This window comes from Haladaptatus sp. T7 (genome assembly GCF_026008575.1).
Lineage (GTDB): Archaea > Halobacteriota > Halobacteria > Halobacteriales > Haladaptataceae > Haladaptatus > Haladaptatus paucihalophilus.
This window is the reverse complement of sequence record NZ_BROP01000004.1, coordinates 173,015-403,700: the sequence shown is the minus strand read 5'-3', so window position 1 is coordinate 403,700 and position 230,686 is coordinate 173,015. Positions and strand designations below refer to the sequence as shown.

Annotated in this window: 203 protein-coding genes (2 of these 203 cut by a window edge); 87 read left to right on the top strand and 116 right to left on the bottom strand. The window is 61.7% G+C overall.

The annotated features are described in order from the left end of the window. The 3 genes from OPC11_RS13675 to OPC11_RS13665 all read right to left on the bottom strand — a co-directional run. Positions 1 to 163 carry the 5' end (the start) of a TIGR00341 family protein gene (locus tag OPC11_RS13675; protein ID WP_264782261.1) on the bottom strand. Its footprint begins 1,136 nt before the window's first position, so the window shows 163 of its 1,299 coding nt (coding positions 1-163); its start codon is at positions 161 to 163; its stop codon lies off the left edge, out of view. Between the two features lie 87 nt (positions 164 to 250). Continuing rightward, entirely contained in the window at positions 251 to 607 is a 357-nt protein-coding gene (locus OPC11_RS13670) for a hypothetical protein (protein WP_007981046.1), read from the bottom strand. Between the two features lie 61 nt (positions 608 to 668). After that, positions 669 to 1,868, bottom strand: coding sequence for an AI-2E family transporter (locus tag OPC11_RS13665; protein ID WP_264782260.1), 1,200 nt, complete (start codon positions 1,866 to 1,868; stop codon positions 669 to 671). Positions 1,869 to 2,022: 154 nt separating this feature from the next. Here OPC11_RS13665 and OPC11_RS13660 point away from each other — a divergent pair, with 154 nt between their 5' ends. Then, positions 2,023 to 2,298, top strand: coding sequence for a hypothetical protein (locus OPC11_RS13660; RefSeq protein WP_264782259.1), 276 nt, complete (start codon positions 2,023 to 2,025; stop codon positions 2,296 to 2,298). 118 nt (positions 2,299 to 2,416) lie between these two features. Here the strand turns inward: OPC11_RS13660 and OPC11_RS13655 are convergent, their stop codons facing one another. Further along, positions 2,417 to 2,710, bottom strand: coding sequence for a hypothetical protein (locus OPC11_RS13655; protein WP_007981042.1), 294 nt, complete (start codon positions 2,708 to 2,710; stop codon positions 2,417 to 2,419). Between the two features lie 199 nt (positions 2,711 to 2,909). On the opposite strand from OPC11_RS13655, the gene OPC11_RS13650 reads away from it, so the two are divergent. Next, entirely contained in the window at positions 2,910 to 4,505 is a 1,596-nt protein-coding gene (locus OPC11_RS13650) for a 2-oxo acid dehydrogenase subunit E2 (protein WP_264782258.1), read from the top strand. 10 nt (positions 4,506 to 4,515) lie between these two features. Here OPC11_RS13650 and OPC11_RS13645 read toward each other — a convergent pair whose 3' ends face one another. The 7 genes from OPC11_RS13645 to OPC11_RS13615 all read right to left on the bottom strand — a co-directional run bounded on the left by OPC11_RS13645 (position 4,516) and on the right by OPC11_RS13615 (position 10,941). After that, positions 4,516 to 5,541 (bottom strand): NAD(+)/NADH kinase, encoded by a 1,026-nt coding sequence (locus OPC11_RS13645; protein WP_264782257.1) that lies wholly within the window; start codon positions 5,539 to 5,541, stop codon positions 4,516 to 4,518. Further along, the gene (locus OPC11_RS13640; RefSeq protein ID WP_007981037.1) at positions 5,542 to 6,552 is read right to left on the bottom strand and encodes an alpha-ketoacid dehydrogenase subunit beta; all 1,011 of its coding nucleotides are present in this window, start codon (positions 6,550 to 6,552) and stop codon (positions 5,542 to 5,544) included. Beyond that, positions 6,549 to 7,583, bottom strand: coding sequence for a thiamine pyrophosphate-dependent dehydrogenase E1 component subunit alpha (locus tag OPC11_RS13635; protein WP_007981035.1), 1,035 nt, complete (start codon positions 7,581 to 7,583; stop codon positions 6,549 to 6,551). Before OPC11_RS13635 ends, OPC11_RS13640 begins: the two co-directional genes overlap by 4 nt. A gap of 139 nt (positions 7,584 to 7,722) precedes the next feature. Further along, the gene (locus tag OPC11_RS13630; RefSeq protein ID WP_264782256.1) at positions 7,723 to 8,040 is read right to left on the bottom strand and encodes a hypothetical protein; all 318 of its coding nucleotides are present in this window, start codon (positions 8,038 to 8,040) and stop codon (positions 7,723 to 7,725) included. Between the two features lie 86 nt (positions 8,041 to 8,126). Further along, on the bottom strand, positions 8,127 to 9,014 hold the full coding sequence (locus tag OPC11_RS13625) for a hypothetical protein (protein ID WP_264782255.1): 888 nt from the start codon (positions 9,012 to 9,014) through the stop codon (positions 8,127 to 8,129). Then, positions 9,011 to 9,463, bottom strand: a complete 453-nt coding sequence (locus tag OPC11_RS13620) for a hypothetical protein (RefSeq protein WP_264782254.1) — start codon at positions 9,461 to 9,463, stop codon at positions 9,011 to 9,013. Before OPC11_RS13620 ends, OPC11_RS13625 begins: the two co-directional genes overlap by 4 nt. A 2-nt stretch (positions 9,464 to 9,465) precedes the next feature. After that, positions 9,466 to 10,941 carry a DUF58 domain-containing protein gene (locus OPC11_RS13615; protein WP_264782253.1) on the bottom strand — a complete coding sequence of 492 codons (1,476 nt, stop codon included), beginning with the start codon at positions 10,939 to 10,941 and terminating at the stop codon, positions 9,466 to 9,468. A 115-nt stretch (positions 10,942 to 11,056) separates the two neighbouring features. Between OPC11_RS13615 and OPC11_RS13610 the strand changes: the two genes are divergently transcribed. From OPC11_RS13610 to OPC11_RS13600, 3 genes are all read left to right on the top strand, one after another. After that, entirely contained in the window at positions 11,057 to 11,383 is a 327-nt protein-coding gene (locus OPC11_RS13610; RefSeq protein WP_264782252.1) for a hypothetical protein, read from the top strand. Between the two features lie 61 nt (positions 11,384 to 11,444). Continuing rightward, the gene (locus OPC11_RS13605; RefSeq protein WP_264782251.1) at positions 11,445 to 13,535 is read left to right on the top strand and encodes a hypothetical protein; all 2,091 of its coding nucleotides are present in this window, start codon (positions 11,445 to 11,447) and stop codon (positions 13,533 to 13,535) included. Positions 13,536 to 13,559: 24 nt separating this feature from the next. Continuing rightward, positions 13,560 to 14,177, top strand: a complete 618-nt coding sequence (locus tag OPC11_RS13600) for a class I SAM-dependent methyltransferase (RefSeq protein WP_007981028.1) — start codon at positions 13,560 to 13,562, stop codon at positions 14,175 to 14,177. 22 nt (positions 14,178 to 14,199) lie between these two features. Here OPC11_RS13600 and OPC11_RS13595 read toward each other — a convergent pair whose 3' ends face one another. Next, a complete protein-coding gene (locus OPC11_RS13595) occupies positions 14,200 to 17,025 on the bottom strand; it encodes an aconitate hydratase (RefSeq protein ID WP_264782250.1) in 2,826 nt (941 codons plus the stop codon). A 218-nt stretch (positions 17,026 to 17,243) separates the two neighbouring features. On the opposite strand from OPC11_RS13595, the gene OPC11_RS13590 reads away from it, so the two are divergent. After that, a complete protein-coding gene (locus OPC11_RS13590; protein ID WP_264782249.1) occupies positions 17,244 to 17,912 on the top strand; it encodes a peroxiredoxin in 669 nt (222 codons plus the stop codon). A gap of 342 nt (positions 17,913 to 18,254) precedes the next feature. Here OPC11_RS13590 and OPC11_RS13585 read toward each other — a convergent pair whose 3' ends face one another. Next, on the bottom strand, positions 18,255 to 21,569 hold the full coding sequence (locus OPC11_RS13585) for a PAS domain S-box protein (RefSeq protein WP_264782248.1): 3,315 nt from the start codon (positions 21,567 to 21,569) through the stop codon (positions 18,255 to 18,257). 241 nt (positions 21,570 to 21,810) lie between these two features. Here OPC11_RS13585 and OPC11_RS13580 point away from each other — a divergent pair, with 241 nt between their 5' ends. The 3 genes from OPC11_RS13580 to OPC11_RS13570 all read left to right on the top strand — a co-directional run bounded on the left by OPC11_RS13580 (position 21,811) and on the right by OPC11_RS13570 (position 23,270). Beyond that, positions 21,811 to 22,236 (top strand): hypothetical protein, encoded by a 426-nt coding sequence (locus OPC11_RS13580; RefSeq protein WP_264782247.1) that lies wholly within the window; start codon positions 21,811 to 21,813, stop codon positions 22,234 to 22,236. Beyond that, positions 22,233 to 22,433, top strand: coding sequence for a hypothetical protein (locus OPC11_RS13575; protein WP_049805664.1), 201 nt, complete (start codon positions 22,233 to 22,235; stop codon positions 22,431 to 22,433). The genes OPC11_RS13580 and OPC11_RS13575 overlap by 4 nt, the downstream gene beginning before the upstream one ends. A gap of 126 nt (positions 22,434 to 22,559) precedes the next feature. After that, a complete protein-coding gene (locus OPC11_RS13570; RefSeq protein ID WP_264782246.1) occupies positions 22,560 to 23,270 on the top strand; it encodes a helix-turn-helix domain-containing protein in 711 nt (236 codons plus the stop codon). Between the two features lie 119 nt (positions 23,271 to 23,389). Here OPC11_RS13570 and OPC11_RS13565 read toward each other — a convergent pair whose 3' ends face one another. Both OPC11_RS13565 and OPC11_RS13560 read right to left on the bottom strand, forming a co-directional pair. After that, a complete protein-coding gene (locus OPC11_RS13565; RefSeq protein ID WP_264782245.1) occupies positions 23,390 to 24,163 on the bottom strand; it encodes an SDR family oxidoreductase in 774 nt (257 codons plus the stop codon). A 413-nt stretch (positions 24,164 to 24,576) separates the two neighbouring features. Further along, positions 24,577 to 24,807, bottom strand: a complete 231-nt coding sequence (locus OPC11_RS13560) for a ribbon-helix-helix domain-containing protein (RefSeq protein ID WP_007981005.1) — start codon at positions 24,805 to 24,807, stop codon at positions 24,577 to 24,579. Positions 24,808 to 24,984: 177 nt separating this feature from the next. Between OPC11_RS13560 and OPC11_RS13555 the strand changes: the two genes are divergently transcribed. Then, positions 24,985 to 25,695, top strand: coding sequence for a phosphoglycerol geranylgeranyltransferase (locus OPC11_RS13555; protein WP_264782244.1), 711 nt, complete (start codon positions 24,985 to 24,987; stop codon positions 25,693 to 25,695). Positions 25,696 to 25,828: 133 nt separating this feature from the next. Then, positions 25,829 to 27,985: a GH32 C-terminal domain-containing protein gene (locus tag OPC11_RS13550; RefSeq protein WP_264782243.1), complete on the top strand. Its 2,157-nt coding sequence runs from the start codon at positions 25,829 to 25,831 to the stop codon at positions 27,983 to 27,985. A gap of 1 nt (position 27,986) precedes the next feature. On the opposite strand, the gene OPC11_RS13545 is transcribed toward OPC11_RS13550, so the two are convergent. Both OPC11_RS13545 and OPC11_RS13540 read right to left on the bottom strand, forming a co-directional pair. Then, positions 27,987 to 29,282 carry a glycoside hydrolase family 68 protein gene (locus tag OPC11_RS13545; RefSeq protein WP_264782242.1) on the bottom strand — a complete coding sequence of 432 codons (1,296 nt, stop codon included), beginning with the start codon at positions 29,280 to 29,282 and terminating at the stop codon, positions 27,987 to 27,989. A gap of 157 nt (positions 29,283 to 29,439) precedes the next feature. Beyond that, positions 29,440 to 30,834 carry a sodium:calcium antiporter gene (locus OPC11_RS13540; protein WP_264782241.1) on the bottom strand — a complete coding sequence of 465 codons (1,395 nt, stop codon included), beginning with the start codon at positions 30,832 to 30,834 and terminating at the stop codon, positions 29,440 to 29,442. Between the two features lie 319 nt (positions 30,835 to 31,153). Here OPC11_RS13540 and OPC11_RS13535 point away from each other — a divergent pair, with 319 nt between their 5' ends. From OPC11_RS13535 to OPC11_RS13525, 3 genes are all read left to right on the top strand, one after another. Beyond that, positions 31,154 to 31,339 (top strand): HVO_2922 family protein, encoded by a 186-nt coding sequence (locus tag OPC11_RS13535; protein WP_007980995.1) that lies wholly within the window; start codon positions 31,154 to 31,156, stop codon positions 31,337 to 31,339. A 153-nt stretch (positions 31,340 to 31,492) separates the two neighbouring features. Beyond that, entirely contained in the window at positions 31,493 to 31,840 is a 348-nt protein-coding gene (locus OPC11_RS13530; RefSeq protein ID WP_232423854.1) for a hypothetical protein, read from the top strand. A gap of 116 nt (positions 31,841 to 31,956) precedes the next feature. Beyond that, positions 31,957 to 33,021, top strand: a complete 1,065-nt coding sequence (locus OPC11_RS13525) for an iron transporter (RefSeq protein ID WP_007980991.1) — start codon at positions 31,957 to 31,959, stop codon at positions 33,019 to 33,021. On the opposite strand, the gene OPC11_RS13520 is transcribed toward OPC11_RS13525, so the two are convergent. Beyond that, positions 33,022 to 34,437: a hypothetical protein gene (locus OPC11_RS13520; RefSeq protein ID WP_264782240.1), complete on the bottom strand. Its 1,416-nt coding sequence runs from the start codon at positions 34,435 to 34,437 to the stop codon at positions 33,022 to 33,024. Between the two features lie 147 nt (positions 34,438 to 34,584). On the opposite strand from OPC11_RS13520, the gene OPC11_RS13515 reads away from it, so the two are divergent. Continuing rightward, positions 34,585 to 35,781: an MFS transporter gene (locus tag OPC11_RS13515; protein WP_264782239.1), complete on the top strand. Its 1,197-nt coding sequence runs from the start codon at positions 34,585 to 34,587 to the stop codon at positions 35,779 to 35,781. 49 nt (positions 35,782 to 35,830) lie between these two features. On the opposite strand, the gene OPC11_RS13510 is transcribed toward OPC11_RS13515, so the two are convergent. From OPC11_RS13510 to OPC11_RS13490, 5 genes are all read right to left on the bottom strand, one after another. Then, positions 35,831 to 37,129 (bottom strand): transposase, encoded by a 1,299-nt coding sequence (locus tag OPC11_RS13510; RefSeq protein ID WP_264782238.1) that lies wholly within the window; start codon positions 37,127 to 37,129, stop codon positions 35,831 to 35,833. Between the two features lie 226 nt (positions 37,130 to 37,355). After that, entirely contained in the window at positions 37,356 to 37,628 is a 273-nt protein-coding gene (locus tag OPC11_RS13505; RefSeq protein WP_007980987.1) for a hypothetical protein, read from the bottom strand. Between the two features lie 136 nt (positions 37,629 to 37,764). After that, positions 37,765 to 38,583 carry an SDR family oxidoreductase gene (locus tag OPC11_RS13500; protein WP_026177922.1) on the bottom strand — a complete coding sequence of 273 codons (819 nt, stop codon included), beginning with the start codon at positions 38,581 to 38,583 and terminating at the stop codon, positions 37,765 to 37,767. Positions 38,584 to 38,585: 2 nt separating this feature from the next. Then, positions 38,586 to 39,740, bottom strand: coding sequence for a galactonate dehydratase (gene dgoD, locus OPC11_RS13495; protein ID WP_264782237.1), 1,155 nt, complete (start codon positions 39,738 to 39,740; stop codon positions 38,586 to 38,588). Then, positions 39,737 to 39,883, bottom strand: a complete 147-nt coding sequence (locus OPC11_RS13490; RefSeq protein WP_018129025.1) for a hypothetical protein — start codon at positions 39,881 to 39,883, stop codon at positions 39,737 to 39,739. The genes dgoD and OPC11_RS13490 overlap by 4 nt, the downstream gene beginning before the upstream one ends. A gap of 351 nt (positions 39,884 to 40,234) precedes the next feature. On the opposite strand from OPC11_RS13490, the gene OPC11_RS13485 reads away from it, so the two are divergent. The 3 genes from OPC11_RS13485 (at position 40,235) to OPC11_RS13475 (ending at position 42,403) form a co-directional block, all read left to right on the top strand. Next, positions 40,235 to 40,984, top strand: a complete 750-nt coding sequence (locus OPC11_RS13485) for an IclR family transcriptional regulator (protein WP_264782236.1) — start codon at positions 40,235 to 40,237, stop codon at positions 40,982 to 40,984. A 273-nt stretch (positions 40,985 to 41,257) separates the two neighbouring features. Then, positions 41,258 to 42,157, top strand: coding sequence for an aldo/keto reductase (locus OPC11_RS13480; protein ID WP_264782235.1), 900 nt, complete (start codon positions 41,258 to 41,260; stop codon positions 42,155 to 42,157). Between the two features lie 123 nt (positions 42,158 to 42,280). Continuing rightward, positions 42,281 to 42,403, top strand: a complete 123-nt coding sequence (locus OPC11_RS13475) for a hypothetical protein (protein ID WP_264782234.1) — start codon at positions 42,281 to 42,283, stop codon at positions 42,401 to 42,403. Positions 42,404 to 42,524: 121 nt separating this feature from the next. Here the strand turns inward: OPC11_RS13475 and OPC11_RS13470 are convergent, their stop codons facing one another. From OPC11_RS13470 to OPC11_RS13460, 3 genes are all read right to left on the bottom strand, one after another. Beyond that, the gene (locus OPC11_RS13470; RefSeq protein ID WP_264782233.1) at positions 42,525 to 42,935 is read right to left on the bottom strand and encodes a hypothetical protein; all 411 of its coding nucleotides are present in this window, start codon (positions 42,933 to 42,935) and stop codon (positions 42,525 to 42,527) included. A 122-nt stretch (positions 42,936 to 43,057) separates the two neighbouring features. Further along, on the bottom strand, positions 43,058 to 43,477 hold the full coding sequence (locus OPC11_RS13465; RefSeq protein WP_264782232.1) for a zinc ribbon domain-containing protein: 420 nt from the start codon (positions 43,475 to 43,477) through the stop codon (positions 43,058 to 43,060). Between the two features lie 79 nt (positions 43,478 to 43,556). After that, complete coding sequence (locus tag OPC11_RS13460) at positions 43,557 to 44,447, bottom strand: DUF6544 family protein (protein WP_264782231.1); 891 nt, start codon at positions 44,445 to 44,447, stop codon at positions 43,557 to 43,559. Between the two features lie 111 nt (positions 44,448 to 44,558). Here OPC11_RS13460 and OPC11_RS13455 point away from each other — a divergent pair, with 111 nt between their 5' ends. From OPC11_RS13455 to OPC11_RS13440, 4 genes are all read left to right on the top strand, one after another. After that, on the top strand, positions 44,559 to 45,464 hold the full coding sequence (locus OPC11_RS13455) for a hypothetical protein (RefSeq protein ID WP_264782230.1): 906 nt from the start codon (positions 44,559 to 44,561) through the stop codon (positions 45,462 to 45,464). 129 nt (positions 45,465 to 45,593) lie between these two features. After that, positions 45,594 to 46,190 carry a DUF998 domain-containing protein gene (locus OPC11_RS13450; RefSeq protein WP_264782229.1) on the top strand — a complete coding sequence of 199 codons (597 nt, stop codon included), beginning with the start codon at positions 45,594 to 45,596 and terminating at the stop codon, positions 46,188 to 46,190. A 126-nt stretch (positions 46,191 to 46,316) separates the two neighbouring features. Then, entirely contained in the window at positions 46,317 to 49,058 is a 2,742-nt protein-coding gene (locus tag OPC11_RS13445) for a cation-transporting P-type ATPase (protein ID WP_264782228.1), read from the top strand. Between the two features lie 41 nt (positions 49,059 to 49,099). Beyond that, positions 49,100 to 49,570 (top strand): universal stress protein, encoded by a 471-nt coding sequence (locus OPC11_RS13440; RefSeq protein WP_264782227.1) that lies wholly within the window; start codon positions 49,100 to 49,102, stop codon positions 49,568 to 49,570. A gap of 88 nt (positions 49,571 to 49,658) precedes the next feature. Here the strand turns inward: OPC11_RS13440 and OPC11_RS13435 are convergent, their stop codons facing one another. From OPC11_RS13435 to OPC11_RS13425, 3 genes are all read right to left on the bottom strand, one after another. Next, a complete protein-coding gene (locus OPC11_RS13435; RefSeq protein ID WP_264782226.1) occupies positions 49,659 to 51,335 on the bottom strand; it encodes an alpha-glucosidase in 1,677 nt (558 codons plus the stop codon). A gap of 124 nt (positions 51,336 to 51,459) precedes the next feature. After that, positions 51,460 to 52,584, bottom strand: coding sequence for an MBL fold metallo-hydrolase (locus tag OPC11_RS13430; protein ID WP_007980967.1), 1,125 nt, complete (start codon positions 52,582 to 52,584; stop codon positions 51,460 to 51,462). Between the two features lie 197 nt (positions 52,585 to 52,781). Beyond that, positions 52,782 to 53,954 (bottom strand): MBL fold metallo-hydrolase, encoded by a 1,173-nt coding sequence (locus tag OPC11_RS13425; RefSeq protein WP_264782225.1) that lies wholly within the window; start codon positions 53,952 to 53,954, stop codon positions 52,782 to 52,784. A gap of 205 nt (positions 53,955 to 54,159) precedes the next feature. On the opposite strand from OPC11_RS13425, the gene OPC11_RS13420 reads away from it, so the two are divergent. The 5 genes from OPC11_RS13420 (at position 54,160) to rtcA (ending at position 57,403) form a co-directional block, all read left to right on the top strand. After that, positions 54,160 to 54,402 (top strand): sulfurtransferase TusA family protein, encoded by a 243-nt coding sequence (locus OPC11_RS13420; RefSeq protein WP_007980965.1) that lies wholly within the window; start codon positions 54,160 to 54,162, stop codon positions 54,400 to 54,402. Between the two features lie 6 nt (positions 54,403 to 54,408). Next, on the top strand, positions 54,409 to 54,792 hold the full coding sequence (locus OPC11_RS13415) for a DsrE family protein (RefSeq protein WP_007980964.1): 384 nt from the start codon (positions 54,409 to 54,411) through the stop codon (positions 54,790 to 54,792). Positions 54,793 to 55,026: 234 nt separating this feature from the next. Further along, positions 55,027 to 55,563, top strand: a complete 537-nt coding sequence (locus OPC11_RS13410; protein WP_264782224.1) for a DUF1684 domain-containing protein — start codon at positions 55,027 to 55,029, stop codon at positions 55,561 to 55,563. Between the two features lie 68 nt (positions 55,564 to 55,631). Further along, complete coding sequence (locus OPC11_RS13405) at positions 55,632 to 56,225, top strand: plastocyanin/azurin family copper-binding protein (RefSeq protein WP_264782223.1); 594 nt, start codon at positions 55,632 to 55,634, stop codon at positions 56,223 to 56,225. A 143-nt stretch (positions 56,226 to 56,368) separates the two neighbouring features. After that, positions 56,369 to 57,403, top strand: coding sequence for an RNA 3'-terminal phosphate cyclase (gene rtcA / locus OPC11_RS13400; RefSeq protein WP_264782222.1), 1,035 nt, complete (start codon positions 56,369 to 56,371; stop codon positions 57,401 to 57,403). A gap of 28 nt (positions 57,404 to 57,431) precedes the next feature. On the opposite strand, the gene OPC11_RS13395 is transcribed toward rtcA, so the two are convergent. Together OPC11_RS13395 and OPC11_RS13390 are read right to left on the bottom strand one after the other, a co-directional pair. Next, positions 57,432 to 58,046 carry a SagB/ThcOx family dehydrogenase gene (locus OPC11_RS13395; protein ID WP_264782221.1) on the bottom strand — a complete coding sequence of 205 codons (615 nt, stop codon included), beginning with the start codon at positions 58,044 to 58,046 and terminating at the stop codon, positions 57,432 to 57,434. A gap of 40 nt (positions 58,047 to 58,086) precedes the next feature. Further along, a complete protein-coding gene (locus tag OPC11_RS13390) occupies positions 58,087 to 58,974 on the bottom strand; it encodes a universal stress protein (protein ID WP_264782220.1) in 888 nt (295 codons plus the stop codon). Between the two features lie 145 nt (positions 58,975 to 59,119). Here OPC11_RS13390 and OPC11_RS13385 point away from each other — a divergent pair, with 145 nt between their 5' ends. Further along, positions 59,120 to 60,427: an acetamidase/formamidase family protein gene (locus tag OPC11_RS13385; RefSeq protein ID WP_264782219.1), complete on the top strand. Its 1,308-nt coding sequence runs from the start codon at positions 59,120 to 59,122 to the stop codon at positions 60,425 to 60,427. A gap of 101 nt (positions 60,428 to 60,528) precedes the next feature. On the opposite strand, the gene OPC11_RS13380 is transcribed toward OPC11_RS13385, so the two are convergent. After that, positions 60,529 to 60,822: a ubiquitin-like small modifier protein 1 gene (locus OPC11_RS13380; protein WP_264782218.1), complete on the bottom strand. Its 294-nt coding sequence runs from the start codon at positions 60,820 to 60,822 to the stop codon at positions 60,529 to 60,531. A gap of 97 nt (positions 60,823 to 60,919) precedes the next feature. Here OPC11_RS13380 and OPC11_RS13375 point away from each other — a divergent pair, with 97 nt between their 5' ends. Next, on the top strand, positions 60,920 to 62,578 hold the full coding sequence (locus OPC11_RS13375) for a cation:proton antiporter (protein WP_264782217.1): 1,659 nt from the start codon (positions 60,920 to 60,922) through the stop codon (positions 62,576 to 62,578). Positions 62,579 to 62,620: 42 nt separating this feature from the next. Here the strand turns inward: OPC11_RS13375 and OPC11_RS13370 are convergent, their stop codons facing one another. The 5 genes from OPC11_RS13370 to OPC11_RS13350 all read right to left on the bottom strand — a co-directional run bounded on the left by OPC11_RS13370 (position 62,621) and on the right by OPC11_RS13350 (position 69,093). Next, positions 62,621 to 64,927 (bottom strand): pentapeptide repeat-containing protein, encoded by a 2,307-nt coding sequence (locus OPC11_RS13370; RefSeq protein WP_264782216.1) that lies wholly within the window; start codon positions 64,925 to 64,927, stop codon positions 62,621 to 62,623. A gap of 144 nt (positions 64,928 to 65,071) precedes the next feature. Continuing rightward, positions 65,072 to 66,031, bottom strand: coding sequence for a hypothetical protein (locus OPC11_RS13365; protein WP_264782215.1), 960 nt, complete (start codon positions 66,029 to 66,031; stop codon positions 65,072 to 65,074). A 6-nt stretch (positions 66,032 to 66,037) separates the two neighbouring features. Further along, complete coding sequence (locus tag OPC11_RS13360; RefSeq protein ID WP_264782214.1) at positions 66,038 to 66,568, bottom strand: hypothetical protein; 531 nt, start codon at positions 66,566 to 66,568, stop codon at positions 66,038 to 66,040. 2 nt (positions 66,569 to 66,570) lie between these two features. Next, entirely contained in the window at positions 66,571 to 68,328 is a 1,758-nt protein-coding gene (locus tag OPC11_RS13355; protein ID WP_264782213.1) for a spermidine synthase, read from the bottom strand. 66 nt (positions 68,329 to 68,394) lie between these two features. Beyond that, positions 68,395 to 69,093, bottom strand: coding sequence for a hypothetical protein (locus OPC11_RS13350; RefSeq protein WP_264782212.1), 699 nt, complete (start codon positions 69,091 to 69,093; stop codon positions 68,395 to 68,397). 245 nt (positions 69,094 to 69,338) lie between these two features. On the opposite strand from OPC11_RS13350, the gene OPC11_RS13345 reads away from it, so the two are divergent. Genes OPC11_RS13345 through OPC11_RS13335 form a run of 3 tightly spaced genes read left to right on the top strand, consistent with a single transcriptional unit; the run spans position 69,339 to position 75,024 of the window. Beyond that, positions 69,339 to 70,316, top strand: coding sequence for a DUF1616 domain-containing protein (locus OPC11_RS13345; RefSeq protein ID WP_264782211.1), 978 nt, complete (start codon positions 69,339 to 69,341; stop codon positions 70,314 to 70,316). A 3-nt stretch (positions 70,317 to 70,319) separates the two neighbouring features. Further along, positions 70,320 to 73,316, top strand: coding sequence for an FtsX-like permease family protein (locus tag OPC11_RS13340; RefSeq protein WP_264782210.1), 2,997 nt, complete (start codon positions 70,320 to 70,322; stop codon positions 73,314 to 73,316). Then, a complete protein-coding gene (locus OPC11_RS13335; protein ID WP_264782209.1) occupies positions 73,309 to 75,024 on the top strand; it encodes a sodium/phosphate symporter in 1,716 nt (571 codons plus the stop codon). Before OPC11_RS13340 ends, OPC11_RS13335 begins: the two co-directional genes overlap by 8 nt. On the opposite strand, the gene glmS (OPC11_RS13330) is transcribed toward OPC11_RS13335, so the two are convergent. Next, complete coding sequence (glmS, locus tag OPC11_RS13330) at positions 75,011 to 76,810, bottom strand: glutamine--fructose-6-phosphate transaminase (isomerizing) (RefSeq protein WP_264782208.1); 1,800 nt, start codon at positions 76,808 to 76,810, stop codon at positions 75,011 to 75,013. The genes OPC11_RS13335 and glmS (OPC11_RS13330) overlap by 14 nt on opposite strands. A gap of 639 nt (positions 76,811 to 77,449) precedes the next feature. On the opposite strand from glmS (OPC11_RS13330), the gene OPC11_RS13325 reads away from it, so the two are divergent. From OPC11_RS13325 to OPC11_RS13315, 3 genes are read left to right on the top strand one after another with little or no spacing between them, the layout of a single operon-like run. After that, on the top strand, positions 77,450 to 77,584 hold the full coding sequence (locus OPC11_RS13325) for a hypothetical protein (protein WP_264782207.1): 135 nt from the start codon (positions 77,450 to 77,452) through the stop codon (positions 77,582 to 77,584). Then, positions 77,581 to 78,717: a DUF4350 domain-containing protein gene (locus OPC11_RS13320; RefSeq protein ID WP_264782206.1), complete on the top strand. Its 1,137-nt coding sequence runs from the start codon at positions 77,581 to 77,583 to the stop codon at positions 78,715 to 78,717. Before OPC11_RS13325 ends, OPC11_RS13320 begins: the two co-directional genes overlap by 4 nt. After that, positions 78,710 to 79,744, top strand: a complete 1,035-nt coding sequence (locus OPC11_RS13315) for a MoxR family ATPase (RefSeq protein ID WP_007980926.1) — start codon at positions 78,710 to 78,712, stop codon at positions 79,742 to 79,744. Before OPC11_RS13320 ends, OPC11_RS13315 begins: the two co-directional genes overlap by 8 nt. On the opposite strand, the gene OPC11_RS13310 is transcribed toward OPC11_RS13315, so the two are convergent. The 3 genes from OPC11_RS13310 to OPC11_RS13300 are packed head-to-tail and all read right to left on the bottom strand — an operon-like array spanning position 79,745 to position 82,499. Next, positions 79,745 to 80,605: a hypothetical protein gene (locus OPC11_RS13310; protein ID WP_007980925.1), complete on the bottom strand. Its 861-nt coding sequence runs from the start codon at positions 80,603 to 80,605 to the stop codon at positions 79,745 to 79,747. It abuts the gene before it with no gap. Further along, entirely contained in the window at positions 80,602 to 81,048 is a 447-nt protein-coding gene (locus tag OPC11_RS13305; protein ID WP_264782205.1) for a hypothetical protein, read from the bottom strand. The genes OPC11_RS13310 and OPC11_RS13305 overlap by 4 nt, the downstream gene beginning before the upstream one ends. Positions 81,049 to 81,050: 2 nt before the next feature. Then, positions 81,051 to 82,499: a DUF58 domain-containing protein gene (locus tag OPC11_RS13300; RefSeq protein ID WP_264782204.1), complete on the bottom strand. Its 1,449-nt coding sequence runs from the start codon at positions 82,497 to 82,499 to the stop codon at positions 81,051 to 81,053. A gap of 294 nt (positions 82,500 to 82,793) precedes the next feature. On the opposite strand from OPC11_RS13300, the gene OPC11_RS13295 reads away from it, so the two are divergent. From OPC11_RS13295 to OPC11_RS13280, 4 genes are all read left to right on the top strand, one after another. Continuing rightward, complete coding sequence (locus tag OPC11_RS13295; protein WP_264782203.1) at positions 82,794 to 84,947, top strand: hypothetical protein; 2,154 nt, start codon at positions 82,794 to 82,796, stop codon at positions 84,945 to 84,947. A 218-nt stretch (positions 84,948 to 85,165) separates the two neighbouring features. Continuing rightward, the gene (locus OPC11_RS13290; RefSeq protein ID WP_007980915.1) at positions 85,166 to 85,297 is read left to right on the top strand and encodes a hypothetical protein; all 132 of its coding nucleotides are present in this window, start codon (positions 85,166 to 85,168) and stop codon (positions 85,295 to 85,297) included. Beyond that, the gene (locus OPC11_RS13285; RefSeq protein WP_264782202.1) at positions 85,294 to 86,493 is read left to right on the top strand and encodes an NAD-dependent epimerase/dehydratase family protein; all 1,200 of its coding nucleotides are present in this window, start codon (positions 85,294 to 85,296) and stop codon (positions 86,491 to 86,493) included. Before OPC11_RS13290 ends, OPC11_RS13285 begins: the two co-directional genes overlap by 4 nt. A 78-nt stretch (positions 86,494 to 86,571) precedes the next feature. Continuing rightward, on the top strand, positions 86,572 to 86,847 hold the full coding sequence (locus OPC11_RS13280; RefSeq protein ID WP_007980911.1) for a hypothetical protein: 276 nt from the start codon (positions 86,572 to 86,574) through the stop codon (positions 86,845 to 86,847). 55 nt (positions 86,848 to 86,902) lie between these two features. Here the strand turns inward: OPC11_RS13280 and OPC11_RS13275 are convergent, their stop codons facing one another. Then, complete coding sequence (locus OPC11_RS13275; protein ID WP_264782201.1) at positions 86,903 to 88,342, bottom strand: aryl-sulfate sulfotransferase; 1,440 nt, start codon at positions 88,340 to 88,342, stop codon at positions 86,903 to 86,905. Between the two features lie 102 nt (positions 88,343 to 88,444). Next, positions 88,445 to 89,545 carry a glycosyltransferase gene (locus OPC11_RS13270; RefSeq protein WP_007980907.1) on the bottom strand — a complete coding sequence of 367 codons (1,101 nt, stop codon included), beginning with the start codon at positions 89,543 to 89,545 and terminating at the stop codon, positions 88,445 to 88,447. A gap of 185 nt (positions 89,546 to 89,730) precedes the next feature. On the opposite strand from OPC11_RS13270, the gene OPC11_RS13265 reads away from it, so the two are divergent. Continuing rightward, a complete protein-coding gene (locus tag OPC11_RS13265; RefSeq protein ID WP_264782200.1) occupies positions 89,731 to 91,428 on the top strand; it encodes a glycosyltransferase family 39 protein in 1,698 nt (565 codons plus the stop codon). Positions 91,429 to 91,430: 2 nt separating this feature from the next. Here OPC11_RS13265 and OPC11_RS13260 read toward each other — a convergent pair whose 3' ends face one another. From OPC11_RS13260 to OPC11_RS13250, 3 genes are all read right to left on the bottom strand, one after another. Then, the gene (locus tag OPC11_RS13260) at positions 91,431 to 92,465 is read right to left on the bottom strand and encodes a polysaccharide biosynthesis protein (RefSeq protein WP_264782199.1); all 1,035 of its coding nucleotides are present in this window, start codon (positions 92,463 to 92,465) and stop codon (positions 91,431 to 91,433) included. Positions 92,466 to 92,627: 162 nt separating this feature from the next. Next, positions 92,628 to 93,653, bottom strand: a complete 1,026-nt coding sequence (locus tag OPC11_RS13255; protein ID WP_264782198.1) for a lysylphosphatidylglycerol synthase transmembrane domain-containing protein — start codon at positions 93,651 to 93,653, stop codon at positions 92,628 to 92,630. A 62-nt stretch (positions 93,654 to 93,715) separates the two neighbouring features. Continuing rightward, positions 93,716 to 94,720 carry a glycosyltransferase family 2 protein gene (locus OPC11_RS13250; protein WP_264782197.1) on the bottom strand — a complete coding sequence of 335 codons (1,005 nt, stop codon included), beginning with the start codon at positions 94,718 to 94,720 and terminating at the stop codon, positions 93,716 to 93,718. Between the two features lie 108 nt (positions 94,721 to 94,828). Between OPC11_RS13250 and OPC11_RS13245 the strand changes: the two genes are divergently transcribed. The 3 genes from OPC11_RS13245 (at position 94,829) to OPC11_RS13235 (ending at position 97,127) form a co-directional block, all read left to right on the top strand. Continuing rightward, positions 94,829 to 94,969, top strand: coding sequence for a hypothetical protein (locus tag OPC11_RS13245; protein ID WP_007980898.1), 141 nt, complete (start codon positions 94,829 to 94,831; stop codon positions 94,967 to 94,969). 174 nt (positions 94,970 to 95,143) lie between these two features. Then, positions 95,144 to 96,139, top strand: a complete 996-nt coding sequence (locus OPC11_RS13240) for an NAD(P)-dependent oxidoreductase (RefSeq protein WP_264782196.1) — start codon at positions 95,144 to 95,146, stop codon at positions 96,137 to 96,139. Positions 96,140 to 96,143: 4 nt separating this feature from the next. Then, positions 96,144 to 97,127 (top strand): NAD(P)-dependent oxidoreductase, encoded by a 984-nt coding sequence (locus tag OPC11_RS13235; protein WP_264782195.1) that lies wholly within the window; start codon positions 96,144 to 96,146, stop codon positions 97,125 to 97,127. Here OPC11_RS13235 and OPC11_RS13230 read toward each other — a convergent pair. From OPC11_RS13230 to OPC11_RS13210, 5 genes are all read right to left on the bottom strand, one after another. Then, positions 97,121 to 98,140, bottom strand: coding sequence for a DUF1616 domain-containing protein (locus OPC11_RS13230; RefSeq protein ID WP_264782194.1), 1,020 nt, complete (start codon positions 98,138 to 98,140; stop codon positions 97,121 to 97,123). The two genes, OPC11_RS13235 and OPC11_RS13230, sit on opposite strands and share 7 nt — an antisense overlap. 173 nt (positions 98,141 to 98,313) lie before the next feature. Further along, positions 98,314 to 98,847: a metal-dependent hydrolase gene (locus OPC11_RS13225; protein ID WP_264782193.1), complete on the bottom strand. Its 534-nt coding sequence runs from the start codon at positions 98,845 to 98,847 to the stop codon at positions 98,314 to 98,316. Between the two features lie 81 nt (positions 98,848 to 98,928). After that, a complete protein-coding gene (locus OPC11_RS13220; protein WP_007980892.1) occupies positions 98,929 to 99,234 on the bottom strand; it encodes a hypothetical protein in 306 nt (101 codons plus the stop codon). A 273-nt stretch (positions 99,235 to 99,507) separates the two neighbouring features. Then, positions 99,508 to 101,313 carry a glutamine--fructose-6-phosphate transaminase (isomerizing) gene (gene glmS, locus OPC11_RS13215; protein WP_264782192.1) on the bottom strand — a complete coding sequence of 602 codons (1,806 nt, stop codon included), beginning with the start codon at positions 101,311 to 101,313 and terminating at the stop codon, positions 99,508 to 99,510. A gap of 3 nt (positions 101,314 to 101,316) precedes the next feature. Beyond that, entirely contained in the window at positions 101,317 to 102,492 is a 1,176-nt protein-coding gene (locus tag OPC11_RS13210; protein ID WP_264782191.1) for a sugar phosphate nucleotidyltransferase, read from the bottom strand. Between the two features lie 607 nt (positions 102,493 to 103,099). Between OPC11_RS13210 and OPC11_RS13205 the strand changes: the two genes are divergently transcribed. Beyond that, the gene (locus OPC11_RS13205; RefSeq protein WP_069451629.1) at positions 103,100 to 103,486 is read left to right on the top strand and encodes a Rid family detoxifying hydrolase; all 387 of its coding nucleotides are present in this window, start codon (positions 103,100 to 103,102) and stop codon (positions 103,484 to 103,486) included. Positions 103,487 to 103,490: 4 nt separating this feature from the next. After that, entirely contained in the window at positions 103,491 to 104,558 is a 1,068-nt protein-coding gene (locus tag OPC11_RS13200; RefSeq protein ID WP_264782190.1) for a glucose 1-dehydrogenase, read from the top strand. Positions 104,559 to 104,865: 307 nt separating this feature from the next. Here the strand turns inward: OPC11_RS13200 and OPC11_RS13195 are convergent, their stop codons facing one another. Continuing rightward, the gene (locus OPC11_RS13195) at positions 104,866 to 106,077 is read right to left on the bottom strand and encodes an aminotransferase class V-fold PLP-dependent enzyme (RefSeq protein ID WP_264782189.1); all 1,212 of its coding nucleotides are present in this window, start codon (positions 106,075 to 106,077) and stop codon (positions 104,866 to 104,868) included. A gap of 498 nt (positions 106,078 to 106,575) precedes the next feature. Here OPC11_RS13195 and OPC11_RS13190 point away from each other — a divergent pair, with 498 nt between their 5' ends. Next, on the top strand, positions 106,576 to 107,580 hold the full coding sequence (locus OPC11_RS13190) for a hypothetical protein (protein WP_007980881.1): 1,005 nt from the start codon (positions 106,576 to 106,578) through the stop codon (positions 107,578 to 107,580). On the opposite strand, the gene OPC11_RS13185 is transcribed toward OPC11_RS13190, so the two are convergent. Together OPC11_RS13185 and OPC11_RS13180 are read right to left on the bottom strand one after the other, a co-directional pair. Further along, positions 107,581 to 108,309, bottom strand: a complete 729-nt coding sequence (locus tag OPC11_RS13185) for a glutamine amidotransferase (protein WP_264782188.1) — start codon at positions 108,307 to 108,309, stop codon at positions 107,581 to 107,583. Between the two features lie 44 nt (positions 108,310 to 108,353). Further along, complete coding sequence (locus OPC11_RS13180; RefSeq protein ID WP_264782187.1) at positions 108,354 to 109,178, bottom strand: PIG-L family deacetylase; 825 nt, start codon at positions 109,176 to 109,178, stop codon at positions 108,354 to 108,356. Between the two features lie 100 nt (positions 109,179 to 109,278). On the opposite strand from OPC11_RS13180, the gene OPC11_RS13175 reads away from it, so the two are divergent. Next, complete coding sequence (locus OPC11_RS13175) at positions 109,279 to 110,394, top strand: mandelate racemase/muconate lactonizing enzyme family protein (RefSeq protein WP_026177917.1); 1,116 nt, start codon at positions 109,279 to 109,281, stop codon at positions 110,392 to 110,394. 3 nt (positions 110,395 to 110,397) lie between these two features. Here the strand turns inward: OPC11_RS13175 and OPC11_RS13170 are convergent, their stop codons facing one another. The 5 genes from OPC11_RS13170 to OPC11_RS13150 form a co-directional block, all read right to left on the bottom strand. Then, positions 110,398 to 111,537, bottom strand: coding sequence for an ABC transporter ATP-binding protein (locus tag OPC11_RS13170; protein WP_264782186.1), 1,140 nt, complete (start codon positions 111,535 to 111,537; stop codon positions 110,398 to 110,400). Beyond that, complete coding sequence (locus OPC11_RS13165; protein WP_264782185.1) at positions 111,534 to 112,646, bottom strand: ABC transporter ATP-binding protein; 1,113 nt, start codon at positions 112,644 to 112,646, stop codon at positions 111,534 to 111,536. Before OPC11_RS13165 ends, OPC11_RS13170 begins: the two co-directional genes overlap by 4 nt. A gap of 145 nt (positions 112,647 to 112,791) precedes the next feature. After that, positions 112,792 to 113,040: a hypothetical protein gene (locus OPC11_RS13160; RefSeq protein ID WP_264782184.1), complete on the bottom strand. Its 249-nt coding sequence runs from the start codon at positions 113,038 to 113,040 to the stop codon at positions 112,792 to 112,794. After that, on the bottom strand, positions 113,037 to 114,122 hold the full coding sequence (locus OPC11_RS13155; RefSeq protein WP_007980865.1) for an ABC transporter permease: 1,086 nt from the start codon (positions 114,120 to 114,122) through the stop codon (positions 113,037 to 113,039). The genes OPC11_RS13160 and OPC11_RS13155 overlap by 4 nt, the downstream gene beginning before the upstream one ends. After that, positions 114,109 to 115,104, bottom strand: coding sequence for an ABC transporter permease (locus tag OPC11_RS13150; protein ID WP_007980863.1), 996 nt, complete (start codon positions 115,102 to 115,104; stop codon positions 114,109 to 114,111). The genes OPC11_RS13155 and OPC11_RS13150 overlap by 14 nt, the downstream gene beginning before the upstream one ends. 127 nt (positions 115,105 to 115,231) lie before the next feature. Here OPC11_RS13150 and OPC11_RS13145 point away from each other — a divergent pair, with 127 nt between their 5' ends. Together OPC11_RS13145 and OPC11_RS13140 are read left to right on the top strand one after the other, a co-directional pair. Further along, on the top strand, positions 115,232 to 115,411 hold the full coding sequence (locus OPC11_RS13145; RefSeq protein WP_007980860.1) for a hypothetical protein: 180 nt from the start codon (positions 115,232 to 115,234) through the stop codon (positions 115,409 to 115,411). 27 nt (positions 115,412 to 115,438) lie between these two features. Continuing rightward, the gene (locus OPC11_RS13140; RefSeq protein WP_007980858.1) at positions 115,439 to 115,660 is read left to right on the top strand and encodes a hypothetical protein; all 222 of its coding nucleotides are present in this window, start codon (positions 115,439 to 115,441) and stop codon (positions 115,658 to 115,660) included. 40 nt (positions 115,661 to 115,700) lie between these two features. Here OPC11_RS13140 and OPC11_RS13135 read toward each other — a convergent pair whose 3' ends face one another. Continuing rightward, positions 115,701 to 117,671 carry an ABC transporter substrate-binding protein gene (locus tag OPC11_RS13135; RefSeq protein ID WP_264782183.1) on the bottom strand — a complete coding sequence of 657 codons (1,971 nt, stop codon included), beginning with the start codon at positions 117,669 to 117,671 and terminating at the stop codon, positions 115,701 to 115,703. Positions 117,672 to 117,789: 118 nt separating this feature from the next. Here OPC11_RS13135 and OPC11_RS13130 point away from each other — a divergent pair, with 118 nt between their 5' ends. After that, positions 117,790 to 118,626, top strand: coding sequence for an SDR family NAD(P)-dependent oxidoreductase (locus tag OPC11_RS13130; RefSeq protein ID WP_264782182.1), 837 nt, complete (start codon positions 117,790 to 117,792; stop codon positions 118,624 to 118,626). Positions 118,627 to 118,859: 233 nt separating this feature from the next. Beyond that, positions 118,860 to 120,032: an anhydro-N-acetylmuramic acid kinase gene (locus tag OPC11_RS13125; protein WP_264782181.1), complete on the top strand. Its 1,173-nt coding sequence runs from the start codon at positions 118,860 to 118,862 to the stop codon at positions 120,030 to 120,032. A 594-nt stretch (positions 120,033 to 120,626) separates the two neighbouring features. On the opposite strand, the gene OPC11_RS13120 is transcribed toward OPC11_RS13125, so the two are convergent. After that, the gene (locus OPC11_RS13120) at positions 120,627 to 121,307 is read right to left on the bottom strand and encodes an HAD family hydrolase (protein WP_264782180.1); all 681 of its coding nucleotides are present in this window, start codon (positions 121,305 to 121,307) and stop codon (positions 120,627 to 120,629) included. A 96-nt stretch (positions 121,308 to 121,403) separates the two neighbouring features. Here OPC11_RS13120 and OPC11_RS13115 point away from each other — a divergent pair, with 96 nt between their 5' ends. The 4 genes from OPC11_RS13115 (at position 121,404) to nagZ (ending at position 126,625) form a co-directional block, all read left to right on the top strand. Beyond that, positions 121,404 to 122,450 carry a serine hydrolase domain-containing protein gene (locus OPC11_RS13115; protein ID WP_264782179.1) on the top strand — a complete coding sequence of 349 codons (1,047 nt, stop codon included), beginning with the start codon at positions 121,404 to 121,406 and terminating at the stop codon, positions 122,448 to 122,450. 63 nt (positions 122,451 to 122,513) lie between these two features. Next, a complete protein-coding gene (locus OPC11_RS13110; RefSeq protein ID WP_264782178.1) occupies positions 122,514 to 123,689 on the top strand; it encodes a hypothetical protein in 1,176 nt (391 codons plus the stop codon). A 138-nt stretch (positions 123,690 to 123,827) separates the two neighbouring features. Next, the gene (locus OPC11_RS13105) at positions 123,828 to 124,994 is read left to right on the top strand and encodes a DUF1343 domain-containing protein (protein ID WP_007980847.1); all 1,167 of its coding nucleotides are present in this window, start codon (positions 123,828 to 123,830) and stop codon (positions 124,992 to 124,994) included. Between the two features lie 5 nt (positions 124,995 to 124,999). Next, complete coding sequence (gene nagZ / locus OPC11_RS13100; protein ID WP_264782177.1) at positions 125,000 to 126,625, top strand: beta-N-acetylhexosaminidase; 1,626 nt, start codon at positions 125,000 to 125,002, stop codon at positions 126,623 to 126,625. Positions 126,626 to 126,851: 226 nt separating this feature from the next. Here nagZ and OPC11_RS13095 read toward each other — a convergent pair whose 3' ends face one another. After that, complete coding sequence (locus OPC11_RS13095; RefSeq protein WP_264782176.1) at positions 126,852 to 127,652, bottom strand: creatininase family protein; 801 nt, start codon at positions 127,650 to 127,652, stop codon at positions 126,852 to 126,854. A gap of 134 nt (positions 127,653 to 127,786) precedes the next feature. Here OPC11_RS13095 and OPC11_RS13090 point away from each other — a divergent pair, with 134 nt between their 5' ends. Beyond that, the gene (locus tag OPC11_RS13090) at positions 127,787 to 128,947 is read left to right on the top strand and encodes a glycosyl hydrolase family 18 protein (RefSeq protein ID WP_264782175.1); all 1,161 of its coding nucleotides are present in this window, start codon (positions 127,787 to 127,789) and stop codon (positions 128,945 to 128,947) included. Between the two features lie 97 nt (positions 128,948 to 129,044). Here the strand turns inward: OPC11_RS13090 and OPC11_RS13085 are convergent, their stop codons facing one another. Further along, positions 129,045 to 129,806: an IclR family transcriptional regulator gene (locus tag OPC11_RS13085; protein WP_264782174.1), complete on the bottom strand. Its 762-nt coding sequence runs from the start codon at positions 129,804 to 129,806 to the stop codon at positions 129,045 to 129,047. A gap of 124 nt (positions 129,807 to 129,930) precedes the next feature. Here OPC11_RS13085 and OPC11_RS13080 point away from each other — a divergent pair, with 124 nt between their 5' ends. From OPC11_RS13080 to OPC11_RS13070, 3 genes are all read left to right on the top strand, one after another. Continuing rightward, a complete protein-coding gene (locus tag OPC11_RS13080) occupies positions 129,931 to 130,359 on the top strand; it encodes an OsmC family protein (protein WP_018129013.1) in 429 nt (142 codons plus the stop codon). 99 nt (positions 130,360 to 130,458) lie between these two features. After that, entirely contained in the window at positions 130,459 to 130,641 is a 183-nt protein-coding gene (locus OPC11_RS13075) for a hypothetical protein (protein WP_026177913.1), read from the top strand. Positions 130,642 to 130,680: 39 nt separating this feature from the next. After that, the gene (locus tag OPC11_RS13070) at positions 130,681 to 130,851 is read left to right on the top strand and encodes a hypothetical protein (protein ID WP_007983401.1); all 171 of its coding nucleotides are present in this window, start codon (positions 130,681 to 130,683) and stop codon (positions 130,849 to 130,851) included. A gap of 161 nt (positions 130,852 to 131,012) precedes the next feature. On the opposite strand, the gene OPC11_RS13065 is transcribed toward OPC11_RS13070, so the two are convergent. The 6 genes from OPC11_RS13065 to OPC11_RS13040 form a co-directional block, all read right to left on the bottom strand. After that, positions 131,013 to 132,152, bottom strand: coding sequence for a PrpF domain-containing protein (locus OPC11_RS13065; RefSeq protein WP_264782173.1), 1,140 nt, complete (start codon positions 132,150 to 132,152; stop codon positions 131,013 to 131,015). A gap of 36 nt (positions 132,153 to 132,188) precedes the next feature. Further along, positions 132,189 to 133,697, bottom strand: a complete 1,509-nt coding sequence (locus tag OPC11_RS13060) for a tripartite tricarboxylate transporter permease (protein WP_264782172.1) — start codon at positions 133,695 to 133,697, stop codon at positions 132,189 to 132,191. Then, positions 133,697 to 134,224 carry a tripartite tricarboxylate transporter TctB family protein gene (locus tag OPC11_RS13055; protein ID WP_007983395.1) on the bottom strand — a complete coding sequence of 176 codons (528 nt, stop codon included), beginning with the start codon at positions 134,222 to 134,224 and terminating at the stop codon, positions 133,697 to 133,699. Before OPC11_RS13055 ends, OPC11_RS13060 begins: the two co-directional genes overlap by 1 nt. Beyond that, positions 134,221 to 135,639: an FAD-dependent tricarballylate dehydrogenase TcuA gene (tcuA, locus tag OPC11_RS13050; RefSeq protein WP_264782171.1), complete on the bottom strand. Its 1,419-nt coding sequence runs from the start codon at positions 135,637 to 135,639 to the stop codon at positions 134,221 to 134,223. Before tcuA ends, OPC11_RS13055 begins: the two co-directional genes overlap by 4 nt. A gap of 18 nt (positions 135,640 to 135,657) precedes the next feature. Continuing rightward, entirely contained in the window at positions 135,658 to 136,608 is a 951-nt protein-coding gene (locus OPC11_RS13045) for a tripartite tricarboxylate transporter substrate binding protein (protein WP_264782170.1), read from the bottom strand. Positions 136,609 to 136,782: 174 nt separating this feature from the next. Then, positions 136,783 to 137,553 (bottom strand): IclR family transcriptional regulator, encoded by a 771-nt coding sequence (locus OPC11_RS13040; protein ID WP_264782169.1) that lies wholly within the window; start codon positions 137,551 to 137,553, stop codon positions 136,783 to 136,785. A 496-nt stretch (positions 137,554 to 138,049) separates the two neighbouring features. Here OPC11_RS13040 and OPC11_RS13035 point away from each other — a divergent pair, with 496 nt between their 5' ends. Continuing rightward, positions 138,050 to 139,195 carry a GTP-binding protein gene (locus tag OPC11_RS13035; RefSeq protein WP_264782168.1) on the top strand — a complete coding sequence of 382 codons (1,146 nt, stop codon included), beginning with the start codon at positions 138,050 to 138,052 and terminating at the stop codon, positions 139,193 to 139,195. Here OPC11_RS13035 and OPC11_RS13030 read toward each other — a convergent pair whose 3' ends face one another. Further along, a complete protein-coding gene (locus tag OPC11_RS13030) occupies positions 139,196 to 139,342 on the bottom strand; it encodes a hypothetical protein (protein ID WP_007983385.1) in 147 nt (48 codons plus the stop codon). It lies immediately after the preceding gene. Positions 139,343 to 139,471: 129 nt separating this feature from the next. Here OPC11_RS13030 and OPC11_RS13025 point away from each other — a divergent pair, with 129 nt between their 5' ends. Together OPC11_RS13025 and OPC11_RS13020 are read left to right on the top strand one after the other, a co-directional pair. Then, on the top strand, positions 139,472 to 140,251 hold the full coding sequence (locus OPC11_RS13025) for a glucose 1-dehydrogenase (RefSeq protein WP_026177912.1): 780 nt from the start codon (positions 139,472 to 139,474) through the stop codon (positions 140,249 to 140,251). A 66-nt stretch (positions 140,252 to 140,317) separates the two neighbouring features. Then, a complete protein-coding gene (locus tag OPC11_RS13020) occupies positions 140,318 to 141,277 on the top strand; it encodes an acetamidase/formamidase family protein (RefSeq protein ID WP_007983382.1) in 960 nt (319 codons plus the stop codon). Positions 141,278 to 141,290: 13 nt separating this feature from the next. Here the strand turns inward: OPC11_RS13020 and OPC11_RS13015 are convergent, their stop codons facing one another. Then, positions 141,291 to 143,138 (bottom strand): metallophosphoesterase, encoded by a 1,848-nt coding sequence (locus tag OPC11_RS13015; protein WP_264782167.1) that lies wholly within the window; start codon positions 143,136 to 143,138, stop codon positions 141,291 to 141,293. A gap of 109 nt (positions 143,139 to 143,247) precedes the next feature. Here OPC11_RS13015 and OPC11_RS13010 point away from each other — a divergent pair, with 109 nt between their 5' ends. Further along, positions 143,248 to 143,382, top strand: a complete 135-nt coding sequence (locus OPC11_RS13010) for a hypothetical protein (RefSeq protein WP_007983378.1) — start codon at positions 143,248 to 143,250, stop codon at positions 143,380 to 143,382. 43 nt (positions 143,383 to 143,425) lie between these two features. Here the strand turns inward: OPC11_RS13010 and OPC11_RS13005 are convergent, their stop codons facing one another. From OPC11_RS13005 to OPC11_RS12995, 3 genes are all read right to left on the bottom strand, one after another. Then, on the bottom strand, positions 143,426 to 144,460 hold the full coding sequence (locus tag OPC11_RS13005) for an LLM class flavin-dependent oxidoreductase (protein ID WP_264782166.1): 1,035 nt from the start codon (positions 144,458 to 144,460) through the stop codon (positions 143,426 to 143,428). A 90-nt stretch (positions 144,461 to 144,550) separates the two neighbouring features. Continuing rightward, positions 144,551 to 144,907: a hypothetical protein gene (locus OPC11_RS13000; RefSeq protein WP_007983374.1), complete on the bottom strand. Its 357-nt coding sequence runs from the start codon at positions 144,905 to 144,907 to the stop codon at positions 144,551 to 144,553. A 136-nt stretch (positions 144,908 to 145,043) separates the two neighbouring features. After that, entirely contained in the window at positions 145,044 to 146,429 is a 1,386-nt protein-coding gene (locus OPC11_RS12995; RefSeq protein ID WP_007983372.1) for an ATP-binding protein, read from the bottom strand. 205 nt (positions 146,430 to 146,634) lie between these two features. Here OPC11_RS12995 and OPC11_RS12990 point away from each other — a divergent pair, with 205 nt between their 5' ends. After that, on the top strand, positions 146,635 to 147,030 hold the full coding sequence (locus OPC11_RS12990; protein WP_264782165.1) for a hypothetical protein: 396 nt from the start codon (positions 146,635 to 146,637) through the stop codon (positions 147,028 to 147,030). A gap of 39 nt (positions 147,031 to 147,069) precedes the next feature. Here the strand turns inward: OPC11_RS12990 and OPC11_RS12985 are convergent, their stop codons facing one another. From OPC11_RS12985 to OPC11_RS12960, 6 genes are all read right to left on the bottom strand, one after another. Then, positions 147,070 to 147,438, bottom strand: coding sequence for a hypothetical protein (locus OPC11_RS12985; protein WP_007983369.1), 369 nt, complete (start codon positions 147,436 to 147,438; stop codon positions 147,070 to 147,072). A gap of 105 nt (positions 147,439 to 147,543) precedes the next feature. Continuing rightward, complete coding sequence (locus OPC11_RS12980; RefSeq protein ID WP_264782164.1) at positions 147,544 to 148,596, bottom strand: NAD(P)-dependent alcohol dehydrogenase; 1,053 nt, start codon at positions 148,594 to 148,596, stop codon at positions 147,544 to 147,546. Between the two features lie 172 nt (positions 148,597 to 148,768). Continuing rightward, positions 148,769 to 150,901 carry a dipeptide ABC transporter ATP-binding protein gene (locus OPC11_RS12975; protein WP_264782163.1) on the bottom strand — a complete coding sequence of 711 codons (2,133 nt, stop codon included), beginning with the start codon at positions 150,899 to 150,901 and terminating at the stop codon, positions 148,769 to 148,771. Further along, entirely contained in the window at positions 150,898 to 151,791 is an 894-nt protein-coding gene (locus OPC11_RS12970; protein ID WP_007983363.1) for an ABC transporter permease, read from the bottom strand. Before OPC11_RS12970 ends, OPC11_RS12975 begins: the two co-directional genes overlap by 4 nt. Continuing rightward, a complete protein-coding gene (locus tag OPC11_RS12965; protein WP_256388527.1) occupies positions 151,791 to 152,744 on the bottom strand; it encodes an ABC transporter permease in 954 nt (317 codons plus the stop codon). The genes OPC11_RS12970 and OPC11_RS12965 overlap by 1 nt, the downstream gene beginning before the upstream one ends. A 20-nt stretch (positions 152,745 to 152,764) precedes the next feature. Then, the gene (locus OPC11_RS12960) at positions 152,765 to 154,390 is read right to left on the bottom strand and encodes an ABC transporter substrate-binding protein (RefSeq protein ID WP_264782162.1); all 1,626 of its coding nucleotides are present in this window, start codon (positions 154,388 to 154,390) and stop codon (positions 152,765 to 152,767) included. 153 nt (positions 154,391 to 154,543) lie between these two features. Between OPC11_RS12960 and OPC11_RS12955 the strand changes: the two genes are divergently transcribed. The 3 genes from OPC11_RS12955 to OPC11_RS12945 all read left to right on the top strand — a co-directional run bounded on the left by OPC11_RS12955 (position 154,544) and on the right by OPC11_RS12945 (position 159,373). Beyond that, a complete protein-coding gene (locus OPC11_RS12955; protein ID WP_264782161.1) occupies positions 154,544 to 155,800 on the top strand; it encodes a Zn-dependent hydrolase in 1,257 nt (418 codons plus the stop codon). A gap of 525 nt (positions 155,801 to 156,325) precedes the next feature. After that, a complete protein-coding gene (locus OPC11_RS12950; RefSeq protein ID WP_007983356.1) occupies positions 156,326 to 157,141 on the top strand; it encodes an IclR family transcriptional regulator in 816 nt (271 codons plus the stop codon). A 1,236-nt stretch (positions 157,142 to 158,377) separates the two neighbouring features. Continuing rightward, positions 158,378 to 159,373: a phosphate uptake regulator PhoU gene (locus OPC11_RS12945; protein WP_264782160.1), complete on the top strand. Its 996-nt coding sequence runs from the start codon at positions 158,378 to 158,380 to the stop codon at positions 159,371 to 159,373. Positions 159,374 to 159,429: 56 nt separating this feature from the next. On the opposite strand, the gene OPC11_RS12940 is transcribed toward OPC11_RS12945, so the two are convergent. Beyond that, on the bottom strand, positions 159,430 to 159,858 hold the full coding sequence (locus OPC11_RS12940; protein ID WP_264782159.1) for a heme-binding protein: 429 nt from the start codon (positions 159,856 to 159,858) through the stop codon (positions 159,430 to 159,432). A 203-nt stretch (positions 159,859 to 160,061) separates the two neighbouring features. Next, positions 160,062 to 161,228 (bottom strand): glutathione-independent formaldehyde dehydrogenase, encoded by a 1,167-nt coding sequence (locus OPC11_RS12935; RefSeq protein WP_018129010.1) that lies wholly within the window; start codon positions 161,226 to 161,228, stop codon positions 160,062 to 160,064. Between the two features lie 301 nt (positions 161,229 to 161,529). Here OPC11_RS12935 and glyA point away from each other — a divergent pair, with 301 nt between their 5' ends. Beyond that, positions 161,530 to 162,774, top strand: a complete 1,245-nt coding sequence (gene glyA / locus OPC11_RS12930) for a serine hydroxymethyltransferase (RefSeq protein ID WP_264782158.1) — start codon at positions 161,530 to 161,532, stop codon at positions 162,772 to 162,774. Positions 162,775 to 162,828: 54 nt separating this feature from the next. Here the strand turns inward: glyA and OPC11_RS12925 are convergent, their stop codons facing one another. From OPC11_RS12925 to solA, 4 genes are all read right to left on the bottom strand, one after another. Continuing rightward, entirely contained in the window at positions 162,829 to 164,559 is a 1,731-nt protein-coding gene (locus tag OPC11_RS12925; protein ID WP_264782157.1) for a BCCT family transporter, read from the bottom strand. 414 nt (positions 164,560 to 164,973) lie between these two features. Next, positions 164,974 to 166,212 (bottom strand): threonine ammonia-lyase, encoded by a 1,239-nt coding sequence (ilvA, locus tag OPC11_RS12920; RefSeq protein ID WP_007983340.1) that lies wholly within the window; start codon positions 166,210 to 166,212, stop codon positions 164,974 to 164,976. A gap of 99 nt (positions 166,213 to 166,311) precedes the next feature. Next, positions 166,312 to 168,822: an FAD-dependent oxidoreductase gene (locus OPC11_RS12915; RefSeq protein ID WP_264782156.1), complete on the bottom strand. Its 2,511-nt coding sequence runs from the start codon at positions 168,820 to 168,822 to the stop codon at positions 166,312 to 166,314. A 99-nt stretch (positions 168,823 to 168,921) separates the two neighbouring features. Continuing rightward, positions 168,922 to 170,064, bottom strand: coding sequence for an N-methyl-L-tryptophan oxidase (gene solA, locus OPC11_RS12910; RefSeq protein ID WP_264782155.1), 1,143 nt, complete (start codon positions 170,062 to 170,064; stop codon positions 168,922 to 168,924). A 180-nt stretch (positions 170,065 to 170,244) separates the two neighbouring features. Between solA and OPC11_RS12905 the strand changes: the two genes are divergently transcribed. The 4 genes from OPC11_RS12905 to OPC11_RS12890 all read left to right on the top strand — a co-directional run bounded on the left by OPC11_RS12905 (position 170,245) and on the right by OPC11_RS12890 (position 173,430). Next, positions 170,245 to 171,384, top strand: coding sequence for an aromatic ring-hydroxylating dioxygenase subunit alpha (locus OPC11_RS12905; RefSeq protein WP_264782154.1), 1,140 nt, complete (start codon positions 170,245 to 170,247; stop codon positions 171,382 to 171,384). 6 nt (positions 171,385 to 171,390) lie between these two features. After that, complete coding sequence (locus tag OPC11_RS12900) at positions 171,391 to 171,753, top strand: hypothetical protein (protein WP_264782153.1); 363 nt, start codon at positions 171,391 to 171,393, stop codon at positions 171,751 to 171,753. A gap of 137 nt (positions 171,754 to 171,890) precedes the next feature. Continuing rightward, positions 171,891 to 172,544 (top strand): helix-turn-helix domain-containing protein, encoded by a 654-nt coding sequence (locus OPC11_RS12895; RefSeq protein ID WP_007983331.1) that lies wholly within the window; start codon positions 171,891 to 171,893, stop codon positions 172,542 to 172,544. Between the two features lie 88 nt (positions 172,545 to 172,632). Continuing rightward, a complete protein-coding gene (locus OPC11_RS12890) occupies positions 172,633 to 173,430 on the top strand; it encodes an aldo/keto reductase (protein ID WP_264782152.1) in 798 nt (265 codons plus the stop codon). A 116-nt stretch (positions 173,431 to 173,546) separates the two neighbouring features. Here the strand turns inward: OPC11_RS12890 and OPC11_RS12885 are convergent, their stop codons facing one another. Next, the gene (locus tag OPC11_RS12885) at positions 173,547 to 174,266 is read right to left on the bottom strand and encodes a DUF4386 domain-containing protein (RefSeq protein ID WP_264782151.1); all 720 of its coding nucleotides are present in this window, start codon (positions 174,264 to 174,266) and stop codon (positions 173,547 to 173,549) included. A 228-nt stretch (positions 174,267 to 174,494) separates the two neighbouring features. Here OPC11_RS12885 and OPC11_RS12880 point away from each other — a divergent pair, with 228 nt between their 5' ends. Continuing rightward, entirely contained in the window at positions 174,495 to 174,878 is a 384-nt protein-coding gene (locus OPC11_RS12880; protein ID WP_264782150.1) for a nuclear transport factor 2 family protein, read from the top strand. 71 nt (positions 174,879 to 174,949) lie between these two features. On the opposite strand, the gene OPC11_RS12875 is transcribed toward OPC11_RS12880, so the two are convergent. From OPC11_RS12875 to aglF, 5 genes are all read right to left on the bottom strand, one after another. Beyond that, a complete protein-coding gene (locus OPC11_RS12875) occupies positions 174,950 to 176,176 on the bottom strand; it encodes an AI-2E family transporter (RefSeq protein WP_264782149.1) in 1,227 nt (408 codons plus the stop codon). Positions 176,177 to 176,258: 82 nt separating this feature from the next. Further along, positions 176,259 to 176,456 (bottom strand): hypothetical protein, encoded by a 198-nt coding sequence (locus tag OPC11_RS12870; protein WP_264782148.1) that lies wholly within the window; start codon positions 176,454 to 176,456, stop codon positions 176,259 to 176,261. A 144-nt stretch (positions 176,457 to 176,600) separates the two neighbouring features. Continuing rightward, positions 176,601 to 177,524, bottom strand: coding sequence for an NAD-dependent epimerase/dehydratase family protein (locus OPC11_RS12865; RefSeq protein WP_264782147.1), 924 nt, complete (start codon positions 177,522 to 177,524; stop codon positions 176,601 to 176,603). A gap of 376 nt (positions 177,525 to 177,900) precedes the next feature. Next, on the bottom strand, positions 177,901 to 178,812 hold the full coding sequence (locus tag OPC11_RS12860; protein ID WP_264782146.1) for an NAD-dependent epimerase/dehydratase family protein: 912 nt from the start codon (positions 178,810 to 178,812) through the stop codon (positions 177,901 to 177,903). A gap of 127 nt (positions 178,813 to 178,939) precedes the next feature. Further along, complete coding sequence (aglF, locus tag OPC11_RS12855) at positions 178,940 to 179,674, bottom strand: UTP--glucose-1-phosphate uridylyltransferase AglF (RefSeq protein WP_007983320.1); 735 nt, start codon at positions 179,672 to 179,674, stop codon at positions 178,940 to 178,942. An 87-nt stretch (positions 179,675 to 179,761) separates the two neighbouring features. Between aglF and aglM the strand changes: the two genes are divergently transcribed. From aglM to OPC11_RS12830, 5 genes are all read left to right on the top strand, one after another. Next, a complete protein-coding gene (aglM, locus tag OPC11_RS12850) occupies positions 179,762 to 181,054 on the top strand; it encodes a UDP-glucose 6-dehydrogenase AglM (RefSeq protein ID WP_007983318.1) in 1,293 nt (430 codons plus the stop codon). 327 nt (positions 181,055 to 181,381) lie between these two features. Then, a complete protein-coding gene (locus OPC11_RS12845; protein ID WP_264782145.1) occupies positions 181,382 to 182,548 on the top strand; it encodes an O-antigen ligase family protein in 1,167 nt (388 codons plus the stop codon). Between the two features lie 96 nt (positions 182,549 to 182,644). Continuing rightward, entirely contained in the window at positions 182,645 to 184,093 is a 1,449-nt protein-coding gene (locus tag OPC11_RS12840) for an oligosaccharide flippase family protein (protein WP_264782144.1), read from the top strand. A 77-nt stretch (positions 184,094 to 184,170) separates the two neighbouring features. Then, complete coding sequence (locus OPC11_RS12835) at positions 184,171 to 185,298, top strand: glycosyltransferase family 4 protein (RefSeq protein WP_264782143.1); 1,128 nt, start codon at positions 184,171 to 184,173, stop codon at positions 185,296 to 185,298. Positions 185,299 to 185,507: 209 nt separating this feature from the next. Beyond that, positions 185,508 to 186,311, top strand: a complete 804-nt coding sequence (locus OPC11_RS12830; protein WP_264782142.1) for a hypothetical protein — start codon at positions 185,508 to 185,510, stop codon at positions 186,309 to 186,311. Between the two features lie 60 nt (positions 186,312 to 186,371). Here OPC11_RS12830 and OPC11_RS12825 read toward each other — a convergent pair whose 3' ends face one another. The 15 genes from OPC11_RS12825 to OPC11_RS12755 form a co-directional block, all read right to left on the bottom strand. Further along, complete coding sequence (locus OPC11_RS12825) at positions 186,372 to 187,439, bottom strand: glycosyltransferase family 2 protein (RefSeq protein WP_007983308.1); 1,068 nt, start codon at positions 187,437 to 187,439, stop codon at positions 186,372 to 186,374. Between the two features lie 338 nt (positions 187,440 to 187,777). Then, positions 187,778 to 189,070 carry a sugar transferase gene (locus OPC11_RS12820; RefSeq protein ID WP_007983304.1) on the bottom strand — a complete coding sequence of 431 codons (1,293 nt, stop codon included), beginning with the start codon at positions 189,068 to 189,070 and terminating at the stop codon, positions 187,778 to 187,780. 904 nt (positions 189,071 to 189,974) lie between these two features. Further along, the gene (locus tag OPC11_RS12815; protein ID WP_007983301.1) at positions 189,975 to 190,799 is read right to left on the bottom strand and encodes an undecaprenyl-diphosphate phosphatase; all 825 of its coding nucleotides are present in this window, start codon (positions 190,797 to 190,799) and stop codon (positions 189,975 to 189,977) included. Between the two features lie 457 nt (positions 190,800 to 191,256). Continuing rightward, positions 191,257 to 192,492: an O-antigen ligase family protein gene (locus tag OPC11_RS12810; RefSeq protein ID WP_264782141.1), complete on the bottom strand. Its 1,236-nt coding sequence runs from the start codon at positions 192,490 to 192,492 to the stop codon at positions 191,257 to 191,259. A gap of 426 nt (positions 192,493 to 192,918) precedes the next feature. Beyond that, positions 192,919 to 193,581, bottom strand: a complete 663-nt coding sequence (locus OPC11_RS12805; protein WP_264782140.1) for an AIM24 family protein — start codon at positions 193,579 to 193,581, stop codon at positions 192,919 to 192,921. 163 nt (positions 193,582 to 193,744) lie between these two features. Continuing rightward, on the bottom strand, positions 193,745 to 195,448 hold the full coding sequence (locus tag OPC11_RS12800; RefSeq protein ID WP_264782139.1) for an L-lactate permease: 1,704 nt from the start codon (positions 195,446 to 195,448) through the stop codon (positions 193,745 to 193,747). An 840-nt stretch (positions 195,449 to 196,288) separates the two neighbouring features. Then, positions 196,289 to 196,609 (bottom strand): hypothetical protein, encoded by a 321-nt coding sequence (locus OPC11_RS12795; protein WP_139025546.1) that lies wholly within the window; start codon positions 196,607 to 196,609, stop codon positions 196,289 to 196,291. Between the two features lie 467 nt (positions 196,610 to 197,076). Next, a complete protein-coding gene (locus tag OPC11_RS12790) occupies positions 197,077 to 197,850 on the bottom strand; it encodes an alpha/beta hydrolase (protein WP_264782138.1) in 774 nt (257 codons plus the stop codon). 185 nt (positions 197,851 to 198,035) lie between these two features. Then, complete coding sequence (locus OPC11_RS12785) at positions 198,036 to 200,273, bottom strand: TrmB family transcriptional regulator sugar-binding domain-containing protein (RefSeq protein WP_264782137.1); 2,238 nt, start codon at positions 200,271 to 200,273, stop codon at positions 198,036 to 198,038. A 215-nt stretch (positions 200,274 to 200,488) separates the two neighbouring features. Further along, positions 200,489 to 201,136 (bottom strand): hypothetical protein, encoded by a 648-nt coding sequence (locus tag OPC11_RS12780; RefSeq protein WP_264782136.1) that lies wholly within the window; start codon positions 201,134 to 201,136, stop codon positions 200,489 to 200,491. Between the two features lie 3 nt (positions 201,137 to 201,139). Beyond that, positions 201,140 to 202,012, bottom strand: a complete 873-nt coding sequence (locus OPC11_RS12775; protein WP_007983284.1) for a carbohydrate ABC transporter permease — start codon at positions 202,010 to 202,012, stop codon at positions 201,140 to 201,142. Then, positions 202,005 to 202,931, bottom strand: a complete 927-nt coding sequence (locus OPC11_RS12770; RefSeq protein ID WP_049805662.1) for a sugar ABC transporter permease — start codon at positions 202,929 to 202,931, stop codon at positions 202,005 to 202,007. The genes OPC11_RS12775 and OPC11_RS12770 overlap by 8 nt, the downstream gene beginning before the upstream one ends. 10 nt (positions 202,932 to 202,941) lie before the next feature. Continuing rightward, positions 202,942 to 204,312 carry an extracellular solute-binding protein gene (locus OPC11_RS12765; protein ID WP_264782135.1) on the bottom strand — a complete coding sequence of 457 codons (1,371 nt, stop codon included), beginning with the start codon at positions 204,310 to 204,312 and terminating at the stop codon, positions 202,942 to 202,944. 98 nt (positions 204,313 to 204,410) lie between these two features. Continuing rightward, positions 204,411 to 205,550, bottom strand: coding sequence for a sn-glycerol-3-phosphate ABC transporter ATP-binding protein UgpC (gene ugpC / locus OPC11_RS12760; protein ID WP_049805661.1), 1,140 nt, complete (start codon positions 205,548 to 205,550; stop codon positions 204,411 to 204,413). A 113-nt stretch (positions 205,551 to 205,663) separates the two neighbouring features. Continuing rightward, entirely contained in the window at positions 205,664 to 207,820 is a 2,157-nt protein-coding gene (locus OPC11_RS12755; RefSeq protein WP_264782134.1) for a GH32 C-terminal domain-containing protein, read from the bottom strand. A 594-nt stretch (positions 207,821 to 208,414) separates the two neighbouring features. Here OPC11_RS12755 and OPC11_RS12750 point away from each other — a divergent pair. Further along, on the top strand, positions 208,415 to 209,374 hold the full coding sequence (locus OPC11_RS12750; protein WP_264782133.1) for a DsbA family protein: 960 nt from the start codon (positions 208,415 to 208,417) through the stop codon (positions 209,372 to 209,374). A 1,183-nt stretch (positions 209,375 to 210,557) separates the two neighbouring features. Here the strand turns inward: OPC11_RS12750 and OPC11_RS12745 are convergent. From OPC11_RS12745 to OPC11_RS12715, 7 genes are all read right to left on the bottom strand, one after another. Then, on the bottom strand, positions 210,558 to 211,715 hold the full coding sequence (locus OPC11_RS12745; protein ID WP_264782132.1) for a cobalamin-independent methionine synthase II family protein: 1,158 nt from the start codon (positions 211,713 to 211,715) through the stop codon (positions 210,558 to 210,560). Positions 211,716 to 211,858: 143 nt separating this feature from the next. Continuing rightward, positions 211,859 to 212,533 (bottom strand): ABC transporter permease, encoded by a 675-nt coding sequence (locus OPC11_RS12740; protein ID WP_007983272.1) that lies wholly within the window; start codon positions 212,531 to 212,533, stop codon positions 211,859 to 211,861. Between the two features lies 1 nt (position 212,534). Beyond that, positions 212,535 to 213,542, bottom strand: a complete 1,008-nt coding sequence (locus OPC11_RS12735) for an ABC transporter ATP-binding protein (protein ID WP_264782131.1) — start codon at positions 213,540 to 213,542, stop codon at positions 212,535 to 212,537. A 35-nt stretch (positions 213,543 to 213,577) separates the two neighbouring features. Next, positions 213,578 to 214,309 carry an ABC transporter permease gene (locus OPC11_RS12730; protein ID WP_264782130.1) on the bottom strand — a complete coding sequence of 244 codons (732 nt, stop codon included), beginning with the start codon at positions 214,307 to 214,309 and terminating at the stop codon, positions 213,578 to 213,580. A gap of 5 nt (positions 214,310 to 214,314) precedes the next feature. After that, a complete protein-coding gene (locus tag OPC11_RS12725) occupies positions 214,315 to 215,268 on the bottom strand; it encodes a glycine betaine ABC transporter substrate-binding protein (RefSeq protein WP_264782129.1) in 954 nt (317 codons plus the stop codon). 72 nt (positions 215,269 to 215,340) lie between these two features. Further along, on the bottom strand, positions 215,341 to 215,790 hold the full coding sequence (locus OPC11_RS12720) for a universal stress protein (RefSeq protein WP_264782128.1): 450 nt from the start codon (positions 215,788 to 215,790) through the stop codon (positions 215,341 to 215,343). Between the two features lie 99 nt (positions 215,791 to 215,889). Then, positions 215,890 to 216,669, bottom strand: coding sequence for a carbon-nitrogen hydrolase family protein (locus OPC11_RS12715; protein WP_264782127.1), 780 nt, complete (start codon positions 216,667 to 216,669; stop codon positions 215,890 to 215,892). A gap of 177 nt (positions 216,670 to 216,846) precedes the next feature. On the opposite strand from OPC11_RS12715, the gene OPC11_RS12710 reads away from it, so the two are divergent. From OPC11_RS12710 to OPC11_RS12695, 4 genes are all read left to right on the top strand, one after another. Next, on the top strand, positions 216,847 to 217,953 hold the full coding sequence (locus OPC11_RS12710; protein ID WP_264782126.1) for an amidohydrolase family protein: 1,107 nt from the start codon (positions 216,847 to 216,849) through the stop codon (positions 217,951 to 217,953). Between the two features lie 10 nt (positions 217,954 to 217,963). Next, the gene (locus OPC11_RS12705; protein ID WP_264782125.1) at positions 217,964 to 218,437 is read left to right on the top strand and encodes a Rieske (2Fe-2S) protein; all 474 of its coding nucleotides are present in this window, start codon (positions 217,964 to 217,966) and stop codon (positions 218,435 to 218,437) included. A gap of 1 nt (position 218,438) precedes the next feature. Continuing rightward, the gene (locus tag OPC11_RS12700) at positions 218,439 to 219,758 is read left to right on the top strand and encodes an MmgE/PrpD family protein (RefSeq protein ID WP_264782124.1); all 1,320 of its coding nucleotides are present in this window, start codon (positions 218,439 to 218,441) and stop codon (positions 219,756 to 219,758) included. 99 nt (positions 219,759 to 219,857) lie between these two features. Further along, complete coding sequence (locus tag OPC11_RS12695) at positions 219,858 to 220,553, top strand: helix-turn-helix domain-containing protein (RefSeq protein ID WP_264782123.1); 696 nt, start codon at positions 219,858 to 219,860, stop codon at positions 220,551 to 220,553. A gap of 297 nt (positions 220,554 to 220,850) precedes the next feature. Here OPC11_RS12695 and OPC11_RS12690 read toward each other — a convergent pair whose 3' ends face one another. Then, positions 220,851 to 221,834: an LLM class flavin-dependent oxidoreductase gene (locus OPC11_RS12690; protein WP_264782122.1), complete on the bottom strand. Its 984-nt coding sequence runs from the start codon at positions 221,832 to 221,834 to the stop codon at positions 220,851 to 220,853. Positions 221,835 to 222,253: 419 nt separating this feature from the next. On the opposite strand from OPC11_RS12690, the gene OPC11_RS12685 reads away from it, so the two are divergent. Next, a complete protein-coding gene (locus OPC11_RS12685) occupies positions 222,254 to 223,783 on the top strand; it encodes an amidase (RefSeq protein WP_264782121.1) in 1,530 nt (509 codons plus the stop codon). A 159-nt stretch (positions 223,784 to 223,942) separates the two neighbouring features. Next, on the top strand, positions 223,943 to 224,206 hold the full coding sequence (locus OPC11_RS12680; RefSeq protein WP_264782120.1) for a hypothetical protein: 264 nt from the start codon (positions 223,943 to 223,945) through the stop codon (positions 224,204 to 224,206). Positions 224,207 to 224,658: 452 nt separating this feature from the next. Here the strand turns inward: OPC11_RS12680 and OPC11_RS12675 are convergent, their stop codons facing one another. Further along, complete coding sequence (locus OPC11_RS12675) at positions 224,659 to 225,597, bottom strand: ROK family protein (RefSeq protein ID WP_264782119.1); 939 nt, start codon at positions 225,595 to 225,597, stop codon at positions 224,659 to 224,661. A 682-nt stretch (positions 225,598 to 226,279) separates the two neighbouring features. Here OPC11_RS12675 and OPC11_RS12670 point away from each other — a divergent pair. Together OPC11_RS12670 and OPC11_RS12665 are read left to right on the top strand one after the other, a co-directional pair. Next, entirely contained in the window at positions 226,280 to 228,628 is a 2,349-nt protein-coding gene (locus tag OPC11_RS12670) for a hypothetical protein (RefSeq protein ID WP_264782118.1), read from the top strand. 695 nt (positions 228,629 to 229,323) lie between these two features. Next, positions 229,324 to 230,686, top strand: partial view of an alkaline phosphatase family protein gene (locus OPC11_RS12665; protein WP_264782117.1) — the 5' portion only. 296 nt of this gene lie beyond the right edge of the window; the window shows 1,363 of its 1,659 coding nt (coding positions 1-1,363); the start codon lies at positions 229,324 to 229,326; its stop codon lies off the right edge, out of view.

Below are 230,686 nucleotides of genomic sequence, written 5' to 3'. Positions count from 1 at the left end.
ACTCGTCGAGAATCGGTTCGACCATCGCGGTCGGAAGCGGAAAGAAAAAGAGCGCGCTCCCCGCGTCCTCGCTCACGACCGTGTAATCGACATCGTACTCGTCGAGAATCGACGCGACGGCCTCCCGTTCGTCGTCAGGCGTGTGGACGTGGAACTCTCGCATTAGTTGGTAGAATCGCTTGACTTTGCTGTATCTTCCGGCCGGTTTGTCCCGCGGACTCACGCTCGCGGTTCACTGCTGTCCCAAAATTCACGTTCCCTCGGGGTTCGCATCCTGCACCTCGACGATTTTGGCCTGTGAAACGAACGTTTCGCCCCCGCCCGTTCGGACCTGAATCGTCCGGCCCGGCAGGTCGGGGTCGTCACCCTCGGCGGGTTCGTCCGGCACGGAAATCGCAACCACGTCGTCGAGGGCGACGGTTCGTCGTTGAATCGGGTCTCCCTCGTACTCGACGGTTTCCCACGTTTCGATGTCGAACTCGTTCATGTTCTTGCCGAAGTATTCCTCCGCGTCCTTGTCGACCGAATCCTCGGTCTGAGACTCCCCGGCCGTCCGATTGGCGTCCGCAACCTGCTCGTGTTGATACTGGTGGATGTGCGCGAACATCGTCGTGGCTACATCGTCGATGTCCGAAAAAGATTCGGCGGGAACGCGGGTTCGACGCGCGCTATTCGACGTCTGCCTCCGCGTCACCGCTGCCCTCGTCCGTTTTTCCGTCTTGCGGTACGTCCCCCACCGAACTCGGGTTCGTGCCGACCGATTCTCCCATCGAGACGGTCGGGGTGAGCGGGTCCCCGTGAAGGAGTTCCGGGAGGACGATGCGAACCGCCTCCAGCATCAGGATGAACAGTATCGGGAGCAGGAAGAAGCCGTACCAGCCGAAGAGGATGGGGCCGAGCAGGTAGGCGAACATCATCATCACCATGTCGAGTTGGCGGCCGGTGATGTACGGTTGGAGGAACGTCTGGGGCAGCGTGTCGAGCAGGAGGAAGTAGACGACGAGCACGCCCCCGACGAACACGAGGTAGTCTCCGCCCGCGTTCACCGCCTGTATCCCGAGATAGCCGATGACCGGCAGGTAGACGAGTTTCCCGACGACGATGGGAATCAGGCTCGCCACGCCGGTGAGGAACGCGAGCACGAACACCATCGGAACGTGAAGGTCGCCCGGCGCGACGGCGTTCGTCCCCCAGTAGGCGGCCGCCGCGATGAGTGACATCACGACGATGAACAGCAGGTTGCCGAAGAAGACGGATTCGAGGTCCTCGTCCACGGCGACGGCGTAGGCGTACGCCGTCGTGTCCTTTCCCCCGAACAACTGGGTGAGTCCCGAGGAGAGTTGATCGTCGTTTTTCAGGAAGAAGTACGCGAGCGTCACCGAGAGCGCGATGAGCATTATCCCGCCGATGACGGCCGATGTGACCCGTAGTCCCGAATGAAGCACCGTCTGCACCGTCTTTTGCGGGTTGGAGACGAACTGCTGTGGCTGCTGCATGGCGGCGAGGACCCGCTCCTGTTGTGCTTTCGGAAGTGCGCCGAGATAGTTCGTGACGAGCGTCGAATTTGCGGTACCGCCGAACGCTTGCTGTGCCTGCTGAAACAGCTGAAATCCTGCGTAGAACGTGAGCAGAACGATGGGGAGAAACACCACGAGGAGTGTCAACGCCGCTATCACCCCGTCCGAATCGGTGATGACGCGCAGCCGCCGATAGATGGGACGGGTCGCGTAGTAGCCGAAGACTCCGAGCACCACCAGCCCCACGAACGAGTAGGCGACGAACCCCGCAACGAGCGCGAGTAGGAGGACGAAAACCCACCAGCCGAGTCGGTTTCGGGGGGGAAGCGTGTCGAAGCGAATGTCTACCATCGTCTCGTCTAAATCACTCCTCCCTGCAAACCGTTGTGGCCGTCTCCGTTCGAATCGGGAATTCCGCGACACCTCGTTCGGACCCGCTTTCCTTATGAATTGGTTTCACATGCGGCTACAAAAGTGAAAACATCCAACGGCCAAGCTAGCGAAAATGAGTGACGACATAGACGGCGGGGGTCTCGGTTTGACCGGTGCGGAGTCGATGGCCCTCGGCGGGATGATCGGCGGCGGTATCTACGCGGTTCTCGGCGTCGTGGTGAAAGTGTCCGGCGCGCTGGCGTGGCTCTCGTTCGTCTTGGCGGGCATCGTGGCGATGTGCGCCGGGTACTCGTACATCAAACTGAACCAGTTGAGCGACCCCGAAGGTGCATCGCCGACTTCTACACCGTCGCGGCGCTCGCCGCGGTCTCCCTCATCGTCGAACTGACCTACTTCGAAACGGACCTGTTCGGTTCCTCCGCGGACGGCCGGTCGTCGGTCCGTGGAGACTGATTCGAAAAATACCTCTTGTCGGGTCGCCGTGTTCGCCCGTCGATTCGAGTCCCTCAGTTCCCGCGTTCGTCGGTGTCGTCCGAGTCGGGTTCGATATCGTCCTCGTTCTCCGAGGGTCCGGCCGCTTCCGACGGCTCGGCCGCCGACGGCGATTCGTTGGTTTCGTCGGTGAGCGACCCGGTGGACGCACTCGCGTCCGAGGGGGCCGCCGCGGACTCCTCGCTGTGTTGCTCCTCCGGGGTGATGCCGTGTTCGTCCCGCATGTGGTCGTAGAGCCGTTCCTCTCCGTCGAACTCCTCGTCACAGTGCTCGCACGAATACGTCTCCTCGTTGGATTCCGTTGCCATACCCTTCGTTTCTCCCGCGAGACGTGAAAGGATTGTACTGGCACACGCAACCTCGCCCTATTCCCTCCCGTTTCGACATCGATTTTCACCGGGATGTCCGGTCGAAGTCGCGCTCGTCGTCTCGGACCCGTCAGTCGAAATGCACCATTCCCAACCCCGCCGTGGAGATTTAATACAACCGCCACTGTCTAGCTCTGTCATGGGATACATTGTCAAAATGCCCAAACTGGGGCTGGAGATGGACTCCGGGACGCTCAACGCGTGGACCGTTTCGGAGGGCGACGCGATAGCGGAAGGCGACGTCATCGCCGAAATCGAATCGGAGAAGACGACGGCCGAAATCGACGCGCGGGAGGAGGGCGTGCTCAGGCGCGTCTTCGTCGAGGAAGGCGACGTTACCGACCCGGGCGCGCCGCTCGGCATCGTCGCCGCACCCGACGCTGACATCGACGGATTGGTCGCGGAGGTCGAAGGAGCGTCTGCGGAAACGCCGTCCGAAGCGTCATCCGCCGCCGCGAGCGAATCCACGGCTCGGACCGCCGACCGGGAGTCAGCCGCCGAATCCAGCGGTACGGCGACGACGCAGGTCAAGGCGACGCCCCGAGCGAAGCGACGGGCCGACGAACTCGGCATCGACCTGACGACCATCGACGGCACCGGGCCGCAAGGTGCCATCGACGAGAGCGACGTCGAAGCGGCAGCCGAGAGTGAAACGGCCGAACCGCCGAGCGACGTCAAAGCGACGCCGCGGGCCAAGCGACGGGCGGAGGAACTGGACGTGGCGCTTCACACCGTCGAAGGAACCGGACCACAGGGTGCCGTGACCGAGGGCGACGTCGAGGCCGCGGCGGAGGCGACGGAAGCCGAATCGAAAGAATCGGAGGCAGCGGAAATGGAATCGGAGGCGAAATCGGCCGCAGAACCCGACGTTCCCGCCGGACGGGTGTTCGCCACGCCGAGCGCACGCCGACTCGCACGCGAGTTGGGCGTCGACGTGGAAACCGTCGGGGTGGCCGTCGAAGGTCCGCTCACGGAAAGCGACGTTCGGCTGGCGGTCGAGGGGACGGAATACGACGAACCGGAGACGGTCCCCGGAACCCGCGACGAGGAACGACCGCTGACGGGTATGCGCCGCACCATCGCGGACCGCCTCGGCCAGAGCGACCGCGAGGCGGTGCACGTCACCGAACATCGCTCCGCCGACGCCGAGGAACTGCTCGCCGCGGCGGCGGCCGCGGACGAGGCGCTCGCCCCCGACGTGTCCGTGACGGATGTCCTCCTGACCGCGCTGTCGGCGGCGCTCGACGCGCACCCGGAGTTCAACGCCACTTTCGAGGACGGCGTGCACCAGCTTCACGAATCACACAACATCTGCGTCGCCGTCGATATCGACGCCGGACTCATCGCCCCCGTCATCCGCGACGTGGATTCGCTCTCGCTCTCCGAGCTCGCGACGAGACGGAGGGAAGTGACCGCCCGCGCGCTCTCCGGCGACTACACGATGGACGACCTCACGGGGGGAACGATGACCGTCTCGAACCTCGGCGTCCTCGGCGTCGAGCGGTTCGACCCGGTCATCAACCCGCCCCAAATCGCCATCCTCGGTGTCAACGCCATCAAACGCGAAGTGGTTCCGACCGACGACGACGAAGTTGCCGTTCGCAAGCGCATCTCCTTCTCGCTCTCGTTCGACCACCGAATCGTGGACGGGGCGGACGCCGCGCGCTTCCTCGGAACGCTCGTCGAGCACGTCGAAAACCCGTGGCCGCTCGTGATTGCGGCGGGCGAAAAGTAGGGAAACTCCGTCACTCGACGCCGAAGTAGCCCTCGCTCGCGGCCCGTTCTACCACCCTCTCGATTCGGACGAGTCGCGGCCCGTCGGCGACGGGTCGCAGTCGAACGGACGCGTCCCGAACTTCGAGTTCGCGCTCGCCGTCGGCGCTGATGACGCCGCTCGAAACGTCGAACTCGAACGCCTCGCCGTCGTCGAGCACTCGGTGTTCCTCGACGGAAACGGTGGAAACGACGCCCGGAACGGTAACGGCCCGCACTCTCTGTCCTCGATTCCGGCTCTCGTCGTGTTCCTCTCGCTCGCCTTTCGTCTCCAATCGGAAGCCGACGCCACCGGAGTCGTCGGGGCGGTGGACCGCGAGTCCGCCAGCGATGCCGGAGAGACCGATTTCGGTCGGCGACGCGCGCGAGACGACGCCGCCGATGATGTCCCCCGGGTCGAGAATCGCTCGGGTTCCGACGAACTGCCGGTCTAAAATCCCGAGCGTCGCCAGTCCACGGATTCGGCGCACTCCCGTTCCGTCGTCCACGACTCCCTCGATGCTTCCGTGCCGCACCGTCGCCTCGTCGGCCGGTACCGCCCCCGTTGCGATGACTCCCGCGGCGACGCCCGCGACGGTTCCGTCGATGGGCGTCGGGACGACGTTGTTCGTGCCGGTGGAGATGCTCACCACCGGCACGTCGCCGATTCCGTGAGCCACGTCGCGGTTCGTGCCGTCGCCGCCGAGGACGACGACGGCGTCCGCCTCGGCCGAGAACCGCTCCGCGGCGGTTCGAGCGTCCTCGCCGGTCGCCGTGACGGTCATGTCCAGCAGGTTGACCGCGAGGTCGTCCGGCGCGCCCGCCACGATTCGATCTGCGAGTCCGGCGTTGTCCGGCATGACGAGGACTTCGATGTCGTCCGTCATCGTCAGTCCTTCGAGGGCGCACGTCGCCGTCCGACGTTTCGCGTAGTTGCTACTGACGCTGGCACCGCCCGTCAGTCGCCGGATGTCGCGTCCGGCGATCGGGTTGACGATGAGTCCCACTGTCTGGGACACTTATACGATGCGGTCGATGGCCGCTTTCACGTCGTCAGCGTCCGGGAGCACTTCCTCCTCCAGCGCGGGGCTGAACGGGATGTGAACGTCCGCGACGCCGACGCGCTGAATCGGCGCGTCGAGGCTGAAGAACGCGTTCTCCATGACTCGCGTCGCCACCTCCGCGTGGGTGCCGTACGAGAGCGGACTCTCGTCCGCGATGACGAGGCGACCCGTCTTGTTCACGCTCTCGACGAGCGTGTCGGTGTCCAACGGGTAGAGCGACCGGAGGTCGATGACTTCGACGCTCGTCTCGCCCGCGAGTTCGTCCGCGAGGTCGAGCGATTCGCCGACCAGTCGTTGGGTCGCGACGACCGTCACGTCGTCACCCTCGCGCTCGACCTTGGCCGTCCCGAGCGGGATGGTGTAGTCCTCGTCGAGCGGTACCTCGCCCGTCTGCTCGTACATCGCCTTGTTCTCGAACACGAACACGGGGTCGTCCGAGCGGATAGCCGACTTCAACAACCCCTTCGCGGCCCGCGGCGTTCCGGGGGCCACGGCGATGATGCCCGGGAAGTGGGCGAACCACGTGTGCAGCGTGCCGGAGTGCTGACTGGCCGCACCCATGCCGCCACCCTCGGTCGTTCGAACCGTCACCGGCATCTCGGTCTTGCCGCCGAACATGTACCGATTCTTGGCCATCTGGTTGATTATCTGCTCCGAGCAGACGCCGAGGAAGTCCGCGAACATGATTTCGACGACGGGTCGCGTCCCGGTCGCCGCCGCACCGACTGCCGCGCCCATGAATCCGGCTTCGCTTATCGGCGTATCCCGGATTCGGTCCTCGCCGTACTCGTCCACGAGACCGCTCGTCACCTCGAAGACGCCGCCGAACTCGCCGACGTCCTCGCCGATGACGAAGACGTCATCGTCGCGGTCCAGTTCCTCCCGCATCGCCAGGCGAATCGCCTCCCGTACCGTCATCTCCTCCGTCTGGGACGGTCCGGACGACGGCGCGCTTTCCGTGCTCATCGGTCCTCACCTCCGTCGGTCCGCATCTGCTGTGCAAAGCCGTCTATCTCCGGTACTGTTGCGTTAAACATGTCGTCGTAGGCCTCGTTCGGGTCGGGGTAGTCCGCTTCTTTGGCGTTCTTCGCCGCCTCCTCCACCTGTGCGCTGATGTCGGCTTCCATCTCCTCGAACTCCGATTCCGTGATGGTTCCGGCGTCGATGAGTCGCTCCTTGAACGACTCGATGGCGTCGTTCTCCTTCCAGAGGTCGATGTCCTCGTCGGTTCGATACGGTTGTTGGTCGCCCTCGAAGTGACCGCGGTAGCGGTAGGTGTCCGCCTCGATGAAGGTCGGTCCCTCGCGGTCCACCGCGCGCTTTCGGGCCTCCTTGACGGCTTCGAAGACGGCGGTCACGTCCATCCCGTCGACCGTGAAGCCGGGGATGTTGTACGCCTCCGCCGTCTCGCTCAGGTTTTGGAGGTTGTGTTGCTTTTCGACCGGGGTCCCCTCGCCGAACTGGTTGTTCTCGACGAGGAATACCGCCGGGAGGTTCCACGTCGCCGCGAGGTTGATGGCCTCGTGAATCTGCCCCTGCGCGACGGCACCGTCGCCGAAGAACGCCAGCGCTACCGTGTCCTCGCCCTTGACTTGCGACGTGAGCGCGGCCCCTGTGGCGAGCGGCGGCCCGGCACCGACGATACCGTTCGCGCCCAGCATGCCCGCATCGACGTCCGCGATGTGCATCGAACCGCCCTTGCCGTTGCAGTAGCCGTTCGCCTTACCGTACAGTTCGGCCATCATCCGCTCCAGGTCCAGTCCCTTTGCGATACAGTGGCCGTGGCCGCGGTGCGTGCTCGTGATGTAGTCGTCCTCTTCCAGCGCGGCGCACGCCCCGACGCCGACCGCCTCTTCACCGATGTAGAGGTGGACGAACCCCGGCAGTTCCCCGTCACCGAACAGTTCGCCCGCCTTCGTGTCGAACGCTCGAATCGTCAGCATCCGACGTAGCGCTTCTTTTTGTCCGTCTTCCGTCTCAATGTTGATTGCTACCATTGCCCATGCAATACACGACTCATCGACCATTAACTGTTATGAATGTTGATGGGGTTTTCAGCCTCGATCAAATTTACCAATTTACATTTCCCGCTCCGTCGCTGGCCATCGCCCGATTCTCACTCGGACGAAAGAATTCTCAGCGGCTTCGCCCGTTCGGAAGGATGTCGTCCAATCCTTCTCGCACCGCTTCGGTTATGGTCGCGGGAATCGCACCACCGTACGTCTCCGCTGGCCCACCGGTGGACCCGAGGAAGAACACCAGACTCACGAGCGATACGATTAAAATCTCGAGCGTCCGCGTAATCCGTCCGTCGTTTCGGTATAGATAGGCCGTAACGCCGGGATATTCCGCTCCGGTGATGCTTGCGACGAAGACGGAAATGAAGATTCCGAGTACGGTAAACTGTGCTTGTGCGAGGATTTTGAAGTACTCCGCTATCCCGTCGATGCTCACCAGATATGCCACCGAGAGGAGTAAAGCGGTGCTTCCGACAACGAACGTTCGTCGTCCGTGTGTCCGTGACGCGACTCCCGTTCGACTCACTCCTCGTCGTCGAACCGACACGTGACGAGGTAGTCCGACCGGTCGTCGTCGCTTTCGGCGCTTTCGAGCGTGACCGGGCGGTCCGTCCCGCGCACCAGTCCGACGGCCACGAACGACGCGATGGGGTGGTCGAACCGGTCTACCTCCCCGTACCGACTCCCGGTGATAGCGACGGTGACGCGGCCGTCTTCGTCCACGTCCGGCGTCGCGCTCTCGACCAGTTCGAACCCCTCGACGAGCGCGTCGGCGAGTTGATTTGCGAGTTCGCGGGGTCGGTCCGCGGTGCCGCCGACCATCCCTTCGAACTCGTGGAACAGTCCCGCCCCCGTCGGCGGCACGGCCACCCCTCGTTTGCGCTCGTCGTCCGTCACGACGAACAGCGTCGTCGCATCGTCCCCGTCGGGCAGGTCGTACTCGCGGTGTTGCGGGACGAACAGGCGTACGCCCGCGTTCTCGTCCGCCGCGTTCCCTGCCGGGAGGTAGACGGACGTCCCCGACAGCCCCAGCGTCTCGACGAGTTCGGCACCGGTCGCGGCGTGGGCGGCGTAGGTTCGCTCGCCGACCGACGCCGAGACGAACTGCTCCGGGGTGAGGAAGTACGTGAGTACCCCGGCGAACAGTCCGGTTCCGGCCAGCGCGAAGAGAACGGTTTGCGAGGAGGGAAACAGCAGGCCGCCGAGTCCCGCCAGCGCGCCGATTCCGGCCATTCCGAGCGCGGTCCGCCGGTAACTCGTCTGCCGTGCGCGACGGTACTCGTCGCGCAATCGTTCGTTCTCCTCTGCGAGCAGTTCGAGTCGGGCGGTGAGGTCGGCGACGGATGCGTCGTCCGACGCCGCCCGCCGGTCGTCGTCGTTCGTGGTCGATGAAGCGAATTGGTTACTCATATGTTGTCCTCTACGAGTCCGAGCGCGACGCGTTCGTACCGATGCAGGCCGTACGAGATGACGGCGACGACGAGCACGACGCCGCCGACGACCAACGGGAGTCGGCCGCTCCACCGATAGACGGCCAGCGCTCCCCCGCCGAACAGGGCGGCGACGACGCTCGTAACGCCGATTCGCCAGCCCGGTCTATCTTGCCTGAGCGACGGTCCCACGAGCACGGCGAGCAGTCCGAGTTCCAGCAGGACGAGGAACGCGACGCCGATGTCGTCGGCGAGAGCGGCGACGACCAACTGTCCGAACGCCACCGTGTAGAGCGTCGGTACGGTGTACCACAGCACGAAGAACACCGTTCCGGCGATGAATCCCGTCAAACCGGTTGCGACGGTGCACCCGACCGCGACGAGCAGTGCGCCGACGCCGCCTAGCCACGTGGGACGTTCGCGTCGCATCGTTACCGTCCCCCCGCGGCCGGTTCCTTCGCTCGTCGCGTTTCGGCGAGAATCGCTTCGATTCGGTCGGCGGGGGCGATTTCGAGCGCCGTCACGCCGTCGATTCGCGTGAGGTCGCGCCGGAACTCCTCGAAATCGACGTAGCCCTCGTATGCGCTCTCGACGGTTCCGACACTCCCGCGCTCGAACAACACCGTCGGCGCGAGGAAGACGAGCACGTGCTCGGAGCGCCGTCGCGCCGCCCTGACCGCCTCCCGAACTTCCATCCGATGCGTATCGTCGGTGAGGATGACCGTCATCACCGACCCGCGGACGCCGCCGAGGTAGGTTCGAACCGTCTTGTAGAGCGGGTCGCCTTCGATTCGTTGCACGTATCGCTCCGACTCGACGACGTACGGGAGCAGGGTCCGCCCGAACGCCGAGTCCTCCGACCGGAGATGCGTCGCCATCTCGCGGGCCTCACGCGGCGTCTGCGCCCGCGCTCCCGACGGACCGTTCGTCGTCGGGTCCGTCTCCGTCGTGTTTTCCACGGCGGTCGAAACGAGGTCGTGCAGTCGCGTTTCGATGTCGGTGTAATGTCGGGCGCTCGCGTCCGGTTGGCGGGTGGTCGTCACGCCAGCATCACCGACGGTGTACAGGGAGAGCGGTTCGGTGTTCGTCCGCGCGTTGTCGGCGTAAGCGAGCGCGACGTGCCGAAGGTAATCCAGTTTCGTCTCCCCCTCGATTCCCGTCGTCATCGAGGACCGGTGGTCGACGACGAGGGCGGTCGAGAGGTCGGTTTCCGCGTCGAACTCCCGGACGTGCGGGGTGTTCATCCGCGCGGTCGCCTTCCAATCTATCTGCCGCATCGTGTCTCCCGGCACGTACTGGCGAATCTCGGCCGGGTCGAGACCGACGCCGCGGTCGCCCGTCTTGTGCTCGCCGAACGCGGTCGACATGCTCTCGCCGCCCATCCCGACGTGGAGCGCTCGCGGCCGTCGCGGCGCGACGGTCACGCTCTCGGCGTCTCCCATCGGCACCGTCGAGCGGAAAAGCCCGGCCGGGTCGGTGAGCGTTACGGTCGGCGGTTCACACTCGAACTTCCCGGCGACCGGCCAGCGGAGCGAAAACGTCGTCGTCGCGTCTCGCTCCCCGGCGGCGAGGGTGAACGATTGGTTCTCCGGGTCGCGTTCGGTCGCGGTCATCGGCAGGCGGGGTTCGACCGCCACGGCGAGCGGCGACGGCTCGGAGAGCGTCGCGCTGACGGCGACCGACGTGTCCTCGTCGGTCGCCACGCGGCGCTGGGACATCGATTGGGTCACGGTGAGCGCGTCGGCGGTGGCCAACACATCGCGCGTGAACCGATACTGCCGGACGAGCAGCGACGCACCGATTCCGGCCGCTCCGACGAGGAGCAGCAGCTGGTCGAACAGCAACGCTCCGCCCGCGAGCAGACAGCCGAGCACCACCCCGACTTCGTATCGGCGCGTCACCTCCATACCGTTGACAACCTTCCCCCTCCCAATTTAATGTATTGTATTGAAAGCCGAAATATCCCTTTCTTCCTCCCTTCCTGTGGACTTATTTACACCCGTTTCGTCCTTTGGTCAACGAATGCCTGACGAACACGGCCGATGGACGGTTCGACGGTGTCGGGACGCGGACAAAAACGCGGTCTGGCGGGTCCACGACCGGTCGCTCCGCGACTCGGCCATGCGCTACTCGCCGGAGTACAACCGGTACCTTCGCCACATCCCGACCGAATCTCTGGAATGCGAGGGGGAGTTCCTCGTCGTGACGGACGACGCGACGACTGATGTGACGATAGCCGACGACTATCGGCATACGCGGACGAACGGAATCGTTGGAATCGGCGGCTTTCGGCCGCGCGCTCGTGTGATTTCACCCTTCGGACGATGGGGTGCCGACGAATGTGATTGATTCCGGATAGTACCACTCACAGAAAGAAGCTGTTTTCACGGACGACTGTGACGTGATAGATGTGTCTCGGTCTGCCGCATCGCTCGGTCTTCTCACCCTCCTCCTCGTAGCTACGGTACTGCCCGCACAGGCAGCGGCAGTGTCGACGTCCGACGTCGCCCGATTTTCCTCCCAACCGGAACACGTCGGGACGGCTTCGTTCGCCCGCAATAACTCCACGGTTCACCACGAAAACCCCGACGACGTGCAGTCAGAGGGTGACGTCTCGGAACTCGAACAGTGGCTGTCCGGTCGGCTCTCGTCGCAACTCGGGTCGAGTACCGTGAAAATAGAGCAGGGCCAATACGAGAAAGCCCACTCGGTCCTCGGCGACGACTACGACGACCTCCTGAGCAAGTACGTCGAAGTTTCGAGACAGACGGACGGAACCGCGGACGACAAAACGGCGAAAACCATCCGGGACGCTCAACGGAGCCAACGACAATACGTCTCGCGCGTCCAACGCTACCGCCAACTGTACGACCGCTACCAGCGGGCGAAGCAGAACGGAAACGACGAGAAAGCCCGCACGCTCGCACGGAAACTCGAACGTCTCCAGAAGGACATCGACCGCTCCAGTAGCAACCTGACGACGAACTATAACCGCCTCTCGAATCGGACGAACACCAGCACGGCGGGCGAGATGGGGCGGATTCGAAACGTCACGCAAAACATCTCCAGTCAGCAGGCGACAGTACGCAAGGCGGAGTTCACCCAGACGAACTTGACGGCGACGATACGGACGCCGAACGTCTCGTTTTTCGACCCGATTCGCGTCACCGGCCGACTGACGGACGAGAACGATACCGGCCTCGAGAACCAATCTATTTGGCTTCGTCTGGGTGGTAATCGTTCACAACGCGTCCGAACGAGCGAGAACGGGTCGTTCTCGCTCGTCGGCAGACCGGCGGTGGTGTCGCGCGGTAACCGCTCCTTCCGCGTCGAGTACCACCCCACCAACGGGTCCATCTATCTCGGCTCGAACGCGACGGTTCAAGCAAACGTCTCCCGTGTCGCCGCCATGATCGATATTTCGAACCACACGCGGCGGGTGCGGTACAACGACACTGTGGCCGTTTCGGGGCGCGTCCACGCTCGGCAGGTCGGCGCAACCGACGTGCCGCTCGCCGTCTTCCTCGGGGAGACGCGACTCGGAACGACGCGCACCGGCCCGGACGGTTCGTTCTCCTTCAACACGACGCTTCCAGCGGATGTCCCCGCCAATTCGACCGCCATCCGCGTCGCGTTTCCCTTCCGTGGCCGCGCGCTCAACGCCCTGAACGCGACGGCTCCGGTCGTGGTCGAATCGTCGGCGACGACGCTCACGCTCTCGGGAACGACCGGGAAGACGCGGAGCGTGGACCTCTCCGGATATCTCACTACGACGACCGACACACCGGTTGCGGACCAACAGGTGTCGATTCTCGTCAACGGGACGCAGGTCGCGTCCACCCGGACGGACGAAAACGGCACCTATCGAATTTCCCTCGTCCTGCCGCCGTCTCTCGTTCCCGCGGATAGCAACGCGACGTTCGCCGCGCGGTTCGACGGCCGCGGAAAGAACGTCGAGTCGGCGCGCACCGCGACCGAAATCGCGGTTTCGGGCGCCGACGACGGTCCGCTAGACTCGACGACCCGCGGCTGGTTGGTGAGTCTCGGCGTGGCCGCCCTCATCACGCTCGGCGGCTTTTTCCTCTGGCGCTCCGACTTCGGTGGCGGCGACGCCGACCCCGACGGACGCGACGGAATGGCAACGGATGTCGATGCCGTGACCGAATCGGACGACGCCACGACGGACCCGTCCGTGTCCGCGGCGGCGTTCCTCGACCGCGCTCGTTCGGCCCGCGATGCGGGCGAATTCGAGACGGCCGTCGAGATGGGGTACGCGGCGACCCGCGACCGATTCGACGCCGTGGTTCCGACGGCCACATCGACCCACTGGGAGTTCTACAACGCCTGCCGGGAGGCCGACCTCGCCGCCGAGACGCTTTCGACCATCGCCGACGTGACCGAACGGTACGAACGGGCGGCCTTCGCCGCGAATCGGGTAAGCAGCGAGACGGCGACGGCGGTCATCGACGCCGCCAGCACGCTCGTCGAAGACGGCGCTTAACTCCCTCCCCACGAGATATCCGCTATGGAACCGGATGACAATCGTCGCACCTGGGCCGAGCGCTCGGGGGCGTATTCGCCCGCCTACTACGCTCGAATCGGGGCGAACGAGGTGAGCGACACCCTTCGCACCGTCTTCGAGTACTACGTCGAGGAGGACGCGGCGATTCTCGAAATCGGCTGTAGTTCGGGACGTCACCTCGACCGCCTCCGCGACGAGGGGTACACGAACCTCACCGGCATCGACATCAACGACGAGTCGTTCGACGTGATGGCCGAGAAATATCCGAAACTCGCCGCGACGGGGACGTTCCACACCGGCGCTATCGAGGACCTCCTCCCCGAGTTCCCGGACGACGCGTTCGACGTCATCTACTCGGTCGAAACGCTCCAGCACATCCATCCGGAGAACGAGTGGGTGTTCGAAGAACTGATTCGCGTCACCGGTGACCTCATCATCACCGCCGAAAACGAGGGGAACAGCCCGCAGCGCGGTCGCGGCTCCGAGAAAGTGAGCTACGTCAACGACGAGTTTCCGCTGTACCACCGGAACTGGAAGCGGGTGTTCTCGGACCTCGGCCTCGCCCAACTCGTCCGCGAACGGGGTAACCGCGACACGGTTCGCGTCTTTCGCGTGCTCTGATTCGACGGTCGGAGTCGGACGGTCACTCCGTGAGCAACCGCCGAAGGACGAGGTGGAGGATGCCGCCGTTCTCGACGTACCGAACCGCCGCGGGCGTTCCCACTTGGGCGGTCACCGGGAATTCGACGGTCGAACCGTCCTCGCGTTCCGCGACGACCGCGAGTTCGTCCTTGACGTCGAGTCCCTCGTCGAGGCCGCGGACGGTGAACGTCTCGGACCCGTCGAGGCCGAGCGATTCCCACGAATCCCCGCCCTGAAACTGGAGCGGCAGGACGCCCATGCCGACGAGGTTGTCGCGGTAGATGCGCTCGTAGCTCTCCGCGATGGTGGCTTTCACGCCCAGCAGGTCGGTTCCTTTCGCCGCCCAGTCGCGGCTCGACCCCGTTCCGAACTCCGTCCCGGCGGCGACGACGAGCGGGGTTCCGTCCTCCCGGTAGCGCTCGGACGCCTCGAAGACGGTCGTCTCCTCGCCGGTCGGTTGGTGGATGGTGTAGCCGCCCTCCACGTCGTCCAACATCTCGTTCTCGATTCGCACGTTGGCGAACGTGCCGCGCATCATCACTTCGTGGTTGCCGCGCCGCGACCCGTAGGTGTTGAATTCGTGTGGTTCGACGCCGTGGTCGAGGAGCCACTGCCCCGCGGGCAGGTCCGGGCCGAAGGGACCGGCGGGACTGATGTGGTCCGTGGTTACGGTGTCGCCGAGCAACATGAGACAGCGCGCGTCCTCGATGTCCGCGACGCCGGGTTCCTCCAGCGGGAAGTCCTTGAAGAACGGCGGTTCGCGGATGTACGTGGACTCCTCGTCCCACTCGTACACGTCTCCGGTCGGCGCTTCGAGCCCCTTCCAGCGCTCGTCGCCCTCGTACACGGAGGCGTACTTGTCCTCGAACATCGACGTGTCCACGCTGTCGTGAACGGCCGCGTGAATCTCGTCCGACGACGGCCAGAGGTCGGCGAGGTAGACTGGTTCGCCGTCGTCGTCCGTCCCGAGCGGTTCGCGTTCGAGGTCGATGTCCATCCGCCCCGCGAGGCCGTAGGCGACGACCAACGGCGGGCTGGCGAGGTAGTTCGCGCGAATCTTCGGGTGGATGCGCGCCTCGAAGTTCCGGTTGCCCGAGAGGACGCTCGTCGTCCAGAGACCGTGTTCGTCGATGGCGGTCTCGATGGGGTCCGGGAGCGGTCCGGCGTTGCCGATACAGGTCGTACAGCCGTATCCGACCACATTGTACCCCAAGTCTTCGAGGTACGGGAGGAGGCCGGACGCGTCGAGGTACTCCGTGACGACGCGGCTTCCCGGCGCGAGGCTCGTCTTCACGTAGTCGGGGACGTCGAGGCCGCGGTCGACGGCGTTCTTGGCGAGCAGCCCCGCGGCGAGCATCACCGAGGGGTTCGAGGTGTTCGTACAGCTCGTGATGGCGCTGACGACCACGGAGCCGTGGCCGATTTCGACCTCGGACCCGTCGTCCATCTCGACGGACACGCGCTTCGTGAGTTCACCGAGGTCGGGTTCCGCCGGTGCTTCCGCCGTTTCCGGCTCCGCCACCGTTCCGCCGTCCGTGGACGCGCCGGTTCCCTCCGCGTTGCCACCCGCGCCGCCCTCGCCGAGCCAGCGGGCGACGGCTTCCTCGTCCACGTCCCCGAGTTCGTCTCCGAACTCGTCGTAGAGCAGGTTTCGGAAGTGGGTCCGCATGTCGCCCATGGGAACGCGGTCTTGGGGGCGTTTCGGCCCGGCGAGGCTGGGTTCGACGGTCGAGAGGTCCAACTCGACCGTTTCCGTGTATTCGGGTTCCTGCTCGCCGAACAGCCCTTGCGCGTCGAGGTACTCGCGGACGAGTTCGATGTGCTCGGGTTCGCGTCCGGTGAGTTCGAGGTAGTCGAGCGTCGCCTCGTCCACCGGGAACACGCTGACAGTCGACCCCTGTTCGGGGGCCATGTTCGAGAGCGTCGCCCGATCCGGGACGGTGAGGTTCGAAACGCCGGGGCCGAAGAACTCCACGAAGCGGTCCACGACGCCGACGTCGCGCAGTTGCTCCGTGACGTGCAGAACCAGGTCGGTCGCGGTCGCGCCCTCGGGCAGTTCGCCGGTCAGGCGGACGCCGACCACTTCGGGGAGCTTCATCGTGATGGGTTGGCCGAGCATCGCCGCCTCCGCTTCGATGCCGCCGACGCCCCACCCGACGACGCCGATGCCGCCGATCATGGGCGTGTGGCTGTCCGTCCCGACCAGCGTGTCCGGGAACAACCAGTTCTCCCCATCGACGTCGCGGTCGTGGACGACGCGGCCCAGATACTCCAGATTCACCTGGTGGACGATGCCGGTTCCCGGCGGGACGACGTTGAAGTCTTCGAACGCCTGTTGTGCCCATTTGAGCGCCTTGTACCGTTCGGCGTTCCGCTCGTACTCCATCTCTACGTTCCGCTCGTAGGCGTCCTCGGATCCGAAGTAATCGACTTGGACGCTGTGGTCGATGACCAAATCGATGGGAACCTCGGGTTCGACGATGGACGGTTGCTCGCCCGCACGGTCCGCCGCGGAGCGAAGCGCCGCCAAATCGACGACCGCGGGAACGCCGGTGAGGTCCTGCAGGACCACGCGGGAGGGCGTGAATGGGAGTTCGACGTCCGGAACCTCGGGTTGCCACGAGGCGGCGTTGCGAACGTCCTCCTCGGTGATGGTTTCGCCATCGACGTTCCGGAGGACGGACTCCAAGAGGATTCGGATACTCACCGGTAGTTTGTCGAGGTCGCACAGGCCCTCGTCTTCGAGGACCGTGAGGTCCGCCATCTTGTACGAGGTTCCGTCTACCTCGAACTCGCGGACCGCATCGAACGGGACTGGTTTACTCATCGTACCCGGAACTTGGATGCCCGTGATTATCAATAACCCCCCGAATCCTACGCTGTGAGAAGATGTTCGGTGCGCTTTCGGGACGGTCGGCCTTTCCACGGTCGGTGCTCGCTTCGCGCGTGCATCCCGGAGCTATCCGAAAGTAAACCGAGACGTGTCAGCAAGAATAATGACAGAATATTAATACTATTGCCTGTGGTATACGATGCTGATAGCCCATGCAAGACGCCTCCCGAGCACGAATGCCGCTGATCGGCGACCAGTTCCCCGACCTTCACGTGAACACCACGCACGGCGAGATGGACCTCCCCGACGAGTACGCCGGTGAGTGGTTCGTCCTGTTCAGCCATCCCGGCGATTTCACGCCCGTCTGCACGACGGAGTTCGTCTCCTTCCAACAGCACATGGACGAGTTCGACGAACTGGACGTCAACCTCATCGGGCTCTCGGTTGACCGGGTTCACTCGCACATCAAGTGGACCGAATGGATAGAGGAGGACATGGACACCGAGATCACGTTCCCCATCATCGCCGACGAAACCGGCACCGTGGCCGAGTCGCTCGGTATGATCCACCCGGGGCAGGGCACCAGCACCGTCCGCTCCGTGTTCATCGTCGACCCGGACGGCATCCTTCGCCTGCTGCTATACTATCCGAAGGAAATCGGGCGTAACATGGACGAAATCGTCCGCTCGGTCCGCGCCCTCGTCACCGCCGACGACGAGGACGTGGCGCTCCCGGCGAACTGGCCGAACAACGATATGCACGGCGATAAGGTGCTCCTCCGGCCGCCGGGCGACGTTTCCGCCGCCGACGCTCGTCGCGAAGAGGCCGACGCGGAGGGCTACGAGTATCACGACTGGTGGTTCACGCTCCGCGAACCCTGACGATACGACTGCAGTGGGGACGTGCTTCCCCGCGAAAACGAGCGCGTGACCGCGTAGATGTCGTGATGCCCCTACGTCTCACGAACGACGTCCTAAACGTCTCTTTCGGGTGTTCTTTGCTGGTCACGTTCTCAACGCCGATTATAATTTGATATAGCTATATATGATTTATGAATAGCGATACGCTACCTTCAGGCTTTCTCGTTACTGGTTTCAGCATTTCAGCCAAAAACCCATCCACTTCCGCTTACAACGATAAGCGGAAGTGTTTCTGCCCGGGTCGCCTCCCTCGGGGGAGCAGGTTTCGGCTACTCACCGACTCGGCACCTACAATTTCGGCTCTCACGAGGTCATTATCGAGCCCTCGGTGACGGCGTCGAACACCTTCCGCTCTGCTGTTCGAAGGTGCTGGTGGAAGGTTGGCGACGAGATACCAAGTGAGTCGGCAATATCTTCCCCAGTCGTTGGGCGAGGCCATTCGAAGAATCCGGAGTTGTAGGCCGCGTTGAGCGATGTTCGTTGTTGGTCGGTGAGGTCCTCTTCGAGGAACTGGTCTAATTGAGCTATCGGATCACCAGTACGCGTGACCTGCCGTTGAGCGAGCAATTCCATACCCGGATATTCGGCTTGAACGGTCTCGATTATCTCCCGTACTTCGACGCTCGGTGCGAGGTGAATCCGCATGTGGTAGTCACCATCCTCAATCCGGGCTGTGTCAACAGAGCCGCCTTGTGCGGCTACCGTCGAGAGCACGGGTGGCTCGGATAGTCGGAGCTCGAAGCGTGAAACGTCCTCCCCTTCGTCGATTATGGTCATCGAATTCCACTGAGGGAGCTGAGTAATCAACGCACCGAGCGCATCGCGAGCGTCGGTCGTTACGGTGCCGTATACGAGGTGCATTCCACCGCTGGCTGGAACGGATTGGTTGAGGGTGATTCGACCATCCGTTGTTTCGTCGATTCCGAGGGTCTCGAAGACGTTGGTGAGTTGGAACTCGAGTTCGACGACTTCGTTACTCATCAGTGCCTGCTTGCGCTCGACGGCGGCGATTGCTTGCCCCGTGATTTCGCCGAGTTGCCCGATTATCTCACATTTCTTGCCCGTGAATGCGTCTGGTTGGTCGGAGTAGAGGGTAAGTATACCGTACAGCGTCTCCTCGTGGACGATCGGAACTGCCGCGGAGGAGCGAAATCCATACTTCTGTCCGAAATCCCGCCAAGACTCGTAACTAGAGTCGGTGGAGATGTCCTGCGTGGTCTGTACCTCACGTTCGAGGATGGCTCTGCTTGTGGGTCCATTGCTACGTTCGTCGTTCGGGTCGACGGAAATCGTAATGTCGTCGAGATATCCTTCGACGCCCGTTCCCGTCCGAACATTCACTGTCTGGGTATAGTTATCGACTTCGCCAATCCATGCGGCTCGGTAGTTGTCCGTGTCCGTAAGTCGGTCACAGACGATCGTTTCTATCTCCTCGCGGGTGGATTGTTCGATAACCGCCTCGATGATATCGTGGAAAACGTCGTTGAAATGGTTGAGTGCAGAGAGATGCTCGCGCTGTCGCTTTAATCTCCGTTCGCGTTCGATCCGATCGGTAATATCCTGTGACATTGCCATTCCTGCGAATACTGTTCCCTGCTCGTCGTAGATAGGGAAGGCTTGGATGCGGCGGATTCGACCGCCGAAGTCGACTTCGATATCGCTCGTCTCACCGTCGAAGACAGCACTGTACCTTGGTTCAATATCTCTGCGGAGTTCTGCGGGGAGGCTTTTAGGTACCCTTTCTCCTTCGAGATCATCAGCTGAAACGTCGAGCCCTTCAAAAACTTCACCACCTACTGTTAGGTATCGTAAGTCCTCGTCGAATAGTACGACCGCCCCATTCGGGAAATTGTCGACGAGTTTCTGATATCGACGCTTCAGCTTCTCGAGCTGCCGTTCATGTTTCACGCGGTCAGTAACGTCACGGATGACTCCGACACGACCTATCTCCCCATCTTCGAGTTCGAATCGGCTGAACCGGCTTTCGACTGTGAGCGTCGAACCACTTGCCGTATGTATCTCATCTTCGAGTTTTGCGAAACTGGAATCACTCGAATCTGATTCAGCCAGTTTTGCCTCCTTGATGTCGAAGAAGTCATCGCCAAAAATGGCTTGCGCATGGACGCCAATGAGTTCGTCACGCTCATAGCCTGTCATCGAGGTAAGACCGTTGCTTACCATCGAGAACCGGTAGTCGCTATCGAGAACGTAGATCCCGTCGTCAACAGCTTCGACGATGCGCTCATATTGTTTGACCTCTGTTTGTCGCTCCTTGCGACCTGTTATGTCCTGGAAATAGACCGAGATACCCGTTTCTGCGGGATAGATGTGGGCTTCGAACCAGGTTTCCAGTGGGTCATAGAATATCTCCTGGGACTTTGGTTCCTGATTCTCGAAGACGTCCGTGATTGCCGCCTTGACTGTCGAGCTCCGTTCGAACGCGTCCCAGATGTGCTCGCCGACGAGTTCACTGGGACATCGCTCTAGAAGATCCCCCGCACGGTTATTGACATACGTGAACCGGTGGTCCTCATCGAGCGCGACGAACCCGTCGTCCATTCGCTCGTACACGTTCTCGAGTTCTTTCTCTTGGAGTTCCTGCTCGGTTATCTTCTGCCCCGTGATATCTGTGATGACTCCTTCGAGTATCGAAGAGCCGGATGTGTCGGTGACGCTGCGACCGCGCTCCCAGACCCACCGGATTTCGTCATGCGCGGTCAGAATGCGATATTGGGTGGTGAATTGTCCGTTTCGATCGAGCCCAGATTGGACAGTTTCCAAGATCTGAGTGCGGTCGTCAGGGTGGACAATATCGTCGCTCCAGCTGATTGTTCCGGATTCGATAGCGTCGGCGTCGTACCCGGTCAGGTCGGTGCAAGCGTCACTGACGAACTCCATCGGCCATTCGGGTTCGTTTCGACATCGATAGACCATCCCTGGTAAATTGCTGACGAGGCTTGAATACCGCTGCTTGCTTTCTTCAAGCGATTGCTCGGTCTGCTTCTGATTGGTGACATCGTAGTAGAGTTCGATTCGACCGCCGGCGTATGCACCGGCCTCGATTGGTTTACTGCGATGTTCGAGCCACCGCTCCTTGTGACCGTCGCCGGGCTCCACGTGGCATTCGAACTGTTCCGTGTACGTGTTGTCGTCGTACGTCGCAAGGACCGTTTCCGCAAACAAGTTTGACTCCGTGATAGTTGAGGCGATATATTCGTTTACGAGCGTACGCTTGTCCTTCCCGACAACCCGTTCATAGTCGAGTCCGAAGTACCGTTTGGTAGCGTCGTTGACCCATGCCACCTGAAAGTCCTCATCAAGAACGAACACTCCGACATCGGCGTCGTCGAGTACATCGTCGACGAGCGACTCGGCGGCCGGCCAGTCTGGAATATCCTGGTCGGCGTTAGTTGGCGGACGCCACCAGACCCGTGCGCTGGCCCCGACTTTCTTCGTTTCGAGTTCATCGTGTTCGACGAGGCGCTTCAGTCGAGTGTAGGTGCTTCGCTGTCCGAGGTTGAGCTGGTCTGCGACTTCGCTCGTCGTCCGAGGTGTCGCGTTTCCATCGAAGAGTGCGAGGGTTTCTCGAAGCGCATCCGTCAATGACGGTTGTTCCATTATTCCCGCTAGTAGCGACTCACGGTTATCAACCCTCTGCCGGAAGAGTCAACGGTGCTATGCGTACTCAGGTTCGCTGAAAACCATTCTACTTTGGAACTCGCAAATAACATCCTTTATTTCACGAATTCTTAATCAATCTCGAGAAATCACCCTAACAGATTAGAGTGAACCCTTACCTAGCGACGGTACCTCCGGGAGTAATACACCAGCAGTTATCGGTCGAATCGGTGTGAGAACCATGAACAAATCCGTAAACGAACGAAACATGAGCAATATTTCAAACGAACGAGCGGAGGAAGGCGAAAACGCAGCCGCTATACAGGAGGTACCGCTGAACACCTTCTTCGAAATATTGGCGAATACGCATCGCCGACAACTGTTATTCTCCCTCCTCGAATACGACTATTTGGATGACGACCATCCCCACGTTCCCACAGACGTGAGCAGTACCGACGAGCGAGAACGCCAATTTTCACTCCGAATGACACACATTCATCTCCCGATGCTCAGCGCTGCGGATGTCATCGAGTGGAACTGGGATGAGAACACAGTTTGGCGGGGGCCACGCTTCGAAGATATCCGTCCGTTGGTACGGATGGTTCAAGAACAAGTAGATGAACGCTCGATGAATTCATCGGGAAATGATGGAACGAACTCACCATGACAAAAACAGACCAGAGAAGAGGTGACAATCTCGAACCGTGTGAGAATTGTGCGGTGCAGACGCCTCACGAAGTCTCGATCGAGATTCGCACTGAAAGCGACAAACCGAACAATGCGAAGTTCTCCCGTGAACCGTACCGGGTCATTCGCTGTCTGATGTGTGGCACAACGACGACGGCGCGGATGAACAACGCCTGAACGTATGTGGTCTATTCGCATCATTTCCCACAGATGGCTTCTGTCCGGAGTGCGATGGAGTGTAAAATCGAACACGCGGGCGCCTCGCACGGATAGAGAGCCGAGCCCACCCACTTCCCACGACACATGACCGGTTCAATCGTTGACGTAATTATCCCGAGCGACCAGTTCGCGCTTGCACATACCCTTGCGGAACTCGAGACGGTGACGGTTGACGCTGAACGAATCGCCGCCACCAATGATGAGTTCTTGCTGTCCTTTCTCCGATTCGACTCGCCTGAACGCGCAACGCTCGAAGCAATGTTTGCTGAGGACGACAGCGTTGTCGACTTTCGGCTCATAGCCGAGTTCGAATCCGATTGTCTGTATCAGTTCGAATGGGACGACCACATCGAACATCTGGTTCGTCTTCTCGTAGAACAAGAAGGGACGGTACTCCGTGCGACGGGCCACGACGACCACTGGAATATTCGTCTGTTGTTTGCTGATCGGATGATGGCTACGCGCACCAACGACTGCTGTCTGGAACACGGCATCGATTTTGATGTCACTTCTATTCACGACCTCACCGACCAAAGTAGTAGTCGAGTAGGACTAACGGACCGCCAGCAAACGACGCTTCAGCTCGCTGCCGAGCACGGCTACTACTCGGTGCCACGTGAGGTGAAAGCAGAAGACCTCGCCGAAGAAATAGGAATCTCCCATCAAGCGCTCTCCGAGCGCCTCCGGCGCGCACATGGAAATTTGGTCAATCACGTACTTCGCGGTGGAAAACGGGGGGTAAACTCGGTGGAATCAGCACCGGCGGAATCCAAACTGGAGACGAGCGGGAACTAACAACGGCCTGTGTGACCTCCGACCGCCTAAAACCACGAGCGGAAGTGATTCTGGCCGGGTCGCCTCCCTCGGGGAAGCGGGAAACCTGTCCTCACCAAACGAAACCCAACACGAAAACCTCACCCGGTGTTCGTGAGCCCTCCGTCCAGAACGAGCGACTCCCCAGTGACGTAATCCGCGAGGTCGGACGCCAGGTAGAGTGCGCCATTGGCGACGTCCGTCGGCGTGCCGAATCGACGCGAGGGAATCATCTGCTCGTACATCTCCCCTTCTTCGGTTCCGACGATGGCAACGTCGTCGGTGGTCATCGTCGTCTCGATGACGCCGGGATGAATCGCGTTGACGCGGATGCCCTCCGGTCCGAGTTTGTCGGCGAGTGCGTACGTCATCAGTCGAACGGCTCCCTTCGAGGTACAGTAGGTGACGTACTCCCCGGTTCCCTCCAACCCGGCGACGCTGGAGAGGTTGATGATACTGCCGCCGCCGTTTGCAACCATCCGTTTGGCGGCGGCTTGCGCACCAAAGAACACTCCCTTGACGTTGACGTCCATCAGTTGGTCGTACTCCCGTTCGGACACGTCGAGAAAGTCCTCCCCCCGGAAAATCCCCGCGTTGTTGACCATGATGTCGATTCCACCGTACCGTTCCGCCGCTTCGACACTCGCCTCCAGGTCATCAGGCTCGGTGACATCGCAGTCGACGTACGTCGCTTCGGAATCCGTTTCCTCGGAAATCAATTCGTGCGTTGGCTTCCCGCCTTCGCGAGCGTCTTCACGAACGTCAGCGACGACGATATCGGCGCCCTCCTCGGCGAACGTTTTCGCAATCGTACGGCCGATACCACTCGACCCGCCGGTTATCACCGCTACCTTGTCAGACAGTAGTTCATCCATGATACCACCCCTCGCTAAACGGCAGCGAACAGAATATCAATTATTCAATGGTTCTGGATTCGTCCCGTCGTAATTATCGTCTGTATCGTCGTGCCGCAAGCTGCTTCCTTCCGTGTACCGAAATCGGCCGTTCGTCGGCACTTTGGACGGGGGAGTGGTGTCCGACTCGTCGTTCTTCGGTCGGACGAGCGACGAGACTCGAAAATCCGCTGACTCGACGCTCGCGGACGGAGTTTGCGTACCTCTGCTCATACTTTCTCACCAGTTCATCTGCTCATACTTGCTCCGCTGCTCATACTGCTCACGGAACGCGCACACTCGACACTCCGCCCTCTACGTCCGCGGCCGCTGTGCCGGTTTCGAAGAGAATGTTCCGTCAGCGCGGCATCCGCTAGCCGGTTTTACCCTGAAAACTAGAGCGGTTCGTCTTGATAGCTAGCGGGGTCCTGCTGGTCGTCGACGGCTTGCGTGAACAGGTCTTCGGACAGTTCGTCTTCCGTTTCGTGGCTCACCCCATGGGCCGACACTCCCAGCGAGAGGAGTTCTTCTATCGCCTGTTCTCGATTCAGGAAGTCACCTTGGTCGACAAGGCGGTCGATGTCGCTGTCGATACGGTCGGGCAGCGTCACCTCAAACGTGACCATACAAGCAATCACAACCGCGGACAAATTAATTCTCGGGTCGAATTCAACTCTCGCACGTTTCTCTAATTCCCCTTTCGTGAGAACGAAACGGTTCGGCGGGTTACGGCCACCTTCGACTCCGGAGAGTGCTCCTCGAATCCTCGAAAACGGTTTGCGTGTGTTCGTACTACGTGTGCTATGGCGACTCCGTGGGAACGTTGGCATCACGTGACCAAGGTCGACCCCGACAAATCACTTCGTGACGGGGATACCTACGCCGCCATCGCCGACACGGGGACCGATGCCATCGTCGTCGGCGGCACTACGAACGTCACCGAATCGAACGTCCGGTCGGTTCTCGACGCGCTCTCGTCCGCCGACGTTCCGGTATTCGTAGAACCGACCTATCTGCCGACCGTGCCCCCGAACGACGCCTTTTCCGGCTATCTGATACCCATCGTCCTGAACGCGGGCGACACGACGTGGATAACGGGAGCGCACCACGAGTGGATTCGGTCGTCCGCGCGTATCGATTGGGAGCGCACGTACACCGAGGCGTACATCGTCCTAAATCCCGAGTCCGCGGTTGCGACGTATACCCGAGCGAATTGTGACCTCGATATCGCCGACATCGCCGCCTACGCCCGCCTCGCCGAGCACGTCCTCAACCAGGATATCGTCTATCTCGAATTTTCCGGGACGCTCGGCGACCCGACCGCCGTCGCTGCGGCGCGAGATGCGCTCACGGCCGCGAGTCTCTTCTACGGTGGCGGCATCCACGACTACGACTCGGCGTACGAGATGGCGCGCGTGGCTGATTCCGTCGTCGTCGGTGATTTACTGCACGACGCCGGTCTCGAAGCGGTCGAGACCACGGTTCGCGGTGTCCGTGATGCAAACCGAACGTAACGACGGCGCGACGAACGGCGCTCGCTCGTGTTCAGACGCCGAGGCGGAGTAACTGGCCCTGACTCACGATATCCGGCACGCGGCATCGAAAAAGCCGTGTCCATTATATAACGTGCCCCGATATGTATTGTCAATGGTACCGTCGTCTCCGACCATCGGGTTCCTGCACTCCGACGATCTCTCCTTCGAACAGCGGACGGCGTTCGACTGGGTGACCACCGAGTTGGGAACCGTCGAACGCGTTTCGTTCGCCGATTTGCGTGCGGGCGGCGATTTTAACGCCTACGACGTTCTCTGGTGGCACCGTGACACTCCCCTGGACCCGTCAGCTATCGCCGAGTTCGCCGACGCGTTCGCCGACTATTTCGAGCGCGGTGGCACTCTCCTGGTAACCCTCCACGCGCTGACCGCGGTCGAACCCCTCGACATCGATTCGGTCCCCCCGGATGCCGTCGGCACCGAACCGGTCGAAACGGCCGTTGGGCCGCTATGGAAGTCCCAGTATGCCGACCATCCCGCCGTCGCGGCCTTCGACGACATCCGATTCCATACCCGTGGCGACGGCGGTACGCAGCCGTATGCGCGGTACGTCGACGTCCTCCCGGAACGCGCGGACGTGCTCGCTGGAACGTACCGGGGGGACATCGACCATCCAAACGAGGTGTCCGTCGTCCAGTGGAAACCCGGCGACGGCACCGTCCTCGGCGTCGGCGCGAACGTCGAGTTCGACGCACCCGGCGCGGATGGCGGCCGCGAGACGCTCCTCGCGGGCTGTCTGCGTTTCCTCGGTTCGGGTGCCGAGGACGGACTCGTCGGCCGCCCGAAGGCCACCGCCGACCTCGCCGCGATGCGCACGGCCTTCCGCGGCGACCACGACCGCCCGCGCTATCACTTCGCACCGCCCGCGAACTGGTTGAACGACCCGAACGGTCTCGTTCAGTGGAACGGCACCTATCACGCCTTCTATCAGTACAATCCGGGCGGCCCCTACCACAACACCATCCACTGGGGGCACGCGACGAGCGACGACCTCCTCCACTGGGAAGACCACCCGGTCGCGCTCACGCCCGACCTCGACGGCCCGGACCGCGACGGCTGTTGGTCGGGTTGTACGGTCGACGACGACGGCACCGCTCGAATCCTCTACACGGGCGGCCGCGGGAGTCGCCAGCTCCCGTGTCTCGCAACTGCCACTGACGATAGCCTCGACGTCTGGGCGAAAGAACCCGCCAACCCCGTCGTGACGGACACGCCAGTCGAACTCGACATCCTCTCGACCGACCACTGGGAGGCGGAGTTCCGCGACCACTGCGTCTGGCGCGAAAACGGCTCGTGGTATCAGCTCATCGGCTCCAGCATCGAGGGCGTCGGCGGGACGGTGCTCCGCTATCGGTCGGACGACCTTCGGGACTGGACCTACCTCGGGCCACTGCTCACGGGCAATTGGGAGGGCGCTGGCCACATGTGGGAGTGTCCCGAACTCCTCGACCTCGGCGAGAAGTCCCTCCTCCACGTCTCGAACTACGAGAGCGTGCTGTACTTCCTCGGGGATGTCCGCGACGGGCGCTTCGAGCGCGAGGAGTTCGGCCACCTCGATTACGGCGACTTTTACGCGCCACAGACGCTCCACGACGCTTCGGGGCGTCCGCTCACGTTCGGGTGGCTGAAGGAAGCGCGCAGCGAGCGCGCACAGTGGGACGCCGGATGGTCGGGCGCGCTCTCGCTCCCCCGCGTCCTCAGCGTCGAGGACGGCGAACTCCGCCAGCGGCCCGCGGCCGAGGTCACGTCACTTCGGGGCGGTCACCACGGGTTCGAGTCGTTCGGGCTCTCGGACGGCCAGCGCGAAGTCCTCCAGACCCGCGGACGGTCGCTCGAACTCTCGCTCTCCCTCGACCTCGGGACCGCCGACGAGGTGGGCGTCGTCCTCCGCGAGACCGTGGACGGCGAGGAACGGACGCCGCTCCACGTTCGTCGGGACGAACTCATCCTCGAACGGTCGACGTCGAGCCTCCACCCGGAAACGGCGGACGACCCGATACGGATGCCGCTCGACGGCGACGACCGAATCGACCTTCGAGTGTTCGTCGATGGGTCCATCGTCGAAGTGTTCGCAAACGAGCGGCGCTGTCTCACGGGGCGAATCTACCCGACCCGCGCGGACGCCGACGGCGTTTCGCTCTACGCCGCGGGCGGGGACGCCCGTATCGTCTCCCTCGACGCGTGGGAACTCGACGTTTCCGCCACCCCGTCCGTGGACGTCGGTTCGACGGCCGAGGTGGGCGACGACTGATTCAGTAGTCGCCGCCGTCGCTGTCTTCGTCTCCGTCGTCCGTCGCCCGGTAGCGAACGCGGTCGGGTGCGGCCAGCGACTCGCGTTCGAGCGGAATCCGTCCGTAGCCGAGTTCGCCCCAGATGCGGGTTCGATCCCCCGCGACCTGCAGGCGGAGCGTCGGCGCGTACGTCCCGCCGAAGCGACGGAATTGCTCCGCCTCCGGGAGGAAGGCGACGTCGTCGAGCGAGAGTCCGTTGAGGTCGAAGTAGTTGAAAAAGGACGTGACGAGGATTTCGTCGCCGTGCCCGAACGCCAGCCACGAGTACGCCTGAAACGGGGCGTTCTCGGGATTTGCGACGACCAGACCCGTCTCGTTCAACGGTTCGTAGGGACCGAAAAGGGAGTCCGCGACGAAGCCATAGAGCGCGTCGAACCCGCTACAACCGGGCGCGAACGTGTGCTGGTGGCTCGGCGTGAAAAGGTAGTAGCGCCCGTTACGGACGACGACGTGCGGCCGTTCGAGTTCCTGATTGACGCGCTCGGCGTCGAGGAGCGGGTCGAGGACCGCCCAGTCCGCCGGGTCGCCCGTCTCGGAGTACGCGATGCCGATACAGCCGTTGTACGTCCGCTCGGGGTCGGGGTCGTCGATGGGCGTGTTCCCCTCGAAGAGGAGGTACGTCTCCTCCGTTTCGGGGTCCTCGAAGAACCACGGGTCGCGGAACGTGTATATCGGCCCGTCCTGTCGCATCGACTGCTCCTGCGTCTGATAGCGCTCGCCGTCCGGTTCCAAAAGCACCGAGTGGTCCCACGGGCCGTCGATACGAAGGCCGTCTCCGTCCGTCGAGACGGTACCGCCCGCGCCGACGCATATCCGCTGTTCGTAGGTGAGTTCTGGTTCGTCACGGTGGCCCGCGGCGGTGTAGTAGGCGTACACGGTGCCGTCGTCGAGGAGGGCGGACCCCGCCCACTGACGGGAACCGAACGCCTCGCCCTCGGGGAAGACCGGCCCGCCGTAGGTCCACTCCCGCCCGTCCGTCGAGTAGAAGTACCGGATACGCGCTTCGTCGTGGCGTTTCCCGGGCAGAAGGGACGACGACGCGGAGAGCGAGAACGCGATTCGATAGCCGTCAACTTCGGCGATGGATCCGTCGCGTTCGCGGAGAAACCAGGTGTCCCAAAGGTGATACTCGTCGCTGATCCGCCGCTCGGGGGGATAGATTATCGGTGCGGTGGTGTCGGGAGTCCGGCGGAGTCGAGAAGCGTGGTCGCGCGTCCACTTGGAGCGCGGTATCCGTTGTTCGTGGCGGCGAGACATACTCACCTCCAGTTTTCGCGTAGACGACTAAAGTTTCACTCCTCTCTGTCCGCAATTGTACCCTCCCCCGACAAGCACGCCTTTGGAACGGGTTCGGCCGACGCATCCACCGAGAGCGGCGAACCTCGGGGCGCGTCCCGCTCCCCGCTCTCGGCCCTCAGTACCCGTGCTCGGACGTATCGGTGCCCCCGGTGAACGCGTTTCGAACGGTGGCGACCGTACGTCCGGTGAGCCGACGGACGTTCTCGCGGCGGCGGACGAACAGCCAGCCGCCGAGTAGCACGTAGACGACGGTGTAGGCGTGCAGCAAGGTGAGGCTCAACGAGGCGGCCGTCGGTTCCGAGACGAGTTGGAGCACGCCGAACTCCAACACCACCTGTGAGGCGAACAGCACGAACAGCGTGAGCGCCTCGCGGACGTCTATCTCGAAGTTCACGAGGACGCCGAGCGCGAAGAAACTCTGTGCGGCGGTGATCCATATCTCCGCCGCCTGCTTCTCGTCGAACGCGAGCGTGCCGACTGTCCCCGAAGCGATACTGTAGACGACGGCGAGCGTGCCGATGAGCAGCGTCCACTGGTTCAGCTTCGAGGAGATGAGCGCGTTGAACCCCGCCGTCGAACGGGCCTTGTTCACCAGATAGAGGACGACGATTAGCTCGGGCGATTCGGAGGCCAGCGGTGCAATCCACTGGATCATGAAGAACTCCGGGATACCGAACGACGTTCCGAGCGTCTCCAACCCGTGGGCGAACGGGTGGACCGCCTCGAAGATCATGTACCCGGAGTACGCGAAGAGGCCGAACACGGTCGCGACCCGACCCCACTTCGAGAACGACTGAAGATAAGCGGGAACGCCGACGTGGGCGGTGTCTTCCTCGACGTCGTTCCTGATGATGACGCCGATGTAAAGCACGTACAGGCCGACCAGAATCAGCGTGTCACCGATACCGATTCCGCTTCCGAGCGGGATGAAAAACGCGTACAACGTCGCCGCGAGTAGGAACGTTATTTCGAGTGAGATGTTGCGATCTATTTTGACGGCATCGGTGAGCGACCCCGGCCGCTGGACGACCGACGAGTCACCGGAGCGTGTTGCGCGGTAGATGGTGTAGAGCGCGATTCCGGACCATCCGAGACCGATGAGAATGCGGTTCGCGCCGGTCATGTTGGCGACGGCGAGGTTCGCGTCGTGACAGGCTTGTGCGAGCGTTCCTGGCTCGGCGGTGGCTATCGCGCTCCCAGAAAGCTGACTGCAGGCCTGTGCCGTCGCCCCGTTCGCCCCCGCGTTCCACGCGTAGTAGGCGTCGACGGCGTACTCGGGCGCGACGGCGAGAATCGCCAAAATCGCGATTGCGAACGCCCGCGGAACGTCCTTCTCCGCCGTTTCGGCACCCCACGCCAGCATGAACGAAGCGCCGACGATGGCGAGACCGGTCATCCCGACGACAATGATGGTCGAAAGACCGGATACCTCCTGAATGATACCCGTGAAGAGCCACGGCAGAGTCAGGGCGAACACGGCGCTGATCGCGAGAAGCGGCTGTTTCTTCATACTGTCTGTAATTCCACCCGTGGTCTAAAAACACGTGATAACTCCAATGACGCCGATTTGTGGCGATAGAAGCGCTGAAACGACGATACACTCGTTTTCGGGGTTACATCCGAATTCGAGCGATAGAAGTCTTCTAGGCGGCCATAACGGGGGATACAGGGATATCACGCGGTGAGCGGTCCGTTCGCCGTCGCCTTCAGTTCCGGCCTCCCCGTAACGGATGTCGTCTAAATTTCACGTGTCTGAAACGGTCGGCGACGTGACCATCAGTTTCGCAGGAAGGCGACCCTTTTTATTGGTGGTCGAACATACGCCGGATATGCCAAGCGAACCCCAATTCGAGGTGTACGAGGACAGCGCGGGCGAGTGGCGCTGGCGCCTCGTCGTCGCGAACCGGAACATCATCGCGGACAGCGGCGAGGGATACTCGTCGAAACAGGGTGCCAAGCGGGGTATCGAGAGCGTCAAAAACAACGCGCCCGTGGCGCGGGTCGTGGAAAAGTAACGTCCGACTTCGAGCCGTAAGTCCCGTGCTCGGGCGGGGTTTCCATGTATCCCTCGCCGCTAACGGTCGCGCGTTGGGACCGTTCGCAACGAGTGAGAATTCCAACAACTGTTATCGCCATCGCTAGCCGACTACTAGTGAGCGTGAGCCACAATGACCCTATCCGGAGCCCCATCGTGGGCACGGCGGCGGAAGGCGGCCTTGGATTCGATACCACCGGTCGAACGGACGGTTGAGGACGGAACTCTCCGCGTCACGCGACGGTTTCGCGGCCTCACGATCGAACAGGCCATGGGATATCTCGAACATCTCGGCGGCGAACGGCGTGGCGAGACCGAAATCGAGGGGGACGGATGGCAGGCTCGCCTCTCGGCTCGGCGGGTTCCCGTGGGACCGTCGTACCGACTGACGGAAGTGACGATCACGTGGACCGGACGGGAGGACGTTCTCGAACCCATCATCCTCCAGTTTCGCCTCAAGGCGTTCCGCGCGCCGGGCTGAGCGGTCCGCCCGGTGGTCCCCCACCGGTTCGGGTTCCGTGACTCCGGCGGATTCGGGGACTGCGTTCGACTACTGAACCAACACCCTCATTCGAACACTCGCACAACACCTACCCAATGCGCCGCCGAACGTTCCTCCGAACTGGCACGGCACTTGCAGGGGGGTCCCTCCTCACCGGCTGTCTGGACTCGCTCGGATTCGAAAAACGATCCGCGTGGCGTGACCCGCCGAGAGTGAAAAACCGTCCCGCCGCGGTCTATCATCCCGCGTACATGGAGGGAATGAAGATGTACGGGATGGGAACGGATGGGGACCTCCGCTTCGCGCTAATGTACTCGTACCCGCATCGGTTCTGGAACGTCACCGGCCAATCGAACTCCAAGGTCGTCGTGCAACCGGACGACACGCTCCACATGATGGTCTCCACGTGGGACGCGAAAACGGAGACGACCATCCCGGCGGACGTTCAACTCACCATCGAAAAAGGCGGGAAGACGGTCGATAAACGGGCCCCGTGGCCGATGCTTTCGCAGAATATGGGGTTTCACTACGGGGACAACGTTTCACTCGACGGCGACGGCTCGTACAGCGCGACTGTCAGGGTCGGGTCGGTCGGCGTGCGCCGAACCGGGTCGCTCGCGTCCCGACTGTCGGACGGCGCGTCGGCGACCATCGATTTCGAATTCGACACGGACCAGATATACGACGTCGAGTATCGGGAGTTCGGCGAAAAGCAGGGGAGCCGCGATGCCCTCGACCCGATGTCGATGACGGTCCCGGTCGGTCGAGCGCCCGCACCGGCATCGCTGCCGGGAACGCTCGTCGGGACGAAATCGTCCGGCGACGCGAAGTTCGTCGTGACCGTCATCGAGGGGGAGAATCGCTTCGCCGACGACGGGAAATCGTATCTCGCGGTGTCGCCGAGAACGCCGTACAACCGCATCGTGTTACCGCGGATGTCCCTCTCGATGGAACTCCTGCGAAACGGGACGACGGTATCGAAGGGGACGCTCACCCCCGCCCTCGACGCGGCCCTCGATACCCACTACGGTGCTCCCGTCGGGGACGTGCGGTCCGGCGACACGCTTCGAATCTCGGTCGATTCGCCGCCGCAACTCGCCCGGCACGACGGGTACGAGACGGCGTTCATGGAAATGCCGCCGATGGAGTTCACGGTCTGATCACGACACGAACGCCGGACTCGCCGTCGGAAGCGAGACGAGCCACAGGCTGATAATCGTGTAGCCGATCATCACGAGGATGAACGGGTACTGGCTCCGAATCGCTTGCAGTCGGCTCGGAAACGTCGCGTACGCCTGCGAGTGGGCGACCCAGACGGCGAGCAGGTGACCGACGAGGACGAACCCGATGACGAGGCCGCCGAACCACTCCGGGAGGGTCAGGACGACCGGGTTCGCCGGGGGAGAGAGCGGCGAGACGACCGCGGGGACGAGCGACGGGAGGAGCGAGACGAAGAACCCGAAGTAGTGTGCGAGGTGGTAGCCGACGGCGATGGCGAGCAGCGGCGGTGCGAAGCGGAGGGCGATGGTCCGGGGCGGAAGGTAGGTCTCCCCCGTCCGTCGGGTGACGCGGGATGCGAACCGGAAGGCACCGAGGAAGAGGGCGTACCCGAGAACGAAGAGCAGCGCGTAGACCACGAGCGGGGGAACGCCCGCATCGGCGACGGCGGTGACGAACGACACGCCGGTCGACGTCGTGACGAACCCGCTGAACGTGAGTTCCCAGATGAGCGCGACGACGAAGGCGATGTCGGCGGTGGTCGCGACGGCCCCGGACTCGCGGAGGTCGAATCCGGGCGGGCGGAGCGTCACGCCGTCCGCGGACCAGCGGAGCGGGGCGACCTGCCCGTAGAAGTGGAACGTGACCGACACCGGGTCGGCGTTCGAAAACCACGACTCGGGCGTGTAGACGACCGCCCCGACGAGCGTGATGACTGTGTACGCGCAAATCGCCGTTGCGAGCATGGCCGGAACCTTGTTGACCGGCATGACCGTTTCGAGCCACACCAGAAGCAACAGCCCGCCGACCGCGGGCCACCGGCCGACGCGGGACGGATACGCACGACCGAGCGTGGGGAGTCGTCGCGCTATCGTCCGCCACGGGTTCAGCGCGGGCCACACGTTCCCGACGAGATAGACGACCATCGTCAGCCCCGCGCGGACGCCCCCGAACACGAGGATGATGGCGACGTTCACGGTCGGGATTTGCGGCCCGACGAAGCCGCGATAGATGACGATTGCGAGCCCCGCGACGCCGAGGAGTTGTGCGAGATAGAGCGCGCCTCGCCGAATCGGGACCCACATCGGGACGGATTTTTGCCAGTCGTGCATCGACCGGATGAACGAACGGTCGGTGACGACGCTCGCCAAGATGGCCGACGCACCGATCACCGCACCACCGGTCGCCAAGTACAACCACTGTGGCACCGCAATCGTCCGACTCGACGCGTCCGAAAGCGCGACCGCCGCGTTGCTCGCGGCAACCTCGTCGATGACCGCGATACTCAGGAGAAACCCGAGCACGGCGATTACGAGCGACCGGGAGAGCGCGTCGCGGGGAACGTCACTGGAGGACATCGAATAGAGGAGGTTCGGAACCGTCGCTGTTGTAGTTGTCGGATGCGGAGCACGGGTGACGCTCGCGGGACACATCCGTCCCCCGTCGCGATTGCCGACATCAAAACCCTCTCCCCGGTCCGTCGCAAATATTTCCGGACGACCTGAATGAAACGTCTTCGAACCCTCCAAGAGTCCCCCGCAACGACCGTCATCTTCGCGAGCACCCTCGTCGCGGTGATGGGCGTCTCGCTCATCAGCCCCGCCCTCCCCGCCGTGCAGGACGCGTGGAACATCACGGAGGCACAGGCGAGTCTGTTGCTCTCCGCGTTCACCCTTCCGGGGGTGTTTTTGACCGTCCCGATAGGGATGGTCGCGGACCGAATCGGTCGCAAACGAATCCTCATCCCGTCGCTCGTCGTCTTCGGTCTCAGCGGCTCCGCTATCGTCCTGCTCTCGAACTTCGAGGCCATACTCGCCCTCCGAGCCATCCAAGGCGCCGCCAGCAGCGCCATCGCGACGCTCACGGTCACGCTGCTCGGCGACCTCTTCACGGGTGAGAAACGCCGAACGCTGATCGGGATGAACGCGGCGATTCTCGCGGTCGGTGCCGCGGGGTATCCGCTCCTCGGCGGGGGACTGGCGACCCTCTCGTGGATGGCACCGTTCGTCTGCTTCCTCCTCGGCGTCGTCGTCGCACTCCCCGGCATCGTCTTTCTCGAAGAACCGTCCGATACCGGGACGGACGCCGATACCAGCATCCACGACTTCGTGACCGGTCCGACGTCGATGCGGCCCTATCTGGTCCTCTACACCGCGATATTCGGCATCTTCCTCCTCCTCTACGGTGCCCAACTCACGGTCGTGCCGTTCATCCTCGCCAACTCCTACCAGTACTCGTCGGGTGTCATTGGCCTCCTCCTCGGCTTACCCGCCGTGATGATGGGCCTGACGGCCATGCAGGGCGACCGGTTGCTCCGGTCGTTTTCGAGTTTCCAGTCCATCGCGCTCGGCTTCACGAGTTACGGCATCGGCCTCGTCATGGTGTCCGTCGCGGATTCGGTCTACGTCGTCGCCGGAGCGCTCTTGCTGTTCGGCTTGGGGCAAGGACTCGCCGAACCGATAACGGACACCGCGCTGAACGAACTCGCGCCCGACGAGTTTCGGGGAAGCATCATGAGCATTCGGACCAGCGTCCTCCGCCTCGGAACCACCGTCGGTCCGCCGCTGTTCGTCGGGGTCGCCACGCTCGTCGGATATACGCGAACGCTGCTCGTCGGTGGATTCGCCGCTCTCCTCGTCGGTCTCGGATGGCTGGTGGTCCGAAGCACACGGACGCGACCGGTCGCGCTTTCCGAACGGTGACATCCTCCCCGCCGTAAACGGCGGGGCTTCCCGTTCCGCGTTGGGATATTTACGGTTTGCAGATGCTCGCTTGTTCAGCGAACATCCCCTGTCCACAACTCGGGTCGCGTTCTCCACGACGGAACAGGTTGACTACAGGACGTGCCACACGCCCGCTACTCCTATCCGCGGAGGGATTCAGAGTTACCTTTTCTGCTTGGTCTAACCGACGCCGAATGTTCTCCGCGCCATTTGAGTCGGCATTCATCACGGCGTCACACCCACGACAGACGTACAAGCCGCGCTCTACGCGATTCGCCTTGCGCTTCTGCCCACACCACGAACACGTCTTCGATGTGTCTCGCTCGCTCACCGTGACCACGGTGATGCCTTCGGCTTTCGCCTTGTACGTGAGCAGGTTCGTGAAGCGGTCGAACGCCCACCTGTGCAAGCCTTCGTTGCCACGGTCGCCCCAGTTTTGAGCCTCGACAGTTTCGTCATCTTCACGGATACCTTCGAGGTCGCCGACAGCAACCGTTCCGACATCCCGTTCGACACACTCTGTGACGATGTGTCTGGTGACGGCGTGCATGTAGTGCGACCGCCGTTCGGAACGCTTCCGTCGGAGTCGGAGTGCCTTGTTTGACCGAGAGGAGTTGCACTTCGCTATCTCCTTGGCGAAGTATCGCTCGTCGGTCTTGAGGGCATTCCCCGGATACAACTCGTGATCGCCCGTGGAATACGCGATGGCGGCGAAGTTCGAGATACCAAGGTCAATACCAACGGTTTCGTCTCCGGGAGACTCGGCCTCGATTTCGTGTTTGCACACGATGTGGAGTTCCCATTCGTCACCGTTCCAGACGGCGCGCACTTGGCGGACATTCTCGACGACGACATCTGGTCGGGTTTCGATATCGCAGAGGATGAAGTCAGACCAGTGGTTTTTGAGGTTTCGGCCTTTGGAGAGGCGAATCCAGTTGTTGTGAGAATCGTGTTTGAAGCCGTCTTCTTTGAACGTGACCGTGGAACGTGGGTGGTCGCCGTTGTGTTTACGGTACTTCGGTGGGTTCGCACGGTCGTCCCCGTTTCGGCGCTTGGCATACCAACCACGGAACGCTTCAGCGAGTTCTTCGATGACTCGCTGACTCGACTGAGAATTGAGGTCGGCGTAGCGTTCGTGGTTTTTCAGGTATGCTTTGAGCGGGCCATCCTCGGGGATTGTCCCTGTTTCGCTCCAGATGCGCTCTATCGTCCATCGTGCAATGTTCCAGAGTTTTGAGGCGGCGAACCCGAGCGAGTCCAAGTCACCCTTCACCTGTTGCTGGTTCCGTATGGAGGCAACGTAAGTGCGAGTGACCTGAATCGCCATACATAGGCTATGTAGAGAATATTACTTAATTGTCTGGGTTGGCGTGGAATATCCGGGCTGCCATCGGCGGTAGGTTGCGTAGGAAGTGTAGGATTCACTCCCGCCGTAAACGACGGGATTCTCTCCTCGCAGAAAGATAGGTGACGCTAGCTGGTTCCTTTTCTGGTGGTAGAAACGCGGCGGAAGCGACCCGCGACGAACTCCCCGGAATCTCGGGGCTCCGTGGCTACTGTAGCTGCATTTGTCCGGCGTGTTCGATTGCGACGTCGGCAATCTCGTCGATACTGGCGTTCGAGCGGTCCGCGAGTACTCGAAGCAACATCCCCAATTGGGCGACGGTCATCTCCTGTAGCTCCTCGTTTCCGTCGGTGTCGTTCCCGAAGAAGTACTGCTGTTCGCCGTTCTCGTGAACGAGACCGACGTAGACCGAGGCGAGTTCGTCTTCGGTAACCGCTTTCGCCGCTCGTTCCTGCAACTCCTCGAACTGAGGGTTTTCCATCGTCCGAAGGACGTCCCGACCGTCCGTTAAACTACTGCCACGAAGTGTCACTCGGTTTTTACACCCCAACACCGTTATCGCCTGGACTTCCGATATCGTCCGCGTCCAGTTCGGCCCCCCGTCACTCCGAGCGCCATCAGTCCTCACCGTCCTCGCGTCGCTTACGATAGTCCGGCAACGAGTCGTCCTGCATGACGACGGTGCGACCGCCGTCCGCCACGAGGGATGCGCCCGTCACGAACGCGGCGTCTGAACTCGCGAGGAAGGAAACCACACCGGCGATGTCCTCCGGGGTGCCGATGCGCCCGACGGGGTGGATGGATTCGAGATGGTCGCGGTACTCCTCGTCTAACTCCTCCATCGTGCGGCCGATGGCGACCCATCCCGGGTTGACGGTGTTGACGCGAACGTCGGGACCGAAATCGAGCGCCATCGAACGCGTCATCCCGTCGATACCCGCTTTCACCGCGTTGTACGGGAACATCGCAGGCATCGTCAGTCGCGCGTGATTCGAGGAGACGTTGACGATGCTCCCTTCGTCCATGTGTTCGCGGGCGTGTTTTGCACAGAGCCAGTACGAGCGGAAATCCGTCTCCACGACGAACGCCCAGTCGTCCATCGTCGCCTCGTCCGCCGCGGTGTTCGTCTCGACGCCCGCGTTGTTCACCAGCACGTCGAGACCGCCATACTTCTCCGCGGTGGCCTCGACGAGCGCTGCGATGTCGTCGGGGTCGCGCATGTCCGCGCGAACGAACGTCGCGGTCCCGCCCGCCGCGTCGATTGCCGCAACGGTTTCCTCGCCGTCCGCTCGGGTTCGGCCGGTGACGACGACGTTCGCGCCCTCGCGGGCGAACCGTTTTGCGATTTCCTCGCCGATACCGCGGGTCGACCCAGTGACGAGTGCCGTCTCGCCCTCGAAACGGCGGATGCCCTCGACGGGGGGTGACTCCGGCATCGTCACCACTCCGCGACGCTGCCGTCCTCGTGTCGCCAGACGGGATTGTGCCAATCGACGTTCCCCGCCTTCGCTCGGACGTGCTCTTCGTCGATGTCGATGCCGAGTCCCGGCCCGTCCGGGAGGTCCACGTACCCGTCGCGGTACTCGAACACGGAGGCGTCGGCGAGGTAGTCGAGCACGTCGCTCGTCTCGTTGTAGTGGATGTCGAGGCTCTGCTCTTGGATGAGGGCGTTCGGCGAGACGGCGTCCACTTGAATGCACGACGCCAGCGCGATCGGCCCGAGCGGGCAGTGTGGGGCCATCGCTACGTCGTACGCTTCGGCCATGTCGGCGATCTTTTTCACCTCGGTGATTCCGCCCGCGTGGCTCAAATCCGGCTGGATGACGTCCACGCTCCCGTTCCGGAAGACCTCCTTGAAATCCCACCGACTGAACATGCGTTCGCCGGTGGCGATGGGGATGGTCGTGTGGCGCGCGATTTCGGGTAAGACGTCGTTGTGCTCCGGGAGAACCGGTTCCTCGATGAACATCGGTTCGTGGGGTTCGAGCGCCTTCGCCAGCCGCTTCGCCATCGGTTTCGAGACGCGGCCGTGGAAGTCGACGCCGATGTCCACCTCGTCCCCGACGGCGTCACGGACGGCCGCCAAACGGGCGACGGCCTCGTCGATGGCCGCTGGCGAATCCACGCGCCGCAGTTCCGCCGTGGCGTTCATCTTCAGCGCGGTGAATCCGGCGTCCACCTTCTCGCGGGCGGCATCCGCCACTCGGTTCGGGCGGTCGCCGCCGACCCACTGATAGACGCGGATGCGGTCGCGGGTCGTCCCTCCGAGCAAGTCGTACACGGGCGCGCCGAACCGCTTGCCCTTGATGTCCCAGAGCGCTTGGTCGATGCCCGCGATGGCCGACATGAGGACGGGACCGCCGCGGTAGAAGCCGCCGCGATACATCGTCTGCCAGTGGTCCTCTATCGAATCGGGCGATTTCCCGAGGAGATAGGTGTCGAGCAGTTCTTCGACCGCGGTACGGACGGTGTGCGCCCGCCCCTCGACCACCGGTTCGCCCCAGCCGACCACCCCGTCGCTCGTCTCCACCCTGAGGAACAACCACCGTGGCGGTACCTCGTAGAGTTCGTAGTCGACGATTCGGCCGCTCATGCCGACTCCTCGTCCCGTCGCCCGTAGTCGCCGACCGTGGCGTACCGGACGTTCTCGGTCCCCGTCGAGTCGAGGGTGGGAGCCCCGGACCCCGCGAGAAGATTCGGGTTGCACGTTCCGTTCAGCACGTTTCGCCGTTTCACACCGAGTTTACTCTTCGTCATCGCTTACAATACCATAGACCAGAAACTAGAGAAACTTAGTTATTTGGGCAAAAAGGAAAATAGGTGTTGATTTTTATCCTATATGTGGAATACAACGACGAATCTAAATAAAAAATACGCTGTCGGGTTAGAGTACTATCTCGGGTGGCGTTCATCGACGGTGAACGAGCTACATCGATTGCTGGTGTGCCATCTCCGACGCTACCGGTGAATTCGTTGGTATCGACCGGTTTCAGCTGAATCCGTGACGCCGTTCTCTCACCGACTACCGACGCGCATCTGTTCACCATCGATGAACGATTTTTTGTGCCCGTACCGACATCCACTACCATGCCGAAATATCCGGTCGGTGCCACCGCGACGACGTTCGAAATCATCGACTCCCTGGCGACGCTCGAACGGGCCGGTGTCACCCAACTCGCCGACCGACTCGGACACTCGAAAGGCAGCGTTCACAACCATCTTGCCACCCTCGAACGACTCGGGTACGTCATCAACGAGGACGGACGATACCGACTCAGCCTGCGCTTCCTCGAACTCGGAACGGGCGTCCGGGACACCGACTCGCTGTACCGCGTCGCCCGGCCGGAGATAGACCGCCTCGCGGACGCCAGCGGTGAGACGGCGAGTCTCGTCATCGAAGAGAACGGCGACGCCGTTTTCGTGTACAGAGCGGGCGACGACGCCGGTTTCGCGCTCCGTGACGGGAGTCGGGTTCCCCTGCACGCTTGCGCCGCGGGAAAGGCCATCCTCGCCCATCGTCCGCCCGCGAGTCTCGATTCGCTCCTCGACGGGGACACGCCGACACCGACGGACCGGACGATAACGTCGCGCGCGTCGCTGATTCGGGAACTACGGACCGTCCGCGACCACGGACTCGCGTTCGACCGGGGTGAACTCGACCCCGACCGGCGCGCCGTCGCGGCGGCGATTCCGTCCGACGACGGCCGTGCCGTCGGTGCCGTTACTGTTTCCGGTACCGCTCCCGGAATGAGCGGCAAACGCCTCGAAGAGGACATGCCGGGCCTCGTTCTCGGCGCGACAAACAGGATTACGGTCGAATACCAAACACGCGAATAAAATCGTTTGCTCACGGTGAATCTCGGCATACGTGGCGATTCTATGCGCTCTGTCGTGGTGTCACGGGACTTCGATAACCGTCGTCCGAATCAGCGGGCAAATGTGTTCACCATCGGTGAACGGCCTTCCGTCGGCACCCGGGCCGGATACGTGTCGAATCGTCAGTTCGATTCCCGGCGGAGTGCGCTCGAATCCTTCCGCTCTCTCGATTTCTCATCGCGTCGCGGTTACCGTGGGATACCACTTTACGTGTGTCCTTCGTTGATATACACCATGGAAACTCGACCGCTCGGAGAAACTGGCCACGAGAGTTCGATTCTCACGTTCGGCACCATCGCTCTCGACTTCCTCGACCAACCGGAAGCGAATCGGATGGTCGAGGACGTCCTCGATGCTGGCGTCAACCACTTCGACGTCGCGCCGACGTACGGCGACGCCGAGTTGAAACTCGCGCCGAAGCTCGCCGAACACCGCGATGAGATATTCTTGGGCTGTAAAACCCAAGAGCGCACCTACTACGGCGCGTGGGGCGAACTCCACCGCTCGCTCGACCGACTCGACACCGACTACATCGACCTGTATCAGTTCCACGCGCTCACCCGGTACGACGAACTCGACACCGTTACCGGCGACTACAGTCCCGAGATGGCCCAAGGCCACGACGAGGGGGCGCTCGCTGCGTTCAAGGAGGCGAAAGAGGAGGGAATCATCGGTCACATCGGTCTCACGAGCCACGGCGACCCGAGCGTGATTCGGACCGCGATAAAACGAATTCCCGAACTGGAGACGGTGATGTTCCCGCTCAACTACACGCTCGACGCGAAGGAAGGCCCGGAGTACGATTATCGGTCGGTGTTGGACCTCGCCCAGGAACGCGGCCTCGGAACGCTGTGTATCAAAGCCTTCGCCGAGGAACCGTGGCCGGAGGACCTCCCCAGAGACGAACGACCGTACGAAACGTGGTACCGACCGTACGACACTCCCGACGAAATCGAAACGTGTCTGCGCTACGCGCTCTCGCAAGGGATGACCTCGATACCGAGCGCGGGAGACCCGCAACTCGTCCCGATGATAGTGGACGCCGCACGGGATTTCGAGGAGATGGACGCCGCCGAACAGGAACGGCTTCGTGACGCCGCACGGGACGCCGACTCTCCCGTTCCGACTCCGTGAAAGCGGTCGCCTTCCGGGTCGGACGTCCTCGGTATCGACACCGGCCAGCCGTGAGCGTCGGCCAACGGTCGTCTACCGCGGAAAATGGGAACAGTTATATCCCCGTCCTTCAAGGCTCTGCCAATGCCTGCTGCGCGTTGTAACCACTGCGGCTTACAGATGATTTCGTCTTCGTACCCGAAGGCGATGAAGTGGTATCACGACCATCTCCGTGAGAACCATCCGAAGGTCTGGCTCCACGCCTAAATACGAGGTCTGCGTACGAACGGCCGTCCGATTCGGGAAGAAACGTCTTCTCCGCCCGGCGAACGCACTGTCGAAGGAGTGTCGATAGCGTCTGCCCGCAACGGTCGGTGCACCGTCCCGCTCATTCCGACGAACGTGCGTTCGAGGAGCGTCCCTTTCGCATTTCATTGACGGCGACGAGTACGTACAGCAACCCGACGATGCGAGTCCAGGGGTACACCCACGGTTTCCACTCGCACTCGGCCGCATCGACGTACACGAGTTCGGACCCGTAGTCGACGTAGGCGCGCGGGTACAACAGTGCTAGAACGCCGATGACACCCAGGAACCGCTTGAGTCGCGAATACGAGGCGTCGCTTCGCCACACGAGCGTTACGAAGGTGAGTCCCTCGACCCGTGCAATCGGAACGATCCACGACTGCAACTCACAGTCGTCCGGGTTGTCGAGCGCGAGTCGCTCGGCGCGTTCGATGAGCGCCTCCGGTGAGAGAAGTTCGATGAGGCCGATTACCGAGAGTATCGTGCGGAACATGCGCGTACGAGTTGGACGCCCAACATGATGAATCCCGCTCCTCGATTCGAAATCAGTCCCCGAAGAACGGTATCGACCAGAGGGTGTCGTCTCTTCGTCTCCGAATCCGATTCGCCAGACGCTCACGCTTCGCTCTCGGATTCAGCACGTGCGTCGGGTTCGTCGAGTCGCGTCGAACACCACTGGCAGAACTCCAACTCCGGTTCGGCCGACCGGCCACAGTGCGGACAGACCCGCTCTGTCCCTGATTCGACGTCGGACGGCGAGTTGGACCCCGCTCTGTGTGCGAGCAAGTAGGCGTCCGCGATGCTGATAGAGGTCACGGCGAAGATGGGAACGAGTTCCGCGGTCGGAAGCTGCGCACCCGTTGCGAGCGCCTGCAACGTCACTTCGGGCGTCACGAAGGTCGCTACTCCGAGGTCGACCGAAAGCCATGCGACCGCTCGTCGCCACCGGCCCAGATACGCGTGTCCCAATCCGGTCACGACCACGCCGAGGACGACCGCTAACCACGGCCGCTTCTGTGAGTGGCCATACCCCATGCGCTTACTGAATGATTAGTCAGTATTGAGTCTTTTGTTTGAATCCGCTGTTTCCCTCGCTCTCGACCTCGAATTCGGATTACGGTTCGCCGTCGGACTGCCGGTTCGTACCCATCGGTCGGTGCTCGATTCGGTCGATGGTCGCCCGCCAGTAGCGTTCGTCGTCGTCCGGTCGTCCCCAACCGACCTCGGCTTCGACCGGAATCCGACGCCCGTTGCGGTCCCGGTAGTCCCGGAAGTGGCCCGTCCACGATTCGTAACGCTCGTCCTCCATGCGGTAGCGCTCCGCGGTGACGCGTTCGATTTCGTCGTGCTCGTTGAAATGAAAGACGACCGAAGCGGACGCGTCCCGGTGTTCGAGCGTCGCCCTCGCGGACCGGTCGTCGATGGCCTCCCATTCGACGCCCTGCGCGGGGAGGAGCGCGGTCGGATACCAGACGGCTTCGGCGAGATAGCGAAGGAGTTCCCCTTCGTTCATCTCGGGTGACGGACCGGCGCTCGCGACCGGAACCGCCCCGAGCAGCCACGCACGGAGCACCCCGTCGCCGCCCTCGTAACAGTCGAGGACGCGCGCGGGAACCCGCGGCAGGACGTCGATGCTCGCGTCCCAAACGAACCCCGGCGGCCGCGTGGTGACGTACTGGTCCGCGACGAGCGGCCGCCACTCGGAGTCCGGCCCGCCGAGGCGGAACTCCCCGCGTTGGTGCAGTCGGACGACCTGTACGTGTGGCTGGCCGTCGTCCAAGACGTGGGTGAAATACCGTCGGACGGGAGCGGGCAGCTCCTCGATGTCGTCCCGCGAGAACTCCCCGTCCCGCGGTTCGCTGTCCGACAGGAGTTCGTCGACGTGCGTTTCGATTTCGTCTTCGGTGCGACGGTTACCGAGCGCGACGGCGGCGATGGCGACGGTTATCGCCGATAGAGCGAACGCGGTGACCGCGCCGAGGCGGACTCGAATACGGTTCGACACGGACCCGTCGTCTCTACCCGGATTGCGCTGTCGAGTGCGGATGTCTGGGAAAACCACGTTTTCAAGACTCACAACGGCGTCGGGGTACGTAGGTGTACCTCCGAAACGGCCATGAACCACCACGAATTTCTGGACGTCGCCACGGTGACAGCGAGCGGACTAGTGCTTCGGGATGCGGCGTTCTTCGCGCGGAGCCTCGACGGCCCACGACTGGACGGGACGGTTGTCGAAACTCGATTGACCCTCGACGAGGTGGAGACGAGCGGCCACCGCGAGGTGACGGTCGCCACGCCCGCCGGTGGGTTCCGCGGTGCGTATTGCGTCTGGCAGTGGTACGGCGACGACGCGCCGACACTCATCTTCCACCACGGGAGCGGGGAGGACCCGTTCGATTTCGGCCGATTCAGCTCCAACTCGGCTCGGCGACTGTTCGCAGCCGAGGATTGGAGCGTCCCGGTGAACGTGATACTCGTCCGGGCACCGTTCCACGACCGGTCGAGTTTCGGCTACGCCCGTGCGATGGGCGCGCTTTCGAACTTCGTCGGGATGTGTGCCGCCTCGACAGCGATGGTCGAGGCGCTGACAGCGGCGGTGCGCGAGCGGGGTTCACCCGCCGTTACCGTCTCGGGCATCAGCCTCGGCGGCTGGGTGACGAACCTCCACCGGTCGTTTCACGGGACGGCCGACCGATACGCCCCCATCTTCGCGGGGGCCGCTCTCGGTGAGATGTTCGCCACGTCCGCCTATCGACGAATGACGGCGGCGCGGGCGCGAATCGACCCCGACCGCCTCCGAGACGTGCTCGATTTCGAGCGGGCGTTTCGAGCGGCCACCGCCGACTGTCGCCCTCTACTCGCCCGCTACGACAGGATAATCGAACTCGATGCGCAACGCTCCGGCTACGACGGTATCCCCCTCACCGTCATCGAAACCGGACACGTCACCGGGTCGCTCGCCGCGTCCGCCCTCAGGGAACACGTGCGAACGGCGCTCGACCGACCGGCCGCCCGTGAGTGACCGTCCCGCCGCGGTCCGTGGGTCGGGAATTCGCCCCGTCAAATACACTGGGGAATTTATACTTTTTCGGAACCATTTGCAACCATGGGTGGGACGGAAAGCCGATTGAACCGGTCTAATTCCGACGAGATGAGGTTGTCGAGAGCGGGTGCCGCCATGTTCCTCGCCGGGGGGATTTCGTTCATGGGCATCATCACGGGGGAGGCCCTCTATCCGGACTACTCGACCAGACAGGACATCAGCGACCTCGGCTCCACGCAACCGCCGAACCCTATCATCCACGAGCCGTCGGCGACCCTCTTCAACAGTACGATGCTCGTGACGGGTGCACTGCTTCTCGTCGCCGCCTACTTCCTCCACCGGTCAACGGGACGGCGCGTCCTCACGATACCCCTCGCCGTGTTCGGGTTCGGGGTATTCGGCGTCGGCGTGTTCCCCGGTAACGTCGTTCCGTGGCACGGCCTCTTCGCCCTGCTCACGTTCTTCAGCGGCGGCATCACCGTCGTCCTCTCCTCTCGCGTCGTCACGCGCCCGTTCAAGTACTTCTGTCTGCTGTTCGGCGTGATATCGCTGGCGACGCTAGTGAGCGTGTTCGTTCTGCAGGAAGCGAATCCGCTGAACGTCCTCGGGTCCGGCGGCGTCGAACGGTGGGTGGCGTACCCGCTGTTGCTCTGGGTCACCGGGTTCGGCGGATATCTGCTTGGCGACCCCGACATCGGTTCGTGAACCCCGCCTCGACCCAAACATCCAACTATCCGTCCCTCGTCTCTGCGCGAAGATGCCGCTATTTCGACGAACCGTCTCCGAGTTACGGTTCCCCCGCGAACCGACCGTCCGCTTCGTCATCGACCGATGAGTTCCCTCATGCCCCGCGAAACGACCCCGACTGAGTGGCACAGCGTTCCCGAAGAACGCGTCTTCGAGGCGCTCGATTCGGACGAAAGCGGGCTCTCGACCGACGAAGCGAGCGAGCGACTGTCGGAGTTCGGACCGAACCGGATTCGGGAGGACGAGGCCGTCTCGCCGTACGAACTCTTTCTCGCCCAGTTTCAGGACTTTCTCATCTACCTGTTGATACTCGCGGCGCTCCTTTCGATAGCCGTCGGACTCCTCCCCGGTGCCACCCCCAGATACGAGGAGGCCGGACTCATCCTCCTCATCCTGTTCGCAAACGGCGTTTTCGGGTTCTTCCAAGATTACCGCGCCGAGATGTCGATACAGGCCCTCCGGGAACTCTCCACGCCGAACTCGACCGTGCTCCGCGACGGCGAGAAGGTGACAATCGACGCCGAGGATGTCGTACCGGGGGATGTCGTCATCATCGAGCAGGGCGACGCCATCCCCGCGGACGCTCGACTCGTGGAGGTGACGGCGCTCGAGACCAACGAATCGGCCCTCACCGGGGAGAGCACCACCGTCGCGAAGGGGACGGACCCCGTTCCCTCGGAGACACCGTTGGCCGAGCGGGACGACATGGTGTTCATGAACACCACCGCCATCAAGGGGCGGGGGAGGGCCGTCGTCGTGGAGACAGGGATGAACACCCAAGTGGGTGACATCGCGACCGAAATACAGGAAGCCGAGACGCGGGAGACGCCGTTTCAGAAGGAGGTGGACGCGCTCGGAAAGCGTATCGGAATCGGAATCGTCGGACTGATACTCGTCATCGCGGTGGCGCAGTTCGTCTTCACCGCGGCGGGCTGGCTGTCGATTTTGCTGACCGGCATCACCCTGGCCGTCGCGGCGGTCCCCGAGGGGTTACCGGCGGTCGTGACGCTGACCCTCGCGATGGGGTCGCGCAAGATACTCAACCGCGACGCGCTGGTTCGGCGACTCCCCGTGGTCGAAAGCCTCGGGTCGGTCGACGTCATCGTGAGCGACAAGACGGGGACGCTCACCGAGAATCAGATGACGGTCAAGCGGGTGTACACCGCGGGAACGAACGGAACCGTCACGGGAACCGGCCTCTCGACGGCGGGCGAGTTTCGTCACGACGCCGACGACGCCGACCGCGAACGACTGGTCCCGCTCCTGACCTGCGGGGCCTACTGCAACGACGCCGAACGAGCGCCTGATTCCGCCGACGACCCGTACTACGGGGACCCGACCGAAATCGCCCTGCTGGTGTCGGCCGCGAAGGCGGGCATCGACCCCGAGCACGAACGACTGCGCGAGATTCCGTTCTCCTCGGAACGCAAACGGATGACCGTCATCGCCCGTGAATCTCCCTCGACGCTCTCGGATACGGACGGGTTCGATGCCGCCACGCCAACGGCCTACATGAAGGGTGCCCCGGAGGTCGTTCTCGACCGGTGTACCCGCGTTCTGGAGGACGACGGCGTTCGGGAACTCACGGCGGCGAAACGGGAGGAAATCCTCGACCGCAACCGGGCGTTCGGTTCGGACGCGCTCCGGGTGCTCGGTTTCGCCGTTCGCCCGGTCGAGGACCCCGAGGACGACCCGGAACGCGTCGAGCGGGACATGATCTTCGTGGGACTGCAGGGGATGATAGACCCGCCACGGGCGGAGGTTTCGGAAGCCATCGAGGACTGTCGGAACGCCGGTATCCGGGTCGTCATGGCGACCGGGGACAACGTTCAGACGGCCGGTGCCATCGCCCAGACCATCGGCTTCGGCTCGGAGGAGGCCATGGACGGGACGACGGTCGATACGCTCTCGGACGAGGCCCTTCGAGAGGTCGTCGAGAACGTCGACGTCTTCGCCCGCGTCTCCCCGCACCACAAGGTTCGAATTCTGAAAGCGCTACAGGAGAACGGACACAACGTCGCGATGACGGGCGATGGAGTCAACGACGCGCCCGCGCTCCGCAACGCCGACGTCGGAATCGCGATGGGGACCCGCGGCACCGACGTCGCACAACAGGCCTCCGATATGGTTCTTCAGGACGACAACTTCGTCACCATCCGTGACGCCATCGCGGAGGGCCGCGCCATCTTCGACAATATCCGAAAGTTCGTGAATCTGCTGCTGTCGGCCAACGCCGGGGAAGTGCTTACCGTCTTCCTCGGCGTTCTCGTCGGGAGCTTCTTCTTCCCGGGGCTGTTCGCGTCGGAATCGGACGCCCTCATCCTGACGCCCGTGATGCTCCTGTGGATCAACGTCGTGACCGACGGCCTTCCGGCGCTCGCGCTCGGCACCGACCCCAAGGCATCTAACGTCCTCGAACGTCCACCGCGAGGTGGTGACGAGTCGGTCATCGACCGACGAATGATCGTTTCGATACTCACCATCGGACTCACGATGACGGTCGTCGGACTGGGACTCTTCTTCTACGGACTGCAGGCCGTTCGCGACATCACGACGGCACAGACGCTCCTGTTCACGTTCATCGTCACCATCGAAATGATAGTCATCCAGGTCATCCGGTCGCGGTTCGACCAACCGCTCCTCTCGAATCGGTGGTTGATAGCCGCCGTCGCCGTGTCGTTCGGCCTCCAACTGGTCGTCCTGTACACGTCGCTGCACACTCTGTTCGACGTGCGTTCCATCTCCGTCGGGGGGTGGGAACTGATAGCGCTCGGGTCGGTCGTATTCCTCCTCGTTACCGGCCTCGTCGAGCGCGCCGTCGATTGACCCGTCGGTATCGCTATTGCGTGCGGACTCGTACCATGAATATGACGAAGCGAATCCTCGTCCCCATCGACGGGTCGCCGCTCTCGTCGAAGGCGCTCGAAGTGGCGCTGTCCGACTACCCGGACGCCGACGTGACGGTCCTGCACGTCATGGACCCCATCGGGTCCGGATTCAACATCGTCGAGGTGATGCGACCGAAGTTCCGGGACGGTGCCCCGCCGGGGTCCGTCTCGATAGAGTACTGGAACGAGTGGTACGAGTCGGCCCGAGCAAAGGCGACGAAGCTATTCGATAAGGCACAGGAAATCGCGGACGAATTCGACGTCACGCTACGAACCGAGACCGAGTTCGGCGAACCGAAACACGTCGTCGTCGAGTACGCCGAGGAGCACGATACGGACCGCATCGTTCTCGGGAGCCACGGCCGGGCGGGTGCCACCCGGCTCGTCCTCGGAAGCGTCGCCGAGACGGTCACCCGCCGGGCATCGATGCCCGTCCTCGTCGTGAAGTAGCCGCGATATCCGTCAATAGCTCCGCTATCCGTCACTCGAAACCCCTCTGCCAATCGCTCGATACCCCGCTATCCGTCGCTCGATACCCTCATTCGAGAACGTACACGAGCGCCTCGTACGGCCGCAAGTCGAACTCCCGTATCGAGTCGCGGGACGCCGACTCGTAGTTGCCGATCAGCTTCTCCCAGCGGTCGTAGCTGACGTCGCTCGGGAGCCGAAACGTCGGCTCCCCGTCGAAGAAGTTCAGAACGACGAGGAGCGACCGCGACCCGTCCGTCGGCGTTCGGAGATACGCGTATATCTCGGGGTGGTCGTCCAGCAGTTGCGCGTAGCGCCCGTACACCATGACGGGGGTGGAGTGACGGAGGTCGATGAGGCGACGGTAGTACTGCAGTACGGAATCTTCGTCGTCGCGTTCCCGTTCGACGTTGACCTCGGGGTAGTTCTCACAGACCTTGATCCACGGCTCGCCGTCGGTGAACCCGGCGTTCCGTTCGTCCGACCACGGTATCGGCGTGCGGGCGTTGTCGCGACTCCAGAAATCGACCGCCTCCCGAATCTGGTCGAACGTCGAAACGCCCCCGCTCCGCAACGCCAACATGACCTGTTGGATGGTCTCCTCGTCCCGATACTCGTCGAGTCGCTCGAAGGTCGGGTTCGTCATCCCGAGTTCGTCCCCCTGATAGACGAACGGGGTTCCGCGCAACGTAAAGAGGTACGTCGCCAGCATCTTCGCGGATTCGACTCTGTACCTTCCCTCGTCGCCGAACCGCGAGACCATTCGGGGCTGGTCGTGGTTGCCGAGGAACAGGCTGTTCCACGATTGCTCGCTGACGCCCCGCTGCCACGCCGCGGTCGCGTCGCGGAGTTCGTCGAGGTCCCAGTCGTCGAAGTCCCACGGCCCCGTATCCCCTCTGTCGATGTGTAAGTGTTGGAACGTGAACACCATGTCGAGGCCGTCCTCGTAGAACCGTCGCGCCTCCTCGACCGTGATGTGGGACGTCTCCCCCACGGTCATGATGTCGTACTCGCTGAGCACCCGGTCGTACATCTCCCGGACGTACTCGTGGACCCGCGGTCCGTCGATGAAGTACTCCCTCCCTCGTGGGGTCGAATCGGGGTCGCCGTCGGGGAGCGCCGACGGCTTGGAGATGAGATTGATGACGTCGAAGCGAAACCCGTCGCAGTCCTTTTCGAGCCACCAGCGGAGCATCTCGAAGATGTCCTCCCTGACGGCCGGGTTTCGCCAATTCAGGTCCGGTTGTTTCTGGTCGAACAGGTGCAGATACCACGCCTCGCGCCGCTCGTCGTAACTCCACGCCGGGCCGCCGAAAAACGACTCCCAGTTGTTCGGCGGGCTATCCGGGTCGCCGCCGGCCCACCAGTAGTACTCCCGGTAGGGGTCCACCCCTCGCCGCGACTTGCGGAACCACTCGTGTTCGTCGGACGTGTGGTTCGTCACCATGTCCATGATGAGGCGAATCCCTCGTTCGTGGAGTTCGTCGCGCAGCGCCTCCCAATCCTCCATCGTCCCGTAATCGGGGTGTATCGACCGGTACTCCCGAACGTCGTAGCCGCCGTCGACGAGCGGCGAATCGTACACCGGGTTGAGCCACACGACATCGACGCCCAACTCGTCGAGGTAGTCCACCTTTTCGCGGATGCCTCGCAAGTCGCCGATGCCGTCCGCGTCCGAATTGTAGAAGCTTCGAGGATAGATTTGGTAGACGACGGCTTCCTTCCACCACGCACTGTCGCGCCCCATGGTGGGTGTTCACCGTCATGTACCTTGAGAGCGGCGACGAGCGTCGTCTACTCTCCGTTCGCCACTGACCGACGCCATCTACTCTCCTTGTCCGCTCGTCACCGACCGACAGAACCGCTGTTCGTTAGTTCGCGGCGCAGTTGTTCGGTCCCAGTTCGAGGGACTCGACGTCGCCGCCGGGTTGTTCTTTCCCCCAGTTGATCTGCTTTATCTCGTTGTAGTTCGCGGGTTCGTCGGCGAGGCTCTCGACGATGGTCTCGACGAAGGCCGTCTCGTCGTCGGCCTCGACGTAGCTGAGGAGTTCGTTGGTCGTCTCCTCCTGCAGGTTTTCGAGGCTCGTGGCGAGCGGGCGCATCTCCTCGTCGCTGAAGTGACCGGGGAGGACGAGCGTCTCGTCGTCGCGGTCGGTGAGGCGGTCGAGGCTGTCGAACAGTTCGCTCGCGGCCTCACGAACGGCGTCCTCGGCCCCGTCTTCGAGGTCCGGCCGACCGACGCTCCGGAGGAACAGCGTGTCCCCCGAGAGGAGCGCGTCGCCGAATTCGAAGGAGACGCTCCCCGGCGTGTGGCCGGGCGTGTACACGACGTCGAGGGAGCGGTCGCCGACGGAAATCTCGTCGCCATCTTCGAGTTCGACCACTTCTTCGAGTTCGCCCGCGTCGTCGTCGTGGAGGTAGTACGGAACGTCGAGTTCGCCGGAGAGCCGTCGTGCGCCGGAAACGTGGTCCGCGTGCGCGTGCGTGTCCGCGACGCCGACGATATCGAGGTCCCGCTCGTCCGCGACCGTCAGGTACTCGTCGATGTACTGGGTCGGGTCCACGACGACGGCCTCGTCCTCGTCGTGGACGAGGTAGGAAACGCACCCCGTTCCGGGACGGACGACCTGAACGACGCCATCCGCCACGTCGAGGTCGTACTGACGGTGGACGCGCCCCCAGCCGTTCATTCCGTCCTCGATGGATTCGGCGTCGTAGCCGTGCTCCCGGAGGAACTCGGCGGCGCGCGCCGACGTGATTCCGCCGACGCAGACGATGGCTATCTCCTCGTCTTCGGGAATCTCGTCGAGATTGTCTTCGAGCGAGGAGTAATCGAATTCGAGGAGTTCGTCGTAGATGGGTAGGTTCGTACTGTCCGGAATCCGCCACTCCTCGTAGTCTTCTTCCCGTCGAACGTCGAGGACGTACAGGTCCTCGGCGTCGTCGTCCTGTACGCGTCGTGCGACCGTGGACGGCTCGAAGTTAGTATTGCTCATCTCATACAATACTATTTTCTCTATCGACTTAAACGCAATGGCATCGGTGAGACACGCGGTCCGTCGGCTACCGGTGTGCTGTGGAACGGAGCGAAACGGAAGGGAGAACCGGGGTTTGAGAGGAATGAGGTTCCGGACGGGGCCGCGTTTCGTTCGGAATCGCGGCGACCGTCCGGTGGTAAGCGTGGTCTTCGGTTTTAGTTGGTGAGCGCTTCTTCGCTGGCCGCGCAGTTGTTGGGGCCGAGTTCGAGTTCGAAGGCTTCCTCGTCGTCGGGGTCCTGCTGACCGAGGTTCGTGGCGATGATGTCCTCGTAGTTCGCCGGTCGCGGCGGCATGTCAGCGACGATGAAATCGACGAACTCGTCTTCGTCCATCGTGAGCGCGTCCATGCGCTCCGTGAGGTCGCCGAGTTCCGCTGTGTACGTGCCGTCGTCGTTCGGCGTCGCCGCGTCGCTGAAGTGGGCGGGCGCGATAGCCGTGTCGTCCGACAGCGGCAGGACCTTCTCGTTGAGGCTCTCGTAGAGGATTTTCGCGGCGTTCTTCGCCGCCTCGGGGTCTTCGAGGTCCGGGCGCGCGACGCTCTCCGTGAACAGGCCGTCGCCGGTGAACAGCACGTCGCCCACGTGGTACGCGGTCATTCCGCTCGTGTGGCCGGGCGTGTGAACGACCTCGATTTCGACGTCGCCGACGGTGAGCGAGTCGCCGTCTCGAACGGTTTCGAAGGGCTGGTCGTACTCGACGCCGCGGTCCACCGCGGGCTTCGGGAGCACCGCTTTCGCGTCGGTCGCCGCCGCGACGTCACGAATCCCGGAGATGTGGTCCGCGTGAACGTGCGTGTCGATGGCGTACTTCAGGTCCGCGCCGAACACGCGTGCGTCCTGGATGTACTCCTGCGAGAACGCGCGGAGGGGGTCGACGACCGCGGCTTCGCCGTCGGAGACGACGAGGTAGGCGAGACAGCCGCTCGACGGCCGTCGGTACTGTGCGATGGTCGCGTCGACGTCCACGTCGAGTTCCGTGTACTCGTAGATGCGCGCCCATCCCTTCATGCCGCGTTCGAGGTGTTCGACGTCGTAGCCGTCGTCTTCGAGGTGTTCCGCGACGAGTTCGCTGGAGCCACCTTTCGCACAGAGGACGGTGATGCGCTGGTCGTTCGGGAGGTCGTCGTGGAGGTCCTCCGGGATGCCGTCCAGCAGTTCGAAGTAGGGGTAGTTGACGATGCTGACGGTCTCCCCATCGATGTGCCACTCCTCGAAGTCGCCCTCGGAACGCGCGTCGAGGATAAAGACGTCCTCGCCCGCGTCGATGCGGTCTTTGAGTTCTTCGGGAGTGGTCGCTGCGACCGGTTCGTCGGTGGTTGCTTCGGACATTGTCACTCTCGTCTATCTCCCGCTACCAAATAAGGCTTTTCATGGTTATCCGCATACTACACAATACTATCAGCTCTAACACTTCCTTCAAGGGGTGTATGTGCCTATCGTGCGTGTATGGGGCAAAATGGTTGTGCCCGAGGCGTGAACTACTATCGATACGTTTTTCATACCCCATCCAGTATTGGGTGATGACGTCAATACTATGACCGAGTACGAAATCACGGAAACACTCGATGTGAAGGGGCAGAACTGCCCGATGCCCGTCGTCAAAACGAAGCAGAGTATCGACCAGCTCTCCGAAGGGGAAGTCCTCGAAGTACTCGCTACGGACCCCGGCAGCATGAGCGACCTCGGTGGCTGGGCCGACACGACCGATGGCGTCGAACTCTTCGACCAACAGGAAGGCGACGACGTGTACAAACACTACGTCCGCAAAACGGAGTGAATATCTATGGATAAAATCGGAATCATCGTCGACAATGACAGCCCGAAAAGTCTCGCAATGGCGGTCAACCTCGGACACACGGCAATCGCGTCCGAAACCGAAGTCCTCGTCTACTTCACCTTCGACGGACTGTCTCACCTTCTCGAAGGCGAACAGGACCTCTCCGAAATCGAGGACCTGCTCGACGCCGGAATGCCGAACCCCTACGACCTCCTCGACATGCTCGTCTCCGACGGCGGCGACCTCGTTACGACCGTCGCCTGCACGACGACGCTCGACATGCTCCAGTGGGACAAGGACGCGATAGACGACTCTCTCACCACCAAGTTCGCTGGCGCGGCGACGTTCCTCGAAGAGGTCGAGGACGCGGACCAGGTGTTCACGTTCTAACGACGAACCGACCACCTCACCTACACACTCACCTCGGACGGCGCAGCGCGTCCCGTCGATTCCCCCCGACCCCACTCCCTCAACCCCCACCCTCGATGTCGGTCGGTCGCTCGAAGCGTGCCATATACTTCCACCGACCGACGCCGGACGGGATGGCGCTTCGAAGCGCTTCCACCTCCTTCGAAGACCTCCGATTTCTTCGATTTTAACTGTCCCGCGCCCGTACCCACTGGTATGGCCGACTGGACCGCGGAACTGGAGCAAGAGCGGGAGGAAAAGGACGAGTTCTTCGCAAAGCACCCTCGCTCGCCGATTCCCGTCGCCGAGCGCGAGTCCTTCGACGGTCTCGACTACTACCCGCCGGACGAGGACCTACGGTTCGAACTCGAACTGGCCGTGTTCGATGGCCACGAGGAGATCACCGTCGAGACGACGCAGGACGGTGCACAGGGATATCTCCGATGGGGCGAGTTCCGCTTTACCGTCGGCGGAACGGAGTGTACGCTGACCGCTTTCAAGGCGGAACAGGGAGAAGAACGGCTGTGGGTTCCGTTCCGCGACGAGACGAACGGAGAGGAAACGTATCCGGCGGGTCGGTACCTCGACCTCGAATCCGAGGACCGCACCGCCGACGGGAAATGGATTCTCGACTTCAACCGCGCGTACAGCCCGTTCTGTGCGTACTCCGAAGCCTACGAGTGTCCCCTCGTTCCGATGGAGAACTGGTTGGACGTTTCCATCGAAGCGGGCGAACGCTTCGACGAGCACTGACGGGAACGGTCGTCGTTTTTCCCGAGCGCGCCAAAGCATTCAGTAGTCAGCCCACCGAAGGAGTATTCATGACGGGGGAGGAGGGGGACACATCGGTCACTCGGCGCGGATTTCTCTTCGGTTCCACGGGGGTCGTGGCGGCCGGGGCGACCGGAGCGTCCGGAACGGCGGCAGCACAGAACGAGAGCGGCGGAAACCAGAGCGGCGGAAACGCGAGCGGAGGTGGCGGCGGCGGCCCGACGCAGACGGTCCAAGTGGGTCCCGGCGGGGACCTCATCTTCGACCCTGATTCGATGACGATATCGCCGGGAACGACCTTGGAGTTCGTGTGGGATTCGGACAACCACAACATCTTCGTCGAAAGCCAACCCGACGGCGGCAACTGGGATGGCACGCCGGGTGGTCAGAGCAAGCTGTACAACACCGGCTACACCTACTCTCACACGTTCAACACGGAAGGGGACTACGAGTACTACTGCGTGCCGCACAAGAGCGCTGGCATGACCGGTTCCATCACGGTCGGTGCCGCGTCAGGGCCGTCGGAACCCGCGATATCGAACGACGCGAAGACGCTCGGTCTCGCCACGACCGGCGCACTGGCGTTCACGCTCGGGATAGGATACTTCTTCCTGAAGTACGGCGGGGACTACGGCGAGTCCTGAGACCGTCGTTTCCGAGCGGTCGGTTCCCGCGAGCACCGCCGACACGGACCCGATACCGGGACCCACCTTCAAGTGGTTGAATTGCGAGGATTCTGGGAAGGACGCCGTTTCGATTCGTCCCGAATGCCCGTTCCGGCCCACGCATGATAGAGATAGATGGTACCGTCGGTGGCGGTCAACTGCTACGAACGGCGCTTAGCCTCTCGGCCGTCACCGAAACGTCGTTTCGAATGACCGACGTTCGGGGGTCCCGTCCGAATCCCGGCCTCAAACCACAGCACGTCACCGCGGCCGATATCATGGCGACCATCTGCGCCGCCGACGTCGCGGGCGCACGACTCGACTCGTCGGCGCTGACTTTCCGACCGGGTACCGTTCGCTTCGACCCGATGGCCGTGGACATCGGCACCGCGGGGAGCATCACGCTTCTCTTCGACACCGTGCTCCCGATAGCGATGGCCGCCGACGAACCGTTCCGGATGACCGCCGGCGGCGGCACCGACGTGAAGTGGGCACCGACGGTGGCGTACTTCCGACGCGTGAAACTACCGCTTCTCGCCCGGTGTGGGCTCGATGCTGACGGAGACTGTACGAAAACCGGCTTCTATCCCGCGGGCGGCGGGGAGGCGATACTGCGGACGACTCCGGGGGCGCTCTCGCCGCTGGAAATCGAGCGCCGTGGCGAACTCGAACGGGTCGAAATCCGTTCGAAAGCGGCGACGGAACTCTCGGACCGGATGGTCGCGGAGCGACAGGCGGAACGCGCGCGGAAACGGCTCGCCGACGCGGGCTGTGCGCCCGAAATACGGCGCGTGGAATACGTCTCCACCCGTTCGCTCGGCTCGTCGCTGTTGTTGTCCGCGGTGTACGACCGGTCGCTCGCCGGATTCGATTCGGTGGGCGAACGAGGGCGAACCTCGGAGGAAGTCGCGGACGACGCGTTCCGCCGGTTCGAAGAGTTCCACGCCGGCGGCGCTCCAGTGGACGAGTACATGGCAGACCAGGTGATGACCGTCCTCGCGCTCGTCGGCGGAACCGTCCGTATTCCGACCGTCACCGCACACGTCCGAACGAACCTGGCCGTCATCGAGAAGTTCGGGAGCGATATGTCCCTCACCCGCCGTGATGACGGTACGATTCTGCTCGAAGCGTCGCCGCATCCCGCCGTGCGGACCTGATGTGGGACAGCACAGTCCCCCCGCTCGTTCACCGCCGATGACCGAACGGCAACAGGTACACCGGGTCGAGTTCGGCGGGTAAATCGAGAGTCCTCTTTACACTCTCGTCGGAAAACGCGCCGACGGGACAGGTACACAAGTCGTGCGCCTCGCACACGAGCTGGACGTTTTCGGCGACGTGTCCGGCCTCCATGTACACGTACCGAGTCCCGTGGTCGGGGTACTCCCGTCTCGTTCGCTCGAAATCGGCGGTGACGACGAGCACCGCGGGGGCGTCCCGCACGACCGCCTGCCCGCCCGCCGCGCTCGTGAGTGCCGACCGAACGGAGGTATCGCGTATCCGTTCGAGGGAGTGGCTCGGCGGGTCGTACCGGAAAACGCCGGGCGGGAGCGCCTTCGCCCCGTCGGGACCGACGTCCAGAAAGAGGGTGAGCGGATAGGTGGCCCCGGCGCTCGGTGCGGCGCGCATCTCGATGCCGTCCCTCGTGTGCGTCACGCCTTGCGCCGCCCACAGGACGCGCGACGCGTCCTCCCGCGACACGGGTGCCGCGCCGAACGACCGCCGACTTGCCCGCCGCGCGATGGCGCGGTCGACGCTGACCGTCCCATCTAGCTCGGGTTCGGGAAGTGTGATGGAACTCATCGAACGCTGTTCGGGACGCGTGCGGAAATAGCCTCGTCCGTCACTCCCGATGGTGGACCGTGAGCACCGGCACGTCGCTCGTTCGGATGGTCCGCTCCGTGACGCTGCCGATGAGATACCGGTCGAGACCCGTTCGGCCGTGCGTCCCCATCGCCACGAGGTCGATATCCTGCTCCGGGACGTACTCCCGAATCACGCTCGACGGTATACCGTGTTCGACGTGCGTTACGACGTCGAGTCCGCGGTCTTTCGCTCGTTCGGCGACCCCCTCGACCGACCGCTCGCGTGCCTCTTCAACGACGTCCAACAGCCGCGGCGTCCACGAATCCGTCTCGTACATGCCGGTCAATTGTCGCACGTCGACCACCGAGAGCGCGTGGACGGTGGCCCCGTAGCGCTCCGCGATTGCGAGTCCGTGCTCGACCGCACCGGCGGCCGCATCGCTGCCGTCGGTCGGGAGCAAAATCGCGTCGTAACTCCGCTCGTTTTCCGCCGCCTCTCGGGAGGTGAGGACCGGAACGTCGCTCGTTCGAATCACGCGTTCGGTGACGCTGCCGAGCAGATACCGGTCGAGACCCGTTCGGCCGTGCGTCCCCATGGAAACGAGGTCGATATCCCGGTCGTCGACGAAGGACCGAATCGCCTCGGAGGGGATTCCGTGTTCGACAACGCGCTCGGACTGCACGTTCGCATCGGCGGCGAGGTCCGCCAGTTCGTCGAGCGCCTCCTCGGCGCGGTCTTCAAGCGCCTCCCTGTGTTCTCGAATATCCCGGTCGATATCGACGAGTCGCGCGCTGTACGCGCGCTCGTCGACGACGCTCAACAGGTGCACTCGGGAATCGAACGCGCGTGCGAGGTTCAACCCGTGGCGGGCACCCGCGGTGGCACCTCGACTGCCGTCGGTCGGAATGAGTATGTCATCGTACATGGACCGTCGCTCACCTCTGTCCGTCACTCCGAGCCGACTTAACTGATTGCCGACACCGGTTCCCGGCGCGCTGATTTCGTCGCGCCGCCGACCGAACAGTCACACGATTGTTTAAGATAATCCCGCCCCTCTCTAGCGGACGACCATGGCACAGCAAGAAGTCCAGCAAGAACTCGCGGTCGACCGGTACACGCTCGGTCTCGTGGGACCGGACCAGGAGTGGGCGGGCACCGTCGCGGACGGGGGAACTATCAAAACACACACGCCACCGGCGTGTTGGGGGCCGATGATAACGCCCGAGTTCAGAGGGGGCCACGAAGTTACCCGACCGATTCGCGTCGAGAACGCCGAAGTCGGCGACGCCATCGCGTTGAAAATCAAGAACATCGAGGTGACGAGCATCGCCACCAGCACCGGCAGCATGCGCGAACGTGAGGGCGCGTTCGGCGACGACCCCTTCGTGGACCACGTGTGCCCGGAGTGCGGGACGAAGTGGCCCGAGAGCATCGTCGAGGGGACGGGCGAGGAGTCGATAAAGTGCGCCGAGTGCGGCGCGAACGCCTCCTCGTTCGGCTTCGAGTACGGGTACACGGTCGCCTTCGACGACGACCGGACGGTGGGACTCACCGTCGGCGAGGAGGGTGCCGACGACTTGGCGCACCGGGCCGACGAGGCGATGGCGCTGCCCGAACACTCCCGCCAGCACCCCATCCTCCTCTACGAACCGTCGGAGATGCCGGGGACGCTCGGTCACCTCCGCCCGTTCATCGGGAACGTCGGGACGACGCCGCCCATCGAGATGCCGGACTCCCACAACGCGGGCGACTTCGGCCAGTTCCTCATCGGCGCGGATCACGACTGGGGACTCGCCGACGAGGACGAACTCGCGGAGCGCACCGACGGCCACATGGACATCAACGCCGTCCGCGAGGGTGCCGTCCTCGTCTGCCCCGTCAAAATCGACGGCGGCGGCGTGTACGTCGGCGACATGCACGCGAATCAGGGCGACGGCGAACTCTCGCTTCACACGACGGACGTGAGCGGACGGGCCGAGTTCGAAGTCGAAGTCATCAACGGCCTCGACATCGACGGCCCGCTTCTGTTGCCGAACGAGGAGGACCTGCCGTACATCAGCAAACCCTACACGGACCGGGAGATGGAACGCGGCGAACGCCTCGCCGACGAGTACGACGTCGAAGCGATAGCCGAGACGGGACCGATACAGGTCGTCGGCAGCGGCGCGACAATCAACGACGCGACGGACAACGCCTTCGAACGCGCGGGTGCGCTCCTCGACATGACCGAAGGGGAGGTGCGCGCTCGGTGTACGTTCACCGGCGGCGTCGAAATCGGACGCCTTCCCGGCGTCGTTCAACTGACGATGCTCGCGCCGATGGACCGCCTCGAAGAGCGCGGCCTCGCCGACCTGGTTCGCGCACAGTACGACCGCTGAGCGCTCTCCTACTTCCGAGTGTTCTTCGATTTTCCGCGATTCGTCCGGGGCTCTCCCGTGAAACGGAATTCGTCTCTCGACGCTCCGTCGGTCGGTTCACCTTATCCGTCGGTAGGTCTACCCTGTCCATCGGTACGTCCGCCCTGTACGGCAGGAAACACCGTCACTTCCGCGTCGGCCGGGCACGCATCGTCTACCTCGACCCGCTCCCCGTTCACGGAGATGCGAGCGCTGGTTCGGAGGCTCCCGTCGTCGTCGAACAACTGGGTCTCCGCTCGGGGGTATCGCTCGACGAAGGCGGCGAGCGCGTCCTCGACGGTCCCTCCGTCGAACGCCATCGAAACCGTCTTTTCGCCCGTCGCGCTCCGAAGCGGGCCGTACACGGTGAGTCGCATGTCGTCCCCTACGGGAACGTGGCGGAAATGCGCACCGCCGTCGAAAGTCGGTTTGTCCACCCATAGTTAACCCCCTGAAGAACGTGTTTCCCGGACGATGGTTTCCGGGGGGATTCAGGCGGCGGGGAGTCTCGAATCGCATCTTTTCACGCTTCTCGCCGTGTTCGTCATCGCGGGAGTCGTCGGGACGTTCACGACGAAAATCGTTCGCATCCCGTACACCGTCGGCCTCGTTCTGGCGGGGTTGGCCGTCTCCGTTCTCGACCTTCCGCTGACGACGCCGCTCTCGAACCAACTCATTCTGCTCGTCATCCTGCCCACGTTGATATTTCAAAGCGCGATGAACATCGACACCGAACAGCTACGCGAGGACGTCGTTCCGATTTTGGTGCTCGCAGTCGTCGGCCTCGTCGTGTCGGTCGCCATCGTCGGCCTCGTCGGTTCGCAACTGCTCGGACTCTCCGTGGCCGTCGCCCTTCTTCTCGGTGCGATTGCGATGCCGACCGACCCCGTTTCGGTCGTCGCCCTGTTCGAGGACCTCGGCGCACCGGAACGGCTGTCGGTGCTCACCGAAGGGGAGAGCATTCTGAACGACGGCGTCGGCATCGTGCTGTACTCCGTCCTCCTCTCCGTCCTACTCGAAGCACGCGTTCGAGACGTCACCGCCACCGAGCTGATCACACCCTCGCTCGTCGTCAGGGACGTCGGGTTCGGCATCGTCATCGCGATGGTCGGCGGCGCGTTCATCGGCCTGGTCGCTGGGTACGTCGCCTATCGTCTCCTCATCCTCGTGGACCAACCGATGACGGGAATCGTCTTCACCGTCGTCCTCGCGTACGGCGTGTACGTCCTCGCGGAGCACCTCGACGTCAGCGGCGTCATCGCCGTGCTGGGTGCCGGTCTCGTCGTCGGCACGCACGGAACCCGTGACGCGGTGAGCGCGCGAACGCGGCTGACGCTCGGAACGGTCTGGGCGAGCGCGGCGTTCATCGCGAACACCGTCATCTTCGTCGCCATCGGCGTCGCAACCCCGCTCGACCTGCTCGAACGGTACGCCGGTGAGATTCTGGTCGCCGTCGTCCTCGTCTTTCTGGCGCGGGCGGTCGTCGTCTACCCGCTCGTCGCGTTGCTGAACAGGCGATTCACGAGCACGATTCCCCGGTCGTACCAGCACGTTATCGTCTGGAGCGGCATCCACGCCTCCGTCCCTATCGCGCTCGTCCTCGGCCTGCCGCGGAGTCTTCCGGTCGCCCTCCGGGAGGAACTCTCCGCGATCGTGTTCGGCGTGGCCGCGGTCACCCTCGTCGTCAACGGCCTGACGATGGGACGGCTCATCGAGCGACTCGGAATCGTCATCACCTCCGCGGCCGAACGCCGGTACGAACTCCTCATGGGGCGGTTGCACGGCGTCAACGCCGCCCTCGCGGGTGCCGAAGAACTCCACGAACGGGACGACATCTCCGCGGAGATATACGAAAACATCGACACGCGATACACGTCCCAGAAACGGCGGTTGAATCGCGCTATCTCGACGCTGCTCGACGAACATCCACATCTGCGAGAGAAGGAGGGACTCACCGCGGAAGCCGAGGTCGTTCGATACGAAATCGTCGGCATCAAGGCGGCGATGGAACGGGGCATCGTCAGCACCGAGGTCGGCAATCGGCTCCTCGAAGAGACGGAACGGCGGCTCGAACACATCGACGACAGCCAGTACGCGCTCGAAACCGAGGACGAGAGTCACGACGAAACGTGACCCGCGGGCCGACCCCGCGTCGAGCGCTCCCCCGACCCTGCATCAGTTGCCGCCGAGGACGCGCTTGAACAGCGTGAACGTGAGGAGGGTGAAGAACAACCCGTTCAACATCCCCTGACTCGCGGCGAGCACCCGCGCCACGTGCCCGAGCGGGTTGATGTCCCCGTAGCCCACCGTGCTGAAGCTGATGTAACTGTAGTACACGGTGTCGAAGAGGATTTCCGGTGACGACTTCCCGACCTCCGCCGGGTGGAAGACGCTGCCCGCCTGCGTCAGGAACGGCCCGCCGAGCGCGTAGAGGACGCCGAACAGCGCGGGCAGGAGGAAGGTGAGCGCGGCGATTCGCGGCAGTCGGTTCCCGTAACCGCAGGTTATCTGCATGAAGAAGTTGAGCGTGACGCTCGCGGCCTTCTTGCCCCGCGCCCACGTGTTCAGCGAGTACTCGTTGAGGATGATGTCGAGGTTCTTCTTGCGGTTGTAGTAGTAGTGTTTGAACTCGAACTCCCTGCTCGTCGGCGTATCGCCGACCGCATCGGCGCTTTCCTGTGCCTTCCGGTACGTCTCCTCGATTATCTCGTTGTTCATCTCGACGGCGAACTGGCCGGTGGCGCTGTTCCCGACGAAATCGTGAATCGTCCAGTCGTTGCGTTCGAGGTACACGTGGTGGTTGCTGAAATCGAAGTGATCGAAGTCGGTGAGGCAGAACCGGAAGTGGTCGAGGAGTTCGTGTTCGTTCCCCTCGCCGTCCAGTTGGACGCTGCCGACGGTCGCGCGCGTGAAATCGTACGGAATCGCGTTGCTGCCGACCTGCGTGATGGTCCCGCCGTTGACCGTTGCGTCGGTGAAGTCGATGTACGTCTCGCGGTCGCCGCCGAGCAGGCGGAAGTTCGCCGTCTCGTGGACGACCGCGCGGCGGAAGTCACAGGACCCGTGGAACGTCGCGTCCCAGAACGAGACGTTGGTGAAGTTCGCCGCCTCGAACTCCGCGTCGTCGCGGAACGTCGCCTCCTTGAACGACGCGTTCTCCTCCATGTGGCGCGCCTCGCCTTCGAACACCGCCCCGCGAAATTCCGCCGGGCCGTCGAATGTCGCGCCGCGGAAACTCGCATCCTCGTTGAACCGCGCTTCGTCGAACCGCGCGCGGCCATTGAACGCGACGCGTTCGAACGTCGCGTCCCCCTTGAACTCGGTTTCGACGGCGACGATATCGTCGCCGACGGTGCTTTCGGTGAAATCGACCTCCTGTTCGAACACCGCTCCGTCGAGCTGAATCTCCCCGGCGACCTGAAGGCGTTGGCAGTCGGTGCGCGCTCGAAACGTCGCGCGGTCGAAGTTGACCGAGCGTTTGAACGTCGTCCCCTCGAAGTCCGAAAACCGGAAGCGCGCGAGTTTGAAGTCCGCTTCGCCCTCGAAGGTCGCCCCTTCGAACGTCACGTCGTCGTTCGTCGTCCGACTGCCGCCGTTGAACTCGACGCCGCGGAATTCGGCCAACTGCATGAAGCGAACGTCGGTGAAACTCACGTCGTCGTCGAACCGCGCTTCGTCGAAGTCGGCCATCCGGTGGAACGTCACGCCGTCGAAGCGGGCGTCGCCGCTGAAGTTGACGTGTTCGAAGTCGGACCCGGCGGTGAACTCAGCCCCTTCGAACGTGACGTAATCGAACGTCGCCTGTCGGAAACTCGCGTCGTCGCGGAACGTCGCGTCCGCGAACGAGATGTGGTCGTCGAGGACGTGGCTGCTGCCGCTGGTTTCGACGTTGCGGAAGTGCGCGACGCCGTTGAACGTCGCGTCCGCGAAACTCGTGTCCGAGCGAAACACCGTCTCGTCGCAGTCGACGTCGCCCTGAAACACGGCACCCTCGAACCGCACGTCCTGTTCGAACGTCGCCTCGTCCGTCGTGACGTTCTCCCGCACCGTCAGCTCTCTCGCATCGACGGTGCCCGTGACGACCGAATCCTCGAACTTGAGACGACCGATGCTCGCCTCGCGGAGGATGAGTCCTTGGTCGAGGCGTCCGTGGGTCAAATCCAGTCCGTCGATGCTCGCGTGCTGGAAGTTGAGGACGTGGTTCGTCGTTCCGTTGACGTCCTGATACGTGAGCGAGAGGTGGGGCAGGTCCGCCCCGACGTACTCGTTGACGCGGGTGTCCGCCGATTGGAGGTTCGACCGGAGGACTTCGACGATATCGTCGGCCGTGACGTCGTGTGTCGCGCGCTCGTTCCGGCTCATGTGGAACACGCAGTATTCGCTTTCCGAGTGGGCCTCGTGCGGGCACTCCCACGTGGTCTGGAGTTGCGCGTCCGTCTGCGTCGCCGGGTCGAACGTGTATCGACAGGTCGTTGACGACATCAAGGCCGGTTGTGGCTCATTTCTCGACATAACTGTGTAGCGTCCGTGTCCCGCCCCGCGGACCGTCGGCCGAGACGGGGCGGATGGTTCGTACTTCCTTCATTTATTAGGCATTAGATATATAGTTTATGTAGAACGCGCGCTTCAATCCAGGATCGAGCGTCGTTCTTCCGGCGACAGTTCGGCGTGAACCGCGTTCGGAGAGCAGTGTTCGCACTCGCGCGCCGGGTTGGTGCTCCGGTCGTACGTCCGCACGGGTCTGCCGAACAGGAAGAACGCCTCCATCTGGTGTCGCTCGATGATGGCGTCGGCCGCCGCCCCGCAGTTGGGACACCACTCCTCGTCGTCGTCCGCCGGAACCTGGAACGTCACTTTTCTCCGGCCGAATCCCGCGTTCGAGTAGGCTTCGCTCCGGGACATCTCGATGAGGTCCTCGGTGGGATACGGTTCGGCGTCGATTTCGTTGTCGAATCCAGCGTCCGAAACGACGTCGGTCGTGAGATACGGACCGACGTGGACGGTGTTGTCGTAGCCGACGAAGTGGACCGCGAGGTCGGCGCTCCGTCCCGTGACCGTCACGTCGTGGCCGTGCCCGACGAGGTAGAGTTCGAGGTCGGTCCGCGCCCCCGTCACTTCGATTTCGTGTTCCATGCCGACCGCGTAGACGCCGACCGACGGATCGCTCGCGCTCCCCGACTGCTGCCAGCCGAGCGTCGAAACGTCGTACTCGTCCGGCGTCGCCGTCGGCGACACGCCGTCTGAATAGACGTTCTCCGCGCCGGGGGCCGAGAACCCGCCATCGACCGCATCGGCGGCGATGAACACGTCCTCCGCGTCGATGATTCGAACGTCGCCGTCGGCGCGCTCGACGTAGCCGTCCTCGATGTCCCCCCGAATCGTCGTTTCCGCGTCCGCGACGTCGCCGTCGCCATCGACGGCGTGGTGGGTGAAGACGTACTCCGCGTTGCGAACGTCGAAATCGCCGCCGACGCTATCGCTCGCCACGAACACGTCGCCGGGGTCCCGGAGTTCGACCGGGGGTCTGTTCGAGCCGTTGAGCGTGATATCTCCACTGTACGTCGTCTGCGTCTGGTTGTTTGCCATCGTGTGTCACTCCGTTGGGTGTGGATTCGCGGCACCGGCCGGTGTCGCGGGTGGTTCGTGCTGTCGAATCAGTTCCGTCTCGGTGTAGAGGGCGAGGTCGTGTTCCGGGTAGGTGTGGTACGTCTCGTATCCGGCGTCGCCGACCAGAATCGTGGTCCACGCGTCGGGACCGAATCGGTAGGCGACCGTCGCCGCGTTCGGGCCGGGAAACGCGCTCATGGGTCGTCCTTCGACGACCGTCGTCGCGCCGACGCGCTCGCCGTCGAACCGGAACTCGCGCTCGACGGCGGTCGAAAGCGGCGTCTCGTGCGCCGTCTCCGAGGTGATTGACGTACACGAACAGAGTTCGTGGAACCCGAGTTCAGGGAGGCCGACGTAGTGTGACTCGCCGATGACGGTGAACACCGCCGGGCGGCCGAGCAGCGTGTCGGGATGGACGGTCTTCACGTCGAGCGACGCGAGGTCGGGCGCGTCGCTGGTGTACCCGAAGTACAGCGTCGTGGGCGTGTGGTCCGTGTCGTGCGTGTTGGAGGGCATGGTTAGGTGTCGATGAGGATGTCGTAGTTCGGGTGGAAGATGGTGTTCACCCGGACGCCGCGGTAGTGGGGCACCGGTTGCCAGCGGCGGTCGCGGTACCGGTCGGCGTATCGATTCACGTACGCGGTTCCGTTTTCGACGCCGAGCGGCCGTCGGTCGCCGGGTGCGAGCACGTAAAATCGCTCGATGCGTTCGGTCTCGCCGTCGCTGTCGATGTCCTCCCACGCCCAGTACGGCAGTTGGCGGGTGAACCCGGCGGCACCGACCGTGTTGACGAACGCCTTGTGGTGTTCGGGGTAGCTGTCGGCCGAATACGTCCACGTCACCAGCACGCCGTCCGAGGTGAGGTGGCGACGCACCGAACCGTAGAACTCCTTCGAGTAGAGTTTGAGCAGGTCGTCGTTCGTCGCTCCGGGGATGTCGAGGAGCACGAGGTCGTACCGCTCGTCTGTCTTCCGGAGGTACTGGTAGCCGTCGGCGATGGTCGTGTTCAGCCGCTCGTACTCGTAGGAGTCGTGGTGCCATCGGCTGAAGAACGGGTCGTTTTTCGTCCGGTTCATGAACTCGGCGTCGAGGTCCACCTGGTCGACGGTGACGTCGTACTTCCGGAGGTGGTCGATGGCGACCCAATCGCCGCCGCCGACGACGAGCACCTTCGTCTCCGGGCCGCGTTCGAACATCGACATCGGGACGTCGACCAACCCGTTGTGATAGCTGTCCGCCCAGCTATCGCACATCTGTATCGCGGAACCGAGCCGGAGACACCGTTCGGTGTCGCCGGTGAAGTACGGATTCGGTCCGGCACCGGTCCACGTGCGCTTGTACCGGATGACGTGCTGGTACGGCGTCGTCTCCTGCGAGACGACCTGGGCCCGCATCGCGCCCGGCTGATACTCGTTTTCGATGTGTTGTTCGAGGTAGAGCTCCGAAAGCCGTTCGTCCGCCGCGTCGTGCTTTGCGACGACGCCGCCGTACGAGACGGTCAACAGCAGGCAGACGACGAGGAGCACCTTCGGAACCCGACGGACGAGCGGCGCTCGAACGTCGAGCGGCGTCCACGACCACTCGCCGAAGCGGACGATGAAGACGAGCGCCGCGACCGCGTTGAGCAGCGCGAGGACGAATATCGTCGGGATGAGTCCCCAGCCGGGATAGAGCACTCTGGCGTACAGCACCGCACCGGCGAGGCCGCCGACGTAATCCATCGCCAACACGACCGAGAGGCCGCTCCGCGTTCCCGTCTTGCGCTCTACGTCCCAGAAGAGACGGAGGACGGCGATGACGCTCCCGTGTACCCGTCCGCCGAGGCGACGGAGCCACGCGGGGGCCGCTTCCCCGTCGTCTCCGAGTTCGTCCACCATGTGCGTCAACAGGGGGAGTTCGAACCCGGAGAGGAATCCGACGGCGACGACGGGGAGACGCGCGACGACCCAGAGCAGTTCCGCCGGGACGGCCGGGGGAATACGCACGCTGTTGAGGCCGATGACGAGCAGGAATCCCGCCGGGGCGACGGCGGCGAGGAACACTTCCGTCCGGAAGAAGTTCCCGCCGTGAGAGTCGGGATTCAGGTCGTCGGAGAGCGCGGCACCGATGCCGAGGCTGAAGAAGTACAGTCCGACGGTGATGACATACTGGGTCACCGTCTCGCCGTACATCACCGTCAGCAGTTCGGAGTAGACGAACTCGTAGACGAAGCTACAGAACGACACGACGAACGTGAGTACGAGGAACGTCGTCGTTCCGGTTCGCCTCTTAGCCATGTATCGCGGGGATGTGGGGTTCCATTGCGTTTCCGTTGCTAGCCGTGTTGCGGACCGCGGACGCGTTCAGATGCGCGGCGACACTTTCCACTCTTCGTCGATGCTGAACCCATCGCCGACGCCACTGTCGATTTCGAGGTCGAAACACTCCCAGCGGAAGTCGTGATTGCTGTCGGCGTCCATGACGTTCGCACCGACGCGATACCAGCCGTCACGCGAGAAGTCGCTTCGACCCGAAACGTCGTATTCGACGGTGCCGCTCGGATTCTGGAACGTCTTGTCCCACGGGACCGCCCCGGCGTCCGGCGCGTCGTCCTGCATTTGCGCGGTGCTGCCGAGGTAGGCGATACCGAGCGTGGCGATTGCGACCTGATACCTGGTCACCTCGTCGTCGTGGTCGTCGTACCAGTCGTCGGCGTAGCCGCCGCCGTGATACCACGCGTAGCCGTGGCCGGTTCGCGGGGCGGACGAGTAGCTCCCCGAGCCGCGACCGGTCGCACCCCGGCCGCCGCCACCGCCGTTCTTGCCTTTGGCGCTGGCGAGTCCGACGGGGCTCAACATCCCGGCGGACCCCTGATTCCCGTCGTACCGGGACATGAGCCAGGGGTCGTCGACGAGGTCGATGACGAGCGACCCGGATTGCATCTCGAAGTTCGTGATGACGCTCGATTTCCGTGGAGGGGGGGAGGAGTCGCTACCGAGGCATCCACTCAACGCGGCAACTGCTCCGATTCCGGAGGCGAGGACGAATTGACGACGGCGCATAGTTTTCTATTCAGCTATAGAAATTAGACAACTCTATAATCTATCTTGTGGTTTAGTTTATGACTACGGTCCTCATCGTTCGGGAAAACGTGCAGCTTCTCCGCTGTTCGGCCGATTTTCCGACTCTGACCGGTCGTATCGCGTGGTCCCGTCGATTCAGCCGGTAAAATCAGCCGTTGTTCGCACGGAGATATGTGTCGGATTTTCAGAAGGATTCTTGACGACGGCTGTCGTCCGCTTGGTGAATGAGTGATACGTCCACGTCGACGTCCGGGTTCGACCTTCGGTCATCGGCCGACCTCGTCGCGGTGGACGTGTGTTCGGTTCTCGCGGCCGGGTCGCCGTTCGTCCCTTTCATCGGTGCTCAACCGATTCGACTCGTTCTGACGCTTCCCCTCGTTCTCTTCTTCCCTGGCTACGTCCTGCTTTCCGCGCTGTTTCCGCCCGGGGACGGAACGACCGCCGACGCGCGACTCGACGGGTTCGAGCGCGTCGGGTTCTCCGTCGTGGCGAGCGTGCTCGTCGTCGCGGCGGTCGCGCTGGGTCTCGACGGGTCGGGCGTCGGCATCCGACCCGTTCCGGTGCTGTTCTCGACCGCCGGGTTCACCCTCCTCGTCTCGGTGGCCGCGGCCGCGCGTCGGCGCCCCGAGCGCCGCTCCGTCGGCTTCCCGTCCCCGAAGCGCACGCTCCGCCGGTTCCGGATTCGGAGGGCGGAAACGCGTCTCGACAGCGTGCTGAACGTCGTGTTGGTCTTGCTCCTCGTCGCCGCGCTCGTCAGCATCGGCACGGCGCTCGGCGGACTCGGGCGGACGGAATCGTACACCGAGTTCTATCTCAGCACCGGAAACTCGTCCACGGCCGTCCCGTCCGCGGGTGTCGCGGCCCCCGATTTCGACGGCAGTATTGGCATCGAAAACCACGAACACCGTCGGGTTCGCTACACGGTCGTCGTGCAACACCAGCGCGTCCGACCGAACGACCCGATGTCGATTCGAACGCGGCGGACCCTCACGACGCGCCGCATCACGCTCGACGCTGGCGATAGTCGCACCATCCCGTACGCCGTTCCGTCGTCGGTCGGCGGTCCCCATCAGCGCGTCGTGTTCCTGCTGTACGAGGGGGCCGTGCCGCCGACGCCGACCGTCGAGAACGCGGATCAGGAGATTCACCTCTGGGCGACTCAGACTGCGAACCGCTCCGAAACGACGCGGGGACGGGGGTAGTCGGTGGGCTACCGACGACACCTGCTCCGTCGATGGTCGCGCCGCGACGCGCTCGCCGTCCTCGTCGTCGTCGTGGCCGTCGCGTTCCTCACGGGCACGACCCTCGTCGTCCTCGCCGCAGGTGCGCAGACGACCTCCATGGCGAAGGAGTATACGACCGAGGGCCACGCGACTTTCTACCCGACCGTTTCGAGCGCCCGCGCCGCGGCGGACGGCCAAGCGGTGGTTCTCCCCACGGCGACGGTCGAGGGGGCGGACGGGACCGCCACCCGCGTCGTCGGCGTCGCCTGCCCGCAAGCGACGTCGTTCGACCGCCGGTCGTCAGTCACGATTCCCTGTCCGCCGGAGTCCGGCGGAGCGACGGGCGACGTCGCGTCGGAAACGAAGCGCGTCGTTCGCGGGCGGGACGCTCGACTGTCGCTGTCGGTTCGCCCTCGACACGCGCCGGAGTCGGTCCTGCCGCCGCGGTGGTACGTGACGAACGAGTCGGTGGTCGAGCGGCTCGGCACGACGGGCGCGTTCGTCGTCGAACCGGCGTCGGCCGCGTCCTCCGCCTCCGTCCCCCCCGGCGGCGTTCCGCTCCGCTCGGCGCTCGCGTTCTTCCTCGCCGGGATGCGGCAGGTCGTCACCGTCCTCGGGTTGACGGCGGCGGGGGCGGGCGTCCTCGTCGGCGTCACCGTCTACGGCGTCACGCGGATGCACACCTACGACCGGCGGCGGACGATTTTCGTCGCCCGAGCCACCGGGGACCACCCGACCCGGATTCGCCGCCTGTACGCGCTCAGGTCGGGGGCGCTGACCGCGGTCGGCACCGCCCTCGGGTACGCCGTCGGCGTCGTCGTGACGCGGACGGCCGTCAACGCCGCCGTGTACCTGCACATGCCGACATCGCTCTCGATTCGCGTCTCTCCTCGCGCCGCGGCGATACTCCTGCCGCTGTACGGCGTCGTCGTCGTCGTCGGCGCGTTCGCCGGGTATCTCGCCGCACGCGCCTGTACCCGAGGGCCACCCGTCCGGTCGCTGTCTCCGCGGGACGGGGCGGGGTGGAGCGCCCGTCTCGCCGATTCGCTCTCCCGCGGTCGGTCCCTCTCATTGCTCGACTGGCGAATCCTCGTCCCGAGCGTCGCGCCCCTCGCGGCGTTCTGTCTGGTCGTCGTCGTCGTCGCGTCCATCGCGGGCGTCGTCACGCCGATGGTCCGAACCGGCGGGACGACGGTCGCCCAACCGGGTGCGTCGCACCCGATAGACAGCCGCGTTCCCGAGAGCTACGCGACGGCGCTCCGCGACCACGGAACCGCGGCCAGCCCCGAAATCCTCGCGTTCGCCGTCCACGACGGCCGACCGATGCTGGTTCGGGGGGTGAACTACGGGTCGTTCGAGCGCGTCTCGAACGCGACCCTCGTCCGCGGGCGACGGCCCGACGACCCCGGCGAAGCCGTCATCGGCGCCGACCTCGCCCGAACCCTCGGCGTGACGGCGAACGACTCGCTCACCCTCGGCGGCAGCACGGTTCCGGGCGTGACCCGCGTCGAAATCGTCGGCGAGTACCGCGCGCCGGGTCCCTTCGACGACCAACTGGTCGTCTCGCTCGAAACGGCCCGCCACCTCGCCCGCGTGGACCGCGGGATGGTGCAGGTGATTCGGACGACGGGGACCGTCGCCACCGACCGCAACACGGCCGTCGTCGTCGGCGTCTCGACGCCCGAACGGGTCCCGCGAAACGCCACCGTCCCGGTTCGGGTGCAGGTCGAAAACCTCGGCTCGTCCCGCGTGACTCGAACCCTGACCGTCGAAATCGACGGCAGAACGCGCGCTACGTCCGTCACGCTCGGGCCGCACGAACATCGGGAGGTCGCGGTCCGGGTTCGCGCGACGCGACTCGGCCGCCATCGGATTTCGGTCGGGGGGCAGACCCGCTCGATTCGCGTCGTTCCGCGCGACGCCATCGAACTCCGCGGCCTCCCGGCGCGAGCGCCGCCCGGCAGCACTCCCCTCGTTAGAGTTCTCGGCGTCGGCGGCGCACCGATTTCCGACGCTACCGTTTCGGTCGGCGGACGGACGGTGCGGACCGGTTCGAACGGCACCGCACGGGTCCGACTCGGCGCGACGGGGAACGCGACCGTTCGCGCCGCACACGGCGGACGGACGGCGCGCGAGACGGTGACGGTTTCGCGCGACGCGCCGCATTCCCTCTCCGCTCGCGTTCGGGTTCGGCCGTCGAAGCCGTCCCTCCTCACCCGTCCCACCGCCCTCCTCACGCTGACCAATCCGTGGAACGCCACCCTCTCGAAGACGGTGACGCTCGTCGCCGACGGCGAGCGGACCACCCGCCGGGTCACGCTCGAACCGGGCGCGCGGACGACGGTGAGCGTCGGCCTCGGTCGCCAACCCCCCGGGTCGCACGCGGTTCGGGTGACCGCCGACGGACGGGAACTGGGAACGGCGACCTACCGCGTCACGGGCGACGACCGAATCGCCACCGCGCTCGCCAGCAGCGGGGCAAGCGGCGAGACGGGCATCGGCCGCGCGATTTCGACGGCGTTCGGCAACCTCAACCTCCTCGTCGCCGTCTTCGTCTGCTTGGCCGGGCTGATGACCGTCGGGAGCACGACGGCGACCGTCGCCTACACCGTCCACTCGCGCCGACGCGTGTTCGGCGTCCATCGAGCGACGGGGGCGTCGCCGCTCAGTCTCCTCCGAACCGTCCTCGTGGACGCGGCCGTGGTCGGCGCGGTCGCAACCGTCGTGGCGCTCGCGCTCGCGCTCGCCGTGCTCGCGCTGTTGGCGAACCGCGACCTGCTCGTGCTCTACGGCATCCGCATTCCGCCGGTCTTGAATCCGCGCGTCATCGCCGGTGCCGTGGTCGGCGGCGTCGGCGTCATGTGTCTCAGCGCCGTCCTCGCCGTCGCGGCGCTCACGACCGCGCAACCGGGAGCGCTCCTGTCGGCGGTTCCCCGACACGCACGCGACCCCGGTTCCGGGGGTGACGCGGATGACTGACCGACGTCGCTACCTGCTCATCGGCCTCGCGGTGTTCCTCGTCGGCGTGGCGATGCGGACGCTCCCGCTCCACTGGACGTCCCTGCCGTACAACGTCGATGGCTACCACTTCGCCGCGCTGGCGCGAAAGGCCGGTGCCGCGGGCCACCTCGCCGCAGCGGGTCGGTTTCTCAACCCCGACGAGTACGTCTTCGCCGCGTACCTGACCGGGGTGAGTCAGGCGACCGGCGCGGGTCCGCTCGCCGTCTCGCAGTTCCTCGTCGCGGTCATCGGGACGGTTCCCGCGCTCGTCGTCGTGAGCGTCGTCCGCCGCGTCTGTGCTCGGCGCGACTGGAAGCCGTCGCACACGCGACTCGCGGCCGCCCTCGCCGGGTTGGCGTTGGCCGCCGAGGGCGTCTACCTCGGTCGTTCGGCCGCCGTCAGCAGCGAGATGCTCGGCCACGCGCTCGTCCTCGTGACCGTCATCGCGTTCTACCGGGCGCTCCGGACCGAACGCCCGGCGTGGATGGCGCTGACGCTCGTGTCCGTCGCGTTCCTGCCGTTCACGCACAATCTCGGCGCGATGGTCGCCGCGCTCGCGTTGCTCGCCGTGTTCGTCCGCTCGCTCCGACGACCGACGACGCGCCGGGTCGCCTTCGGCATCGTCGTCCTCGTCGGTTTCTGGACGTTCACGGTGGCTTACTATCAGTTCACGGGACTGGCGGAGGCCAGCTACGTCTCCTCGCTTCCCGGCCTGTTTCTCGCGTGGTTGGTCTTCCTCGTGGCGTTCGTCTCGCTGCTCCCGTCCGTGGGAACGACCGTCCAGCGCCTCGTTCCGGCGGGCCTCATCGTCGGCGTGGTGACGCTGTTGGTCGCCAATCACTTTCTTCCCATCTTCCCCGGCACGGCCGGAACGGACGCGCTCCAACTCGCGTTATTGCTTCCGGTCGCGGGTATCGGCCTGCTGGCCGCGTGGGGATTGCCGCGGGCGTCCGACGCGGGAGGGCCCGCCGTCGTCGTCGGTTCCCTCCTCGCCGCCCCGCTCGTCCTCATCGGGTTCGCGCTGACCGGTTCCCTCACGCACGAGTACGAGTCGCTCGCCGTCCGAAGCCAGATATTCACCCACTTCTCCATGTGCGCGCTCGCGTCGTTGGCGGTCGTCGATGTCGGCGTCCGTCGAACGTCGAAAACCGCGGTTCGGACCGCCGTCCGCCGACTCGCGGTTCCGCTTCTCGCGCTCTGTGTGGTCGCGAGCGTTCCAGTCGCCTTCGCGGGCCTGCACGCCACGTCCGCTCAACCGACGGTAACGCCGTCCGAGTTCGCCACCGCGACGTTCGCCTCGAACGAAATCGACGGCGGGTGGGTCGGCGACGGACACGTGGTCATCCTCTCGACGAACTACTATCCGGGCCGGGCCGACGCGCGATACACGCCGCTGTACGGGTGGCTCCACGGGAACGGGCCGCCGCCGAACTGCCCGGTCGTCGCACAGCGCTCGTGGACGACGGTCGGGGCGCAACTGTTTCCGTCATCCCCGACCGCGGTCACGACGCGCCGCTACGACCGGTGGGTCGCCCGGCGAAACGTCGTCTACTCGGCGCACGGCCGCGACCCCCTCGTCATTACCACCCCGCGTGGGAGCGGCACCTGTTCTGTCGATACCGGTCGCGGTCCAGCGGCGGGGCTGTCCGCCACCGGAAGCGGTCGCGGAAACGTCACTCGACGGTGACGCTCTTGGCGAGGTTTCGCGGTTTGTCGATGTCGCGTCCGAGGTGGTCGGCCGTGTGGTACGCGAGCAGTTGATACTGCACGTTGACGAGTATCGGCGCGAGCGTGCGATTCGTTCGCGGAATCGTCAGCACCTCGTCCGCGAAGCGGTCGATGGACGACACGCCGTCGGTGACGGCCACGAGCGGCGCGCCGCGCGCTTTCACTTCCTTCGCGTTGGCGACCGTCTTCCGGGCGGTTTCGTCGTCGCCGACCACTGAGACGAAGACGGGCGTGTCCTCCGTCACGAGCGCGAGCGGCCCGTGTTTGAGTTCGCCCGCGGCGAACCCCTCCGCGTGCTCGTAGGTTATCTCCTTCATCTTGAGCGCGCCCTCCAACGCGACGGGATACTGCACCCCCCGGCCGATGAAGAAGTAGCCGGAACTGTCCGCGAATCGGCGGGCCGTCGTCGGTGCCGCCGTCGTTTCGAGGAGGCGTTGGACGTGCTCCGGCAGTTCGGTGAGCGCCGAGACGAGCCGCTCCGCCTCGTCACTCGACCCACCGGACGACTGGAGCGCGAACAGCACGAGCGTGACGAGTTGGCTGGCGAATGTCTTCGTGGCGGCGACGCTAATTTCCGGTCCCGACCGGATGTAGAGCGCGTCGTCGCACTCGCGCGCCGCGGTGCTGTCCACGACGTTCGTCAGCGCGAGCGTGCGCGCACCCTCCGCTGTGGCCGTTCGGAGCGCACTGAGCGTGTCCGCCGTCTCGCCGCTCTGGGTGACGCCGACGACCAGCGCCCCGTCCCGTACCGGTGGCGGGGACAGCGCGTACTCGCTCGCCAGATGCGCCTGCGCCTGGAGTCCTCGCTTTCGCAACAGCTTCGCTCCGTAGAGCGCCGCGTGATAGCTCGTTCCGCACGCGACGAGGTGGACGGACTCCGGGCGGTAGCCGTCCTCGATGGCGTCGAGCGAGACGGAATCCCCCGTCGAAAACCGGTCACGAAGGCACTCGCGCAGCGCGTTCGACTGTTCGTGAATCTCCTTTCGCATGTAGTGGTCGTGGCTGCCCTTGGTGACCGACTCCGCGTCCCACTCGATTTCCGTCCCCGTCTTCGACTGCGGCGTCCCGCTCTCATCGACGATGGTGTACCCGTCTTCGGTAAGGAAGGCGAACTCCCCGTCGTGCAGGTGGACGACGGTATCGGTGTGCCCGACGAGCGCGGTCACGTCGCTCGCCACGTACGTCCCGTCGCCGACGCCGAGGACGAGCGACGAATCCTTTTTCGTCGCCATCACTTCGTCGTGGTCGTCGAATATCGCCGCGAGCGCGTAGCTTCCGTCCAGCTTTTCGACCGCTCGACGGAACGCGTCCTTCCGCGCCAACCCGGTGTCCAAGTAGTGACCGATGAGGTGCGGGACGACTTCCGTGTCTGTTTCGCTCTCGAACTCGTGACCCAACGATTGTAACTCGTCGCGGAGGAGTTGATAGTTCTCGATGATACCGTTGTGCACGACCGCGACCCGGCCCGCACAGTCCGTGTGCGGGTGTGCGTTCTCGTCGGACGGCTTTCCGTGCGTGCTCCACCGTGTGTGGCCGATACCTGCCGCGCCGCCGCGGTCGAACTCCGAATCGACCGTCCCGACGAGTTCGTCGAGGTCCCCTTCGCGCTTGACGACTCGGATATCGGACCCGCTGACCGCCAACCCCGTCGAGTCGTATCCGCGATACTCCAACTTTGCCAGTCCGTTCAACAACGTCGGAACCATGTCGCCGTCGTCCCCCGCACACCCGATGATGCCACACATAGAACGGTTACCTCCAGTGGGCGGCGGTTGCTCGTTCGTTCGACGCCCTACTGTCTTCGGTTTCCTCGACCGATTTCGACGCCCTTTCGCGCTCTGGCGGTTGTGCCGTGCGGACGCGGCGTCCACCAGCGATCTGTCGCTCGTCGAGCGGTGACGATATCATATTTATCACGGCGCTCCTAAGCGACCACCTTTGTTTGTTATTTAGATGATTCCGACGGTCTAACCTCGATATTTCGACGGTATCTGGGGACCGTTCGTGACCCATCCGAGACGGTAAGAACACGAGTCGGGGGGTGTGCGACCACTTCGACGTTACCTCCCGGTCCAGCGAGCGATAACGCCGTTACGACTGGACTATCTCGCACATATCGTTCGCGGTGACGCGCGTTCGTCCGTTCGAACCGTTGTTCGCTCGGCGCAACGAATCCGTTCCGCGGAAACCGTCGCGTAAAACGGGTTGTGCATGGTGAATTTACAGTACCATTTCATTTCTCCACACTGAATGAACTGTTCTTCGTTCATCGCACCATCCTGTTCCCGCTGGACCGTCCCGTCTCGGATACGAACGATATACTCCGCCATTGATTCGTCACGATAGCCGATACCTTTGTAAGGAACATCGTCGCATCACCGGTGATGACCGGAGCGCGTTTACAGGCGGTACCGTGCGAAACGCGCGTGGGGGCCGTTCTCGAACCGGATGGGACCGACGGACGATGGCGAGCGACCGGGACGTGGGTAGCGTCCTCGGGGTGCGAGGAGCGACAGTGAACGGACGCGGCTCATCCCGCGCCCCGACCGCCGCGCTGCTCGTCCTGTCGATACTCGTTCTCGTCACGATAGCCGTCGGAAGCGTCAGTTCGACCCGCGATTTCGGCGCGTACAATCCCACGTGGGACGGGACTTCGACCCTTCGCGGGTGGATAGACCGCGCCGGGGGCGGACCGAACGTCGTGCTCGAACCGTCGCGGTATCGTACGCTTCGCGCGAACGGGACGGTCGCCTTCGTCGTCGCCCCGCAGTCGGATTCGCGGGGGATGGCCTTGCGCCGGTTCGTCCGTCGCGGCGGCACCGTCGTCGTGATGGACGACCGTGCGAACCGAAGCAACGACCTCCTCGCGTCGCTCGGCGCGGACGCCCGAATCGACGGGGCCGCCCTCCGCGACGAACGACACAACTACCACTCACCAGCCATGCCAATCGCAACCACCGCAAACACGACCGCCGCAAACACGACCGCCGCAAACACGACCGCCGCGAACGATTCGCTCGTCGCAACGGCGGACCGACTGACGCTCAACTACGGAACCGCTATCCGACCGAACGGGGCGACTACGCTCGCCGCCACGTCCGACTTCGGCTACCGCGACGTGAACGGCAACGGGACGCTCGACGGGACCGAACACCTCGACAGCTATCCCGTTGCGACGGTCGAGACCGTCGGCGACGGGCGAGTCGTCGTCGTCGGCGACCCGAGCATCGCCATCAACTCGATGCTCTCCCGTCCGGGCAACGAACGCTTCGTTCGGGACCTGCTCGCCGCACACGACCGCGCCGTCTTCGATTACGCGCACGGCGAAGCGCCGCCACCGTTCGCCCTCGTGCTCGTCGTCCTTCGGCGGTCGCTCGCGGCACAGCTCGCCCTCGTCAGCGCGCTCGCCCTCGTCGCCCTCGCTGTGCGCCACCCGAAGTCGATTTCGAACGCTGTTTCCCGGCTGTCGGCGCGCGTCGGCTGGAGCCGCCGGTTCGGGGCGAACGCCGACGCGTCCGCCGTCCCGTCCGTCGATGCCGACGAGTTGGCCGCCGCCATCGAACGCCGGTATCCGTCGTGGTCGCGGGACCGCATCGAGCGGGTCGTCGCCGCCAGTCGCGCCGCGCGAACGGGAGGTGAGGACGATGACTGACGCCGAGGCGCTGTACGACTCGATTCTGACGGAGGTCAGCCACGTGCTCATCGGGAAGGAAAACCTCGTCGAACACCTCACGGTTTCCCTGCTGACCGGCGGCCACGTCCTGCTCGAAGGCGTCCCCGGCATCGCAAAGACCATGGTCGCAAATCTCTTCGCGGGGGCGACCGGCCTCTCGCACAGCCGGATTCAGATGACGCCCGACCTGCTGCCCGCCGACATCACCGGCACCCACGTCTACCGGGAGGGGACCGGCGAGTTCACGCTCCAAAAGGGGTCCATCTTCGCTAACCTCGTCGTCGCCGACGAGATCAACCGCGCCACGCCGAAAACCCAGAGCGCGTTCCTCGAAGCGATGGAAGAAGAACACGTGACCATCAACGGCGAGACGCTCTCGCTTCCCGACCCGTTCATGGTCATCGCCACGCAGAACCCCATCGACATGGAGGGAACATACCAACTCCCGGAGGCCCAGCGCGACCGGTTCCAGCAGAAAGTCGTTGTTGACCTCCCGTCCGCCGACGAAGAGCAGGAACTGCTCGACCGCATCGATGTGAACCCGAACCTCGGGCCGGACGACGTAGCGCAGGTCGTGACGGCCGACGCCATCGACGACGCGCGACGCGAGGTCACCGAGGTCCACGTCGCCCCGGAGATAAAAACGTACATCCGGCGGCTCGTCGAGGCGGTTCGAACGCACGAGGCGGTCGAGTACGGCGGCTCCCCGCGCGCATCGATAGCGTTCCTCCAGACCGCGAAGGCGCGAGCGGCGATTCACGGCCGTTCCTACGTGGTACCCGACGACGTGAAGTTTCACCTTCGTTCCGTGCTCATCCACCGATTGGTGCTCGACGCGGACGCGGAGTTACGCGAGACGACGGTGGCGGACGTACTCGATTCCGTCGAGGAGTCTATCGACCCGCCGGGAAGCACGATGGACGAACTCGTCCCGACCCCTGACGGTGGGCACCAGCAGGGTGACGACCACCAGCAGACGGACGACGACCACCAGGACGACGCCTGATCACTCGCCCCAGCGAAGTTCGACGAGTGAGTCGGTCTCGTCGGTGGATTCGACGTGTTCGACGCGGACCGGTTCGTCGAGCGTGGCGGCCAGTCCTACCGCGAACACCGAGACGACCGGGTGGTCGAATCGGTCGAGCGAGCCGTACGACTGCCCGGACACGGACACTGTGAGACGATTTTCGTCTTCGACCGCGGCGGAGGCCGCATCGACGATGCCGAGGGTTTCCACGGCTTCCGCCAGACCGTTACCGAGGTCTTCCGGCGTCCGTCCCACCTCGTCGGGTATCGACCGTCGAACGGAGTCGAGGAGGGATGCGCCGCTCGGGTGGAGCGCGACACCGTGTTCGTTCGCTCCGTCCGAAATCACGAACAGGGCGTCCGAATCCGGGAGCGACGGCCGGTCGTCGTCCGTCGCCCGCGTGACGAACAACACGACCGACGGCGTTCCCGAGGCGTCGGTGGGAACGTACGTCGGCGAGCCGTCCAACCCCAGTTCGGCGACGAGCGACGATTCGTTGGCCGCCAGCGTCCCGTAGACCGCTTCGCTGACGCTCGCGGGGAGCACCCGCGTCGGTTCGAGGGAGTAGACCAGCGTCGCGGTGAACAACCCGGTCGCACCGAGCACGAGCAGAATCGTCCGCACGGACGGCAGGAGCACCGCTCCGCCGACCGCGACCAGTCCCACGACCGCGAGGCCGACCGCCGCGTTTCGGTTCCTGATCCGTCGAACGCGGGCGTACTCCTCCCGGAGCGCCGCGTTCTCCTCGCGGAGTATCTCTACTTCCGCCTTCAGTCGAAACCGCTCGTCCTCGCCGGGCGAATCGCGCTCCGCGTCCGGTCTGGGTGGCTCGTTGCTCATCGAACGTCACCCCGCGTGACCGCACGGCCGTACCGGGTGATCAGCATCGACGCGGTACCGGCCGCGACAACGACGACCGCCGTGACGGTTAGCGTGCCGAGTTCGAGGAGGCCGATCCACGCCAGGCCGACACAGCAGGCGACGATGGCGGCGATTCCCGACTTCCTCCGCGCGCTCGACGTCCGAACCGACGGCGACAACAGCGCGAGCGTCACCCCGAGTTCGACGACCGGGACCGTCCAGTCGAGAGCGTGGGGTTGATACAGCGCGACGACGGCGAGTTGTCCGCCGACGAACGCGTACACCGCCGGGGTGAACGCCCAGAGCGCGACCAGTGCGACCCCCGCGACCACCCCCTCCCCCCGGTGGGCGAACGCCAGCGCGCTCGCCGCCGCGACGACGGCGACTCCGCCGAATCGCGTTCGAACGTTCGGTTCGAGCATGGTTAGACGCGCGCCTCCCGTGCGGAGGAGAGGACGGTTTCGAGCCTGTCCCCCGGTCCGACCTCGAAGGCCGACACCCGCGGATACCCGCCGAGTTTCCGTCGAAACCGCTCGAACGAAACGTACCGTCCGTACGTCTCGTCGAGGTCCGTCAGGTCGGTCGGGTCGAACAACACGCGCGGCGCGAGAAACGCGTTCGCCCAGGTCGCTTGCTGACTCGCGTGCCGAACGCAGTCCCGCACCTCGTGCCGGTGGGCGTCGGACGTGAGAACGACGGCAGAGACGTTCTCGGCGTGTCGCGTGAGTCCCCGTTCGACCGTCGAACGCAGGGGCGTGGCGTTCGCCCCCGCCCCGGTCGCGTTCGTAAGGAAGGGTCGGAGTCGCGCCGCGAACGCCGAGTCGTCCCCGCGGAGGGTTCTCCGCCGTCTGGACGCGACCGACCCGGACATTCGTTCGGTGGCCGCTCGCTCTTCACCCCTCTCTCCGCCGACACCGCCCTGGGAACCTTCAGGGTCGAGCGAGTAGAGCGTCTCGCGGATGGCCGCGTAGTGCGTCGGCGTCGAACGGAACGGATAGCGCGCGGTTATCCCGTCGCGGCCGACCGCGTACAGGGCGACCGAATCCGACCGTTCGTTGGCCTCTTCGACGAGCGCGAGCGCGACCTCCCGAAGGTACGCGAACTGAGTTTCGCCCGGACGACCGTTCCCGACCGACGGCCGCCGGTCGATGAATATCACCACCTTGCGGTCGGCTTCGTTCTCGTACTCGCGGACGTGCGGGTAGTTGAACCGAGCCGTCGCGTTCCAATCGACGTGGCGGAGGCTATCGCCGGTCGTGTACTCGCGTATTTCGGCGGTCGCCTGTCCGCTCGTGTTTCGTTCCGCCTGCTGATTCCCGTACCTCGTCTGTGCCATTTGGCCGCCGCGTCCCACGTGAACGTTCCGCGGCGTCCGTTGCGTGACGGTCACCGTCGGTTCGTCGCCCCCGACCCACCGGCCGGTGAACAGTCCCAACTCGTCGGTGCTTTCGAGCACCGGGGGTCGAAACGAGGCGGTTCCGGCGGTCGGAATCGTCACCGAATAGGTCGTCGCAGCGGTCGCCTCGTCCGCACCGAGTGTCGCGGTCCGGGCCGCCGCGCTCGCCCCGCGACTCGAGAGCGGCGGACGAGATTCGACGCTGAGGTCGAGTCGCGTGTCACGCAGTCCCTCGACGTCCACGCTCACCGATAGCGGCGTGTTCGTCCGAACGCTGTCGCGGGCGGGCGTCTGGATGACGGTCGTTTCCTCGACCTGCCGTCGGAGTTCCGACGCGAAGGAGACGGAGCGAACGAGCGACCAACACGCGACGCCCACCGTGCCGAAGACGAGCGCCGGACGGTCGAGCAGCACCGCCAACACCGAAAAAGAGAGCCCGAACGAGACGACCATCCAGTGGCGACGAGTCGCGTGCATCGTCCTGAGGGTGAGCCGACGTTGGCAGTTAACACGTCCACATCGTTCTGGCGGTAAGCGGTCGTTTCCGTCGTCCGAGGTGACGTCGCCATCGGTGCACCGAAAATCGCCGCCCGCCGTCGAGTCAGCGCTGACGTTCCCGTGCGGATAGCCCCCTCATACCGTCGCTAACGGTCGCCCGGTTTTAAGCCCCGCTCCGGCTTACGTCGGCGTCAGCGCGGCGGCCGTAACGCCGGACAGCCGTCGGGTCGTCGCCCGACGACCCGGGTGGCGGTCCGCCGGGACCCGAGTTCCATGAACCGTTCGAGATACGTGCTGGCAGTGGCGGTAGTCGCCACCCTCGTCGTCGCGTCGGCCGTCGGCGGTGGACAATCGACGGTCACGACGTCGCCCGAGCGACGCGTCGCCGAAAACGGGACGAACGGGTCCATCGGCGGTCGGACGACGGCGACCGTTCCGCGCCACCGGGACCCCGACCGAGTGCAACAGCGGGGCGATTCGGCGGCGGTCGAACGGTGGCTCCGGGAACGACTCGCCCAACGGCTTGGCAACAGCATGGTGCGGGTCAAACGGGGGCAGTACGAGAAGGCGCGCGGCATCGTCGGCGACCGGTTCTCGAACCAGCTCGGTCAGTACGTCGAGGTTCAACAATCGACACCGGGGAACCCGAACCACACGGAGCAGTTCCGGCAGGGGAAGGAGAACCAACGGAAATTTATCGATTCGGTGCAGGAGTATCGCCGGACGTACAAGCAGTATCGGGAGGCGCGTCGGAACGGGAACACGAAACGCGCACGACAGCAGGCGCGGCGGCTCGACCAACTGGCCGAACGGACGAATCAGTCGGGTGCGTCCTTGAAATCGACGTACCGGAACGTCTCCGGGACGACGGGGGTCGACCTGAACCGCTCGTCGCGGCAGGTGACGACCATTTCACGGAACATCTCGACCACGCAATCGAGCGTCGAGTCGGCCGTGTTCAAGCGGACGGAGTTGAACGTCACCGCGCAGTCGAATCACGTCTCCTTCCTCGACCCGATGAACTTGACCGGCGTGTTGACGACGGCGAACGGGAGTCGTATCTCGAATCGCAACGTCACGCTCGACGTGGGGAACCGAACCATCGAGACGCGGACGGATGGTGACGGCCGGTTCACCGCCTCGTATCGACCGACGACGCTTCCCCTGAACAAGAAACGACTGACCGTCAGGTATCACCCGCTGAACGAATCCGCCTACCTCGAATCGACCGACACCGTGGCGGCGAACGTAACGCAGGTCGATTCGACGCTCGGACTGACGCGGACGCCGAACGAAACCCGATTCGGGAAGCCGGTCGTCGTCTCGGGAACCGTCGGCGCGAAAGGCGTCTCGGCGGGGGACGTCCCGGTCGTCGTCAGTATCGGCGACCAGCGCATCGGGACGACGACGACGGGTCCGAACGGCACGTTCACCGTTCGAACCCGACTTCCGTCGTCGATTCGGTCCGGGAACCGAACGCTCCGGGCGACGGTTCCGCTCTCGGAGAAGGCCCTGTCGGGGGCGAACGCGACCCGTAAGCTCCGCGTGGAACGGACGAACACCTCGCTGTCGATGGACGCCGCTCGCAACGGTAGCCGCGTCGAAGCGCACGGCCGACTCCGAGTGCGGAACGATACCGCGGTGAACGATACAGCGGTGACTGATGGCACGGTCGTGATTCGGGTGAACGGCAATCGCGTCACGTCGGTGGAAACGGGGCCGAACGGGAGCTACAACGCGACGTTCGAGCTTCCGTCGTCGGTCGGCCCGGACCAGTCGGCGACCGTGGTCGCGGCGTACGAACCGCCACCGTCGAATCTGGAAAACGCACAGGCGAGCGACGTCGTGGAACCCGTCTCGAAACCCGTCAGCCTGCTCGGTTGGATTTCGTTGCCGTGGGCCGGTGCGGCGCTGTTGACCCTCGTCTTCCTCCTCGGAACGGTCTTCGTGCGGTCGCGCCGGAGCGACGATATGGACGGGGTGGACGAGGGACTGTCCGGCGGCGAGGACGCGCGAGACGACTCGACGGACGGCGATGTCGAGCAGGACTCATCAGAGACGGAAGACGACGCGGCGAACGAACTGGACGCGCTCGACACCGCCCGGACGCGACTCTCGTCGGGCGACCACGAGCGAGCGGTCAAAATCGGTTACGCGGCGTTCCGTCGGTATCTCCTCCGTAACTACGACCTCACTCCGTGGGCGACGCCGCGCGAACTCCGGGACGCGGCCGAGTCGGTGGTTACCGACCGCGAATACCAGACGCTCGCCGACCTAACCACGTGTTACGAGCGGGTCGTGTTCGCGTCGGACGGAATTTCGACGGACACCGTGTCCGTCCTGCTCGACGCCGCCGACGGCATCGTAACCGACGAACGAATGGACCAGGGGACGGACGAACGGCCGGGCGAGGACACGGAACCGTGACCGACGCTCCCGGGGGTAGGTAGTCGCTATCGGGGTTCGCTCGATGGGCCCGACCCGACGCTGACGGTCGTTCCGACGGCCGTCGGATTATGTTCTCGTTTCCCGACCGATTCGATGAGAAACGACGGAGAATCCCGCCGTACTGCCTTATTTCGGCCGTTTCACCGACGTTACGCCCACAATCTTGAAGGCGGAACGGATGGTTCCCTGACACTCAAATGAGACGCGAACGCGAACACACTCACCATCTTCACGACGTCGAGGATGGCGTGGGCTGTACCGAAATCTGGGAGCACCTGAGCGACCGCCGAACCGAGGCGGACGAATCGAGCGAGGAGGGAAACCCATGACGATTCTCGTGACCGGCGGCGACGGCTACATCGGCTGGCCGACCGCGCTTCGAATCGCCGACCGAACCGACCAGCGCGTCGTCAGCGTCGACGACTGCGGGCGACGTCGATGGGTCGAGGAGGTCGGCGGTCAGAGCGCCGTTCCGGTCGCCGACCCGAACGAACGCGTCGCCGCCGCGCGCGACCGACTCGGCGTCTCGAACCTCTCGTTCGTCGAGGGCGACCTGACGGAGAAGTCGTTCGTGGACGAACTCCTTCGGGTTCACGAACCGGGAACCATCGTTCACACGGCCGCACAGCCGTCGGCGCCGTACTCGCAGATCAACGGCGAGCGCGCGAACTACACCCAGCACAACAACCTGCAATCGACGCGCAACCTCCTGTGGGGGCTCGAAGAGAACGGCCTCACGGACACCCATTTCATCGAGACGACGACGACGGGCGTCTACGGCGCGCCCGAGTTCCCGATTCCGGAAGGGGGCGCGACGATGGAGAACGGCGGCGAGCGCGACGAGGTGCCGTTCCCCGCGATGGCGGGCAGCTGGTACCACCTCACGAAATCCCACGACGCCGCGAACATGCGCCTCGCACACAAGCAGTTCGGGATTCCCATCAGCGACGTTCGGACCGCCATCATCTACGGCACCGAAACCGAAGAGACGCGGGACTCCGACCAATTGAAAACGCGCTTCGACTTCGACTACTACTTCGGTACCGTCGTCCACCGTTTCTGTGCGCAAGCGGCCGCGGACTACCCGCTGACGGTGTACGGCAAGGGCGAACAGAGAAAACCCTTCGCCAGCCTCGAAGATACGGTCGAGGGACTCGCACGCCTCGCGCTCGGCGACGCGGACGACCGCCCCGAGGACTTCGTAGTGTACAACCAAGTGACCCGCGCCATCAGTATCGTCGAAATCGCCGAGACCATCTCCGAGGTGGCGTCGGAGTTCGACTTCGACACGTCGGTCGAGCACTTCGAGAACCCGCGCGAGGAGAACGAAACCCACAAGATGGAGATAGAGAACGACCGCTACATGTCGCTCATCGGCGAGCAGCGACAGTCGTTCGAGGACGGGATTCGGGACGTGTTGCAGGCGCTTTCCCGCCACACGGACCGGATAGAATCGCACGAAGACAGGTTCGTCCCCGACGTGATTCGGGACGAAACCGAGTCGGTCCCGGCACAGTCGGATTAGATCACCGCTGTTTCGATTTTTCGCGCCGGTCACGACCGCCGATAGGTTTCTACGTGTCCCCGTCGAGTACCGATACCGATGACTCTCGACCACCGACGCCGGTTCGTCTACGGCCAACTCGGGCTGATGCTCGTCGCGGCCGCCACGCTCTCGATTCTGGGCGTGCTCTCGGTCGAGACGTTCTTCCTCGTCTCGTTCGTCGGCCTGCTCATGCTGCTCGAACTCACGTCACCGGCGCACGTCCGACCGCGATGGCAGTTGCGACTCCGCTGGATACTGCTCGCCGGACTGTTGGGATTCGGTTACGTCGTCTTTACGCACGTTCAGCGCGCGTTTTCGGGCGGCCTGTCGTAGCGGGTTCGCCTGTCGTAGCGAATTTTACGACCCGACCGAAAGCGGGAACGTCCGCTTATCGTTCCGCGTTCCCGTCGCTCGAGTCGGTGTCAGACGACTCGCGCGAGAGCCGAACCGGGAGTGAAAAGGAGAGCGTGTAACTGGCCCAGTGCAGTTCGAACAACAGCCAGAGCACGACCACTCCCGCCAACGCGAGGGCTGCAATCGCGCTCACCGGCGTTATCCACACGGGAAACACGAAGAGGAGCGCGTGGAGTATTCGCGGCGGCAGGAGATTTATCCCGGTGTGCACCGCTTGCTCGGCCATCGCCGCGACGACGTACGACGTCCCGTCCGTGGTCGAACCGGCGGTGTGCGGTTCGAGACCGAGCGCCTTCGCGCTCGTTCCGTTCGTGCTCTCGTCGCCGGTTCCGAGCCGCTCCGCCTCGTACGGTCCGGGGAACGACATCGACCAGACGATTTCGTTTTGCTTGTTGACCTCCAGCACTCGGTCCCCGTTGGAGTCGGTGATGAGCGTGTGACCGTTCGGCAGTCGGTCCGCGTCGCGGGGCCACTGCATCTTCGAATCGCTCCACGCCCACGTCCGGTTCCAGCTACCGTTCGACCGCTGGTACTCGACGGCACGGTTGTTCTCCGAGTCGGCGACCAGGAGCGCCGGTCCGCCGTTCGACTCGTTGATGTAGTCCGGGTTGTGCTGCTCGAAGAGCGTCTCGTGCCGGTCGTCGGCACCGAGCGTCCAGTTGGACTTCATCCCCGTCGACCGATTGAGGAAGATGACCTGATCCTGATTGCGGACGCTGACCGCGATTCGTCCGTCGTGTAGTTGCTGGACGTTGTTGATGTGCGTCCAATCCCGCGGGAAGTTCCCGCCGCTCGCGTGGGAAAAGTTCTGCTCCGCCCGCCAGTACCACTCGATGTTGTCGGTGTTCGTGTCCACGATGTACACGCCGTCCGGCGGATTGATCTCCGCCACGAGGAGCTTCCCGTTCCCGAGGTAATCGACGTCGTGAATCGCGCTCGAACCGCGGGACGGGCGCACGTCCGACCAGATACGGGTTATCTTCCCCGTCGTCAGGTTGAGCCGTTCGACGACGCTCCGTCGGCATTTCACGGATGAATCACACTCGCTCTTGCTCACGTCGTCGGACGCCACGTAGAGGACGGTATTCTCCCCCTTCGCACTCGGGTCCACGTCGTGGTAGAAGTCGTGTGAATCGTTGTAGTACAGCGTCTTTCCGCTCGGTCCGTATGCACCGATGCGACCGCCACCGTACGCGTCCGACGTCACGACCGTCACCCCGTTGGCGGGCGGGACGGTCCTGTTTTCCATCCTCGCGCTCGACCATTCGGTCCCGCTCTGGAGATACGCGCTTGCAATCGGCGCGCTCAACACCAGTAAGACGAGAACGAACGCGATTCGAATGACGCGCTTCGATGGGACGTAGCTACGATACCCCGCACTCTCCTCGTTCGTGTCTGATTTCCCCCCGTCCATGCTGAATGACCAGATACTTTATTTAAATTATTAACTCTTATGACCGCCGTCGCTCGGTGGACAGGCACGACCTCCGCGGCACGGAGCCGAATCGGTGTTCGCTCACCCGCCAGCGAGAATCGCGGCGTACTCGTCCATCATCGAATCGACGTCGAAGTGTTCGACCATGTACTCCCGCGCCATCCGACCGCGGGCGGCGAGGTCCTCCTCGGCGAGCGTTTCGATTCCGTCCGCCAGCGCCTCCGGGTCGTTCGGCGGGACGACGACGCCACCGTGAACCAAATCCGAAACGCCGCCGACGTCGGTGGCGACGACGGGCGTCTCACAGGCTTGGGCCTCGCGTATCGCCGCCGGTGGTCCCTCAGCCACCGACGCCAGCACGAACACGTCCGCCGCCAACAGGAACGGCCGAACGTCGTCCTGATATCCGGCGAACGTGACGGCATCCTGTACCCTCCGTCGTTCGACGAACCGTTCGTAGTCGGCCCGCTTCGTCCCGTCGCCGACGAGCGTCAGGTGGTAGTCCCGCGTCCCTCGCTCCTGCAGTTCGACGAACGCTTCCAGCAAGTTCCGTACCCCCTTCACCGGGTCGAGGCGACCGACGTACACCAGTTCGATGGAATCCGTTCGCTCGAATTCGGCGGGCGACGTCGCGCCCGGCGCGTAGTGGTCGAGGTCGATTCCGGTCGAGATGACCGACGTTCGCCCCTCGGGCGCGAATCGGTTCAGTCCGTCGCGGACGTACTCTCCCTGTCCGACCACGTTGTGGGCGGCCAAGAACGTGAGACGACCGACGGAGTGCGTGTAGACTTTCGATACCGCATCGATGAACTGGTCCCCGTAAAACCACTCGACTCCCACGAGGTTGTTCACGATGACGGTCGTCTCGACGTCAAACCGCCGCCCCAGTATCGCCGCTATCGAACACACCGGATAGAGGTAGCCGCCGATGACGAGTCTATCGAGCGTCGGCACGTCGTCCGTCAACAGCCGATAGAATCCCGGCGTCGGAAGCGTATAGCGGATTTTCGGGATGAAGCGTGCCGGATAGTGTTTCACCGTGATGTTCTCCCCAGTCGGCGGATTCCCCCGCCCCTCTTCCGGCTGGTAGAACACGACTTCGTGTCCCGCCTCCGCTAACCGTGGCGCGAGTATTTGCGGGTGTCTGACCAAGACCGTCGGATTCAGTATTCCAATCTTCATGGATATTCGGTAGCGCCCGTGAATCGGCGGTACGGAGCGGCAAAAAGATTCGTCGAAAGTTACATCTCGAAGACGAACCAACTATGTCGGGTCCGCTCTCTAATCAATGCAAAAACACATAGGACAGATAGGTAGACAGGCCGATAGATTCGTAACCGTCTCGGTCGTGTCCTGAACGGACCGAAATGAATTCCCGCTCCGTCGTGACGTTTCGTTCTGCGGACGCGCTCAAGGTGGTCGTTATCGCAGCCAGTTGGATTTTGCTGGCGACGGCGATTTCCGTCCACATGAACGGCCGACTGTACCCGTTCCTTACCGTCGGTGTCGGGGCCGTCGCCGTGCTTTTCGTCGCGTACGTCGTTTCCGTCAGGTCGTTTCCGACGCGGTATCTGCTCGCGGCACTCGTCTGCCTCAGCGTCTACTACCGGGCACTCGTCGTGCTGTTTCCGAGTAGCTACGTCGGAATGGACCCCGACAAGTATGCTGGCGGTATCGTTTCGTTGATGGAGACGGGTCGCGTGGTCAACCTCGACTTCCCGTTTTACGGCAAAGCTCCCTTTTTTCTCGTCTCGGGTGCCCTCACGGGAGACGTGATGGGTGTGGACGCGTTGCGGATGTTGGACGTGTACGCCTTCGTCTTCGGCGCCCTCTTTCCCCTCCTCGCGTACGTCGTCACGCGTCGGTTGTCGTCCGAGCGCGTCGGAATCTACGCTACGCTCTTGGTCACCGTCGGTGCCGCGTCCGTCATCTACGCCACCAATCCCATCGCACAGACGCTCGCGGTCGGCCTCTGGATTCCGTTCCTCGTCGTCTTCGGGAGATACCTCCGATACAAGCGAACTGTTGACCTCGTTCTGACGTTCCTCTTTACGGTTGCGATGGTGTACACGCACAAGCTAACGGCGCTCCTCGTGTTCGGTACGGTCGTCGGGAGTTCCGCCTTCATCCTGCTCCAGTCGAGGGAGTGGATGGACGACCCGCTCAAACGGGCGACGACGCCATCGACCCTGCTGATGCTCACCGTTCTGTCGGGCGTGCTCGTCGTCGTCCAGTTGACCATCATCACGGATTACATCGTCGGCGTTATCGGCCGATTCCTGCTGGCACTTCACGTCACGTCGGTCGAAACCGTTCACGTCGTCCCTCAGGCCGCCACGCCCGTCGCCAGCGAACCGGTGAACTTCGTCCTCCGACGCGGATACGGGTTGACACTCGTCCCGCTCGCCGGAATCGCGTGGCTCGTTCTCGCGCGACGGACGGACTCCCACGAAACTCGGGCCATTTTGGCCGGTATCGCCGTCTGTATCGCACTCACCGGAGTCGGTGCCGTGAGCGTTTCCGCGGTAAACCCGTCCCGGATGTACTTTTACATGGAACTGCTGTTGTTCGTCGTCGTGGCCGTTGCGGTCCTTCGCCGACACGTTCCGGGGCGGCGACGGAGCATCGCCGTCCTCGCGGTCTTCTTCCTGCTATTGACGTCGCAGTTGATAACCCCGCTCGTCGTTCCCGACCACCCGCAGGGCGAACGCCAGTATCTCACCGCTGAGGAAACCGCGGCGAAACGGTTCAGCACCCAAGTTCCGGGAGACATCGCCACGGACTTCTTCTACGCGAAATCCACGGTTCGACTCCACAACCCGAGACCTGCTCGACTCGACGACCCAAGTTCGGATACCTACGTGTACATGGACGAGGAGCTGTTGAACCACACGACGCTGAACGAAAATAGTAGATACATCGCTTACCGGACGCAGGTTCGCGTGTATCGCACGTACGGAGCGATGCAAGGTCGATGGGAGTTGACTTACGACCCCGAGCAGGGTTTCGACCGACGTCACGAACGCGTGTATTCGAACGGCGGCGTCGTCGTCTATGAGCGGTGACGCTACGGGACCGTCTCCACGGTCGATAGTTTCCCCTTCACGTCGTCGAGCATCCTCAGCAACTCGGCTTTCGAAAGCCGTCGCGCGTCGGCCGACGTGTACTCGCCGGAGAGTGCGTTTCCGTCGGCCTCGGACGGCATCGACTCGTCGTTCGGATAGAGGACGAACCGGTCGCGCTCCTCGACGGCGTGTTTCACCTCGTCCTCGGACACGAGCTTTTCGTGGTAGCGCTCGGTCGGCCCGGACCCGACGACCCTCGTCGGGATTTCCGTGGGCTGATAGCCGAACTCCGACGCGTATTGCTCTCGAAGCGCGTCGGCTAGAGTTCCGACCTTGAACGCGGGCATCTTGCGGACGACGACTTCGCCGCCGGTGGTCGTCCCGAACGCCTCCACGACGAACTCCGCGGCGTCCCGTGGCCGCATGACGAACCGCGTCATCTCCGGGTCGGTCACGGTGATGGGTCCCCCTCGTCGAATCTGCTCTACGAACACCGGAACCACGGACCCGCGCGTCCCGAGCACGTTACCGAACCGGACGCAACCGAATCGAACGTTCCGTCCGTCCGCGCTCTCGTTCGCGGCGACGGTCAGTCGCTCGGAGAGCAACTTCGTCGCGCCCATCGCCGAAACGGGGTTGGACGCCTTGTCCGTGCTGACGGCGATGACGGCTTCGACGTCCGTCTCCGTCGCGGCGCGAAGCACGTTTTCGGTCCCCCTGACGTTCGTTCTGACGGCCTGAAACGGGTCGCGTTCGACGATACCGACATGTTTCAACGCCGCCGCGTGGAATACGACGTCGATTCCCTCCATCGCCTGTCTCATCTCGTGAAACTCGCGGACGTCCTTGTACGACGTCTCCAACCGACGCGGGTACTGTGCACCCAGTTTCGTTTTCATCTCGTGCAGACGTCCCTCGTCGTTGTCGATCACGCGAACCAACTCCGGGCCGTCCTGTAACACTCGCCGAACGAGCGACGATCCTATCGAACCGCATCCCCCCGTGATGAGTACCCGTTTGCTACTCAAATCTGTCATCTTTGTCCCCCGATTGTCAGACCACTCACCATTACTTATCGGTTGTGCCCGCTATTTTCACTACGTATGACCATCATTTTGGATAATTGTTTCCTCATCAGTCGGAAACCATCTCTTTTCTTCGAAAATTCAGGTGCTTCACCGGTCCGGTCATCCAGCGTTTCATACGCTCACGTCCGAGTGAACGACGTAGTTGGCGTAGACGTAGAGGAGCGCGAGCGGAAGATACGCGGCGAACACCCGGTCGAGGATGATGACGCTCGTGGCGACGCTCGGCGAGACGCCCAACGCGACCAGCACCGTCGTTCCCGTCACCTCGGTGACTCCGATGCCGCCGATGGAGACGGGGAGCACGGTGACGGAGTAGATGAGCGTCGGGATGAGAAGGTAGCGAAGCGGCGACAACTCCAATCCCTGACTCGCACCGACGATACCGAAACGAACGCCGGAGAGGACGACGAAGGAGACGAACAGGAGCGCGACGGATTTGAGCTTGTTCGACGAGAACAGGTCGTGTTGCATCTCGCCGACCGACGCGAGCAACTTCGGTGCCCTGTCCGTGACGAATCGCGGAAGGTCTACCCACCCAAGCAGGAACGCGAAGACCGGGAGCGCGAGATAGACGGTCGCGCTGGCGAGCAGCACGAGGGCGATGTTCCGTCCGAGGTATCGAAGGAGCACGAACAGCCCCGCCAGCGCGACGAGACCGTTGATGGCCGCTATCATCTGCAGTTGCACGCCCTTGATGACGAACGCGCGCCGGAGTTCGATACCCGTGTACTTGTTCAGGATGAGCGGCGTCGTTGCGAGCGAGCCGAGTCTGGTCGGCAGAAACGAATTGACGACGAAATCCACCGTATCAACCTTGAATATCGGCAGAAAGCGTACCGACTCGTGTTCCTCGTACAGCAACTGCAACGACCGGGACGTGAGGAAGATGGGCAACAGCACGACCGGCACGAGCACGACGAGGTAGGGGGCGCTGATTTCGAACATGGAGCGAAACGCCCGTTCGACCGGAAACTTCCACAGCAGGTAGCCGAACGACGCGACGGATACCAGCACCTTCAGCACCGTTCCGATGGACCGCCACCGCGAGTCGGTCTCCTCTTGGGTTTCCCCTGTCGTGTCGGAGTTTCCTCTGTCGTGTCTGGTTCCCTCGGCCACGTTCGAGTTTTCTTCAGTCATGTCGTGTTTCCTCGGTCACGTTCGAATTTTCCTCGGTCGTGTCGGGGGTCCGTCGTGCGCGTTCATCGGAGATACGACCCCACGAGCGTCCGGGCGATACCCAGCCCGTAGCCGAGTTTCGGTTTCTTCGTCGTGCTGCCCTGCCGACGTTCCACGGTCACGGGCACTTCCTTCATCCTGAGTCCGCTCTTTCGTACTTCCACCAGCAATTCCACCGCGCAAAACCGCTCTTCGACCCACGAAATCCGTTCGAACGCGTCGATGGTGAGCGCGCGGAAGCCGTTCGTCGCGTCCGTGATGGACGACTTCGTGAGGACGTTGATGAGCGTCGTGAACGCCCAGATTCCCCCGCGACGGATCGGGCCGTTTTCGGACGCGTCGGTGCCGCGGTATCGGGACCCGATAACGTAGTCGGCCTCGTCGTCGAGAACGGGGTCGACGAGGCGTTGCAGTTCGTCACCGCGGTGTTGGCCGTCGGCGTCCATCCCGACCACCACTTCGGCGTCTTGTCGTCTTGCGATTTCGAACCCGGTTTTCAGGGAGCTACACTGCCCCGTGTTGACGACGTGTTCGACCACGATGGCGTCCGTGGCACGGGCCGCGCGGACGGTTCCGTCCGACGACCCGTCGGAGACGACGAGGGGAACGACCGCGCGACCTCTGAGCGTCTCGGGGAGCGATTCGATCACCGCGCCGATGGTCTCGGCCTCGTTGTACGCCGGGATGACGACGTACACCGCGTCCTCGTCCGACCGCTCCATCGGCACGTCCCGTATCGCCAGTTCGCGGACGAGCGCGTTGAATCGCCGCCTGTTCCGGACCGCCTTGCGGCGGGCGATCACGGCCGCGACGAGCGCGAGTACGATAGCGATGCCGACCACGATTTCCACGAGTCCCACGTCGTTCAGCAGTCCCGCGACACGTGGTGCGAACGCGACGACGGCGACGAGGAGCGCGCCGAGGAGCGCGGCCCCTAGTTCGTGCTTCTCGAAGCGGGTGCGATAGCGTTCGAATCCGACGCCGAGCACCCCGACGACGAGGACGAGATAGGCTACGCGAGGAATCATCGTGTCTCATCAACCACGCTCCGACGGATAACTCTTGATAGATATCTAACAACATTGCGCCGCTAATTCCAAATCGGTGGCGGACCAGAACGATGGGGTACTCGCCGGATGGTCGGCGAGTTCGGCGACGGCGGACGGTCGGTCGCGGACAACGCCGTCGTCGCGTCCGGTCTCGACCTCGCGGTGGACTCCCCGAAATTCACGTCGCACGCGGTGGTTCGCCGCAAACGTAATGTCGTTCGTCGTTGAGGCTCGACGTAAAATGGGGGGGACGATTCTCGTAGCGGAGCCATCGCTGGGTGAACAGGTGCGTGAGAACGTCACGTCGGCGGTCGAATCCGTTCGATTTCCGCGAGGACCGTTCGACGCGTCGATCGAACGGAGACGGGGCGACGACGCGGGGACCACGGAGAGGAGGTACCGATGAGCGACACGGACGCATCCGCGGGGACGCCGACGGTCAGTGTCACTGGCGCGGGCGGGTACGTCGGTAGTTGCGTCGTGAACGTTATTCGAGAGCACCATCCCGAGTGGGAGATTCGGGCCTTCGACAACTTCTACCGCGGCGAAATCCACCGCATCGGCGATATCGACGTGGAGTTCCTCGACGTTCGACGGCGCGACCGGCTCGAAAGTGCGTTGGACGGCTCGGACGTCGTGCTCCACCTCGCCGCCGCAAGCGACGTGGATTCGTGCCGCGACGACGAGGAGTTCGCGCTCGAAACGAACGTTCACGGGACGACCAACGTCGCGTGGTTCTGCAAACGAACGGGTGCCGGGTTGGCGTTTCCGTTCAGCATGGCCGTCCTCGGCGACCCCGAGGAGTTCCCGATAACCGTGGACGCGTCGCGGCGACCGATGAACTGGTACGGGGAGACGAAACTCGTCGGGGAGCGGACCATCGAATCGCTCGCGGCGGATGCGTTTCCGGCGCACCTGTTCCTCAAGGCCAACGTGTACGGCGAGCACACGGTGAACGACCGCGGTATTTCGCGCGGAATGGTCCTCGAATTCTTCGTTCGGCGCGCGTTCGCGGACGAACCGATTTCGGTGTATGAGCCGGGAACACAGGCGCGAAACTTCGTTCACGTGCGGGACGTCGCCGACGCCTACCGACGGAGCGCCGAGCGGTTAGTGGACCGAAGCGATGCGGGTCGGACGGGCGTCTCGAAGTACGAGATTGCGAGCGACGAGGAGTGGACGGTCATGGAACTGGCCGAACTGGTCCAACGGACGGTCGCCGACGAAGTGGGCCGGGAGCCAGACATCGAAGTCGTCGAAAACCCCCGCGGCGACGAGACGCTCGTCACCGACTTCGATGTGGACATCTCCGCCGCACGGCGGGAGTTGGGATGGCAGCCGGACCGCTCGATTCGGGAGTCCGTCGAACGCCTCGTCCGACGGCGTGCGGAGGGCTGAACGCATGAACGGACCAGCAGAACCGCCGACGGTCGCGGTAACGGGGGCGACGGGCTACGTCGGGAGCCGCGTCGTCGAAGTGCTCCGAACCGCGCATCCCGAGTGGACCGTTCGGCCGCTCTCACACCACGAGAGCGGACCCGCCATCGACGGCGGCATCGAACACGTCGATATCCGTGATAGGGACCGCTTAACCGACGCGCTCGCCGGTTCGGATGTCGTCGTTCACCTCGCCGCAGTCAGCGGCGTGAAGAACTGCGATGAGAACCCGGAACTCGCCTACGAGGTCAACGTACAGGGGACGAACAACGTCGCGTGGTTCTGCTGGCGGGAGACGGCCGCCCTCGTGTTTCCGTTCAGCGTGGCCGTCCTCGGCACCCCGGAATCGATGCCGGTGACGGTCGATTCGCCACGGACGCCGATGAACTGGTACGGACGCACCAAGGTTCTCGGGGAGCGCGCGGTCCAGATCTTCGCCCGCGGATCGTTCCCGGCACACCTGTTTCTCAAGTCGAACATCTACGGCGAGCACACGGCGAACGGGGAACGGATCAGCAAGTCCACCGTCATCAACTTCTTCATCGAGCGCGCGATGTCGGGCGAGTCTCTGCCGGTCTACGAACCGGGGACGCAGGCGCGAGATTACGTCCACGTGCGGGACGTCGGGGACGCATACCGTCGAAGCGTGGAACGGTTGGTGGACGAACTCGACGACGGAACCACCGGGACGAAGGGATACGAAATCGCGAGCGAGGAACAGACGGACGTGTTGTCGCTGGCCGAACTCGTCCAGCGGACGGTTGCGGACGAAACGGGTCGCTCCCCGGACATCGAACTGATCGAGAATCCCCGGAGCAACGAAACCCTCGTCACCGACTTCGACGTGGATACCACGAGGGCCGAACGGGAGTTGGGATGGCAGCCGGACCGTTCGATTCGAGAAACCGTCCGACGACTCGTCCGTCGAAAGGTCGAGGAGGGTTATTGATGAACGCGAATCCAGAGGTGCGTCCGTCGATACGCGTTTTTCGCCGAGGGCGACGCCGGAGCCGCCCCGCGATACAGAAGGAACTGGAGCCGAAGCCGTTCACCGGTCATCGTCGGTTCGAGACTGCGGTTTTCGACGACCGTTTGTCCCTGCCCGGCGGAAACGTGGAACCGGTCGAGCCGCCGCTCGGCCGTGACCCGGGTCGATCCGTTGTTCCGCTTCACGCGTTGTAAGAGGACGACGACGGTGTAGTTCGAGCGTTCGTACTCGTGGTTTCCGATACCGACGCGGAGATGTTTCGCGTCTCCGGCGGTGAAGTTTTTCGGGTACGCGTCCGTGACCGTGCTCCCCGACGCGTTTTTCGTCCCGAGATAGAACTCGGTGAACCGCTCGTCGCTCCGCGGGGTCGTCGTCGTGTAGACGATTCCGGCAGTGGCGACGACGAGGCTGACGACGAGGAGGACGTTCAGCGGCCGCACGTGGCTCGTCACCGTCGAAACGTCGGGCGTGAAGCGCGCATACGCGTCCTCGATAGGAACCGAAAACCGGTCCGATTCCGGGAGCGTCCACTGACGAACCGCACCTGCGAGGGCACAGACGATGGTGAAGCCGCCGATAGCGAGGAGGCTCGGGTCGAGATTCAACCCCCACGGCGAGTAGCTGACGAGGTAGCCGATGAGCGGAACGACGGCCAAGCTGACCGCGATAGACAGCGTGATGCGCTCGATACCGTCGATACGCCGCGGAAATCCGGCCGATGTGCCGTCTCCTTCGTCACCCCCGTCGGACTCTCGATTCCCGCTCGCTTCGGGGAACAGCACCGCGACGAGGCTGTATCCCGGCAGGAAGAACAGGAACAGGAACCCGAACGACAGTCGAACCGGCGTCCAGACTCCTCCGGCGCGGACGACGCCGACCGTCACCAGGACGAGTGCGATGACGACGCCGAGGTCGGCGGGAAATCGGCGAACGCGTCGTGGAAGCAACTGCCACATATCGGACGTATCTATCATTGTCATCGTCGTGTGTCGATGCCGAACTCGTCGAACGATGGTCGAACCGTCCGTGAACAGCGGTCGAATCGTTCGCTATCGCCTCGCCCATCGCCGCGGGCGTACCGACGGCCCGACTCGGGAGCACTCACCTACGACGACGACCGAACTAAAGATTGGGGGCGTTCGCCTTACTACCGTTCACGGTGCGGGTCGGACCCGAGCGGGAGGACGGATGCGACGCCCGGCGCGCCGTCGGCCAGCCAGACGTAGACCGCCGCGACCACCAACGACAGTTCTATCGGGAAGTCGCCGGGCACGCCGACGACTGACGGACCAGAAGCCGGCGACGAAAGCGGGAGAATCGGCCACAGCAGAAACGTCGCCCGTCCGTACCCACCGGCCAGTACAGTGAGGAGCACGTCCGCGAACGGGTGTGACACGTACCCCACGGCGAAGGCGGCCCAGCGGGACTGGTGTCCGTTTCGTCGGCAGATGCCGTAGGTAACGGCGAGCAGCACGCTCGCGGTCAGCAGCGAGTGTGCGAGCGACCGCCCCGTCGGGAGGACGCCGACCCACCACGCGAGCGGTTTGTCCACCAAATCGGGGAACTGCGTCCCGACGACCAACGCGATTACGTCGGTGCCGGTCGGCGGACGGGTCGTTCTCGTCCGTCGAAGCCCCGAGTAGGCGAGGTACCCCACCGCCAGATGTCCCCACGGCCACATACCGACCGCCTCGACGGGACGTCGCTTAACCGCTCTGGGGGTGACGCCGCGACCATCGAGCGCGTCGAGGTAACCTCCGATTCAACAACCCTTGCGGAACTTGTACAGGTTGTAGAGCGCTGTACCGCGTTGGATGAGTCGTTGTTTCCGTTGTTCCGGCAGGTCGCTGTTTCGGACCCGTTCGACGCCCCGTTCGTACGTCGCACGGAGTTCCCCGCACGACATCGATTCGAGTTGCGACGCCGACGGCTGTTGTGACTGCGTTTGCGAGAGACGGTGCGAGTCGGCCATCGATTGCCCTCGTCCAGCGGTCGTTCCGGCGAGTCCGGTCACGAGCAGACTGGACGCGACGAGGACGACGAGCGCGTGTTTCAGTGCAGTTCTCATTTGTGACACGGGAGTCGAGACTCCCCTCCGATGTGTCACTGAGTTACGGTTTCAAACCCGAGAACCGTTTTCAGGACGCGATTTCGTTTTCGGCTCCGTAACCTTCGTTCCGTCGAACGAACGCCACATATTCTCCACACGGAATCGCAGTAATCGCGGTTACGCGGATGACGAACGGCGACCGTTTTCGTCCCGCCGACACCCCCGATGTCGAGTGAAAACTCCGGTGTCGCTCGTGGTAGAAATCGTCGACGGAGCGGCCGCTACGGACGGTTACTCGACGGTAACGCTCTTGGCGAGGTTTCGCGGTTTGTCGATGTCGCGGCCCTTCTCCTTTGCGACATGGTAGGCGAACAGCTGTAGATACACGTTCCCGACCACGGGTTCCATCAAGCCGATGGACGGAACGTCGAACGTCGTATCGAAGACGGCGTTGGGGTCGTCGTCCGAGGTAACGCCGATAACAGGTGCCCCCCGCGATTCGACCTCCTTGACGTTGTGAAGCGTCTCGGACGCGTTCGTCTCGTCGGTGAGGACCGCGATGACCGGCGTGTCTTCCGTCACGAGTGCGAGCGGCCCGTGTTTGAGTTCGCCGCCCGCGAACCCTTCCGCGTGCTCGTAGGATATCTCCTTGAGTTTCAGCGCGCCTTCGAGCGCGACCGGATGGCCGAGTCGCCGCCCGATGAAGAAGAACGACTCGCTGTCGGCGAACGCCTTTGCCTCCCGTTGTACAGTCGGCTCGGCGTCGAGCACCTGTTGAATCGCACTGGGCACCGCGGACAACTCTTCGAGGATGCTCGCCCGCTCGTTCGAGGACAGGGCGTCCCGCTGTTGGCCGAGATACACCGTCACGAGCGTCAGCGTCGCCACCTGCGATACGAACGTCTTGGACGCCGCGACGCCGATTTCCGGCCCCGCGCGGATGTACACCGTGTCGTCCACCTCGCGGGTGACGGTCGAGCCGACCGTGTTCGTCACCGCGAGCGTGCGAGCGCCCGAACCGGCGGCCTTGCGAAGCGCGCGGAGCGTGTCGGCGGTTTCGCCGCTCTGGGTGACGGCGACGACGAGCGTTCGCCACGGGTCGCGGTTCCCCTTGAACTCGTATTCGCTCGCGATGTGCACCGAGACGCGAACGTCGGCGTACTCCTCCAACAACCCGGCGGCGTACAGTCCGGCGTAGTACGACGTTCCGCACGCGACGATTTGAATCTCGTCCAAGGAGCGACAGTACTCCTCCGACAGGGAGAGGTCGAGGTCCACCGTCCCGGCGAGTTCGTCGATACGCCCCGAGAGCGCCTGCCGTACCGCCCGCGGTTGTTCGTGTATCTCCTTCCGCATGTAGTGTTCGTAGCCGCCCTTCTCGGCCGCGTCGGCGTCCCAATCGACGGTTTGGGGCTCCCGCTCGACCACCTCGCCGTCGTTGAGGATGGTCACTCCGTCCTCCGTGAGGCGTGCGATGTCGCCGTCTTCGAGGAACGTGACCGTTCGGGTGTGTTCGACGAAGGCCGTCACGTCGCTCCCGAGGAAGGTGGCGTCGTCGTCGTGGCCGATGACGAGGGGGCTGTCCTGCCGCGCCGCGACGATGCCGTCGTAGCCGACGGCCGTGACCGCGATGGCGAAACTCCCGGAGAGCTTCGAGACGACCCGTTCGACCGCTTCGCGGAGGTCCACGCCGTCCTCGTTCAGGGCCTCCTCGATGAGGTGGGCGATGACCTCGGTATCGGTCTCGCTGGTGAACTGGTGTTCGTTGAGGAGGTCCGTCTTGAACTCCTCGTAGTTGTCGATGATACCGTTGTGCACGACCGCTATCCGCTCCGTACAATCGGTGTGCGGGTGCGCGTTTCGCTCCGTGGGTGCCCCGTGCGTGCTCCACCGTGTGTGACCGATGCCGCAGGTGGCGTTCGACGTCGACGGAACGGTCAGGTTGTCTATCTCCCCGCTTCGCTTGTTCACCTCCAACGAGTCGTCGAGGAGGGCGATACCCGCGGAGTCGTAGCCGCGATATTCGAGGTTCTTCAGACACTGTGCGACGATGGTCGAGCAGTTTTCGTTTCCGATGTAACCGGTGATTCCACACATGAACTATCCTCTCCGTACAACCGCACCGTCTTCGATTCGTTCACGAACGGTCGTTCCGCTCTCCACCGTTACCCCGTCACCAACGATAGCGCCCGGCAGGACCGTGACGTTGCCACCGATTCGAGCGTTGTCTCCGATGAGACCCCCGAACGTCACGTCGTGATGGACGGTTTCGTCCAGCGTCACGTCCGTAACGCCGCCTTCGACGGTGGTGTTCGGTCCGATTGTCGCGTTCGCGCCGACGATGCAATCCCGGACGACCGCTCCCGGTTCGATGGTCGCGTCCGGGAAGACGACGGCATCCTCGACGACGGCGTTCGCACAGACCGTCGCGTTCTCGCCGAGCGACGTTCCCCTGCAGACGACCGCGCCAGCGCGCACCGTCACGTCCTCTCCCATCATCACGTCGTCGTGGACGACCGCGCTGGAAGCGACGTGTGCCGTCCGAGCGGTGTCGCCTTCGCCGATGGAATCTTGCTTGTCCAACACGTAGCCGTTGAGCCAGAGCAAGTCCCACGGGTGTGAGACGTCGCCCCAGAGGCCGTCGTACGGAATCGCACGCAGCGGATGGTCTTCGACGTAGTTTCGCAACGTTCGCGTCAGCGCCAGCTCCCCGCGACTCTCCGTTTGGCGAATCGCGGCGAAGATGTCCGGGCCGAACACGTACACACCGGCGTTGATCTGTTCCGAGGTCGTCGTCCCCGGTATCGGCTTTTCGATGATGTCGGTGACGGTTTGCTTGTCGCGTTCGATCACGCCGAACCGACTCGGCGTTTCGACCCGCGTCGTCGCAAGCCCCGCCGCCCCCGTCTGTCGGTGGTCGTCGATGAGTGTTTCGACGGCGGACGGTTCGATATATCGGTCGCCGTTCATCGCGATGAAGTCCGACCCGATGTACGGTTCGGCCTGCAAGAGCGCGTGTCCGGTACCCAACTGTTTTTCCTGTACCGCGTACGTGATATCGACGTTCCACCGGCGACCGTCGCCGAAGTACGTCTGAATCCGTTCACGGTGATAGCCGACGACGAGGACGATTTCGTCCACACCCGCCGCGGCGATGGATTCGATGACCGACTCCAGGAGCGGCTTGTTGCCGACCGGGAGCATCGGTTTCGGGCGACGATTTGTAAGGGGTCGAAGCCGGGACCCTTCGCCAGCAGCGAGAACGACCGCTTTCATCGTCAATAACACACCGACCGGACAGTATATCTCTTTTCATTGACAATCTGACCGGTTGGTTCCGTCGCTCTCCCGCAAAGTTCTTAAAACGACGTCGGAAGATAATCGTCGTCGGAACCGAATTCAAGCCGAGAGACGTCTGCTAGCCCATCCGAATCGAACCCCCCTCCGTCGAGCGAGGGACACCGCGTTCATCCGGTCACCGTTGACCGACGCTATTCCCGTTAGGTCGCTCTTGTTCACGGATTTCCCCGTCCCAATCCCGTCCCACCTCGATGGTTGGCCGACACGTTGTATCTCTCGATACTCGATTCGAAGCGACCGCAACGATCCGTTTCGCGTTTACACCCGACGGTCGGTACGCTTTTTAGGATGACCTTACAACAGTATCGACGACCACCTGCTGGTTTAGCGGTCGAAATTTCCCTCCAACGGGTTTTATGATTCCCCACCGAGACCATACGGGTCGATGACGGCCAACACGATTCGCGGAGTCGTACGAATAGTCAACACTAACGTCAAACCCAGTACCGGAGTCAACACTAACGTCAACTCCCGCACCGGAGTCAGCGCGAAACCGGCGTCGGTCCTTTCGGTGGTGAACTGAATGGAGGAGATAAGCACGGACGCCGCACCGCCGAGCATCGGCCCGTTCTCGCAAGCGGTCCGTGACGGCGACCGGATTTACGTCTCCGGGCAGGGACCCGTTGACCCGGCGTCCGGTGATATCGTCGGCGATACCATCAGCGAACAGACGACCCGGACGCTCGAAAACATCGACGCCGTTCTCGCGGCGGCGGGTCGCTCGCTGGACGACGTGGTGAAGGCGACCGTGTTCGTTCAAGACATGGACGACTACGACGAGATAAACGAGGTGTACGCGGAACACTTTTCCGCGCCGTATCCCGCCCGGAGCGCCGTGCAGGTCGAGGACTTGCCCATCGACATCGGCGTCGAAATCGAGGTCGTGGCGAGCGCCCGCGGGGAGGAGTGACGACGTGAGAGCGGTTGCAGTCCGTCGCGGCGAGTCGGGTCCACAACTGGTGGACGTTCCGAAACCGGACCCCGAGTCCGGCGAAGCACTGGTGCGGACCCTCCGGGTCGGCATCGACGGCACGGACCACGAAGTCATCGAGGGGACTCACGGCGGCTTCCCCGACGGGTCGGACTACCAAATCCTCGGCCACGAGGCGGTTGGCGTCGTGGCGGACCCGAACGGAACTCGATTCGAGGCGGGTGACCTCGTGGTCCCGACCGTCCGCCGACCGGCGGGCGAACCGAACGACTACTTCGCCCGCGGCGAACCGGACGTGGCACCCGACGGCACCTATCTCGAACGCGGCATCGTCGGCGCGCACGGCTACATGGCGGAATTCTTCACCAGTCCCGCGGAGTTCCTCGTCCCCGTCCCCGACGAGTTCTCGGAGACCGGATTTCTGGTCGAACCCGTCAGCAACTCCGAGAAGGCCATCGAGTACGCCGACGCCAGTCGGTCGCCGTTCGAGTGGCAACCGAAGAGCGCGCTCGTCCTCGGGAACGGCCCGCTCGGCCTGCTCACGCTGGCGATGCTCGTTAACCGCGACGACTTCGAGCGGACTTACTGCCTCGGCCGCCGCGACAGGCCGGACCCGACCATCGACATCATCGAGGAGTTGGGCGCGACGTACGTCGATTCGCGCGAAACGTCCGTTTCGGAGGTTGCGAACGTCCACGAACCGATGGATTTCGTCTACGAGGCGACGGGCTACGCGCCCCACGCCTTCGAGACGATACGGGCGCTCGCGCCGAACGGCGTCGCCGCGCTGCTCGGCATCCCCGGTGACCACACGTTCGAAATCGACGGCGGGGACCTCCACCGCGAGCTGGTCCTCCAGAACAAGGCCCTCCTCGGCAGCGTGAACTCGAACGTCCGCCACTTCGAGGCGGCGAAGGAGTCGCTCGCGGCGTTTCCCGACTGGTTCACCGAGAAGCTGGTCACGGGCGTGTACCCCCCGGAAAACGCCGAAAAAGCCTTCGAAACCGGCGACGGCGTTATCAAGACCGTCGTCGAGTTCGATACGCTGTAGAATCTCGCACGGACGACCCCGAGGTAGGACGTTCGACACCACCTTCGTCGCGTCGTCCCTCGTTCGTTTTTCTCCCACGTTTTATCGTCGCGTCGCTTCATCTTCCATCTCTTTCCCGCGTTTTATCATCGTGACCACTGTTGCTGGCGGCGTTCATACCGCGACCGCACCGCCCTCAACCCTCCCCATCCGACTCCTTCGCGTTCGCTCAGTCGTCCCTCGCGCGCGTTTCTCGCACGCGCCGACCGCAAACGAACGCGCCGACCGCAAACGAGCCTCCCACTCACGCCAACCGTTCGCGGCCGTATCACTCCTCGACGTGCGCGACGATTCGCTCTACGGCGTAGTCCGCCTCATCGTCCGTGAGACACATCGGATTCACGGTGAACTCGCCCGCCGGAAGCGCGTCCCCGCCGACGAAGACGCGTGGTTCCTCGCGTCGGAGACCGCCAACGATGTCCGTCGCGGTGACGCCCGCCACTTCCGGGTCGACGGAGACCACGACCTCCGGCGCGACGGCGGTCTTGTCGTCGGTCGTGAGCGACGGTTCGAGGCCGTCCACGTCGTCGAGTTCGGCGGCGATTCGCCGAGCGCGTTCGAGCCACTCCTCGATTACGGCGTCGTGGTCCTCTTCCACGAAAAGCTGGAGGGCGCGGATGAGGCCGACGAGTTCCTCCTTTCCGACCTTCATCGAGCGCCCGATTCCCTGCCGCGGGACGCCGCCGAGTCGCCCCGGATGGACGAGTTTCGGGGCCGGTTCCCACACCGCCTCGGCCGCGTGCATGTCGAGGTGCTGGGCGGCGACGGACTCGATGAGGTCCGCGCCACCAGCGAGGATGCCGGTGGTTTGGGGGCCGCGAATGGCCTTCCCGCCGCTGAAGGCCACGAGGTCCGCACCCGCGTCGATAAAGGCCGAGAGGTTGCTCATCGGCGGGAGTTCGGCGGCGGCGTCCACGATGACCGGGACGCCCTCGTCGTGTGCGATGTCGCACACGACGTCGAGCGGCGGTTCGGTGTACGATTTCTCGACGTAGGCCACCGCCGCCGTGTTCTCTCCGATGGCGTCGGCGATTTCCCACGGTTCGACGTTGCGCGACCCGGTGCCGAGGTGACGGTCGTTGGTTCCCACGTCCACGATTCGCGCGCCGACGGCCCGGAGCGCGTGGTCGTAGCCCGTCCGATGCGTTCGCGGCATGACGATTTCGTCCGGCACGCCCTCCGTCTCGGGCAGTCGCGCCATCGCGCCGATGTCGTCGCCCGCGATGCAGGCGGCCGCGCCGAGCGCCAGCGCGCTCGACGCTCCGGCGGTGATGTACCCGGCGTCCGCGCCCGTCACCTCGGCTATCAACTCGCTGGCCTCGGCCTGCAGGTCGGAGAGGCGGACGAACGCCTCGGACGCGCGGGCCATGGCGTCCATCGCTTCGGGCCGGATTCGACTGCCGCCGATTCGCGTCTTCGTCCCCGTCGCGTTGACGACGTGCGGGACGCCCAACTCCTCGTAGATGGTTTCGTTCGACATACGATACCTTCCCATGGCACGGAACAAATAGCTTCGTCGTTCGCGTCTCGAATGATTCGAGTCGGTCGCAGATTGCCATCCCGGGAACTGCGCGCGTTGGGTATCGTACGTGTACCCGGTTGCACCTTCACCCGGTCGCACTGTATCTGGTCGCACCTGTACTCGAACGCGGACGAAACGGCCGACAACCTCGGCACAGGAGAGTCCGACAACCTCGGCACAGGAGAGTATACGCGGCGCGGGAACCTGGCGGCGTTCATACCGCAACCGCACCGCCCTCGTCCCTCCCCAACCTCCTCGCTCGTTCCCGTTCCCACGGAACGTCACTCGTCCCTCGCGCGGGTCGCTCACGTCGTTCGCTCCCGCGCGCCGAGCGTGAACTCCGGGTCGCTGTGGGTGGGGGAATCGCGTTCCGATTGCTCCCCCGCCGCTTTCGTTCCACCCCCCGCGTCGATACGTTCATGGTTGTCGGCTGTGCAGTGATATCACGCCACGACCATGCCCGACATCGAACGCGGAGCGAGCTATTTCGGCGTACAGGACCCCGAACACGCGGCGGCCGACCTCGAACGACTTCGCGAAGAGGGACTGACCGCCGTCCTCCACACCTTCAGCGAGCGCGACCAAGCGTTCTACCGCGAGACGATGCGGGATATCGTCGCCGCGAGCAGCGACCAGTCGCTGTCGGTTTACGTCAACCCGTGGGCCGTCGGCGGCGTCTTCGGCGGCGAGGAGTTCTCCCGGTTCGTCGCGCACAACCCCGACAGTCGGCAGGTCCTCAACACCGGGGAGCGCGTGCCCGCCGCCTGCTTCAACGACCCGGCGTTCCGCGAGTTCATGCGCGAGTGGACGCGCGACGCCGCCGGACTCGGCGCGGACGTGCTCTTCTGGGACGAACCCCACTGGCACGACGTCCACTGGTACGGCGACGACCATCCCCGCGACGTGTGGTGTTGTCGCTGTGAACACTGCCGCGACGGATTCCGCGAGGAGTACGGCGAACCGATGCCAGCGACCGAAACGGAGGCCGTCTCGTCGTTCCGGGAGGAGTCGATGCTCGACTTCCTCGACGAGATGATGGCGCTGGCACACGAGGCGGGCGCGGAAAACGCGGTCTGTCTCATGCCCACCGGGTCGGCCGACCACGGGCCGCGCAATTGGGCGCGACTCGCGGAGAACGAACACATCGACGTGCTCGCCACCGACCCGTACTGGGACGCGTTCACCGAGGACGCCGACCCGGGTGAGTTCGTCTCGCGGTTCGGTGAGGAGCTGGTCGAACTCGCGGACGAAAACGACCTCCGGAGTCAGTTGTGGATTCAGGGCTTCGGTCTGTCCGGCGATTCGGCGACCGAGGAGGTCCGGACGGCCACGCGAACCGCGCTCGACCTCGGTACCGACAGCGTGTTCATGTGGGGCTACGACGGCTGTCGGACCATCTCGGAACTCGCGTGTGAAGACCCGATGGGCGTCTGGAACGCGTATCTGGACGAAGTGAACTGACTAACAAACGCGGTCGAGAACCCGCTCCCAGAGCGTCGGCAGGCCGTCCCACGACAGAAGCCCGTCGGGTGCCCAGTGAGGTGCACAGTCCGTCGCGTAGGCGAACGAACTCCCGTCCCCGAAGTCGCCGACGGCGAGGAACGGGTCGTCCCGAACCGTCGCCCATACCTCGGCATCCGGTTTCGCCGTCGTCCGATTGTAGCCGAGGACGTGCGGCCACTCGTCGGGCAAGTCGGCGTTCGGCACGCCCTCGTTTCGCGGTACCGAACCGTCGGGCGTTTCCACGCGGTCGTCGCCCGCCGCTATTTCGACCGGAAGCACGTCGGCGACCGGCGTGTGTCCGTATCGCGCCTGCCCGCCTTTTCCCGCGAAACTCATGTAGCCGCCGACCATGCCGAGCGCGCCGCCGTCCCGAACCCAGTCGGCGAGGAGCGCACAGCGGTCGACGTCCGTGTCGCCCCCCGCCACTCGATCCGTTATCTGGAGCGTGTCCGCGCCGACGTCGCTCAGAATAACGAGGTCGTACTCGTCCAGCGCGTCGGTCGTCCGCGGGAACGATTCGGCGGCGACGTGACACGGCTGATACGTCACCTCCGCGCCGACCGATTCGAGCGTTTCGATGAACCGGTCCGCCGCCTCCCCGTACTGGCTGTCGCGCATGACGTTTCTCCCCTTTATCTCGAACTGTACCGTTACCCACGACTCACCGGCGAGCAAGACGTTCGTCATCGATTGACGTGTCAGACCGTCGCCCTATAACCCTGTCGTTCGCGTCAGAACGGGAACAGTCGCGCCTTCGTCTCGTCCGTCAGCGGCGCGCCGTGCTCGCTCACTTCGAACGCCTCGGCGTAGCGGACCTCCTCGCCCGCCGAACCGTATCGCTCGACGAGGCCGTCGCGGTAGCGGTCCGCGACGGTCGAAAGCGCTTCCACGTGCGGCAGGCCGCCGCTTCGCAACCAGTCGAACCGCTCGTCCGGGTCGTCGGGGACGTCATCCAGCACGCCCTCGACGTACGGCAGCCACTCGTACATCTGGGAGCCGTGGCAGTCGAGCATCTCGAACTTCCGGTCCGCGGCGTCGTCGATATCGACCACCACGTCAGGCGAGAAGGGATACGGGCGCTCGAAGGTGTCGCTCAGGTAGGCGAACACGGGATTCGAGTCGAGCGCGGGCGTCGCCGGGCAGACGTTCGGCACCGCGACGAGGTAGGCGGCGTCGCGCACGAGTTGCGCCGTGTAGCGGTGGTCGGGGTGGTAATCGTTGGGTCGATGAGTGATCACGAGGTCGGGTCGAAACTCGCGGATGCGGCGGATGAGTCGGTCCCGATTGTCCAGCGACGGTTCGACCCGACCGTCCGGGATGTCGAACTGCTCGAACCCGACCCCGGCAACGGATGCCGCGGCGTTCGCTTCGGCGCGGCGGCGTCGAACCAGTTCCGCGCCGCCGAGTTCGTGGTGTCCGGCCTCGCCGTTCGTCACCGAGACGAACAGCACGTCGTGGCCGTCGTCCGCATATTTGCACGCGACGCCGCCCGCTTTGAGGTCGCAATCGTCGGGATGCGCGCCGACGACGAGAACTCGTACCGTCTCCGAAATCATCGATATGACAGATAACACTCTGGCGCATAAGTTCTCCGGACGCGGAAACCGATTTCGCCGCCGTGCGGAGTTATTTGTAGGTGGCCTTCGAGGATGTAGTATGTCGGTGACGAACGTGTCAGCCATCCCTGTGGAGATGGGTGTCAAACCGCTCGAAGACGAACTCGGACTGGCTCCCTACGTGAGCAACCACGACCAGGTGACGTCGGTCACGCGAATGCTCGTGAAGGTCGAAACGGACGACGGCGTGACGGGGTGGGGCGAGATGCTCGTCGGGATGAAGTCCGCCGCGGTGACGAAGGCGGTCGTGGACGACGTTATCGCCCCGGAACTCGTCGGCCGCGAGGTGGGCGAAATACGGGATTTCGTCGAGTCGTTCTACTTCCCCTACGTGAAAGTTCGGCCGTTTCTCGGGGCGGTCGAAACCGCGCTCTGGGACGCCTTCGGCAAGACGGTGGGCGTCCCCGTCCATCAACTGCTCGGCGGGAAGACCCGCGAGTCGGTAGACATCGCCACCTGCCTCGGTATCCTCTCGCCGGAGGAGTCACGGACCTACGCCCGACGCGCCGTCGAACACGGCTTTTCGACGCTGAAGACGAAAGCCGGGCCGGACTGGCGCGAGGACGTCGAGCGAATCCGCGCGATGCACGACGAGGTGGACGGCGAACTCGAATTCCGACTCGACCCAAATCAGGGCTGGTCGTTCGAGGACGCGGTTCGGGTCGCCACCCGACTCGAAGAGGAGGGCATCCTCCTCCAGTACCTCGAACAGCCGGTTCGCATCGACACCTACGGGACGTACGCCTCGCTCCGCAACCGCGTGCGGACGCCCGTCGCGGTCAACGAGGACACGTACTTCCCGCGCAACCTCCGCTTTCTGTTGCAGGCCGACGCCATCGACGTGGCCGTCGTGGACCTCGTGCCCGCTGGCGGCATCCTCGCCGTGCGCGAACAGGTCGCCATGGCGGCCAACGCGGGCGTCTCGGTGTCCCACCACTGCGGCTTCGACCTCGGCGTCAAGACCGCGGCGATGCTCCACACCGTGGCGAGCACGCCCGGCATCAACCTCCCGCCGGACAGCACCTACTACGGGTGGGACGACTACATCATCGAGGACCCGTTCGAGGTCGAGAACGGCGCGCTCCGGGTCCCGGACGGGCCGGGGCTCGGGGTGACGGTGGACGAGGAAAAGGTCGAACGGTATCGGTGCGACTGAGGTTCAGTCGCCGTCCGCGGTCTCGCGGGGGGCTTGGGGTTTTTCGGAACGTCCGTCGTCCGAGAGCGGTTCGCTCTCCCAGTAGGCGTGGTCTGCTTCGTTTCGGAAGCAGGCCGTCCGCCGACCGTCGCCCTCGTGGTCGGCGAGCGATGGACACGATTCCGTACACGCCGTCCGCGCCTCGGGACAGCGCGTGTGGAACCGACACCCGGACGGCGGGTCCACGGGGTCGGGGATGTCGAGTGTGCGAATCGGCGGCTCCGGCACGCTCTCGGACCGATTCCTGAGGTCGGAGGTCGCCCAGAGAAGCACCTTCGTGTACGGGTGTTGTGGGTCGTGGATTATCTGTTCGGGCGTCCCTATCTCGACGAGTTCGCCGAGATACATGATTCCGATGCGGCCGTTCGCCCGCTGGGTGAGGTGCTTGGCGTTGGCGAGGTCGTGCGAGATGTACAGGTACGAGGTGTTGAACTGGTCCTGCAGTTCGAGCATGAGGTCCATCATCTCGGCGCGAAGCGACACGTCGAGCGCGCTGATGGCCTCGTCGGCGAGGATGAGGTCCGGGTTCATCAGCAAGGCCCGGATGAGCGCCACGCGCTGTTGTTCCCCGCCGGAGAGTTGATGAGGATACCGTTTGGCGTAATCCTCCGCCGGGGCCATACCCACGTATTCGAGCAGGCCGTAGATGCGGGCGCGTCGGTCCGCTTCGCTCATCTCCGGTTGCCAGTGTTTCAGCGGGTCGGCGAGGCTCGACTCGACCGTGTAGTTCGAGTTCAGCGAACTGCCGGGGTCCTGGTGAATCATCTGGAGCGAACGGCGTATCTCCTCCGCCGAGTACTCGCCGGCGGACTCTTTTCTGTCGAACAGGCCGCCGGATTCCTTGGTTTCCCACACGTCCTGCCCCCGGTACAGCACGTTCCCCTCCGTCGGACGCTGGACGCCGATGGCCGTCTTTCCGAGCGTCGTCTTTCCACACCCGGATTCCCCGACGAGTGCAACGATGTCGTTCTCGTAAATGTCGAGGCTCACGTCGTCCACGGCGTGGACCGTCTCGGACCCGGCGAGGCCGAACAACCGTTCTTTCTCGAAGTGGACGCTCACGTTCTGCAGCGAGAGGAGCGGGTCGCCGCGGCGGTCGGTCATCGTCGCTCACCTCCGCTGGCGTCGGCGGCATCCGCCGCGTCTGCCGACTTCGGCGGCTCGTCGAGCAACAGCGGGACCGTCTCACGGGCCTCTTCGGGGTAGAAGCAGGCCACCTCGTGACCCTCGTCCACGTCGCGGAGGTGGGGATTTTCGGACTCGCACGTCCCGTCGGCCAGCGGACAGCGCGGGTTGAACGAACAGCCGTTCGGGAGCGAGACGGGGTCGGGACTCGACCCCTCGATTCCCTCGATGTCCATCGCCCGGTCGGAGATGTTCGGGACGGCGTTGAGCAGGGCGCGGGTGTAGGGGTGGGCCGCGTCGTCGAGGAGTTCGTCGGTCGGGCCGAGTTCCACGAGGTCGAAGGCGTACATCACGGCGAGGCGGTCGGCGAGGTCGGCGACGAGCGGCAGGTCGTGGGTGACGAACACCATCGTCAGGTCGTACTTCTCCTGGAGGTCCTCCAGCATGCTGATGATGGACCGCTGCATCAGCAGGTCGAGCGCCGCGGTCGGTTCGTCCATCACGACGACGTTCGGGTCGAGGACGAGGCCGAGGGCGATGAGCGCCCGCTGTTTCATCCCGCCGGACAGCTCGTGCGGGTGTGAGCGTAACACCTGCTCGGTCGGCAGGTAGAGGTCCGCGAGGAGTTCGCGCGCGAACTCCATTCCCTCCGAGACGTCCGCGCCGTGTGCGCGAAGCGTCTCCTCGAAGTGACTACCGATGGTCATCGTCGGGTTGAACGCGCTCTGGGCACCTTGGATGACGAACGAAATCTCGTTCCAGCGGAGCTTCGTCAGTTCCTCGCGGGAGAGGGATAGCACGTCCACCGGTTCGCCGCCGTCCGGCGGATGGTAGATGACTTCCCCGTCCACCTGTCCCGGCGAGACGATGGCGTCCAGCATCGCGGAGGCGAGCATCGACTTGCCGGACCCGCTCTCGCCGACGACGCCGAGGACCTCGCCCGCGTGGACGTCGATACTGACGTTCCGAAGGACGCGGGAATCCCCGCGGTCCATGCTGAACGAGACGCTGGCGTCCCGGACTTCCAGGATGACGTCTTCCTCGGACGGCGTGTCGGTGTCCGATGCGGGCCGGAATTCGGTTGCCATCGGCGTCACCTCCGGCCGCCGGTTTCGCGGAACCGGTCGGTGTGTCGCGGTCGGTCGATGCGTTGCTCTCGGTTGGCGTGTGTTGCTCCGTCGGTGTGTTTGATATCGGTGGTGGTCATGGATTCGTGTGGTGCGTGTCGAGTCATCAGTTGTACCCTATCAAGCGAAGTCCGAGGTGACCGAGGATGGCGTAGATGAACGCGCTAGTCCCCCAGATGGCGAACATTCCGGCGAGAACGGCGTGCGTCAGCGAGGGGAGGAGATAGCCCGAGAGGAGGACGGCCAACAGCCAACAGACGACCCCTAGCGCGACGATGAACGCGAGGAACGACCGCCTGATGGCGAGCAGGAGGGATACCGCCCGCCCGTTCTCGTCCGTGACCGAGGTGCTCATTCGTCACCTCCGGCGGTTTCGTGGCGCGCGCGAAGGCGGACGTTGAACACCCGGTCGAGCCCCTGCGCGAGCAGGATGAATCCGAGCGAGATGAGGATGATGAGCGCCATCGGCACCAGCAACCAGTGTATCTGATCGGGGTTCGTCAGGTTCGCTTGGTTGTACGCGTCGTTCATCATCAATCCCCAATTCAGGTTCGAGCGGGGGAGGATACCGAGGAAGTACAACCCGACGGACTCGAAGATTATCTTCCGGGCGCTGGTCGCGAAGTTGACCGAGATGTACGGCATCAGGTTCGAAACCACGTCCTTGCGGAGGATGTGAAGCTCCGACAGGCCCATTATGCGCGAGGCTTCGGTGAACGCCTCCTCGCGGATGCTCAACACTTGCGAACGAACCGTCCGCGCCAACTTCGGCCAGTTGTCGATGCCGAGGATGAGGCCGACGACGAGGGGGCTTTCCGGTTGGTAGATGCTCGCCAGCACGATGACCAGCGCGATGCCGGGAATGGTGAGAACGACGTCCGTGAGCGTCATCAACGCGGAGTCGGTGCGGCCGCCGCGGTAACCGGCGACGGTGCCGATGAGCGTTCCGAGACAGACCGACAACAACGCACCGGCGAGGATCATCTCCAGCATCGCGGGCGTCGCGTGGACGACCTGTTTCAGAATCGACTTCCCCATCACGTTGGTTCCGAGCGGATACGCCCAGTCTTGGAACGGCGAGAGGTATATCGGTCCCTCCATCACGGTGGCTTTCTCGACGAGGACGATGCCGAACGGTGCCGCGGCGATGACGCCCATGACGACGAAGCCGAGGAGGATGAGCGACCCGACGAGCGCCCGCCAATCGTTCAACAGCACCGCGATGGGCGCGTAGACGTGCCGCTCGAACGACCGCCGGGCCTTCTCGCGTCCCGTCAGTTCTGGGACGTTCGACGTTTGCGTGAAGATGCTCTCGTCCATCGGGGCGGAACCGGACCGACTGTTCGTTCCGCCGTCGGTTCGTGCGGATTCGTCGTCGGTTCGACGAGGGGTGTCGGCGTGCGACGTTTCGGCATCGCCATTCTCAGTAGGCTTCACGTTCGCTCCCTCCTTTGACGCGGGGGTCGATGACGCCGTACGTCAGGTCGGCGATGAGGATTCCCAACAGCGTGATGCTGGTGAAGAAGATGAACGACCCCATGATGAGCGGGTAATCGCGGTTCAACAGCGCGTTGTACGTCACGAGCCCCATCGCGGGGTAGTTGAAGATGGTTTCGAGGATGATGCTGCTCCCGAAGATGCCCGCGATGCCCATCATGATGCTCGTGTAGACGGGCAACAGCGCGTTGCGGCCGACGTAGCGGATGGCGATGCGGCCCTGACTGATGCCGCGGAGTCGGGCGACGCGGATGTAGCCCTCGCCCATCTCGCGGATGCAGTTCCCCCGAAACGCCAGTGCACCGCCGAATCCGGCGATGAACGAGGAGAACACGGGGAGGATGGCGTGTTTGACGACGCCGACGATGAACGGGAGGTTCAGTCCGGCCGTCGTGTTCGGGTCCATCCGCCCGCCGCTCGGCAACCAGCCGAGGGAGAACGAGAAGACGATGAGCGAGAGGATGGCGACGATGTAGTACGGAACGGTCGTATTGGCGATGGAGAATATCGTCATCCCGGTGTCGAACGTACCGCCTTCGTTGTACGCCATGACCGCGCCGAGCAGCAGGCTGACCGTCGTCCCGAGCGCGAGGCCGTAAATGCTGATGAACAGCGACCACGGCATCGCCTCGAACAGGATGTCGAAGACCGGTCGATTCTTAAAAATCGACCGTCCGAAGTCCTGATAGACGATGATGTTTCGGAGGTAATCGTAGTACGCGACGTACCACGGTTTGGACGGGTCGATACCGGTGTACGTCTGCACCATCATGTTGATGCGTTCCATCTGCTGTGGCGACGGACTGCTTCCCTGTTCTATCATCTGTTGCATCAGATGGTTTTTCACCATCTCGACGGGGCCGAACGGTAACATTCGGTACAGGGCGAACGTCACCGTCAGCGCCAGCAGGAACACTAGCACTGACTGCCCGATCCGCTTCGAATAATACATCGTGCTACTGTGCTTGTGTTTCTCCCATCGCAATAAAGGTATGGGAGGGATTCTCTGTAACGGGCGGTTTCATTACGTCTGCGGCCCAGTTCGTGGTATGGCGCTCCTCACGCGACTCCGCAGCCTATTCGGAGACGACTCGGACGACACCGAGACGTACCAGTGTATCAGATGCGGCGCGACGTTCGACCGGGAGTTCTACGAGTGTCCCGACTGTGGGGTCGCTCACGCCGTCGCCCGAATCGACGACGATGAGGAGACTGGGCGAAACGCTTAATTCCTGACGTGCGAGTGACCCGAACGAATGTCTCACGCACCCACCGTGTTCGATTACGTCTGCTCGAACGCCGATAAGTTCGCCATGCTGCTGGCGTTCGAGTGTCTGGCCTGTTTCCTCTCGATACTGCTCTTTTTCTGGTCGGAACCGGGAACGGCAGCACACGTCGTGTCCGTCCTCAACGTCCTCGGTGCGGGCACACTCGGTGCCGGAACGGCGGCGCTCCTCGTGAAATGCCATCGGACCTGAGGACCGAAAAACCGCGCGTGGGATGACAGCGGCGGGGCGGTTACTTCATTTTCGCGCTGACGTGCCCTTTCAGCAGGAATTCGATAGCGTTCGTGAAGTGTTCGTTCTTCGCCTTCTCGGAGTGGCCGGTGTCGTCCCCGGTCGGGAAGTCGAACTTGTTCTGGTTGCCCCAGTACACCCTCGTCTCGTCGTAGAAGCCGATGTGCGGGACCTGCCAGTTGGTGTACCACATGAGTTTCTTCGTGAGGTCTTTGACCTCCTTCGTGGACTGGGTTTGGGACATGATGTTGCCCCACTTGACGGGATACAACGTCTGTTTTGCGCCGCCGTTGCCCGTCTGTCCGACGTTCTTCGGGAACTTCGGCCGGATCGGTTGGTTCAGCTTCTTGCTCCGTGACCGGGAGAGATCGGGCGTTCGGCGATCGACGCTACAATCGCCGCTCGGTTCCGTTACGTTCACAACTTCGTCGAACTTACCGAGTCCGGCCACGCTGACGGTGGAATACGCGCTCGCCGGGTGTGACGTCTTCGAGAACCAGTTGACCATGTCGAAGTCGTGGGTGTCGGTCCACCGCTTCCAGAACCCGCTGCTCGACGGGATGATGAGTTCGTTGCCGAAGCCGAACTCCTTGAGTTTGGGACTCAGGTACTTCCCGATGGTCTCGTAGATGGTCCACGGCGGCGTCAGATAGGTGAGTCCCTCGACGCGACTGCCGTCCGGTCCTGCCCAGACGTCGCCGTCCTTCGTGTATCCCGCGTCCTTGAGGACCTGTTTCGCCTTCTCGGGCTTCGACGTGCGACCGTAGTCGATGAGCTTGTTCTGGAACCCCTCGCTCGTCCACTGATTCCCGGTGCTCGCGGACATTCCGGTTACGGTGTCTCGGGCTTTGTAGTTCAGCCCCTGCGTGCTCTTGATAACTTTCACGAGTTCGTCGTGGTCCATGAGATACGCGATGGCCCGACGAACGGGACGGCGAGCGAGGTGTTCGTTGTTCCAATTCATGGCCAACTTCACGATGCTGGACGTGCCGAACTGGTTGAACACGTCGACGTTGCCGTTGGACTTGGCCTGATTTATCGTCTTGTCCCCCATGTCGAGTTGGCCCGCGTTGAGCGCCTGAATCGCCTTCTGTTTCTCCGAGATGAGATGCCAGTTGAACGTCTTCAGGTTCGTCCAGTCGGCGCGGGGGTGGTCCTCGTACTTCTCGTGGACGGCGTTGGTCGGCGAGAGCTGTTTCGGCTTCCACAACCCACAGCCGAGACCCTTCTCGGTGAGGTCGTTCAGCGTGATGGTCGTCGAAGTCAGCTCCTTCGTCACCTTCTCCACGGCACTTTGACCGCCCGCGTCCTCGTACTTGTCGAGCCACGATTTGAAATAATCGTGCTTGGCGGGGACGGTGTAGTACGGGGATGCCGTCTTCTGCAACGACGGATTGGCCGGTCCGGCGAGATGATGTTTGATCGTGTGTTTATCGGCCACCTCCCAGCTGTCGTCCGTGTTCTCCGGGCCGTAGCTCGCCTTGTAATCGCTGATCAGTGCTGCGGTGCGGAAGTCTTGTGCGGTGACGGGCGTTCCGTCCCACCACGTGTACTCGTCGTTGAGTTTTATCTCGACCTCACAGCCGCTCCCCTTGATATTGATTTCGTCCGCGAGGAAGTACATCGGTTCCCCCTTGGCGTTGGGCCAAACCAACGACTCCCACCACATGTTGTCCATCCAGAACTCGGTGTTCTTCGTATCAGTGAAGGGGTTGATGTTGGCCTTGCTGGGTTGCCAACTGACCGGCGCGCGCATGTGCAGTTCGGTCGTGACGGGCGTCCCGTTTTTCCCGTTGGAACCGCTCGCATCGTCGGGAGTCCCCGACATCGTTACGTCCGGGTCGTCAGGGTTGCTGCCGCCGCAACCGGCCAGTCCGGCCATCGTCGCGCTGCCGCCGAGCGCGAGCCACTGTCGTCGCGTCAGCGAAGCTCTCTCAGGCTCATCGCTAGCACCGTGGTTGCTGTTAACCATGCTCGGTTCGATTTTAAAATGAACATAGAAAAATGTTTGGGTTAGTGACGCTCTGCTTCGGAGAACGACTCGTCGTCGCGATACAAACCGTTTTGTGGACCGGGTACGGGTGGAGCATATGGACACGAGCACGACAGAGCGGAGTAACGACGTCGCCGTCGTCACGGGCGCGGCGAAGGGTATCGGCCGAGCCATCGCGGAGCGACTCGCGGACGCTGGCACCACCGTCATCGTCGCGGACGTGGACTCGGACGGCGGCGAGGAAACGGTCGCCCGCATCGAGGAGAACGGCGGGACGGCCGAATTCGTCGGGACCGACGTCAGCGATTCGACGGACGTATCCGCCATGGTCGAAGCGACGATGGAGCGCCACGGGAGCGTTGACGTCCTCGTGAACAACGCGGGCGGGTCGTTCGACGACGGCAACGTCGCCGACGTGACCGACGCCACGTGGGAGCGGATCATCGACGTGAACCTGAAGGGCCAGTTCCTCTGCGCTCGGGAGGTCCTCCCGGCGATGGTCGAATCGGGCGGCGGGTCGATGGTCCACGTCTCGTCCATCAACGCGAAACTCGGCATCGGCCTCGCCTCTTACTCCGCCGCGAAGAACGGCATCGTCGCGCTCTCCCGACTCATCGCCACGCAGTACGGCCGCCACGGCGTCCGCTCGAACGCCGTCTGTCCGGGGAGCATCATCACCGACGCGTCGAGCGAGAAGTTGACCACCGAGGGGCCGGTCCGCGAGGAGTGGCTGAACCAGTATCCCGTCGGGCGATTCGGACGGCCCGAGGACGTGGCCGAGGCCGCGTTCTACCTCACGTCGGAGAAGGCGTCGTTCGTCACCGGCACGGAACTCGTCGTTGACGGCGGTCTCTCCGCCGGTCTCGACCAGCGGTTGGAGACGATGATGTACGACATCGACGAACCGCCGACGTGGAATTGCGACGATAACTGACGTCGCTCCCCTTCGAACGGAAGTATAAGTAGCGGGACGAGAAACAGCGGGGAGATGATCACACAGTGTCGCCGTCTTACCGAGTACGGGCGCATTTTCGACGGCATCGACGTTCGAAACGTATCTCCTCCCCGATGTTCGACCGGAGACGAAGTACGCCGCGCTTCACCATCTCGCGTTCGACAGCGGTTCGCCGACGGGACGGTCACGAAGCAAATCGAGGGGGTGACGGCGTGAGCGAGCGCGTCGTCGTCGGCCTCATGTCGGGCACGTCGCTCGACGGCGTTGATGCGGCCTGCTGTCGGATTCGGAGAGACGGGGAGGCGATACGTGACTACGACGTGACCGTCGAATCGTTCGTCACGCGGGAGTACGATTCGGCCTTCCGAGAGCGACTCGAACGCGTCTGCTCCGACGAGGGGTCCGTCGCCGAGGCCTGTCGGCTGAACGTCGCGCTCGCGGCGGTCTTCGCGGACGCGGCGGAAGCGGCGGCGGACGCCGCGAACCTCGATATCTCGGCCGTGGACGCCATCGGGTCGCACGGCCAGACGATTCGTCACGAACCGGAACCGCGACGACTGCCGGTGGGCGACGACCGACGCCGTTCGACGCTCCAGATAGGCGACGGGAGCTACATCGCCGAGCGAACCGGCGTCACGACGGTCGCGGACTTTCGAACCGCGGACGTGGCGGTCGGCGGACACGGTGCGCCGCTGGTTCCGTTCGCAGACCTCGCCCTGCTCGCCGACGACGAGTCGTTCCGCGTCGCACAGAACGTCGGCGGCATCGGGAACTGCACCGCGTTGCCGCCCGGAGCGGCGCGCGAGGACGTGACCGCCTTCGACACGGGACCCGGAAACATGGTCATCGACGGCATCGTGGAACTCCTGACGGACGGCGAGCGGACGTACGACCGCGACGGTCGGATGGCCCGCGAGGGGACAGTCCACGACGCGATACTCGACGATGCGTTGGACGAGCCATACTTCCGTGCGGAACCGCCGAAATCCACCGGACGGGAGCAGTTCGGCCGCTCGTACGCACGGGAGTTCGTCGCCGCCTGCCGGGAGCGAAACTGCACGGACGAGGACGTCGTGGCGACGGCGACGGCGTTGACGGCCCGCTCCATCGCCGACGCGTACCGGCGATTTCTCCCGAACGCGCCGGACGAAATCGTCGTCTCCGGCGGCGGGGCGTACAACCCCGCGCTCCTCGACATGCTCGACGCCGAGGTGAGCGCCCCGGTCCGAACCATCGACGAGTACGGCGTCGGAAGCGACGCGAAGGAGGCCGCCGCGTTCGCCCTGCTCGCCGCGGCGGCGCTGGACGGCGTGCCGAACAACGTTCCCGGCGCGACCGGTGCGGCCCGACCGGTCGTCATGGGCAAGCGCTGCCCGCCGACGTGAGCGCTCCGTCACTCGTCTCGTACTTTTTCAGAACGTCCGATTCGTCGCGGTATTCTCGCTCCACGAACCCTCGGCTTTCGATTCCGTCGAACCGCGAACCCCTGATCTTCCTCCTCTCAGCGGTCATGCGGACTGCTACCTTCGTTTCCGGCGGACGAGAGGGGGGCTTCCGTGGACTCGAAATCGACCCTGATTCATCACGAAAATATGTGCGTTATAACTCCCCGAGAAGCGACCCGAACACACGATTCGTGGGTGCATTACATGCATAGTTTCGTAATGGATATCTTCGACCGGAGAACGCCGTATCTCGCCACGAGAGGTATTCACACGCGTGATGTGCCGTCGTTTCGTCTCTATCGAATGTACTTCCCCCGCGAATACGACTCGAAATCCTCTGAAACCGTTCTAAACCAGTGGTTCGAGACTTCTCCATTTCGTTTCGGCTGTGTCGAAACGATATCCAGTGTTCGATGCGAGGTGGTCGCGTTTCGAGAACGACGAAAATCTGATCGGACGAAACCGGGCGGAGACCGGGTGGGGAACGGACGGAGAACGGACGAAAACCGGTGACGCGGGTTGAAACGGCGGTCCTTACGCGGACTCCGCGATACCCGGAAGGTCGAAGAGGTCCGCGAGCGACTCCACCTCGTAGGTCGGGTCCTCCGGGAGGTCGTAGCCATCGCGGTGTGGTCGTCGGATGAACGCCGAATCGAGGCCCGCGCGGTGGGCGGCGCGAACGTCACAGGCGCTGTCGCCGACGTAGAGGCCGTCGGTCACGTCGAGGTCGGCCATCGCCTGCTCGATGTAGTACGTCTCGGGTTTGGTCTGCTCGAATCCCTCGACCGTTGGTTCACGGCCGTAGGCCGTCTCGAACAGGTGGGCGAAGTCGAACCGGTCGAGCATGTACTCGATGGTGGCGTGTTGGTTGCTGCTGACGACCCCCATGTCGTGATGCGCGGCGAGGTCCGGGAGAACCGAACAGTCGTCGTAGGGGACCCGCTCGCCGCGGTCCATCATCCCGGATTGGAGGCGCGACGTGTTCGCCTCGCGCTCCGGCCAGAACCGCCCGAAATCGATGCCGAGGTCGGCGCACGCTCGCCGCATCTCGTCGATGGTTCCCCCGGCGATGAAGGCGTCCACGTGGGCGTCCTCCGGCGACACGTCGAACGCGTTGAACGTCTCCACGACGGCCTGTCGGTAGACCGTCGGGTGGTCGGGGTGGAACGCGAGGAGGACGCCATCCACGTCGAACAATAGCGAATCGTAGGTCATTGAGTCGTTTCTAGCGTCGCTGGCCACAAATAGGTTGTTCACCGCGGATGGCCCGGACGGAGGGATTAAGACGGTTCGCTTCCCTCGTCCACGAGAATGAGAGGCTCGACAGGAGACGACCCGCTAGAAACGGTTCTCGCACGCGGGTTGGAGGAAGGCGTCTATCCCGGTGCCGTGGCGGCGGTCGGGACGACGGACGGTATCGATGCGGTCGGCGTCGTCGGCGAACGCGACCCCGAGCGCGGCGCGGCGATGACCCGCGAGACGATTTTCGACGGCGCGTCGTTGACGAAACCGGTCGTGACGGCGACGACGGCGCTCTCGCTCGTCGAATCGGGCGTCATCACCCTGTCGGACGAACTCCGACGGCACGTCCCGTCCCTCGACGGTTATCGGCGCGGCGACGTTCGCCTGCTCGAACTGTTGACCCACAGTTCCGGCTTTCAGCCGTACTCGTTCGCGGAATCGTGGGAGTCGCCGAGCGACGTGCTGGCGGGACTTCGGGACCGGTCGATTCTCGAAGCCGAACCCGGCAGTCGAAACGAGTACAGTTGTCTCAACTTCGTCCATCTGGCCGAGGCGCTCAGGGGCGCGACCGACCGCTCGCTCGGCGAACTCGCGGAGCGGCACGTGTTCGGTCCCGCGGGGATGGAAACCTCCCGACTCGGGCCGTTGGAAGACGTCTCGAACGTCGCCGCGACCTACGACCACGAGTACCGCGACCGAATCCTCCGCGGAGAAGTCCACGACCCGCTCGGCTGGGCCATGAACGGCCAGAGCGGGAATGCGGGTCTGTTCACGACGGTCGACGACCTCGCGGCGTTCGCGCGGGCGTACCTCGCCGCGGACGGAACGCTGCTCTCTCCGGGCACCGTCGAGCGGTTGCAGGACGACTGGGTGCCGGACCTCGATACCCGCCACAGCCTCGGGTGGCGACTCGCCGACGGGACGTACCCCGCGCCGAACTGGTCGCGCGTCGGACTCGGACACACGGGTTACACCGGCACTTCGCTGTGGCTCGACCACGCCCGCGACCGGTTCGCCGTCCTGCTCACGAATCAGGTGTACGACGGGAAGGACACCGGTCTCATCCGATTCCGCGAGCGGTTTCACGCGATGGTCGCCGCCGGGCGTTTCGACTGATTCGATGTCCCGTTCGCACCGCGACCGGGGAATATTTATTACACGGCGCCAACGTTGGCTGGTATGGTCGCAGTCTGGAGCTATCCGTGGCGTTTACTCTCGCAGCCGCCCGAGGCGACGAGACGGGAACTCGCCGAACTGGGCGTGACGAGCGTCACCGTCGCCGCACACTATCACTCCATTAGAACTCTCGAACCGCGTTCTTCCGACGGTCTGTTCGAATCGTACGAAGGCGGGTGCTACTTTCGCCCCGCCCCGGAGTCGTTCGTCGATAGGCCCATCGACCCCCCCGTGAACGAAATCGACGGCCATCCCGACCCGTTCGGAGAGGTCGTCGAGCGGTTGACCGAGGCGGATATCGACGTGACGGCGTGGTTGGTCTGTTTCCACAACACGAACCTCGGCGCGTCGAACCCGGAGTATCGCGTCGAAAGCGCCTTCGGCGACCCCCACGACCACGCGTTCTGTCCGTCCCATCCCGAGGTTCACGACTACTTCGAGGGCGTCGTGCGCTCGCTCGCCGACTACGACATCGCCGCTATCAACCTCGAATCGCTCGGCTTTCCGAACGCCTTCCACGGCCACGGTGCCACGTTCGGCCACTCGAAAAACCACGTCGTCCGCGGCAAGCCGGAAGAACTCCTCCTCTCGCAGTGTTTCTGTTCGGCCTGCCGAACGCGGGCGGCGAGCCACGAGGTGGATTTCGAACGCGCCCGTGAGGTCGTCCAGTCGCTCGCCCGCGACGTGCTTCGAACGCCGACTCCCCAAATCGAATCGCTCTCCCGACTCGCGGAGGAGTATCCCGTCCTCGCCGACCTCTTCGACTTCCGCGCGTCGGTCATCGACTCGTTCCTCGAACGCATCGCGGCGGCCAGCGGTGACGTGGAGCTAACCTACTCGGCGTCGGACGGCCTCGGGCGTGACCCGAACGACGGATGGCCCGCGGGCGTCGTCCTCGACCGCGTTCGCGCTCATCTGGACCGCATCGTCGCGCTCTGTTACACCGGCGACCGCGACCTCGCTCGCCGTCGCGTGCGGGGGTATCGGGAGGCGGTCGAGCTACCGGTCGACGTCGGCCTCACCCTCGACCCCGCCGTCATCGGTTCGGAAGCGGAGTGGCGGCGATTCGTGACCGACGTCGGCGGTCTCGGCGACGAACTTCGCGTCTACAACCACGCGCTGCTGACCGAGGACCACCTCGACTGGTTCGACGTCGCCGCTGCGCCACTCGGTGAGTGAGTGGGTCATCGAATGGATGAACGAGGGAGCGAACAGGGGGAGAAGTGACACTACAATCGCGCCTTCTCAATATAATTATACTGATACCTACCCTCTCGCACACGGGGTTTTTTAAGGAGTTACTGCATTGCCGAAGATATGGTAACACTCGGCGTAGAACGGTTGCTGAACGACCGCTTCGAGACGGTCGATGGCGAACGATTGGGACTCATCACGAACCCGTCGGGAACCGACAGCAACCTCACCACCACGATAGACCTCCTCGATGCCCGCGAGGAGTTCGACCTCCGGAAGCTGTTCGGACCCGAACACGGGATTCGGGGTGACGCACAAGCGGGCGTGAAGGTCGAGGACAGCATCGACGAGCGCACCGGTCTTCCGGTGAAGAGCCTCTACGGGGACCAGAAACAACTAACCCCCGAGATGATGGACGGCATCGACACCATCGTCTACGACATGCAGGACGTCGGATGTCGGTTTTACACGCTCATCTACACGCTGGGCTACGCGCTGAAAGGGGTCGCGGAGGCCGGAAAACGGATGGTCGTCCTCGACCGGCCGAATCCCATCTCGCCGCTATCCGTCGCGGGCAACCGAATCGACGACGAGGTGGCCTCGTTCGTGGGCGCGTACGAACTTCCCATCGTCCACGGGATGACCGTCGGCGAACTGGCGACCTACTTCAACGGCGAGTTCGACGTGGGCGCGGACGTGGAGGTCGTGGAGATGCGCGGCTGGTCGCGTTCCGACTGGTTTTCCGATACCGGCCTCCCGTGGGTGTATCCGTCGCCGAACATGCCGACGCCGGGAACGGCCACGTTATACCCCGGCATGTGCTTTTTCGAGGGCACGAACCTCTCGGAGGGGCGTGGGACGACGAAGCCGTTCGAACTCGTCGGCGCGCCGTGGATAGATGCGGACGACTGGGCGACGGAGCTTTCGAACCAAGGGTTGGAGGGCGTCGCCTTCCGCCCGGCGTACTTCTCGCCGACGTTCTCCAAACACGAGCGCGAGAACGTGACGGGCGTCCAGATACACGTCCTCGACCGGGACGCCATCGACCCCGTGACGGTCGGGCTGACGGTCCTCGCTTCGGCGTTCACGACGTACGACGATTGCGAGTGGATAGCCTACGACGACGAGTTCTTCGTCGATAAACTGGCGGGAGGGAGCTATCTCCGCGAGACGATAGACGCCGCCGACGCGTCGGCCGAACCGCGTGAAATCGCCGAAACCATCGCGGACAGGTGGGAAGACGACAGGACGGAATTCCTCGACGTGCGAGACGATTACAGGCGGTACTGATACCGATGAGTTCGACAACCGAACCCGAGTCGGCGGAATCGACGAACCCACCCGCCACTCACACGGATTTCGAGGTGGACGTGTCGTCCCTGTCGCTCCCCGAGAAGGTCGGACAGTTGTTCGTCGCGGGTTTCGACGGGACGACGCCAACCGCGGCGATAGAAGAACTCGTCTCCGAGCGCCACCTCGGCGGCGTCATCTACTTCAGCCGGAACGTCGAATCGCCGGGACAGCTTCGGACCCTCTCGCGCACGTTACAGGGGTTCGTCCCCCACGGAAAGCCCCCCTTGCTCCTGTCCATCGACCAGGAGGGCGGGCGGGTCGCGCGCCTCCCGTGGGGTACCGAACTGCCGAGCGCGATGGCGCTGGGTGCGACGGACGACCCCGAACTCGCGTCCCGCGCCGGACGAGCAGTCGGGAGTGAACTGCGCGCGCTCGGCGTCGATATCGACCTCGCGCCGGTCCTCGACGTGAACAACAACCCCGACAACCCCGTCATCGGTGTTCGGTCGTTCGGCGAACGCCCGGAACGCGTCGCGGAACTGGGCGCGGCGTTCGCCGACGGGCTACAGGACGCGGGCGTCGTCGCCTGCGGGAAGCACTTTCCGGGACACGGCGACACCGCGGTCGATTCCCACCTCGACCTGCCGGTCATCGACCACGACCGGGAGCGCCTCGACGCGGTGGAACTGAAACCGTTCCGGCGCGCCATCGACGCCGGTATCGGCGCGATAATGACGACGCACGTCGCGTTTCCGACCATCGCGGAGGATGCGGAACGACCGGCGACCCTTTCCCCACGCGTCGTGACGGGACTCCTCCGCGAGGAGTTGAGCTTCGACGGACTGGTCGTCACGGATTGCATGGAAATGAAAGCCATCGCCGACGGGGTTGGAACCGTCGAAGGCTGTGTGCAAGCGGTCGAGGCCGGGTGCGACCAACTCTGTGTCTCGCACACTCCGGCGAAACAGCGCGCCGCCATCGACGCCGTTATCGAAGCGGTCGAATCGGGGCGCATCGCCGAGTCCCACATCGACGCCGCGGTTCGGCGCGTCCTCCGCGCCAAACGGGTCTACGGAGCGGGCTACGTCGGCGGCGAGAACGAATGGGACGACGGCGCGGCGGAGTGCCGCTCCACCGCGCGGGAAGTCGCCGAACGCGGCGTCACGCTCGTCCGCGACGAGGCCGACGCGCTCCCGCTCCCCCAGCGCGTTGCCGTCTACGAGTTCGACGGCGGCCGCGGGTCGCCCGCAGAGGAGGCGTCCGGCCGCGGCGGCGCGTTCGCGTCGGCACTGTCGGCGACGGGCGTCGCCGTCGATGGCACCGTCCTCGCGCCGGGGGAACTACCGGAGGAACGCGCCAATTCACCCCGTGAAACGGTTGTCTGTACGTCCGATGCCGCATCGAATCCGGACCAAGCAGCGGTCGTCCAAGCCCTGCAAGAGGCGGGCGCGAACCCTATCGTCGTCGCAACGCGGAATCCGTACGACCTCGCTGCGATGCCGAACGTGGAGACGTACCTGACGACGTACGACGATACGCCCGCTTCGCTCGCCGCAGCGGCGGAACTGCTGGCCGGGAAGGGTACCCCGTCCGGGCGATTGCCGGTGACGATACCGGACGGTAGATAGTAATACTGAACAGTGGTGCTAAATATTCATACTGGATGGTATTGCTAGACAGCAATATCAGGAAGTATTCTCTTCCCAGAAAAACCGAGGGGTCCGTGATAGATGTCCTAACCGCTGTATTCGACCTATTTACGTTTATGTGACCAGCGACCCGTCGAGTATTACTTTAGAGTCATACCGGGACGATGAGAGGGGCGAGACGCGAAAGCGGAGAACGGTATCGTCGTTAGCGCGCCTGCTCGGAGACGTTCCGGAACACGTCCGCCAGTTCGTCGGTCAATCGGTCGAGGAGTTTTTCGCCCTTTTTCGCGTTCGCCAGTTTCGGGTCGCCGATGGCCCCGGTGTCCGAGTACTCCTCGAACGGCCGGTACGTCGCCAGCGCGCCGCCGACGAGCAGGTCCTTGGTACCGCGGTCGTACGGTTCGTCGAGGTACTCCGCGTCCGCGTCCTCCATCCGAACGAGTTCGGGGTGAAGGTGGAGCATCAGCGAGGTTTCGAACTCGCCGCCGTGGGACATGCCGCCGGTTTCGCTCTCTCGAATCTCGTCGACGAACGGTTCGGCGAGTTGGAAGTACGTCAGCCCCGCGACTTCGACGTCGGGATGGGATTTTCCGACGATGCTGACGGCGTTGTTGATGGCGGCCGCGTTGCCGCCGTGACCGTTGACGAAGCAGAGGCCGTCGAACCCGTTTTCGAGCGCGGTGTCGGCCACGTCCGCCAGCGCATCGAGGAGGTCGTCGAGTTCGAGCGAGATGGTCCCGCCGAGCGAGAGGTGATGTGGCGAAAACCCCGACCAGACCGGCGGCGTGACGAGGATGGGAACGTCGTTCGCGGCGCGTTCGGCACCGCGATGGACCACCGCGTCGGCCAGCAGGGTGTCGGTCGAAACCGGGAGGTGGTGGCCGTGCTGTTCGATACTGCCGACGGGAACGACGAGAACCGACCCGTCGGCGGCTCCGACGTCTCGGATTTCGCGCCGAGTCTTCGCCGCCCACGCGACGGCGGACAGACGCATCGCTGCAGTCATAGCGAACAGTGCTCGTGTCGGTCGTATAATGGTTGGGGTCCCGTCAAAGGGGACGAACGCTGAATTCCGAGCGCATATATTTCTTCATAATTCACATAAAATTTATCCATTATCGAACCGTCGTTGATGAACGTATGTCGAACGGCGAGAAACACGTACCGAAACGCATCGGCCGAAAAATAACTCCTGACGCATCGAGACGTAAGTTCCTCAAGGGGACCGGCGCACTGGCGGTGACCGGGACGCTCGGTGCCGGAAGCGCCTCGGCACACGGCGACTACGGCAACCGGGTCGTCGGCTATTACCCCTCCTACGCGGGCGAATACACCCCTGCGGACATCCCCTTCGACAAACTCACCCACCTGAACTTCGCCTTCCTCGACGTCCAGTCGGATGGCACGGTTAACGTGGTTGATTCCGCCGACGAAGACCTCCTCAGCGAGTTGGCGACCTACGACGATACGGGGACCGTGTTCCTCCTCTCCATCAGCGCCGGGTGGTACTCGGGGACGTTCTCGGACGCCGCATCGACCGCGGTGCGACGCCAACGGTTCGCCACGACGGCCGTCGACGTCATGGAACGGTACGGCTTCGACGGTCTCGACCTCGACTGGGAGTTCCCGGACGGGTCCGTTCGTGCAGTGGACCCCCACAATTTCACACTACTCCTGAAGGCGTGTCGTGACGAACTCGACGCTCGATTCGGGTCGTGGACTCACTTGACGATGGCCGGATCTCCCAACCCGAATATCGTGGACGATGCGTACGAAGTCGGTACCATCAGCGAGTATCTCGACCACGTGAACGTCATGACTTACGATTATCACGGGAGTTGGAGCAGCGAGACGAACTTCAACGCACCGTTCGAAGCGCCGACCGCATCGTCGGATTTCGACACCAAACACCACATGCAGTATTGGGCAGGTAAACCAATAGCAAAGGATAAGCTCGTCATGGGAATGCCGTTTTACGGGCGGTCCTACTCGGGCGTGGCGTCCACCAACGACGGGTTGTTCAACTCCTTCGACTCGTCTACGTCGGTGACGTACTCAGAAGTCGTGGAGAACCTCAAGCCGCAGTCGGATTACGAGTATCACTGGCACTCCGACGCGAAGGTACCGTGGCTGTACTCGGCCGCCGAAAACACGTTCGTCTCCTACGACGACGTGTCGTCCATCTCCAACAAAGCCTCGTTCGTGAAGAACAACGGATACGGCGGCGGGATGTGTTGGGAGCTTTCCCAAGACTCCAGCAACACCCTCATCACCGAGATGCACGATACGCTCCACGTCTGAGCGTGTGCGAAGAACGAGCGGGAGAGATGCGGACGGAGGAGATACCGACGGAAGAGATGTGGACGGGAAAGATGTTCGACGTCGCTCGGCATCCGTGCTACGCGTGTACGAGCTTCAGTTCGATGATATTCTTCGCGCGTCGGAGGCCGTCCAAGAGTCGGTCGCGGACGTCGCCCTCGATTCTGCTCGCCGGACCGGAAACGCTGATGGCCCCGATGACCTGTCCGTTTTCGTTCTTGATGGCGACCGCGAGACAGCGCACGCCGCGGACGCGCTCCTCGTCATCGACGGCGTAGCCTCGTTCCCGGACTGCCGCCAGTTCGCCGCGGAGTTCGTCGCGGTCGGTTATCGTCTTCGACGTCTGAGCGGGCAACCCACGACGGTCGAAAATCGCTTCGGTCTTGCTCTCCGGGAGGAACGCGAGGATGGCCTTCCCGAGCGCGGTGGCGTGGAGCGGGACGCGTGTTCCGGGGTGGGTGTCGAGCGGGATGGCGTTTCCACCCTGTGCGTTGTAGATGTACACGCCCATGCCGTCCTCCTCGACGAGGAGGTTCGCCGATTCCTCGGTTTCGGACGCCAGTTCGTCGATTTCGGGGCTTGCGACTTCGTACACCTTGCGTCTGGAGCGGGCGTATTCCCCGAAATCGAGGAACCTGAGGCTCACGTGATACGTGTTCCCGTCCCTGACGACGTACCCCCGCTGCACGAGCGTTCGGAGGTGGTTGTGCACCGTGCTGTCGGGGAGGTCGAGGTGGGCGGCGATTTCCGTGAGGCGAGCACCGTCGAGTTCGCGCAGCGTGTCGATGATGTCGAGCGACCGCGCTGTCGTCCTGACGGGCGTGGTGGATTCGCGGGTCATTGCCCTCTTCGTCCGTTTTTTCCCGGAGGGGAGTTATATAACTTCCTTCGTCCTCGACTGACGCTAACCGGGACTTCGGGGGCCGATACTTCCATACGACTGCCGACTGTAGCCGGGCGTGACGATGCCTGCAAGACAAGCCGACACGACGTGGCAAGGCGGAAAGGACGGGAGCGGCGACTTCGAAACGGAGAGCGGCCAGATAGAGGGAACGTTCCGGTTCCCGACCCGCTTCGAGGACGAACCCGGAACGAACCCCGAGGAACTCATCGGCGCGGCCCACTCCGGCTGTTTCTCGATGCAACTGACGGCGTTCCTCGAAGAGGAGGGTTACACGCCGGACAGCCTCCACACGGAGGCGGACGTGCACCTCGAACCAGCGGACGGGGGCGGCTTCGAGATTCCGCGCATCGACCTGACGCTGACGGCGGAGATTCCCGACATCGACGAGGAGACGTTCGACGACCTCGCGCAGAACGCCAAGGAGAACTGTCCGGTTTCGAAGGCGCTCGCCGGACCGGACATCACGCTCGACGCGACGTTGGAGAGCTAACGACGCGACCCGTTTTTGGGTGGCGTCGGTGGAGCCGTCGTGTTTCCGACGATGGGCGATTCCATAGGAAATTTAACACTCCGCGCAAACGGTGCAATCATGGTACACTGCCCCGACTGCGGTGCGACCCTCGAAACGGAGTCGGACGTCGATTTCGTGGAGATGGACGCCACGACCGGCTTTTTCGCGGCCTCCAAACGGTTCTACGTCGTGAACTGCGCCGACTGTGGTGCGACTATCGGAAGCGGCGTCGCTGGTGCGAAGGCCGGTGGCGGTGCTTGAAAGAAAAAAGCTATAGGTTAGTTATCACAATCCGGGGGTATGGTACACTGCCCCGAATGTCAAGCGGAGCTTTCCGAAAAGTCCGACGTCGAATTCGTGGAGATGGACGCCACGACAGGTTTCTTCGCGGCCTCGAAACGATTTTACTTAGTCGCCTGTAACGAATGCGGCGCGGCCATCGGCGGCGGGGTCGCGGGCGCGAAGGCCTGAATTGGCTGTCTCTCATTCCGACCGCGAACCGACGTTCGACGACGACCACATTGGTATTATCATTCAGTAACACCAAATAGGAAACACGGATATACTGACTGGTATTACTGTCTAGAAATACCTCGACGGGGCTGGTCGTCCGTTTCGACGCTCGGTATCTCTTACCCGTTGGAAACCGAGTCCGATACCGTGTAGAACGCTGTTCCCTCCATGAGACGGCGCTGCGTTCGAGAGACCGTCACGGAGCGAACGGAATCCGACTCGATGCCGACCGAAACGGTCATCGTCCCCCGCGGATGCCCGAGCGTCACTTCGGTTCCGCTCGTGGCCGCGACCTCGTTCGGAATCGTTCCGGGGAGCAGTGCCGCCGCTGCCGTACACGCGCCGCCGGTCACGGCGTAAATCGGATGGAGGTACTGCATGCTCATGATGCGCGCCGTGAGGTCGATACGTTCCGTATCGACCCGACCGTTTTCCGTCTCGTACGACTGCGGTTCGGAGACGAACGCGAGCTTCGGATAGCCCGGCGACTCCCGCGCCGCACCGTCGGGGTCATCGACGAGTCCGAGTTCCGCGCAGACGTGCGCTCGAATCCGTTCGATTCGTTCGAGGAGCGGTCCATCCGTATCGACGACGGACGGCCCTTCCGTCCCGTCGAGACCGAGGTCCCTCGCTCGAACGAACGCGACGGGCGTCGTCACGTCCAACACCGTCGCGTCGATACGCTCGTGTTCGGTTTCGACCGTGACCGTCGGCCCCCCCAGCGGAAAGATCGACCCCGTTTTCGACCCGCCCGGATCGAGAAACGTCGTATCGACCCGCGCGCCGGTCCCGGGGACGCCCTCGATGGAGAACGAACCGGTCGATACCGCGCGCGTCCCGTCCACCGGGAAGGACTGTTCCAGTTTCGTCTCCGTGTTCGTGTTGTAGAGGGTGAGCGAGACGCGACCGTCCGCGTCGGGAACGGCGTCGATGAGTCCTTCGTCGTACGCGAACGGCCCGATGGCCGTCGTCATGTTCCCGCAGTTCCCGCCGTAGTCGATGAGCGGTTCCGTGACGCCGACCTGTCCGAAGGTGTAGTTCACATCCACGTCCGGCCGCGAACTCGGGGAGACGACCATGAGTTTCGAGGTCGTCGAGGTCGCGCCGCCGAGTCCATCGACCTGTCGCGGTTCGTGGCTTCCGAACACCGAGAGTATCGCCTCGTCGTGGTGTTCCGCCGGGAGTTCACCGCTCGCGATGAGGACTCCCTTGCTGGTTCCGCCCCGTACTAACGCACAGCGAATCGTCTCTTGATTCATTGATTTCTAAGCTCGAAAAGTGATTTTATCGGTGGATCACTGGTTGGTTGCCCGCCGATGCAGCTGGTCGAAGAGCGGTCGCACGTACGGCCCGACGACGACGAACAGGATCATCGCCACGAGCACGATTCGCAACGGCGTCGCGAGGAAGATGTCGAAACTGCCGCCGCTCAGTTGGAGCGACCGATACAGGTTCTCCTCGGCTATCGGCCCGAGGATGAGTCCCAACAGGAACGCGACGAGCGAGTAGCCGTAGCCATCCATGAGATAGCCCACGATACCCATCACGAGAACGACGAACACGTCGATGTAGTTCGAGTGAAGCGAGTACGCTCCCAACACCGAGAGGCAGACGATGACCGGAATTATCAGGTCGGTGTTGACCGTCGTGATGTATCCCGCCCATCTAACGACGAGCAACCCGAAGACGATTATCACGACGCTGCAGACGACGAGCGTGGCGAAAATCGAATAGGTCAGTCCTATCTGTTCGTCGAACAGCGCGGGGCCGGGCCGCAATCCGTGAAGCATGAGCGCGCCGATGAGCACCGCGGTCGTCGTACTGCCCGGAATGCCGAACGTCAGCGTCGGAATCAGCGCGCCGCTGACGGTCGCGTTGTTCGCGGACTCGGTTGCGATCACCCCGTCCTCGACGCCGGTTCCGAACGCGTCGGGGTCCGCGCTCGACCGTTTCGCCTCGCCGTAGGCGATGAACGTCGAGACCGACCCGCCGGACCCGGGAATCGCACCGACCAAGAGGCCGATGCTGGACGATTTTATCAACGTCAGCGGTTTCGAGAGCACGTCCGAGATACCCGACTTCACGCTCCCGCTCAGGCTCACGTCGCCGTCGCGGGAGATGCTACCGTCCCGAAGACTGAGCCGGAGCATCTCGGAGATGGCGAAGATGCCGATGAGCGCGGCGACGAAGTTAACGCCGTCGTAGAGTCCGAGCATTCCGAAGGTGTACCGCTCCGATACCGACATCGGCGCGACGCCGATGGTGGCGATGAGCGCGCCGAACCCGCCCGCCATCACGTCCTTGAGGAAGGACCCGTCGGAGACGACGATGATGAGCGAGAGGCCGAAGACCGCTATCAGGAAGTACTCCGGCGTCCCGAACATCAGCACCAACGAGACCATCACCGGCATCAGGAGGATGATCACGATGGCGCCGAAGAGGTCGCCGAGTCCCGAGGAGAGGGCCGAAATCGTCAGCGCGTCTATCGCGCGCCCTTGTTTCGTCATCGGATAGCCCTCTATCGCCGTCGCGGCGGCCGAGGAGTCTCCGGGAACGTTGAACAGAATCGACGAGATGCTGCCGCCGTACATCACGCCGTTATAAATCGCCATGAGGAAGATGATGGCGCTCGTGCTTCCCATCCCCAGCGTGAACGGCATCGCTATCGCGACGGTGAGCGCACCGCCGACGCCGGGCAACGCGCCGCCGATGATGCCGATGAGGACGCCGAGCAGGATGAGCAGGACGTTCGGCCACGCGAATATCGTCTTCGTCGCCTCGACGAGGATGCCAACGTCCGCCATCAGAATCCCCCCGTCAGCAGGTCGAGGTTCATGAGCGTCATGAATCCGTAGGCGACCCCCGTCATGACCGCGGTGAGAAGCGCCGTCCGCCAGAGCGGTTGGCGGTTGTACAGGAGGTACAGGAAGACGAACGGCGGCGTCAACCAGAACAGTCCGACGAGGAACCCGCCGAGGACGTACCCGGCGATCAGGAACCCGAGGACGAGCATCGATTCCAGCGACGCTTCTTCGTCGTCGTTCGCCTCCGATTGCCCACCGCTCAGTACGACCGATTCGCTCCGCTCGACGCCGATATTCAGCCGCGTTACCGCCAGCCGAAGCGCACCGGCGACGAGTACCGTTCCGGCTGCGAGTCTGGGGAACAGCCGCGCCGAAGCGGTGAACCCGGCGGCGGTAACGAACATGTATCCGGCGACGGCTATGAGGAATCCGAAGAACACCGGCCCGCCGTCGACCCCTCGGAGGAACTCGGCGAGCGGCGTCACCGGACTTCGTTCGAGGGTCTTCGATCGCTCTTCGTTGCTCATGGTTGTACGTGCGTATCAGCCGATTCCGCGGCAATTTTCCCGTAGACGGCCGCGTTGGTCTGTGCCGTTCCACCGGGGTAGTTGTCGTAGAACAGTTCTCCCGTGCTGTTCCCCGCGGCGAACAGGCCGGGAATCGACCTGTCGCGGGTGTCGATGACCGTCGCGTCGGTGTCGATTTTCACCCCTCCGAAACTGAAGGTGATGCCGCCGGTCACCGCGTAGGCGTAGTACGGCGGTTCGTCTATCGGAATCGCCCAGTTCGATTTTTCGAGGAGCAGTCCGTCCGTCGCGTTGCCGTCCAGCGTTTTCGGGTCGAACTCGCCCGGGTCGCACGCGTCGTTGAACGCCCGAACCGTCTCCGCACCGACCGCGGGGTCGCTACAACCGACCTCCGCGAGGAGGGTTTCGAGGTCGTTCGCACGAACCGGGTCGGACGGGCCGGTTGCCCGCACCATCTCCTGTGTCTTCGAATCGAGAACGATGTACGCGACGTGATTCGGCTGTTCGAAGATGAGGCGACCGAACTTCGCGTACGTGTGCGCTCTGGCGTCCTCTCCTTCGTCGACGAATCGCTCGCCATGGTCGTTGAGGATGGCACCGTACTGATAGCCGTCGACTCGATTCGCGCCGCCTTCGACGTCCGGCGACGCCGCGTCGATGAGCGCCATGTGTGCGCCGCCCCACTGACCGACGAGGTTCGCGCCTGCCGACTCGGCCATCATCAGGGCCTCCCCGGTGTTGTACCGACTGCCGCGGACGCTCATCTCGTCGTAGCCGGGGCCGTAGTAGCGAACCCGTTTCTCGTCGCTGGAGCCGTAATCGCCCGCCGCGAGGATGACCGCGCCGACCTCGAAGCTCACCCGTCCGTCCGCCGTTCGTGCGGTGACCCCGTCAATTTCGCCGGTCGGAGAGCGGTGCAGCGACTCGGCTTCCGTTTCGAACCAGAAGTCCGCACCTTCGTCCTCGGCGGCGTCGGTGAGGGTTTCGACGTACTCCTCCCCGTCGAACCACGTTCGGGCGGCAGTGTATCCCACGGCGAGCGGTTCCATCTGCCAGTCCACACCGGCCGCGGTCAACCACTCGACGGTCTCCCCGGCGTTCTCGACGAGGGTGTCGGTCAACTCGTCGTCGGCTTTGCCACTCGTCTGGCTCATGATGTCCCGTCGGAAGTCCGCCGTCGTGTAGTCGTTCACGGCGAACTCGTAACCGTACTGTTCGAGGTCCGTTCCGACCGACGGGACGCGGAAGGATTCGCTGAATCGGGTGTGCCCACCTTGGCGCTCCTTCGGCGCTTTCTCCAGGACTGCGACCGAGTTGCCGAGTTCCGCGGCGCGAAGACCAGCGACGAGTCCCGCGGTTCCGCTCCCCACCACGGCGACGTCGTAATCGTACGTATCCAGATAATCTTCTGTCATTGTGTAGGTGTGTGTGCGTTATTCGTTCGCGATTTTGTCCAGATCGACTTTCTTCGGAATCGTCTCGATGGAGTCGTTCAGCGCCTTTTTCGCCTTCTCGTGGCCTCCGAACTCGACGATGTTTCCCGTCTTCTCGGACCACTGTTGCACCGAATCCTTCTTCAGGGCCGATTTCACACCCTCTTCGAGCGTGTCTCGCTTCTCCGTCTCCGTCCCCTTCGGGAGGAACATACAGCGGGTCAGCTGTCCGATGTAGTCGATGCTCGGGAGTCCCTCGTCCGAGGGTGACGGGGCGTCCTTGAACACGTTGCTTCCCTCGCTCGAAAGGATGGCCACGGGTTCCAGATCGCCGGATTCGACGGCGCTCATCGCGGCTGTGTCGGTCGTCGCGACGACCGGGACCTCGCCGGAGATGGCGGCTTTGATCGCCGGACCGCCGCCGTCGTATCCGATGTACTTCTGGTACTGCAGGTCGTATTCCGCCTTCATCACGTTCGCCGCGACGTGAACGATGCCGCCGCGAGCCAGCCCGGCGAACTTCGAGAGGTCGCCGTCCTTGTACCGCTTCGTCAAATCCTTCATCCCCTCTATCTTGAGGTCCGGGCGTGCGAAAATGGCGTACGGCGTCCGGGCGTACGTCGCCACCGGAACGAGGTTCGTGATGTCCCAACTCGGGTCGTGGACGAGGTAGGAGATCGGCGTCGACGGAGGATTGAAACCCCCGAACGTGTAGCCGTCGGATTTCTCCCGCAGTATCTCGCCGGTACCCTTCAGCGACGCCGCCCCGGGGACGTTTTCGATGGCGATGTCGGTGTCGAGTTCGTCGCCAATCGCGGGGACGACCTTGCGAGCGTAGGTGTCGGTCCCGCCGCCCTGACTGAAGGGGACGATGTAGGTCATATCCTTGCTCGGGTAGGAACCGCCGCCGCCGCTACTCGTACAGCCCGCGAGAAGGGCGCTACTTGCCACCGTTCCTGCTATGAACTGTCGCCGTGAGACACGGTTCTTGTTACCAGTCATCAACAGACACGGCCTTCTCGAACTAGTATTTAATAATTACGTTCCAACTACCGAATCATCGGCGAAGGAGCAATTCGAATATCGTGAAAGGGCGACCGGTTTCCGTCCTGCGACGGTCGTCCGTTACTGGTATTTGAGGTCCAACTCGATTTCGTTGGCGACGCCGAGGACGAGGTTGGGTACTTCCTCGGCGTACCAGTCGCCGGTGAGACGATGCGCCGGTCCGGAGAAACTGATAGCGCCGATGGGGTTCGACTCGTACGGCTGTATCGGCGCGCCGACCGCTCGAAGTCCCGTTATGGACTCCTGTTCGCTCGTCGCGTAGCCCATCTCTCGAATCGAGTGAAGTTCGTCGAACAGTTCCTCGCGGTCCGTGACGGTGTGCTGGGTGTACTCGGGCATTCCCCACCGGTCGAGGATTTGGTGGACGCGTTCCTCGGGAAGGGTAGCGAGAATCGCCTTCCCGGCCGAACTCGCGTGGAGGTGAATCTTCTTTCCGATGTGGGCATCGACGTGGACGGCGTTTTCGCCGATGGACGTGTGGATATAGTAGCCACGACCGTTCTCCTCGACGATGAACTGAACGCGCTCGCCGGTCTGCTCGGCCAAGTCGTCCAGTTTTCCGATGATGAAGTCGTACTCGCGTTTTCGCTTGCGAGCGTGACCACCTTTGTTCAAGAATTCCAGACCGACGTGGTACTCCCCGTCGTCGACGGTGAGGTAACCACGATTTTCGAGCGTTTTCACGTAGCCGTGGACCGTACTCTGTGCGAGGTCGAATTCCCGAGCGAGTTCTTGAACGTCCGAACCGTCGGACCGCTGAATCGCATCGACGATATCGATGGCGGTCTCGACGGTTTTCAGCGGACGACTCGGGGAGGAATCACCCACCATCGTCACGCAGTACCAAGGCCGCGTATTTACGTTTTGTGAATGCGCGAATATAGACGCAAAACGGATTGAAACACGTGAATTCGACGATATACGCCATTGAGTGTGGTGTTCAGTAGTTCACGATATGTGTGACGGTATTGTTTAGTTATTCACTCAAGATACGCGTATTGATTCCTATTATACGTATACTGTCCTTGTATCTTCAACATGTGTTCAGATATGATCGGTGCGGCGCACGTTTGGACGGAACGTCCGTTACAGATGTCGAATAGGGGTACTAGTATTTATTCCGACCAATCCGGCCCCGTATCCGCACTCTTTATTTTATTTTCATACTCTTAATTTCTAATATAATATTTACTATTTAGAAATTAATCGCGCGCGCGGTTTCCACGAAGCACACGAGCCACGCGACCGACGCCCGACCCCGACGAGCGAAAAAATCAGTTCGTTTTCACAACCAAACGCTATGATGCCGCATCCCGAAGGCAACCCCATGGGAGACGACCGAACGCCGATCACGGTGGTAACGGGCTGTCTCGGGGCGGGCAAAACGACGCTGATAAATCACGTCCTCCGCGACCCGGGGGACCGACGGGTCGCGGTCGTCGTCAACGACGTGGGCGAGATGAACGTCGATACCGAGCTGATACAGGGGGAAACCGACGACGTAATCGACCTCTCCAACGGCTGTATCTGTTGTCAGTTACAGGACGACCTCCGCTCGACCCTTTCCAGACTCGACGACCGCGAGTTCGACTCCCTCCTCATCGAAGCGTCGGGCGTGAGCGAACCCATCCCGCTCGCGCGGACGCTGCTCGGGATGGACGACGAAACCCCCGACCCGACCGAGAAGTACCGACTCGATACCGTCGTCTCGGTCGTCGATACGGTCGGATTCGACAACGCGTTCGACGCGGAAACGGGGCAGTTGAGCGATCAAGCGGCGGACGGACAGCGGCCGCTGACCGACGTCTTGGTCGAAACCGTCGAGTTCTGCGACCTGCTGTTGCTGAACAAGTGTGACGCCGTTTCCGACGAGTCCCTCGACGAAGTGGCGGCCCTCGTGCGGGAACTACAACCGAACGCGGACATGATTCGAACGACGTACTCGGAGGTTCCCGCGGACGAGATTCTCGACACGGGGCGATTCGATTTCGACGATGCGCGCCAATCACCGGGCTGGAAACGCGCGTTGGCGGGAGGTGATGACGGGCACGACCGTGAGGGGGACCACACACACGCGGACCACGACCACGACGACCACGGGGGGCACGCACACGATGCAGGAGAATCCGTCGCCGACCGCATCGAAACCGTCGTCTACGAACGGGAACGCCCGTTCCACCCGGAGCGGTTGAACGCGTGGCTGGACGATTGGGACGGAAACCTCGCCAGAACCAAGGGCATCTGTTGGATCGCCGGATGGGACGACAACGCCATGGGATTGAATCAGGCCGGACCCTCGGTCCGCTGTGGCCCCCTCGGGGAGTGGTCCCCGGACGAGCGGGAGACCCGTCTCGTGCTCATCGGCACCGACATCGACGAGGCGGGGGTGACCGCCGAACTCGACCGCTGTCTCGTCGAGGACGAAGAGAGGGAACCCGCGCTCGCCGAGAACGGACCGTTCCCGCGACGGTGACTACGCGAGTTGGTCGCGGAGGTCGTCCCACGATTCGTGGAACCCGTACTCGTCGTCGCCGCCGGAACCGACGGCGCGTTGATACACGTCGTCGTAGGCGAGGAGTTGGGTCCAGCCTTCCTCACGAACGGAACAGTATTGACACATCGTCCCACGAAAGGCGCTGAAACGGTATAATGCTTTGCGAGAATGGCCTTCTGTCGGGCGTTCGAACCGGTCGCGTTCGTCGTGATTTCGGGGCGAACCGTTTTGTGGGTGCCGTCCGGTGGTACGATTATGACCGTACTCGATGCGTTCGACCTGCAGGACCAGACGGCCATCGTCACCGGCGGCAATCGCGGTATCGGCCGCGCCATCGCAACCGCGCTGGCCGACGTCGGCGCGAACGTCGTCGTTGCGAATCGGAGCGCGGCGTCGGGCGAAGCCGTCGCGGACGAACTCGCTGACACGACGGGCGTCGAAACCCTCGCAGTCGAATGCGACGTGACCGACGAGGACGACGTGGCGGCGATGGTCGAGGCGACCGTCGAACGGTTCGGCGGGATAGACGTGCTCGTGAACAACGCCGGAATCGTCGTCCACGAGGCGGCGGAAACGATGTCGCTCGACGAGTGGCACGCGGTCATCGAGACGAACCTCACGGGCGCGTTCCTCTGCTCGCGCGCCGCGGGCCGCGAGATGATGGGGGACGGCGGCGGCGTCATCCTCAACGTCTCGTCGATGTCGGCGTTCATCGCGAACCATCCCCAGCGACAGGTGGCCTACAACGCCTCGAAGGCCGGATTGGAGGGCTTCAAGAACCAACTCGCCTCCGAGTGGGCGGAACACGGTATCCGCGTGAACAATCTGGCACCGGGCTACGTCGCCACCGACAACGCGGACCAAGGTGCGGAAGTCGCGGAGAACGCCGTCGATATCTGGACGGACGAGATGTTACAGGACGAGATGGCGTCGCCGGAGATGCTCGGCCCGACGGCGGTGTATCTGGCGAGCGACGCCTCCGCGTACATGACCGGCGAGACCATCGTCCTCGACGGCGGCTACACCGTCCGATAATCGATACGCCACCGGAATCCGCGAACGAATTTTATACCCGTTCCGTCTCTACTCGGGTGTACGCCGATGTCACAGACACCATCCCCGGACCACCACATACCCGCCCGAGACGAGCACATTCACACGAGTTGGAGCCGAGACCACGACCCGATTCGAACGGTCGAATCCGGTGACGTGGTGCGCTTCGACTGTCGGGATGCGACGAACGGTCGCCTCGATGCGGACTCGACCGTCGAGGACGTCGCCGCCCTCGCGGGGACGCTCCCCGGCCACGCCTTGACCGGTCCCGTCGACGTCGCGGACGCGCGACCCGGCGACGTGCTCGCGGTGGACCTCCTCTCGTTCGACCACGAGGGCATCGGCTTCTCGTACTTTTACGGCGGCGACGAGGGAACCGGACTGCTTCCCGAGGAGTTTCCCGACCCGGGACTGCACGTCTGGGACCTCGACGGCGACGTCGGCCACTTCGTGAACGGAATCGACGTCCCGCTCGCGCCCTTCCCGGGCAACCTCGGCGTCGCGCCCGCCGACGGCGGGGAGCACAGCACGACGCCCCCGCGCCGCGTCGGCGGCAACCTCGACGTGAAGCACCTGACGGCGGGCTCGACGCTGTACCTGCCGGTCGAAGTTGCGGGCGCGCGGTTCAGCATCGGCGATTGCCACGGCGCGCAGGGCGACGGCGAGGTGTGTGTCACGGGCATCGAAGCACCGATGACGGTGACGGCCCGCCTCCGACTCGTCTCGGGCATGGACATCGAGCAACCGCAGTTCGAGACGGACGGGCCGTTTTCGGCGACCGACGGCGGCCGGGTGTACGCCACGACCGGCATCAGCGACGACCTGATGGACGCCAGCAAGAAGGCGATTCGACACATGATTTCGCACCTCCACCGAACCCGCGGTTTGACGCGCTCGGAGGCGTACCTGCTGTGTTCCGCCATCGTGGACCTCAAAATCAACGAAGTCGTGGACGCCCCCAACTGGGTCGTCTCGGCGTATCTCCCGCAATCGATATTCCCGGAGTGAGTCGGCGTCGCCCCTACTCCTCGAACCGCCGTCGAAGCGCGTCGCGGTCGATGTCGTCCCGCCGAACGTAGTCGTTCTCGCTGATATCGTAGAGGCGCGATTCGTCGATGTCGAGGTTCCGCTCCTCGATGGCGTCCTCGACCTTCGTCCCGTCCACCCGTTCGGTCACGACGTCCTCCCGGGAGACGCCGTGTCTGGCGAGCTCCGTAAGGACCGTCTCCGAGTCCTTGAGCGATTTTCGCGTCCGGCGACGGCCGCTGACCGACCCGAACGAGCCCGTAACCTCTTGCCCTTCGCCGACGCGCGAGGAAAGCACGTCACGAACCTCGGTTCGGAGGGTTTCGATCTGCCCCTTGACGTCCGAAAAGAGGGCGTACATGTCAGCCAGCTCCGCCGTCGAACGGTCCTCGAAATCGGGCGTCCCCGCGTCGTCGAGCATCGTCGCCAGCGACCCGGTGGCCTCGGTGAGGGGTCGAACGTCGGGATTCGTCGCTTCTCGGGACTGCATCTCTCTGCCGGGATACCCATCCCTCTCGTCACCGTTCTCCCGTTCGCGTCCGTTCTCTCGTTCGCGTCTCGCTCGCTCGCGCTCCCGCGCGCTCGCGTCGTACCCGTCGAGCGGAATCGTCTCGCGCTCGAACGACTCCCCGCGGACGGTGAACAGACTCACGAGGGGTTCGTCCTCGTCGTTGCGCACCCGCGCGGCGTCAGTGGTTCCGGTGTAGTAGACACAGAGGTCGTCGCCCTCCCATTCGACCGCGCGGTCGGTCCCGCCACAGAGGAACGCATCGACCCAGCCGTCGATGTGCTCGATGGCCAGTTCGTAGGCCTCGACGTCCGCGCCGTACTCCGAGTACGGCGGCGAAACCGCTTGGTGGACGCAACACAGTTTGAGACAGCGTTCTTCGGGGTCTTCGAGGTGAATCCCCCCATTCCCCGCCCCCACGTCTTGCCGGTGGTCGATGCCGTACAGGGCGACCGACTCGTCGATAGCCGTCGGCGTGGTCCCGAGACGACGCACGCCAGCCGTTTCGGTCAGCGCATCGAGCGCGTCGGTATCCCCGGCCTCGTTTCGACCCGCGACGACGAAAAACGGGATGTCGCGTCGCTGCAGTCGCTCCAGTCGCTCGCGGCAGGCGGCGTTCACCTCATCCGAGGGTGTCGCGCTCGAAAACAGGTTCCCGGTGTGGACGACCGCATCGACGGCCTCGCCGACGGCGACGTCCACCGCCTTCTCGAAGCCATCGAGACCGTGAACGCCATCCACGTCGCTCTCCCCTCCGGGTTTGAGGTGCGAATCGCTCACGTGCAGGACGGTCGTGGCGGAGCGGCGGTCCGATGCGGTAGACGCGGACTTCTCCCCGCCGAAGTCCGCGTCTGATTCCGATTGGAGTCTCTCATCCGATGCTTCCCCTTCACGGACGAGCGATTCGGTCGTCTCCGCAACCCAGTCCTCGGTTCGGTCGAGCGTTTCGACGGCGAGCAACGGGTCCAGTTTCGTGTCGGCGACGTGGGTCGAAAGCGCCTCGCGCTGGCGTTCGTCGAACCGTTTCGATTGCAGGTGCTCGGCGAGCGCGCGGGCCTCCGCGTCCGACATCTCGACGTCGCCGTTCGGTCGGGCCAAATCGTCTCCGGTCTCGACGGGGCTATCCGTCGCGGAGGGGAGCGACGCGTCTCCGGCGTAGACGAGCGCCCGAAAGCAGTTCCACGGGACGATATCCCCTTCGTCGTATCCGAGTTCGTCCCGGAGAAGTCGCTCCGCGGCGGGCGTCACGCTGAACTGATACCGACCGCTGCTGAACGACCCCGCCAACTTCCACGCCCCCTCGTTGTCGCGGGTGAGTTCCGGTGGTTTCGCCATCGTTCGATGTACGATATCGTATGAATCTGCTACTAATAAATCGTTCTCACGGACGAAATCGGAACGGTCCGCCACAACCTCTAACAGACGGCGGGTGGTGCCCGTTCGTATGGTACGAGCCTCGACGATAGTCCTCCTCGCTGGCATCGTCCTCCTGTTCGTCCCCATCCCGCCGGTGGCGACGGCGCTCGGCGTCATCGTAATCCTCATCGGCGTCGCGCTTCGCCTGCTCACCGGAAGTTAGGTGTGTCCGGCGGCCGGCTTGTCGAGGGAGTGCGGCGCTCGGCTTACCGAGGGGTCAAATCCGCCGCCTCGGCGAGCAGTTCGTGCGACCGGAGTTCGTCCTCGGGGTCGGCGAACTGGTTCTGGACGATGATTTCATCGACGCCGGTCTGGGCCGCCATCTGGTCCAACAGGTCGCGGACCGTCTCGGGACTCCCCGAGACTTGGCGGGGCCAGTCGCCCGGAGCGAGGGTGCTCGGCGTCGGGTCCGGGACGTGCCCGAGTTCGTCGATGGCCGTCTCGACCGAGTGAATCGGCGGGCGGTCTATCTGCCCGCGACGCAACCGCTGGCGGTTCGCTTCGGGGACCGAACGAAGTCGCGCGGCCTCCTCGTCCGTCTCGGCGCAGGTGACGTTCGCTGCGAGCATGCCGTGCGGTTCGTCCGGGCCAGCGCCCATGTCGGACGGTTGGAAGTGGTCCCGGTACACCTCGAACGCCCGCACGGCGGGTTTGGGTCGGATGAACGCCGCGAAGCAGTATCGAAGCCCTAAATCACCCGCGATGGCGGCGCTCGACGGACTGGAGCCGAGTACCCACACGTCGGGGATGCTCTCGCGGGACCGCGCCAGCGAGAGCTCGCTGAACCGGTGGTCGTCGTCGAACCCGTCGTAGAGGTGCGCGGCGACCTCCTCTATCTTCCCGGCGTGGTCGGTCGGTTGCCGTCGTTCGCTCCGGTCGTCCTGTAACGCGAAGTCAGAGACGGGGTTGCCCGTCGCCCTCCCCAGTCCGCAATCGATACGGCCGGGAGCGAGGGCGTCGAGCACGCCGAACGACTCGGCCACCTTGTACGGGCTGTAGTGGTTGAGCAACACCGTCCCCGACCCGATGCGGATGTCCGAGGTGTGGGCGGCGAGATTGCCCATCAACACTTCGGGGGTCGTGCTTGCCAACCGGTCGGTAAAATCGTGGTGTTCGGCGACCCAGAAGCGGGAGTAGCCGAGTTCCTCGGCGTGACGGGCGCGCTCTATCGTGTTTTCGAACGCTTCCGTCGCCGTTCCGCCCTCCGGTATCGGCGCGAGGTCCACGAGTGATAGGTCCATGTCCGTGTTTACGAACCGGCACCCATAACGGTGACTACCCCGGAAGTCCGAACCGGTTGAACACGGCCCCGTCCGCCGCCATCGACCGCATCACCGTCCGAACAGCCGACGGAGGCGGTCGAGTAGGCCGTCGTTCGTGCCGAGTTCGCGGGCGAGTTCGTCCAGTTCGTCGTCGGAGAACTTCGGGTTGTGGCGCGCCTCGCGGAGCCACCCGTTCCACTCCTCGTCCGTGAGCGTGCCTCGGGAGTCGCCTTCCCACTGTTCGACCAGCGCCTCCCGGTCGGGGAACGGGACGTCCATTCCGCTGTTCCCCCAGTACAGAGGCGAGAGTTCGAACTCGTACTCGTCGTCGTCCACGAACCGGAGCCGGTACGGATAGCCGTCGTAGAGGATGATGTCGTCCTCGGTTACCTCCTCTCCGTTCGGGAGCGTGAGCGTCCGTGTCATCGCGTCGGGCCGAACTACGGGTCGCACCCTTTTCCGTGTTCCGTGCACCGCGTCGCGGCGGTGGGGAAAGGGTCCCTCGGAAACCGATGGGGGAAAATTTGGTTTCGATGATACGCGAGGAGTTCCGAATCGAGACCTACGAAACGATTTCGGCGGGTGTGAACAGCGAAACGTCGTCACGCTCGTCGGCAGTGGCTCGAAGTCCGTCCGAAAACCCGGAGCGACAGAAACAGCAGTAGTGGTACGCCGGTTCGGTGCCGTTTTCCGGCGTCCAGCGAACCTGCGCCGCACTCCGCTCTAAGTCCGCCAGATCACCTTCGTTCATCTCCCGAGACGTGTACTTACATTCACCGGCGACGAGCGTGCCATCGCTTCCGAGACCGACGACATCGAGTTCGTGCTGCCGATGCCACCAGTATCCGATTCCTTGGTACGCCTTCGGAATTAGCGACGGAAGTGCTTCCTGGCAGATGATCTCGAACATCGACCCCATGTAATCGGAGAACGACGGCTCGACCGACCGCTCGTACGCGTCATCACCGAGTTGAACGAGCGTTCCTTCCTGACCGTAGACGTACCGAAACCAGAACCGGAAGAGCGGTTCGTTCAGTCGATATCGGCTCTTGCGTGTCGCGTTGGGGTCGGCCGTCACCGGGATATCTCGCTCGACCAATCGGAGGCGACGAAGTTTCGAGAGATACGATCCGAGCGTGTTCGAATCGACGCCCGCGAAGTTTGCGATCTCGTTTGCTTCACGCTTTCCGGTCGCTATCGCCCGGAGAATGGTGTAGTACGTCTGCGGTTCTCGGATTCCGAACTCCGTCCGGAGCAGGAACTCCGGCTCGTTGTGGAGAACGCCGTGTTCCGAGAGCACGTGGGACTGGATGTTTGCAGGAAGCGATGCGGAGGGGGTGAGTGCTCGCAAGTAATACGGTGTTCCACCGAAGACGCCCCGATATCGAAGTATCGTATCCGGATCGTCCGTAGGATAGAATCGGCGCGCGTTCTCCAGCGAGAGCGGCGGGAGGTCGATTGCCGCCGTGCGCCGACCGTACAAGGGACTCCCTCCGCCGAGGACCTTCTCCTCCATAACGCTGATCGACGATCCGACGAGGACGAGCGTCATCGCCGTGTCTTCGAGGTGTAAATCCCAGACGCGCTGGATCTTCGATGGAAGCGCTTCGTCCGACTGGACGAGATACGGAAACTCGTCGAGGACGACGACCGCGTTCTCCCGACCGAGCGCACGCAGCAGGGCCTCCCAGTCACGTTGGATGTCGTCTAAGAGGGGAAACGTCTCACTCGCCGTCTCGACGAAGTTAGCGAGTTGCACCTCCGGCGTCTCCTCTGTTGCCTGCCAGTAAACGGCGTCGTCAGTATCTCGTATCGCCTCGCGGACGAGTGCGCTCTTCCCGAGTCGTCGGCGACCGTAGATGACGATCAGGTCGGCGGTGTCGCTTCGAAACCGAGACTGCAACGTATCGAGCTCTTGCTCGCGGTTGACGAAACGCGGTGGGTTCATGCGTCGATTTCGAGATGACGGTAGATAATGCTGGCGATTATCTAAATCACGATTTTACTAATCACGATTTTACTAATCTGGACGAACCGCGATTCGGTACGTTCCGTCGACGACGCGAAGGGGACGGACGTCGAGTGAAGAGGGTCGTTTCGTTGAGCATGCAGGCTCAAGCCTTAGACGGGTTCGGCGGCAGTATCCAAACACGATGTTCGGACTCGGCCCACTCACAATCGGCAAGAAGGCGGCGAAGTTCGGCTACAAACGATACGGGATACCGGGCGCGGTGATGGCCGGTAGCGCAGGCGCGGTCGGCTACATCGCGGTCCGACGCGCGGTCAAAGCGGCGGTCGAACGAAAGGACGTCAGCGGAGCCATCGACGCCGGGACGATTCAGTCGGCGGTGGACGAGAAGGGAATCGACGCGATAACGGACCGCGAGACGCTCGAATCCTCCATCGACGAGGAGAAACTCGGCACGGACGTCGATATCGACGAGGTGCGGTCCACGACGGAGGAGGAGACGGACGAACTCGACGAAACCGCGGAGACGGACGAGGACGGCGCTTCCGACGCCGACGGCGGAGACGAGTCCGACTCGTAGACTGGGAGCCGTGACCACCGGCGTCGCCTCGACCGCTCGTCAGTCCGATTCGAGCCACGCCTTGTACGAATACCGGTCCGCGGACAGCGATTCGCCGAAGTCGATATCGAGTCTGATTTGATACTCCTTTTCGGTGTGCGCCGGGACGATCACGTTTTCCGATTCCTCGTACGTGCTGCCGCCATCGACTTTCACTTGCGCCCAGAGCGTGCCCGATTTCGTCTCGTCCGAATCGTTGCGCACGCTCGCGGTGACGACGACGTTTCCGAATCCCGTGACCCGCGAGTCGGTGGTCGTCACTTCGAGGGACCCCGTGAGTTTCGAGACGACACCGCTACAGCCGGAAAGGGCCGTCATACCGCCACAGACGAATAAACCGCCGGTGCGAAGCAGGTCGCGTCGTTGCATGGTCTATCGCTCCCGAAGAACAACGGACACATAATTTTTCCGTCCCGTCCCCGCGGTGACTCCGAAAAGAGTGAGCGTTCAGCGCGAAATTCCGCGTCGAGCGCTTCAGCTGAAGTCGATGAGGGGTTTGATGATCCCTTCCTCTTTCGTGTCCATGAGCTGAAACGCCTCGTCGATGTCCTCGAAGTCGAACCGATGGGTCGTCATCCGCGTCGGGTCCACCTTGCCCTCATCGAGCAATCGAAGCAGGCGGCGGAGCCGGAGGCGACCGCCGGGACAGAGCGACGTCACGATGTCCTTTTCGGCCATACCGACCCCCCACGCGTCCCGCGGGATGTCCACGAACTCCCCTTCGCCGTGGTAGCCGACGTTGGAGATGACGCCGCCGGGTTTGGTGACTTCGATACACTGTTTGAACGTGGCGTTCGACCCCAGCGCTTCGATGGCGGCGTCGACGCCCTCCCCGTCGGTCAGATCCATGATGGCGTCGACGGTTTCGACCTCGGTGTAATCGACCACCTCGTCGGCGCCGTAGAACTCGGCGAGTTCTTGGCGCTTTGGAACGCTTTCGACGGCGATGACCTGCCCCGCACCGCGGAGCGCCGCCCCCTTCGTTGCCATCAACCCGACCGGCCCTTGGGCGAAGACCGCGACCGTCCCGCCGATTGGAATATCCGCCCGCTCGGCCGCGCCGAAGCCGGTGCTCATCATGTCCGTGACGTACACCGCGGCCTCGTCGCTGACGCCGGACGGGATGTGAGCCATGTTCGCGTCGGCCTCGTTCACGTGAAAGAACTCGGCGAACACGCCGTCCTTGACGTTGGCGAACTTCCACCCGCCGAGCGCCTCGTTCGATTGCGACGGATGCCCGTCCTGTGCGGCCGGCGACCCCCAATCCGGGGTGATAGCGCCGACGGCGACGCGGTCGCCGGGTTCGAATTGCTCGACCTCGCTCCCGACCGATTCGACCACACCAACGGCCTCGTGGCCGAGCGTGATGTCCTCGCGTTCGCCGATTGCCCCGCCGACGGTGTGCACGTCGGAGGTACACACCAGCCCCTTCGTCGGCCGAACGATGGCGTCGTTCGGTCCCGCTTCCGGTTCGTCCTTCTCAATAACGTCGGTTTCGCCGATGGAACGCATCACGTACGCTTGCATGAATATCCCCCGGCACCACTTCCACGTCCACCCACTTCAATGGAATTCCCGACTTTGGCAATCTGGTTTCCACGCACGGGGTCTCCGAGCAGTATTTAAATCATTGAAGTGGTTCTCGCGACAATAAAAGAAATCGACGGAAGACGGCAGAGTGGCCTGTCGTCGAAACGGGTCAGTCGTCGGACGTCGATTCCGCCGTCTCGACGAACGACCGCCGTTCGCTCATCTCCCCGACGGAGAGGTGACAGGAGATTTGGTGACCGCTGTCTCCCTCTTTTTCCTCCAGCATCGGTTCGGTTTGTTCACAGACGTCGCCGATTTTCTTCGGACACCGAGTCTGGAACGGGCACCCGGACGGCGGGTTCAGCGGACTCGGCACGCTCCCTTCGAGCAGGATGCGGTCGGTCTTCCGCGACGGATTGGCGTGCGGAACCGCCGAAAGCAGGCTCTCGGTGTAGGGGTGGAACGGGGCCGAGAACACCTGTTCGACCGTGCCGAACTCGGCTATCTTGCCGAGGTACATCACGGCGATGCGGTCACAGATGTGTCGGACGACGCCGATGTTGTGCGAGATGAACAGGTACGACAGCCCGTACTCCGCCTGAATCTCGTCGAGCAGGTTCAGAATCTGTGCCTGTACGGACACGTCCAGTGCGGACACCGGTTCGTCACAGACGATGAGTTTCGGTTCCACGGCGAGCGCGTGCGCGATGGCGATGCGCTGTTGTTGCCCGCCCGAGAACTGGTGGGGATACTTGTGGAGCGCGTCGGGCGAGAGGCCGACGCGCGTCAGCAACTCGCGGGTTCGCTCCCGTTTCTCCTCGCCGGTCGCGATGTCGTGTTTCTCCATCGCTCGGCCGATGATTTGACCCACGGTCTTTCGCGGATTGAGCGAACTCTGCGGGTCCTGGAATATCATCTGCATCTCGCGGCGGAGGCTCCGCACCTCCGACCCGCTCATCTCGTGGATGGGTTGCCCCTCGAAGTACACCTCGCCGTCGGTCGGTTCAAGGAGTTTGAGCGCCGTGCGCGCGACGGTCGATTTGCCACACCCGCTCTCGCCGACGAGACCGACCGTCTCGCCCTGGTAAATCTCGAAGTCGATGCCGTCGACCGCCTTGACGGCCCGCCGTTCGAGCGTCGGCATACCGCCGTCCGAGCGCGTGAGCGTGAGATCACCGAAGAACCCGTCGCCGGACGGGAAGTGCTTTTTCAGGTTTTTCACCGCGAACAGCGGTTCGCCGCTCCGGTCGATGCGTTTTCGCTCGCCGCTCGATTCATCGGGGGTGTACCCCTGCCTGAGGTCGATTTCGTCCGTGCGGATACACGCCGCACGCGACGTCGTTCCCGCGGCCGGTTCGAGCCGGGGATTGCCGCCGGTCCGACAGGCCTCGGTCGCGTACTCACACCGGGGTGCGAAGTTACAGCCGCTGGGCAGGTCGGTGAGGTCCGGCATCGACCCGGCCAGCGTCGGTAGGTCGTCGTACTCCACGTCCGTCTGCGGAATCGAGTCGATGAGACCGCGCGTGTACGGATGCTGGGGATTGTCGAACAGTTCGTCGAGTTCCGCCGTCTCCACGAGGTTCCCCGCGTACATCACGCCGACGTGGTCGCACGTCTGGGCGACGACGCCGAGGTTGTGCGTTATCATCAGGATGGCCATCCCCTTTTCCTCCTGGAGTTCGTTCAGGAGGTCGAGGATTTTCGCCTGCGTCGTCACGTCGAGCGCCGTCGTCGGCTCGTCCGCGATTATCAGGTCCGGCTTGCAGGAGAGGCCGATGGCGATGAGCACGCGCTGGCGCATCCCGCCCGAGAATTCGTGCGGGTAGTCGCCGAACCGCTCGGCCGCGTCCGGGATTTCCACGTCGCGCATGACCTCGATGGCCTGTTCGCGCGCCGACTCGCGGTTGCCGCCCTGATGGTGCAGTATCGTCTCGACGATCTGTTCGCCGACCGTGAGCACCGGATTCAGCGACGACATGGGGTCCTGCGGGATGAGCGCGACTTTGTTCCCGCGAACGGACCGCATCTCGGGTTCGGAGAGTCCCAACAGGTCCACGCCGTCGAAGACGACTTCCCCGCCGGTGATTTCGCCGGGGCTATCGACGAGTTGGAGCAGCGAGCGCGCGGTGACGCTCTTTCCGGCGCCGCTTTCGCCGACCAAGCCCATTGTCTCGCCCGAATCGAGGGCGAACGATACGTCGTTGGCGGCGACGACCGTCCCGTCCTCCGTCAGGAACTCCGTCCTGAGGTCTCGAACGTCGAGGAGGGGGGCGGACCCGCCGTCCGCGTCGTTTCCGTTCATTCTATCGAATCCACCTTGGGGTCGAGCACGTCTCTCAGGCCGTCGCCGAGCAGGTTGAACCCGATGACGGTGACGGCGATGGCGATACCGGGGAAGATGATGATCCACGGCGCGGTTTGCATGAACCCGCTCCCGTTGTTTATCATCAGTCCCCACGACGGCGTCGGCGGTTGCGCGCCGAGGCCGAGGAACGACAGGCTCGCCTCCGCGAGCATGGCGAAGGCGATGTTCAGCGACCCCTGCACGAGCAGCGGGGCCGAACAGTTCGGCAGCACCTCGCGGAAGATGATGTGCGAATTGCTCTCGCCGCGGGCGATGGCCGACTCGACGTACGCCTCGTTTCGCTCCGAGAGCGTCGCGCTCCGGGCGACGCGAGCGATGTACGGCGTGTAGACGAACGCCAGCGCGATGATGACGTTCGTGAGTTCGGGGCCGAGGACGACCATCAACGTCAACGCGAGCAGGATGGGCGGGAAGGACATCGCGGCGTCCATGAACCGCATCAGCAACTCGTCGATGATGCCGCCGTAGTACCCGGACACCAGTCCGATTATCGTTCCGATGAGGAGCGCGCCGGTGATGGCACCGAAGCCGACTTTCAGCGAAATCCGACTGCCCATCACGACGCGGCTGAAGATGTCACGGCCGAGGTCGTCGGTTCCGAACGGGTGGTCCATCGACGGCGATTGCGTTCGGTCGGCGACCGACGTGTGTGAAATCGAGTACGGCGCGATGAACGGCGCGAAAATCGCTACCACGACGAGGGAAACGACGATGACGAGGCCTATCATCGCCTTGGTGTTGTTCCTGAACTGCCGCGCGAATCGCTGGAAGCGTTCTATCCGCGCGGACGTGGCCGTCGAATTCGAGTTCGACGTCGAGGTCGCCATTATTCGTCACCTCCGTAGCGAATCCGCGGGTCGAAGTAGCCGTAGAGGATGTCGGCCGCGAGGTTCGAGAGCATGTACATCAGCGCGACGACGACGATACAGCCCTGCAACAGGGGGATGTCGCGACTCTGGATGGCGGTCAGCGTCAGCCTGCCGATACCCGGCCAGAAGAATACCTGTTCCAGCACGACGACGCCGCCGAACGCGTAGCTGAACTGGAACGCGATGACCGTGATGACGGGGATGATGGCGTTCCGGAGCGCGTGCTTGAGGACGATGACCCGCTGGGTCATCCCCTTCGAGCGCGCCAGTTTGATGTACTCCTCGGACATGACTTCGAGCATCGACGAGCGGGTCATCCGCATGATGTAGGCGGTGAGGGCGAATCCCATCGCCGACGCCGGGAGGACGAGGTGGGTCAGCGTTCCCACCGGGTCCTCGCTCGGCGGGACGTAGCCCCCCGTCGGGAAGATGTTCAGCCAGACGGCGAAGACGAGGATGAACACCAGCCCCCACAGGAAGATGGGGATGGAGACGCCGATGAATCCGAACATCGACGCGAACAGGTCCGGAAGCTCGTTCTGTTTCACCGCGGCGATGACGCCGAGCGGCAGCGCCAAGACGACCGCGATGAGCGTCGCCGCTCCGGCGAGGAGGAGCGACTTCGGGAGTTTCTCCATGATGAGCGCCATGACCGGGTCGCCGAAGCGGAGCGACGTTCCCATGTCGCCCTGAACGAGTCCGAACACCCAGTCCACGTATTGGACGTACAACGGCTTGTCGAGCCCCATCTGTGCTTGGAGCGCCTGAATCGACTTGTCGGTGGCGTTCGGCCCGAGGATGAGCAACGCGACGTCCCCCGGAAGAATCGTCGTCACGATGAACGTGATCATCGTCACGAACAGGAGGGTTAGCACCATGAACCCCAACCGCCTCAGTAGATAATTAGACATTGACATGGTGGGTCACCGAGTTATCCGTCGAGCCAGTTGTCGTCGAACCGAAGCGTCGAGCCGTCCGGCGTGCCGATTTTTCCTTTGTAGTCGGTCGAACCGGCGTACAGGTTCGCCTGCCACCAGAGCAGGAGGTGCCCCGCGCGGTCCTCGTGGAGGATTTCGGTCGCCTCGTGGTACAGTTCGGCGCGCTTGTCCTCGTCGTACATGTGGCGGGCCTTCTCGACGAGTTTGTTGTATTCGTCGTTGTTCCAGCCGGTGAAGAAGAACGCGCCGTCGGGGTGGAGGAACTTGTAGAACGACACGTCCGGGTAGGTCAGCGCGAGGTACGAACTGGTCGTCGCCTCGAAGTTCTGCTTGCTGTAGACGTCCGAGAGCCACGTACTCCACGTGATTTTCTGGATGTTGAGGTTGATGCCGACCTCGGACGCTTGGTCCGAGATGACCTTCGCACCCTGCACCTGCGTCGGGTAGGATTGCGGAATCTTGAACGAAACCGAGAATCCGTCGGGCATGCCCGCCTTCTTCAGGTGTTCTCTGGCCTTGTCGAGGTCACGCGGACGCGGTTTGATGTCGGGGTTCACCCACTTGCTGCCGGGCGCGGCGGGCGTCGCCGTCGTCTTGCCGGTGCCGTAGAGCGCCGCCTCGCTGATCTTCTCCTTGTCGAGCGCGTAATCGAGCGCGAGGCGGGCGTGTTTGTCGTCGAACGGCTTCTTGTTGCAGTTCAACCCGAGGTAGACGAGCGCCTTCGGGAACTGCTTCTCGAAGCGGACGGACGAATCGTTCTTGAGCGATTCGACGTCCTTCGGCGGGACGCCGTTGACGAAATCGTACTCGCCCGCGCGGAACGACTGCAGTCGAACGTTCGGGTCCGTAATCTCGCTCTTGACGATTTTGTCGAGGAAGGGCCCGTTCTCGTCGCTGGCGTTCCAGTAGTCGTCGAACTTCGTCATCGTGAACGACGTCTCCACCTCGTGGCTCTCGAACTGGTACGGCCCCGTTCCGATGGGTTCCTTGATCTTCTTCTTTTGTGCTTGTTTCTCGGGGACGATGTGCATCTCCCCGGTCGACATCCGCGAGAGGAACGGCGCGAACGGTTCGGACAACTGCACGACGAACGTCTGGTCGTCGGGGTTGTCCATCGAGTCCACGAAGTCGAAGAACCCGGTGGCGAGGTACTCTCCGTTCGCAATCCGCTTGTAGGTCGCGAGAACGTCTTTGGACGTCATCTCGCTGCCGTCGTGGAATTTCACTCCCTTCTGGAGGGTGAACTCCAGTTTCGTGTTGTCGTCGGAGGTCGTCCAGTCCTTCGCGAGATGGGGTTTCAGCGAGTAGTCGGGAGCCAACCGGATGAGGGGCTCGGTGATGTTTTCGAGCACGCGGTTGGTCGCGGCTGCGCTTTCGAGGTGAGGGTCGAGTCCCTGCACGGGCACGGCACCGCCCCACTGGAGCGTGCCGCCCATCTTCGCGTTTCCGTCCCCGTTTCCGCCGCCGGAGTCGTCCGAGTCGCCGCCACCGAGACAGCCGGCGAGCGCGACGGGAACACCGGCCGCCGTCGCGGCGAGGAACGCCCGGCGGTCGACGCGTCCGTGACCGGCCGTATCGCTATTATTTTCATTCTTGCGGCTATTGCTATCGCTTGGCATAGAATAGCGCACTCAACCGTCCGTGATAAAGATTATGAAAAAACCGACACGATAGTTGGATTTCTGAAGTGAAACCGGGCGTCAAACCTGTAAGTCGAATGCCCGATTGGGAAACAGTCAAATAGGCGGGTGGGCCACGTTGCCTTGGTACGCATGCAGGTACGCGAGCAACGGCTACGACGTGACATCGAGGCCAACGCGGCGTTCGGGTCGGTCGCGGTCGAAAACGGTCACGGTCGAACCGTCCTCACCGGAACCGAGGCGGACAGGGAGGCACGAGAGTATTTTTGCGAGCGATTGCGGGACGCCGGTCTCGACGTTCGCGTGGACGGCGTTGGAAACATCGTCGGCCGGTGGACGCCCGAGAGCGCGGACCCCGACGCGGCCGCGGTCGCCGCCGGGAGCCACCTCGATTCGGTCCCGGAGGGCGGCATCTTCGACGGGCCGCTCGGGGTCTACTCCGCGCTGGAAGCGGTTCGCGCGATGCAGGACGCGGGCGTCGAACCGGCGCGGCCGGTCGAGGTCGTCTGTTTCACCGAGGAGGAGGGCCAGCGGTTCGACGGCGGATTGCTCGGTTCCGCCGTCGCCGCCGGGGAGATGAGCCTCGAAACGGCGCTCGCGCTCGAAGACGAATCCGGCGTGACGCTCGAAGCCGCGCTCGACGACATCGGCTTTCTCGGCGAGGGGCGCGTGGCCGCCGACGAGTGGCACGCGTGGCTCGAACTCCACATCGAACAGAGCGAGCGCCTCGAAGACGCGGGTATCCCCGCCGGAATCGTGACGACGATAACGGGACTCTCCCGGTGTGCCATCGAAATCACCGGCGAAGCGAACCACGCGGGATCGACGCTGATGGACGACCGGTCGGACGCCCTTGCGGGGGCGAGCGAGTTCGTTCTCGACGTCGAACGCGCCGCGCGTGAGCGCGTCGAAGCCGAATCGGACACGGCGGTCGCCACCGTCGGCAAACTCGACGTGGGACCGGGCGCACCGAACGTCATTCCGGGACGGGCGGAACTGACCCTCGATGTCCGCGACATCGAACAGGAGTCCATCGAGTACGTCGTGGACCGAGCGAAGCGGAGCCTCGACAGCATCGAAACCGAGCGCGACGTGACGACCGCGTTCGAGCGGCCGTGGAACCGCCACCCCGTTCCGATGAGCGACCGGTGTCGCACCGCGCTGGAGGCCGCCGGGGAGACCGCGAACATCGACACGTTGTCTCTGCACTCGGGTGCCGCCCACGACACCATGCACGTTGCGAATGTCACGGATGCAGGCCTACTTTTCGCCCCGTCGCGGGACGGCATTTCACACAATCCGCTGGAGTGGACCGAGTGGGAGGATTGTGCCGCATCGACGCGCGTCCTCGCGGGTGCGCTAACGCGACTCGCCGACGCTGACGAATAACGGCGTTCTCGAACGAGCAAATCGGACTGTTCTTGGCTAGAAGACCGAGAATCGAGCGTTTCAGCTCGTCATCAGCGGGATTCTCGTTCGAATATCCTCCGCGGCGAAGTACGCATTGTCCACACAACAGTCCTTGATTCAGCGATTTTCGACCGATTTCTGTCCCTTCTCTCGTCGCTTCGGTCGTTATACCTATTGAGAACAGGAGCTAGCTTCATCATTAACCATACAGGGCGTGAAACGCGCATTTTCGGCCGGATAGCATTATCCGTTTCAGATAATGGGTAACACAACTCGTGAACGGCCTAAATGTCCACAGTCGATTTGCACGTATTTTGAACGCAAGCTCAAAAATGATGAACTGCCGTGACACCGATATCGGCCGTTCGAGCCGAAATTGAGGGCTTCGAGAATCGGACGGGTCGTCTGTCGATTTCGACCCCGACGACGGCTATCGATTCGAAGCTTCGGAAATCTTTGCTCCATATACAAACGCTTTTATCGCTCTATTTGGTATCGGTTAGCATGGCAGATTCCACCGAAACCGGCTCGTCGCGGACCCTAAAGACGGTCACGCGGGCGTTCGACGTGATTCAGGCGCTGGAGGAGTTGGACGGCGCGCGCGTCACGGAGCTCGCCGACCATCTCGGGATGTCGAAAAGTGCCGTCTACAATCACCTCACGACGCTTCGGGAGAACAAGTTCGTCGTCCAGGAGGGAAACACCTACTCGCTGTCGTTGCAGTTCCTCCTCCTCGGCGAGTACGTTCGCAATCAGAACAAACTGTACAGCATCGGAAAACCAGAAATCGAGAGTCTGGCCGACGAGACGGGGGAGTACGCCCACCTCGCAACCGAACAGCACGGTCTCAGCGTGAACCTGTACAAGGTGCGAGGCGAGAAAGCGGTCGGGAGCAACTATCAGACGAGCAAACTGCAGAAGCCGGACTATCTCCACTTCTCGGCGACCGGGAAGTCGATTCTTGCATCGCTCCCGCCCGAGCGCGTGGACGCCATCGTCGACCGCTACGGACTGGTTCGCAAGACGGAAAACACCATCACCGACCGAGAGGAACTGGATTCGGAACTCGAACAAATCCGAGAGCGAGGGTACGCGTACAACGACGAGGAGGAGATAGAGGGTCTCAAAGCCATCGGCGCGCCGGTACTCGACAGGAACGGTCGCGTTCTCGGGGCGGTGAGCGTTTCCGGTCCAACTAACCGGATGAACGAAACGGAGTATCACGACATGATCGTCGAGAAAGTGACGAACGCGGCGAACGTCATCGAGGTGAACATCAACATGGCGGAGCGCGAGGCGGACCATCCGAAGTTCATCTGACGATACTCGTCTCCGCTCGCGCCGAGAACGACGACCGTAACGGAGCCTTCCATTACAGAATTACTACTGTAATGGACGGGTGTCGGCGGTGAGTTCGAAACCGGACGGGCATCATGTAAAATCAATGTATTTCATAACGCTATATCAACCGAGAAAAAGCGTCCCGTAGTTTGTGAGGGTTCCTCCACTCTGGAGGAAATGATTTGCCAGTCGTACTCTCGACCGTGGAAACGGGAAAGTCGTCTCGGGTAGTTGGTTTCCGAACGTCGGTCGAGAGTCTCGTGTTTCGTCGATAAACCATCACCAACTGAATAATTTGGCTTTTTTGACGACGAAATTACAGCAACTGCATGCTGAAATCGTTTATCGCCTTCGCTGCACTATAGCAGGTTGCAGGGTGCGGCTCTCCCCGCCACGAAACACGGACCAAGTGCGTTCGTTCAGCGGCACCCGATAGCCATCTTCATCGCTTCGACGTGCGCGTTTTGATACACGCGGCGGCGAGTGGCGTCGGCCACGTGTTCCCGCTGGGACGTGTGAAGAAAGCACACGAACTGCGCTAATCACGCCACGCGTACGGAAAATCGTCCGAACTGTAACGCTGAGCATCCATCGGCGTTTCCTTCGATAGTTACAAGAAACGGTGGAGGTTCGATGGCGGTGTGATGGGTCCACTGTTTCTACAGGCCGGAACAAACCGAGTGCCACCTGGTCGTTCGAAAGAACTTCGCTCTCTCGTAATGTCGAGACGTCAGCGGCGTCTCGAACCACTCGGATGCTTTTGAACCACTTGACCAGAGTCGGTTCACCGCAGCCCATTTTGGAGGTTTATATCGTTGATATTTGTATTCCATATCGACGAACAGAATCCCGGCGAGCAGCGTGTTCTACTCAGCGAATTGATGGGAGCCATCGGTCGCTCATCGCACAACTGTCGGATAGTCCCGTAACGGTTTACGTCCCAACGCGTGCGCCGTTGAGGGGAAACCGTACGCCAGTGATTCGACAGTTCGTCGCAGATTATGTCAACGAACTTCGCCCGAAATATGCGCGACGTCGCCGATTCATCCCAGGGATTCCTTCTTGAAGAGTCGCCACAGAGATGGCCGAAATGCGACGAAAAGCCAAACCGAATGCGTCTCAAAATATCTCATCCGATATAGCCATATATCTATATATTCGAATAGAATATATATTTTGGGAAGTTTTTATAGTCTCTATTGTGAGTATGGGGATATGGAGACACGGAAAGTGCAGATCACGGGCGGGTCGACGTACACCGTTTCCCTTCCGAAGGGATGGGCGACGGAGAACGAGGTATCGGAAGGTAGTGCGCTCGGCATCTACCCGGACGAGTACACCCTCATCCTCACGCCGAATCACCGCGACGAAGCCCTCGAAGGGCACTTCGACGGCACCGGGTGCGGCGGTGACGAACTCGTTCGCACTGTAATCGCCATGTACGTGAGCGGGTACGACGTCATCACGGTCGAAACCAGCCGTATCACGGCCGACGATCGGCGCGCCATCCGCACGGCCACGCGGACGCTCGCCGGTTTCGAGGTGATAAAAGAGGGAGACAGAACGTTCGTCGTCCAAGTGCTCTTCGACTCCTCCCAGTTTTCGCTCACCAACGCGGTCGGGCGGATGCACGTTATCGCCCTCGAAATGTTGAAAGACGCGATACGTGCACTCACCGAGCGCGACGACGCGCTCGCGCGGGACGTCATCGACCGCGACGACGACGTCGATAGACTGTGGTTCGTCGTGTCACGACTGTTCCGAAAGACGCTCCGAACGCCCGCCGCGGTCGAGGAACTCGGCATCCCGCGGGAGGTCTGTTTCGACCTCTTCACCGGCGCTCGTCAACTCGAACGCATCGCCGACCACGCGGCGAAGATCGGTCAGGTCTCCGTCGAACTCGATTCTGTCCCCGAACCCGTATCGACGTCGGTCGTGGAACTCCACGAAGAGGCGGAACGCATCATCGAGACCGCCACGGAGGCACTCCTCGCCGACGACCGTAAAAACGCCGTTCAGCTGGCGAACGAGGCTCGCCACGCGGTTTCCGAAGTCGACCATCGTGGCCGCGCTATCGACGATCATCTCCGCGACTTCGGTCCACATCAAGCCCAGCAACTCCGACTGAGCATCGATTCGCTGTCCCGGTGTGCCGACTACGGCGGCAACATCGCCGAGGCGGCACTCCAAAAGGCCGCCCCGCGCCCGTAGCTCACGGGTATTAAAGCGAATAGTACAAGTTCGCTCTCCGCCTCGGCGGTTGCCCGTCAGTTATTCCGGTTCCACTCCTCGACGCCCGCCTCGGCGACTTCGCGGTCCTGTTCGACTGCGCCGCCGGAAACGCCGAACGCACCGACGACCTCGCCGTCGCGTTTGAGGGGATAACCGCCGCCGAAGACGACGATTCGGTTATCGTCCGTCGTCTGGAGTCCGTAGAGAGAGTTCCCCGGTTCCGACGCTTCGGCCAGTTCGTGCGTCGGCATCTCCAGCGCGGCGGCCGTGTAGGCTTTGTTCCGCGAGATGTTTACCGACGCGAGCCACGCGTCGTCCATCCGATGTTGGGCGACGAGGTTCCCTTCGTCGTTCGCAACCGTGATCACCATCGGATTCTCTATCTCGTTCGCTCTCTGTTCTGCGGCTTCGATGAGCGTCTTCGCCTCGGAAAGTGAAATCGATTCCATCGTGAATAATTCCATGGTGGAAAGGAATAACGATTCACCACGGTATAGAAACACCATTAAATGCGGTTACGGAAATCATATTTGTGGGAGAAATGTAACCAATACCAGTTACATCACGTCGTCGAGCGTGACGGGAAGAAACGCGGTTGGTGGAAACGGCGATTGATGCGGAAAACGGTCGAACGAGAAGTAATTTGACGACGGAATCGAACGCCGGTTCAGGGTTCGAGCAGCACTTTCGTGAACCCTTCCTCGCGGTCGTCGAATCGGTCGTACATCTCGGGAGCTTGTTCCAACCCGACGCGGTGAGAGACCACGAAACTGGGGTCGGCACGGCCGGAGATGATGAGGTCGCGGAGTTCGCGGTTGTACTCTTTGACGTTACATTGGCCGGTACCGAGGCGTTGGCCCTTCTCGAAGAGCTTTCCGAAGTCGATACCGAGACGGCCCTGTGCCGCCATCTCGTCCGGTGCGCCGGGGTCCTCCGGGACGTACAACCCGATGATTCCGAGTTTGCCGGTGGGACGGACGGTCCTGATCAGCTGATTGAGAACGACCGCGGGGTTCTCCCGTGCCGGGTCGTACGCATCGTCGGCCTGTTTGTCCGGGTCGACCGCCTGATAGCCGACCGCATCGACGCCTTTGTCCACTTCGCCGCCGTGTTCGTCGATTATCTGTTCGACGGGGTTGCCCGCTTCGAAGTTGATGGGCGTCGCATCGCAGTGTTCCTCGGCGAGGTCGAGGCGGCTCTCCACGCGGTCGACGACGTAAATCTCCGATGCGCCTTTGATTTTGGCGCTGTAGGCGGCCATCAGTCCGACCGGTCCGCCGCCGAAGATGGCGACCGACTCGCCGGGTTGGAGGTTCGCCAGTTCCGTCCCGTGCCATCCCGTCGGGAAGATGTCCGCGAGCAACGCGAAGGCGTCCTCGTGTTCGTCGCCGTCGGGGAGTTTCAGCGCGTTAAAATCCGCGAACGGTACGCGCATGCGGTCCGCCTGCCCGCCCTTGTACGGACCCATGCCGACGTATCCGTACGCGCCACCCGCCGGTACGCTCCCGGTGTCGTTCACGGTCTGGCAAAAGCCCGTGTACCCGTTCTCGCAATTCTCGCAGAATCCACACGCGACGTTGAACGGAATCGAAACGCGATCGCCGACCGAGAGGGATTCGACGCCCTCCCCAACCTCGTCGACGATGCCCATCGGCTCGTGCCCGAAGACGAGGCCGGAGTCGGCCGCCGTCCGCCCCTCGTACATGTGGAGGTCGGAGCCGCAGATACAGGTCGTCGTGACGTCGATGATGACGTCGTTGGGGTTCTCTATCTCCGGTTCCTCGACTTCCTCCACGGCGACCTCGTGTTCGCCCTTGTAAACTACGGCATCCATTGACATTTGGTATACAACCTCGCGTTATTCACGAACGCAAAGCCACATATAATCGCGTCTGTGGACAGTAACATGTTTAAAAGCAATTTGGAAATAATCCGACCGACATCCGTCTTCGAGACGATCGTTTCGTTCCGCGTCATCGGTGGACGACAGGGTGATGAAGACGGGTGGAAACGTTGCAGAACGCGAACGTTCACGGCAGAGACGGAAGAGTCCATCCGTCTCGCCGACCTTCAAAAACATCCGGCGTGAGACACCCGAAAAACTACGCCGGACAGCGTATGTAATCTGTTCACACATGTCGGAGCAACTCGAAGGGAGAAATTCGACGGTCGAAGCGGCGATCGAAAACGAGCGCGACAGACAGGAATCGACGCTGGGGATGATCGCCTCGGAGAATCACGTCTCCGAGGCGGTGATGAACGCACAGGGAAGCGTCTTCACGAACAAGTACGCGGAAGGCTATCCCGGCGGCCGGTACTACGGCGGCTGTGAGCACGCGAACACCGTCGAGGAGTTGGCGGTCGAACGAGCCAAACGGCTCTGGGGTGCCGAGCACGTCAACGTGCAACCCCACTCCGGGACGCAGGCGAACATGGGCGTTTACTTCGCAATGTTGGACCCCGGCGACCGAATCCTGTCCCTCTCGCTGAGTCACGGCGGCCACCTCTCGCACGGCCACTCGGTGAACTTCTCCGGGCAGTTGTACGAAGTCGAACAGTACGAAGTCGATCCGGAAACCGGATACATCGATTACGATGAGTTCGCTACCCACGCTCGGGAGTTCGACCCCGACCTCATCGTCAGCGGTTCGTCGGCGTATCCGCGGGAGTTCGACTTCGAGCGATTCGCCGCCGTCGCCGAGGAGGTGGACGCCTACCATCTCGCGGACATCGCCCACATCACGGGGTTGGTCGCGGCGGGCGAACACTCGAATCCGGTTCCACACGCCGATTTCGTCACCGGGTCGACGCACAAGACGATTCGTGCGGGACGGGGCGGCATCATCATGTGCGACGAGGAGCACGGCGATGCCGTCGATTCGTCGGTCTTCCCGGGCGCACAGGGCGGTCCGCTCATGCACAACATCGCGGGCAAGGCGGCCGGGTTCGGCGAGGCGCTCGACCCCGAGTTCGAAGAGTACGCGACGCGGGTCGTCGAGAACGCCAAAACGCTGGCGTCGGTGCTTCGAGAGCGCGGATTCTCGCTCGTCTCCGGCGGGACGGACAAACATCTCGTCCTCGTCGACCTTCGTGACTCGCACCCGGACCTCACCGGAAAGGAGGCCGAAACCGCACTCGACCGCGTTGGTATCGTCGTCAACAAGAACACCGTTCCCGGAGAGAGTCGGTCGCCGATGGTGACGAGCGGCATCCGAATCGGCACACCCGCCGTTACCACTCGCGGATTCGACGCGGAAGCGATGCAAACCGTCGCGGAAACGATTGCGGACGTGTTGGATGCGCCCGACGACGAGACCGTCCTCGAACAGGCACGCGGCGACGTCGGCCGCCTCTGTCAGGAGTTTCCGATTTACGAGTAAAAACGTGGGGGCGCGAAGACGGAATTTTTCTGTTCGACTCGAAAGGAATGAACGTCAGTCGTCCTCGTCGCTCTCGGCGGGACGGACGGACGCCGCACCACTCGTCCCGCCGCCACTGCTACTTCGACCGCCGAGTAGCGTATCGTCGTCCCGGATGGACGCCCCCTCCTGAACGAGGACGCGTCCCTTGAAACTGCTGAACTCCTTCACCATGCCGTACACGCCGATGAGACCGATGATGGCGACCGGTCCGCCGGTGATGATGGCCGCCTGTTGGAGCGCGTTCGTACCGCCGATGACGATGAGCACGGCGGCGACGAGCCCCTGAAGGACGCCCCAGATGAGGCGGTTGAGTTCCGAGGGGTTCTCCTCCCCGCCGGTGGTCAGCATCGCGATGCCGAGCGTCGAGGAGTCGGCCGAGGTGACGAAAAACGTGATGACCAACAGGAAAAACAGGCCCGACAGCAGGGCACCCGCTGGAAGCGCTCCGAACAACGGATAGCCGGAGACGGCTTCGTTACCACCGTAGTTCGCGAGGACGCCGAGGATGTCCGCTTGACCGAGTTGTTGCATCCGCATCGACATCCCACCGATGACGAGGAACCACGGAACCGTGGCCAGCGTCGTGGCGATGACGCCGACGAACGTCACTTCGCGGATGGTTCGACCGTACGAAATCCGCGCGAGGAAGATGCCCGAGAAGGGTGCCCACGAGAACCACCACGCCCAGTAGAAGATGGTCCAACTTCCGAGGAACGACGAATCGGTCGCCGCGCCCGTGAACAGGCTCATTTTGATGAACTGGTTGAAGTACTGACCGACGGCCTGCGTCCCCAGATTGAGCACGAACGAGGCCATCCCGTTGTAGATGCCGATGAAGAAGACCAACACTCCCAACGAGACGAACACGATGACGTTCAGTTGGGAGAGCCGCTTGATACCCTTCTCGACGCCGCTGATGACGGAGAGCGTGAACACCGTGGTCACGCCGATGATGACGAGGATGATGCCGAGGTCGCCGAGTTGGACGCCGAAGATGTCGAGCGGGAGCGCCGACGCCGACGCCGACGGCGTTCGGACCGACCCGAACTGATAGTCCATCCCCATCAGCAATTGCTGGCCGATGAATCCGAGCGACGTGGCGATGCCGCCCATGGTCCCGAACACCGCGATGAGGTCGACGAGTCGCGCGAAGTAGCTGTCGTCGAGATTCTCGACGCCGACAATCGGGGCGATTACGGTAGAGAACTTGAACGGCGCACCCTTCTTGTGTGCGAAGTAGCCGATGGGCACGCCGACGATGAGGTAGGCCGCCCACGCCGAGATGCCCCAGTGGAAGAACGTGTACTGGAGCGACCCCAGCATGCGTTGCTTCGCGGGGGCGTCAGCACCCGCGAGTGGGGTTCCGCTCCCGTAGTGGAAGATGGCTTCGGCGGGACCCCAAAACACGATTCCGGCGGCGATTCCGGCGGAGAAGAACATCGCAAAATAAGTGAGGAAGTCGTGCCTCGGTTCCGCATCGGGAGGACCGAGTTTGATCTTTCCCCACGGGCCGAAGATGAGGAACGTCGTGAAGCCGACGAATATCAGCATCGCCCAGAGGTAGAACCACGAGAAGTTGGTCCACAACCAGTCGTTGATGGCTTCCATGGTGGTTCCTGCTTGGTCCGGGCCGACCAGTAAGACGTATCCGAGGAACGTTACCGCGGTCAGAATCCCGAACCCGAACACGAGGGGGTCTATTTCGTCTACGAACTCGCGTACGATTCCTTGTTCTTGACTCATATTTCGCTCATGTAATCTCCTGTTACGTTTTTTTGTACCGCACGGAACTACGCGTCGGCCGTCCGTTCGAGCAGTTGACGACGATATCTTCGGCGCTCGACGACGTGTCGCTCGAACTCAACGGCGATTTCCCAACAATCCATTGAATCGTTGTCAGATGTCCCGAGACGGCTGAGAGGCGATGTACGCTCGAATCCGACATCGAACCCATGTTCCAGGACACCATGACACAATGCCACATGCCTCTGTCTTGAGATTCGATAATAATAGCTCGTGTTTCTATACTGTGGTCTATTTAATGGACGGACAAAAATTTAATCGCCGCCGCATTTTATAGCAACTCATCGAACGCACTATGAACGAAAGAGAGAACCGCTCGACTTCGACGATGGTGCTCACGCGTCCGAAACCGCCTCAGGAGTTGACGTGGATGACCTCGTAGGAGTGACTGCGTATCGAACGGATGATATTCCTCGCCTGCCCGGCACCGCTCGTCTCCACCTGGAAGACGAGGTAGGCCTCGCCGACGTCCAGTTCCGGTGCCGAGCGGTCGTGGCGGACGTTGCGAATGTTCGCCCCGTGGTCCGCGATGATGCCGGACACCTCCTGCATCTCCCCGGGTTGGTCGTGGATGCGCACCCGAAGCCGAAGGAGCTGCTCGCGGTTCGTCAACGCGTGCACCAACACGGTTTGCAGCATCGTCATATCGAGGTTTCCGCCACAGAGCAGCGGCATCACCGTCTCTCCCTCGACGTCGAGGGATTCGCTCATGACGGCCGCGACCGAGGCCGCACCGGCACCTTCGACCACCTGTTTCGCCCGCTCGAGGAGGAAGAGAACCGCACGCGCGATTTGACTGTCGGTCACGGTGACGATTTCGTCGACGTGCTGTTCGATGAGCGAGAGCGTCAACTCGGAGATGCCGCCGGTTGCGATGCCGTCCGCGATGGTGTCCACCGAGTCGAGCGTTTTCGGAATCCCTTTGTCCAGACTGTCGGGGACGGTCGCCGCGCCCGTCGCTTGGACGCCGACGATACGCGTTTCGGGGGACAGTTCGGCGAAAGCCATTGCGATACCCGAGATGAGGCCGCCGCCGCCGATGGGAACGACGACGGTATCGACGGTCGGGAGGTCCTCGTACATCTCGACGCCGAGCGTGCCCTGCCCGGCGATGATGGCCGGGTCGTCGTACGCGTGGATGAGTTCCGCGGAGCCGTCCTCGGCGAGGGACTGTGCGTGATTCATCGCCTCGCGGAAGTCCTGTCCGACGAGTTCCACCTCGCCGCCGTAGCCCCTCGTCGCGTCGATTTTCGTCTGCGGAGCGGTCTTGGGCATCACGATGGTTGAATCGATGCCGAGTTTGGTCGCCGCGAGCGCCACGCCCTGCGCGTGATTCCCGGCGCTCGCCGCGACGACGCGCTCGGTGTCCGTCCCCACCACGTCGCGCTCGATTTTGTTGTACGCGCCGCGGGTTTTGAACGACCCCGTCCACTGGAGATGCTCCATCTTCAGGTGCACCTCGCCGCCGGTTCGGTCGTCGAGCGACGTGCTCCGTTCGACGGGCGTCCGCTTCACGACGGACGGGTCGTCGAGTCGTTCGATGGCCTGTTCGATGTCCGAAAAGGAGAGTCGTTCCGTCGTGTTGGTAGTCATCTGTGTGGTCGTCGTCGTGCACTGCAATGACAGGTGCGGTTTGGCGCGAACGTGTGTCCCGAACGGTTCGATATCTGCGTCGTCATCGTGACACTCGAATCAGCGCAGTATCTTCTCCCGGTCGGAGTCGAACAGCGGTTCGTTCCGCACCGTCGCCGGGAACCGCTCGCCTTCGTACTCCACCTCGACGGACTGTCCGGCGTCGGTGTAGTCGGTCGGCAGATAGGCGTAGGCGATACCGGCGTCGATGGTGTAGCCGTAGTCGGCGCGGGTCGTGTAGCCCAGAATCTCGTCGCCGTCGACGATGGGGTGGCCCGTATCGACGACCGAACCCGGTTCGTCGAGGGTCACGGGAACGAGCCTTTGTTCGATGCCCGACTCTTTGGCTTCGGCCAACGCTTCCTTTCCGATGAAGTCGGTCTCCATGTCCACCGCAAAGGAGAGGTTCGCCTCGTAGGGGTTGTACTCCGGAGAAATGTCGGTTCCCCACAACCGGAATCCTTTCTCCATGCTCATCGAGTTGAGCGTCGCATCGCCCATGGCGAGGACGCCGTGTTCCTCGCCAGCGTCCCAGACCGCGTCCCACAGTTGCGCACCGTACTCCTGCGGAGCGTACAGTTCCCAGCCGAGTTCGCCGACGAACGAGACGCGGAGCATCGTCACCGGAATGCCCCCGACGTACGTCTCCTGACAGGAGAAGAAGGGGAAAGCGTCGTGCGAGATGTCCGTCTCGACGAGTCCTTCGAGGGTCTTGCGAGCGTTGGGTCCCCAGACGCCGAGGCCGCATCGGGCGGAGGTCCGGTCGATGACCTCGACGGTGCCGTCGTCGGGGGCGTGGTCTCGAACCCAGCGGCCCTGCGTCGTCCCCGAACTGCCGCCGCCGGTCAGAATCAGGAACCGGTCCTCGTCGAGCCGGGAGACGGTCAGGTCGGCGAGGATGCCCCCGTCCTCGTTGAGCATCGTCGTATAGCGCACCCGTCCGGGCGACACGTCGATGTCGTTCGAGAGGAGTCCCTGCAGGAACCGCTCCGAACCGGAGCCACGCACTTCGATGGCGGTGAAGGATGTGAGGTCGTACAGCCCGACCCGGTCGCGGACCGCTTGGTGTTCCGCCCCGTGTGCCTTCGACCAGTTGCGACCTATCCACTCGGGTCTGTCGGGGACGTCGTACTCGTCGAGCAGCGCCTCGTTCGCTTCGTACCACTGCGGTGACTCCCAGCCGTCGCTCGCGTAGAACTCCGCGCCGAGGTCCTGCTGACGCGGATAGTACGGACTTCGGCGCAAGCCGCGTTGTTTCTTCGGTTGATTCCGAGGATGGGTGAGCTGATAGACCTCGCGGTACTGCTGTGCGGCTCGGTCGCGGACGAATTCGTCGGCACCGTGGTGGCCTTGGAACCGGTCGATGGACGCACCGGTCGCGTCCACGCGCTCGCCGTCGAGTCGCGGGGTGCCGTTTTCCATCCACTCGGCGATGACGTTCCCGACGCCGCCCGATTGGGTCACCCAGACGGCGAGCGCCCACCAGAGGCCGTCGATATCCTCGGTTTCGCCGAGAATCGGCATCCCGTCGGTGGTGAAACAGAACATCCCGTTCATTTCGGTTTCCCAGTCGCACTCCTCGAACGCGGGAATCAGTTCACTCGCGGCGTCGAACGCCGGTTGTTCGTGGTCGGGATGCGTGTTCTCGACGAAGTGTTCGGCCGTAAACTCGCGGAGCGACGGGTACTCCAGTCCGAGGTCGTCCAGTTGGTCCGGGCCGTAGATGTCCTCGGGTTCGACGAGGAGAGGGTCGTGGTTGTACGATCCGATGCCGTAGGCGTCACCGTGCTGGCGGAAGTACAGCGAGCGGTCCTGATGGCGGAGTATCGGCTGTTCGATTTCGCGCTCGGAACCGGCCAGTTCGTCGATGGAATCCGAGACGAGATATTGGTGAGCGCACGGTTTGAGGGGTACGTCGACGTCCACCATCTCGCCGAACAGCGGCCCCCAGATGTTCGTGGCGAGGAGAACCTCGTCGGCCTCGATACGGCCGTGTTCGGTCACGACGGCATCGATTTCGCCGTCGTCGGTTTCGAGGTCGATGACTTTCGTGTTTCCGTAGAACTCGGCTCCGCGTTCGCGCGCCAGATTCGCCATCGCCTCCGAGGCCTCGACCGCGTGGGCCTTCCCGTCGGAGGGGACGTAGAACCCGCCGTGGATGACGTCCGCGTTTATCTGGGGGATGCGCTCTTCGACCGCCGACGGGGAGAGCAGTTCCCCGTCCTCGACGCCGAACGAGCGGGACCACTCGCGCTTCCGTTTGAGGAACTCCCACCGGTCTTCCGTGTAGGCCACCTCGATACCGCCGCACTTCCGGAAGCCGCCGAGGTCGTCGTAGAGTTCCCGCGTGTACTGAGCCATCTTGGACATCAACTTATTCCCGGCGGTCTGGAACACCAGACCGGGGGCGTGCGAGGTCGAGCCACCCGTTTCGAACAGCGGTCCCTGGTCGACGACGACGACATCCTCGCGGCCGAGTTCGCTCAAGTGGTACGCCGCGCTACAGCCGACACACCCGGCACCCACGATGAGCGTCCCGGCTTCATCGGGGAGTATGCTACTTGTACTCATTTACCACATTAACATCGACGGGAACGTGTGAAAAGGGTCATTGTGAGATAGGACAGGTATTGAAAAAAGGTCCCCCTCGTTTCGGCGGGAGACGCCTCTTCAATCGAACCGGTCCAACTCGAACATGTCTATCGGATGGTCGGTTTCGCCCTCGACGGCGAGGTCGGCGAGGATTTCGCCGATGACGCTCGCGAACTTGAATCCGTGACCCGAGAACCCGGCCCCGACCGCGACCTGCGGATGGTCCGGGAGGGTATCGAGGATGAAGTGTTCGTCCGGCGAGTTGGTGAACATGCACGTCGCCAGTCGCATGGTCTGGCCCGCCGCCTCCGGGAAGTACTTCTCCGTGAAATCGCGCAAGAGTCGTTCGTCGGCGGGTCCCGGTTCGGTGTTCCAGTCGTCGGGGTCGACCTGTTCGTCGAGGTGGTGGTACTTTCCGAGTTTGAACCCGGGGACGCCGTAGATGGGAAGGCCGTAGAACCGTCCCTCCGGCGAACTGATGTTCCACACGGGGAGCGAGTCGGGTTCGAACAGCGACGGCGTTTCGGGTTGGAACCACGCGAGGACCTGCCGTTCGGGGACGGCGAGGCCCTCCAGCGCGTCCGCGAGTTTGTAGTTCCACGCACCGGCGGCGAGCACGAGGCTGTCGGCTTCGTAGGACGCGTTCGGGGTTTCGACTCGCACGCCACCGTCCGGCGTCTCCGTCCAGTCGAGGACCTGCTGTCGGGCGCGAACGTCCGCGCCCTCCCGCTGTGCGGCTTCGACGTGGCCGATGATGGACTCCTCCGGGACGATGAACCCGCCGTCCGGTTGGTACAGCGCCTTGTACTCGTCCGGGAGGCGATAGCCGGGGAACCGCTCGTTCAGTTCCGCGCCGGTGAGGATTTCGTGGGGAATGTCGTGTTCCTCACAGGAGCGCAGCGAGCCCTCGAAGACGATGTTCCCCTCGGGAGCGGCGTCGATGGACCCGGTTCGATGGATGACTGGCCTGCCCGTCCGTTCGGCCAAATCGTCCCACAGTTCGTACGCCCGCTCGATGAGCGGGATGTAGGACGGGTGTTCGTAGTACGCGCGGCGGATGATACGCGTGATGCCGTGCGACGAGCCATGCGTGTGCGGAATATCGAACCGTTCCAATCCGAGGACGTCGAAACCGCGTCGGGCCAGGTGGTACGTGGCTGCGCTCCCCATTCCACCGACGCCGATGACGATGACGTCCCTTCGATTGTTACTGTCACTCATACCCACCAACGATGTTTCGAATCGACCATCTTCAGAGTTTTCCCCGGAAAAAACGAGCGAACCGGCGGGAGTTTCGACGCGAATTGGCGTCCTCGAGCCGGGGCGCGAACACCGGTTCACTTGAATGGGGGAGCTATCTGTGGTTCATTTTTATACCCCAAGGACGAGACAAGTTGTCACATGACACGATGGAACGACGGAACGGATCAGGTCGAAGCGGTCAGCCCGGACATCACCGACGAAACGAACGCCCTCCCCGCGGAGTACTTCACCAGCCCGGACGTCTTCGAGATGGAGAAGGAGAAGGTGTTCTCGCGGTACTGGGTGTACGCTGGCCACGCCAACAGCATTCCCGAGGTCGGGGACTTCTTCACCCGGACGGTGGGCGATAAGCAGGTCATCATCCTTCGGGACGACGAGGACGACGTTCGCGCGTTTTACAACGTCTGTGCCCACCGCGGGTCGAAGATGGTCGACGACACGCCCATGACCGACCCCGGCAACATGAGTCGGATTCAGTGTCCGTACCACCTCTGGACGTACGACCTCGACGGGGACCTCTCGACGACGCCGAAGAGCTTCGAAGAGGCCAGTCTCAATCCCGACTTGGACGACGAGGACGTGTCGGAACTGGACGCCGAGACGAACGGACTCATGGAGGTTTCGACCGACCGCATCGGACCGCTGGTGTTCGTCAACTTTGACACCGACCCGATGCCGCTCTCGGAACAGGCCGGAAAGATGGCGACGGAACTCGAAGTCCTCCCGCTCGACGAGTACGAGCACGCCGCACGATTCGTCTCGGAGGTCGAGTGCAACTGGAAGACGTTCGGGGGGAACTACTCCGAGTGTGACCACTGCCAGGCGAACCATCAGGACTGGATCAAAGGAATCCAACTCAACGACTCCGAACTCGAAGTGAACGACTATCACTGGGTGCTCCATTACACCCACGAGGAGGACGTGGACGACGACCTCCGGATCCACGACGAACACGAGGCGAAGTTCTACTACATGTGGCCGAACTTCACGGTGAACATGTACGGCACCGCGGACGGCTACGGCACGTACATCATCGACCCCATAGACGAGGAGCGTTTCCAGCTCATCGCCGACTACTTCTTCAGGGACGTGGAGATGACCGACGAGGAGTTGGAGTTCGTGCGAACGAGTCGCCAACTGCAGGAGGAGGACTTCGAACTGGTCGAGCGCCAGTACGAGGGGTTGAAATCGGGTGCGCTCGCGCAGGCCCAACTCGGACCGAACGAGCACACCCTGCACAAATTCCACCGACTGGCCCAGGAGGCCTACAACGCCTAACCACCGATGACAGAACAGGAACGAACGCCGTTCGTCGCCAGCTGTCCCAACTGTGGGGAACGAAGGGAAACGGAAACGCCCAACGAGGTGATAGCGTTCTACAGACGCCACCGAGCACTCACGCGCCACGACGTCGAGTGGGAGATCGCCGACGTCGAGTCGATCAGGGAAACGACGGAAGACGCCGACCTCAAAGCCGTCGTTCTCGAACTCGGCGAGGAGTACGAGGACGGCGTTCCGCTCGGCCTCGTGACGGCGGCGATGGGCGAACAGGGCCGAACCGTCGGCGAAACGCTCGACGACCTCCGGGAGCTACGGATGACCGGTCACGTGTGGGAGCCGAAAGACGACCACGTGAGCGCGTTTTGAACAGGAAGTGAACGGGGAGTGAACGCGAAAGGCGGAACGCGGCGGGTTTCCACGCGAACAATTCCGTGGTACCGAATGTTTAACATGGATGCCAACGAGAATGGGACACGTAGCGAATCAACGCATTACAACCCACTATGACGTTTATTTCGCACGTCACGGTTCATCACCCGGACCTCGCGCTGGCACCCACGATAAAGTCGGTATCGAACGTCGCTATCAAAGTCGTCCCGACGACGGGAACCGACCCGGAGACGGGGATGTTTTTCTTTCTCGTCGAGACCGACGACGGGAATTTCGAGCCGTTCGAGGTTGCATTGGGGGACGATTCGACGGTCGACCGATGGGAGATGGTCGCCGACCACGGGGACACCCGTATCTATCGTCTCTGTTATACGCCCGGCACGAAACTGGTCACGCCGAAAACAACCGAAGTCGGTGGGATGATGCTCGAAGCGCGGTCGGTGAGACAGGGGTGGCTCCTCCGCGTCCAATTGCCCGACCGAAAGTCGCTGTCGAAACTGTGGAGCTACTGCCGGGAGGAAGGCATCTCGTTCGAACTCGACCGGCTGTACCAACAGGAGAGCCTCACCGCCGACGGAAAATCGCTGACCGAGGCCCAACGAAAGGCCCTGCTGACCGCGTTCGAGGAGGGGTATTTCGAGGAACCGCGACAGACCTCGCACGAAGCGCTCGCCGAACAGTTGGACATCTCCTCGACGGCGGTCGGCGGCCGAATCAGGCGCGGAACGTCGCGGCTCATCGAGACGACGCTCGTGCAGGACGAGTAGCGACCGAGGTTCGACTGGTTCATCACGAAAAATCGAACGACGGTGTGATGGCCACATCATTCAGGTGCGTTCGTCTACACGGAAACGTATGGACGAACTATCGAAAATCGGACTCGGAACCTACAAAAATACCGACCCGGAACAGTGTTCGGAAATCGTCTCCACCGCGCTGGAGATGGGATACCGTCACATCGACACCGCACAGGCCTACGACAACGAGGCGCACGTCGGCACCGGTATCGAACGCGCGGACGTCAACCCCGACGACGTGTTCCTGGCGACGAAGGTGTGGGACGATACACTCGCCTACGACGACGTGCTCTCCAGCACGGACGAGAGTCTCGACAGACTCGGCGTCGAGAGCGTGGACTTGTTGTACGTCCACTGGCCGCGCGACACGTACGACGCCGAGGAGACCCTTCCGGCGTTCGACGAGCTTCACGACGAGGGGACGATCGAGCACGTCGGCCTGAGCAACTTCACGCCGGAACAACTCGACGAGGCGCGCGACACGCTCGACGCGCCGATATTCGCCCACCAGGTCGAGATGCATCCCCTGCTCCAGCAGGAGGAACTCCACGAGTATGCCCGCGAGGACGACCACTGGCTCGTCGCCTACGCGCCGATAGCGCGCGGGGAGGTGACCGAAATCGACGAGATTCAGACGGTCGCGGAGAAACACGACGCGACGCCCCATCAGGTATCGTTGGCGTGGCTAGCCTCGAAGGAGCACGTCGTTGCCATCCCGAAGACGTCGAGCGAGGCGCACCTCCGGGACAACCTCGAAGCACGGAAACTGGAGTTGGACGAGGAGGACATGGCAACGATAGACGGCATCGAGCGTGAGGAACGTCTCATCGACCCCGACGACGCGCCGTGGAACTAGTGACGCACGATTGAATCGGTCGTTCGTCGCCGTTTAGCTTTCGTCGAAAAGTAGTGTCGAACGAGGCGCGGAGGGGCTGCATCTCGACGACAAGTCGACGGATTAGTGATAAATATTTAGTCTGTATTTCGCATAGGTTTTGATGTCAAGTTTGACTCGGATAGACGAAATCCTTTGATAATCAACCAAAATGCGAGAATAACTTCTTGTAAGACCAATGGAGCCGATAATGCGATAAATTCGCGGGATATCACGCTGATAATCGAAAAGAGGATTAAAAAGCTAGCTACTATCCCCAGTATATTTCCAACAAAACCGAAAACGGATAACCATCTCGGAATCAGTTTTGTCTTGTAAAATATATAGTATAAAATCAAGTTACCCAAGCCCGTAGACGACATTACTCCAACATGGTTCACCAAGTCACGTCCCAGTCGCAATAGCTCTCCGAAAGTTTGAATATATAATCGGTCGGTAGTTGCAGCGGTTACATATTCCTGGCTCAAGAATACAAACAGTGGCATAAATATCACGCCGATTAGTTGAAATACTTGGGCAATTATTCGAAACCCGACGAACCCAATCGCTAAACTTTCGCTGTACTTACTCACGATTGGATACAAAAGAAGCGCAAACCCCAGATATATCGGAATTAAAATAAATTGGAACAGTGCTCCCATCAGCACTTGATTCTGGTTTTCAGAGGCTTCGGTGAGATAATTCGGACTTTCCACAGCGGGGACGATACTAAATACTCCCACAATAATTCCGAGAAGAATCAGAATTCCCGAAAACAGTGCGATCCTTCTATCTTTAGATATATTGTTTATTTTCATAATATTATATCCGTGCTCATATTATTAAATTCTTTGACCAGCGTTCTCAATTCGAAGTAAAGACACTCCCTACGACGATGAAATGACTTTCAATGAGCTATCCCGTGTGTTATCGACTCGACAAAATCACCCCCGGTGCGACTACACTCGGTCAATACGAATCCATACTCTCGTCCAGAGCGAGTGAGAAGAACACCTTTAGGACTCCCCGACGGAGGGTCATTCGTCATGAACGCCGCCGACGCCGAAGCCACCGTCCGAAAGTACTACGAATCGCTTCGTCAGGGCGAACCGCTCTATCCATATTTCGCGGATGACGACTCGCTGGTCAAGTTCGGAATCACGGAGCAACTCGTCGGGTACGAGACCGTCGAAGAGGGATTGCGCGAGCAGACCAGTCAGTCGAAGGACTGGACGGTGACGAGTCACGAACTGCGAGTGACCCAACGCGACCGTCACGCTTGGTTCAGCGACACGGTTGAGATGGCGTGGACGGACACGACGAGTGGAACGCGCCGTGAGTTCGATTCCAGGTGGAGCGGTACGCTTGCAAAGCGGGGGGAAGATTGGAAGTTCGTCGGGATGCACGTGAGCGCTCCGCATCAGTTTTAAGCGGTTCGCGACGACTTCGAAATCGACCGGTGACAAAGAAGGGAGCGTCGAGACGGTCAACCGACGGTCCCTCATTCCCCTCCGTCGGGCGATTCGGTAGATGAGTCGGTTTCTGATGGTTCAGTATCGACTGTATCAGACGCAGTTGTATCCTCACTCGTTTTCTCATTCGAATCCGGAATCGGGTCTGCGGCGGTTGCGAACGGCGTTAGCTCCCGGCCGTGGAGAAGGTCCGGGAGGATGATTCGTGCGCTGTGAACGAGCAGTACCAACAGAAGCGGTCCGAGGAACAATCCGTACCATCCGAACAGGAGCGGGCCGAGTATGTAGGCGAACAAGACGAGGCCGACGTGGAGATTCCGACCGGAGATGTACGGCCGCAACAGCAGTTCGGTCACACCGTCGACGATGACCGCGGCAACCAGGAGAAATACGATTGGAAACCAGATCGATTGGGGGGCGGTCACGAGCGAACGCCCCGCAAGGTAGAGGCCAATCGGTACGTACACGATCTTCATACCAACGACAGGGATCAGACTGCCGAGTCCGGTCAAGAGTCCCAAGAGGACCGCTGCGGGAATGCCCACTTCGGGCGGTGCGATGCTATCGAGTGCCGTGTAGGTGATGGCTGCAACGATGGCGACGACGAACGCGTTCAGAATGTTTCCGAAGTAAATCGTTTCGAGGTCGGTGTCGACCTCCGTCAAATAAGCGTGCGTCGCGCTGTTCTCCCCGCTGATCTGTGATGAAAACCAGCCAGAGAGTTTTTGGTCGTCCCGGAGGAGATAGAACGCGATAATGAGCGCGATAAAGACGTGTATGAGCCCGGATGCGGCGGCACCGAGATAGCCACCGGCCGACGTCACTACCCCGCTCGCCGTTTGCGGATTGAGATACTGGGTGAGTTGTTGAGGATTCGAAAGAATTTGATTGATTGCGTCTTGGGGATTTTGCTGTCCAAGGATAGTTTGTAGGTACGGCCCCAACGAGGACTCGTACTGCCGGAGATCGATTCCTGCGAGTTCGCTCAATTGCTGGATACCCACGAATACCGTGTACGCGATGAGGAGAATGCCGGGGAACGCAAGCACTCCCAACGCAAGCCCTGCCGCAAGGCTACGTGGTTGTATCCGATGGCTCAACCTTCGGTAAATCGGCCGCGTCGCGTAGTAGACGAACAGTCCGAGGACGATCGTTCCGACGTACGAGTAAAGGATAAACGCGATAATCAAGCCGAGTACACCGAAGATGAGCCACCAGGCGACCCGTTCACGATTCTGTGTGGGGTCGAAGTTCATGTATCAACGCTCGGAGAGACTCGCTCTAAAGTCCTTTGCCCAATATGAGAATAGTTCGTGAGAGAGTCGAACGGAAAGAACATCATACGCACGAGTAATGCATCTTTCCTTCGTCTTCGCTCGTTCGTATCCAGTAAAGACCAGTGTACGGAGTGTGCAGATACCAGTCCTCTTCGAGATTCACTCTGATATCACCTCCTCGGCCGGAGTCGGCGATGGCACCCGCATCTATTTCGCGTTCGTTGGTTCCGTCCGGCCCGTCGTACACTAGTTTCGCCATACTCTACAGTCAAGCCCCTGTTCAATAAGCGTGATTTCCACCGACGTCCGCTTTGGCGAGTAGAGATGCATTGATGTTTGCGCTCGATACGACGCAGTGGTCGATATCGCGAGCAATAAAACAGAAGACGGACGTCGTTCCCGTCTATCGATACTGCTGGCAGACCGAATTTATCCCTTCCTCGAGGTCGATTTCCGGCTCCCAGCCGGTTTCCGCGTGCATCTGGGAGTAATCCGCCATCGTATCGTGAACGTATACCGAGTCTGGAATCGGATTGTCGATGTACTCCGGTTCGATGTCGGTACCGAGTTCCTCGTTGAGCAGGTCGACGAGGTCGTTGAACGAGATCTGCCTCCCGGTACCAAGGTTGTAAACGCCTGTGAGTTGGTGCTCCGCCGCGAGAACGAGTCCGCGGACGATGTCGTCGACGTGGGTGAAGTCACGCGTCTGCGTGCCGTCCCCGAACAGAACGGGAGCATCTCCGTTCGCCATATCGTCGGCGAACTGCGCGATGACGTTGGCGTACTCCTGTTTATGCTCTTCCGCGCCGCCGTAGCCCTGATACACCGAGAAGAAGCGCATGCCAGCCATGTTCATATCATAGTGGTTGGCGAAGTACTCGGCGTACTTTTCCCGCGCGAGCTTGGACGCTTCGTAGCCGGTGTTGACGGTGACGTCCATCGAGACGGGCGATGGCTCGGTACGGTCCCCGTAAATGGAGGACGTAGAGGCGTAGACGACGGTGTCACAGCCATCGTCCCGTGCTTGTTCGACGGTGTTGACGAAGCCTTCGACGTTCACTCGTGCCCCCTTGGTCGGATTTTCCTCGTGCATCTTATACGAAGAGAGGGCAGCGATGTGAAACACGACATCCACGTCGGTCGGCAGGTCGTCATCGAGAACACTCTGTTCGTGGAACTCGACGGCGTCATCGAGATTTTCGGGCGTCCCGAGATAACCGTCGTCGACGACGACGACGTCGTTTTCGAGAGCGAGACTGTTTGCGAGATTCGAGCCGATGAACCCTGCACCACCGGTAACGAGAACGCGCTTATCTGTTAGTTGCATTTGCAGCACGATATCTTTATTCCCATCAAGTATTGACTTATAGTGTTCGGTTGGCGGAGAGAGGCGGAGAGATGTAGGGATGGACAGTCACCAAGAAAATCTGATGCCGAGGTAACATCATCTCAAATCAAAAACCGTCTTCTTCAAGCCCGATAAGCTCAATCACCGGAAAAACACGGAAGCGCGATGCCAACAGCCCTTATCTCGAGAGCGCTATCGTTTCGTTCCATAACGTCCCTCCGGTCGAATTTTTGTGCTGCACTGGTCAAGTCCGGTCGAGCGCCGACACTACCACCGATATTTGACCGCTTCAGAGGCGAGAAATCCGAATACCACAGTGCTGTGGACAATGGTACTGTCGAAGCCGACTACACAGTCACAATAAGGACGAAAGCCCCTCGTCCAACGGAATCGTCGGTTCGTAGCCTAACTTCTCCGTGGCTTTCGAGATGTCTGCCTCGCTTTCGTCGATGTCCCCCGGACGCGGGTCCGTGTGAACGATATCGGACGACGACGCCGAAACGTCACGGATCGTCTCGGCGAGTTCGCGTATCGTAACGCTGTCGCCGGTACCGATGTTGTACGCTTCGCCGACGTGTTCCGTCGTCGCGGCCAGTAGATTGGCCCGGACGATATCGTCGACGTGGACGAAATCACGCGTCTGCTCGCCGTCGCCGTCTACGGTTATCGGGTCGCCGTTCGTCGCTTGGCGTTTGAAGATGCTGATGACGCCGCTGTAATCGCCGCTCGACTGCCGCGGCCCGTAGATGTTGAAATACCGGAGAGCGACGGTTTCCAACCCGTACAGTTCCTCGTAGAGGCGAGCGTAGTGGTCGAGCGCGGACTTCTGTAAGCCGTACGGGGACGACGGCGAAAACGACTCGTCTTCAGAAATCGGAACTTCGGTCGGCTGTCCGTAAATCGCACAACTCGACGCCAGGACGACGCGGGCGTCGAGGTCTCGCGCTCGTTCGAGCAAGGCAAGCGTCGCGTCGAGATTCACTTCGTTCGCGCGCATCGGCTCCTCAACGGATTGTTGGACGCTCACGACACCTGCTTCGTGGAATATCAGGTCGACGTTTTCGGTCGCGCGGTCGAGGGTCTCGGAGTCGCGGATATCGCCTTCGATGAGCGTCGCCTCTTCGTTTACGTTGGAGCGCTTTCCGGTGCTCAAGTCGTCGAGGATACGAACGTCGTTCTCCTGAACGAGCGCATCGACGAGGTGGCTGCCGACGAATCCCGCACCGCCGGTGACGAGGACCGTTTTGGAGACTGGTGTTTGGACCATTCATCTTTTTATGAAGCGCCCTCTATTAAATCCGTTTCTACTGTAGAATAGTTTGAGCGATGCGGTTACGGTGACGTCTCCGAAAGTTGCGGGCTACATACCGAAGCGAGGACGGTGCGAGGTGGCCTTATGCGGACGGGCTGGCCACTTCTTCGTCCGTGAGCCGCTCTTCCGCCTCGTCGCGGTCCTCGGGATAGCCGACGTCGATGCGCCAGCCGTCCATGCGAATCGCGTCGATGGTACGACCGCTTCTGATGAGGAGGTCGATGGCCTCGCTGATCTCGTACTCGCCGCGGTTCGAGGGCTGCACGAGATGGCAGGCGTGGAAAATAGCGGGCGTGAACGTGTAGAACCCGGTCATCACCAGGTTCGACGGTGGGTCCTCCGGCTTTTCGACGACGTTCGTGATTTCGCCGTAGTCGTTAGTGTCACAGACTCCGAACCGGCTGGCGTCCTCGTACGGCACCTCCTCGGTAAGGAACGCGGCGTCCGCGCGGTCCTCCTGCTGGCGACGAACCACATCTTCGAGATTCGCCTGGAAGATGTTGTCGCCCAGAATCAGCATGAAGTCGTCGTCGATGTGCTCCTCGACGGTCAACAGCGCGTGTGCGAGTCCCTTCTGTTCCCGCTGATGCGTGTACGTGATGGGAATCCCGTCGAACTCGTCGTCGTAGTAGCTGATGATGTCTTCTTTTCGATAGCCGACGACGACGATGAACTCCTCCGCGCCGAGTTCGGCGAGTTGCTCGAAGCAGTGGGTGACGATGGGCTTGCCGTTCACTTCGACCAATCCTTTCGGCTTGTCGTCGGTGAGCGGTCGGAGGCGGGTACCTTTGCCAGCCGCCAGGACTACAGCTTTCATACTTTTGAACGGGGATGCCAGTCATAAATACTTTTAGACCGAAGCATATGCGAAGGTTCAAGGAAACCGGGATTAGTACCGTTCCTAATGGAACTTAGCATCGTCGGGAGTGGCTACGTGGGAACGACCGTCGCCGCCTGTTTCGCCGACCTCGGACACTCGGTCACCAACATCGACATCGACGAGGACATCGTGGAACAACTCAACGACGGTCAGGCACCCATCCACGAACCCGGATTGGACGAACTCGTCGCCGAACACGGTGGGGACCGACTCACGGCGACGACCGACTACGGTGCAGTCCGCGAGACGGATGCGACGTTCCTCGCATTGCCGACCCCTTCCCGCGCGGACGGTAGTATCGACACGTCGATAATCGAGGCGGGAGCCCGTTCGCTCGGCGAGGCCTTGGGGTCGAAGGACGACTACCACCTCGTCGTCGTCAAGAGCACGGTCGTTCCGGGAACGACAGAGGACGTCCTCGGGTCCATCATCGAAGACGCGTCGAACGAGAGCCGAGGGGAGGATTTCGACGTGGCGATGAACCCAGAGTTCCTCCGTGAAGGAAGCGCGGTCGAGGATTTCCTCGGACCGGACAAGGTGGTTCTGGGAACGGAGAACGAGCGCGCGAACGAACGGCTGTCGGCAGTTTTCGAACCGCTCGTCGAGTCGTCAGCTCCCGCCGTCGTCGAAACCGGCATCCGCGAGGCGGAGATGATAAAGTACGCGAACAACGCGTTCCTCGCGACGAAGGTCAGCCTCGTCAACGAACTCGGAAATATCTGCAAAGAGTACGACGTGGACGCCTACGAGGTCATGGACGCCATCGGTCTCGACGACCGTATCGGCGAGCGATTCCTTCGCAGCGGCGTCGGCTGGGGCGGCAGCTGCTTCCCGAAGGATACGGCCGCGTTGGTCGCCGCCGCACACGAGAAGGGGTACGAACCGTCGCTCGTCGAAGCCGCCATCGAAGTGAACGAAAAACAACCGAAACGGTTGCTCGAACTGCTCGAAGACCACGTTCCGCCTCAGGGCAAGCGCATCGCGGTACTCGGACTCGCGTTTAAGCCGGGAACCGACGACGTTCGCAACTCCCGGGCGATTCCGGTCATCGAAGCGCTCCAAAACCGTGGTGCGACCGTCGTGGCCTACGACCCTGTCGCGACCGAAAACATGCGTGAGCATTTCCCCGACATCGAGTACGTCGAATCCGCCACAGCGGCGCTCGATGGCGCGGACGGGGCGCTCGTCGTGACGGATTGGGACGAGTTCGCCGCGTTGGACGACGAATTCGAATCGATGACGGACCCGGTCGTCGTGGACGGGCGTCGAATCGTCGAACGACGTGAGGGAATCACGTACGAAGGGCTCACGTGGTGACATCGGTGAAATAATCGGGATTCCCCACCGCGACGTGCAATTTCGGTGGTTTTATTTTCGATAATTTTTGGCTCAGTTTGAGCAGATATATTTTGAAAGGGTCCTAAATTATTAATACATGTTTTCCCGATAGCCCACAAGCTTTTATTATCCCTGTTCGTTGCTTGTAGATGACTACGGTTCGAGAAAGTTCTTCAAAACATGAGTTCTCATAAATTGATGGATGACGGTAGGATTGACGTGAGGCTTCTAAAACAGAATCTATTCTCCTTCGAAGCGCTGTTCACTCTCTTTCTCTTCGTGGGTTTGTATAAACAAGCCCCGATATTGGATAAGGTTCCGGGGAATCTGACGGCCATTCTGGCGGTGATTTCAGCTATCGTCGGCGGATACGTGTTGATAACGAAAACGGAACGCCCACCGAGAAGCGGACTGGTTCTGACTGTCCTGTTGGGGGCGTTCATCTGCTATGCGTTGTTGAGCAACCTCTGGACCCCGAGCTCCGAGTATGCGACCTCGAAGTCGTTAGAACTCGCCACCGTCACGTTCTGGTCGCTGGGTGCCCCGGCCCTCATCATCTCTAAATCCAAGAGACGGCTACGACGCTTTTTGACCGCCACCGTCATCTTTTCCGTCGTTATCGCGGCGATATCGATCTTCCAATTCATCGTCGTAGCGGGTGAAAGCCAACTCAGACCGTTCGATGCCACGTATCTCCTCGTCGGGAGGGTCATCGGGATTGCGTTCCTCATCGCGGTGGCGTACACGCTGTACGAAGCGTCATCGAAGATGCAACGACGAGTGGGAATCGCCCTCAGTGCTTTGTTCGGATTCATCCTGCTCGTGAACGGCGCGCGTGGTCCGCTTCTTGCCTCCATCGGTGCCGGCCTCTGGCTGGGAATCGGGTATTTCGACTTGTCGAAGTCCCCCCGCGAATTGGCCCGGACGGACCTCGTGAAAAAGATCGGGGCGGTCGTACTGGTGGGAGCTATCGTCTTCGTCGTCCTGCTCTATCTCGACGAACTCCCGAACACCATCCAGCGCATCGTCGCAACGCTCTCCGGCAAAAGCACGGGGTCGGTGGAAGGACGGGTCGACTACTATCTGGCGTCGATACCGATGTGGCTGTCGGCGCCAGCTTTCGGCCACGGCATCGGAAGTTGGCCGATTCTGTACGGGATGGGCGATGTGAAATACTACCCGCACAATATCGTCTTGGAAATCCTCGTCGAATTCGGACTCTTCGGTCTGTTGCTGGTCGGGTCGTTGTTCGGTTGCGCCGCGTACTTGCTCCTCGCGCCGAAACGGCCGCTCCATCGCGACCCGTATCGGATTCTGTTCGTCGCGCTACTCCTGTTTATGGGATTTAACGCGTTCGTGACGTCCGATATTCCCGATAATCGCTATCTCTTCACGATGCTCGGACTCACGGCGTACTGCTATCGAGCGACGTCGGTCAGGACGCTGAAAAATAGGAACAACAGCCACTATTGAACGAACCATCGACACGCCGACCGGGACGAGATAACTATCGATGGAGTTTAGGAAACTTGATTGAAGCACTAACATCACGGAATCGTTGGTCGATACATGAAGAACAATATCGCTAAATTCGCCTCCATCGCCTTCGTCGGCGGGATTGTCGGTCGAGGTCTTCGATACGCGATAAACGTCGTCATCGCACAGGGCTTGGGAACTGACGCGTTGGGACTGTTCGCGTTCGGAATGGTCGTCATGAAGGCCGGAAGCATTCCCGCCCGCCTCGGACTGGACACGGCGGTACAGAAGTTCATTCCGATATATCGAAACGACGAGGAGACGTCGAAGGTGAGCGGAACCGCACTCCTCGGGTTGGTAACGCCCCTCGTCATCGGGTCGGGTCTCTCGCTGCTACTATATTTCAACCGGGCGGCCATCAGCGCCTTCACGGGCAACCGGTTCGGGTCCGCGATACAGTTGTTCATCGTCGGGATACCGTTGTTCTCGACGATGATGGTCGCGAGCAACGCGACCAAGGGACTCAAGGAGACGAAATATTTCGTTTACACACGCGACATCGGCCAATCGAGCGTCGCGTTTCTCCTCGTGGCGGTCGGTGCGTTCGTCCTCAACGACCTCCGGCTAACTATTCTGGGCTACGTGGTCTCGTTAGGGGTCGGCGTCTTGCTCGCGGTCTTCTTCCTCTTGCGACGCGGCGTCATCTCCCTCGACGTTCGTCCCCAGTTCGAATTCACGGAGATATTCCTCGTCTCCATGCCGCTCACCGTCGCGCTCGTCACGCAGTATCTCGTCTCGTGGACGGACATCCTGATGTTGGGTTTCTTCGTTTCACCCGCGAGAGTCGGGTGGTATCAAGCGGCGTATCAAACGTCGATGTTGCTACTCGTGGTCCTGCAGGCCGCGAGTTCGATATTCCCGTCGCTCGCCGCCGACCTCTATCACAACGGCGAGAAAGATCGGCTGGAAATGGTGTATACGGTCGTCACCAAGTGGGTCTCCTTTTTCACCGTGTTAGGGTTGATATTCCTCGCGACGTATGCCGGGCCGGTACTCCAAATATTCGGAACGTCGACGGAATCGGCCCGTCTCGCCTTGGTCATCCTGGCGTTCGGGCAGACGACGGCGGCGATGGTCGGACCGTCCGGCTACCTGCTCATCATGTCCGGGTACGAAAAGCTCCAGATGATCAATTCCGTGGCCGTCTGTGCGATGAACATCGGCCTGAACTTCCTGCTCATCCGCCAGTTCGGTATCGTCGGCGCGGCCGCCGCGACGAGTAGCTCCATCGCGACGCTCAACGTCCTTCGCCTCGTCGAGGTTCGGTATCTCCTCGGAATTCAGCCGTACTCCCGACGGTTTTGGAAAGGGGTAATCGCCATCCTCGTGAGCACCATCGTGTTGGTCGGCGGCCGTCTGATGGGAATCGGTAGTTTCCTCGGAACCGTCCTTATCGGCGCGGTCGCACTCGGCGTCTTCGGCGTCGTCGTGTATCTGCTCGGCTTCGAGAACGACAAGGTGCTCGTCGAGGCGATAGATTAGTATAATCTGAATTTAGTATAGTTTCGAGCGTATTTGAAGACAAAAGATATATCGTCCGCACGGAACCGTATTGAGGTGTGACCTCCGTCTGTATCCTCACAACGGTTCATACGCCCTTCGACACCCGCATTTTTCATAAACAGGCTCGGACGCTCGTCGATGCCGGGTACGAGGTGGAATTGCTCTGCCACCACGACGAAGACACTACGAAGGACGGAATACGGATAACCACACTCGGTACCGTGGATTCCCGAGTCGAGCGATGGTCCCATCTCGTGAAGATATATCAGATGGCGATAGAGGCCGACGCGGACGTCTATCACTTCCACGACCCGGAACTTCTCACGGTCGGAATCCTGCTGAGCCTTCGAACGGATTCGAAGGTCGTCTACGACGTTCACGAGGATTACGCCGATGCGATTCGGGTACGGGAGTGGATACCGGACGAGATAAAGCCCGTTCTCGCTCGCGGATTTCCACAGGTTCAATCGCAGTTGGCGCGAGCGATGGACAGCATCGTGACCGCGGACCTGCCGACCGCGAACCAGTTCGTGAACCGCGGCCACGATTCGGTCGTCACGGTTCGGAACTTCCCACGCCTCGAAAACATCGAATTCGGGGAGGTGGACGGAGAGAACGATTCGGAATACACCCTCTCGTACGTCGGTGGCCTCGACAGCGAACGCGGCCTCCAGCGGATGTTGAAACTGACGCATAAGCTTCGCCAGCGCGATATCGACGTCACCCTCCGACTCATCGGTCCGTTCCAGAACGACGACGTGGAGCGGAAAGCCAAATCGTACATCCGGCGTCACGACCTCGAATCCGCCGTCGAACTCCTCGGCTACGTCGATTACGAGGACATGTTCGCCTACCTCTACCAGTCGGACCTCGGCCTCGTGCTGGTCGATACGGCGCGATTCGAGCGAAACGTCCCCACGAAGATGTTCGAGTATATGTACGCCGAACTGCCGGTCGTCGCGACGAAAAGCGGATCGACCGAGCGCTATTTGGATTCAGACTACAGCATCTTCGTCTCCGAATCCCTTCGAGAGTCGGACGTGGATGCAGTCACAGAGCTCCTGCGGGACGAAGAGAAACGAAGCGAGATGGGAGACGCGGGACGCCAAAGAGTCGTCGACGAGTACTGTTGGGAAGAGGAGAAAGCCAATCTCGTGGAGCTGTACGATGAATTAACTCATTAACAACAGTTACGAATAATCCTAGTCCCCCACATCTATATTCCTGTATTCCCAACTCCTATTTAATGGTAGATTTCGGCCGATATAACACGTCTAACGTGAAAAAGCTCCTCCAAAATCCGCGAATGTCCGTGGGCGAATGCAGAAAAATCGGGATAGCGGTCAACAAGAAGGTCCATCAAAAAGCGGGAGGCGATATCGGTGTCGATGTCATGGACGAAGATTGGGATACGCTGGTCATACTCGACGGAACGCGATACGATACCTTCGAGGAAAACAACGTTCTGGACGGAAAACTGGAGTTTCGACGGTCGAGAGGGAGTCAGAGTTCGGAGTTCATCCAAGGGAATTTTTCCGGCGAGGAGCTCCACGATACGGTGTACGTGACCGCAAACCCCTACGTGACGGAGTTGGAGGACGGCGTGTTTCACTCCGTCATCAACCTCCTCACGGAGTGGGACGATGAGCTTCAAACAGTCGTCCCAGAGACGGTCGTCGATGCGGCGATGGACGCCTTCGAGCGGTATCCAAACAAGCGTCTCATCGTCCACTTCATGCAGCCCCATTACCCGTTCATTGGTGAGAAAGGACGGAGTATGAACCACCGAGGATTCGCACCGACCGACGACTCGAACCTCCGAAGCGACCGGTCCATCTGGAACGAACTCCAGTACGACATCTCCGAGGACACGCCCGCCGAGGTAAAAGAGGCCTACGAGGAGAACCTCAGACTGGTGTTCCCACACGTCCAGCGAATCATCGATGAGATTCCGGGGAAGACCGTCGTCAGCGCGGACCACGGGAACCTGCTCGGAGACAGACTATCCCCGATTCCTGTGCGGGCGTACGGACATCCACGCGGCCTCCGCGCTCCCGAACTCGTGAAAGTGCCGTGGTTCGTCGTCGAGGGCGAAACCAGACGGGACATCAAATCGGACCCGCCGGAGGAAGAAGACCAGTCCTCGCTCGACGAGGATATGGTCGAAGACCGGCTACAGGCGCTCGGTTACAAGTAAAAGGACGGCCGGAGACAAAGACGAACGGGAAAGAAGGGAACTAACGAGGTCGAAACGCGATCATCCCGTTCTGTCCGCGGTTTCCCACGTGACGATGTTCTGCCCTTTCAGGAACTTCCACAGTCCGAGGACCATCCCGACGTTGGAGACGATGAAATAGTAGGTGACGTGTACCGGTCCGGGTATCGCCACGTCGTATCGCTCCGAGACCCATCCCAAGACGGCAGAGAAGTAAAAGAGAACCTGTACGACGAACGAGAGCGTGTAAATCGGGTTGGCGTCGAGGAGCAGAAGGACGGCGTTCGCGAGGAACGCGGTTCCGAGCAGGAGCGGGGACAACCAGCGGAGTATCTTGTGCGAGATGAACTGGAAGGCGAATTTGGGGTATCGAAGCGGGTTGAGGAGTTCCGTGAACTCCGTGACCGTGTTCCAACAGCGGGTCACGATTCGAATCCGTCGGGACATCTCGGATTCGACCGATTCGCCGGTTCGCTCCCACGCGACTGCGTCGTCGGCGTAGTCGATTCTTTCACCGTTGCTGACGACGGCGAGCGGTTCGGCGAAATCGCTGATGCCACCCGGTGAAAGGGGGACGTACGAGGAGCGTCGAACGGCGTAGATGGAACCGTTTCCGGTCACGAGGGAATGGAACCGGGCTTCGAGCTTTTTGATGGCTTGCTCGTAGCGCCAGTACAGCGACTCGCCTTCGACGTCGCTGTCGTCCGAGTAGCGGAGTTCGCCAACGACACATCCCACGCCGTCGGAGAACCTGGCAATCAACCGTTTGATTGCGTCTGGTTCGTACATGCTGTTCGCGTCCGAATAGACGATGAAGTCCGAATCGAGCCTCGACGTGACTTGGTTTTGGCATTCCGTCTTCCCGACGCGCCCCTCGATTCGCATCAGTTCGACGCCCTCGTCAGCGTACCCTTTCACGAGCTCGTCGGTCCTGTCCGAGGACGCATCCGAGAAGACGACGATATCGAACTTGTCGTCGGGATAGTCCAGTTCGAGGCTGTTTTCTATCTTCTCCTCGATGACGTCCTCCTCGTTGTACGCCGCGATGACGAGCGTCGTGGAAGGCCATTCCGATGGGGACTGTACGGGTGGACGGTCGCTCGTGAACACACGAAGTAACGCGGGATAGAAGAGATACGTCTGTAGAATTCCGAGCGAGCTCGCCCAGAATACAACTAGCGCCCCAATTGATAGTAGTTCCATTTGTCTCTACGGATTCGTGTGTACGGAAGGAATAAAAAACGATTGTTGCCGAACGTGGCAGGACGTTACTGAAGAAACACACGAGGAACCGATTCTCGGAGAAATCGGTTCGCGTCGTTGAACGCTCGAAACACGACGAGAGGTCGTCGAAGAAGAACGGCCGGACACACGTGCGGTTTCGAACGGTCGGGAAACGCCGCACGCATCGTGTACAAAATTAGCGCGGTCCGACGGGGGTCGCTCGCTTACTGCTCTTCTTCTCCGCGGACGAGATGACCGACGTCCCGGACCACTTGCCAGAGTTGGCGGGTCACGATTTGGACGTCGAACCAGAACGACTGTCGGCGGATGTACTCGACGTCGTACCGCAGTTTTTTGGCCGGTTCGTGTCCGGTGGCGTCGCTGATTTGTGCGAGTCCGGTCAGGCCGGGCTTGATGAACCACCGCTTTCGCCACTCGACGACGCCGGTCTCGATGTCGGAATCCAGCTCCGGTCGCTCCGGGCGGGGTCCGACGACGCTCATATCCCCGATGAGAATGGACCAAAGCTGCGGGATTTCGTCCAGATGGGTCCGCCTGAGGATTCGACCGACGCGCGTGACCCGAGGGTCGACCTCGCCCTTGTCCTCCTCGCTGACTTTGGCCCCTGTTTCCGCTTCCGCGTCGGTGACCATGCTCCGAAACTTGTACACTTGGAACGTGCCGCCGAACTCCGCGGTCCGAGCCTGACTGTAGAAGATGGGACCGGGGCTGTCGAGTTTGATCGTCAGTGCGATGACGCCGAGGAGGGGGGCAAATGCGAGGAGGCTGGCCGCGGCGAACAACACGTCGAACGCCCGTTTGAACACGTAATCCTGCCAGTCCCACGGTTCGAGGGCGACTTCGACGAGTTCGTCGTCCTCCGTCGCTTCCGTCTTCGTGAGAACACTATCGATGTGCCGACTGGGAGCCTTCGCCGTCACCCCGTGCTTGTGACACGTATCGAGTGCACCGAAGAACTCCGCCCGATCCGTGGTCGAGAAGGCCAAGATGGCCGTATCGACGCTGTTTTCGATGATGACGTTTTCCAAGCGCGAAAGGCCGCCGAGACGTTCGACGCCCGGGAGCGGTTGTTCGGTCCCACCGTCCGTGACGACTCGTTCCAATTCGCGCTCGTGAATCTCGTTTCCGCTCGGCGGCGAGACGTATCCCAACACGGGCGTGTTGATAGCTTTGAGAACGTCGGCGACGTAGCGAACATCGTCACCGACGACGATTGCAGGCGCGTTGGTATCGGTCGGACGTCGGCGAATCGAAACGAATAGCGCGGGGAGACCGACCCCAAGCAGTGCAGTGATGATGATGAGCGTCGAGCGAGGGAGACGGTACGAGTAGTCCGCGTAGCCGAGCGTGGCGAGCCCTAAAACGGCGATGAACAGTCGTTTTTCCGTGACCGAAATCGTGTCCAATACCCGTCGAGGACGTGGTTTGAACATGGGAATGAGGCTCGCCGTAACGACGAAGGCGGTGATGAGGCCCGCAATTCCGATCTTCGGCATCGGGAGTACCGTCGAATGAAGCTGATCGAGTACCGGAAAACTCGTGGTAACGAACGATTGGACCGCGCGTTCGTTCGCGATGAGGACCGAAAGTACCACGAGTGAAATGGTTCCAGTAACGCTAGCGAAGCGATAGCGGAATGTGGAGAGCACTATTTGATTAAAGAGATATGCAATATCATAAATGCTACGTCCAACATTGACCAAAATAAGCAGATTAAATACTAAATAAATTCAATATAGTGAGTAAAATACAAAATTAAATTGTCAAATCGGTCGTGGAATGGGACATTCCGTTTCTGCAGATTATAGTTCGGACCAGGAGTAAAGAGACGCTGAAGAAGTGAAATGGTATCTTTACGGACGGTAGAGGCCTCATTACAATACCGTGTGGAGTTGAGGAAATAGTATGGATGGGAGAATCTTCCGGGCCGATAGGACACCTTCGACGGACGGCACCGTTGGATCGAGCGAACGAAAAGTGCCCTTGGTGGCGAACAGATGACATCGTTCTGGAAGGGATACCTCGTTGCAGTACTCCTCTCGGCCGCCGTCTGGCTCGGAATCGGTCAGACACTGCTGGTCCTCCTCTAAAGAATGCAGTCGTAGATTCTAGAGGTAACCTACCGGCAGCGGTGACTCGATACGCCGGTGGCCCGACAGTGGTTGCCGAACACTCACAAGTTGGCAAAATCCCCATCCTTGCTTTAAAACTCATCAAACTTCGTATAAAAGAATGTATTGTTGAGGAACTATAACTCGAAGATGAGAAAATGACGAAAGACGAGGCCATGATTGCGACCGGTATCCTTTTGGGGACGTTCGGAATCGGCTACGCGTTCATCGGCTTTTGAATGCCGAGAAAAACGGACCGCATAAGCGTTCGATTTCGACGCGGAGGAGATTACACGACGAGGAGGAAGACGCCCCCAGCGATCGCTAGCGTCCCGATTCCGACACAGACCGCCCAGAAGGAAACCCGTTCGACGACCCGCAACAACGCGTCGATCGTGACATAGCCGACGATAGCACTGGTTGCAAGTGCAATGAGTGCAACCGTGGGGGAGACAGTGGGGAGGCCACCGGTTTCGTAGACGACCAACGCACCTGCACCCGCGGCCGCGGGAATGCTAAGCAGAAACGACAGGCGAAACGCGTCAGCGCCGTCGTATCCACGAAAGAGGAGGGTCCCTGCGGTCGTCCCCGAGCGCGAAATACCCGGAAGGATAGCCAAACCCTGCATTCCACCGACGAGAATCGCGTCGGTCAACGTGGGGGTTTCCCGGGTACCCAGTTCGAACCGGTCGGCAAAGCGGAGCAACACTCCCGTCCCGATCAGGAGCACACCGATGAGTGCGACGAACCCGCCACCTGCCAGTTCGGAGACGACCGCATCGAGGGTTTTCAACGCGAGGATTCCGACGATACCCGACGCGAGCGTGGCTACGACGAGGAACGACAGTTCGGCTTGTCTATTCTCGAACGCCGAATCGGGACGCCACCCCCGAAGCGAACCGAGGACGTTTTCGAGTTCTCCACGATAGTAGACGGTTGCGGCGATTGCGGTTCCGGCGTGGAGGAACAGAGAAAAGCGGAGTGCCGCTTTCGGTTGACTTCCCATCGCGCGGAGGAACAGGGTGAGATTCCCCTCGCTCGAAATCGGGAGCCACTCGAAAATGCCTTGGAGGATACCCGCGACGAACGCGATCAGAACGGACTCGTCGACCATGGATGGGTGTCTCGGGCGAAGAAGAAAGGCGATTCGGTTTCCGGTTTGATTAGTTGATTTAATTTTCGTACAAGTATGGTTCCCTATTTGCTGTTCTTGAGATAGGGATTCGACGAACAAGAACTCGGAGTATATGACAATCATTGTAATATACTCAACCGTGAAAATCCCCCACCATCGGAAAACTCCACTGAACGACCCAGAGGGAGTGGTCGAAGAGACGTATGTCTATTTAATGACTGTCCATCTGAACCCAACACTAATTACTCCGTGAGGTCCAACGTGAAGTAGAAATGGCCATCGCTGGCTCGACTATCCCGGACTTCCCCGACTTCTCGGACTTTTGGATCGCGTTTTTACTTGCGAGCGTTATCTCTCTCTTCATGTGGGCGGCGATCATCAAACTGATTTGAGGTCGGCACCACGAAACACGGACGCGGGAAGAAACGAGTCGATTCTACCGTTCGTATCCGCAGATGAGGTACCCGAAGACCAGCATCGCGAGTATCGAGGCGACGGCGTTGTTGAACATCGTGTACACCGCAAACGTTTGGTGAACCGCGAACGCGAGGGCGAACCCGAGCATCGGCACGTCAACCGAGTCCCATCGAACGATTCCCTCGACGATACTACCGAGGACGATTACGAGATACGCTAACCCACCGACGATGCCGACTTGCAAGAAGATTTGGACGTACGAATTGTGGGGCGAATACCCGCGGAAGTGGGGGTCGGTGACGAACGGTTCGATAACGGCGTGCGTGTTGACAACACCGTAGCCGAGGGCGGAGGGTGCGTTTTTGATGGCACGAAGTCCGGCCATCCAAAGCGGTGCTCGCCCGTGTGCATCTATCGGTCCGACCGCGAAGAGGATTGTGAGAAGTAAGACCGCGGATGCTAACGCGAGCGGAACGACCGTGAACGGAACGCTCCGCCGACCGAACAGAACGTACCCGGCGTACACGACGGTGGCCAACGCGAGTGCCAACCAGGATGCACGAGCATGCGTCAGGTACGTTGCGAGTCCGTTGAGGAAGAACAGCACGGATGCAAGCGACACCAGGAGGAACCGCCGTTGGAAGACGTTTTCGACGGCAAGCACGAGCGCTGCAAACGCTCCGGAGAAGGTGAGGACGGCGAGGATATTCGGATTGTCGAGCACGGATTGCAGGTAGTGGAACTCCGTCCCGAGCAGCGGAATGGTGGCTGTGGCCTCGAAGAGTTGGGGCTGGAACCACCAGAGGTCGTACGACCCGATAACGTAGACGGGGAGCCCTATCACGACGAAAAACCCAGCGACGAGTGACAAACCCCAGAAGAAGACGTTCCGCGAGACGTACCTCGGAATGAAGAAGACGTTTACCCCGAAGAGCAACGCCATATAGACGACGAACGACGCTTTCGTCGAACCGGCGGCCATCGAGTTGACGTGGAAAAAGAACACCCCGAGCATGAGGACGTACGCGGCCACGTATACCGCTCGACTTCGGAGGAACGCTACGATATCGTACCCGATGAACGGATAGACTGCGTACAGAAGGAAGACCAGCACGACGTGGAGGGTGCGTCCGTCGCCCGGGATGTACAGGTTGTGCTGCCGGAGGAGGATGAAGGTCAGAAGTATCAACAGAGACGCCTGTGCGACGTGTATCCACAGTCCACTATCGGTCCGATAGTACGTGTGCGCGAGCAACAAAAGGGGTGTAACATAGAGAAAGAGAAGGTCGAGATGAAACGAACCAAACCATTCTGGGGAATTCTGCGCTCTGTAAAGAACCCCGGTGAAAAGAAGTGGAATCAGGATGAGCTGAACGAGGGCGAACGGACGGAACTCACTCGTAAACGGGTTCAAAAACGAACGAGTAGAAGCGTTCTGATTGTCTTGTAAATTCATGGGAGCCATTCCGCGTTAGCTAAAATAGGTTTAGTACCATAGCATAAAAAGGATATTTATTTTTCCTTTTTAATAAAGTATATTGTATTTATGGATTTGAGCGTGTTTTTTGTTCTGTGTATCGAGCCGGAGTGTCCGAAGGTCCCGCGCATCAACCGAACAAGAGAGCGGAAAACGAGATATCGTGATCAGGGAGCGACCGTAGCTAATGACCGAACGAGGCCGTCACTGTTCGGGGTGTACTTCCTCGTACGGTTGGATGATGACGAATCCGCCTTCGTTGGCGAACTGAAGTTGGTACGACTCCCCAGAGGAGCGGCCGATGAAGCTCTTGAGGTTCAAATCCCGCTTCGAACTCGGAGAGACGTTGCTACTCCACGCGACCGTCGCACTGGGGTCGGTACTGACCGGCGTCGGGACGACGAGCGGTTTGCCGTGCGTGGTAATCGCGATATAGCCCGGACCCGAGAGATAGACGTTGAACAGACCGCCGGAGGTCGCTCCGGCGATGCTGCTCATCATCTTGATGTCCCAACTGACGCTGTCCTCGAACGCCAGCACGTCGTTTCCGTTGACGCTGATCTCGTCGTCGGCGTCCAGTTCGAGCAGTTGGACCTCTTTGCCTTGGTCGGCCAGATAGAGATGGCCGGTTCCCGTCGCCTTCATCATCACCGCTCCCTCGCCGGTGGCTTTCTGTTTCAGCATTCCTTTCAGTCCACCGGCGGACTTCTGTTCGAACGAAATTTCGCCGGTGTAGCCGACCATCGACCCCGCTCGTGCCATGACGCTACCGTCCACCGAAACATCGAGCAGCTTCGAACTTTCCAGTTCGAACGTGTTTTGCGTCTCGTTCGGTGCGTGGGAGGTTACAAATTCGTCGAGATTCATCGATTGATACCCAAACGAAGTATCTAATCACATTCGTTTGTAGTTACCGTCCGAAATTTGACCACGTTGTGAAACGAATTCACTATGTGGAACGAAGTCACTCGAACCATCGTCGTTTCCTCACACCTATCCGGCGATGCGAAGCGAAAAAAGTTCGGCGGCTTCAGAAGACGCCCGGGAAAATCACGTAGACGAACAGCATCGTCAGGATTCCCGTCATGCCCGCATAGTACGTCAACGGAAGGAGTTCGAGTCGGATGACCCGTCCTTCCTGTCCGACGAGGCCGACCACCGCGAGCGCGGCGACCACGTTGTGAATCGCGATGAGGTTCCCTATCGCACCGCCGACGGCCTGTGCACCGACGAGGATGGTACGCGAGACGGCGAGGTTCTCGGCGACGTTGTACTGGAACGTCCCGAACAGAATGTCGCTCACCGTGTTCGAACCCGCGAGGAACGCGCCGAACGCGCCTACGAGCGACGCGAAGAACGGGTAGACGCCGCCCGCGACGTTCGCCGTCGCGTCCGACAGGATGACCAGCATGCTGTCGATATCCGCCGCTTTGCCGGATTGAATCATGATCTGAACCGTCGCCACCGCGAACAGCAACGCGATGACCGCGGGGGTGACGTTCTCGGCCGTTTCGACCCACGAATCCTTTATCTGGCGTCCGTTCATGCCGTGTAGCGGAATGGTGAGCAGGTGAACGAATACGAAGACCGCCCCCGGGAGGTAGAGCAGTGCGAAGTCGTTATCGAGGCCAGTACCGAGGATGTTTGTCCACTTGAGGACGAGCGTACTCGTCAGGAAGTCCGTGAGGGGAGTCCAAACGCGGGTGAGAACGAGCAGCGCCGCCAGCAGCGCGTACGGCGTCCACGCTTTCCAAAGGGGCATCTGTTTCGTCACGACGCCACCGTCGGCGGCGACTGGAGTCTCGCTCGGGGACGTCTCACCGGGTTCGATGTCGCCGACCCAGTGTTCCGGCCAGAGTTCCTGCGGTGCGAAATCCCACTCTTCGTCGGGGTGGAAGAACCCGGCTTTCAGCGCACCGACGGTGAACACCATGCCGCTCATCGCGCCGATGAGGCCGGGGAACGTCGGTCCGAGGAAGTACGCGGTCAACCAGTACGGAACCGCGAAGGTGAACCACGCGAACAGGGTGAGTGGAAGCACTTCGAGCGCGGGTTTGATGGAACGTTCTTCGCCGAAAAACCGCGTCATCATGGCGACGCCGATAAACGGCAGTAGCATACCGACGATAACGTGGAACGACGCGGCCCACACGCCGATTTGGGCGACCCAACCAGGTACCGTCGTTCCCGCGGGCGTCGCCACGTTCGCCGTCGAGAACGTGTCCTGCAACCCGATGATGAGCGGCGTCCCCACCGCGCCGAAGGTGATGGCCATCAGGTTTCCGGTGAGCGCGACCACGACCGCCGCGAGCGGTGGAAACCCGAGCCCGACCAAGAGCGGACCGACGACGGCCGCCGGCGTTCCGAAACCAGCGGCGGCCTCGATGAACGACCCCATCAGGAAGACGAGCAGGACCACCTGAACGCGTCGGTCCTCGCTGATGGAGGTGAACCCGGCGTTGATAGTGTCGAAAGCGCCGGTCTGTTTCAGGGTGTACAACAGGAGAATCGCACCGAAAACGATCCAGAGGATGTTCGTCGCGGTGATGAAGCCGTTGATGGTCGCGGCCGCGACCCACGACGGCGTCATCTGCCAACTCGTGACTCCGACGACGACGGCGGATAACCATGCTATCGGCATCGCCCGAGTCGCTGGCCAGTACCGGCCGATCATGAGGTAGGCGATGACCGCCAGCGGCAGGACTGCGAGAACTATTTTGAGGGCACTCACCATCGCGACTCACCACTTAGCTTCGTCTTCGTTAACTGGGGTCGTCGTTCCTGGGCGCTCCTTTCCGCCGGTCTGTTTATCGATACGGCGTCCGAACTCGGACGGTATCGTCGCTGCCGTGTCATCGCTACTCTCCGTTGGTCGGTACCACCTGTCATGGACCTACGGTACACAGTGTAGAATATATAATTAACGAATTTTCTAATAATATTAATATAATATATCGGGGACGAGTCGGATGCCGTGAGGACGATTCCGGAGGTGTCCGTCGAAGCCGATACCGGGGACAATCGGCCGCCGAACGACGTTTCGTCCGTGGTGGCGATGTAGCTCAAAAACCGAGCCATTGCACGGTCGCAACGGAATCCTCCGGTCTCGTATGCCAAACCAGGACTAAAGGCGAAGATTCTTCGACGACCGATATCCCTCATCATCTATCGTTGCTCATTCGTCAGACATATTTCAATGAAATTCGAAAATGTATTTATCGATGCTGCCGGTACAGATGGAATATGTCTTACGATAACCCATCAACGAACGCTATCGGGCAGCCCATCTGCGGACGCACTGACGAAGACTCGAACCGGCCGTGTCAGTGCGTCGTCCCGTTTCCGGGGAGGCCCTGTCCCCATCATCGGGAATAAGCGTTGCACTGTCCGCTCATAGCATTACTGGACGATTCGAACTCGATGAGAAGTCTATGAGTTCGTCATTTTCGATCGACCCCTCGAAATCACACCGAAGCTCGCTCTGCTAGATTGGGGACAGAATCGACAGTTACTGCGATGGTAGACGGAACGTCGGGGACGCTTCCAAGCCGACCCAAGTGAAAGGGAAAGTCGATCACAATTCTCGGACGACTATTTCTCCATCCCGACTGATGGTAACGTTCAGACTACCGACCCAGAAGGAGGATTTCCACTTTTGGCGTCGATTGAGCATCGAAAAGTGGTCCTCAATATCGTGACGGCAACGCTGATGAACGAGCGATTTTGCTTCGTCTCGAGAATCATCGGTGACGAATGCGATGATGTCGATGAGACACTCGGTAAGTGGCGTCTCACCGTTCATATCGTATTCGAACCGATATTCGTGGACGAACATCTGTTTATCTATGGAATCGTCCACCGTCGATTCAGCGTTGATTGAAGCAGCGTTGGACATGACTACACGCTTCGTCTGTACAATAATAAGTATGTGGCACATACTACCAAGAAAGTATCAATTGAAATATTGTGAACGAGGGTGAACGTGGTGACGGTTTCGGGGGACGCCGACCTCACGGTCCCAAAGACATCAATTACAGCGGTCGTCCTCCGTTTCCTCGTCCCTATCCTCCGACCCGTCCGTCGAGTCGTCAGTGTCGGATTCGTCCGCCGTGATTTGATAGAGGATTTCGTCCCGGGTGTATCATCTTTGGAGTGCCCTACGCCGACTACACCGGTGTCCCGACGAACGATGCCAACGGGGGAAGCCCGAAAGCGAATGCACGGGCCGCGGCGGACTCCTGGCCGATAGTCTCGACTATCTTGAGAATGGACTGAGATAAGTGACATTTCATCCGGTAACGATGGTTCAAAGCACGGGCGCGGGACGAGACGAACAGAGCACCGAACTGGTTGACAGCCGGGCTACGCAGTCGCAGTACCCGATTTGCTCAGCCACGGAACGAGGATATCCGCTAGCCGTCGATGGGCGACGTCGTACGAGATGGTCGCTCGTGAGTCCCCTCGCTGACCGCGATACGAACCGAATTCGGTGTGGTTCATTCCGGCGATTTCGCGGAGCGTCGCGTTCTGCGGGAGGAGATTTCTACTCTCACGGTAGGCCTCCCGGTCCAAAACGGTATCCCTGCTGCCGGTGACGCTCAGTACGTCTATCGGACGTTCGCTCACGTTGGTATCGCAATACGACGCGAACTGCACCAGTCCTCGGACGTCGTGTGAGCTCGCATATCGACAAGCGGCAACGCCCCCGAGCGAATGTCCGCCGACGAACCACGTCCGAATCCCGGGATACCGAGACCTGACTTCCCCCGCAGCGCCCACATCGAGGAGGGCGACGTTGAACGGCATTTTCGGGACGAAGACCGTCACGTTGGCACGTCGCACCAGCGGTGCGAGAGAGGCATAATAGGCATCCGGTGCAACGCGCGCGCCGGGATAGAAAACGAGTCCGACGGTCGATGTCCCGTTCGTGGGAGAAAGAACCGTCACACCATCCGTTTTCGAAATCGAGACGTGTGGGTCGTTTGCTGCCGACTGCACCGAGGCCGATGTCCCGTGATGTGGAAGCGAGAAGTACACCGCGACACCACCGACGACGATGAGGATGACGGCCAGAAGGATACCGACTCCCACCTTCCATCGGCGGTTGGTCAACCGTCGCAGTCCGCTCTCGACCATTGTACCATAGAATGAACGTGAGCGAGGGGAGTAAGTATTCGGCTTCAGGAACCGACGACCGATACGTCGAAGTTCACGAATCGAATTCCGTATCGGCGTGAAACGGTCAGTCTCGTCGAGGATGGTTGCTTCCGCTCGATATGGCCCGTAGATGTCGAGCGTGGCCTTCGGTCGATGCGGGGCTATTAAGCCTCGAAGAGGGTGTCGTATTGGTCGAGGAGATGACGGATGGATTCCTCGGTCGGCGGAACTCCCTCGCGCATGAAACACCCCGCGACCGTATTCGCGAGGATGAGTGACGTCCCGTCGGACAGCCCCTCCGCATGGCCGAGCGTCAGCCCCGTATCGAAGTGGGCATCGGAGTTCGTGACCTGTTCGGGGGCCGGTCTGGGTGCTCGCGCGGTCACGATACCGGATTCTCGGGCGAGTGCCGCCTCGAGAAGCGTGTGGACCACGAATTTGGAAACACCGATTTCGTTACGGAGGGTCATGGCCGTGTTCGAAAGCGAACTGTCCGTCCCCTCCTCGTCGAGGACCGTGAGGAGACGCTTTGCTTGTGTCCGGTTCGTCGTAACCGTCACGGGAACGACGTCGTCGAGAGCGCGGAGGGACTGGAGCCCGTTTTTGACGAAGTTCGGTGACATTTGCTGAATGTCCGCGGGAGAGATGACGACCGAGTTCGGTGGGTGTTCGAGGAGCGGCCAAATTTCGTCCCGAAATCCATCCCAAACGGACGGAAGAGACGGAATGTTCGACCACGACCCGAAACCGAGGACGGTCGTCCCATCGACGGACTCCGCGAGCGTCTCGATACCGATCTCCTCGACCACCGTGTCCCAATCCACTTGGTCGAAGTTCGGCTCGCGGAGGATGAGCTTCCCGTCTTCGAACAGAATGTAATCGGCGAAGGTCGGCTCGCCTGCACTGAGGACATCGTGGGTGGAGAACACGTCTTCGAAGACGGAATGTATCGGGTCGCCGAACGTACCAAAGACGGTGAGGTCGTACCCGAAGTCGTCGAAAACTTGCCCGAGATGGACCGTGTGCCCACCGGGAATCGTTTCGGTGGGGACCCATTCGATGACCGGGACGCTGTCGCTCGCTTCGAATTCGATGAGAAGTTCCTTCAGGTCACCGAACTTTCGCATCGATTCGTAATCGCGGGACCCGTTCCGTTCCTCGATGAATTCACGCATCCGGTCGACGAACGCATCCATTCCGAGTGCGATTCGACCGTCGCCGAACTCCTCGGGGATCTCTTCTCGACAGCGCAGGAGGTGACGTTCCGTTTCGTCGTCGATGGTGGCGGGATGGTCTTTCCCGCTTTTTTCCCAAACGGTGAGCCGACGTGCTTGGTAGTCTTCGTACGTCGCTTTCCACCCCCCGACGGTAACGACGTCGGACGTGCCGGAATCGTACTCCGGGTCGAGTTCGACTTTGAGCGTCGCTCTGATATCGAATTCGGTGAAATAATACCCGGCGACCGTTCCACGCTTCGTCACCGCTTCACCGGTTCTGGTATCGTAGCCCTCGAATTCCACCTCGAAGGACTCGAGCGCCCGTTCCCGTGTCACGCGTTTGAGGTCGGAAAGGCAGTCCTTGAGTCGGATGTATTCCTTCGGAAACGTGGGCCAGTCGGGGTCGTCCGTCGGGTTCACCGGGCGAGCGAGCGGCCAGATAGAATCGGAGAGGAATCTATCAAAAAGGAATCCGAGCTCGGGATTCGTGATGTAGAACCCCTGCATTTCGGACGTCATCTTCCGTTTCGAGCCGTGAGTCCAGTAGAATGCACGTTCCCGATCCGCGCTCACCATGAGCGGTTCGTTGGAGGTGACTCCGTGAATGTCGTCCGCGAGGGCCGAGACTGATTCGTCGAGGTAGATATCGTCGCCGTCGACATCGTCTTCGGTCAGGTCGGATACGATGAGGCGAGAATGGACGTCGGCGGGCAGAGCCGTCAGGTCGTCTCGAAGCGTGTCCAGGTGTTTCCGCGGGAGAAGGAGAAAGAGGCTATCCTCCGCCGATTCGATCACCTTTCGTATGTATTTCTTGATGGTCGGTTCGCTCTTGAACAGCGCGACACCGCCTTCGACTTCCTCTACCGCTTCGTGTAGTTCGTCGAGTCGCTCTTCCGTTCGCGTAATCTGTTGCTTGATGGGCGAGAGCGCTTCGGACGGGTCGATGGCGTAGGCTTTCCGCGGATAGTCGTCGATGACTTCGACGAATCCCTCGTTCCGAAGGTCGCTGACGGTGTCGTACACTCGCTGTTTCGGGACGCCGCTCGACTCCGATATTTCCGTCATCGACTGCTTTCCGCCGCGGATAAGAGCGAGGTACACACTGGCCTCGTACTGAGACATCCCGATGTTCTCCTCGAGCGTCTCCTGGAGAACCGTGTCTTCCGCCTCGACCTGATCGTCCATGCGTCTACAATATTACCACATCCTAAAGGCAGTTTCGAGATGCATCACACACTGAAATTTTTTCAAATAAAATTTTATAATATAATATATTTATTTCCCGCTACGTCACGTAAATCGCTAGAATATCACACAAGCACGCGATAATCCCCTCGCCAGCGCACGTCTCGTCCCAGTCGATACGATACCGAACGGAGAGAGGACAATAGATGGCGTACTCACACGGCCGCCAGTGCCGAAGCCCGCCCGTTTTCGTCCGCGCGCGTGTCGAACTCGTCGGTGACGATGACGTGCAACGAGAAGGCGATTCCAGCGAACAGGAGGGGGAATGCGACCATGAGCAACGCGGTCACGACGAGGGTGACGACCGTGAGAAGTGCCATCGAGAGCACGGCAGTCGGGTGGGAAGCGACCCACCGAATCCCGTAGCGAAGCGCACTCACCGGAGAGACGCCCCTCGCCATCGCGCTGAACGTTGGAACCAGCACCAACGCGGAATACATCGCGACGTACCCGGCGATGAGCGCGATGATTTCGCCGAGCAGCATGCCCCGCGAGAGCGCCGGGATTCCGTAAAGGACCGAGATACCGCCGAAGACCACCGGGACGCCGCTGAAGACGACGCTCGCAACGCCGTTCCGTCGGAGAACCGAGCCCAAGCGTGAGACATCCACCGCGTTCCGCTCCGACCGCAGGTCCTGAACGGCCGCATACGCGAGCAGCGTCGCGGGTCCGACCGTGATGAGCGGAAGCGAGCAAACGACCCACGCGACGCTCAGGACGACCAATCGAAGTGCGTTGCCGTAGACGAAGCTCGGTACCGCCGTGAGCGCGCTGCGAAACGCGATTTGGTCCGTCTCGGCCATGTGTTATCCCGTCCCCGCTTGCATCTGGACGCTCGAAATGAGTTTGTCCTGGAACAGGAGGAAGACGATGAACAACGGCATCGAGGCGAGCGCGAGCGACGTCATGATGAGGTTCGGCGAGAGCGCGTTCACCGAGCGGAGCGTGACGACGCCGATGGGGAGCGTGAAGAGCGCATCGTCGTTCAGAACGATGAGCGGCCAGAGGAACTGGTTCCAGCTCCAGATGAACACGAACAGCCCCAGCGCGGTCAGGATGGGCGTCGATAGCGGAAGGATCATGTGCGTGTAGATACGCACCGACGAGAATCCGTCGAGACGCGCCGCTTCCTCCAGTTCCTTCGGGATATCGCGGAAGAACTGCACGAGCAGGAACACGCCGAGCGGTCCGGCCGCGAACGGCAGGATGATGGCCCAGTACGAGTTGATGAGCCCGAGGTCGTTGATCAACGTGTAGAGCGGAATGATGTTCACGTATCCGGGAATCATGAAGCTGGCCATGATGACGCCCAGCACGATGCTCCGCCCGGGCCACTCCAAACGCGTAATCGAGTAGGCGATCATCGAGTCGACGACCAGCACGATGAACGTCGTAATCGAGGAGATCAACAGCGTGTTGAACGCCCACTGGTAGATGATGGGCTCTTCGATGAGGTATCGCTTCCAAATCGCGAACGTGATCTCCGGCGGGACGAGGTGGAATCCACCCTGCGAGATGAACTTCATCGGCGTCACCGATAGCTGGAACATCCGCCAGTACGGGATGAAGAACAAGGCGGCCAACCCGTACATGACGACGTACAACCCGATCCGATAGAGCCGTTCGCTGTCGAAATATTCGGCCTGTGATTCGTCGACGGTGGTATCTGTATTACTCATTGTTCGTCCCCACGATGACGTAGTTCAGAATCGAGACGCCGACCAGAATAGCCAACAGCGTGTATCCCACCGCTGCGCCGAAGCCGAGGTCGCGCGTTTCGAATCCGAGTTGATAGAGGTACAAGACGAGGGTCTGTGTGTTTCCGGCCGGACCGCCCTTGGTCATGATGTACGGCTGGCCGAAGATCTGGAACTGGAAGATCGTCGATGCGACCAACACGAACAGGACGGCGTTTTTCATGTGCGGAAGCGTGATGTCCCAGAACATACGCCACGGCCCGGCGCCGTCGAGACGCGCCGCCTCGTAGAGTCGAGAGGGCACGTTCTGTCGCGCCGCGAGCAACACGGCGAAGTAGAAGCCCGATTGCCACCAGACGGTCGTGACGACGATGACGGGCATCGCCCAGAACTTCGAGTTCAGCGGCGATCCGTCGAAGAGCCAGCCGAGTAACAGCGTGCCGATGCCGTTCTGTGCAAACATCTGGAGCCAGATGATGCCGACGACCGAAACGGTGAGCACGTACGGGCTGAAGTAGATGAACTGGAGGATTCGGCTCCCCTTCAGTTCCTTGTTCAGCCCCAGTGCGAGCACCATGCTCACGACGAGGATGAGCGGAACGGTCATCGCGACGAACTGAATGGTGTTCCAGAACGCGTTCCAGAACATCGGGTCGTTCAACAAGCGAGCGTAGTTCGCCGCCCCGACGAACGTCGACTGCGACGGGTCGAGGAAGTTCCACTCGAAGAGGCTCATGTAGAGCCCCTTCAACAGTGGATACAGCAGAAAGACGCTGAACAACAGCAAGTACGGGGCCGCAAACAGGAGCCCAGCGAGCAGTTGGCGTGTCGACTGACTTCCGACCTGCTCTCGGATGGACCCGAATCGCCCCGCGGTTGTAGATGTATCGACGTTACTCATGATGAACCACCTACTGCCGATCTAAGGCTTGCTGGAGCGAGGTCGCGCTGTTTTTCACACCCTTCTTCACGGACGTATTGTGAAGATACATGTCGATGAAGGGGCCCCAGAACTTGTCGCTATTGATGTGAATTCCGGTCCGTGGCTGGTACCGAACCTGTTTGTCCTTCACCATCTCGTACATGGTCGAGATGGTATCGAACTCCGTCCAGAGCTTCGTGTTCTTGACTTTCTTCGACGTCGCCACGGATTTCGCGGCCGGGAGGTGACCGCCAGCGGACGCCCACAGGGTGTTGTTTTGGGTGGCGAATTCCGCGAACTCGACGGCCGCTTTCTTCTCTTCCTCGGTGTGGTTCGAGTTCGTCGGGAAGTACAGCGAATTCGACTCGGCCCATGCGACATTGTCGCCCTCTCCGGGGAACATGAACGGCTTCTTGAACGTAAAGGAGAGGTCGGACGGAATCTCGCCGTTCTCGTTCTCGAAGTTGTTGATCGACCACGTTCCGGCGATGAACATGCCGAGTTTGCCCGAGACGAAATCCTCCACGCGCGCGGATTCGCTCTGGAACTTCTGGGAGTCCCAGCCGAGTTTCCCGGTGATGTCGTTCATGAGCTGGGCCGTTTGCATCCCTTTCTCGTTGTCGAATGCGACTTTGTAGTCCCCCGGCTCACCGGTGAGGACGTTACCGCCCGCTTGCGTGAGGGCGATGATGTATGCGCGGTACGCCGCCTGTCCCGCTTTCCAGTTGATGAACGAGAAGGGACGAGCGTCGGTCTTCTTCTTGATGGTGTTCGCAGCGTTCGAGAACGAATCCCAGTCGGAAAAGTCCGGGTCGACACCCGCTTTCTCGAGGACTTTGTCGTTCGTGTACAGCCCCTTGCCGTGAACGTCGATGGGAAGGGCGTATGTGTTCCCGTCTATCTTGGTGTTCTCGCGTGCGATATCGAAGTACGCGCTCTTCGACTTCGACGAGAGGTAGTCGTCGATGGGGTCCGTGATCGGTTTGAGATGCCGACCGTACGAGGCGTAGTAACTGGCGATGTGCGGTGCATTCCCGGAGTTGACGGCGGTAAACAGCTTGTTGAGGAAGCTTCCGAACGGAACGCTTTGCGCGTTGATGTGGATACCGTTGTCCTTTTTGTTGAATTCGTCGACCAGCTCCGTCATCTCCTTTTTTTCCTGCGCCCCGAAGTACATCCAGTAATCCACGTTGACATCACCGGATTTCCCCGAGTTATCCGAATCCGACCCGCCACCGCCGGTGAGTCCGCTACACCCCGCGAGGGCGGTCGTCAACACCGCACCACCCGTACCGATAGCGTGGCGGCGAGAGATTCGGTTTCCGTTCGATTCGGTCGTGTTGGCGTCGTTCTGCGTCATTGTATCGATTTCCGTTTTCGGTTCGTAGTCGAGTGTTCGTCACACGGTTCTGCAGAGACCACCCGCTACCGGGGGTGGAGTCCTGTCGATCATCTCGCTCATGCAGGTGCCGACGAGTCGGTTCGTTCTTGAAGCGGCCGCTCACGGAGCAATAGATTCTCACCGGTGCGTCTATCGAACACGTGGATGTGTTCCGCAGGTAGGTCGAGAGCGACCGTCGTTCCGCTGTCGTACCGGACGTTTCCGTCGACGCGGACCGTCCATTCGTCGTCCCCTTTCGAGAGGTACAGGTAGTTGTCGCTCCCTTCGTGTTCGAGGACGTCGAGTCGCGCTCGAATCGGGGCCGACTGGTCCGCCGTCGCTTCGATGTGTTCGGGGCGAATGCCGAGGACGAACTCGTCGCTCGTCCCGTTCTCGCGGATCTGTTGTGCCCACTCCGATGAGATGTCGTACTCGAAGCTCGGGGCGGCGAGCGTCGTTCCCTGGAGTGAAACGTCGAAGAAGTTCATCGACGGAGAGCCGATGAAATCCGCGACGAATCGGTTCGTCGGTCTCGCGTACACTTCCTCGGGCGTTCCGACCTGCTGAATCGTTCCATCTCGGAGAATCACGATGCGGTCGGACATCGTCATCGCCTCCGTCTGGTCGTGGGTAACGTAGACGGACGTGGTTTCGAGTTCGTTCTGAATCCGCTGAAGCTCCGTTCGCATGTGGAGTCGCAGTTTCGCATCGAGATTCGACAGCGGTTCGTCGAAGAGGAACACTTCGGGCTGCCGGACGATTGCTCGTCCGGTCGCGACGCGCTGTTGTTGTCCTCCGGAGAGATTGTTAGGCTTCTTCTCGAGGTGCTCCTCGATGCCCATCATCTCCGCCGTCTCCTCGACGCGGCGGCGGATTTCGTCGCTACCGAGGTCGGTCGTCAACTTGAGACCGTAGGACATGTTCTTCCGCACGCTCATGTGCGGGTACAGCGCGTAATTCTGGAAGACCATCGCGACGCCTCGGTGCTGTGGCGGGACGTCGTTGATGACCGTCTCACCGATCCGAATACTGCCGCCGGTGATGTCCTCCAACCCGGCGATCATTCTGAGCAGCGTCGACTTTCCCGATCCAGATGGTCCGACGATGGTCAGAAATTCTCCATCGCTCACCTCGAGACTGACATCGTCGACAGCGGTGACCGTCCCCGTGTCACCGTCGTATTCTTTCCGCACCTGATGTATCGATATGCTACCCATTAACATCATTGTCTTTCACCCTACTACTTGAACGTTTCTTAACTACAGTGATTAATCTTTAATTTAGATTCGTTGACATAGCGGCGACTGGTCGAAAAAGAACCCGTGCTTCGTCAGGGCGTCGTCGTATCCAGTTCCCAAACCGCGAGCGACTCGACGACCACGTCTTTCCGCGTTGCGAAGAGGTCTACGTTGACGCTGTCCGAACGTGTCGGATAGATGCGACTGGTGAGACACTGCGCATCGTTCGCGAAGACTTCGAGCACGGATCGATCGAGAAAGACGTGTAAACGAATCGTCCCGTCCTCCGCACGTTGAATCGGCATCGTCTGTGAAGCGTCGTTGGTGTTCGGATTGGTACTCGAATCGCTTCGGTCGACGGTGAGCAATCGGCGCGGGACGTTACAGCGAACGACGGTTCGCTCGGTGTCGTCCGGTGATTGTCGGAGGACGATACCGAACTCGTGGACGTCCCGTGCATCGACGGTGAGTTCGACCTCCAACGTGTCGCTCGATATCTCCTCGAGATATCCCGTTTCGGACGGTGTGACTCGAAGATCCTCGTATCGGTGACAGTCGTCTCGCAGTTGCGTGATTTCGTCCGCCACCGTGATTCGAGGATACTGCTCGTCCGTCATCGTAACGACCCGGGGGAGCGACATCAGGCCCGACCAGCCAGCGTCCCACCGTTCCTCGCTGTCTCTATCTTCTTTCACCCAGCCGAACGAGATGGTCCGTCCCCGGTCGTCCTCGAAGGACTGTGGCGCATAGAAGGAGCCGTAATCGAGTATTCCCCGATGCGTCGGTTCGAACCGATGCTCTGTCTCGTCATACTCCCCGGTAAAGTAGACGACGTTTCGATAATCGGAAACGTGCAGGAGGGCTCCCTCGTCGAATCGAAGGAGTTCCGGACACTCCCATACCGGTCCCGTCTCCCGCCAATCGCCGACGAGGAGTGGATAGCAAAACTCCCAATCCTGGAGGTTCTGAGATTTGAATAGCAGCGCCGTTCCGCCTTCGTCTTCGACCCCCGACCCGATGAGTTGGTACCACGTGTCGTCGACGTTGTAGACGCAGTGGTCACGAAATTCCGCGCTCCAGTCCACGGTAGAGAGGATATCGACCGACCGTGGGACGGATTTGATGATCGGATTCGATGGCTCCTTCTCCCACGAGCGAAGACTGTCGTCCTCCGCGGTCGCTAAACACGGCAGTTGATCCTCGTGTTGCCCACCGGTGTACAACAGCCGGGGGGTTCCGTCGTCATCGATAAAGCACCCCGACCAACAGCCGTGTTCATCCGGGCCCTCCGGAGTCGGTGTGAGGGCGATCGGTTCGTCCGTCCAATGAACGAGGTCGTCGCTGACCGCATGCCCCCAGTGTATCGACCCGTGGAACGGTCCTGCCGGATTGTACTGATAGAACAAGTGATAGCGACCGTTCCACTGAACGAGGCCGTTCGGGTCGTTGAGCCAGTTCGCTGGCGGAGTGAAATGATACGCTGGCCGGTGGCGGGGGTCCCGTACGACCTCACGCATCGCCTCGAACTCCGCTTCGCCCTTCGGACGCCCCAACGTCGGCGGTACGTCTCCATCATCCGAAAGGTAGGACAGTGCGTTTTCGAGCAATCGTAGACGGGAAGACGAATGCGGGTCCTCGTCCGCAGATGCGTGTAGTCCGTGTCCGATACCGATGACGCGTCCCGCACCGACCTGCCAATGGAGGAGCGATTTCCGAGCGGGGTGCCGCCGTGCGGATTCGACACTCGCGGCCAGTACGTCGCCGTCGTACGGCGAGCGCTTTTCGTACTGAACGACGAGTCCCTCCGACCGGGACGTCGTGAGGAGTTCCGGTTCATCGAATCCCTCAAAGATGGGATGGTCTTCGTAGAGGGTTCGTATCAAAAATCCCCCGGAATCCACCGAACGGCGACGAACGACATCGGGTCGCTGCGTTTCGATGTCCAGGGATACGGCGGCGAGGACGGCACCGTGACTCAGGAGAAGGCCCCCTCCAGATTCGACGAACGACCGTATTTCTTCGGACGCTTCGGTTCCGTCATCGAGTGGTTCCTCGCTGTGCCACCACAGAACATCGTACGCGTCCAAATCGGTATCCGTGATGTCGTCGAGCGAAAGAAGCTCCGGTCTCGACGCCATCGTCTCCCATCCATGCGACTGCAGTGATTTCTCGCCGTCTTCGGCGACGATGTACGCGACGGACTGTTGGCACTCACCATCACCATCGGTAACACGGCCATTAATATTCATCACTCCAGTGGTTATTTTGATAGGGGTTAATGGTTCCGCATGGTTCTAGATATGTGACACCGATATCGTTCCGAGAAAGGGGACCGACCGAGACGAAGTACAAATGCACGAATAAAAATGGGGCGATTTTGGTAATACTATACAGTACACTGGGAAGTAGTACCAGATGGTTACACTCCAGAGGTTGGCCCAGAGGTCTCGCTCAGGAAGTCACTATACTTCCTCAAGGACGACCGGAGACCGGTCTTAATTCGTTACCGTGCCACATGGCTCGAGAACGGAGATTCAGGTCAGTAATGGATAAGCGGAGCAAAAACACGGGTTGGTATTTTTACCAGGTGTAAACAATATTGTACAATAAAAACTAAATTTATATTCTCTAACTAGTTCTTAGTATTATTTTCCACACATGATTTTGGGATATAGCCGAGAAAATGCGGTGGAGTTCGCTTCGGTTTATCGACTCCCACAGCTTCGAAACAGTTCGGGAATCGTCAGAATCGGAGTGAACATTTGAACGGTCGCCCGGCATTTTACTCCCCCCACTATTGGAGTAACTCGATGGCGCGACAGACCTCAACGCGACGCACATTCATGAAATCAGTATCTGCGGCGACGTTCGGACTCGGGGTGGTCGGAACCGCGAACGCGACACCATCCGTCGGCGGGGTGCCGGTTCCGGACGATACGGACGACCTCACGTACGCGACGATGGGAACGGATGCGGACAACCAGACGGCGACCGTCTTTGGCAACTTCAAGTGTCCGTACACGCAGAATTTCGTCAACAACAACCTCAAGGACGTTATCGACGAGTACGTCACCACGGGCCAGCTCAACGTCGAGTTTCGCGCACTCGCCTATCAGCCGCCGGGAACGACCTCCCACGGCTCATCGACCTACTATATTTCCAGCAGCGACCCACGGATTTCGGAAGTCGCACTGAGTGCGTGGAACGAGCGTCCTGCCGAGTACTGGGATTTCTTCGAGATGATGTTCCAGGAACTCGTCTCGGGGACGGTCACGTACGGAGAGATGCGAAACCATCTCGAATCGGCAGGCGTCGGCGACCGCTCCGAAATCATCGGTGACGCGAAAGGTGGGGACTACGACAGCGCAGTCGAACGAACGGCCGACGTCGCCGGTACCGTGGACGTCTCGTTCACCCCGACGTTCGAACTCGATGGGGATACGACGGCCCCACACCACGACACGGATTCTCTCCTCGATTGGATCGACTCCCGTCTCACCGGATCCTCGTCTTCCGACACTTCGTCTTCGTCAACGAAAGAAAGGACGATCACCATCGACGGAACCGGGACGGAACGATGGAGCGAGTACGAACTCACCGTGGACGGAACGATCGATAAGAGCACGGCGATGGACGCTTCGAAGGACTGGTCCGACAAACTCTCGGGGACGACCGTCAACGGCAAAGTCGGCCCCTGGCGGGACAGTTACACCATCACGGGAGAGATCACCCACTTCAGCATCGACGACGGTGCAGTCGTCTACCGAGACGGCGAGAGAGTCGAACCCCACCGTCTCGGATAGAGGGTCGACGGCCGTTTCAAAGTGAGTACGCACCGTATCACTCGTACCGAGTCGAATCAGTTCGAGTTCAAGTTCGACGTCTCTTCTGCCAACAGTACCACAGACTCCGTTCCACGGCGAAATCGAGGATAGGTTATCGATGCGAACACGTTCTTATTTTCTGAAATCACCACAAAGTATTTACCGAACGTCGGATACGGTTTTAACGTTGCGTGGTTGCACAGCGGGCTTGAACGGTCCCCGGGTCTGGCGCCATCACTCCTGATCCACCAACCACGCCATTGCTTCCTATCGAGATACGAACGTCGGTAGCGAGGGTATCCCATCCAAGAAGTGCGACACACGCTGTGGACACATTCTCGAAACGAAACCGGACTCCGGAAACGTCCAACGCCGACAGAGATAGTCCCCCGCTCGTCCCGAATATCGTCCCATCACCGATTGTATTCCAGCGGTAGATGCGGTCGAGTGAATCACCCGACCAGTTCCGTCCGTAGACGTACTGACGTACCCGACATTCGATCCGCTGACCGAGAGGGGACGCACTATCGACTCCGACTAGACGACGGTGGAGCGGCATCGTGACCGTTGTGTCAGTGAATTTCGGAACTGAGAGGGGACCGCGAAGAACGGCGGGTGACAGGGAAGAGCGTGGCGAGGAGACACTCTTTCGAAGGACAGAATATAATTATAGTTGATTGATTATCCAAGTGATAGAATTAACCGATGAGGAATAGATAAATTTAATCGTGGTGGTTTACGGATGTTGTGATAGTACGGATAGTCCCCCGTCACAGGAATACTTCAAAATCTACGGTGGGGAGTTGACGAACACATAACAAATTACTAATACATACATAAGCTGAAAAAGAACTTATCGTGTTAGACTTCAAAGAACAATCCGAGTGCTCAAAGAGAAAGCATACTGTCCACGGTGCGAAAAAGAACAGCCAGTGGTTGCAACTGTGAGCTGGCAATCGGATATGTGTCGGGTGTGTAGTGCGTCCATCGAGACCGAGGAATCAGGCACTTAGAGGAGGCGGTCGGACTCCGAGATGACCAATTATCCTCCCGCGCCTTAAGACGCGGAAATCCCGAACAGTTGAAGGTACGGTTTGCAGTCTACCACCGAATCACACGACTCGCACGCGTATAACCAGCGTTCAACGCGCTGACTATCGTGTCACCCGTCGATACGCTCGGTCGCGATTTCGGCACCCTCGACGAGCGCCTCCAGTTTTGCCCACGCTATCTCGGGACTCACCATTCCGAGTCCGGCCTGCGTACCGAAGCCACAGTCGGGCGCGGCGACCAGCGGCGTCGCGTCGTCGACCTCATCGGCGACCCGTTCGAGGCGGTCAGCGATGGTCTCGGGATGGTCGATGATGTTCGTTTTCACGTCGACGACGCCCGGAATCAGCGTCCAACCGTCGGGAACCGGGTGTTCGGCGAACGCGCGGTACTCGTGCTGGTGGCGGGGGTTCGCCTGCTCGATGCTGAGCCCGGTGATATCGGCTTCGTAGATTTCCGGGAGCATCTCGACCAAATCCGTATCGAGATGGTGGGGTCCCTCGTAGCTCCCCCAACAGGTGTGAAGCCGAACCTGCTCCGCCGGGACGTTCGACAGCGCCTCGTTGAGCGCCTTGACGTGGAGGCGCGTCGCCCCTTTGATGTCCTCAAGGGATTCTCCCGCGTACGCCGCCGTCTGACCGACGGTGAGGAGTTCGGGGGCATCGATCTGGAGGGTCATTCCGGTCTCGGCGACGAGTTCGTACTCCTCGGCCATCGCGTCCGCGGCGGCGAAGAGGAACTCCTCGTAGGAGTCGTAGTAGTCGTTGACGTGCGTGGCGGTGACGACGCTCGGCGACGCCGAGGTCACGAACGTCCCCTCGAAATCGGCGTCGGTGGCCGCGAGCGCGTCGCGGAACCGCGCGAGTTCGGCTTCTGCCTCGTCCTGGCCCGTGTACTCGATCGGACCGGTGACGACGGGGTGCATCGAGAGGTCGATGACGTCCGTTTTGAACGTCTCTTCGGCGTAGTCGGGGAACTCCTGCAGGTCCGCCCAGAGTTCCTGTTCGCGCTTCCCCTCGATGCCGCTCAGGCGGTCCGCGACGTACCAGTTGAACGAAACGCGGGACTGTTCGCCGTTGTTAGCGACGTCGATACCGACCTCGGCCTGTCGCGCAACGACATCGCGGGTCGCGTCCGCGACGGTCGAATCCCACTCGTCGGTGTCGACGGTTTCCCCGTCCTGACGTCTCGTGAGTAGGTCCAGCAGTTCCGGAGGTCGAGGTAGGCTTCCGATGTGCGTCGTGCGAATCCGGTCGTCATTTTCGGTCATTTGATACTCACACGAGTAATAATCATCGGGTATAAAATAACCCACGGTATTCTATTTGGGAGCCAAATCGGTCGGGAAAGCCACCTAACCGTTCGTTGCCGGGGGTCGCCCCGCCAATCCGCGGTCAGTACAACGAAAAAGAGCTATCCGGTCGCGATAGTCTGTGTCTGGGCCGAATTCGTCCCGAGCCGTCGTTCGATGAGCGCGAAGAGGAGGTCCAACCCGATGGCGAGCAGCGCGCCCGGAATCGCCCCGGCGAGGAGTTGTGGCGTATCGAAGAGGGAGATGCCGGTTATCACCCACACCCCGAGTCCGCCACCGCCGATGAAGAACGCGAGATAGGCGGTGCCGACGTTGAGGACGGCGCTCGTCCGAATCCCGGCGAAGATGACGGGAAGCGCGAGCGGCAACTTGATCTTTCGCAAAATCTGGTTCTCCGTCATTCCCATGCCGCGGGCCGCCGCGACCGTGCTCTCGTCCACGTCTTCGAGGCCAGCAACCGTGTTCGTGAGAATCGGTAACAGCGCGTAGGTGAACAGTCCGACGAGCGACGGGAGAAACCCGAGGCCGAGTAGGGGAAACACGAGCGCGATGATGGCGAGCGTCGGCACCGTCTGTGCGACGTTTCCGACGCTCATCACGACCCGCTTCACCTGCTTGTTCCGGGTGGCAAGGACACCCAACGGGATAGCGACGACGATGGCGAGGACGACCGACACGAGGACGAGCGCGAGGTGCTCCCGCAACAACGTGAGGAACGTATCGAAGTGCGAGAGGATGTACGTGAGCGCCGCATCGAGCGTTCCGAGGACGCTCATATTACGCACCCACCTCGGTCATAGACCGGTAGTCTCGGATGTCCCGTTCGGTGACTCGTCCCACGACATCGCCGTCCTCGACCACACGGAGGGCTTCGGTGTCCGTTTCTATCATCCGAGAGAGCGCCACCTCGGCGCTATCGGTCGGCGACACGTGAACGTCAGCAACCGACGCCGCCTCGGCGTCCGACGTGCCGCCGTCGACCGCGGCCGCCTGCGGTTCCCTGTCGACCGTTGCCGGTCGCATGATTTCCTCGACGCGGGTTATCTGCAACTCCTTGAGCGCCCGATTGTCGCCGATGAACTCCCTAACGAAGTCGTTCGCGGGGTTCTCCAATATCTCCCGCGGCGTTCCGTACTGGACGAGTTCGCCGACGTCGAAGACCGCGATTTTATCGCCCATCTTCAACGCCTCGTTGATGTCGTGCGTGACGAAGAGAATGGTCGTATCGATGCGCTCCTGAATTTCGAGGAACTCGTCCTGCAGTTCGGCCCGGGTGATGGGGTCGAGTGCGCCGAACGGTTCGTCCATCAAAATCACGTCCGGGTCGGCGGCGAGGGCACGCGCGACGCCGACCCGTTGCTGTTGCCCGCCGGACAGGGCTGAAGGGTACTGGTCGCGGTACGTCGCGGGTGGAAGACCCATCAGTTCGAGGAGTTCGTCGACGCGGCCGTCGATTCGGTCTTCGTCCCATCCCCGAAGTTCGGGCACCGTCGCGACGTTCTCGCCGACGGTCATGTGGTCGAACAACCCGATCTCCTGAATGACGTAGCCGATGTCCCGTCGTAGCTCGACCTTCTCCAACTCTTGGATGTCCGTTCCGTCGTAGTAGACCGTCCCTTCGGTCGGTTCTTCGAGCCGATTGACCAACGTCATCGTCGTCGTCTTCCCGCAGCCGGAAGGTCCGACGAAGACCGTCGTCGTCCCTCGCTCGACCTCGAACGTGATGTCCTCGATTGCGACCGTTTCGTCCGGGTACACCTTCGTGACGTTCTCGAATGTGATCATGCTGGATGCCTCCTGTGTGAATTCGTGTGTGTCGTTCATGCTATCGACCGCCGAATGATGCGCGTGGCGAGCGCCTGTTCAACGTCCTCTCCGTTTCGAAGCCGGAACAGCTGTTCCAGCACGCCGAAACCGTAGTCGAACGCGAGTGCGAGCAGCGAGACCGCCACAGTCGAGACGACGATTGCCGCCGGATAGGCCTCGCTGATACCGTTAAAAATCGGGTCTCCGAGGTTGTTCGCCCCGATGAACGCGCCGATTGCGGCGATACCGATGAGGATGACGACCGCGTTGCGGACGCCAGCCATGATAACGGGTATCGCTTGGGGAAGTTGGATACGCTGGAGGCGCTGTCGTCGGGTCATACCCATCCCACGACCGGCTTCGATGGTCGCGGAATCGACCTGCGTGAGACCGACGTACGTGTTCCGAACGATGGGAAGCTGTGCGTAGAGAACCAGCGCAATGACGACCGGTATCTTCCCGATGCCGACGAGGGGGATGAGCAGGCCGAACAGGGCGATGCTCGGCACCGTCATCAACATCCCCGCGGTCCAGAGAATGGCCTTGCCGAGCCGGTCGTCGAACGTGGCGAGGATTCCGAGCGGCACGCCGATGACCACCGCGAGCCACACCGAGTCGACGACGACGATGATGTGATTGAGCAACAGTTCCCAGAGGAGCGATTGATTCTTGGCGAGATACTCCACGTAACTTTCGAGCGCGAGCGGTGTGACCGCGTGCGAGAGTGCGAGGTGACTTTCGAACATCGATTTTAGATGACCTCCTTTCGCTGCAGATACTCTTTCGCGACCGTCTGTGGGTTCTTCTTCTCGATGGCCACCTGCTTGTTGAGGCGTCGCATCACGTCGGTTGTGAGTCCGTTGCTTGCTGCGTTCAGGAGGGATCGAATCGACGGGTGGTTCTCCAACGTCTCGCTGTCCACCAACGGAGCCGCGTTGTAGACCGGGAAATATCCCTTGTCGTCGGTGAGTACGCGGAGACCGAACTGGAGGATTCGTGGGTCGGTGTTGAAGCCGACGCCGACGTCGGCGGACCCCTTTCCGATGACCTGATACAACAGGCCGGAGCCGATGTTGTTCACGGTGACGTTCCCGAGGTCGTCCGCGAACCCGTAATGCTCGCTCAGTCCCGGCCAGCCGTCGGCCCGACTCTGGAACTCGGCGTTCAGCGCGACCGTGAGGTTCGAACCGTCGTTCTGGAGGAACTGCGCGAAGTCGGAGAGGGTTTCGACGCCCGTCTTCTTCGCCCAGTCCGGGTTCGCCAGGATGACGTACGTGTTGTTGAGCTGTGCACGCTGAAGAAACGTCAGCCCGTGTTTCTGCTCGAACTCCGCCTTCACCTTTCGGTAGAGCTTCTCGGGGTCGGAGATAACCGTGTCGTGTTGGGGCGGGAGCGTCTGCCACGCCGTCCCGGTGTACTCCCAGTACAACTGTACCTCGTCGGTGTCGAGGGCACGAAAGTTCGTCGTCGTTCCACCGAGACCGACCTGGTCGGTGACGTTCAAGTCGGTGTTCGCGGAGAGCGCCTCGTACGCGATGTAGCCCAGAACCTCCTGTTCGGTGAATCGCTTGGAGCTGACTTTGACCGACCCTCCTCCGAGTTCGGTGGCGAGGGTGAGACAGCCCGAAAGCCCCCCGATACCGGCAGTAGCGGCGAGACCACCTCCTGCCGCGAGGAACCTTCGTCGTGTGACTGACTGTGGCATACCCCGTCTTTGTGCGAAGAGGGGCCTAATAATTGACCCGTATTAGTTCATCATTTATAAGACGGGACCGAATCACCCGGTCACGTTCGACGGAACGACGGTGACCGGAACGGTGGCGTTGAGCAGTACTCGCTGAAGCGTACTCCCGAACACCGCCTTTCCGGTCGGACTGCGCTTTCTCCCATAGAGATACAGGCGGTCCACGTCCGCTTCGTCGGAGACGGTGAGAATGCTGTCCGCCGTAGTCTCCACCTGTTCCCGTCCTCGGACTTCGACGGACACGCCCGCGTCTTGGAGGATTTCACGCGCCGCCACGATTCCCGACTTTCGAGCCGCGAGGTCGTCCACCGTCATCGAACCGTCGTCGTCGATGTTCGCCCGCGTCGAAGCCCGTTCCTCCTCGTCGAACACGTAGAGCAGGAGGGCGGTCACGTCACTCGATTCGACGGCTGCAGCGGCACCCGCGACGGCTTCCGCCCACGGACGGTAATTGCGCAAGGGGAGCAGTATCGTCTCGCTCATATCGTATCGGACGGACACCGATTCGATAGTCGGTTCGTCGCACATGGTCGGCTATTAAATACTCCACCGAAGCCGACGACGAGTGAGCATCGCCGATAGCTACTCCGGCCGCACCCGCGTTCGTTCCCTGCTCTCCCGGACCGGGTTCTTTCGGCGCGCTTCCGAGAGCGTTCTCAATGAGACAGTAGCAGAAGCGACCCCGTTGCCATCCGTCGTCTTTGCGACGATATCGCCGCGCGGTCCGGCGATACAACTATCCCCGGCGTGGCGACGACCGGCCTGCGTTCCGACGTGATTCGACCCCACGACGTAGCAGGGCCCGTCGAGTGCCCGTGCGCGACACAGCAACCGCCAATCGCGTTCGAACGACTGTCGCCACGCCGCGCTCACCGCGAGCAGGTCACAGCCCTCGCGTCCGTATTCGAGCGCCAGTTCGGGGAAGTTCAGGTCGTAACAGAGCAGTAATCCGAGCGTGCCGACCGGCGTCTCGACCGTAACGGGACCGGTTCCCGCCGCGAAATGGTCCGCCTCCGCACCCCAGAGACGACGTTTTCGATAGGTCGCCACGACGCCGTGTTCGTCGACGTACACGAGCGAGTTGTACACCGATTTTTCGTCCGCTTCCGGTAGCCCGACCACGAGCGCGACCCCGGAGTCGCGCGCGACGGCCGAGAGTCGGTCCGTTATCGGTCCCGGAACCGGAGTGGCGACGGTCGAAACGTCGGTGAGGTCGTAGCCGGTTACGCAGAGTTCGGGGAAAACGGCGAATTCGACGGTCTCCGGCAATCCAGATGCCAGTTCCGCGATCGATTCGATGTTCGCGGCCGTCTCGCCGAGACTCGGCTCGAACTGACACGTGGCGACCCGCGAGGTCGTCATGGTTCCATCCCCGTACGGACTCGTTGCATGCTCGTTCGAAGCGACGCCATCACGGTAGCCCTTCGCACCTACATCTCAAGGGCTTTTATGGAACCCGCAAATTCGAGAGGGGATATATATCCGTTACAAGTTCGCCCTGACCTATAACGGGATTTCCCGAGTTGCTACTTCCAATCGATGACGAGACGACGAACGCAGCGGTCTACCGATGGCGCACCGACGCTCATCGACTGTGACATCCATCAACGGTGGAAAGACGAATCGGAGGTCATCCAGTACCTCCCCGAGCAGTACAAAGACCGGGGACTACAGGCACCGGAAATCCTCTACGACAACGTTGCGGAGTTCTCCCGACGCGACGCTATCCCTGACGACGGGAGCCATCCGGGGTCGGACATCCCGAAGATGAAAGAGCAACACCTCGACGAGTTCGGGGTCGATTACGCGATTCTGACGGGTAACTCGTACCTCAACCTCACCGCGCTCCCGAACGACGACTACGCGGCCGAACTCGCCGTCGCGAGCAACAAGTGGGCCATCGACCGCTGGCTTTCGGAGGGCGGACCGTTCGTCGGCTCGCTGCTGGCGGCACCGCAGAAGCCGAAACGGATGGCGGAGATGATACGAAATCTCGGTCAACATCCACGCGTCGTCCAAGTCGTGATGCCGATGGCCGCACAGCTCCCCTACGGACACGAGTACTACTGGCCGATGTACGAGGCCGCCGAGGAGATGGGGCTTCCGATAGCGCTCCACCCGTACACGGAGGGGCACGGCGTCACCCGACCGCCGACTGGTGCCGGATATCCGCGCACCTACTTCGAGTGGCACACGCTTCTCGGCACCTACGCGATGGGGCAACTCGTGAGCCTCGTCGCGGAGGGCGTCCTGCCGTCGTTCCCGGACCTCGACTTCGTCGTCATCGAGGGGGGCCTCAGTTGGGTGCCGCACTTCCTCTGGCGGATGGACAAAGACTGGAAGGCGCTCCGCGCGCAAGTCCCGTACCTCGAAAAGCCGCCGAGTGAATACGTCAAAGATCAGGTTCGGTTCACCACCCAGCCCATCGAAGAACCGGACGACCCAGAGCACCTCCTCCAGATTCTGAAGATGATGAACGCCTCGGAGACGGTCATGTTCGCCAGCGACTATCCCCACTGGGACACGGATTCGCCGTTCTACGCGCTTCCGCCGATGCCCGAGGAAATGGAGGCGGGTGTGATGGCTGGAAACGCACAGGAACTTTACGGACTCCCGGACGACCCGGAGAGCCTTCCGACCAAGTGAGGTAGCACATATGGAAAAACGATTCGAGATATGTCCGACGACGGAGCTGCCACCCGGAGAACGAACGATAACCGAGTTGAACGGCATCTCGGTGGGCGTCTTCAACGTCGATGGCGAGTACTACGCACTGAAAAACGACTGTCCGCATCAACGAGCGCCCCTATGTATGGGGAAGGTGACCGGCACGACGTCCGTCGAGCGCACCGGCGAAGTGAATTGGGAGGACAACGGCCACATCCTGCGCTGTCCGTGGCACGGCTGGGAGTTCGACATCGAAACCGGCCGCTCCGTATTCAACCCGCACAAGGTCCGCGCCCGGTCGTTCGAAGCCACGGTCGAATCGGCCGACGAGGAATCCGCGGACCGTGAAGCCGACCGTCCGTCCACGCCCGACGACTGTGACTGCGGTTCGAGCGGCGACGAACCACCGGTCGACACGTACGAGGTGACCGTCGAGGACGAAATCGTCGTCGTCTACCTCTGAGATGACCGTAGACACGATGGACACGACCGCTGCGGTCGCGTTCGTCCACTCGGTCACGCTCCGCGAGCTTCCATCGTCGGTCGAACGAGCGGTCAGAATCCGCGTGTTCGACACGCTCGCCGCGATGGCAGCGGGGTATCGACAGGACGGAATTGATATCGTCCGCCGGTACGCAGTCGAACGATTCGGCGGCGAATCGACCGCGACGCTGTTCGACGGCAGCGGGACGAGGGTGCAGCCGGACGGTGCGACGCTCGCCAACGCGACGGCGGCGAACGCTCTCGATATCGACGACGGCCATCGGGAGGTGAAGGGGCACCCGGCCGCGGTCGTGGTTCCCGCGGCACTCGCCACTGCGGAATCCGTGGATGCGACGGTCGAGACGTTACTCGATGCCGTCTACGTCGGCTACGAAATCGGCGTCCGGGCCGGACTGGCGATTCACCACCTCGACGGCGTGTACACCGGAACCGGGTCGTGGGGTGCGGTGGGTGCCGCCGCGGCCGTCGCCCGTCTACGCGATTTTCCAACAGATCGAACCGCTCACGCGCTCGGAATCGCCGAGTATCACGCTCCCCGGACGCCCATCATGCGTGGCGTCGAACGGCCCGGCATGACGAAGGACGGTATCGGATGGGGGTCGTACGTCGGTGCGGTCTCGGCCCAACTCGCCGCGTCCGGTTTCACGGGGTCCGGAACGGTCTTCGACGAGGTGGGTACCGGCGTCGTCGCCCCGTTCGGCGACGTCCATCACGTCACGGAGGCGTACCTCAAACCGTATCCGTGTTGTCGGTGGGTACAGCCCGGCGTCGAAGCCGCGTTATCGCTGGCGGAGTCGACCGCTATCGACCCGACGAGCGTCGAGACGGTTCGCGTCCACACCTTCGAGGAGGCGACCCACCTCCGAACCCGGTCGCCCGATTCCCCGGAAGAAGCGCAGTACTCATATCCGTTCCCGGTCGCGGCGGCGCTCGTCCGCGGACGCTTCACGCAGGCGGAACACGCGTCTGATGCGCTGTCCGACCCCGACATTCTGGCGCTTTCCGACGCCGTGGAACTGCGCGTCGATGAGGCGCTCGATGGACGGTTCCCGGGCGACTGTCTCGCTCGCCTCGAACTCGACACCGAGAGCGAAACGTACGCCTCCGACGTCACCCGTCCACCGGGTGCACGGGAACAACCCCTCGCCGACGACGTGCGACGGGAGAAAGCCCGCCGTCTCGTCACACCGACGCTACCGCCGTCGGCTATCGAAAAAACGGAGCGGCGTCTCCGTGATTCCGCCTCGGTTGCGACCCTCCTCTCCCCGTGGCGGACGTGATTGTCGTTCCGCCGCTCGTGCACATCTCGTCGTGCTGCTGGATGATTGCGATGCGGTAACGAAGAACACTTATAAAACCAGCACGCTGTCCTCAGTACGATGTTGACGTCCGAGGTGCGAGTCCGGTACGACGGCGATTGGACCGCCCAACTCGCCGAATATGATGTCTTCGGCGAATTTATCGCATCGACGTTTCGTAACCACCGGTACATCGGGATGTTGGCGCTGGAAACGAACGACTACGAGGAGACGCTCGACGTCATTCGAACGCACGAGATGGTCGATAGTATCGACGTCGTCGAACGGTACGAAACGTCCGAAGGTCGATTTGCGGCGACCGTATTGCTCCGCGGTCGTCTCACCGAACTCACACCCTTCCAGGCGCTCATGTACGAAGGCTATCTCCCCATCGGACCGACGAAACTCGAAAACGGCTGTGAATATTTCAACCTGCTTCTGGGTGACCGCGACGAACTGGCAAAGGCGATAGAACTCCTCTCGGATTTCGGGAGCGTCTCGGTCGAACGCATTACGAGGGACTTTCGACGAGAAATCATGCCGAGCCGCGCCGAGTGGCAGGAACTGTTCGCATCGATTCCACCGCGACAACGCGAGTTCCTGAACACAGCGGTCGAGAAGGGCTATTTCGAAATCCCGCGGGAAGTGACGCTCGAAGAACTCGCCGACGAGATGGGGATCACGAAAACTACCGCATCGAACCACCTCCGAAAAGCCGAACACACGCTGATCACGTTCGTCCTTCCGTACATCAACCTCGCCGTCAACGGCGACTGACGCATCCGAGTACCGGCATTTTCCCCCACGTTCGGTGCGTATCGGGGGCATTGAAGAAACCGAGTCGAATCAGAATTGCCGTTCCGCACGCGACGGTCGTCTTGACCAATGCGGTGAGACGGCGTCCTCGGCGCCGCAGTCAGTGAGGCTTCCCACGCCGGGGGAATACTAGTCAGTCGCTATCATCAGAACCGCGGGTTCTGATTGATTCACGAGAATCTGTCTCCCAAACACTGGCAGAGGGGTCAAATACAAATACGGAGTCGATGAGACCTCGCTTTCAGCCGAATGCGGTCGTCAGTAACTCGACGGTGCCAACGCTTCGATAGTCCGCTCGGTCATTCCTTCGTCGGCGTTGCTCGGGATGGTCACCAACGGTCGGGTGATGCAGTCGATATCGGAAATCTGCTGAAACTGTTCACGGGCTTGTTCCGGCGTTCTCGCGACACCGAGCGCCTCGACCATCTCGTCGGTGACGTTCCTAATGGCTGTCTGGCGGTCGCCCTCGCGCCACGCCTCGGCGACGGCGGCCGCGTCGTCCGGGAATCGACGTGCAACCGATCGCTCGTAGCCCCGACCGTTGCCCACGTAATAGGCGACGTGCCCCCGGATGGCGTCCTTAGCCGCCTCGACATCATTGCTGACGGCGGCGGGGACGTACGGCGCGACATCGATGTCCTCATCGCGACCGGCTTCTGCCGCGTGGTCGGCGATGTACTCGAAAGCCTCCTCGAGGTCGGGGAATGGCACGTTGTGAGGAATCCAGCCGTCGCAGAGCCGTGCGACGACGCGCCGATTTGCGCGGCCGAGCGCGGCGTGATAGATGGGTACGTCGACGTCCAGCGACGGGAAGTCCCGAACCGAAAAGACGTCGCCATCATACTCCACACGCCCCTCGTCACCGAGAAATGCCCTGGTTAGTTCGATGGTCTCGTGCGCCCGTCGGACCGGGTTGGGGTCGTCCCACCCCATGCCGTGGAGGTCCTCGATGGCCTTTTTCGTCGACGTTCCGACGCCGAGCCGAAACCGACCATCGGAGACCTGGTCGAGCGTGGCTGCCGTCATCGCCAAGACGGCGGGGGTCCGCGAGAAGACGTTGAGGATTGCCGTCCCGAGGTCGACCGTCTCGGTGTGGGCGGCGATGTCGGTGAGCTGGACGACAGAGCTCGTCCCCCAGAGTTCGCCGAGCCAAAGGCCATCGTAGCCGAGTGCTTCGGCGCGAACGCTGAGTTCGGTCTGGTCGAGGGTCGTCACCTGTGGCAACAACAGATCGATTGGCATGGTCTTTCCCACGTGCCGGCGAGTGAAAACAGGGCCGGACGGTAGAGACGGGATATCTCCGTCCAGTCAGGAACGCAGTTGAGTTACACCACCCAGTCTAACTAGTAATACTGAACAATCATACTTTCCAGTAAGACTGAATGGGGAGTGATTCCTCATCCGAAGTCGCCGAGGGCATTCTGCGGTCGACACAAGATGCCGAACGGGTTTGAGAAACCGATTCACGATACCCCGGAACGGTCGCGGGCCGCACGCCCGGGCTGATCGGTCGTGAGCGAAGAAAAGGAGACGCCAGTGAGCTGTAGTCACTGGAAGACGATACGCCGCGCGCGGGCATTCCGTCCACGTACACCAGAAATTCAGGAATATTGTTACCGACCCACGTGATTAATAGTTTTGTAGACCGCCTTATAGAGGGTATGTCAGACGTTCCACCGAACATTCAGCCACCGACGCCCGAGGAAATCCGGGAGAAAGCAGCCGAACACTATATCGACCTCACTGACGAGGAAGTCGAAGACTTCCGCACAGCGATTCCGGGGATGCTCGAAGCCTACGAACGCATCGACGAACTCGTCGAGCCGCGCCCGAGTCGGAAGTACACTGACCGTGAACCGGGATATCGACCGAGTGCCGAGGAAGACCCACTAAATGCGTTTGTGACGAAATGCGAGGTCAGCGGTGCTGATTCTGGTCCACTCGCCGATTACGAAATCGGGGTGAAGGATAACGTTGCAGTCGCTGGGGTCGAGATGACGTGCGGTTCGAAGCTCTTCGAGGGCTATGTACCTTCGAGGGACGCTACAATCGTCACGCACCTCCTCGACGCCGGCGGAACCATCACCGGAAAGATGAACATGGAGGATATGGCGTTCTCGGGGAGCGGTGAGTTGTCGGCGACGGGCCCTGTCTTGAACCCTCGTGACCCGGAGTACATCGCTGGCGGTTCTTCGAGCGGGTCGATAGCAGCGGTCGTCAACGGCGACGTGGACGTGGCCATCGGCGGCGACCAGGGCGGATCGATCCGTATCCCGGCGGCCTGGAGCGGCGGTGTCGGCCACAAACCAACTCACGGCCTCGTTCCCTACACGGGCATCGCGGGGCTCGGTCGTTCGTTCGACCACATCGGCCCGATGGCCACCACTGTCGAAGACTGTGCTCGTGTCCTGGATGTTATCGCTGGCGCGGACTCACTGGACCCGCGTCAAGGCTACGTCCCAACTGACGACTACACAGACGCACTCACGAACGACCCCGAAGACCTGACGATCGGCGTCGTCGAGGACGGTTTCGGCCACGAACAGAGCGAATCAGGCGTAGACGAGACGGTTCGCGATGCGCTGGATCATTTCGCTGATGCCGGTGCGGAAGTGACTGACGTCTCGATTCCGATGCACAAGGATGGGTTACCGATTTGGAACGGCATCGTCATCGAGGAGACGACGGCCACCGTCAACAACGAGGGTATCGGACACTTCAGCGACGGCTACTACGATACACAGTTCATGGATGCCTTCGGCAAGGCACGCCGCGTACAGGCCGATGATTACCTCACGACGGTCAAGTTGACGCTCGTCCTCGGTCAATACCTCGCTGACGAGTACCGGAGTCACTACTATGCGAAAGCGCAGAACCTCAGCCGGGCGTTAGCCGACGAATATGACGACGCACTCGCCGACGTTGACGTCCTGGCGATGCCGACCACCCCACAAACCGCCCACCGACAGGACGACGACTTGAGTCGCCTCGAAGTCATCGACCGTGCGCTCAACATGCTTTCGAATACGGCACCGTTCGACGTTACAGGTCATCCGGCGCTCTCTGTTCCCTGTGGAACGTCCGATGGCCTTCCTGTCGGTCTGATTTTCGTCGGTGAACGATTCGACGACGATACCGTTCTCCGCGTCGGTCACACATTCGAACAGCGACACGACTGGAAGGAGTTCTAAACGGAATCGGCGATGTGAGGTCGTTTACTCGTCCTCAAGTGCCGCGTAGATGGCACGTGACGGCGTCCGTCAAACGTTCCCATCTCCAGAGCCGTCTTGCGACGTTCCTCGTCGCTCTCAGCGGGGTGATATCGCTCGTACTATCTGTATGGTGATGCTGTGCACTCTTCTCGCCAACTCACTGGCTACCGCTCAGGTACCGAGTCAGTCATTGCAGTCAACTACGCCATCAACACAGATCACTACGACCCCCACACCGCCGCCTACCACCACCACGAGCAGTCCGACCACTACGACATCGAAACCGACCACTACAACCGCGACAGCCACGACGACGAGTTCTCCACCAACGACGTCGCAGAGTTCAACGACGCAGAACGCAAGGTCGGGCGGATGGTCCACTACAGCCGTTTCCACGAGTGAAGAATCCGGTTCGACCGACAAAACCACCGACAGAGAAGAAACCACACAAGTAACTCAATCTCCAACAGATTCTACGACTTCCCGACCAACGACAGAAAAGAACAATAGTACAGGAAACTTCCCGCAATCGCAGGGCGACGCGGGAAGCTCCCAAAACGGGACAGGTGGTTTTTCATCGATTCTACTCGCTTTGCTTGCCGTTGGGGGTTTCCTACTCGTTGGTTTCGTCGGTACTATTGCAGGCTGGAAGTATCGTGATAAAATTGTCTCAGGGCTCGCAGGCGCAATGAAAAATATCTCGTTGGGGAGTTGGATGTCAGTGAGTTAGACTCCAGTGAAGATAGTTCCTGATCAACTGGAGATTGAATGTGATTAAAATAACACCACCGAGAAAGTGGGTCATATACACCACGTTTCGACACTGAAGTAGTTCATCTGTCTGGCCTCGGAACTCACACGACTTCTCTTTCAGGAGATCCGTGTGCGAGCGCCCCATAGAGACCGATATCATCACCTAACTCCGTGATTTGGATGTCAGGTCTCTCGACATAGAGATAGTCATCGAGATACGTTCGAATGCCGTCCAAGATTGTTTGCTGGTTGTTGAGCGCAACGCCTCCACCGATAGTGATGAGGCCGGGATTGTACGCATTGCAAAGTGTTCCGATGCCAGCCGCATTATACTGGGCAATCTGATCAAGATACTCCTTAGCGACTGTATCACCATCGTTTGCAGCCTCGAAAAGATGCTCTGCCTCGGAGTGAGGGCCATCTCGAAGCGTCGTTTCCCGGTCGTCAGTTTGCAGTCGGTGGGCGACATAGTGTGGAATGCCGCCACCGGAACAGATCGCCTCCCACGCTCCCGGAACGCCGAAACTACTGAGACCGGACGTCGGTGCAACGGGAAAGAGCCCAACTTCTGCGGCCTGGCCGGATTCTCCACGGAGGAGTCGCCCGCGTTCGACGACCCCAGCACCGATACCGGTGCCGAAGGTGACGTGAGCTACACAATCGTATGCATCGTCAGCACCGAAATACCATTCCCCAAGTGCGGATGCACTACAGTCGTTCGCCAGAAAGAGAGGGAGGTCACATTCGGACCGAATCACACTTCGAAGATCGATGTCGTGGATTTCGGTTCCATATTTGGTATCCATTTCCCGAATGATTCCGTTCGAAGTGTCAACGAGACCAGTACAAGAGACAGCAACTGCAACAATCGTCGCAGAGGTGTTCTGTTGTAGTTTCTGAACTGCTTGGACGATCTGCATTGCGAGAATTTGCGGTCGTGTCGGTTCGACTGCAATCTCGGTGAGAAACTCCCCTGCCGGTGTCCCGACCGTATACCGGAAGTGAGTACTTCCGATGCCGAACACCGCAATTCCATCCATGACATTTACTCCGAAATATTCCCGTATAAACCTTCTTGCCCGCTATTCGACGGTCACACTCTTGGCAAGATTCCGAGGTTTGTCGATAGAGCGGTCTTTCTGATTCGCGATGTGATAAGCGAGCAGTTGCAGATATTTCTTTTTCCGAACGGATACCAGCACAGCCGCCTACACCAATGATGAAGCCACAGGGGAGAAAAGAGGCATCGATGACATATTCCAATAGAAACACCCTATTGGTTTCCCTGTGAATGGCGGTAATGAGAATTCGCCCCTATCTCACCACGAATGTATCGTACAAAGAATCGATGAACTCTCCGTGCAATACGTTTGTATCCGTTGCTGATGAGCCGAGTTCAGATCCGTATGCATCCCAGACCTGTTGTTTACCTCTTTCTGTTGGTTAATAATAGAGGGTAGACCACTTTGTTAGGGACGTGCTTCTATTTACAAATCATCTATATTTTTCTTTCAGGCTCATCATAACAATTTGTGCGAGCATTATAATTGAGCCACTAACATGGGTAAAACCATTATTCGTCAGGAGTTTTCGGATGGCACGAGCAATCAGAGAGAAACCGAGACAGTTCCCGGTGACAAGCAATCAGAAAGTACCGTAGAGATCAGTGAACACTCGAGCGATCAAATCGACCGCAGGAACTCGTCGAAGGGAGGGATGTGAATGCCGACCTACGACATCGTCGAAGAAGGAGCGGACGATACCGGTGGGAACGCCATCGACGGCGTTCTCGAAAACCTAGTTGGCAGCGATACGACCATCATCTTTCCGCCAGGAACCTACAAACTCAACGAACTCATCGTCCCGTCGGGGACTGACAGGCTTGAACTCATCGCGCCGGACGGTGCACGCCTCGTTCCCGGACGGTCGGGCGACGACATACCGTGGGTCGACGTCTACTCACGAGGCTTCGTGTTAGATGGTTTCGAACTCGACATGCGGGACACACCGGTCCCACCGTTCGTGCGGATGAACTCCAATTCAGGAAACTGGGAACTGAGGCGGCTCATTACGCGTGGCTACGTGCGAGCGGCCACTGATACGAACATTGGGTCGAACGATTCGGGCGATGCGCGCACGTACTTCCGGTTGTCAGCGGAAGACGGAACACGTGGGCTGCTCCAGGACTGCTACTTTCACGAGGGGTCGTGCGCACCGGATGAGGCGAGCAATCGGCGTGCAATCCTCGTCGAATCTGGGAAGGGATTGCTCACGTTCAACCGCTGTTGGTTCGAACACTGGGGAGAGAACACTATTTACGCAAAGAAGCCGGAAGGGGGCATGAAAATCCTGAACAGCTTCGTCCGAAATTCACAGAGCGGGATGCGACTCGGTGGCAACAGCGAGGTTCGTAACTGCGTCTCGATCAAAGATGCCCGACATCCGATACAGGCGTGGTCGGGTGGATCGCTCCAACGCGGCGTGAACGTGGAGGCGAACGTACCGGCGGACCCGTCGGACGGCATCAACAGCTACGATGGAAGGATTACTATCGCCGACAGCGACTTCTACCATCGGTATCCGGATAGCAGCTGCGGCGGGGCGATCACGGCGGTAGCACCGTGCCAGGAAGTAGATGTCCGGAGGGTCCGAATCAGCTATGATTCGACGAAGAATCACGACGCGATATACACGTACGAGGGCACGATGTACGACGGAACGCCCGCGAATCTAGAGTATTTGCGACTCGAAGACGTGCAAGTCACCAACGACCACGATTCGGAGTATGCCATCTACATAGGCCAAGAGCCGAATACGTGGGGACCGGTGTCCGGTGTGTTAGGTGGGAGTGGTCCGCAGACGAACTCTAGTTACATAGCGAATTGGATGGCCATCAATGGCGGTCCCGAACAGCCGAATACGACGCCACCGTTGCCGAGTCCACCGCCACTTGGAGAGATACCGATGGAGCCGTCGCAACTCGTTCGTATCGATAATACGGGTAATGACTCGCCGACGACGTACGAGATTACGGCGGGCGATTATGTCCTTCCGGCGGGCAACGATGGTGCGACGATAGCGACGGAGTGGGTGCCAAATGGTGGGCCGCAACGGCCGCCGAATTCGGAGGTTGCTACTGGAACCGTTCCAGCTGGAAGGGTGTACGCCTATTATGTGACTGGCGGCATCGTCTCGACGGAGGCGGACGGGCCAGCTACTTGGACAGTTGATGGGGATGTGTATAATCCTGGTACTGAGGGAGTTTTGATGACGGATACGATTACCAGTGGTGTACAGGAAAGCAGAGATGAGTGGAAACAAGCGGATTCGGTTGTGCAACCGAATAGTGTTGTTATCGCAAAGCCACTGTCTTTCAATGGTGGCCAACCAGCGCATGTCCGCTTGCGAAACGTCACCGATGGCAGCTTCGAATTCAAACTCGAAGAATGGGAGTATCTTGATGGATACCACTTCAGAGAAACATTCCATACAGTGGCCATGGAGCCAGGTGAACAAACATTTCAGTTGGCGGATGACACATCGTTTCGGATGAAAACAGGGACAATCGGTGTCAGCATTCCTTTCTCGTCCGTCTCACTCGGGGAGTTCTTCGGGACGGAAACACCGGTTGTGTTCGCACAGGCCCAGACGTTCAACGGATCGGACCCAATCGTCACGCGGCTCCGAAACGTTTCCAGTAGTTCGTTCGACGTACGTCTCCAAGAGGAAGAGGAGAAAGAAGCAAACGGTGGGCACACGCTGGAAACGGTCGGCTACATTGCACTTCAGCAAGCATCGGGCGTCCTCAACGGTAGACCGTTCGAAGTCCAGCAAACTGGAACAACAGTCAACGCGAATTGGACCCAATTCACTTTCGACCAGCAGTACGACCAACCGCAATTTGTCGCCGGTATGCAAACGTTCAATGGGTCGGATACGGCGAGCCTTCGGTATCGGAATCTCTCGAGCACCGGCGTCGAGGTCAAAGTCGAAGAAGAACATAGTACGGATACCGAAACGGGGCATGTAAACGAACGCGTCGGGTATCTTATTGTCGAAGGTTCTATGTAGGGATCTCAATCTTGATTACTGAATATTCTTAGAATTCCGTGAGTCATCTGAACACAATAGTTATGATAACTTCGTTTTGCGTATCGTCGGACAGGGCAGACGACTACATGATAGAAAGAATCATCTAGCTACAGACAGGGTTCACTATAAGGCAGGGTCTGAATTTCCTCTTGGAATAACCATACTCAAGCGTCGAGAACTTAATCAACAATCGCAGACGAAGAGCACAGGAGTCGCTGCTTAGCTCCTGTGGCAATCGAAAATATACGCGATCCCCTGACAGCAGACATCTGGGTCATATATAGACGAAAAAGATAAATTCAAAGTTTTAATTAAGAGAATATTTGAATTTGCAGATAATAAAGACAGTCGAAGTACAGGAGGTTACATCATCCTCCCTCACAAAAAAGAGAACTAAATCAAATCGCAACTAACTCAAGCAATGTCTTGTCTCAACACATAAAGCACTAATACCATCCGCATCAATCTCATCTTATGTCTATTTGCCACCAACATCGGGATCGCTATGAACAATTGGCAGCAGAATTGTCAGGGTTCGAGAATGGAGAAGAGCTTATGGATTTTGTGCTCGAACATACAGCCAAGGAACTTAGCGCTCGTAATGATTCTGCATTTGAGGATGACCTAAATGAAGAAGTAGTAGAAGAACGCCTACAAGATCTGGGTTACATGGAATGACTACCCGCACAGTCTATCATATAGGGTTGGACGGAGTCCCGCCTCACCTCCTTGAAGAAGCGATTACTCGAGGTTATACACCCGAACTCGCGGATATTAGAGCTGAAGGGGCAAGTGGAACCACAAAAACGGTCGCTCCACCCTTATCAATGGCCGCATGGTGCAGTTTCTCAACTGGGCGAGATCCCGGAGCACACGGAATCTACAATTTCATACTCCGAGAGGAAGGAAGCTACAAAACGCGATTCGCAAATGGCGACATCCTCCATGCAAATTCGATACCAATTTGGGACTATCTTGACTCAAATGGTATTTCGACAGGAATAATGAATTTGATGGCAGGCTACCCACCTTCAGAATCAAGTGGCTTCCATATTGGAGACATTGTAACATCCCCTCCAGACGGGAGTTTCATTTATCCCAATATTCTCGCGGAAGAGATTGAGGAAAAAGTCACCTCGTACGAACTGGATCAGTATACGCCATACACCCCCGATAAAACAGAGAGACAACTCCAAAAGTACTTAGATGGACTCTTCCGAATGGATGAGGAGCGAACAAATATCGGTAAATACCTCATTGAGCAAACAGAGAACTCAGTCTACAGCTACGTCTTTTCTGCTCCGGATTCAATTCAGCACTGTCTAGCACACATCCGCGATGAATCACATCCCGAACACGAACCGGGCTTAGTTGAGACCTACGCGGATAAGCCTCTTGAGCTTCTCACAATCTACGACGAATTTCTAGGATGGCTTAGGAGCTATATGGACGACGAGGATGTTCTCATCGTTCTAAGCGACCACGGCCATAGTCCAGTTCATGGACAGATTAATTTAAATTCGTGGCTATATAACAACGGGTATTTATCACTTGAATCGACTTCGCTAACAAAGTTGAAGCTCTTTGGATATAACCATCTGTTTAACACCTTTGAAGCAATTCTCCACCGATTGGACTTATTCGGAACAGTGAAAGAAGCTGTGGCAAAGGCAGAAGGAGATGATGAAGATGGTGACAAAAGTGACAATTATGGGTTGAAAGATTTATTGACAATTTCACGGATGGACTACGACTGGAATGAAACCGTCGCTTACACTATTGCCAGTGGTGGGCAAATCTACCTAAATACATCAAATGATCACCCTGCTGGTTGGATTACAGCAGAGAACTACGATGATATTCGAGAAGCTCTTCGCAAAGATCTTCTCAATATTCGAGATCCAAAGACGGGAGATGAAGTCATTGAGAATGTCTACTTTGGAGAAGAGGTGTACAGTGACGAATACAAGAACACCCGTCCGGATTTAATTGCACTCCCAGTTGACGAATACCAGATCCAATATCCACAGACTATGA

Bases quoted from the DNA above. Each gene is read 5' to 3' on its own strand.
- OPC11_RS13245 (WP_007980898.1), top strand. From the start codon at position 94,829: ATGGTCGGCGAGTTCGGCGACGGCGGACGGTCGGTCGCGGACAACGCC.
- OPC11_RS13110 (WP_264782178.1), top strand. From the start codon at position 122,514: ATGGTCGCAGTCTGGAGCTATCCGTGGCGTTTACTCTCGCAGCCGCCC.
- OPC11_RS13465 (WP_264782232.1), bottom strand. From the start codon at position 43,477: ATGGGGTATGGCCACTCACAGAAGCGGCCGTGGTTAGCGGTCGTCCTC.
- OPC11_RS13610 (WP_264782252.1), top strand. From the start codon at position 11,057: ATGCCTGACGAACACGGCCGATGGACGGTTCGACGGTGTCGGGACGCG.
- OPC11_RS12860 (WP_264782146.1), bottom strand. From the start codon at position 178,812: ATGGTCCAAACACCAGTCTCCAAAACGGTCCTCGTCACCGGCGGTGCG.
- OPC11_RS13235 (WP_264782195.1), top strand. From the start codon at position 96,144: ATGAACGGACCAGCAGAACCGCCGACGGTCGCGGTAACGGGGGCGACG.
- OPC11_RS13175 (WP_026177917.1), top strand. From the start codon at position 109,279: ATGTCGGTGACGAACGTGTCAGCCATCCCTGTGGAGATGGGTGTCAAA.
- OPC11_RS13205 (WP_069451629.1), top strand. From the start codon at position 103,100: ATGGAGGAGATAAGCACGGACGCCGCACCGCCGAGCATCGGCCCGTTC.
- OPC11_RS13475 (WP_264782234.1), top strand. From the start codon at position 42,281: ATGCCTGCTGCGCGTTGTAACCACTGCGGCTTACAGATGATTTCGTCT.
- OPC11_RS13180 (WP_264782187.1), bottom strand. From the start codon at position 109,178: ATGATTTCGGAGACGGTACGAGTTCTCGTCGTCGGCGCGCATCCCGAC.
- OPC11_RS13185 (WP_264782188.1), bottom strand. From the start codon at position 108,309: ATGACGAACGTCTTGCTCGCCGGTGAGTCGTGGGTAACGGTACAGTTC.
- OPC11_RS12870 (WP_264782148.1), bottom strand. From the start codon at position 176,456: ATGGCGAAACTAGTGTACGACGGGCCGGACGGAACCAACGAACGCGAA.
- OPC11_RS12815 (WP_007983301.1), bottom strand. From the start codon at position 190,799: ATGGTCGACGAGTCCGTTCTGATCGCGTTCGTCGCGGGTATCCTCCAA.
- glmS (WP_264782192.1), bottom strand. From the start codon at position 101,313: ATGTGTGGAATCACCGGTTACATCGGAAACGAAAACTGCTCGACCATC.
- OPC11_RS13500 (WP_026177922.1), bottom strand. From the start codon at position 38,583: ATGCCGGAGTCACCCCCCGTCGAGGGCATCCGCCGTTTCGAGGGCGAG.
- aglF (WP_007983320.1), bottom strand. From the start codon at position 179,674: ATGAAAGCTGTAGTCCTGGCGGCTGGCAAAGGTACCCGCCTCCGACCG.
- OPC11_RS13405 (WP_264782223.1), top strand. From the start codon at position 55,632: ATGACGGGGGAGGAGGGGGACACATCGGTCACTCGGCGCGGATTTCTC.
- OPC11_RS13295 (WP_264782203.1), top strand. From the start codon at position 82,794: ATGAACCGTTCGAGATACGTGCTGGCAGTGGCGGTAGTCGCCACCCTC.
- OPC11_RS13380 (WP_264782218.1), bottom strand. From the start codon at position 60,822: ATGCGACTCACCGTGTACGGCCCGCTTCGGAGCGCGACGGGCGAAAAG.
- OPC11_RS13160 (WP_264782184.1), bottom strand. From the start codon at position 113,040: ATGAGCACCTCGGTCACGGACGAGAACGGGCGGGCGGTATCCCTCCTG.
- OPC11_RS13275 (WP_264782201.1), bottom strand. From the start codon at position 88,342: ATGGACGGGGGGAAATCAGACACGAACGAGGAGAGTGCGGGGTATCGT.
- OPC11_RS13265 (WP_264782200.1), top strand. From the start codon at position 89,731: ATGAATTCCCGCTCCGTCGTGACGTTTCGTTCTGCGGACGCGCTCAAG.
- OPC11_RS13420 (WP_007980965.1), top strand. From the start codon at position 54,160: ATGACCGAGTACGAAATCACGGAAACACTCGATGTGAAGGGGCAGAAC.
- OPC11_RS13310 (WP_007980925.1), bottom strand. From the start codon at position 80,605: ATGAGCAACGAGCCACCCAGACCGGACGCGGAGCGCGATTCGCCCGGC.
- OPC11_RS12950 (WP_007983356.1), top strand. From the start codon at position 156,326: ATGGCAGATTCCACCGAAACCGGCTCGTCGCGGACCCTAAAGACGGTC.
- OPC11_RS12830 (WP_264782142.1), top strand. From the start codon at position 185,508: ATGGACGAAGATTGGGATACGCTGGTCATACTCGACGGAACGCGATAC.
- OPC11_RS12735 (WP_264782131.1), bottom strand. From the start codon at position 213,542: ATGATCACATTCGAGAACGTCACGAAGGTGTACCCGGACGAAACGGTC.
- OPC11_RS12675 (WP_264782119.1), bottom strand. From the start codon at position 225,597: ATGGATGGAATTGCGGTGTTCGGCATCGGAAGTACTCACTTCCGGTAT.
- OPC11_RS13105 (WP_007980847.1), top strand. From the start codon at position 123,828: ATGGTAACACTCGGCGTAGAACGGTTGCTGAACGACCGCTTCGAGACG.
- ilvA (WP_007983340.1), bottom strand. From the start codon at position 166,212: ATGACTACCAACACGACGGAACGACTCTCCTTTTCGGACATCGAACAG.
- OPC11_RS13270 (WP_007980907.1), bottom strand. From the start codon at position 89,545: ATGAAGATTGGAATACTGAATCCGACGGTCTTGGTCAGACACCCGCAA.
- OPC11_RS13525 (WP_007980991.1), top strand. From the start codon at position 31,957: ATGCGCCGCCGAACGTTCCTCCGAACTGGCACGGCACTTGCAGGGGGG.
- OPC11_RS13650 (WP_264782258.1), top strand. From the start codon at position 2,910: ATGGGATACATTGTCAAAATGCCCAAACTGGGGCTGGAGATGGACTCC.
- OPC11_RS12780 (WP_264782136.1), bottom strand. From the start codon at position 201,136: ATGGCCGAGACGGACCAAATCGCGTTTCGCAGCGCGCTCACGGCGGTA.
- OPC11_RS13095 (WP_264782176.1), bottom strand. From the start codon at position 127,652: ATGACTGCAGCGATGCGTCTGTCCGCCGTCGCGTGGGCGGCGAAGACT.
- OPC11_RS13620 (WP_264782254.1), bottom strand. From the start codon at position 9,463: ATGCGACGCGAACGTCCCACGTGGCTAGGCGGCGTCGGCGCACTGCTC.
- OPC11_RS12940 (WP_264782159.1), bottom strand. From the start codon at position 159,858: ATGGAATTATTCACGATGGAATCGATTTCACTTTCCGAGGCGAAGACG.
- OPC11_RS13535 (WP_007980995.1), top strand. From the start codon at position 31,154: ATGCCAAGCGAACCCCAATTCGAGGTGTACGAGGACAGCGCGGGCGAG.
- OPC11_RS13560 (WP_007981005.1), bottom strand. From the start codon at position 24,807: ATGGTCACGTTTGAGGTGACGCTGCCCGACCGTATCGACAGCGACATC.
- OPC11_RS13135 (WP_264782183.1), bottom strand. From the start codon at position 117,671: ATGGTTAACAGCAACCACGGTGCTAGCGATGAGCCTGAGAGAGCTTCG.
- OPC11_RS13345 (WP_264782211.1), top strand. From the start codon at position 69,339: ATGAGTGATACGTCCACGTCGACGTCCGGGTTCGACCTTCGGTCATCG.
- OPC11_RS12980 (WP_264782164.1), bottom strand. From the start codon at position 148,596: ATGCAAGCGTACGTGATGCGTTCCATCGGCGAAACCGACGTTATTGAG.
- OPC11_RS13225 (WP_264782193.1), bottom strand. From the start codon at position 98,847: ATGTGGCCGTGGGGACATCTGGCGGTGGGGTACCTCGCCTACTCGGGG.
- OPC11_RS13485 (WP_264782236.1), top strand. From the start codon at position 40,235: ATGCCGAAATATCCGGTCGGTGCCACCGCGACGACGTTCGAAATCATC.
- glyA (WP_264782158.1), top strand. From the start codon at position 161,530: ATGTCGGAGCAACTCGAAGGGAGAAATTCGACGGTCGAAGCGGCGATC.
- OPC11_RS13040 (WP_264782169.1), bottom strand. From the start codon at position 137,553: ATGGTGGGTGATTCCTCCCCGAGTCGTCCGCTGAAAACCGTCGAGACC.
- OPC11_RS12720 (WP_264782128.1), bottom strand. From the start codon at position 215,790: ATGAGCGAGACGATACTGCTCCCCTTGCGCAATTACCGTCCGTGGGCG.
- OPC11_RS12745 (WP_264782132.1), bottom strand. From the start codon at position 211,715: ATGACCGAAAATGACGACCGGATTCGCACGACGCACATCGGAAGCCTA.
- OPC11_RS13220 (WP_007980892.1), bottom strand. From the start codon at position 99,234: ATGAGAACTGCACTGAAACACGCGCTCGTCGTCCTCGTCGCGTCCAGT.
- OPC11_RS12975 (WP_264782163.1), bottom strand. From the start codon at position 150,901: ATGAACGGAAACGACGCGGACGGCGGGTCCGCCCCCCTCCTCGACGTT.
- nagZ (WP_264782177.1), top strand. From the start codon at position 125,000: ATGAGTTCGACAACCGAACCCGAGTCGGCGGAATCGACGAACCCACCC.
- OPC11_RS13115 (WP_264782179.1), top strand. From the start codon at position 121,404: ATGAGAGGCTCGACAGGAGACGACCCGCTAGAAACGGTTCTCGCACGC.
- OPC11_RS13300 (WP_264782204.1), bottom strand. From the start codon at position 82,499: ATGCACGCGACTCGTCGCCACTGGATGGTCGTCTCGTTCGGGCTCTCT.
- OPC11_RS13025 (WP_026177912.1), top strand. From the start codon at position 139,472: ATGACCGTACTCGATGCGTTCGACCTGCAGGACCAGACGGCCATCGTC.
- OPC11_RS13055 (WP_007983395.1), bottom strand. From the start codon at position 134,224: ATGAGCAACGAAGAGCGATCGAAGACCCTCGAACGAAGTCCGGTGACG.
- OPC11_RS13385 (WP_264782219.1), top strand. From the start codon at position 59,120: ATGGCACAGCAAGAAGTCCAGCAAGAACTCGCGGTCGACCGGTACACG.
- OPC11_RS13365 (WP_264782215.1), bottom strand. From the start codon at position 66,031: ATGGCAAACAACCAGACGCAGACGACGTACAGTGGAGATATCACGCTC.
- OPC11_RS13410 (WP_264782224.1), top strand. From the start codon at position 55,027: ATGGCCGACTGGACCGCGGAACTGGAGCAAGAGCGGGAGGAAAAGGAC.
- OPC11_RS12690 (WP_264782122.1), bottom strand. From the start codon at position 221,834: ATGCCAATCGATCTGTTGTTGCCACAGGTGACGACCCTCGACCAGACC.
- OPC11_RS13510 (WP_264782238.1), bottom strand. From the start codon at position 37,129: ATGGCGATTCAGGTCACTCGCACTTACGTTGCCTCCATACGGAACCAG.
- OPC11_RS13080 (WP_018129013.1), top strand. From the start codon at position 129,931: ATGCCTGCAAGACAAGCCGACACGACGTGGCAAGGCGGAAAGGACGGG.
- OPC11_RS13570 (WP_264782246.1), top strand. From the start codon at position 22,560: ATGACCGGTTCAATCGTTGACGTAATTATCCCGAGCGACCAGTTCGCG.
- OPC11_RS13190 (WP_007980881.1), top strand. From the start codon at position 106,576: ATGCCCGACATCGAACGCGGAGCGAGCTATTTCGGCGTACAGGACCCC.
- OPC11_RS13445 (WP_264782228.1), top strand. From the start codon at position 46,317: ATGAGTTCCCTCATGCCCCGCGAAACGACCCCGACTGAGTGGCACAGC.
- OPC11_RS13575 (WP_049805664.1), top strand. From the start codon at position 22,233: ATGACAAAAACAGACCAGAGAAGAGGTGACAATCTCGAACCGTGTGAG.
- OPC11_RS13355 (WP_264782213.1), bottom strand. From the start codon at position 68,328: ATGGCTAAGAGGCGAACCGGAACGACGACGTTCCTCGTACTCACGTTC.
- OPC11_RS12770 (WP_049805662.1), bottom strand. From the start codon at position 202,931: ATGAGTAACGTCGATACATCTACAACCGCGGGGCGATTCGGGTCCATC.
- OPC11_RS12805 (WP_264782140.1), bottom strand. From the start codon at position 193,581: ATGAATCTCGACGAATTTGTAACCTCCCACGCACCGAACGAGACGCAA.
- OPC11_RS13480 (WP_264782235.1), top strand. From the start codon at position 41,258: ATGGAAACTCGACCGCTCGGAGAAACTGGCCACGAGAGTTCGATTCTC.
- OPC11_RS13165 (WP_264782185.1), bottom strand. From the start codon at position 112,646: ATGGCAACCGAATTCCGGCCCGCATCGGACACCGACACGCCGTCCGAG.
- OPC11_RS13595 (WP_264782250.1), bottom strand. From the start codon at position 17,025: ATGAGTAAACCAGTCCCGTTCGATGCGGTCCGCGAGTTCGAGGTAGAC.
- OPC11_RS12885 (WP_264782151.1), bottom strand. From the start codon at position 174,266: ATGAAAATAAACAATATATCTAAAGATAGAAGGATCGCACTGTTTTCG.
- OPC11_RS13000 (WP_007983374.1), bottom strand. From the start codon at position 144,907: ATGACACGGACGCTCACGCTCCCGAACGGAGAGGAGGTAACCGAGGAC.
- OPC11_RS12865 (WP_264782147.1), bottom strand. From the start codon at position 177,524: ATGCAACTAACAGATAAGCGCGTTCTCGTTACCGGTGGTGCAGGGTTC.
- OPC11_RS13440 (WP_264782227.1), top strand. From the start codon at position 49,100: ATGACGAAGCGAATCCTCGTCCCCATCGACGGGTCGCCGCTCTCGTCG.
- OPC11_RS13565 (WP_264782245.1), bottom strand. From the start codon at position 24,163: ATGGATGAACTACTGTCTGACAAGGTAGCGGTGATAACCGGCGGGTCG.
- dgoD (WP_264782237.1), bottom strand. From the start codon at position 39,740: ATGAGCGGCCGAATCGTCGACTACGAACTCTACGAGGTACCGCCACGG.
- OPC11_RS12890 (WP_264782152.1), top strand. From the start codon at position 172,633: ATGGACGAACTATCGAAAATCGGACTCGGAACCTACAAAAATACCGAC.
- OPC11_RS13020 (WP_007983382.1), top strand. From the start codon at position 140,318: ATGTCACAGACACCATCCCCGGACCACCACATACCCGCCCGAGACGAG.
- OPC11_RS13665 (WP_264782260.1), bottom strand. From the start codon at position 1,868: ATGGTAGACATTCGCTTCGACACGCTTCCCCCCCGAAACCGACTCGGC.
- aglM (WP_007983318.1), top strand. From the start codon at position 179,762: ATGGAACTTAGCATCGTCGGGAGTGGCTACGTGGGAACGACCGTCGCC.
- OPC11_RS12945 (WP_264782160.1), top strand. From the start codon at position 158,378: ATGGAGACACGGAAAGTGCAGATCACGGGCGGGTCGACGTACACCGTT.
- tcuA (WP_264782171.1), bottom strand. From the start codon at position 135,639: ATGACAGAAGATTATCTGGATACGTACGATTACGACGTCGCCGTGGTG.
- OPC11_RS13290 (WP_007980915.1), top strand. From the start codon at position 85,166: ATGAGACGCGAACGCGAACACACTCACCATCTTCACGACGTCGAGGAT.
- OPC11_RS13250 (WP_264782197.1), bottom strand. From the start codon at position 94,720: ATGATTCCTCGCGTAGCCTATCTCGTCCTCGTCGTCGGGGTGCTCGGC.
- OPC11_RS12915 (WP_264782156.1), bottom strand. From the start codon at position 168,822: ATGAGTACAAGTAGCATACTCCCCGATGAAGCCGGGACGCTCATCGTG.
- OPC11_RS13145 (WP_007980860.1), top strand. From the start codon at position 115,232: ATGGCGCTCCTCACGCGACTCCGCAGCCTATTCGGAGACGACTCGGAC.
- OPC11_RS12840 (WP_264782144.1), top strand. From the start codon at position 182,645: ATGAAGAACAATATCGCTAAATTCGCCTCCATCGCCTTCGTCGGCGGG.
- rtcA (WP_264782222.1), top strand. From the start codon at position 56,369: ATGATAGAGATAGATGGTACCGTCGGTGGCGGTCAACTGCTACGAACG.
- OPC11_RS13530 (WP_232423854.1), top strand. From the start codon at position 31,493: ATGACCCTATCCGGAGCCCCATCGTGGGCACGGCGGCGGAAGGCGGCC.
- OPC11_RS12875 (WP_264782149.1), bottom strand. From the start codon at position 176,176: ATGAACTTCGACCCCACACAGAATCGTGAACGGGTCGCCTGGTGGCTC.
- OPC11_RS13315 (WP_007980926.1), top strand. From the start codon at position 78,710: ATGACTGACGCCGAGGCGCTGTACGACTCGATTCTGACGGAGGTCAGC.
- OPC11_RS12725 (WP_264782129.1), bottom strand. From the start codon at position 215,268: ATGCCACAGTCAGTCACACGACGAAGGTTCCTCGCGGCAGGAGGTGGT.
- OPC11_RS13195 (WP_264782189.1), bottom strand. From the start codon at position 106,077: ATGTCGAACGAAACCATCTACGAGGAGTTGGGCGTCCCGCACGTCGTC.
- OPC11_RS12935 (WP_018129010.1), bottom strand. From the start codon at position 161,228: ATGGATGCCGTAGTTTACAAGGGCGAACACGAGGTCGCCGTGGAGGAA.
- OPC11_RS12710 (WP_264782126.1), top strand. From the start codon at position 216,847: ATGACGAGACGACGAACGCAGCGGTCTACCGATGGCGCACCGACGCTC.
- OPC11_RS13230 (WP_264782194.1), bottom strand. From the start codon at position 98,140: ATGATAGATACGTCCGATATGTGGCAGTTGCTTCCACGACGCGTTCGC.
- OPC11_RS12740 (WP_007983272.1), bottom strand. From the start codon at position 212,533: ATGAGCGTCCTCGGAACGCTCGATGCGGCGCTCACGTACATCCTCTCG.
- OPC11_RS13470 (WP_264782233.1), bottom strand. From the start codon at position 42,935: ATGTTCCGCACGATACTCTCGGTAATCGGCCTCATCGAACTTCTCTCA.
- OPC11_RS13635 (WP_007981035.1), bottom strand. From the start codon at position 7,583: ATGGTAGCAATCAACATTGAGACGGAAGACGGACAAAAAGAAGCGCTA.
- OPC11_RS13075 (WP_026177913.1), top strand. From the start codon at position 130,459: ATGGTACACTGCCCCGACTGCGGTGCGACCCTCGAAACGGAGTCGGAC.
- OPC11_RS12775 (WP_007983284.1), bottom strand. From the start codon at position 202,012: ATGAGTAATACAGATACCACCGTCGACGAATCACAGGCCGAATATTTC.
- OPC11_RS13005 (WP_264782166.1), bottom strand. From the start codon at position 144,460: ATGGACCTATCACTCGTGGACCTCGCGCCGATACCGGAGGGCGGAACG.
- ugpC (WP_049805661.1), bottom strand. From the start codon at position 205,550: ATGGGTAGCATATCGATACATCAGGTGCGGAAAGAATACGACGGTGAC.
- OPC11_RS13655 (WP_007981042.1), bottom strand. From the start codon at position 2,710: ATGGCAACGGAATCCAACGAGGAGACGTATTCGTGCGAGCACTGTGAC.
- OPC11_RS13360 (WP_264782214.1), bottom strand. From the start codon at position 66,568: ATGCCCTCCAACACGCACGACACGGACCACACGCCCACGACGCTGTAC.
- OPC11_RS13435 (WP_264782226.1), bottom strand. From the start codon at position 51,335: ATGGGGCGCGACAGTGCGTGGTGGAAGGAAGCCGTCGTCTACCAAATC.
- OPC11_RS12960 (WP_264782162.1), bottom strand. From the start codon at position 154,390: ATGCCAAGCGATAGCAATAGCCGCAAGAATGAAAATAATAGCGATACG.
- OPC11_RS13600 (WP_007981028.1), top strand. From the start codon at position 13,560: ATGGAACCGGATGACAATCGTCGCACCTGGGCCGAGCGCTCGGGGGCG.
- OPC11_RS13070 (WP_007983401.1), top strand. From the start codon at position 130,681: ATGGTACACTGCCCCGAATGTCAAGCGGAGCTTTCCGAAAAGTCCGAC.
- OPC11_RS13090 (WP_264782175.1), top strand. From the start codon at position 127,787: ATGTCGAACGGCGAGAAACACGTACCGAAACGCATCGGCCGAAAAATA.
- OPC11_RS13255 (WP_264782198.1), bottom strand. From the start codon at position 93,653: ATGACTGAAGAAAACTCGAACGTGGCCGAGGGAACCAGACACGACAGA.
- OPC11_RS13450 (WP_264782229.1), top strand. From the start codon at position 45,594: ATGAGGTTGTCGAGAGCGGGTGCCGCCATGTTCCTCGCCGGGGGGATT.
- OPC11_RS13335 (WP_264782209.1), top strand. From the start codon at position 73,309: ATGACTGACCGACGTCGCTACCTGCTCATCGGCCTCGCGGTGTTCCTC.
- OPC11_RS13590 (WP_264782249.1), top strand. From the start codon at position 17,244: ATGCAAGACGCCTCCCGAGCACGAATGCCGCTGATCGGCGACCAGTTC.
- OPC11_RS12985 (WP_007983369.1), bottom strand. From the start codon at position 147,438: ATGCAACGACGCGACCTGCTTCGCACCGGCGGTTTATTCGTCTGTGGC.
- OPC11_RS12765 (WP_264782135.1), bottom strand. From the start codon at position 204,312: ATGACGCAGAACGACGCCAACACGACCGAATCGAACGGAAACCGAATC.
- OPC11_RS12900 (WP_264782153.1), top strand. From the start codon at position 171,391: ATGACAGAACAGGAACGAACGCCGTTCGTCGCCAGCTGTCCCAACTGT.
- OPC11_RS13670 (WP_007981046.1), bottom strand. From the start codon at position 607: ATGTTCGCGCACATCCACCAGTATCAACACGAGCAGGTTGCGGACGCC.
- OPC11_RS13375 (WP_264782217.1), top strand. From the start codon at position 60,920: ATGGTTTCCGGGGGGATTCAGGCGGCGGGGAGTCTCGAATCGCATCTT.
- OPC11_RS13030 (WP_007983385.1), bottom strand. From the start codon at position 139,342: ATGTGTCAATACTGTTCCGTTCGTGAGGAAGGCTGGACCCAACTCCTC.
- OPC11_RS13285 (WP_264782202.1), top strand. From the start codon at position 85,294: ATGACGATTCTCGTGACCGGCGGCGACGGCTACATCGGCTGGCCGACC.
- OPC11_RS12970 (WP_007983363.1), bottom strand. From the start codon at position 151,791: ATGGCGACCTCGACGTCGAACTCGAATTCGACGGCCACGTCCGCGCGG.
- OPC11_RS13325 (WP_264782207.1), top strand. From the start codon at position 77,450: ATGACCGGAGCGCGTTTACAGGCGGTACCGTGCGAAACGCGCGTGGGG.
- OPC11_RS13550 (WP_264782243.1), top strand. From the start codon at position 25,829: ATGGTACCGTCGTCTCCGACCATCGGGTTCCTGCACTCCGACGATCTC.
- OPC11_RS13120 (WP_264782180.1), bottom strand. From the start codon at position 121,307: ATGACCTACGATTCGCTATTGTTCGACGTGGATGGCGTCCTCCTCGCG.
- OPC11_RS13430 (WP_007980967.1), bottom strand. From the start codon at position 52,584: ATGAGCAATACTAACTTCGAGCCGTCCACGGTCGCACGACGCGTACAG.
- OPC11_RS12790 (WP_264782138.1), bottom strand. From the start codon at position 197,850: ATGGTCGAGAGCGGACTGCGACGGTTGACCAACCGCCGATGGAAGGTG.
- OPC11_RS13515 (WP_264782239.1), top strand. From the start codon at position 34,585: ATGAAACGTCTTCGAACCCTCCAAGAGTCCCCCGCAACGACCGTCATC.
- OPC11_RS12965 (WP_256388527.1), bottom strand. From the start codon at position 152,744: ATGTCTAATTATCTACTGAGGCGGTTGGGGTTCATGGTGCTAACCCTC.
- OPC11_RS13065 (WP_264782173.1), bottom strand. From the start codon at position 132,152: ATGAATCAAGAGACGATTCGCTGTGCGTTAGTACGGGGCGGAACCAGC.
- OPC11_RS13350 (WP_264782212.1), bottom strand. From the start codon at position 69,093: ATGCGCCGTCGTCAATTCGTCCTCGCCTCCGGAATCGGAGCAGTTGCC.
- OPC11_RS12695 (WP_264782123.1), top strand. From the start codon at position 219,858: ATGTTGACGTCCGAGGTGCGAGTCCGGTACGACGGCGATTGGACCGCC.
- OPC11_RS12715 (WP_264782127.1), bottom strand. From the start codon at position 216,669: ATGACGACCTCGCGGGTCGCCACGTGTCAGTTCGAGCCGAGTCTCGGC.
- OPC11_RS12755 (WP_264782134.1), bottom strand. From the start codon at position 207,820: ATGAATATTAATGGCCGTGTTACCGATGGTGATGGTGAGTGCCAACAG.
- OPC11_RS13640 (WP_007981037.1), bottom strand. From the start codon at position 6,552: ATGAGCACGGAAAGCGCGCCGTCGTCCGGACCGTCCCAGACGGAGGAG.
- OPC11_RS13280 (WP_007980911.1), top strand. From the start codon at position 86,572: ATGACTCTCGACCACCGACGCCGGTTCGTCTACGGCCAACTCGGGCTG.
- OPC11_RS13240 (WP_264782196.1), top strand. From the start codon at position 95,144: ATGAGCGACACGGACGCATCCGCGGGGACGCCGACGGTCAGTGTCACT.
- OPC11_RS13425 (WP_264782225.1), bottom strand. From the start codon at position 53,954: ATGTCCGAAGCAACCACCGACGAACCGGTCGCAGCGACCACTCCCGAA.
- OPC11_RS12905 (WP_264782154.1), top strand. From the start codon at position 170,245: ATGACACGATGGAACGACGGAACGGATCAGGTCGAAGCGGTCAGCCCG.
- OPC11_RS13580 (WP_264782247.1), top strand. From the start codon at position 21,811: ATGAACAAATCCGTAAACGAACGAAACATGAGCAATATTTCAAACGAA.
- OPC11_RS13585 (WP_264782248.1), bottom strand. From the start codon at position 21,569: ATGGAACAACCGTCATTGACGGATGCGCTTCGAGAAACCCTCGCACTC.
- OPC11_RS12730 (WP_264782130.1), bottom strand. From the start codon at position 214,309: ATGTTCGAAAGTCACCTCGCACTCTCGCACGCGGTCACACCGCTCGCG.
- OPC11_RS12685 (WP_264782121.1), top strand. From the start codon at position 222,254: ATGTCAGACGTTCCACCGAACATTCAGCCACCGACGCCCGAGGAAATC.
- OPC11_RS12990 (WP_264782165.1), top strand. From the start codon at position 146,635: ATGTTCGGACTCGGCCCACTCACAATCGGCAAGAAGGCGGCGAAGTTC.
- OPC11_RS13505 (WP_007980987.1), bottom strand. From the start codon at position 37,628: ATGGAAAACCCTCAGTTCGAGGAGTTGCAGGAACGAGCGGCGAAAGCG.
- OPC11_RS13010 (WP_007983378.1), top strand. From the start codon at position 143,248: ATGGTACGAGCCTCGACGATAGTCCTCCTCGCTGGCATCGTCCTCCTG.
- OPC11_RS13130 (WP_264782182.1), top strand. From the start codon at position 117,790: ATGGACACGAGCACGACAGAGCGGAGTAACGACGTCGCCGTCGTCACG.
- OPC11_RS13520 (WP_264782240.1), bottom strand. From the start codon at position 34,437: ATGTCCTCCAGTGACGTTCCCCGCGACGCGCTCTCCCGGTCGCTCGTA.
- OPC11_RS13390 (WP_264782220.1), bottom strand. From the start codon at position 58,974: ATGTACGATGACATACTCATTCCGACCGACGGCAGTCGAGGTGCCACC.
- OPC11_RS13660 (WP_264782259.1), top strand. From the start codon at position 2,023: ATGAGTGACGACATAGACGGCGGGGGTCTCGGTTTGACCGGTGCGGAG.
- OPC11_RS13415 (WP_007980964.1), top strand. From the start codon at position 54,409: ATGGATAAAATCGGAATCATCGTCGACAATGACAGCCCGAAAAGTCTC.
- OPC11_RS13170 (WP_264782186.1), bottom strand. From the start codon at position 111,537: ATGACCGACCGCCGCGGCGACCCGCTCCTCTCGCTGCAGAACGTGAGC.
- OPC11_RS12700 (WP_264782124.1), top strand. From the start codon at position 218,439: ATGACCGTAGACACGATGGACACGACCGCTGCGGTCGCGTTCGTCCAC.
- OPC11_RS12705 (WP_264782125.1), top strand. From the start codon at position 217,964: ATGGAAAAACGATTCGAGATATGTCCGACGACGGAGCTGCCACCCGGA.
- OPC11_RS12925 (WP_264782157.1), bottom strand. From the start codon at position 164,559: ATGAGTCAAGAACAAGGAATCGTACGCGAGTTCGTAGACGAAATAGAC.
- OPC11_RS12750 (WP_264782133.1), top strand. From the start codon at position 208,415: ATGAAATCAGTATCTGCGGCGACGTTCGGACTCGGGGTGGTCGGAACC.
- OPC11_RS12895 (WP_007983331.1), top strand. From the start codon at position 171,891: ATGACGTTTATTTCGCACGTCACGGTTCATCACCCGGACCTCGCGCTG.
- OPC11_RS12670 (WP_264782118.1), top strand. From the start codon at position 226,280: ATGCCGACCTACGACATCGTCGAAGAAGGAGCGGACGATACCGGTGGG.
- OPC11_RS13060 (WP_264782172.1), bottom strand. From the start codon at position 133,697: ATGGCGGACGTTGGCATCCTCGTCGAGGCGACGAAGACGATATTCGCG.
- OPC11_RS12880 (WP_264782150.1), top strand. From the start codon at position 174,495: ATGAACGCCGCCGACGCCGAAGCCACCGTCCGAAAGTACTACGAATCG.
- solA (WP_264782155.1), bottom strand. From the start codon at position 170,064: ATGAGTGACAGTAACAATCGAAGGGACGTCATCGTCATCGGCGTCGGT.
- OPC11_RS13395 (WP_264782221.1), bottom strand. From the start codon at position 58,046: ATGAGTTCCATCACACTTCCCGAACCCGAGCTAGATGGGACGGTCAGC.
- OPC11_RS12795 (WP_139025546.1), bottom strand. From the start codon at position 196,609: ATGTCCAACGCTGCTTCAATCAACGCTGAATCGACGGTGGACGATTCC.
- OPC11_RS13085 (WP_264782174.1), bottom strand. From the start codon at position 129,806: ATGACCCGCGAATCCACCACGCCCGTCAGGACGACAGCGCGGTCGCTC.
- OPC11_RS12995 (WP_007983372.1), bottom strand. From the start codon at position 146,429: ATGAACCCACCGCGTTTCGTCAACCGCGAGCAAGAGCTCGATACGTTG.
- OPC11_RS12955 (WP_264782161.1), top strand. From the start codon at position 154,544: ATGCAGGTACGCGAGCAACGGCTACGACGTGACATCGAGGCCAACGCG.
- OPC11_RS13370 (WP_264782216.1), bottom strand. From the start codon at position 64,927: ATGTCGTCAACGACCTGTCGATACACGTTCGACCCGGCGACGCAGACG.
- OPC11_RS13260 (WP_264782199.1), bottom strand. From the start codon at position 92,465: ATGACAGATTTGAGTAGCAAACGGGTACTCATCACGGGGGGATGCGGT.
- OPC11_RS13455 (WP_264782230.1), top strand. From the start codon at position 44,559: ATGAACCACCACGAATTTCTGGACGTCGCCACGGTGACAGCGAGCGGA.
- OPC11_RS12820 (WP_007983304.1), bottom strand. From the start codon at position 189,070: ATGCCGAAGATCGGAATTGCGGGCCTCATCACCGCCTTCGTCGTTACG.
- OPC11_RS13015 (WP_264782167.1), bottom strand. From the start codon at position 143,138: ATGGCGAAACCACCGGAACTCACCCGCGACAACGAGGGGGCGTGGAAG.
- OPC11_RS13140 (WP_007980858.1), top strand. From the start codon at position 115,439: ATGTCTCACGCACCCACCGTGTTCGATTACGTCTGCTCGAACGCCGAT.
- OPC11_RS13615 (WP_264782253.1), bottom strand. From the start codon at position 10,941: ATGGAGGTGACGCGCCGATACGAAGTCGGGGTGGTGCTCGGCTGTCTG.
- OPC11_RS13210 (WP_264782191.1), bottom strand. From the start codon at position 102,492: ATGAAAGCGGTCGTTCTCGCTGCTGGCGAAGGGTCCCGGCTTCGACCC.
- OPC11_RS13305 (WP_264782205.1), bottom strand. From the start codon at position 81,048: ATGCTCGAACCGAACGTTCGAACGCGATTCGGCGGAGTCGCCGTCGTC.
- OPC11_RS13035 (WP_264782168.1), top strand. From the start codon at position 138,050: ATGGGAGACGACCGAACGCCGATCACGGTGGTAACGGGCTGTCTCGGG.
- OPC11_RS12785 (WP_264782137.1), bottom strand. From the start codon at position 200,273: ATGGACGATCAGGTCGAGGCGGAAGACACGGTTCTCCAGGAGACGCTC.
- OPC11_RS13625 (WP_264782255.1), bottom strand. From the start codon at position 9,014: ATGAGTAACCAATTCGCTTCATCGACCACGAACGACGACGACCGGCGG.
- glmS (WP_264782208.1), bottom strand. From the start codon at position 76,810: ATGTGTGGCATCATCGGGTGTGCGGGGGACGACGGCGACATGGTTCCG.
- OPC11_RS13545 (WP_264782242.1), bottom strand. From the start codon at position 29,282: ATGTCTCGCCGCCACGAACAACGGATACCGCGCTCCAAGTGGACGCGC.
- OPC11_RS13555 (WP_264782244.1), top strand. From the start codon at position 24,985: ATGGCGACTCCGTGGGAACGTTGGCATCACGTGACCAAGGTCGACCCC.
- OPC11_RS13540 (WP_264782241.1), bottom strand. From the start codon at position 30,834: ATGAAGAAACAGCCGCTTCTCGCGATCAGCGCCGTGTTCGCCCTGACT.
- OPC11_RS12800 (WP_264782139.1), bottom strand. From the start codon at position 195,448: ATGGTGAGTGCCCTCAAAATAGTTCTCGCAGTCCTGCCGCTGGCGGTC.